General features: G+C 49.9%; 195 protein-coding genes and 1 pseudogene (2 of these 196 only partly in view). 84 read left to right on the top strand and 112 right to left on the bottom strand.

Going from position 1 to position 230,686, the window contains the following annotated elements; translation table 11 throughout:
- Nucleotides 1–583: the final stretch of a phosphatase PAP2 family protein gene (locus ACQ4MZ_RS13485; RefSeq protein ID WP_430845595.1), read on the top strand. The gene continues 980 nt to the left of window position 1, outside the view; only the last 583 of its 1,563 coding nucleotides appear in the window; the start codon falls outside the window, past its left edge; its stop codon occupies nucleotides 581–583.
- Between the two features lie 70 nt (nucleotides 584–653).
- Here ACQ4MZ_RS13485 and ACQ4MZ_RS13480 read toward each other — a convergent pair whose 3' ends face one another.
- From ACQ4MZ_RS13480 to ACQ4MZ_RS13450, 7 genes are all read right to left on the bottom strand, one after another.
- Nucleotides 654–1,142 (bottom strand): DUF1905 domain-containing protein, encoded by a 489-nt coding sequence (locus ACQ4MZ_RS13480; RefSeq protein ID WP_430845594.1) that lies wholly within the window; start codon nucleotides 1,140–1,142, stop codon nucleotides 654–656.
- Nucleotides 1,142–1,483: a TfoX/Sxy family protein gene (locus ACQ4MZ_RS13475; RefSeq protein WP_430845593.1), complete on the bottom strand. Its 342-nt coding sequence runs from the start codon at nucleotides 1,481–1,483 to the stop codon at nucleotides 1,142–1,144. The genes ACQ4MZ_RS13480 and ACQ4MZ_RS13475 overlap by 1 nt, the downstream gene beginning before the upstream one ends.
- Before the next feature lie 4 nt (nucleotides 1,484–1,487).
- A complete protein-coding gene (locus ACQ4MZ_RS13470; RefSeq protein ID WP_430845592.1) occupies nucleotides 1,488–3,650 on the bottom strand; it encodes a molybdopterin cofactor-binding domain-containing protein in 2,163 nt (720 codons plus the stop codon).
- A gap of 32 nt (nucleotides 3,651–3,682) precedes the next feature.
- A complete protein-coding gene (locus ACQ4MZ_RS13465; protein WP_223400469.1) occupies nucleotides 3,683–4,174 on the bottom strand; it encodes a (2Fe-2S)-binding protein in 492 nt (163 codons plus the stop codon).
- 91 nt (nucleotides 4,175–4,265) lie between these two features.
- Nucleotides 4,266–4,778, bottom strand: coding sequence for a DinB family protein (locus tag ACQ4MZ_RS13460; protein ID WP_430845591.1), 513 nt, complete (start codon nucleotides 4,776–4,778; stop codon nucleotides 4,266–4,268).
- Between the two features lie 129 nt (nucleotides 4,779–4,907).
- Entirely contained in the window at nucleotides 4,908–5,954 is a 1,047-nt protein-coding gene (locus tag ACQ4MZ_RS13455; protein ID WP_430845590.1) for a WG repeat-containing protein, read from the bottom strand.
- Between the two features lie 2 nt (nucleotides 5,955–5,956).
- A complete protein-coding gene (locus ACQ4MZ_RS13450) occupies nucleotides 5,957–6,370 on the bottom strand; it encodes a DUF3052 domain-containing protein (RefSeq protein ID WP_430845589.1) in 414 nt (137 codons plus the stop codon).
- Nucleotides 6,371–6,518: 148 nt separating this feature from the next.
- Between ACQ4MZ_RS13450 and ACQ4MZ_RS13445 the strand changes: the two genes are divergently transcribed.
- Together ACQ4MZ_RS13445 and ACQ4MZ_RS13440 are read left to right on the top strand one after the other, a co-directional pair.
- Entirely contained in the window at nucleotides 6,519–7,745 is a 1,227-nt protein-coding gene (locus ACQ4MZ_RS13445) for a DUF819 domain-containing protein (protein WP_430845588.1), read from the top strand.
- 12 nt (nucleotides 7,746–7,757) lie between these two features.
- A complete protein-coding gene (locus ACQ4MZ_RS13440) occupies nucleotides 7,758–8,450 on the top strand; it encodes a sulfite oxidase-like oxidoreductase (RefSeq protein WP_430845587.1) in 693 nt (230 codons plus the stop codon).
- 11 nt (nucleotides 8,451–8,461) lie between these two features.
- Here the strand turns inward: ACQ4MZ_RS13440 and ACQ4MZ_RS13435 are convergent, their stop codons facing one another.
- Entirely contained in the window at nucleotides 8,462–9,223 is a 762-nt protein-coding gene (locus ACQ4MZ_RS13435) for an MBL fold metallo-hydrolase (RefSeq protein ID WP_430845586.1), read from the bottom strand.
- A 7-nt stretch (nucleotides 9,224–9,230) separates the two neighbouring features.
- A complete protein-coding gene (locus ACQ4MZ_RS13430) occupies nucleotides 9,231–9,608 on the bottom strand; it encodes a response regulator (RefSeq protein WP_019944287.1) in 378 nt (125 codons plus the stop codon).
- 187 nt (nucleotides 9,609–9,795) lie between these two features.
- Here ACQ4MZ_RS13430 and ACQ4MZ_RS13425 point away from each other — a divergent pair, with 187 nt between their 5' ends.
- From ACQ4MZ_RS13425 to ACQ4MZ_RS13400, 6 genes are all read left to right on the top strand, one after another.
- On the top strand, nucleotides 9,796–10,446 hold the full coding sequence (locus tag ACQ4MZ_RS13425; RefSeq protein ID WP_430845585.1) for a DUF1684 domain-containing protein: 651 nt from the start codon (nucleotides 9,796–9,798) through the stop codon (nucleotides 10,444–10,446).
- Between the two features lie 127 nt (nucleotides 10,447–10,573).
- A complete protein-coding gene (gene pheT / locus ACQ4MZ_RS13420) occupies nucleotides 10,574–13,003 on the top strand; it encodes a phenylalanine--tRNA ligase subunit beta (protein ID WP_430845584.1) in 2,430 nt (809 codons plus the stop codon).
- 41 nt (nucleotides 13,004–13,044) lie between these two features.
- Entirely contained in the window at nucleotides 13,045–13,389 is a 345-nt protein-coding gene (locus ACQ4MZ_RS13415; protein WP_106598075.1) for a hypothetical protein, read from the top strand.
- Complete coding sequence (gene zapA, locus ACQ4MZ_RS13410) at nucleotides 13,386–13,697, top strand: cell division protein ZapA (RefSeq protein ID WP_106598074.1); 312 nt, start codon at nucleotides 13,386–13,388, stop codon at nucleotides 13,695–13,697. Before ACQ4MZ_RS13415 ends, zapA begins: the two co-directional genes overlap by 4 nt.
- A gap of 123 nt (nucleotides 13,698–13,820) precedes the next feature.
- Nucleotides 13,821–15,392 (top strand): ribonuclease Y, encoded by a 1,572-nt coding sequence (gene rny, locus ACQ4MZ_RS13405; RefSeq protein ID WP_430845583.1) that lies wholly within the window; start codon nucleotides 13,821–13,823, stop codon nucleotides 15,390–15,392.
- Nucleotides 15,393–15,407: 15 nt separating this feature from the next.
- A complete protein-coding gene (locus ACQ4MZ_RS13400; RefSeq protein WP_430845582.1) occupies nucleotides 15,408–16,946 on the top strand; it encodes a magnesium chelatase in 1,539 nt (512 codons plus the stop codon).
- Between the two features lie 79 nt (nucleotides 16,947–17,025).
- Here the strand turns inward: ACQ4MZ_RS13400 and recA are convergent, their stop codons facing one another.
- Entirely contained in the window at nucleotides 17,026–18,093 is a 1,068-nt protein-coding gene (gene recA / locus ACQ4MZ_RS13395) for a recombinase RecA (RefSeq protein ID WP_430845581.1), read from the bottom strand.
- 376 nt (nucleotides 18,094–18,469) lie between these two features.
- On the opposite strand from recA, the gene ACQ4MZ_RS13390 reads away from it, so the two are divergent.
- Both ACQ4MZ_RS13390 and ACQ4MZ_RS13385 read left to right on the top strand, forming a co-directional pair.
- Nucleotides 18,470–19,507 (top strand): aminopeptidase, encoded by a 1,038-nt coding sequence (locus ACQ4MZ_RS13390; RefSeq protein ID WP_430845580.1) that lies wholly within the window; start codon nucleotides 18,470–18,472, stop codon nucleotides 19,505–19,507.
- Between the two features lie 13 nt (nucleotides 19,508–19,520).
- Nucleotides 19,521–20,327 carry a DUF3108 domain-containing protein gene (locus ACQ4MZ_RS13385; protein WP_430845579.1) on the top strand — a complete coding sequence of 269 codons (807 nt, stop codon included), beginning with the start codon at nucleotides 19,521–19,523 and terminating at the stop codon, nucleotides 20,325–20,327.
- On the opposite strand, the gene ACQ4MZ_RS13380 is transcribed toward ACQ4MZ_RS13385, so the two are convergent.
- Nucleotides 20,314–21,294, bottom strand: coding sequence for a GNAT family N-acetyltransferase (locus ACQ4MZ_RS13380; RefSeq protein WP_430845578.1), 981 nt, complete (start codon nucleotides 21,292–21,294; stop codon nucleotides 20,314–20,316). The genes ACQ4MZ_RS13385 and ACQ4MZ_RS13380 overlap by 14 nt on opposite strands.
- A 39-nt stretch (nucleotides 21,295–21,333) precedes the next feature.
- Entirely contained in the window at nucleotides 21,334–22,761 is a 1,428-nt protein-coding gene (gene dnaA, locus ACQ4MZ_RS13375) for a chromosomal replication initiator protein DnaA (RefSeq protein ID WP_223400454.1), read from the bottom strand.
- 261 nt (nucleotides 22,762–23,022) lie between these two features.
- Between dnaA and ACQ4MZ_RS13370 the strand changes: the two are divergent.
- Nucleotides 23,023–23,739: pseudogene (locus ACQ4MZ_RS13370) on the top strand (methylmalonyl-CoA mutase family protein); the annotation flags it as partial.
- Between the two features lie 87 nt (nucleotides 23,740–23,826).
- On the top strand, nucleotides 23,827–25,947 hold the full coding sequence (scpA, locus tag ACQ4MZ_RS13365; RefSeq protein ID WP_430846404.1) for a methylmalonyl-CoA mutase: 2,121 nt from the start codon (nucleotides 23,827–23,829) through the stop codon (nucleotides 25,945–25,947).
- A 53-nt stretch (nucleotides 25,948–26,000) separates the two neighbouring features.
- On the opposite strand, the gene ACQ4MZ_RS13360 is transcribed toward scpA, so the two are convergent.
- From ACQ4MZ_RS13360 to ACQ4MZ_RS13280, 17 genes are all read right to left on the bottom strand, one after another.
- Nucleotides 26,001–26,441, bottom strand: a complete 441-nt coding sequence (locus ACQ4MZ_RS13360; RefSeq protein WP_430845577.1) for a HipA domain-containing protein — start codon at nucleotides 26,439–26,441, stop codon at nucleotides 26,001–26,003.
- A gap of 4 nt (nucleotides 26,442–26,445) precedes the next feature.
- Nucleotides 26,446–26,646: a helix-turn-helix transcriptional regulator gene (locus ACQ4MZ_RS13355; RefSeq protein ID WP_430845576.1), complete on the bottom strand. Its 201-nt coding sequence runs from the start codon at nucleotides 26,644–26,646 to the stop codon at nucleotides 26,446–26,448.
- A 241-nt stretch (nucleotides 26,647–26,887) separates the two neighbouring features.
- Entirely contained in the window at nucleotides 26,888–28,084 is a 1,197-nt protein-coding gene (locus tag ACQ4MZ_RS13350) for a beta-ketoacyl-[acyl-carrier-protein] synthase family protein (RefSeq protein ID WP_430845575.1), read from the bottom strand.
- Nucleotides 28,085–28,090: 6 nt separating this feature from the next.
- Nucleotides 28,091–28,357 carry a phosphopantetheine-binding protein gene (locus ACQ4MZ_RS13345; RefSeq protein ID WP_106598059.1) on the bottom strand — a complete coding sequence of 89 codons (267 nt, stop codon included), beginning with the start codon at nucleotides 28,355–28,357 and terminating at the stop codon, nucleotides 28,091–28,093.
- 68 nt (nucleotides 28,358–28,425) lie between these two features.
- Nucleotides 28,426–29,703, bottom strand: a complete 1,278-nt coding sequence (locus ACQ4MZ_RS13340) for an ABC transporter permease (RefSeq protein WP_430845574.1) — start codon at nucleotides 29,701–29,703, stop codon at nucleotides 28,426–28,428.
- A 5-nt stretch (nucleotides 29,704–29,708) separates the two neighbouring features.
- Nucleotides 29,709–30,458: an ABC transporter ATP-binding protein gene (locus tag ACQ4MZ_RS13335; protein ID WP_430845573.1), complete on the bottom strand. Its 750-nt coding sequence runs from the start codon at nucleotides 30,456–30,458 to the stop codon at nucleotides 29,709–29,711.
- An 11-nt stretch (nucleotides 30,459–30,469) separates the two neighbouring features.
- Entirely contained in the window at nucleotides 30,470–31,501 is a 1,032-nt protein-coding gene (locus ACQ4MZ_RS13330; RefSeq protein ID WP_430845572.1) for a BtrH N-terminal domain-containing protein, read from the bottom strand.
- Nucleotides 31,502–31,505: 4 nt separating this feature from the next.
- Complete coding sequence (locus ACQ4MZ_RS13325) at nucleotides 31,506–31,904, bottom strand: hypothetical protein (RefSeq protein WP_430845571.1); 399 nt, start codon at nucleotides 31,902–31,904, stop codon at nucleotides 31,506–31,508.
- Between the two features lie 24 nt (nucleotides 31,905–31,928).
- Nucleotides 31,929–33,071, bottom strand: coding sequence for a beta-ketoacyl-ACP synthase III (locus tag ACQ4MZ_RS13320; RefSeq protein ID WP_430845570.1), 1,143 nt, complete (start codon nucleotides 33,069–33,071; stop codon nucleotides 31,929–31,931).
- The gene (locus ACQ4MZ_RS13315; protein ID WP_430845569.1) at nucleotides 33,071–33,982 is read right to left on the bottom strand and encodes a hypothetical protein; all 912 of its coding nucleotides are present in this window, start codon (nucleotides 33,980–33,982) and stop codon (nucleotides 33,071–33,073) included. Before ACQ4MZ_RS13315 ends, ACQ4MZ_RS13320 begins: the two co-directional genes overlap by 1 nt.
- A gap of 29 nt (nucleotides 33,983–34,011) precedes the next feature.
- The gene (locus ACQ4MZ_RS13310; RefSeq protein WP_430845568.1) at nucleotides 34,012–34,488 is read right to left on the bottom strand and encodes a hypothetical protein; all 477 of its coding nucleotides are present in this window, start codon (nucleotides 34,486–34,488) and stop codon (nucleotides 34,012–34,014) included.
- A gap of 43 nt (nucleotides 34,489–34,531) precedes the next feature.
- A complete protein-coding gene (locus ACQ4MZ_RS13305) occupies nucleotides 34,532–35,590 on the bottom strand; it encodes a methyltransferase (protein ID WP_430845567.1) in 1,059 nt (352 codons plus the stop codon).
- An 8-nt stretch (nucleotides 35,591–35,598) separates the two neighbouring features.
- Nucleotides 35,599–36,327: a YdcF family protein gene (locus tag ACQ4MZ_RS13300; protein ID WP_430845566.1), complete on the bottom strand. Its 729-nt coding sequence runs from the start codon at nucleotides 36,325–36,327 to the stop codon at nucleotides 35,599–35,601.
- A gap of 138 nt (nucleotides 36,328–36,465) precedes the next feature.
- Complete coding sequence (locus tag ACQ4MZ_RS13295) at nucleotides 36,466–37,098, bottom strand: hypothetical protein (RefSeq protein WP_430845565.1); 633 nt, start codon at nucleotides 37,096–37,098, stop codon at nucleotides 36,466–36,468.
- Between the two features lie 27 nt (nucleotides 37,099–37,125).
- Complete coding sequence (locus tag ACQ4MZ_RS13290; RefSeq protein WP_430845564.1) at nucleotides 37,126–37,740, bottom strand: hypothetical protein; 615 nt, start codon at nucleotides 37,738–37,740, stop codon at nucleotides 37,126–37,128.
- A 34-nt stretch (nucleotides 37,741–37,774) separates the two neighbouring features.
- The gene (locus ACQ4MZ_RS13285) at nucleotides 37,775–39,025 is read right to left on the bottom strand and encodes a phenylacetate--CoA ligase family protein (protein WP_430845563.1); all 1,251 of its coding nucleotides are present in this window, start codon (nucleotides 39,023–39,025) and stop codon (nucleotides 37,775–37,777) included.
- Nucleotides 39,026–39,063: 38 nt separating this feature from the next.
- The gene (locus tag ACQ4MZ_RS13280) at nucleotides 39,064–40,770 is read right to left on the bottom strand and encodes a C45 family autoproteolytic acyltransferase/hydolase (RefSeq protein WP_430845562.1); all 1,707 of its coding nucleotides are present in this window, start codon (nucleotides 40,768–40,770) and stop codon (nucleotides 39,064–39,066) included.
- A gap of 37 nt (nucleotides 40,771–40,807) precedes the next feature.
- Between ACQ4MZ_RS13280 and ACQ4MZ_RS13275 the strand changes: the two genes are divergently transcribed.
- Nucleotides 40,808–41,434 (top strand): 4'-phosphopantetheinyl transferase family protein, encoded by a 627-nt coding sequence (locus tag ACQ4MZ_RS13275; protein ID WP_430845561.1) that lies wholly within the window; start codon nucleotides 40,808–40,810, stop codon nucleotides 41,432–41,434.
- Between the two features lie 29 nt (nucleotides 41,435–41,463).
- Entirely contained in the window at nucleotides 41,464–43,944 is a 2,481-nt protein-coding gene (locus ACQ4MZ_RS13270; RefSeq protein WP_430845560.1) for a PIG-L family deacetylase, read from the top strand.
- Nucleotides 43,945–44,150: 206 nt separating this feature from the next.
- Here ACQ4MZ_RS13270 and ACQ4MZ_RS13265 read toward each other — a convergent pair whose 3' ends face one another.
- The 8 genes from ACQ4MZ_RS13265 to sufC all read right to left on the bottom strand — a co-directional run bounded on the left by ACQ4MZ_RS13265 (nucleotide 44,151) and on the right by sufC (nucleotide 50,602).
- Nucleotides 44,151–45,260 carry a vWA domain-containing protein gene (locus ACQ4MZ_RS13265; RefSeq protein WP_106598044.1) on the bottom strand — a complete coding sequence of 370 codons (1,110 nt, stop codon included), beginning with the start codon at nucleotides 45,258–45,260 and terminating at the stop codon, nucleotides 44,151–44,153.
- Nucleotides 45,261–45,338: 78 nt separating this feature from the next.
- Nucleotides 45,339–45,767, bottom strand: a complete 429-nt coding sequence (locus ACQ4MZ_RS13260; protein ID WP_430845559.1) for a BrxA/BrxB family bacilliredoxin — start codon at nucleotides 45,765–45,767, stop codon at nucleotides 45,339–45,341.
- Between the two features lie 178 nt (nucleotides 45,768–45,945).
- A complete protein-coding gene (locus ACQ4MZ_RS13255; protein ID WP_430845558.1) occupies nucleotides 45,946–46,257 on the bottom strand; it encodes an SUF system Fe-S cluster assembly protein in 312 nt (103 codons plus the stop codon).
- 20 nt (nucleotides 46,258–46,277) lie between these two features.
- Nucleotides 46,278–46,706: a SufE family protein gene (locus ACQ4MZ_RS13250; RefSeq protein ID WP_430845557.1), complete on the bottom strand. Its 429-nt coding sequence runs from the start codon at nucleotides 46,704–46,706 to the stop codon at nucleotides 46,278–46,280.
- 15 nt (nucleotides 46,707–46,721) lie between these two features.
- On the bottom strand, nucleotides 46,722–47,099 hold the full coding sequence (locus ACQ4MZ_RS13245) for a DUF5618 family protein (protein WP_430845556.1): 378 nt from the start codon (nucleotides 47,097–47,099) through the stop codon (nucleotides 46,722–46,724).
- Between the two features lie 46 nt (nucleotides 47,100–47,145).
- Nucleotides 47,146–48,372: a SufS family cysteine desulfurase gene (locus ACQ4MZ_RS13240; protein WP_430845555.1), complete on the bottom strand. Its 1,227-nt coding sequence runs from the start codon at nucleotides 48,370–48,372 to the stop codon at nucleotides 47,146–47,148.
- A 93-nt stretch (nucleotides 48,373–48,465) separates the two neighbouring features.
- Complete coding sequence (gene sufD / locus ACQ4MZ_RS13235) at nucleotides 48,466–49,785, bottom strand: Fe-S cluster assembly protein SufD (RefSeq protein WP_430845554.1); 1,320 nt, start codon at nucleotides 49,783–49,785, stop codon at nucleotides 48,466–48,468.
- A 58-nt stretch (nucleotides 49,786–49,843) separates the two neighbouring features.
- Entirely contained in the window at nucleotides 49,844–50,602 is a 759-nt protein-coding gene (sufC, locus tag ACQ4MZ_RS13230) for a Fe-S cluster assembly ATPase SufC (RefSeq protein WP_223400430.1), read from the bottom strand.
- Between the two features lie 258 nt (nucleotides 50,603–50,860).
- Between sufC and ACQ4MZ_RS13225 the strand changes: the two genes are divergently transcribed.
- Nucleotides 50,861–52,312, top strand: coding sequence for an arginine deiminase family protein (locus ACQ4MZ_RS13225; protein ID WP_430845553.1), 1,452 nt, complete (start codon nucleotides 50,861–50,863; stop codon nucleotides 52,310–52,312).
- A 121-nt stretch (nucleotides 52,313–52,433) separates the two neighbouring features.
- Nucleotides 52,434–53,390, top strand: coding sequence for a citrulline utilization hydrolase CtlX (gene ctlX / locus ACQ4MZ_RS13220; RefSeq protein ID WP_430845552.1), 957 nt, complete (start codon nucleotides 52,434–52,436; stop codon nucleotides 53,388–53,390).
- A gap of 57 nt (nucleotides 53,391–53,447) precedes the next feature.
- Here the strand turns inward: ctlX and ACQ4MZ_RS13215 are convergent, their stop codons facing one another.
- Complete coding sequence (locus ACQ4MZ_RS13215; protein WP_430845551.1) at nucleotides 53,448–53,906, bottom strand: hypothetical protein; 459 nt, start codon at nucleotides 53,904–53,906, stop codon at nucleotides 53,448–53,450.
- A 233-nt stretch (nucleotides 53,907–54,139) separates the two neighbouring features.
- Here ACQ4MZ_RS13215 and ACQ4MZ_RS13210 point away from each other — a divergent pair, with 233 nt between their 5' ends.
- Both ACQ4MZ_RS13210 and hemW read left to right on the top strand, forming a co-directional pair.
- Nucleotides 54,140–56,212, top strand: coding sequence for a TonB-dependent receptor (locus ACQ4MZ_RS13210; RefSeq protein WP_430845550.1), 2,073 nt, complete (start codon nucleotides 54,140–54,142; stop codon nucleotides 56,210–56,212).
- On the top strand, nucleotides 56,212–57,336 hold the full coding sequence (hemW, locus tag ACQ4MZ_RS13205; protein ID WP_430845549.1) for a radical SAM family heme chaperone HemW: 1,125 nt from the start codon (nucleotides 56,212–56,214) through the stop codon (nucleotides 57,334–57,336). The genes ACQ4MZ_RS13210 and hemW overlap by 1 nt, the downstream gene beginning before the upstream one ends.
- A 60-nt stretch (nucleotides 57,337–57,396) precedes the next feature.
- On the opposite strand, the gene ACQ4MZ_RS13200 is transcribed toward hemW, so the two are convergent.
- Nucleotides 57,397–57,816 (bottom strand): OsmC family protein, encoded by a 420-nt coding sequence (locus ACQ4MZ_RS13200; protein WP_430845548.1) that lies wholly within the window; start codon nucleotides 57,814–57,816, stop codon nucleotides 57,397–57,399.
- Nucleotides 57,817–58,078: 262 nt separating this feature from the next.
- Here ACQ4MZ_RS13200 and ACQ4MZ_RS13195 point away from each other — a divergent pair, with 262 nt between their 5' ends.
- Nucleotides 58,079–58,624 carry a hypothetical protein gene (locus ACQ4MZ_RS13195; protein ID WP_430845547.1) on the top strand — a complete coding sequence of 182 codons (546 nt, stop codon included), beginning with the start codon at nucleotides 58,079–58,081 and terminating at the stop codon, nucleotides 58,622–58,624.
- A gap of 85 nt (nucleotides 58,625–58,709) precedes the next feature.
- Entirely contained in the window at nucleotides 58,710–59,330 is a 621-nt protein-coding gene (locus tag ACQ4MZ_RS13190; RefSeq protein ID WP_430845546.1) for a DUF1684 domain-containing protein, read from the top strand.
- 56 nt (nucleotides 59,331–59,386) lie between these two features.
- On the opposite strand, the gene ACQ4MZ_RS13185 is transcribed toward ACQ4MZ_RS13190, so the two are convergent.
- The gene (locus ACQ4MZ_RS13185; RefSeq protein WP_430845545.1) at nucleotides 59,387–59,938 is read right to left on the bottom strand and encodes a YcxB family protein; all 552 of its coding nucleotides are present in this window, start codon (nucleotides 59,936–59,938) and stop codon (nucleotides 59,387–59,389) included.
- Nucleotides 59,939–60,176: 238 nt separating this feature from the next.
- Here ACQ4MZ_RS13185 and ACQ4MZ_RS13180 point away from each other — a divergent pair, with 238 nt between their 5' ends.
- The 6 genes from ACQ4MZ_RS13180 (at nucleotide 60,177) to ACQ4MZ_RS13155 (ending at nucleotide 65,412) form a co-directional block, all read left to right on the top strand.
- Nucleotides 60,177–62,231: a BatA domain-containing protein gene (locus ACQ4MZ_RS13180; RefSeq protein WP_430845544.1), complete on the top strand. Its 2,055-nt coding sequence runs from the start codon at nucleotides 60,177–60,179 to the stop codon at nucleotides 62,229–62,231.
- A gap of 78 nt (nucleotides 62,232–62,309) precedes the next feature.
- The gene (locus ACQ4MZ_RS13175; protein ID WP_430845543.1) at nucleotides 62,310–62,582 is read left to right on the top strand and encodes a hypothetical protein; all 273 of its coding nucleotides are present in this window, start codon (nucleotides 62,310–62,312) and stop codon (nucleotides 62,580–62,582) included.
- A 1-nt stretch (nucleotide 62,583) separates the two neighbouring features.
- Nucleotides 62,584–62,964: a type II toxin-antitoxin system VapC family toxin gene (locus ACQ4MZ_RS13170; protein WP_430845542.1), complete on the top strand. Its 381-nt coding sequence runs from the start codon at nucleotides 62,584–62,586 to the stop codon at nucleotides 62,962–62,964.
- Between the two features lie 117 nt (nucleotides 62,965–63,081).
- Complete coding sequence (locus ACQ4MZ_RS13165; protein ID WP_430845541.1) at nucleotides 63,082–64,221, top strand: 5-(carboxyamino)imidazole ribonucleotide synthase; 1,140 nt, start codon at nucleotides 63,082–63,084, stop codon at nucleotides 64,219–64,221.
- A 9-nt stretch (nucleotides 64,222–64,230) separates the two neighbouring features.
- Nucleotides 64,231–64,722 (top strand): 5-(carboxyamino)imidazole ribonucleotide mutase, encoded by a 492-nt coding sequence (gene purE, locus ACQ4MZ_RS13160; RefSeq protein ID WP_430845540.1) that lies wholly within the window; start codon nucleotides 64,231–64,233, stop codon nucleotides 64,720–64,722.
- Nucleotides 64,723–64,782: 60 nt separating this feature from the next.
- On the top strand, nucleotides 64,783–65,412 hold the full coding sequence (locus ACQ4MZ_RS13155; protein ID WP_430845539.1) for a LysM peptidoglycan-binding domain-containing protein: 630 nt from the start codon (nucleotides 64,783–64,785) through the stop codon (nucleotides 65,410–65,412).
- 80 nt (nucleotides 65,413–65,492) lie between these two features.
- Here ACQ4MZ_RS13155 and ACQ4MZ_RS13150 read toward each other — a convergent pair whose 3' ends face one another.
- Nucleotides 65,493–68,393, bottom strand: coding sequence for a TonB-dependent receptor domain-containing protein (locus tag ACQ4MZ_RS13150; protein ID WP_430845538.1), 2,901 nt, complete (start codon nucleotides 68,391–68,393; stop codon nucleotides 65,493–65,495).
- A 161-nt stretch (nucleotides 68,394–68,554) separates the two neighbouring features.
- Nucleotides 68,555–72,169: a PAS domain S-box protein gene (locus ACQ4MZ_RS13145; RefSeq protein WP_430845537.1), complete on the bottom strand. Its 3,615-nt coding sequence runs from the start codon at nucleotides 72,167–72,169 to the stop codon at nucleotides 68,555–68,557.
- Between the two features lie 88 nt (nucleotides 72,170–72,257).
- On the opposite strand from ACQ4MZ_RS13145, the gene rsmA reads away from it, so the two are divergent.
- Both rsmA and mgtE read left to right on the top strand, forming a co-directional pair.
- A complete protein-coding gene (gene rsmA / locus ACQ4MZ_RS13140; RefSeq protein ID WP_430845536.1) occupies nucleotides 72,258–73,058 on the top strand; it encodes a 16S rRNA (adenine(1518)-N(6)/adenine(1519)-N(6))-dimethyltransferase RsmA in 801 nt (266 codons plus the stop codon).
- 66 nt (nucleotides 73,059–73,124) lie between these two features.
- Nucleotides 73,125–74,477, top strand: a complete 1,353-nt coding sequence (gene mgtE, locus ACQ4MZ_RS13135) for a magnesium transporter (RefSeq protein WP_430845535.1) — start codon at nucleotides 73,125–73,127, stop codon at nucleotides 74,475–74,477.
- An 11-nt stretch (nucleotides 74,478–74,488) separates the two neighbouring features.
- On the opposite strand, the gene ACQ4MZ_RS13130 is transcribed toward mgtE, so the two are convergent.
- The 3 genes from ACQ4MZ_RS13130 to ACQ4MZ_RS13120 all read right to left on the bottom strand — a co-directional run bounded on the left by ACQ4MZ_RS13130 (nucleotide 74,489) and on the right by ACQ4MZ_RS13120 (nucleotide 76,584).
- A complete protein-coding gene (locus ACQ4MZ_RS13130) occupies nucleotides 74,489–75,916 on the bottom strand; it encodes an L-serine ammonia-lyase (RefSeq protein WP_430845534.1) in 1,428 nt (475 codons plus the stop codon).
- A 25-nt stretch (nucleotides 75,917–75,941) separates the two neighbouring features.
- Nucleotides 75,942–76,139 carry a hypothetical protein gene (locus tag ACQ4MZ_RS13125; RefSeq protein WP_430845533.1) on the bottom strand — a complete coding sequence of 66 codons (198 nt, stop codon included), beginning with the start codon at nucleotides 76,137–76,139 and terminating at the stop codon, nucleotides 75,942–75,944.
- Between the two features lie 61 nt (nucleotides 76,140–76,200).
- The gene (locus tag ACQ4MZ_RS13120; protein WP_430845532.1) at nucleotides 76,201–76,584 is read right to left on the bottom strand and encodes a DUF6934 family protein; all 384 of its coding nucleotides are present in this window, start codon (nucleotides 76,582–76,584) and stop codon (nucleotides 76,201–76,203) included.
- A 179-nt stretch (nucleotides 76,585–76,763) separates the two neighbouring features.
- Between ACQ4MZ_RS13120 and dtd the strand changes: the two genes are divergently transcribed.
- Both dtd and ACQ4MZ_RS13110 read left to right on the top strand, forming a co-directional pair.
- Complete coding sequence (dtd, locus tag ACQ4MZ_RS13115) at nucleotides 76,764–77,216, top strand: D-aminoacyl-tRNA deacylase (protein WP_430845531.1); 453 nt, start codon at nucleotides 76,764–76,766, stop codon at nucleotides 77,214–77,216.
- 73 nt (nucleotides 77,217–77,289) lie between these two features.
- Complete coding sequence (locus tag ACQ4MZ_RS13110) at nucleotides 77,290–77,616, top strand: nucleotide pyrophosphohydrolase (protein WP_430845530.1); 327 nt, start codon at nucleotides 77,290–77,292, stop codon at nucleotides 77,614–77,616.
- A gap of 66 nt (nucleotides 77,617–77,682) precedes the next feature.
- Here the strand turns inward: ACQ4MZ_RS13110 and odhB are convergent, their stop codons facing one another.
- The 9 genes from odhB to ACQ4MZ_RS13065 all read right to left on the bottom strand — a co-directional run bounded on the left by odhB (nucleotide 77,683) and on the right by ACQ4MZ_RS13065 (nucleotide 90,754).
- Nucleotides 77,683–79,257 carry a 2-oxoglutarate dehydrogenase complex dihydrolipoyllysine-residue succinyltransferase gene (gene odhB / locus ACQ4MZ_RS13105; protein WP_430845529.1) on the bottom strand — a complete coding sequence of 525 codons (1,575 nt, stop codon included), beginning with the start codon at nucleotides 79,255–79,257 and terminating at the stop codon, nucleotides 77,683–77,685.
- A 47-nt stretch (nucleotides 79,258–79,304) separates the two neighbouring features.
- On the bottom strand, nucleotides 79,305–82,067 hold the full coding sequence (locus ACQ4MZ_RS13100; protein ID WP_430845528.1) for a 2-oxoglutarate dehydrogenase E1 component: 2,763 nt from the start codon (nucleotides 82,065–82,067) through the stop codon (nucleotides 79,305–79,307).
- 113 nt (nucleotides 82,068–82,180) lie between these two features.
- On the bottom strand, nucleotides 82,181–83,110 hold the full coding sequence (locus tag ACQ4MZ_RS13095; protein ID WP_430845527.1) for a PorP/SprF family type IX secretion system membrane protein: 930 nt from the start codon (nucleotides 83,108–83,110) through the stop codon (nucleotides 82,181–82,183).
- 97 nt (nucleotides 83,111–83,207) lie between these two features.
- Nucleotides 83,208–86,420 carry a hypothetical protein gene (locus ACQ4MZ_RS13090; RefSeq protein WP_430845526.1) on the bottom strand — a complete coding sequence of 1,071 codons (3,213 nt, stop codon included), beginning with the start codon at nucleotides 86,418–86,420 and terminating at the stop codon, nucleotides 83,208–83,210.
- Nucleotides 86,421–86,436: 16 nt separating this feature from the next.
- A complete protein-coding gene (locus ACQ4MZ_RS13085) occupies nucleotides 86,437–87,507 on the bottom strand; it encodes an NAD(P)/FAD-dependent oxidoreductase (RefSeq protein ID WP_430845525.1) in 1,071 nt (356 codons plus the stop codon).
- A 1-nt stretch (nucleotide 87,508) separates the two neighbouring features.
- The gene (gene cmk, locus ACQ4MZ_RS13080) at nucleotides 87,509–88,219 is read right to left on the bottom strand and encodes a (d)CMP kinase (protein WP_430845524.1); all 711 of its coding nucleotides are present in this window, start codon (nucleotides 88,217–88,219) and stop codon (nucleotides 87,509–87,511) included.
- 46 nt (nucleotides 88,220–88,265) lie between these two features.
- Nucleotides 88,266–88,781 (bottom strand): GNAT family N-acetyltransferase, encoded by a 516-nt coding sequence (locus ACQ4MZ_RS13075; RefSeq protein ID WP_430845523.1) that lies wholly within the window; start codon nucleotides 88,779–88,781, stop codon nucleotides 88,266–88,268.
- Nucleotides 88,782–88,787: 6 nt separating this feature from the next.
- Complete coding sequence (locus ACQ4MZ_RS13070; RefSeq protein WP_430845522.1) at nucleotides 88,788–89,375, bottom strand: LutC/YkgG family protein; 588 nt, start codon at nucleotides 89,373–89,375, stop codon at nucleotides 88,788–88,790.
- Nucleotides 89,376–89,377: 2 nt separating this feature from the next.
- Entirely contained in the window at nucleotides 89,378–90,754 is a 1,377-nt protein-coding gene (locus ACQ4MZ_RS13065) for a lactate utilization protein B (protein WP_430845521.1), read from the bottom strand.
- A 240-nt stretch (nucleotides 90,755–90,994) separates the two neighbouring features.
- Between ACQ4MZ_RS13065 and ACQ4MZ_RS13060 the strand changes: the two genes are divergently transcribed.
- A complete protein-coding gene (locus ACQ4MZ_RS13060) occupies nucleotides 90,995–91,390 on the top strand; it encodes a hypothetical protein (RefSeq protein ID WP_430845520.1) in 396 nt (131 codons plus the stop codon).
- Between the two features lie 56 nt (nucleotides 91,391–91,446).
- Here the strand turns inward: ACQ4MZ_RS13060 and ACQ4MZ_RS13055 are convergent, their stop codons facing one another.
- From ACQ4MZ_RS13055 to ACQ4MZ_RS13025, 7 genes are all read right to left on the bottom strand, one after another.
- On the bottom strand, nucleotides 91,447–92,226 hold the full coding sequence (locus ACQ4MZ_RS13055) for a (Fe-S)-binding protein (RefSeq protein ID WP_430845519.1): 780 nt from the start codon (nucleotides 92,224–92,226) through the stop codon (nucleotides 91,447–91,449).
- A 3-nt stretch (nucleotides 92,227–92,229) separates the two neighbouring features.
- Nucleotides 92,230–93,012, bottom strand: coding sequence for an endonuclease/exonuclease/phosphatase family protein (locus tag ACQ4MZ_RS13050; protein WP_430845518.1), 783 nt, complete (start codon nucleotides 93,010–93,012; stop codon nucleotides 92,230–92,232).
- Nucleotides 93,013–93,049: 37 nt separating this feature from the next.
- A complete protein-coding gene (locus ACQ4MZ_RS13045; protein ID WP_430845517.1) occupies nucleotides 93,050–93,379 on the bottom strand; it encodes an L-rhamnose mutarotase in 330 nt (109 codons plus the stop codon).
- Nucleotides 93,380–93,386: 7 nt separating this feature from the next.
- On the bottom strand, nucleotides 93,387–94,217 hold the full coding sequence (locus ACQ4MZ_RS13040) for an amidohydrolase family protein (RefSeq protein WP_430845516.1): 831 nt from the start codon (nucleotides 94,215–94,217) through the stop codon (nucleotides 93,387–93,389).
- Nucleotides 94,218–94,455: 238 nt separating this feature from the next.
- Nucleotides 94,456–95,322 carry a fumarylacetoacetate hydrolase family protein gene (locus tag ACQ4MZ_RS13035; protein ID WP_430845515.1) on the bottom strand — a complete coding sequence of 289 codons (867 nt, stop codon included), beginning with the start codon at nucleotides 95,320–95,322 and terminating at the stop codon, nucleotides 94,456–94,458.
- A 140-nt stretch (nucleotides 95,323–95,462) separates the two neighbouring features.
- Nucleotides 95,463–96,236 (bottom strand): SDR family NAD(P)-dependent oxidoreductase, encoded by a 774-nt coding sequence (locus ACQ4MZ_RS13030; RefSeq protein ID WP_430845514.1) that lies wholly within the window; start codon nucleotides 96,234–96,236, stop codon nucleotides 95,463–95,465.
- A 377-nt stretch (nucleotides 96,237–96,613) separates the two neighbouring features.
- The gene (locus ACQ4MZ_RS13025) at nucleotides 96,614–98,269 is read right to left on the bottom strand and encodes a UxaA family hydrolase (RefSeq protein WP_430845513.1); all 1,656 of its coding nucleotides are present in this window, start codon (nucleotides 98,267–98,269) and stop codon (nucleotides 96,614–96,616) included.
- A 174-nt stretch (nucleotides 98,270–98,443) separates the two neighbouring features.
- Here ACQ4MZ_RS13025 and ACQ4MZ_RS13020 point away from each other — a divergent pair, with 174 nt between their 5' ends.
- The 4 genes from ACQ4MZ_RS13020 to ACQ4MZ_RS13005 all read left to right on the top strand — a co-directional run bounded on the left by ACQ4MZ_RS13020 (nucleotide 98,444) and on the right by ACQ4MZ_RS13005 (nucleotide 103,104).
- On the top strand, nucleotides 98,444–99,352 hold the full coding sequence (locus ACQ4MZ_RS13020; RefSeq protein ID WP_430845512.1) for an AraC family transcriptional regulator: 909 nt from the start codon (nucleotides 98,444–98,446) through the stop codon (nucleotides 99,350–99,352).
- Nucleotides 99,349–100,977: an adenine deaminase gene (ade, locus tag ACQ4MZ_RS13015; protein WP_430845511.1), complete on the top strand. Its 1,629-nt coding sequence runs from the start codon at nucleotides 99,349–99,351 to the stop codon at nucleotides 100,975–100,977. Before ACQ4MZ_RS13020 ends, ade begins: the two co-directional genes overlap by 4 nt.
- Nucleotides 100,978–101,136: 159 nt before the next feature.
- On the top strand, nucleotides 101,137–101,718 hold the full coding sequence (locus tag ACQ4MZ_RS13010) for an RNA polymerase sigma factor (RefSeq protein ID WP_138364844.1): 582 nt from the start codon (nucleotides 101,137–101,139) through the stop codon (nucleotides 101,716–101,718).
- Between the two features lie 114 nt (nucleotides 101,719–101,832).
- Nucleotides 101,833–103,104, top strand: a complete 1,272-nt coding sequence (locus ACQ4MZ_RS13005; RefSeq protein ID WP_430845510.1) for a replication-associated recombination protein A — start codon at nucleotides 101,833–101,835, stop codon at nucleotides 103,102–103,104.
- Here the strand turns inward: ACQ4MZ_RS13005 and ACQ4MZ_RS13000 are convergent.
- Entirely contained in the window at nucleotides 103,098–103,367 is a 270-nt protein-coding gene (locus tag ACQ4MZ_RS13000; protein ID WP_430845509.1) for a hypothetical protein, read from the bottom strand. The genes ACQ4MZ_RS13005 and ACQ4MZ_RS13000 overlap by 7 nt on opposite strands.
- Before the next feature lie 135 nt (nucleotides 103,368–103,502).
- On the opposite strand from ACQ4MZ_RS13000, the gene ACQ4MZ_RS12995 reads away from it, so the two are divergent.
- Nucleotides 103,503–104,066 carry a YfbU family protein gene (locus tag ACQ4MZ_RS12995; RefSeq protein WP_430845508.1) on the top strand — a complete coding sequence of 188 codons (564 nt, stop codon included), beginning with the start codon at nucleotides 103,503–103,505 and terminating at the stop codon, nucleotides 104,064–104,066.
- 199 nt (nucleotides 104,067–104,265) lie between these two features.
- Here ACQ4MZ_RS12995 and ACQ4MZ_RS12990 read toward each other — a convergent pair whose 3' ends face one another.
- From ACQ4MZ_RS12990 to ACQ4MZ_RS12980, 3 genes are all read right to left on the bottom strand, one after another.
- The gene (locus tag ACQ4MZ_RS12990; protein ID WP_430845507.1) at nucleotides 104,266–104,460 is read right to left on the bottom strand and encodes a hypothetical protein; all 195 of its coding nucleotides are present in this window, start codon (nucleotides 104,458–104,460) and stop codon (nucleotides 104,266–104,268) included.
- A gap of 69 nt (nucleotides 104,461–104,529) precedes the next feature.
- Nucleotides 104,530–105,027, bottom strand: coding sequence for a hypothetical protein (locus ACQ4MZ_RS12985; protein ID WP_430845506.1), 498 nt, complete (start codon nucleotides 105,025–105,027; stop codon nucleotides 104,530–104,532).
- A 160-nt stretch (nucleotides 105,028–105,187) separates the two neighbouring features.
- Complete coding sequence (locus tag ACQ4MZ_RS12980) at nucleotides 105,188–107,185, bottom strand: T9SS type A sorting domain-containing protein (RefSeq protein WP_430845505.1); 1,998 nt, start codon at nucleotides 107,183–107,185, stop codon at nucleotides 105,188–105,190.
- Between the two features lie 673 nt (nucleotides 107,186–107,858).
- Between ACQ4MZ_RS12980 and ACQ4MZ_RS12975 the strand changes: the two genes are divergently transcribed.
- Nucleotides 107,859–108,497, top strand: coding sequence for a response regulator (locus tag ACQ4MZ_RS12975; protein ID WP_430845504.1), 639 nt, complete (start codon nucleotides 107,859–107,861; stop codon nucleotides 108,495–108,497).
- A 23-nt stretch (nucleotides 108,498–108,520) separates the two neighbouring features.
- On the opposite strand, the gene ACQ4MZ_RS12970 is transcribed toward ACQ4MZ_RS12975, so the two are convergent.
- Nucleotides 108,521–109,573 (bottom strand): aldo/keto reductase, encoded by a 1,053-nt coding sequence (locus ACQ4MZ_RS12970; RefSeq protein ID WP_430845503.1) that lies wholly within the window; start codon nucleotides 109,571–109,573, stop codon nucleotides 108,521–108,523.
- A gap of 567 nt (nucleotides 109,574–110,140) precedes the next feature.
- Here ACQ4MZ_RS12970 and ACQ4MZ_RS12965 point away from each other — a divergent pair.
- The 5 genes from ACQ4MZ_RS12965 to ACQ4MZ_RS12945 all read left to right on the top strand — a co-directional run bounded on the left by ACQ4MZ_RS12965 (nucleotide 110,141) and on the right by ACQ4MZ_RS12945 (nucleotide 116,384).
- Nucleotides 110,141–110,671 carry a gluconate 2-dehydrogenase subunit 3 family protein gene (locus tag ACQ4MZ_RS12965; protein WP_430845502.1) on the top strand — a complete coding sequence of 177 codons (531 nt, stop codon included), beginning with the start codon at nucleotides 110,141–110,143 and terminating at the stop codon, nucleotides 110,669–110,671.
- A gap of 81 nt (nucleotides 110,672–110,752) precedes the next feature.
- The gene (locus tag ACQ4MZ_RS12960; RefSeq protein WP_430845501.1) at nucleotides 110,753–112,474 is read left to right on the top strand and encodes a GMC oxidoreductase; all 1,722 of its coding nucleotides are present in this window, start codon (nucleotides 110,753–110,755) and stop codon (nucleotides 112,472–112,474) included.
- A gap of 150 nt (nucleotides 112,475–112,624) precedes the next feature.
- Nucleotides 112,625–113,761 (top strand): MFS transporter, encoded by a 1,137-nt coding sequence (locus tag ACQ4MZ_RS12955; protein ID WP_430845500.1) that lies wholly within the window; start codon nucleotides 112,625–112,627, stop codon nucleotides 113,759–113,761.
- Between the two features lie 80 nt (nucleotides 113,762–113,841).
- Nucleotides 113,842–115,947 carry an alpha-amylase family protein gene (locus tag ACQ4MZ_RS12950; protein WP_430845499.1) on the top strand — a complete coding sequence of 702 codons (2,106 nt, stop codon included), beginning with the start codon at nucleotides 113,842–113,844 and terminating at the stop codon, nucleotides 115,945–115,947.
- Nucleotides 115,948–115,967: 20 nt separating this feature from the next.
- Nucleotides 115,968–116,384: an LIC_13387 family protein gene (locus ACQ4MZ_RS12945; protein WP_430845498.1), complete on the top strand. Its 417-nt coding sequence runs from the start codon at nucleotides 115,968–115,970 to the stop codon at nucleotides 116,382–116,384.
- On the opposite strand, the gene ACQ4MZ_RS12940 is transcribed toward ACQ4MZ_RS12945, so the two are convergent.
- The 6 genes from ACQ4MZ_RS12940 to ACQ4MZ_RS12915 all read right to left on the bottom strand — a co-directional run bounded on the left by ACQ4MZ_RS12940 (nucleotide 116,385) and on the right by ACQ4MZ_RS12915 (nucleotide 123,656).
- Nucleotides 116,385–117,815, bottom strand: coding sequence for an SMP-30/gluconolactonase/LRE family protein (locus ACQ4MZ_RS12940; protein ID WP_430845497.1), 1,431 nt, complete (start codon nucleotides 117,813–117,815; stop codon nucleotides 116,385–116,387).
- A 29-nt stretch (nucleotides 117,816–117,844) separates the two neighbouring features.
- Complete coding sequence (locus tag ACQ4MZ_RS12935; protein ID WP_430845496.1) at nucleotides 117,845–119,044, bottom strand: DUF1624 domain-containing protein; 1,200 nt, start codon at nucleotides 119,042–119,044, stop codon at nucleotides 117,845–117,847.
- Between the two features lie 146 nt (nucleotides 119,045–119,190).
- Nucleotides 119,191–120,090, bottom strand: a complete 900-nt coding sequence (locus ACQ4MZ_RS12930) for an ROK family protein (protein WP_430845495.1) — start codon at nucleotides 120,088–120,090, stop codon at nucleotides 119,191–119,193.
- A 195-nt stretch (nucleotides 120,091–120,285) separates the two neighbouring features.
- Nucleotides 120,286–121,539, bottom strand: coding sequence for an L-fucose:H+ symporter permease (gene fucP / locus ACQ4MZ_RS12925; RefSeq protein WP_430845494.1), 1,254 nt, complete (start codon nucleotides 121,537–121,539; stop codon nucleotides 120,286–120,288).
- 35 nt (nucleotides 121,540–121,574) lie between these two features.
- On the bottom strand, nucleotides 121,575–122,822 hold the full coding sequence (locus ACQ4MZ_RS12920) for an acetylxylan esterase (protein ID WP_430845493.1): 1,248 nt from the start codon (nucleotides 122,820–122,822) through the stop codon (nucleotides 121,575–121,577).
- 15 nt (nucleotides 122,823–122,837) lie between these two features.
- Nucleotides 122,838–123,656 carry an alpha/beta hydrolase gene (locus tag ACQ4MZ_RS12915; protein WP_430845492.1) on the bottom strand — a complete coding sequence of 273 codons (819 nt, stop codon included), beginning with the start codon at nucleotides 123,654–123,656 and terminating at the stop codon, nucleotides 122,838–122,840.
- Between the two features lie 225 nt (nucleotides 123,657–123,881).
- Here ACQ4MZ_RS12915 and ACQ4MZ_RS12910 point away from each other — a divergent pair, with 225 nt between their 5' ends.
- From ACQ4MZ_RS12910 to ACQ4MZ_RS12900, 3 genes are all read left to right on the top strand, one after another.
- Nucleotides 123,882–124,046, top strand: coding sequence for a lmo0937 family membrane protein (locus tag ACQ4MZ_RS12910; protein WP_295927853.1), 165 nt, complete (start codon nucleotides 123,882–123,884; stop codon nucleotides 124,044–124,046).
- Between the two features lie 126 nt (nucleotides 124,047–124,172).
- Nucleotides 124,173–125,312 carry a T9SS type A sorting domain-containing protein gene (locus ACQ4MZ_RS12905; RefSeq protein ID WP_430845491.1) on the top strand — a complete coding sequence of 380 codons (1,140 nt, stop codon included), beginning with the start codon at nucleotides 124,173–124,175 and terminating at the stop codon, nucleotides 125,310–125,312.
- A 64-nt stretch (nucleotides 125,313–125,376) separates the two neighbouring features.
- Complete coding sequence (locus ACQ4MZ_RS12900) at nucleotides 125,377–125,928, top strand: hypothetical protein (protein ID WP_430845490.1); 552 nt, start codon at nucleotides 125,377–125,379, stop codon at nucleotides 125,926–125,928.
- A 35-nt stretch (nucleotides 125,929–125,963) separates the two neighbouring features.
- Here ACQ4MZ_RS12900 and ACQ4MZ_RS12895 read toward each other — a convergent pair whose 3' ends face one another.
- The gene (locus tag ACQ4MZ_RS12895) at nucleotides 125,964–126,659 is read right to left on the bottom strand and encodes an arylesterase (RefSeq protein ID WP_430845489.1); all 696 of its coding nucleotides are present in this window, start codon (nucleotides 126,657–126,659) and stop codon (nucleotides 125,964–125,966) included.
- A 237-nt stretch (nucleotides 126,660–126,896) separates the two neighbouring features.
- Between ACQ4MZ_RS12895 and ACQ4MZ_RS12890 the strand changes: the two genes are divergently transcribed.
- From ACQ4MZ_RS12890 to ACQ4MZ_RS12865, 6 genes are all read left to right on the top strand, one after another.
- Nucleotides 126,897–127,571 carry an ABC transporter ATP-binding protein gene (locus tag ACQ4MZ_RS12890; RefSeq protein ID WP_430845488.1) on the top strand — a complete coding sequence of 225 codons (675 nt, stop codon included), beginning with the start codon at nucleotides 126,897–126,899 and terminating at the stop codon, nucleotides 127,569–127,571.
- 13 nt (nucleotides 127,572–127,584) lie between these two features.
- Entirely contained in the window at nucleotides 127,585–130,125 is a 2,541-nt protein-coding gene (locus ACQ4MZ_RS12885) for an ABC transporter permease (RefSeq protein ID WP_430845487.1), read from the top strand.
- Between the two features lie 48 nt (nucleotides 130,126–130,173).
- A complete protein-coding gene (locus ACQ4MZ_RS12880) occupies nucleotides 130,174–130,635 on the top strand; it encodes a DUF6932 family protein (RefSeq protein WP_430845486.1) in 462 nt (153 codons plus the stop codon).
- A 3-nt stretch (nucleotides 130,636–130,638) separates the two neighbouring features.
- On the top strand, nucleotides 130,639–130,872 hold the full coding sequence (locus tag ACQ4MZ_RS12875) for a hypothetical protein (RefSeq protein WP_430845485.1): 234 nt from the start codon (nucleotides 130,639–130,641) through the stop codon (nucleotides 130,870–130,872).
- A gap of 543 nt (nucleotides 130,873–131,415) precedes the next feature.
- Nucleotides 131,416–134,451: a SusC/RagA family TonB-linked outer membrane protein gene (locus ACQ4MZ_RS12870; RefSeq protein WP_430845484.1), complete on the top strand. Its 3,036-nt coding sequence runs from the start codon at nucleotides 131,416–131,418 to the stop codon at nucleotides 134,449–134,451.
- A gap of 10 nt (nucleotides 134,452–134,461) precedes the next feature.
- Nucleotides 134,462–136,162 (top strand): RagB/SusD family nutrient uptake outer membrane protein, encoded by a 1,701-nt coding sequence (locus ACQ4MZ_RS12865; protein WP_430845483.1) that lies wholly within the window; start codon nucleotides 134,462–134,464, stop codon nucleotides 136,160–136,162.
- A gap of 77 nt (nucleotides 136,163–136,239) precedes the next feature.
- On the opposite strand, the gene ACQ4MZ_RS12860 is transcribed toward ACQ4MZ_RS12865, so the two are convergent.
- Nucleotides 136,240–139,002, bottom strand: a complete 2,763-nt coding sequence (locus ACQ4MZ_RS12860) for a DUF3857 domain-containing protein (protein WP_430845482.1) — start codon at nucleotides 139,000–139,002, stop codon at nucleotides 136,240–136,242.
- Nucleotides 139,003–139,115: 113 nt separating this feature from the next.
- Entirely contained in the window at nucleotides 139,116–140,147 is a 1,032-nt protein-coding gene (locus tag ACQ4MZ_RS12855) for a LacI family DNA-binding transcriptional regulator (RefSeq protein ID WP_430845481.1), read from the bottom strand.
- A 126-nt stretch (nucleotides 140,148–140,273) separates the two neighbouring features.
- Here ACQ4MZ_RS12855 and iolB point away from each other — a divergent pair, with 126 nt between their 5' ends.
- The 8 genes from iolB (at nucleotide 140,274) to iolE (ending at nucleotide 150,811) form a co-directional block, all read left to right on the top strand.
- Nucleotides 140,274–141,137 (top strand): 5-deoxy-glucuronate isomerase, encoded by an 864-nt coding sequence (iolB, locus tag ACQ4MZ_RS12850; RefSeq protein WP_430845480.1) that lies wholly within the window; start codon nucleotides 140,274–140,276, stop codon nucleotides 141,135–141,137.
- 111 nt (nucleotides 141,138–141,248) lie between these two features.
- Nucleotides 141,249–142,256 (top strand): 5-dehydro-2-deoxygluconokinase, encoded by a 1,008-nt coding sequence (gene iolC / locus ACQ4MZ_RS12845; RefSeq protein ID WP_430845479.1) that lies wholly within the window; start codon nucleotides 141,249–141,251, stop codon nucleotides 142,254–142,256.
- A 14-nt stretch (nucleotides 142,257–142,270) separates the two neighbouring features.
- Nucleotides 142,271–143,737, top strand: coding sequence for a CoA-acylating methylmalonate-semialdehyde dehydrogenase (locus ACQ4MZ_RS12840; RefSeq protein WP_430845478.1), 1,467 nt, complete (start codon nucleotides 142,271–142,273; stop codon nucleotides 143,735–143,737).
- A 142-nt stretch (nucleotides 143,738–143,879) separates the two neighbouring features.
- The gene (gene iolG, locus ACQ4MZ_RS12835) at nucleotides 143,880–144,932 is read left to right on the top strand and encodes an inositol 2-dehydrogenase (protein WP_430845477.1); all 1,053 of its coding nucleotides are present in this window, start codon (nucleotides 143,880–143,882) and stop codon (nucleotides 144,930–144,932) included.
- 274 nt (nucleotides 144,933–145,206) lie between these two features.
- Nucleotides 145,207–146,817 (top strand): sodium:solute symporter family transporter, encoded by a 1,611-nt coding sequence (locus ACQ4MZ_RS12830; protein ID WP_430845476.1) that lies wholly within the window; start codon nucleotides 145,207–145,209, stop codon nucleotides 146,815–146,817.
- Nucleotides 146,818–146,961: 144 nt separating this feature from the next.
- Complete coding sequence (locus ACQ4MZ_RS12825; RefSeq protein ID WP_430845475.1) at nucleotides 146,962–147,912, top strand: class II fructose-bisphosphate aldolase; 951 nt, start codon at nucleotides 146,962–146,964, stop codon at nucleotides 147,910–147,912.
- A 30-nt stretch (nucleotides 147,913–147,942) separates the two neighbouring features.
- A complete protein-coding gene (gene iolD, locus ACQ4MZ_RS12820) occupies nucleotides 147,943–149,808 on the top strand; it encodes a 3D-(3,5/4)-trihydroxycyclohexane-1,2-dione acylhydrolase (decyclizing) (RefSeq protein ID WP_430845474.1) in 1,866 nt (621 codons plus the stop codon).
- A gap of 100 nt (nucleotides 149,809–149,908) precedes the next feature.
- Complete coding sequence (iolE, locus tag ACQ4MZ_RS12815; RefSeq protein ID WP_430845473.1) at nucleotides 149,909–150,811, top strand: myo-inosose-2 dehydratase; 903 nt, start codon at nucleotides 149,909–149,911, stop codon at nucleotides 150,809–150,811.
- 147 nt (nucleotides 150,812–150,958) lie between these two features.
- Here the strand turns inward: iolE and ACQ4MZ_RS12810 are convergent, their stop codons facing one another.
- Nucleotides 150,959–151,132 carry a hypothetical protein gene (locus tag ACQ4MZ_RS12810; RefSeq protein ID WP_430846402.1) on the bottom strand — a complete coding sequence of 58 codons (174 nt, stop codon included), beginning with the start codon at nucleotides 151,130–151,132 and terminating at the stop codon, nucleotides 150,959–150,961.
- 251 nt (nucleotides 151,133–151,383) lie between these two features.
- Between ACQ4MZ_RS12810 and ACQ4MZ_RS12805 the strand changes: the two genes are divergently transcribed.
- Both ACQ4MZ_RS12805 and ACQ4MZ_RS12800 read left to right on the top strand, forming a co-directional pair.
- Nucleotides 151,384–152,835: a S41 family peptidase gene (locus tag ACQ4MZ_RS12805; protein WP_430845472.1), complete on the top strand. Its 1,452-nt coding sequence runs from the start codon at nucleotides 151,384–151,386 to the stop codon at nucleotides 152,833–152,835.
- Between the two features lie 162 nt (nucleotides 152,836–152,997).
- Nucleotides 152,998–154,992 carry a gliding motility-associated C-terminal domain-containing protein gene (locus ACQ4MZ_RS12800; protein ID WP_430845471.1) on the top strand — a complete coding sequence of 665 codons (1,995 nt, stop codon included), beginning with the start codon at nucleotides 152,998–153,000 and terminating at the stop codon, nucleotides 154,990–154,992.
- Nucleotides 154,993–155,073: 81 nt separating this feature from the next.
- On the opposite strand, the gene ACQ4MZ_RS12795 is transcribed toward ACQ4MZ_RS12800, so the two are convergent.
- A complete protein-coding gene (locus ACQ4MZ_RS12795; RefSeq protein ID WP_430845470.1) occupies nucleotides 155,074–156,063 on the bottom strand; it encodes an acyl-ACP desaturase in 990 nt (329 codons plus the stop codon).
- 141 nt (nucleotides 156,064–156,204) lie between these two features.
- Between ACQ4MZ_RS12795 and ACQ4MZ_RS12790 the strand changes: the two genes are divergently transcribed.
- Together ACQ4MZ_RS12790 and ACQ4MZ_RS12785 are read left to right on the top strand one after the other, a co-directional pair.
- Nucleotides 156,205–156,960, top strand: coding sequence for a lysophospholipid acyltransferase family protein (locus tag ACQ4MZ_RS12790; RefSeq protein WP_430845469.1), 756 nt, complete (start codon nucleotides 156,205–156,207; stop codon nucleotides 156,958–156,960).
- 119 nt (nucleotides 156,961–157,079) lie between these two features.
- Nucleotides 157,080–157,472 (top strand): hypothetical protein, encoded by a 393-nt coding sequence (locus tag ACQ4MZ_RS12785; protein WP_430845468.1) that lies wholly within the window; start codon nucleotides 157,080–157,082, stop codon nucleotides 157,470–157,472.
- Nucleotides 157,473–157,541: 69 nt separating this feature from the next.
- Here the strand turns inward: ACQ4MZ_RS12785 and ACQ4MZ_RS12780 are convergent, their stop codons facing one another.
- Nucleotides 157,542–157,988 (bottom strand): GNAT family N-acetyltransferase, encoded by a 447-nt coding sequence (locus ACQ4MZ_RS12780; RefSeq protein WP_430845467.1) that lies wholly within the window; start codon nucleotides 157,986–157,988, stop codon nucleotides 157,542–157,544.
- Nucleotides 157,989–158,053: 65 nt separating this feature from the next.
- Nucleotides 158,054–158,422 carry a hypothetical protein gene (locus tag ACQ4MZ_RS12775; RefSeq protein ID WP_430845466.1) on the bottom strand — a complete coding sequence of 123 codons (369 nt, stop codon included), beginning with the start codon at nucleotides 158,420–158,422 and terminating at the stop codon, nucleotides 158,054–158,056.
- A 165-nt stretch (nucleotides 158,423–158,587) separates the two neighbouring features.
- Here ACQ4MZ_RS12775 and ACQ4MZ_RS12770 point away from each other — a divergent pair, with 165 nt between their 5' ends.
- The gene (locus ACQ4MZ_RS12770; RefSeq protein WP_430845465.1) at nucleotides 158,588–159,961 is read left to right on the top strand and encodes a thioredoxin family protein; all 1,374 of its coding nucleotides are present in this window, start codon (nucleotides 158,588–158,590) and stop codon (nucleotides 159,959–159,961) included.
- A 30-nt stretch (nucleotides 159,962–159,991) separates the two neighbouring features.
- Here the strand turns inward: ACQ4MZ_RS12770 and ACQ4MZ_RS12765 are convergent, their stop codons facing one another.
- On the bottom strand, nucleotides 159,992–161,350 hold the full coding sequence (locus ACQ4MZ_RS12765; protein ID WP_430845464.1) for an acyl-CoA dehydrogenase family protein: 1,359 nt from the start codon (nucleotides 161,348–161,350) through the stop codon (nucleotides 159,992–159,994).
- Between the two features lie 122 nt (nucleotides 161,351–161,472).
- Between ACQ4MZ_RS12765 and ACQ4MZ_RS12760 the strand changes: the two genes are divergently transcribed.
- Nucleotides 161,473–161,679, top strand: a complete 207-nt coding sequence (locus tag ACQ4MZ_RS12760) for a hypothetical protein (RefSeq protein WP_430845463.1) — start codon at nucleotides 161,473–161,475, stop codon at nucleotides 161,677–161,679.
- A 7-nt stretch (nucleotides 161,680–161,686) separates the two neighbouring features.
- Here the strand turns inward: ACQ4MZ_RS12760 and ACQ4MZ_RS12755 are convergent, their stop codons facing one another.
- The 3 genes from ACQ4MZ_RS12755 to ACQ4MZ_RS12745 are packed head-to-tail and all read right to left on the bottom strand — an operon-like array spanning nucleotide 161,687 to nucleotide 164,310.
- Nucleotides 161,687–163,432, bottom strand: a complete 1,746-nt coding sequence (locus ACQ4MZ_RS12755) for a glycoside hydrolase family 9 protein (RefSeq protein ID WP_430845462.1) — start codon at nucleotides 163,430–163,432, stop codon at nucleotides 161,687–161,689.
- Between the two features lie 56 nt (nucleotides 163,433–163,488).
- Nucleotides 163,489–163,875 carry a winged helix-turn-helix transcriptional regulator gene (locus ACQ4MZ_RS12750; RefSeq protein WP_430845461.1) on the bottom strand — a complete coding sequence of 129 codons (387 nt, stop codon included), beginning with the start codon at nucleotides 163,873–163,875 and terminating at the stop codon, nucleotides 163,489–163,491.
- A gap of 21 nt (nucleotides 163,876–163,896) precedes the next feature.
- On the bottom strand, nucleotides 163,897–164,310 hold the full coding sequence (locus ACQ4MZ_RS12745) for a Dabb family protein (protein ID WP_430845460.1): 414 nt from the start codon (nucleotides 164,308–164,310) through the stop codon (nucleotides 163,897–163,899).
- 206 nt (nucleotides 164,311–164,516) lie between these two features.
- Here ACQ4MZ_RS12745 and ACQ4MZ_RS12740 point away from each other — a divergent pair, with 206 nt between their 5' ends.
- A complete protein-coding gene (locus tag ACQ4MZ_RS12740; protein WP_430845459.1) occupies nucleotides 164,517–164,960 on the top strand; it encodes a cupin domain-containing protein in 444 nt (147 codons plus the stop codon).
- Here ACQ4MZ_RS12740 and ACQ4MZ_RS12735 read toward each other — a convergent pair.
- The 18 genes from ACQ4MZ_RS12735 to ACQ4MZ_RS12650 form a co-directional block, all read right to left on the bottom strand.
- Complete coding sequence (locus ACQ4MZ_RS12735) at nucleotides 164,957–165,112, bottom strand: hypothetical protein (protein ID WP_430845458.1); 156 nt, start codon at nucleotides 165,110–165,112, stop codon at nucleotides 164,957–164,959. The two genes, ACQ4MZ_RS12740 and ACQ4MZ_RS12735, sit on opposite strands and share 4 nt — an antisense overlap.
- A 23-nt stretch (nucleotides 165,113–165,135) precedes the next feature.
- The gene (locus tag ACQ4MZ_RS12730) at nucleotides 165,136–165,627 is read right to left on the bottom strand and encodes a DUF6934 family protein (RefSeq protein ID WP_430845457.1); all 492 of its coding nucleotides are present in this window, start codon (nucleotides 165,625–165,627) and stop codon (nucleotides 165,136–165,138) included.
- Nucleotides 165,628–165,702: 75 nt separating this feature from the next.
- Complete coding sequence (locus ACQ4MZ_RS12725) at nucleotides 165,703–166,719, bottom strand: PmoA family protein (RefSeq protein ID WP_430846400.1); 1,017 nt, start codon at nucleotides 166,717–166,719, stop codon at nucleotides 165,703–165,705.
- Nucleotides 166,720–166,759: 40 nt separating this feature from the next.
- On the bottom strand, nucleotides 166,760–168,100 hold the full coding sequence (locus tag ACQ4MZ_RS12720) for a Gfo/Idh/MocA family oxidoreductase (RefSeq protein WP_430845456.1): 1,341 nt from the start codon (nucleotides 168,098–168,100) through the stop codon (nucleotides 166,760–166,762).
- 126 nt (nucleotides 168,101–168,226) lie between these two features.
- Complete coding sequence (locus tag ACQ4MZ_RS12715) at nucleotides 168,227–169,594, bottom strand: 3-keto-disaccharide hydrolase (RefSeq protein ID WP_430845455.1); 1,368 nt, start codon at nucleotides 169,592–169,594, stop codon at nucleotides 168,227–168,229.
- Nucleotides 169,595–169,709: 115 nt separating this feature from the next.
- Nucleotides 169,710–170,606 carry a sugar phosphate isomerase/epimerase family protein gene (locus ACQ4MZ_RS12710; protein WP_430845454.1) on the bottom strand — a complete coding sequence of 299 codons (897 nt, stop codon included), beginning with the start codon at nucleotides 170,604–170,606 and terminating at the stop codon, nucleotides 169,710–169,712.
- 87 nt (nucleotides 170,607–170,693) lie between these two features.
- Nucleotides 170,694–172,520 carry a RagB/SusD family nutrient uptake outer membrane protein gene (locus tag ACQ4MZ_RS12705; protein ID WP_430845453.1) on the bottom strand — a complete coding sequence of 609 codons (1,827 nt, stop codon included), beginning with the start codon at nucleotides 172,518–172,520 and terminating at the stop codon, nucleotides 170,694–170,696.
- A gap of 27 nt (nucleotides 172,521–172,547) precedes the next feature.
- Entirely contained in the window at nucleotides 172,548–175,745 is a 3,198-nt protein-coding gene (locus ACQ4MZ_RS12700) for a SusC/RagA family TonB-linked outer membrane protein (RefSeq protein ID WP_430845452.1), read from the bottom strand.
- A 210-nt stretch (nucleotides 175,746–175,955) separates the two neighbouring features.
- A complete protein-coding gene (locus tag ACQ4MZ_RS12695) occupies nucleotides 175,956–177,623 on the bottom strand; it encodes a RagB/SusD family nutrient uptake outer membrane protein (RefSeq protein ID WP_430845451.1) in 1,668 nt (555 codons plus the stop codon).
- A gap of 36 nt (nucleotides 177,624–177,659) precedes the next feature.
- Nucleotides 177,660–180,713: a SusC/RagA family TonB-linked outer membrane protein gene (locus ACQ4MZ_RS12690; protein WP_430846398.1), complete on the bottom strand. Its 3,054-nt coding sequence runs from the start codon at nucleotides 180,711–180,713 to the stop codon at nucleotides 177,660–177,662.
- A gap of 573 nt (nucleotides 180,714–181,286) precedes the next feature.
- The gene (locus ACQ4MZ_RS12685) at nucleotides 181,287–182,252 is read right to left on the bottom strand and encodes a DUF1735 domain-containing protein (protein ID WP_430845450.1); all 966 of its coding nucleotides are present in this window, start codon (nucleotides 182,250–182,252) and stop codon (nucleotides 181,287–181,289) included.
- Between the two features lie 11 nt (nucleotides 182,253–182,263).
- The gene (locus ACQ4MZ_RS12680) at nucleotides 182,264–184,060 is read right to left on the bottom strand and encodes a RagB/SusD family nutrient uptake outer membrane protein (RefSeq protein WP_430845449.1); all 1,797 of its coding nucleotides are present in this window, start codon (nucleotides 184,058–184,060) and stop codon (nucleotides 182,264–182,266) included.
- A 10-nt stretch (nucleotides 184,061–184,070) separates the two neighbouring features.
- Nucleotides 184,071–187,232 carry a SusC/RagA family TonB-linked outer membrane protein gene (locus tag ACQ4MZ_RS12675; protein WP_430845448.1) on the bottom strand — a complete coding sequence of 1,054 codons (3,162 nt, stop codon included), beginning with the start codon at nucleotides 187,230–187,232 and terminating at the stop codon, nucleotides 184,071–184,073.
- 18 nt (nucleotides 187,233–187,250) lie between these two features.
- Entirely contained in the window at nucleotides 187,251–189,098 is a 1,848-nt protein-coding gene (locus tag ACQ4MZ_RS12670) for a RagB/SusD family nutrient uptake outer membrane protein (RefSeq protein WP_430845447.1), read from the bottom strand.
- Between the two features lie 16 nt (nucleotides 189,099–189,114).
- Nucleotides 189,115–192,657 (bottom strand): SusC/RagA family TonB-linked outer membrane protein, encoded by a 3,543-nt coding sequence (locus ACQ4MZ_RS12665; RefSeq protein ID WP_430845446.1) that lies wholly within the window; start codon nucleotides 192,655–192,657, stop codon nucleotides 189,115–189,117.
- Nucleotides 192,658–192,816: 159 nt separating this feature from the next.
- On the bottom strand, nucleotides 192,817–193,875 hold the full coding sequence (locus ACQ4MZ_RS12660) for a FecR family protein (protein WP_430845445.1): 1,059 nt from the start codon (nucleotides 193,873–193,875) through the stop codon (nucleotides 192,817–192,819).
- A gap of 84 nt (nucleotides 193,876–193,959) precedes the next feature.
- On the bottom strand, nucleotides 193,960–194,682 hold the full coding sequence (locus tag ACQ4MZ_RS12655) for an RNA polymerase sigma factor (RefSeq protein WP_430845444.1): 723 nt from the start codon (nucleotides 194,680–194,682) through the stop codon (nucleotides 193,960–193,962).
- Between the two features lie 156 nt (nucleotides 194,683–194,838).
- The gene (locus tag ACQ4MZ_RS12650; RefSeq protein WP_430845443.1) at nucleotides 194,839–195,225 is read right to left on the bottom strand and encodes a hypothetical protein; all 387 of its coding nucleotides are present in this window, start codon (nucleotides 195,223–195,225) and stop codon (nucleotides 194,839–194,841) included.
- 272 nt (nucleotides 195,226–195,497) lie between these two features.
- Between ACQ4MZ_RS12650 and ACQ4MZ_RS12645 the strand changes: the two genes are divergently transcribed.
- The 10 genes from ACQ4MZ_RS12645 (at nucleotide 195,498) to alaS (ending at nucleotide 213,416) form a co-directional block, all read left to right on the top strand.
- On the top strand, nucleotides 195,498–198,419 hold the full coding sequence (locus ACQ4MZ_RS12645) for a glycoside hydrolase family 9 protein (protein ID WP_430845442.1): 2,922 nt from the start codon (nucleotides 195,498–195,500) through the stop codon (nucleotides 198,417–198,419).
- An 84-nt stretch (nucleotides 198,420–198,503) separates the two neighbouring features.
- Nucleotides 198,504–199,097 (top strand): RNA polymerase sigma factor, encoded by a 594-nt coding sequence (locus ACQ4MZ_RS12640; protein ID WP_430845441.1) that lies wholly within the window; start codon nucleotides 198,504–198,506, stop codon nucleotides 199,095–199,097.
- A gap of 60 nt (nucleotides 199,098–199,157) precedes the next feature.
- Nucleotides 199,158–200,144, top strand: coding sequence for a FecR family protein (locus tag ACQ4MZ_RS12635; protein ID WP_430845440.1), 987 nt, complete (start codon nucleotides 199,158–199,160; stop codon nucleotides 200,142–200,144).
- Between the two features lie 84 nt (nucleotides 200,145–200,228).
- A complete protein-coding gene (locus ACQ4MZ_RS12630) occupies nucleotides 200,229–203,615 on the top strand; it encodes a SusC/RagA family TonB-linked outer membrane protein (protein ID WP_430845439.1) in 3,387 nt (1,128 codons plus the stop codon).
- 19 nt (nucleotides 203,616–203,634) lie between these two features.
- On the top strand, nucleotides 203,635–205,119 hold the full coding sequence (locus tag ACQ4MZ_RS12625; protein WP_430845438.1) for a RagB/SusD family nutrient uptake outer membrane protein: 1,485 nt from the start codon (nucleotides 203,635–203,637) through the stop codon (nucleotides 205,117–205,119).
- A 2-nt stretch (nucleotides 205,120–205,121) separates the two neighbouring features.
- The gene (locus ACQ4MZ_RS12620) at nucleotides 205,122–207,131 is read left to right on the top strand and encodes a CehA/McbA family metallohydrolase (protein ID WP_430845437.1); all 2,010 of its coding nucleotides are present in this window, start codon (nucleotides 205,122–205,124) and stop codon (nucleotides 207,129–207,131) included.
- Nucleotides 207,132–207,160: 29 nt separating this feature from the next.
- The gene (locus tag ACQ4MZ_RS12615; RefSeq protein ID WP_430845436.1) at nucleotides 207,161–207,343 is read left to right on the top strand and encodes a hypothetical protein; all 183 of its coding nucleotides are present in this window, start codon (nucleotides 207,161–207,163) and stop codon (nucleotides 207,341–207,343) included.
- Between the two features lie 36 nt (nucleotides 207,344–207,379).
- The gene (locus ACQ4MZ_RS12610) at nucleotides 207,380–209,749 is read left to right on the top strand and encodes a TonB-dependent receptor (protein ID WP_430845435.1); all 2,370 of its coding nucleotides are present in this window, start codon (nucleotides 207,380–207,382) and stop codon (nucleotides 209,747–209,749) included.
- An 11-nt stretch (nucleotides 209,750–209,760) separates the two neighbouring features.
- Nucleotides 209,761–210,696: a DUF4249 domain-containing protein gene (locus ACQ4MZ_RS12605; protein ID WP_430845434.1), complete on the top strand. Its 936-nt coding sequence runs from the start codon at nucleotides 209,761–209,763 to the stop codon at nucleotides 210,694–210,696.
- 65 nt (nucleotides 210,697–210,761) lie between these two features.
- Nucleotides 210,762–213,416 carry an alanine--tRNA ligase gene (gene alaS, locus ACQ4MZ_RS12600; RefSeq protein ID WP_430845433.1) on the top strand — a complete coding sequence of 885 codons (2,655 nt, stop codon included), beginning with the start codon at nucleotides 210,762–210,764 and terminating at the stop codon, nucleotides 213,414–213,416.
- Between the two features lie 94 nt (nucleotides 213,417–213,510).
- On the opposite strand, the gene ACQ4MZ_RS12595 is transcribed toward alaS, so the two are convergent.
- The 3 genes from ACQ4MZ_RS12595 to ACQ4MZ_RS12585 form a co-directional block, all read right to left on the bottom strand.
- Nucleotides 213,511–213,996 (bottom strand): CHRD domain-containing protein, encoded by a 486-nt coding sequence (locus tag ACQ4MZ_RS12595; protein WP_430845432.1) that lies wholly within the window; start codon nucleotides 213,994–213,996, stop codon nucleotides 213,511–213,513.
- 156 nt (nucleotides 213,997–214,152) lie between these two features.
- Nucleotides 214,153–215,022, bottom strand: a complete 870-nt coding sequence (locus tag ACQ4MZ_RS12590; protein WP_430845431.1) for a lysophospholipid acyltransferase family protein — start codon at nucleotides 215,020–215,022, stop codon at nucleotides 214,153–214,155.
- Nucleotides 215,022–216,122, bottom strand: a complete 1,101-nt coding sequence (locus ACQ4MZ_RS12585; RefSeq protein ID WP_430845430.1) for a hypothetical protein — start codon at nucleotides 216,120–216,122, stop codon at nucleotides 215,022–215,024. Before ACQ4MZ_RS12585 ends, ACQ4MZ_RS12590 begins: the two co-directional genes overlap by 1 nt.
- Before the next feature lie 321 nt (nucleotides 216,123–216,443).
- Here ACQ4MZ_RS12585 and ACQ4MZ_RS12580 point away from each other — a divergent pair, with 321 nt between their 5' ends.
- Nucleotides 216,444–217,415 carry a T9SS type A sorting domain-containing protein gene (locus tag ACQ4MZ_RS12580; RefSeq protein ID WP_430845429.1) on the top strand — a complete coding sequence of 324 codons (972 nt, stop codon included), beginning with the start codon at nucleotides 216,444–216,446 and terminating at the stop codon, nucleotides 217,413–217,415.
- Between the two features lie 13 nt (nucleotides 217,416–217,428).
- Entirely contained in the window at nucleotides 217,429–218,256 is an 828-nt protein-coding gene (locus ACQ4MZ_RS12575) for an exosporium glycoprotein BclB-related protein (protein ID WP_430845428.1), read from the top strand.
- A 67-nt stretch (nucleotides 218,257–218,323) separates the two neighbouring features.
- Here the strand turns inward: ACQ4MZ_RS12575 and ACQ4MZ_RS12570 are convergent, their stop codons facing one another.
- The 4 genes from ACQ4MZ_RS12570 to ACQ4MZ_RS12555 all read right to left on the bottom strand — a co-directional run bounded on the left by ACQ4MZ_RS12570 (nucleotide 218,324) and on the right by ACQ4MZ_RS12555 (nucleotide 222,074).
- Nucleotides 218,324–220,144, bottom strand: coding sequence for an STN and carboxypeptidase regulatory-like domain-containing protein (locus tag ACQ4MZ_RS12570; protein WP_430845427.1), 1,821 nt, complete (start codon nucleotides 220,142–220,144; stop codon nucleotides 218,324–218,326).
- A 14-nt stretch (nucleotides 220,145–220,158) separates the two neighbouring features.
- Nucleotides 220,159–221,148 (bottom strand): FecR family protein, encoded by a 990-nt coding sequence (locus tag ACQ4MZ_RS12565; protein ID WP_430845426.1) that lies wholly within the window; start codon nucleotides 221,146–221,148, stop codon nucleotides 220,159–220,161.
- Nucleotides 221,149–221,154: 6 nt separating this feature from the next.
- Complete coding sequence (locus ACQ4MZ_RS12560) at nucleotides 221,155–221,727, bottom strand: RNA polymerase sigma-70 factor (RefSeq protein ID WP_430845425.1); 573 nt, start codon at nucleotides 221,725–221,727, stop codon at nucleotides 221,155–221,157.
- Between the two features lie 122 nt (nucleotides 221,728–221,849).
- Nucleotides 221,850–222,074 carry a hypothetical protein gene (locus ACQ4MZ_RS12555; RefSeq protein ID WP_430845424.1) on the bottom strand — a complete coding sequence of 75 codons (225 nt, stop codon included), beginning with the start codon at nucleotides 222,072–222,074 and terminating at the stop codon, nucleotides 221,850–221,852.
- A 183-nt stretch (nucleotides 222,075–222,257) separates the two neighbouring features.
- On the opposite strand from ACQ4MZ_RS12555, the gene ACQ4MZ_RS12550 reads away from it, so the two are divergent.
- Together ACQ4MZ_RS12550 and ACQ4MZ_RS12545 are read left to right on the top strand one after the other, a co-directional pair.
- Entirely contained in the window at nucleotides 222,258–223,094 is an 837-nt protein-coding gene (locus ACQ4MZ_RS12550; protein ID WP_430845423.1) for a KilA-N domain-containing protein, read from the top strand.
- A 49-nt stretch (nucleotides 223,095–223,143) separates the two neighbouring features.
- Nucleotides 223,144–224,076 (top strand): LysR substrate-binding domain-containing protein, encoded by a 933-nt coding sequence (locus ACQ4MZ_RS12545; RefSeq protein ID WP_430845422.1) that lies wholly within the window; start codon nucleotides 223,144–223,146, stop codon nucleotides 224,074–224,076.
- Nucleotides 224,077–224,089: 13 nt separating this feature from the next.
- On the opposite strand, the gene ACQ4MZ_RS12540 is transcribed toward ACQ4MZ_RS12545, so the two are convergent.
- On the bottom strand, nucleotides 224,090–225,271 hold the full coding sequence (locus ACQ4MZ_RS12540; RefSeq protein ID WP_430845421.1) for an ATP-binding protein: 1,182 nt from the start codon (nucleotides 225,269–225,271) through the stop codon (nucleotides 224,090–224,092).
- Between the two features lie 101 nt (nucleotides 225,272–225,372).
- Nucleotides 225,373–227,091, bottom strand: a complete 1,719-nt coding sequence (locus ACQ4MZ_RS12535) for a helix-hairpin-helix domain-containing protein (RefSeq protein WP_430845420.1) — start codon at nucleotides 227,089–227,091, stop codon at nucleotides 225,373–225,375.
- A gap of 206 nt (nucleotides 227,092–227,297) precedes the next feature.
- Here ACQ4MZ_RS12535 and ACQ4MZ_RS12530 point away from each other — a divergent pair, with 206 nt between their 5' ends.
- The 3 genes from ACQ4MZ_RS12530 to ACQ4MZ_RS12520 all read left to right on the top strand — a co-directional run bounded on the left by ACQ4MZ_RS12530 (nucleotide 227,298) and on the right by ACQ4MZ_RS12520 (nucleotide 230,053).
- The gene (locus ACQ4MZ_RS12530; RefSeq protein ID WP_430845419.1) at nucleotides 227,298–228,569 is read left to right on the top strand and encodes an AGE family epimerase/isomerase; all 1,272 of its coding nucleotides are present in this window, start codon (nucleotides 227,298–227,300) and stop codon (nucleotides 228,567–228,569) included.
- Nucleotides 228,570–228,722: 153 nt separating this feature from the next.
- The gene (locus ACQ4MZ_RS12525; protein ID WP_430845418.1) at nucleotides 228,723–228,920 is read left to right on the top strand and encodes a CsbD family protein; all 198 of its coding nucleotides are present in this window, start codon (nucleotides 228,723–228,725) and stop codon (nucleotides 228,918–228,920) included.
- Between the two features lie 125 nt (nucleotides 228,921–229,045).
- Complete coding sequence (locus ACQ4MZ_RS12520; protein WP_430845417.1) at nucleotides 229,046–230,053, top strand: 3-hydroxyacyl-CoA dehydrogenase family protein; 1,008 nt, start codon at nucleotides 229,046–229,048, stop codon at nucleotides 230,051–230,053.
- Nucleotides 230,054–230,330: 277 nt separating this feature from the next.
- Here ACQ4MZ_RS12520 and ACQ4MZ_RS12515 read toward each other — a convergent pair whose 3' ends face one another.
- Together ACQ4MZ_RS12515 and ACQ4MZ_RS12510 are read right to left on the bottom strand one after the other, a co-directional pair.
- Entirely contained in the window at nucleotides 230,331–230,621 is a 291-nt protein-coding gene (locus tag ACQ4MZ_RS12515) for a hypothetical protein (RefSeq protein ID WP_430845416.1), read from the bottom strand.
- Nucleotides 230,622–230,683: 62 nt separating this feature from the next.
- Nucleotides 230,684–230,686: the end of an alpha/beta hydrolase family protein gene (locus tag ACQ4MZ_RS12510; RefSeq protein WP_430845415.1), read on the bottom strand. 1,248 nt of this gene lie beyond the right edge of the window; the window shows 3 of its 1,251 coding nt (coding positions 1,249–1,251); the start codon falls outside the window, past its right edge; its stop codon occupies nucleotides 230,684–230,686.

The following is a 230,686-nucleotide window of genomic DNA, read 5'->3' as shown; positions in this document are numbered from 1 at the left end:
AGTAGCACTCCGCCCTGAAGCACCGCCAACTATCGGCAGCCCTGCATTTCAAAAAGATCTGAACGAATTGCTCGACATCGCCAAAAACCAGACCCGCGAGCAGGCACGTATTGCCAGCTTCTGGTCCGACGGCGTGGGCAGCTACACCCCTCCGGGCCACTGGCACAGAAAAGGTGCTGAATTGTGCCATGAAAACAAATACAGTGAAGTGCGCACCGCGCGTACGCTTGCCTTGCTGGGTACCACTATGCAGGACGCGGGAATCTGCTGCTGGGACGTAAAGTATTGGTACTATTATCCGAGGCCAAATCAAATGAGCAGCAAGATCAAAACATCTGTGGGACTGCCTAACTTCCCTTCTTACACGTCTGGTCACTCTACATTCTCGGGAGCCGCGGCCGAAGTATTGGCGCACATATTCCCTGATAAAAAGAAAGAAGTCGACGATATGGCCTCCGAAGCATCCGTGTCCCGCATTTACGGCTTGATCCACTACCGCTTCGACTGCGAAGTAGGCCTGGCAACCGGCCACAAGATCGGCGGCTATGCCGTTCAGCGGGCTAAAACGGATGGCGCCGAATAAAGACTAAATACTATTTCAATAAACAAATCCCTATTCATTACGGTAGGGATTTGTTGTTTAATGCATTGCTTTAAATCGGCTGATCGCCCGTCAGCCGCTTGCCTTGCAATAGCATATCGATCATTTTGGCGATGCGGGCTACTTTCGTTTCGTCCTTCTTGGCAGAGTAGACCCAGTCGCGGTACTCTTTTTGGCCGCTTTCGGCAAGTTTCATAAAGTTGGCGTAGGCCTTGGGCTCATCTTTCAGGCAATCGATAAGCTCTTCCGGGATCGCTAATGCGGAACTATCAGCATAGAGCTCGACATTCACCCAGTCCCCCTCCTTTTTGCCGATCTTCTTGCGGATTTCCGCTTTCACCGGAAGGAACAATTGCCCGGTGCCCATAGGCATCAGGTTATAGCCCATCAGTTCATAATCGTCGATCCGTCCTTTGACTTTCACCATCCCGAACTTCCGTTTGACATGCTGCGGGATTTCGGGTAGGACCACATAAGTCCAGCCCCCTTTTCCGGGAAACTTTTCCAGCTGGTACCTTTGGTTAATCAACAATTCCTCCATTACTTCTTCTTTTTAGATGACTTGGCCACCTTATTGAACCCAAGGCATTTGGTCACCCATGATTCAAAGGCTTCCCGGGAGGCGTATCCTTCTGGATTTACGAATACATACCCCTTCATCGAGCGTCCATTGTGGATCATAGGTTCTACCCCATTGATTTCCAATGCGGCTTCGTATTCATCCGGGCCGATGCGGCATAAGAGCACGTCGTTACGGACGCAGATGCACATCTTGTCGTCGACCATAAAAGCCAGCCCCTGGAAAAGGGTCTTCTCCTCCACCAGGGGCTGGTCAGCCAATGCCTCACGAATGCGGTTGGCTACCCGTTCATCATAGGCCATCTTTTCAGGCAATATTGTTGATATCAAAAGGCAATTTTCTCAGGCGCTTGCCGGTTGCTGCGAATATCGCATTCCCCAGCGCCGGGGCGACCGGCGGAAGGCCCGGTTCTCCCACTCCACCGGGAACCGCGCCGCTATCAACAATATGGATTTCCATCGCAGGCGCCTCATTCATGCGCATTACATTGAACTGGTGATAGTTGGTCTGGTCGCAAATGCCGTTGGTGAATGTAATCCCGTCCTTGATCGCCGCCGTGATACCCATTACGATATTTCCCTCTGTTTGCGCCTTTACATTGTCGGGATTTACGTAGTAGCCACAGTCGATCACCGAGACAACCTTATCAATTTTCACCCCGCTATCCTTTTTGGAAACCGTAATGCAACAGGCCGAAATGCTACCAAATGATTTAAACACCGCAATTCCCTTACCGCTGCCCTGGGGTAGCTTCTCATTCCAATTCGCTTTTTCAGCCAGTGTTTCGAGTACTTTTTTAAAACGTTCGTCTGGCAGGATTTCAAGGCGTGCTTTCAAGGGGTCTTTTTGGGCCAGATGTGCCAGCTCATCGATGAAGCATTCCTGCCCCCAGCCAAAGTTGGAAGCATATACAGATCGCCACCAAACTACGGGAATGTCGGTTTTCACGTTCGTCCAGCTCACTTTCGAGGCCGTTCCGAAGTGATATTTGTTGTTGCCTGTGCTGATTTCCTCGCTCAGCCACGGGTCTGCCTCGTCGTCTTTCAGCCCTTTGAAAACCTGGCCTACAATGGATTCTCCGATTGCATGGTGGTGAAAACCGGTAATCTTGCCGTCTTCCACAAATCCCTGCATGTGGCTCAGCATACCCGGGCGGTACGGTCCCTGGGTAATGTCGTCTTCCCGCGTCCAGATCACTTTTACCGGCTTTTTCAGCTCTTTCGAAATGTGGCATGCTTCAAGCAAAAAATCGTGGTATGCCTTGCGTCCGAATGCGCCGCCGAGCAATGTCACATTGATTTTTACCTGCTCGGGTTTTACTTTCAAGTAGCCACAAACGTCCCGTAATGCCCAGTCAGGTCCCTGGATCGGCGCCCATATCTCCACATTTCCGTCATCCTTCACATGTACGACCGCGTTCTCAGGCTCGATAGGCGCATGCGCCAGGAAGGGCGTTTCATAATGCGATTCCAGTTTATCCTTTGCGTTCGCATATTTCACGGCGAAATCGCCCTTTTCCTCAAAATTCACGCCCTCTTTTTTTGCAGCTTCATAAGTGGCCGCGAAATAGGTGGCAGTATCCACCGTTTTGGCATAATTACCATTATCCCAGCTCACCTTCAAAGCCCGCTTGCCCTTCAATGCGGCCCACCAGTTGGTGGCAACAACCGCAACGGCCTCCGAAGTGCGGTGCGGCATGGTGCGTTCGGTTTTCATCACCTGCAAAACGCCCTTCACCTTTTTGGTATCCGAGTCGTCGATAGAGGCCACTTTGCCATGGATCATCGGTGAGTGCACAATGGCAGCATACACCATGCCCGGCACGCCCACATCAAGGCCGTAAACAGCCTTTCCCGTCACACGCTCGGGCACATCCAGGCGCTTGTTATACTTCCCGATGATCTTGAAATCCTTCGGCTCTTTCAGCTTTGGCTCTTTGGGGATTTCCAGTTTGGAGGCATCGTCCGCCAGCTCGCCGTAGGTAAGACTCTTTCCGCTGGCCTTATGCCAGATTTTACCGTCCTCGGCCACGCATTCAGAGACGGGCAGGTTCCATCTCTTGGCGGCGGTAGTGGTCAGCATTTCACGCGCTGCCGCGCCGGCTTTGCGGATCGGCATCCATAGCTCGCGTACCGAACTGCTGCCGCCGGATGTCTGGCTGCCATATTTGCCCTTGCCATCGCTTTGCACGATAAGCACTTTATCAAGGCTCACTTCCAGCTCTTCGGCGAGCAGCGAAGGCACTGCCTGCGTGGAACCCTGGCCCATGTCCGGGCGCGGGTTCACCAGGGTGATATTGCCGGTCGTGTCGATGATAATGAATGGGTTGATTTCCAGCTTCAATACCGCGGGCGCGATCTTTTTCAGCGAAGCGTCCCTGGTAAAGCCCGAAATACCGACAGCCAGTCCGAGTGATGTAAATCCGGCGGCTTTCAAAAAGTCGCGCCGTGATGTTTGTATATTTTCCAATGTTTTCTGTGGCTAAGGTTGATGAACTTGCATTAGCGCTGGCCGATCCCTTTTTCGGCAACTTTCATTTCGTCCGAGGCGCGGTGGATCGCCTTTCTGATCCTGTCGTAAGTGCCGCAACGGCACAAGTTGCCGCTCATCGCAGCGTCAATGTCGGCGTCGGTTGGTGATGGGTTGGATTTCAGCAATGCTGCCGCCGACATGATTTGTCCTGATTGGCAATAACCGCACTGCGGGACCTGCTCTTCTATCCAGGCCTTCTGGATAATGCTCAGCTTGCCTTCGCCGATGCCTTCGATCGTCGTGATTTTATCGTTTTTGCCGACACTCGAAACCGGTGTCTGACATGCCCGCGCCGGCTGACCGTTCAGATGGATCGTACAGGCGCCGCAAAGCGCCATTCCGCAACCGAATTTGGTCCCTTTCAAATCGGCAAAGTCGCGTATCACCCAAAGCAAAGGCATATCGGGTTCCACATCGACTTTCACCTTTTTGCCATTTAATGATAGGTTATATACAGCCATGGTGATGAGTGATGAAGATTTAGTGAGAGTGGTGAATAATGCTGTAAAATATTACAAAATCGCTGACTTTTACAACTGCCGGGAGGTGATGTCAGGCTTTTAAAAAAATAAGTTGCCCCAGGTGGTAAGCTTCATGATTAGTCCTGTTAATCAATATATTGAGCTTATTTCGGTGTGGTTCTCGCGCGAAATCTTCGTCTGATACCGCATTATGTTTGCGAAACCATTCGTCAGCGTCGAGCTCGGCGAAATAGCGGGTCAATACCGCATTGAGATTGGTCCATTTCTCTTTCAGCTCGGCCACGGTTGGGATCTGGTCGAATTTGCGGTCAGGATTTTTGACAAAAAGCTCGTCGAGCTCAGGATACAGGCGCTCACCCAATCCGAGTAATGCGATCATCCCATCGTTGACTGCCACTAAATGGCCAAGCAGGTAAACCGCCCGGTTTTTGCCTTGGGCAACGGGCTCCAACAAACGTTCGTCGGGCAATTGGGCCAGCCAGCCGTTCAGGCGCTGATTTTGCAGCTCCCAGTTGGAGACTACCATTTTAACAAACAACTCTTTGCTGCTTTTGAGCGCGGTGGCTTCGTTCTGTGTGCTCATGATGAAGGTTTCTTGATGATTGGTGGTTAAAAAACGGATTGGCTCCGTTTGGGACAACAACATCTGCCCCGCCAACGATCGCAATTGAGCGTATTTATTTTTTGTTAAGCTCAAATAAAGCGCATTCCGCTAGGGATTACGCCAGGAGATACCTATCAATTTATAGCCCTTGTCGGTTCGTAAAAACGAGTAATTCTCCTGGTAATGAAGGCGGCCGTCTTTGCCGGTGAAGTTGGATGTGACTTCGAATGCCGGATAACGCCCGGCATCGCCCGGAATGCATCCGTCAAAAAATGGTTCAAACGATGCTCCGGTATGAATGTAAGGGTTCAGGCCAAATGGGGTCAGGCCGGTAAAGATGCTGATCTTATGGTCACGGACCAGCTGTAACCGGGCTGCCAACCGGCTACCGCACTTTTGTATGAATTCATCCCCCGACATCCGCTGCCACTCCTCATATTCAGGCAGGGAACTAACCAGTGAATCGTGTGAAAACTCCCGCAGTTTGGCTAGGTCCGGCAGCGCCGCCAGGTATTCTTCACGGAACCACTTGTCGAATTCCTTCTGATAATCCACAAACACATACCATTTGCCGTTGACGCCCTTGACCGAGCAAAACAAGCTGGTATCTCCCCGCATGTCCTTAATTCGCAATGAATACCAATTGATCTGCCCGTCTACTTCGAAACTATCGACCAGCACCTGGTTCTGCGCATTGATCAGCATCATGCTACCGCCTTTCCACAGCCAATGCTCGCAGTCACTCTTTTCACAATCTTCGCCGTCCCATCCTACCCGCCTGGCATCTTTGATCACCATCGCCATGCCGTTTTGAAACCGGCTTGCGTCATTGTAAACAGCCGGCACTACTACCCTGCCATCGTTATCGAAAAAACCAACTTTGTCTGTCACCCGGTCTCGGAAACGGATCTTGCCGTCGCTTTCACAGTCGTCGGTTGCGTCGAATACATACACGCTGTCCTCTCCCAGCACACGGCCGTTGGCCAGCTTATAATAATGCCGCAATTTGCTTGAATCGGTTGTATCACGTACCACGGTAATGCCCGCGTTGACGTTTGTATCCGGATTTACCGGCTCATTTTGCTGCGCAATGGCGCCGGAAGCCAGATTTGCGGTCAGTATCAGCAGCAAGTATCTTTTTAGTGTTCCAAACATCTTTACCTGTCTTTAACCCTGATCACCAACTTCAAACCCGACCAGACCGCATCGATTGCGCATACTTTCACATCTACCAGGCCAATCGGCAATGCAAGATTCCGGATTACGTCCTCGGTGACATCGGTGGGAACCTTCGAGGCTTTTTTCGGCCAGGAAATCCAGATGGTCCCATTCGGTACGATCTGCCTTCTCAATGCGGGCAAATCCCTTTCCAGGCCGGCGGCTTGTTTGGTAAAATAATGGATGAAATCTAATTCGGGCACAGGTTCTTCTAAAACGATAATATCAGCAGGCAGCCCTTCCAGCAAGTCAAAGTAGTGCGTCGGCGGATCTACGAACCTGATTTTAAAGCCGGGCTTGATGCCCAGCTTTTTGACAAGACTTGTATTGGAATAACCTGCCTGAGCCGCCATAATATAAGTAAGTGATATATCGTAAGTAAGTTACAAATCCGCAATTTCAGACGCAAGTGCCCCGTGCAGAAGCTTTAAAAGAATGCATATCCGGTACTTTTCAGCTATTTTTAGCCATTCACTTTTCCCTTACCAGTAATTCTGACGCATGATTACCAACGACGCGGTCGTTCTCGGCCTGTTAATGCTGATACTGGCCGGCATTTTCTACACGGCCGCGCAGCCCGGCTGGAAACGGTTTTATACTGTTATACCTCCCCTGCTGCTCTGCTATTTCATACCGGGTTTGCTCAATTCATTAGGAGTAGTCAATGGCGCCACATCGCAGCTGTATCCGGTTGTTTCAAAATATTTCCTGCCGGCCTGTCTCGTACTTTTCACTGTTGGAATGGACTGGAAGTCGCTGACCCGGCTTGGACCGAAGGCATTGGCGGCTATGCTGATCGGCACTGCCGGCATTATGCTGGGCGGACCGCTTGCATTATGGATTGTCGGCACCATCAGCCCGGCCACCGTTGCTGGCCAGGGCGCTGATGCCGTTTGGCGCGGGCTCGCCACGATCGCCGGAAGCTGGATAGGCGGCGGGGCCAACCAAACCGCATTGCGCGAGGTGTTCCATCCGAGCGATGTGCTTTTCTCCCAAATGGTGGCTGTCGACGTACTCGTTGCCGAGCTATGGATGGCCGCATTGATCTACGGGGCCGGCATTGCTTCGCGTGTGGACGCGCTGCTGGGCGCCGATAGCGGCGCGGTGCAGCAGGTGAAGCAGCACCTGGATTCGGAGCAAAAAGCCAATGAACAAAACCCAACACTGCGCGAATACATTTTCCTGGGGGCCGCTGGCTTCGGTGCAACCGGCGTCGCGCACGGACTGGCGGAGATGATCACCCCTTATCTGGCTGCAAATTACCCGGCGCTCGAAAAGTATAGCCTTACTTCCAACTTTTTCTGGGTCATCAGCATTGCTACCCTGATCGGCATCCTGCTCTCGCTTACGCCCGTGCGCAAGCTCGAATATTATGGCGCATCGCGATTGGGCTCGGTATTCCTTTATGTGCTTGTGGCGACGATCGGCATGCAAATGGACCTGGGAGCGGTGGCAGGTAACCCTGGCCTATTCGCCATCGGGCTGATCTGGATTTCAATTCACGGCATTATCTTGATTATCGCATGCAAATGGCTTAAAATTCCTTTCTTTTTCCTCGCTGTCGGAAGCCAGGCTAATGTGGGCGGCTCAGCTTCGGCTTCGGTTGTGGCGGCGGCATTTCACCCGTCGCTGGCACCCGTGGGTGTGCTGCTGGCAATTTTGGGATACGCCATCGGAACTTATGGAGGGTATTTAACTGCTTTAATGATGCAATGGATCAGCACCTAAACATCAACTGAGATGGAGGAATACAGCAAACTTGATAAAATCGTCGAAGCACGGATGAAGCTCAAAGCCCGCTTTGAAGAGCAAATGGCCCAAACGCCCTCCGTGTCCGATACCCGTCCCATGGGAAGCGGCGCGCCCAACCGTCATGGAATGCCCCAATTACCTATCGGCCAGACCAAAACAACCAAATGGCCCGTGCTGGATCTGGGCTTCAAGCCGGACATCCCGCTCAACAAATGGAAACTCATCGTCGACGGTGAAGTGGAATCGCCCCTCACACTGACGTGGGACGACTTCATGGCATTGCCCCAGACCAACGACGTAAGCGATTTTCACTGCGTAACCACCTGGTCGCGCATGGATGTGCCCTGGGTGGGCGTACGCCTGGCCGATATTGCGGCGCTGGTCATGCCCAAACCGACCGCTACACACGTGCTGTGTCATGGTTACGATCAATACACAACTAATCTTTCGCTGGAAGAAGCATTGAAGGAGGACGTGCTGCTCGTCCACACTGCCGATGGCAAGCCGCTCGAACGCGACCACGGCGGTCCGGCGCGTATGATCACCCCTCAGCTTTATGCGTGGAAAGGCAGCAAATGGATCAGCCGCATTCAGTTCTTACCTAAAAACCAGCTTGGTTTCTGGGAATTGAGAGGTTATTCCAACACCGCTTATCCGTGGCGCAACGACCGGTACAGCTAAGCTGAATATTTTTACATATCCAGCACCAGCCCGTCGTACGCCAGATGCACGTGCGGGGGAAGTTCGCTTTCGATGACAGCATGCAGACCCAGTTTATGGCTCATATGCGTCAGGTAGGCCTGCGGCACATTCAGTTTATCGATCAGATCGAGCGCCTGCGAAAGTGTGAAATGCGAGAGGTGCGGCTCTTTTTGCAACGTATCGAGCACAAGCACCTGCGAGCCTTTGATTTTTTCCTGCTCCTGTTCGGAAATGTAATTGGCGTCGGTAATGTAGGTAAAATCGCCGATACGGTAGCCGAAAACGGGCAGCTTATGGTGCATTACTTCAATGGGAATTACCTTCACCCCTTCTATTTCAAACGGCTCGTTTTCAATCGGATGCAATGAGAAATGCGGAACGCCGGGGTATCGTTTCTCTGCAAATGCGTAAGCGAACTCGGTTTTAATCTGGTTCAAAACCTCCTGCCTGCCGTAGAGCGGAATATCCATTTGCTGGCGGTGGTTGAACGCCCGGATGTCGTCCAGCCCCGCAGTATGGTCCTTGTGTTGGTGGGTGAAAATAGCCGCGTCCAGGTCCTTCACATGGGCACGCAGCATTTGCTGGCGGAAATCGGGGCCGGTGTCGATGACGAACGACTTGCCGTGGGCCTGAATCCACACGGAAGTCCGTAAACGCTTGTCATGCTGGTCATTAGAACGGCAAACGACACAGTCGCAGGCAATAACCGGTATTCCCTGCGATGTGCCGGTTCCTAAAAATGTAATCCTCATCAGGTGTTTATTCTGTCAAATGCGCCACCACTTCAACCAGGCGGTCGAAATTCAACGGCTTCATCAGCGCATCGTCAAATCCTGCTTCTTTGAAATCTTCGTCTGAATAATTTTTGGCATTGCCCGTGATCGCAACGATCGGCGTTTTGGCCTTCTTCTCGTCAGGCAATTTACGGATGCTTCTTGCACATTCCATTCCATCCATCACAGGCATATTGATATCCAAAAGAATGATATCAAAATCCTCTTTTTCAAGCAATTGCAGCACCTGCTCGCCGTTTTTCACGGAAGTGATTTCATAATGCTGAAATTCCAGAATCTTCCTTGCCAGGTTTTGAATAACTGAACTGTCTTCGGCAATGAGTACTCGTTTTGTGTATGACATACAATGGGGCAGGTATTGTGTTTAAAGTTTTTTCCCAGGTCAATTTAGATATATTTCAACCAACATCGCAAACCCGATGGTCGCGAAGTTTCAAAATTATTCCAAAAAAGTAAATAAACCTTCCATACTTTTTCAAAGCGCGCGATCGGGTGTAAGTTTGCAGTCCGATTACCCTATAATCCTTATTATGTTCAAAAATAAAGTGATCCGATACAGCACGATCGCCATGTTCATTGCGATCCTTGCGTACTTCATTATTGAAAACATGGGCGGCACCAGCAGCTCCGACGATGCCATCGCGGCCAACCCGGCGGCTTATAAGACCAAGATCCTCGAAGAACGTGCCGCCAAGGACGAGCAGTTCAAATCCGGCGACGACTCCCCTATCAAGGATAAAGAAAGCTTTCATGGCCTGCATTACTTCGAACCGAGCCTCGCATTCCGGGTGAAAGCCAATATCTCTCCGTACATGCTAGACGATAAGGAGGTAATCGTGAAATATACTGACGGTACTACCGAGAAATACGAAAAATACGGTTATGCCAATTTCAGTATCGAAGGTCAGCCGCAAAAACTGCTGCTTTTGAAGAATGAAGGCACCATTTCGGTGCTTTTCCGTGATGCTACCAGCGGGAAGCAGACCTACGGTGGCGGCCGCTACCTGGATTATCCGGTGGATCAGATCAAGAACAACACCATTGTACTCGACTTCAACAAGGCGTATAATCCGTATTGTGCCTACCAGGAAAGCTATGCCTGCCCGGTACCGCCTGCCGAAAACACGTTGACAGTCGCCATTCACGCAGGCGAAGTGACGGAGGAAGCGACGCACGAATAACCGGCGGCATTATAAAAAACAAGCACGCGGCACAAAATGCCCGAATGCCGTTCAAACTAAATCATTAATTTTGCAAACAGGCCGCATTTTCTGCGCCAGAGTTTTTATTGTTATTAAAGCATTCTAGATGAAGATCTCTTATAAGTGGCTTAAAGATTTAATTGAAATTACTGAAACACCCGAGGAAATCGACCGTTTGCTAACGGGCACCGGGCTGGAAGTCGAAGGTATTGAAGAGATCGAATCGATAAAAGGCGGCTTGCAGGGCGTGGTGATCGGTGAAGTACTGACCCGTGAGAAACACCCGGAAGCCGACCGTTTGAGCCTGACGACCGTGGACGTGGGCGGTGAAACACCGCTTTCGATCGTTTGCGGCGCGCCGAATGTGGCTGCGGGGCAGAAAGTGATCGTGGCAACCGTGGGCGCTACACTATATCCGACCGGCAGCGACCAGCCGCTGGTTTTGAAAAAATCCAAAATCCGGGGAGCGCTTTCCGAAGGGATGATCTGCGCCGAAGACGAGCTGGGCGTGGGTACTTCACACGACGGCATTCTCGTGCTTGATACCCAGCTACCCAACGGCACGCCTGCCGCTGAATATTTCGGCATTTCATCGGATTACCTGATCGAGATCGGCCTTACGCCCAACCGCGCGGACGCGGCCTCGCATTATGGCGTCGCGCGTGATTTGAAAGCGGTTTTGAAGCGTGAGATCACATTGCCTTCGGTGGAGGCATTTAAAGTAGATAACCAAAATCTGCCGATTCCGGTAGAAGTCCGTGATACCGAGGCATGCCCCCGCTATACCGGCCTCACGATTTCGGGCATTACCGTGGCCGAATCGCCGGAATGGCTGAAACAACGCCTGCAAACGATCGGTATCCGGGCGATCAATAATATCGTCGACATTACCAATTACGTTTGCCACGAACTCGGCCAGCCGATGCACGCATTTGATGCGGATAAGATTTTGGGTAAAAAAGTGATTGTGACCACCGTTGCCGGAAACACGCCATTCGTGACTTTGGATGGTGTTGAGCGCAAAATATCTGCCAACGACCTGATGATTTGCAATGAAGGCATCGATGGCAATCCCGAGCCTATGTGCATTGCCGGGGTTTTCGGCGGGCTTACTTCCGGCGTGACCGACGGTACTACTTCTATTTTCCTCGAATCAGCCTATTTCTCGCCCGTATGGGTACGCAGAACCGCGCAGCGTTTCTCCCTCAAAACCGATTCATCATTCCGTTTCGAGCGCGGTACTGATCCGAATATGCCGCTTTTCGCCTTGAAACGCGCTGCACTATTGATCCAGGAAATAGCTGGTGGAAGCATTTCATCCGAGGTTATCGACATTTACCCTGAGCCTATTGAAGATTTCAAGGTAAATATCAAATACAAAAACATCGACCGGTTGATCGGCAAGTCTTTGGAAAAAGAGCAGATCAAAAGCATTCTCGAATCACTTGATATCCGCATCACCGACGAAACGGAGGCTGGTTTCACGGCGATTGTGCCGCCTTACCGGGTGGATGTACAGCGCGAGGCCGATGTGATCGAGGAAATTCTGAGGATTTATGGGTTCGGTCAGGTGGAACTTTCGGATGCATTGAGCTCGGATTACCTGTCGGATTTCCCGGTGAATGACCCTGAAAAGCTGAAATTGCGCGTGGCAGAGCTTTTGGTAGGTAATGGGTTCAATGAGATGATCAACAATTCCTTGACCAAACCTGAATATCAGGCCATATTAGGCGAAAGTCTTCCGGGTAATCCTGTAAAAATCCTCAATTACCTGAGCGAAGACCTTTCTGTCATGCGCCAGACGCTGCTTTTCTCAGGCCTTGAAGTGATCGCCTACAACAGCAACCGCCGCCAGAAGGATCTGAAAGTATTTGAATTTGGTAAAACCTACCATGAAACAGATGGCAAATACATCGAGAAAGAGCGTCTTTCTGTTTTCGTAACGGGTAATATCAGTCAGGAAAGCTGGTTTGAGAAGTCTCGCGAAGTGGTTTTTCATGATCTGGCCGCATTTGTGAACCAGGTTCTGACTTCAATGAAAATCCGTGATGTGCAGAAACAAGAAGCGGACAATGCCGTATTCAAAAGCGGATTGACCTTGCTGGCCAATAAAAAACCGGTGGTATCCTTCGGTCTGCTGAATGCAGCCATTGCCAAAAAACTCGACATTAAAGCGCCGGTGTATTATGCCGATTTCGATTGGGAGTACCTGCTGCGCCAGTACAATGCTGCGGTTGAATATGTGGAGGTACCCAAATTCCCCGAAGTACGCCGCGATCTTTCGGTGGTTCTGAACAAGAAAGTGACCTTCGAAGAGCTGCGCCAGGCTGCCTATAAAACCGAGCGCAACCTCCTGCGCGCCGTAAACGTGTTCGACGTGTACGAGGGCGCGAACCTGGAAGGCAAAAAATCGTATTCGATCAGCTTCATTTTGCAGGACGAGCAGCAAACGCTTACCGACAAGGTGATAGACAAAACGATGCAGCGCCTGATTGCAACCTACGAAAGGGAATTTGAAGCGGTGATCAGAAAGTAAACCACAGTTTTTTCATTGTCGGATTTTTTCAGTTGAGGAAAATGGAGAGGACTACCGAACGTATTATCGAACACAAACTGTCCGACGTCGAGAAAAAACTCGAAATCCTGATCAATCATAAAGAGAAACTAACCTGGTCGATCTCAGAGCTCCAGCGTGAAAACGCGGAGCTCCGGGCCGCCAATGCGAGACTCACGGAAGAATCGAAAGAAATAAGGAAAAAATACACCTCTTTAGAAAAAGACTTTAATAAGTCTAAAAGTTTCGCTAAACTTGTCACTAGTAAACTGACACCAACAGGCGCAATTGCCGAGCTGAAAGAATCAGTTGAAAGATATATCCAGGAGATCGATAAGTGCATCGAATTGCTTGAAGATACCTTATGAAAAAAAATAGCATACCTAATCCAGACGTTTCTGTCTTTATAAAACTGCTGGACAGAGGTTTCAAACTGAGCGTTCCGGCGGATCAGGAGAAATTCTACAGGGATGGGTATGAGGTGTTCATGCAGCGTGTGCAGCAGCATAAATTAAAAGGGAAAGTATACGGTGATATAGAGGCTATTGCATTGACCTCTATTGAATGCCTGGTGGCATTACAACGGAACCAGGAAGAAATGGACGACCTGGTGGCGGCTTTTAAAAGCAGAGTGGAAAAACTGGACGAGACAATCGCCAGTGCTATCGAAAGCTGACACCCATACCTGACCCTTTGATTTTTTACAGTATCTGCAAAAATATACTTTCAATTTCTTCCATTTTCGGCATTTCAACGCGGGTGTAGTCGGTAAAACCAACTATATATAACCATTATTGAAATGTCTAATTCATTGTTCTTCATCGTCATCCTGTCCGATATCATCGCCGTTGGGGTGGGTATTTTTGCAGGTAAGTACATTTTTCAGCGATCATTCGACGCCAAGGAAAAAGAGGCCCAGGAACGTGCAGCTGAAATTCTGCGAAATGCAGAAGTAGCGGCCGAAAATATCAAAAAAGACCGCATTCTCGAAGCGAAAGAAAAGTACCTCCGTTTGAAATCGGAATTCGAAGAAGACGCCAATAAAAAGCGCAGCATCCTGCAAAGCAATGAGCAAAAGCTCAAACAACGCGAACAGAGCCTGAATCAGAGCCTGGAACAAACCAAGCGCAAGGAAAACGAGCTCGATAACCTCAAAAATAACCTCAACCAGCAACTGGAAGCGGCTACTAAACGCCGCGAGGAGGCCGAAAAATCCCTCCAGCAACAGGTTGCCCAGCTTGAAAAAATCGCCAACCTCACCGCCGAACAGGCGCGCGAGCAATTGGTGGACGCATTGAAAGCCGAAGCCGAAACGCGCGCGGGATCCTATATCAAAAGCGCCATGGAAGAAGCGCGTCTTACAGCCACCAAAGAGGCGAAAAAGATCGTCATCGAAACCATCCAGCGCACCGCCGCCGAACACGCAATCGAGAACTGTGTATCGGTATTCAACATTGAAAACGACGATATCAAAGGTAAGATCATCGGTCGTGAAGGACGTAACATTCGTGCCCTGGAAGCGGCAACCGGTGTGGAAATTATCGTAGACGACACCCCGGAAGCCATTGTTATCTCCGGTTTCGACCCGGTAAGAAGGGAGATCGCACGCCTTTCGCTGCACCGTTTAGTGCAAGACGGACGTATCCACCCTGCCCGTATTGAAGAGGTAGTTGCCAAAACCCGCAAAAACATTGAGGACGAAATCGTCGAAATCGGAGAAAGAACTGTGATCGACATGGGTATACACGGGTTGCACCCCGAGCTGGTAAAAATGATCGGCCGGATGCGCTTCCGCTCTTCGTATGGGCAAAACCTACTGCAACACTCCCGCGAGGTGGCCAAATTGTGTGCTACAATGGCGGCCGAACTTGGCTTGAACACCAAACTGGCCAAACGCGCCGGTCTGCTTCACGATATTGGTAAAGTGTGGCCGGAAGAATCGGATCTGCCGCACGCAATCCTGGGCATGGAACTGGCCAAGAAATACAAAGAAAACCCTGAGGTATGCAATGCGATCGGAGCACACCATGACGAGATCGAAATGACCTCCATCCTGTCGCCGATCATCCAGGTTTGCGACGCCATTTCAGGCTCACGTCCCGGCGCACGCCGCGAAATGATGGAATCGTACATCCAGCGCCTGCGCGACCTGGAAAACCTCGCGCTGTCATTCGATGGCGTAGAGAAATGCTACGCGATCCAGGCAGGACGCGAGCTGCGCGTGATCATCGATGCCGACAATGTTTCCGATGAAAAAGCGGGCTTGCTGTCGTTCGATATCTCGCAAAAAATTGAAAAAGAAATGCAGTACCCGGGCCAGATCAAGATTACGGTGATCCGTGAAATGCGCTCCGTGGCTTACGCGCGTTAATCCACTATTTCATACATGACTTACTCAAAGCTTACAAGCACAGAACTACTGGGAATCCGAACACTCGGAGAACTAAAAAAAGCAGGTTATCAGTCGCGTTCTATCAAGCAGGAGCTGAGAGATAACCTGATTGAAAAGATCAGGCACAAGGAGAATGTCTTCCCGGGAATCTGGGGTTATGAGGAAACGGTTATTCCCGATGTGGAAAGGGCCATTCTATCCATGCATAACATCAATTTCCTGGGCCTTCGCGGGCAAGCCAAGACGCGTATTGCGCGCATGATGGTCAGCCTGCTCGACGAATATATTCCTTATATTAAAAATTCGGAACTGCACGACGATCCTTTGGCGCCGCTCTCGCGCTATGCCAAGGATGTGCTCGCCGAGCAAGGCGATCATGCCGAAATAGCCTGGCTTCACCGCGACGAGCGTTACACCGAGAAACTGGCAACGCCCGATGTTTCAGTAGCGGATTTGATCGGCGATGTCGACCCTATCAAGGCGGCGACATTGAAACTCCCCTATTCCGACGAGCGTGTAATCCATTTCGGATTGATCCCCCGTTCCCACCGGGGCATTTTTGTGATTAATGAATTGCCCGATTTGCAGGCGCGGATTCAGGTCGCGTTGTTCAATATTTTGCAGGAAGGCGATATTCAGATCCGTGGTTTCAAACTGCGGTTACCACTGGATATTCAGTTCGTATTCACGGCTAATCCCGAGGATTACACCAACCGCGGAAGCATTGTAACACCGCTCAAAGACCGGATCGAAAGCCAGATTGTGACGCATTATCCTAAAACGATCGAGACCGGTAAACGCATTACCGAGCAGGAAGCAGTCGTGAAACCGGAGCAAAAAGGCGTTGTACGCGTCAATGAATTAATCAAGACGCTCATCGAGCAGATTGCATTTGAAGCGCGTGAGAGTGAATATGTAGATAGCAAAAGCGGTGTTTCGGCGCGTCTGACAATCTCCGCTTATGAAAGCCTCTTGAGCACTGCTGAAAGAAGAGCGCTCATCAATGGTGAAAGCTCGACTTACGTGCGCATTTCGGACCTTTACGGCGTCGTTTCCGCGATTTGCGGCAAGGTAGAATTGGTTTACGAAGGAGAAGTCGAAGGTCCGGTGATCGTGGCGCAGAATCTGATCGGCAAAGCGATCCGCACGCAATTCCTGAATTTCTTCCCTGATCCTGAAAAAAGCAAGAAAAGCAAGATCAATCCATACGCAAAAGTGGTAGAATGGTTCGGTGCCGGCAATGAAATGGAAATGCCTGCCGACATGACCGACCGTGAGTACATTGCACGGTTGAAAACCATCGACGGCCTGGACGATTTTGTAGATATGCTCTCAGCCTACGGCGATGCTGAAGAGAAACTGTTTATGATGGAATTCGCATTGCACGGCATGGCTGAATTCTCGCTTGTAGGCAAGCAAGCACTCGATCAGGGCATGAAGTTCCAGGATCTGGTGAGCAGCATGTTCTCCGGCCCGGGAGAAGACGATTACGATTTCGAAGATGATGACGATGATGACCGTAAACCTTTTTAAGCGGCCTTATCATTTCAAACAATACCAAACAAAAATGCCCTGCTACAAACAGGGCATTTTTATGAATTGTTGTGAATGCTTATTCTGGAGAACCGTCGTCAGCGATGTTAGGCTCGCTTGTGTCGATCAGTGAATCGGGATCGTTGTTTACCTGGCCGCGGATTTTGCCTTCCAGCTCTTCCATCAGCTCAGGATTGTCTTTGATCAGCGCTTTCACAGCGTCACGGCCTTGTCCGAGGCGGTTGCCTTCGTAGCTAAACCATGAGCCCGATTTCTTCACGATATCCAACTCCACAGCAAGGTCGATGATCTCCCCCACTTTGGAAACGCCTTCACCATACATGATATCGAATTCTACCACTTTGAATGGCGGTGCTACTTTATTTTTAACCACTTTTACACGGGTACGGTTACCCAGGATCGCATCAGCGCTTTCCTTGATCTGACCTACACGACGGATATCCAGGCGCACTGATGCGTAATATTTCAATGCATTACCACCGGTGGTCGTCTCAGGGTTACCAAACATCACGCCGATTTTTTCGCGAAGCTGGTTGATGAAGATGCAGCAGCATCCTGTTTTATTGATCACCCCGGTAAGTTTACGCAGCGCTTGTGACATCAAACGTGCCTGCAAACCCATTTTGCTATCGCCCATCTCGCCTTCGAGCTCGGCGCGCGGCACTAATGCCGCCACAGAGTCGATTACGATAATGTCCACCGCACCGGAGCTGATCAAGTGCTCGGCGATCTCGAGTGCCTGCTCTCCGCTATCTGGTTGCGAAATAAGGAGGTTGCTGGTATCGATACCCAGCTTCTCCGCGTAAGTTCTGTCAAATGCATGTTCCGCATCGATGAACGCCGCCAGACCGCCTTTCTTTTGAGCTTCGGCAATGCAGTGCATCGACAACGTGGTTTTACCGGATGATTCAGGTCCGTAAATCTCCACGATACGGCCACGGGGAACACCGCCTACGCCCAACGCGAGGTCAAGACCCAGTGAGCCGGTCGAAATCACCGGAATATCTAATACTTTGGTGTCGCTCAGACGCATTACAGTACCTTTTCCGTAAGTCTTGTCGAGCTTTTCGAGCGTGGTCTGTAACGCTTTTAGTTTGTTGTCTTTATCTGTTGTTGCTTGTGCCATAGAAATGGTAACAGTAATTTGGTTGGTACATAAAAAAGCGGCTTTTGCAGGACAAAAACCGCTCGTAAATGGGTCTTTATTGTTTTGTAAAAATAGCTAATTCCCACTAAAACAACAACCCGAGTTTTGCCTTAAAACTTAATTTTTCCCGAAATTTTCGCATTTTACAGCGTTTGTAGGGATAGAATAAAAATGGCGATATGCAAGTGGACATAACAGATTATCAAACGGTGAAGAAGCCGGACTCCCGGTCTTTAAATGTCTGCCAATTGGCTATTTTTGCAAACAATAAGCGCGTGCCCCGGCAAGCCATTTCCGGTGGCGGCTCCGCGTAGGCCGTACCACGGCCTACCGTACTCATTTTAACATTGAAATCGTGATCAGGAAAATATTGCTTGCCCTGCTGGCTGTGGCGGTTTTGCTCGGCATTTGGCAGAGAGATGTGCTTACATACGCTTTTTTACAGGCCAAAGGACAAATTGGCATATTGATGCACGTGCAGCAGGTCGATGAGGTCCTGGCCGATAAAACGTTTCCGGATTCACTCAAGGCGAGGATCCGCCTCATTCAGGAGATCAAGCAATTCGGTGTGGACTCGCTGGGGCTTACGCCTTCTGATAATTACACGACGTTCTATAATCAACACGGCCGGCCGCTGATATGGCTCATTACGGCCTCTCAACGCTATAAAATAGAACCGTATCAATGGCATTTCCCGATCGTCGGTACGTTCCCCTACAAAGGCTATTTCGATTCGACCCGTGCTGTTGCCGAGGAAAAGGTCCTGATCGACAATGGATTAGATACCGATATTGGCGAAGTTTCAGCCTGGTCGACGCTCGGTTATCTGAAAGACCCCATCCTTTCCAGCATGCTCCTCCGCCGCGTTGGCAGCCTGACCAATCTGATCTTGCATGAGCTTACACATGGTACGCTTTTTGTGAAAAACAACCTGGAACTCAATGAAAACCTGGCCAGTTTTGTAGGTGATCAAGGCACTATCCGTTTTTTGAAGTACAAATACGGCGCGGATTCGGAACAAATGCGCCAGTACGAATATTCCAAACGGTATAATGATGCCTATTCACGGCATATGCTTAGGGGTGCGGGCCGTTTGGACAGTCTTTATAAAACATTTGGAACGGATCCAACGCCGAGCGCTGAAAAGGACTCATTGAAAATGAAATTGATCACTGATATCGTCAGCGATACGGATACACTTCTTTCCGGCAAGCGCACGTTAACAAACAAAAGCCGCTGGCCCGACGGAAAACTTCCCAATAATGCTTACTTTATCAGCTACCTGACCTATAAGTCGAAACAGGACAGTTTCAGGCAGGAATTTGAAAAGAAGTTTGGAGGGGATTTGAAAAAATACCTGAACCATTTAAAGGGCAAATACCCTTCCCTGTAATGTTATCATGAGCATGAAAAGATCGTACGTACTTTTATTAGCCATAGCGACATTTGCATTGCTGTTCTCGTTCCGCCAGTATGAGGAGAGCGCCGAAATGGACCGTGTGGTTCATAACAAGAGCTTCGGTACCGGCGAGAGAGTCGAGTACCGCGTGCATTACGGCTTTATCAATGCCGCCGAAGCCAAAGTGGAGGTGGGCAAGGCGGTTTCGATGATCAACAACCGGCCTTGCTACCGGGTCAATGTCATTGGGCGCACAGTGGGTGCATTCGACCTGATTTCCCGCGTGCGCGACACGTGGCGTTCATACATAGACACCACTGCCATTCTCCCTCACATGTTCGAACGGCAAATCCAGGAAAACAAATACCGCAAGGAAGAGACCGTTTTCTTCAATCACAGCAAAGACCAGGCGGTATCCAACGTGAAGGACGAGAGCAAGACCTACAATGTGCCCAACAACATTCACGACATCATCAGCGGCTATTTTTTCCTTCGTACCATCAATTTCGACAAGGTTCGCGAGGGCGAGATCATCGAAGTACCTACTTTCTTTGACGGCGAGGTGTACAAGCTCCGTGTCCGCTATGTAGGCAGAGATGTGATTAAAACCAAGTTTGGCAAAAGCAAGGTACTGCGCCTTTCACCGCAAATCCCGGCTAACAAGTTCTTCAAAGGCGAGGAGCCTATGGCGCTCTGGGTGTCCGACGATTCGAATAAGATTCCGTTGAAAGCCGAGGTCGATCTTAAAATCGGCTCTTTGGAAATGGATTTAAAGTCCTATAAAGGCCTCCGCAAAGACATCAACTGGTTTTGACCAGAAGCCATTTCCGAAGCTCTTGTATTTGCCTGAGTGGGAAAGGCAATGCATTTCTCTTAATGCAGTAAAAGGGCATTTCAATAGCGCCAAAGCCTGCATAATATCCTGCAATCGATTCTTTCGCCGGACTTTCAAAGTCAAAGACCAGCTCCGTACCTGCATTATCGCGAAAGTAAGCGTCCAGCATTAGTGCCCTTGCATTTCCTTTCCGACCTGCATGGTCCGCTGCATTAAAGAGGTAGACCGTTCGCCCGCGATAGTGTGCGAGCACTACCCCTGCATGCACGCGTGTGCCCGAGCGCGCGTACGTGAGGCGCCCGCTGGCATTTTTGATGAGCTCCACACCGACCTTTTTTAATGTTTGGTAAGCGTCGGCTTTGATTTTGCCTATGCCCGGTGCATGGTTTGCAGCAAACAGCGCGAATAGCGGCTCAAAATCGTCTGATTCAACGGTTTCCCATTCCATTCTTCGCCCACGTTTCACATTTGCTCTCCGATCTTTGGAATAGCCGGTATAAAGCTCGGCGTAGGATTGATCCAATTGCAGCCAATGCGTTTGCAATACCTCCATTTCAAAGCCATTCAGCCACAGGAGGCTTTCGATTACCGCAAAGTTTTCCGGATTGAATGCATAACTGGAAATGTAAGGAAAACGCCCTTCCAAAGCTTCGAGGAATGCCTCGCATAGCGCCGTAGTCAGATCATGTTTTGAAAAAATACCCAGATACTGGCAGAACAAAGGCTGATATAGAATGCGCCGGCCAAATCTCCGTCGGACAGGCAGCGGCATTATAACCGAAAAATCATTGGCAGAAGGCCATACGAGCGCCTCCCATTGCTCGCACACAATATCGAGGTACCAGCTCAATGCGTAAACCACGCATTGCCGGCTATGTTGAATGTGGTCATCCCAGATTGGAGCATCGATCTGCTCCCGGGAAAGAAGAATAGGCTTGGGCATCATGTTGTTCAGAAGTTTTCCTGAACATTGATACGTCAAAACCTATTTAAAGTAACTACGAAGCTTCTGCAAAGTTTCTTCCACGTCGGGTGTCTCGTCCATGAGCAGGTTAATACTCTGGATGGAGTGTATTACCGTACTGTGGTCACGGCCTCCGAAATGATAGCCGATCGATTTGAGCGGCAGGTCGGTGTATTCTTTCGCCAAATACATCGCCAGCTGTCGTGGGTAGACGACCTCCTTTTTACGGCTCTTGCTTTTCAAATCGGCAATGGAAACCTGAAAGTAATCGGCTATGATTTCCTGAATCGTATCGATCGTCACCTCCTTATCCTCATTCATAACGATGTTACGAAGCGTATTCTTGGCCAGTTCCACATCGATATTGCGGCGGGTAAGCGAGGCCTGCGCCATCAGCGAGACGATCACGCCTTCCAGCTCCCTTACGTTGGAATTCACACTGTGCGCAATGTACTCGATCACATCATAGTCGATCGAAATGCCTTCCGACTGGATTTTTTTCTGGATGATCGCAATACGCGTTTCAAAATCCGGCGCTTGCAAATCTGCCGTGAGCCCCCATTTGAAGCGGGATAGCAAACGGTCCTGCAAGCCTTGCAGCTCACGCGGCGGGCGGTCACTGGTCATGATGATCTGCTTGCCGAGCTGGTGCAGGTGGTTGAAAATATGGAAGAATGTATCCTGCGTTTTTTCCTTACCCGACAAAAACTGCACGTCGTCGATGGCGAGCACATCCACTTTCATGTAAAAATCCGTGAATTCCTGCAAGGTGTTATTACGGATCGAGTTGATGAACTGGTTGGTAAATTTCTCAGAAGAAACGTATAGTACCAGCTTATTCTCGTAGTGGTTGGTAATGTAGTTCCCTATCGCCTGCACCAGGTGCGTCTTACCCAATCCTACCCCGCCGTACATCATCAGCGGGTTGAACGACGTGAGTCCCGGACGCTGCGCCACCGCAAAACCTGCCGAGCGGGCAAGCCTGTTACAATCTCCCTCGATGAAGTTATCAAACGAATAATTGGGGTTCAAATACGTATCGAGCGTCAGTGAATCCTGGTCTTTCTCCTTCACACTCGCCCCCATGCGCGGGTCGGTCGAAAAGTTATCCGGCTTCGAATAATTTGGAGATTTCTGGGTTGAGACGTTCATCGTCAACGGCTGGTGCTTCTCGTTACCGGTGTCGACAATAATGGAATATTCCAATAAACCGTCGCGGCCTATGGCGTAATCCAGCGCCTTTCTCAACAGATTGACATAATTATCTTCCAGCCATTCGTAGAAAAACTGGCTGGGAACCTGCACGGTAAGTACTTTGCCATAGAGCTTTAGAGGACGAATGGGTTCAAACCACGTCTTAAAACTCTGCTCGGGAATGTGCTGCTGAATAATCCTCAGGCAAGCATCCCAAACCTGGTCTACCTCTCTATTTGTGCTGATTCTTTCCAATGTATAATTTACCAAACTCTGAGTATCATAGTTCAAAAGGACGGCAAAGATATAAAAATACCTGATCTCTCCAGATGAAACGGATATTCAATTTAATCGTCACAAAGTGTATCTGCAAACCCGAAACTAAAATTGGGAGCGTAATCGTGTCCAGAAGGTTACAGGAGCGGTTTTGATATTTCAACGCCCGTATTTGCGTCCCAAAATTTGTAGTTTTGCTAATAGCACTTTTCCGTACACCATTCATCAATCCATCAGCCCATGTCAGCAAACCTCTTTTCTGAATTTCTCCCGTCGGACAAAAGCACTTGGGAAAAGCTCGTAGCGAAAGAGGTGAAGGGGCGCGCCGGGTTGCTGGACGCGTGGGAAGTTGCCCCTGGTTTGCATTTCAAACCCTATGTTACTGCCGCAGAGCTCGACTGGGAAGCAGTTCTTAAAATTCAGAATGCCCAAAAGTCAACTGCTGGATGGATTAATGTGAATGCAGAGCCTTTAAGCGAATCCCGGCCGTTCCAGGTCGAACTGGAAGGCCCGGACCCGGTAACACAACTGGTATCAGCCCTGGCTTCTTTTTCGGGTGAGTATTCCAATAGCCAATCGCCTGATCTCTTATTCAATCAAACCACGTTCTCGGTTTCGATTGGCCCTCAATACCTTACTGAAATTGCCAAATTGAGGGCGTTAAGGTACCTGTTAAAAAAAATAGCGCGCGCATTCGGGTTGCCGGAAACACAAAGTATACCCTTCATTCACGTGACGACGTTCACCAATTACAAAAACAATGAGCCGGACTATACCAATCTCGTAAGAGCTGCTGCTGAGGCTATGAGCGCAGTAATAGGCGGCTGCGATGCGCTCACCGTGCTCCCGTTCGATAGTGCGGATAATGCGATGGCTCAGCGATTGGCTTCGCATGTATCGTACATCCTGGAACACGAAAGCCATTTTACCAAAGTAGCTGATCCGGCGGCGGGAGCATTCGCGCTGGAAGACATGACATTGAAACTGGCGAATGCAGCCTGGGGACGTTTCCTGAAAACGACAGATATCGACATTTTCAGCAATATTTCTGATAACATCCAAGATCACAACCAGCACAGCAGCCAACCGGCAATATTCCAAACCGCCGAAGGCATTTCAGTCAAAACCAAATTCACTGAAAGCGACCTCGCAGGCGCGCAACACCTCGCATTCGGTGCGGGTACACCCCCATTTCTTCGCGGACCTTATGCCAGTATGTACCTCGAGCGCCCCTGGACAATCCGGCAATATGCAGGTTTCTCGACTGCATCTGAATCCAATGCATTCTACCGCCGGAACCTGGCGGCCGGGCAAAAAGGCTTGTCGGTAGCGTTTGATCTGGCAACGCACCGCGGCTACGACTCCAACCACCCCCGTGTGACCGGTGATGTGGGCAAGGCCGGCGTGGCCATCGATTCAGTAGAGGACATGAAAATACTGTTCGATCAGATCCCGCTGGATCAGATGTCGGTGTCAATGACGATGAACGGCGCGGTGATACCTGTAATGGCCTTTTTTATCGTCGCTGCCGAAGAACAGGGCGTTCGGCCGGATCAACTTACCGGGACGATCCAGAACGACATTCTGAAAGAGTTTATGGTCCGCAACACCTACATTTATCCACCGGGACCATCCATGCGCATTGTGGGCGATATTTTCGCCTATGCCTCGCAGTATATGCCGCGTTTCAACTCGATCAGTATCAGCGGCTACCACATGCATGAGGCGGGCGCGCCCGCGCACATCGAACTCGCCTACACGCTCGCGGATGGGCTCGAATACATCCGTACAGGCCTGGCGGCCGGCATTCCCATCGATGATTTTGCGCCGCGCCTGTCGTTCTTCTGGGGAATTGGCATGAACCACTTTATGGAAATTGCCAAAATGCGGGCCGGGCGAATGCTTTGGGCCAAGATTGTAAAGCAGTTCAACCCGCAGAACGAAAAATCGCTCATGCTTCGCACACATTGTCAGACGAGCGGTTACAGCCTCACCGAGCAGGAGCCGTTCAACAACATCACCCGCACGACCATCGAAGCCATGGCGGCGGTCATGGGCCACACACAGTCGCTGCACACCAATTCGTTTGACGAGGCCATTGCATTACCCACCGATTTCTCGGCCCGCATTGCGCGGGACACACAGCTTTTTATTCAAAACGAGACCGACCTCTGCAAGGCTGTGGACCCGTGGGGCGGATCTTACTACGTAGAGTACCTGACCATGCAACTCGCAGAAAAGGCATGGGCACTAATTGAGGAAGTGGAAGCATTGGGCGGCATGACCAAGGCCATTGAAACCGGCTTGCCCAAAATGCGCATCGAAGAGGCTGCCGCCCGAAAACAGGCGCGGATTGATGCGGGTAAGGAGGTGATAGTGGGGGTTAACCGGTACAAAACGGACGAAAAACTGTCTTTTGAAATCCTCGAAATTGATAATCAGGCGGTCAGAAATGCGCAAATCGCGCAGCTTGAAGCTATTCGTGCAAACCGGAACGAAACCAAGGTACGCAATGCACTCGACCGCATTACACAGGCTTGCAGGGAAACCGGCGGGAAAGATATGCCTTCAAATCTCCTGGCACTCGCTGTCGATGCAGCGCGCAAAAGAGCTACATTAGGAGAAATTTCAGAGGCTATGGAGAAGCAGTTCGGCAGATACCAATCCACGATCCGGCCCGTTTCGGGTATTTACAGGGTGGAAGTTTCGGATGATGAGAACTTCCGGCGCACGCGTGCAATGTCCGACGAATTTGCCAAACTGGAAGGCCGCAGGCCACGCATCATGGTTGTCAAAATGGGTCAGGATGGCCACGACCGGGGCGCAAAAGTAATCGCGACCAGTTTCGCCGACTTAGGTTTCGACGTCGACATTGCCCCGTTGTTTCAGACACCCCAGGAAGTGGCCAAGCAGGCCATTGAAAACGATGTGCATGTCATAGGTGCATCGAGCCTTGCTGCGGGGCACAAAACGCTTATCCCCGAGTTGATCAGCGAATTAAATAAGCTGGGAAGGGGCGATATTATGGTCATTGCCGGCGGCGTGATTCCCGCGCGGGACTACCAGTTTCTGTACGATGCAGGCGTGAAGGGAATTTTCGGTCCGGGAACAGTCATTTCAGTGGCCGCACAGGAGATTTTGACCATGCTGATACAGGAAAGTTGATCATTCCTCAGGAATCCCTGCCAATAGGCTATGATCCATACCTCAAGATCACGTCAAAGCAAAATACGCAGCTTTTTATCCCAAATTTCTACGTATCGCTTCTTCCAATCCTGCGGCAGGAACGAAGACTCTATCACTTCCTTCACTTTCCCGCCCGCACCCGCAAACTTCGCGTAAATATTAAGAACCGCCCTTTCCGGCAAGTTGAGCCCCGTGGCGAAATTGTCAAAATCTGGTTTAGCGATTTTTCTGTTTCTGCCATTCAAGGTGAGCGCCAACTCGTCTGCGTCATCTGGAAATACCAGATTTACATTAACCAGGTCATAAGCTGGTGAAAGAGAAATAGTGTGATCCGTATTATGAGTCAAGGAAAAGTTCATAGCGTGATCGGACTCAAGATAATCCTCATCGTAGGTAAACGTATAACCTTCGTCTGTTTCTTCAAGGTAACCTGCCAGGCTTTCCCTGTAATAAACGTACGCTTGCTTGACCATGACTTTAAGAGTTGAAATCAACCACCCCTACTTCTTTACCAAATAATGACAGTACTTGGTTAACCTTATCCAACCGAAGTGTTTTCTTACCTTGTTCTAAATCACGGATAAAGCGTAAACCAACTCCGGCTTTGGAAGCGAGCTCCTCTTGCGTCAATCCGACAGCCTTTCGCCTTTCTTTCAGAAATATTGAGAAATTAGACATTTTATACCCTTTATGATATAAAAATAACAAATATTGAGATATTATACCATATCGGGTACAAAACTTATTTTTGTTAATTATTTTATACCCGATCGGGATTTAATGTCAAGCTTAAATAAATGGGCTGTGTAACGTCACGGCCGTCGTCTGTTTCAGGTCTATTAAGTGGATTAATAATTGATAAGATCCCCGCACGAAAAAATTATTCAGGGCTACCTGTTTGGCTTATAAATGCCGATATCTAGTTTACACCCGCAAAAACCAGCGAGGTGCAATTACCCCCAAAACCGAACGAATTGGAAAGGACATATTTCAAATCGTAGTTGCTTTTCCATGCAGAAACAGGCGCAGTGTTCGTACCATTAATAGGCTCACTGACATTCAAACTTGGAAACAATTCCGAATGGATAATACTCAAAATGCTGAAAATAGCCTCCACTGCACCCGCTGCACCCAGGGTGTGCCCCGTAAATGATTTCGTGGAGCTGTAAGGAGGCATCCTGTCAAATAACGCCCCTATTCCGAAGAATTCGACCTGATCGTTGTTCTGTGTACCGGTTCCATGGGCATTGACGTACCCAATTTGAGAAGGAGCAATCCCCGCCGACCGTATCGCTTCGCGCATGCAGCGGATCGCTCCGGTCGCTTCATCAGACATTGCCGAAGGATGATGCGCATCATTCGCATTACCGAAACCTGCCACTTCCGCATATGCCTTCTTCCCTGCCGCCAGTTCTTCGGCTTCCAGTACCAGATAAGCTGCGCCTTCGCCCAGGTTCAGGCCGTCGCGGTTCACATCGAATGGCTTACAAGGCGATTCAGACAATATTTTTAATGCATTGAAACCGTTGACCGTGTATTTGGCCAGACTATCCACGCCGCCTACGATCGCCCTCTTCACCCTGCCCGAACGGATCAGCCGCGCGCCTAGCATAATCGCATTGGCGGACGACGAACAGGCCGTGTTAATGGTATCGGTAAAACCTTTGATACGATAGCGTTTGATGAGCTTCAGCGTATGCGCCGAGCATCCGTAAGATTCCAGGTATTCAGAGCCTTCCGATTTATGGTTGGCATCCTCGTAAAGCTGGTCGGTGAGGCACATGCCGCCTACGGTACTGGCGGAAATCAATGCCGTGTCAAGCGAAGAAAGCTGTCCCGGCGTCAACGCGGCATCGGCAATGGCTTCGCTGAAAGCTTTGTCGGCCAGCAGGCACGTGCGCGTGTAACCGTTGGAAGTTTCGAGTTGCTGTAATGTTTTGAGCTCCCCGTTGCTGAGCTTGACCTCGCCAAAAGGCAGCTGTGAAGCGTACAAGGATTCGAAAAAAGCAACCTTACCGATCCCCGAACGCCCACCGCGCAAGCTCTCATGATTCTCCGCTACATTGTTGCCAATGGCCGAAATCATGCCCATACCAGTCACCAACACCCTTCCCATTGAAAATTAAGCGGCTTTTGTGTGCGCGAGAATATACTCGGCCATGTGGTTTACATCGACCAGGATCTTGCGCCCCTCGGCCGGGTTATTGATTTTGATACCATATTCTCTTTCGAGCAGCACCACCAGCTCGAGAGAGTCGATCGAGTCCAGGCCCAGATCACCGCCAAAAAGCGGTTCGTCGTCTTTGATATCGGCAGGATTGATGTCGAGCAGGTTCAGGTATTGTACAATTTGCCCTTTCAGAATGGGCTTCAAGCTTTCTATGTCCATATTGATTTGTTAATCTCTTCTAGTAATCACCGGTTACAGCCTGCGAACCGGCCCGGGGAATTTCAAACTTAAATAATTCTTTCCAACCGCAGCTTAAAATATGTGCCCAATTGACAAAACACTATAAAAATGCCCAGAAAAGCGAACACCGTCCGCAGATCCTGCCAGCTGCCGCCTTTGAGAAACAATACATAAAAGCCTTCCAGGCACCAGTGCAACGGTGAAAAGTTGCTGAAAAACTGCATGAAACCCGGCATCACGAACGTTGGCACCAGTATCCCTCCTATCGCCCCGAAAATGATAATAGATATGGCGCCAAACCCATTAGCCTGCTGCTCGGTTTTGGCAAATGCGCCGATCATTAAAGCGTAACTCACGGCCGCCATACTGCTGATGAAAATCACGGCGATAGTCGCAATGATATTATCCGGCACGCTAAGTTTGGGCAAACCTAATTTGGGTAAAATCCATACGCCCATGGAGAATGTGAGTGCGACCTGCAATGCGGCTACGATCACGTAAATGGCCATTTTACTAAACATCACCACCATGAATGTAGTCGGCATGGTTTTCAACCTGAGAAAACTGCCGTTAATGCGCTCTTTCACAATGTTACTGCCCAAAGAGACTACCATGAAAAACATGGCAAAAATGGTCCAGGCAGGCACATTATGCTGGGTGGAATTGGGAATGGCAGTGGAATTATTGTTACGCGCGACGATCTGGTCGATGCCCACGCGGTTGGAAATCATCTTATCTTTCAGCTTAGCAGATCTTTCGGCAATATCCATGTTGGCATACATGCGGTCGATCATCAGCGAGTTTTCGATCACGCTCATATAGGACTGGATCACGCTCATGACCGAGTAGCTGTAATTTTCCTGCAAAACCGGGTCGTTATAAAAGGAAAGCCTGGGCATTGACACCTTCTCCCGGGCCGTCGTGTCGCGTTCAAGGCCCAGATCGTCCATCAAAATGGTACTTACATCTTCAGCATTGCTTTCTAGCCCGGCCGAAAACGTAGCAGGAATGTACAATGCGATCATTTTCCCCCTGGACAATAATTCCGACTTCAACGATTCCTGCGGGAGCGCATCCTGCGAATCGATCTTAAACAGCCCGGATTTTGTCAGCAACTCGACCAGTTTCTTTCCCTCTTTACCATCGTCATGGTTGACCACCAGAAGCGGAATCTGGTTCTCATTCACCATTTTATAAGCACTATCCTGAATGATGGTGATGATAAAAACCAGCAGTAAAGGCATCAGAAACATCAAAGCCAGCCCTACCTTGTCATTGATAAGCAGTAGCAGTTCTTTGCGTAATGATGCGTATAACTTAAACATAGGCTTTAATCGCGGTATGCCTCGCCAGTCAGATTAATGAACAATGTTTGCAGGTTGGGCACCTCGTGCGCGGTTTTCAAATGCTGCAAGCCTCCTGTCGCAATGACCTTTCCATGGTCGATCAGCGCGATATTCTTGCAAAACTCTTCTGCTTCCGACATATGGTGCGAAGTATAGATGATGGTCGTCCCAGCGTGGTTGATCTGCTGTAAATAACGGATAATCGCATTCCGGCTCTGCACGTCCACACCTACCGTCGGCTCGTCGAGAAAAAGGATATCCGGCTCATGAATAATGCCGATCGCCAGGTTCACACGCCGTTTCATGCCGCCAGAGAATGTCCCGACCTTCTTATCGGCCGCTTTTTCAAGGCCTAATACTTGCAGCAAATGCTCGCGGCGCACTTCCAGTTTCCTTTTGGGAAGATTATACATTGCGCCGAAGTAATCGAGGTTCTGGCGCGGGGTCAGTTCCTGGTAAAATGCATATTCCTGAGGCACGAAACCGATCCGGCTCTTTCTCTCAGCATCGGAATATGGCCTGCCGTTGTTTAGAAACTGCACTTGGCCGGAAGAAACGGGGATAATGCCACAAAGAATGGAGATCAGCGTCGTCTTACCGGCTCCATTCGGGCCCAGTAAACCAAATACGTCCGATTGCATGATGTCCAGCGAAACGTCGGACAAGCTATCCTCCTGGGCGGATTTATAACGCTTATACACGCCCCTGATCGCAATACACACCTGACCCGCCATACCCATCCGCACTATTTACCCAGTTTCAGGCTGGAAAGCTTCTGAAATGCCTCCTTCTCCACCAGACGGATTTCCAGCATCATATCGGCAATTTCTTCGAAGTCTTTCTGTTCGGTCAGGCGGCCTTTGTACACGCCCGCCATTTTAATGGCACTTGCACGCCACATATCGCCGGCCTTGGTAAAATCTTCCGAAACATTGGCCACGCGGTCGTCCTGCAAGTAGGCTGCGGCCTCTTCCAGGAATGCACCGTAAAGGAAACGAAAGCCTCCGCCGCCTGTACCGATTTCCTCCTGCATGCGCACGATCTGGCCTAAGTAAAGGCTCGCTTTACGTAAACCGAGCTTGTCGCGCCATTTACGGACGTGGTTGGAAGTGTGCCTGATCCCGTTCACCCCCGCGAAATTGCCGGGAATGCTCAGCATATCCCGCACATTACGGCGAATCCCGGTCACGATGCCTTTGCGGATCATGTCCTGGGTAATGGGTTTTATTTTCTCCGGAAAGTAAATATGTCCCTTGGGCGCGAGCGGGCCCTGCGCAAAACGTACACGCGAGAGTTCTTCTTTGGAAAGAGAGGTCACATCTTCCATAACCGGGTCGCTGACCAGGTAGCGGCCATTTTCTTCGCCGAAAACAATGAGGTTATGTGCGTTGAAATGGAAGCGGTATTCTTTAGGAAAGTAAGTCAGGTGAAAAACGCCCACCTGACAGCCAACCGGCACGCCTTCCTTTACTTTCTTATCCAGAAACGCCTCGGCCGCCGCAGGATTTGAGAATTTCTTGCGGGTTACCTCTACGCCCAGCGACTTGCAGGTGCGTTTGAAGATCGCCCCGGGCATGGTCCGAAATGAGATGGCCGGGCCGTTATTGACCGTCAGGAAAGGTATTTGTATATAAAACAAGCCCGAGCCCATACCGAACGCCAACGGCTCGGTCATGAAATCCAGGCCATGATACCTCAGCAATGCCGTGGTAACCCCGTTTTCGCAATGAGCTGTCTGGACGTGATGGAACTCATCCGTTTGACTGTCAATATTCACTGGTTCAACCTTTAAAATTTTTCAACTCGTCCACAGTGATATCGAAAGCCCTGGCATATTTTTCCAGTTTTCGCTCGCTGAGACCTTTAAAAACGGATGGTTTGAAATGCCGTTTGATAAAAAAGGGGAAGATCCCCGTGTAACCCGACAGAACCGGCAAATCCATCAGGCGAAGTTCCATAAAATAGTATACCGGGCTTTTTTCACCGTTGGCTACTGCCCTGCGCGCCTCTTCCACCCGCTCGTTCACCTCTTCCCACGCGCTGTCGAGCGCCTGTTTTTTCACATCCCATCCTTTACTCAACGCGGTTTCGTACTTACCGTCCTCATTTTTGACGTAGCATACTTCCCGGGTAAATTTGTCGAGCGCGCCGGGGTCTTGCGGCAGGTCTTCCTTTTTCATGGTATGGGCAGCTTTTGTATGGTTTCAGCACACAGTGAGCAGGCAGAACATGTACGAAAAGCGCGAACTTTCCGGCACTGCCAGCAATATTTTCTCGCCCTTTTTCAAAGCCCCGCTGTTGAACACCTCTTCGAGCATCATATAAATGGAGGCCGCGCCTACATTGCCTTTGGTGACGAGGTTGGTGTACCATTTTTCTTTGGCCACCGGCATACCGTTCTCTTTGAAAAATTCGTCGATTTTGCTTTCGAAGAAATAGCTTGACAAATGCGGCAGGAAATAGCTCACATCGTCCATAGTTATTCCTTTTTTAACCAGAATATCTTTGAGCTTGGCGAAACCTAATTTAACAATTTTTTCACCTAAAAGCTTCACATCCTGCTTGATACTGAATATAGATTGCTCCTTGATTTCCTCGGCAGTGTAATCCTTATAGCTTTTCAAAGTGCCGTCTTCGAGCTTCTCGGCACCCATATACATACAGGCCTCGATCTCGTTGGCATAAGAGCAACCTTCAATCCAATCGATTTTCAGGGAGATTCCTTCTTTATTCGGGGTCGGCTCTACGAGGAATGCACCCGCACCGTCGGAGAGCATCCAGCGCAAAAAGTCCTTTTCAAATGCGAGGTAAGGGTTCTTTTCGAGCTTTACCAACTGCTGCACTTCGTCTTCGAACTGGTCGGCGCGAAGCACCGTCGAAAGCCGTTCCGAAGCACAGGAAACCGCTTTTTGTTTTTCGCCCAGCTTCACCGCCATGTACGCGTATTTGAATGCATGCATCCCTGCGCAGCAAACGCCCGAGGGCGATACTACTTCTATGGATGCCGCTTCGGGCAGGTTACCGTGTACCATCGAGCCGTGCGAAGGCATCAGTTGGTCGGGGCTGGACGTGGCGCAGCTTAGCAAATCCATCTGGCCGATCTCGCCCGGATTATTCCTGAACAGGTCTTTAATGGCAAGGGCCGCCATTTCCGCATTGGTGTGCGTAGGCGTTCCGTCTTTGCGCAATGCATAATACCGGTTTTTAATACCGTTATTGCGCAAAACAATGGCTTTTGATTTGGAAGGTTTTCCGTTGATGTATCCTAAGTATTCTTCCATTTCCTCATTGGAAACGGACTCATTCGGTAAAAACTTGGCAATCCTTGTAATATATGCTTCTGACATTATGATTTGGTTTCTACACCACAAAAGTATTCTTTTTTCTTCTTAATCGCATTGGCGGTGAACGGGGCGATCAGTAACCGGTAAACCGTGACCAGCACCGGCGCTACCATAAAAAGCGCAACGAGCAGGTAATATTTGAAAAAACCAACCAGCCTTTTCCGCTTTTCAGGCGTGGTCCCCTTCGTTTTGATCAACTTTGCCCAGATCCTGAACAGCTTCTTGGCCCGCCCCTCGATAAACAGAATATCCGTGGGTATGTTAATAAGGCCTGTGGCCATGATTTCTTTCTGTAAACCGGCATACTCCCGGTTGTCGTATGCCTTTTTGACGATCGCTCCGAAACGGGAGGCGCCTTGTATGTCCTCATCGCTCACGCCCGGTTTGGGGAAAATGCCCCACTTGCGGTCTTTCCGGCCGGTAAGCATCCAGTGCAAAATGGTTACCGCGCTGACAAGGTTCGAAACACGGTCCATCAGCGGAATATTCCCTACCAGCTTCCCGCCCGCGTCGGCGATCAGCTGCTTAATGCTTTCCTGCGAGTTGAGCCACATATTCCGCCCACCTATCACCGTCACGATGGGCGTGTCCCTGACCCTGGCTTTAAAGCCGGGGTCGTGCAGCAACGATGTTATCGGCAGCGACGGCGACAGGAACCACGGCTGGTAACCCAACACGATTAAATCGTAACGCTCGGCACCGAAATGAAGCGGTTGGAGCTCGATCGGGTCTTCTTGCACGCATTCCGGCATTTTGTCGAAAAACTCGTCTGAAGTCCAGGGGAATACAAAGGGTTTGGCCGGGAAAATCTCTAATCGCTCTACTGTTTCAGGCTCGAACGGTTTCAGGAACTGTTCGATAATTTCATTCAACTGACCTGACTGAGAGTAGTTTACAACTAGTATATTTTTCATTGATCGGCAAAAATCCTGTTAATGCATTCCTATTTGAGATCCGATTCTTTCAACACCTTCGAATCCTTCGCATAATCGGCGATGACGTTTTTAAGGTCGGTATCGAGCTTGTCGTAGCCCGAAACGACGGCCTGTTTATCTGCATCTATTTCCTTATTATATTTCAAAATCCCGGGCGCATGCTCCTGTACCGCCAGGCGCAGGAAACGGAACTCGGTATTGCCAGGATTGCTTTTGATCTCGTCTTCGAGCAAACTGGCCCCTTTTTTGAAGGTCTTCACCTTGCCTCCTACCCCTTTTACGAAACCGGCCTTTTTCATCGTCAATGCCCCTTTGTAAGCATTCACCTTTGACGACGACTTTTCACCTTCCAGCTTCGCGAGTACCTTATCGATGGACGCTTCCTCTCCGCTGGACAATGCTTTGTAATAAACTCCCTTGTCGATCTGCGCATGGGCTGTAACAGCCGCAAGCAAAACAAGGCAAACCGCTACCATTCGCTTCATAACAATCGATATTTACGCATTCGGGATCTAAAACGATCGGGCATCAGGCCTTTTTCCTGCATTCCAGAATCGTGTGATAACTGTCGCCAATCAGCGGATAAGTATTAACAACTTCAAACCCAGCCTGGCATACCAGCTCCTTCATCACACCGATCCTGTACATCTTGCTATTTCCATTGGCCATGATGGTGAAATACAAAGATGTCGCCACCAGGCTATAATGTGCAGCAGGATAATTCTGGTTATCAAAAAATGGTTCCAGAATATACACGGTGGTGTTTTCAGAAGCTGCCTGAAAGGCGTTCTCCAATATCGCCACGATCTGTTCTTTTGAAAAGCAATCGAGAAACTGGCTCATCCAAATCACATCGGCTCCTTGCGGTATTTTTTGCGTGGTATCCAGCAGGTTGATCGCATGGAAATCGATCCGGTCGAGCAGGCCGCGCTCGGCGGCGTTCGCGCGCGCCACATTGAGCTGCACCGGCAGATCGAGTATTTTAATCCTCACATCCGCATCATGGTCACAGCATGCAAACGACCATTTCCCCGTGTTGCCGCCGATATCGAAAAGCATTTTAGGCTTTTTGGCGAAGACGATTTTCAGCGCGTCGGGAAATGCATTGTCGGAATAATAATGGTCGAACTCGAACCATGAAGTTTTAGCGGGCTCGGGCAATATCGAGAGTCCTTCGTAGATCGTCGGCCAGTTACCAAGCTCTTTAAGGCCTTCGGGCTTGCCGTTGACGATGCTTTCGGTCATGTGGCTCGCGCCCAGGTAGCACACGTCTTTCATGAAATTCATGTTGACGCGCGTCATTTCGTCCTTCAAGAGGAAGAAACCTATTTTACTGATCCTGACAACATCATTCTCTATTTCCACCACGCCCAGAATTTCCGCCGCTTCCAGCAAGAGGGTCACACCGTATTCCGAGACATTCACATTTTCGATAATGTTGGCAATGCTTACTCCCTTGCGGTTTTCGCTGATGTACTGCAAAATGCCCAGATCCCTGAGGGCCACCACCGACTGGAAGTACATCGGGCCAAACGCGATCTTCTGTGCTTCATACTTGGCTTCAATAGCCGACAATTCTTTTTTCATTGTACGCTTTAATTGTTCCCTGATTGTTCGGAAGAGGGTATCATCCGATCCTTGTATCTCCTTCTGTATTTTGCTTTTTTCAGATCCTCTTCATGCCACACAATGTACTTGCCCATCGTACCGCGGAAGCGTTTGAAAAAACCTTCCTTATCCGATAGTTTCACAAAGCCTTCCTTCATGATTGCATTGCTATGGTCGGCCTTGGGCTCGTATACATTTAAAGTTTTGACCGTGTCGATCACCGTCGGCAGCAGGCCTATCGGAAGCTCATACTTTTTGATGAACTTTCTCATATAACTCGTCTGGATGGGATCGGTGGAAAGCGCAATTTTCGAAAAGCCCAAGTCTTTTGCAAGGCGGTAGGAATAATATACATTCTCCGTGCTGTGCTCTGCCTTTTCTTCGGTAAACAGATGCTCGCGGGGAACACCCAGCGCTTCGGCGTAGTTGGCCATTACGCGGCTCTCAATATAAGGAGTAGCCACAGCCCCGCCCGAAAAGATGATATTTTTGGTATAACCTTTCGAATACAGATAATGGGCCCAATGAATGCGAAGTTGCAGCACCATGTCCCACTTGTCGCCATTGTAGGGAAAACCCGGAACGATAATCGCATCATAGGGAGCTTCCTTGGCCCCTTTCGTGAAAGCTTTTGCCGCCGAACGGTAGAGCATTTTACCGCAGCTTGTAAACAGCAGACATAGGAGCACCAGGAAAAACGAGTTGGCTATGCGCACGATAAGGGGTTGACGGTTTTTAAACAGTAAGCTGTGAACGTTCACCAGACTCAGGCAAACAGATCACAGCTTACAAAAGATATGATATGGTATCGGTAATTAATCTGAGCTCTAAAAATAAACAAATCTATTCACTTTTTAAGCCTTGAACGACTTGCTCCACTTTTTGTAAAGGCTCTTATCGATCTCCTGATTAATCTTGTAAACACCGCCGGCCCAGTAATTACGGAAACCGAAACCCCCTGCCTTACCTTCGACTTTTTCGGTGTGGATCACCTTCTTAGTGCCCAGGTCGATGAATGTAACCCAAGCCACCAGTTTCTCTGCGTTTTTATTGAGGCTTTCCACAACATAAACTATACCAACGCCATCCTTTTCGCTCAACGAATATTTGGCAACGGATTTTTTTACCTGATCTTCGGTGATGCTGTACTCGTCGTCGGTAATGTTCTTCTCTACGTTCACTGATTTGTTCAACGCGACCATATCCTCCACTTTCGATTTATACTGGTCGTCCTTCAGATTGAATGCTTTCTGCAGGGAAAATTTCTTAGGTTCAAGCTCGATCAGGTTGTTCCAGCTTACAATATGCTGGTTCTGAATCGCCTGCGCGTCCATGAAACCTGCTTTACCGATGTATTTGGCTTGCGTAAAATCAAGGCCCAGGAAAACCAGTTTGGTTTTACCAGCGAAGAGGTCAGCCATGGTGTTATCCGCCTGGGCAACAGCGGCGTTGAACAACACGAATGCGATCAGTAATAACTTTTTCATAACTCTGAGTAATTGGGAACGGTTGGTTTATTTCAGTTTTTTATCCAAAAATGCCGCCAGGGACTTGCCTGCTTTCGCATAAGATTCAGCAATGCGGACGCCGGTATCGAAGTCAAAACCACCGAACTGGCCGCCCGGAACATTTCTCATTCCAATTTCAGCAACTTTATTGGATTTGTTGGCTGATTCGACCAGGTCTATTTCAAAATCGACATAGGCATTCTTGCGCATCACACCTACGTTGAAACCGGGCTCCACAAATTTGGTTTTTACAATGAGGGTGTACTGTGCGTCCGGGCGGGCGGTAACAGCCGTCAGACCTTTGTCTGCCATGCCTTTGTTGAACAACTCCTCGAACTTGGGCTCGTAACGTGCCTTGCGGTCTTCGACCCAGGCCTTTTTCCAGGCATCGCCTTTACCGGCTTCCTTAGCATTGTACTCGGCTGATTTTTTATCAAGGTACTCTTGCTCAGTGGCGAATTTACCTACTCCAAACTCCGAATAATCGTACTCTACATTGACGGTTTTCTGGCCCGACAACACGCTTACATCACCGGAACGGAGATCGACGCGCTGGGCGAGGGCTGCGTCCCCTGCGAGGAACGAAATCGCTATGGCTGACGCATAAATGAACTTTTTCATAGTAGTAACTTTATCTTTAATGGTCACAGAGGGGTCAAATATAGATCAATTTTTCAGGTTTGCGTTTCTCCTGTTTGTAGATCCGGAAAGTTAGTTCTTCAGCGGTTACGAAAGTTAATGCGGGCGATACGCGGAGCCTGGATTTGAACAACGAATGCATGGTTTCCTTGAATGCGGACGTCTGCAACTGCATCGGAAGCACCACGGTAATCTCGTCGTTCCCGAACTCGTTTTTAGATACGACCACCTGGTACAAATCGATTTCTTTCACCGCATCCAGCACGTCAAACAATGCCGGTGGGAATATGGTCGTACCCTTGAACTTGATCATCTGCTGCTTGCGCCCGACCACCGGACCCAGGCGCGGGCTTGTGCGCCCACACGCGCAAGGCTCATAATAGACATTACAAAGATCGCCGGTTTTGTAACGCAGCAGTGGCATACCCTCCACACCCAGCGTCGTCACGACCACCTCGCCAAGCTCGCCGTTTTCCACTGTATTACCTTCTTCATCGACCACTTCCAGGATCAGCAGGTCCGGGTTCAAATGCCCGCCTTTGCCTTCACCGCATTCGGTAAACGCAGCGCCCATCTCCGTGGAAGCGTAGGTTGAATACAGTTTCACATCCCACTGCGAGGTAATGCGCTTGCCCAGTTCATTCAAAGAAAAATCCGGGTTACGGATCGGTTCTCCAATGCAGATAATGGATTTAATGCTCGATGCGGCATAGTCAATATCATTGGCTACGGCGTAGTCGATCAGGCGGGGAATAAATGAAGGGATAGCGATGATTACCGTCGGCGAAAACCGCTGGATCGACTCCCATTGCAGAAATGGCGCTCCTGGCCCTACGCGGATCATTCCCGCGCCCATTTTGCGCGCGCCCATCCAGTAGGCAAGCCCGGCCATAAAACGGCGGTCGATGGTCGTCATCAGCTGGTAAATATCGTTTTCCGTGCCACCAGCGCAACGGAATGACTCTGACTCGTTGGTCGCCAGCCTTTCCACGTCCGAATCGGTCAGGTAGAATGCCACCGGATCGCTGAGCGTGCCCGAAGTGGTCACAAAATCGGTAATGCGGCTTTTGGGCACACACAGGAAGTCGTCGTTATATTGTGCGAGATCGTCTTTGGTCGTAAACGGCAGCTGCGCCAAGTCGGCCACTGTTCTGATCGCGTCGACATTGATATTCTTTTCGCGAAACAGGCGCTTATAATAGTTCGAATAGTTGGACACGTGCAGCAAGAGCTGCTGCAATGCGGGCTGCTGTGTTTCGGGACTCATGGCAATCAAAGGTTGGTATGGAAAATCTGAATCAGGCATTAACGCTTGCCCAGCTTGCTTTCGGCTATCCGCTCCCGGATCGATTTCTCCTCGTTCAAGGACGAAACTTCGTGTTTCAAAGCCTGCTCGTAATAACCGATCGCTTTGCTGAAATCACCTTTTTTCTGATGATACTCGCCGAGAAAAAAATACGGGAGGTAACTCTGCGCATTGTTCGCGATGAAATTCTTCTCGTCCTGCGGCGTCAACGAAAGCGGCGTATCCAGCATCATATATTTAGTGATTTTCTGTCTCACTGATTTAAATGCCTCAAACTTTTTATAGTCCGCCGATTCCAGGAACGGATCGCGGTCGATATCCAGCGAATCAAACGATTGAAAATGACCTTTTTGCGCAAAAATGCGATTCAAATCGTATCCTACGAACTCCCCTAGCTGGTAGGGCGGCGCCGAAATCCAGAACTCCTTTCTGGCAGGTTTGAAAACAATCCCGTGGTGGGCGATGAGCTGATTCAGTAACTTGGAATTACCATAACCGATAAATTTGTCATCGACACCCTTCTGGTCACGCAGAATGGCAGCAGCCTGGTTAACGTCCATCGGATACGAACGGCCCATCAGCTGCGTCATCCTGTCGAAACGTGCTTTCGAATCCGTATCGCGGATATTGTTGATATTCACCGAATCCTTGATAAATGCATTGCTCTGGTAGTGGTTTGCACAAACCAGCGCATCCTTACCCGAATCGTACACGTCCATCTTCTGCGGCGACTTTTCGATGATCACCGCCTTATCGTCCGCCGCTGAGCCGATCAACAGTGATTCGGAAACGAAAGTCTCGCTTTTCGAAGCGATTTTGCGGGCCTCTTCAATGCTGCCGGCATATTGCAGGATTTCCCTCGCCAGAATAGATATGGGCTCTTTCGCAGCAAATGGGATATCCGATTTGGAAGCATTTAATGTGACGGTAATACCCTTTTCATTAATCCCCGAAACCACGCCCGTAAGTCCCGCCCATGCGTACGAAGCAAATTTGTAGCCCTTGTCAGGGTTCATGAAAACAATGAGCTTATCCTCGGCAAATGCATCGCCCATATAAAAGTCGAAATTACGGGCAATGAGCAGCGTAGAATCCTTGGTAAGCGAATGGTTGACAGCGAACGACGTGCAGCCAACCATATTCAGATCCGTGAGCGCGTGGCCGATATCGTGCGCGGCATGGTAGTTGAGAATCCGGTAATATTTGGGACCAATGTAGTTGAACTGGTCTGAAAATGACTGAGAGACACCGTAGATCTCCTGCTGGTTTTCCAGAGGAATGTATTTGTAAATATCACGGTTGAACCAACCTACAAAACCTTTCAGTACTTGCAGGAACATAGCGCTTGGGATCATTTCCTTGATCTGCCCCACAAAATGTACCTCCTGTTTTTCCATCAGCTCTTCGGCCAGGATGCCGTAAATAAGCCCGCGTTCGTACGGAGCGCCTTCCAGGTACATTTCCCAAATGCCGTGCTCGTTCTTCCGTAACCAGTTGTTACCCACCCGGTAGTGGTTCTCGCCCACTTTCTCACGCTTGTAACTTTCGACAGTTTTAGTACTTTCAAGCTCCGGCTTCGGGACACGGATACGCCAGATGAATAATCCGAATAGTATTCCGATGATCAGAAGAAAGATGGAGAATGCTTTGAGCGCCGAACGCAGGACTTTGTTTTTAGGCCACATAAAATCAGCAGACGGGCGCATACTGTGGCACCGCATCTGATGTCAAAATTAGCAATAAATGGGTATCGTTTCTATAAAAACCATTTCACCGGTATCGAAGCTGGGGCTTTGGCACATGGCGGAACCGTGGGAAGATTTGAAGACTATGCTCGATCTACCCGCTTCGGAAATGGCCGTACTGGAAGGTATTTCAAAAGAGAAACGAAAACAGGAATGGCTGGCTTGCAGGGTGTTGGTGAGGAACATGCTGGGAACCGGTGCTGTCATAGGCTACGACCAGGAACGCAAGCCGCACATTGTTGGATCGGAAATTGAAATTTCCATGTCGCATTCGGGCGAGTACGTATGCGTATACCTGCGAGAGGGTCCACCGGTCGGAGTTGATATCCAGCAATTGAAGCCGTCTATTTCAAAAGGCGCATTCTACTTTTTAAATGATGTGGAGCTGCAATGGGCCAATCTGGAAGATAATGTGCAAATGCATTTGATCTGGTCGGCCAAGGAAGCGGTATTCAAGTACGCAGGCGACGCTTCTATCGACCTGAAAAAACATATCATCATTCCGGCGTTTTCCGGCAACCAAAACGGCCGATTTGAAGTTAATCTGCAAAAAGATAATCTGTCGAAAGCGATACAGATTCAATTTGATACATTTGAGGATTATGTACTGACCTGGACCCTTTAACCAGCCCAAATCAACCACCTTAACCCGTTATGCATCGTTTCTTTACGCTCGTACTTGTACTGTTGGCCACCCGGCTTTTCGCGCAGACACCCGCCCTGTCGTCCAGCGAAATCTTTCAAAACATTAAAAAACTCGATGTGTTGGGCTCTGTGCTCTACATTGCGGCCCACCCCGACGATGAGAACACGCTCATGCTCTCCTATTTATCCAAGGATCAGCTCGTGCGCACGGGCTATCTCTCGCTTACCCGCGGCGATGGCGGCCAGAACTTGATCGGCTCCGAGCAGGGCTACAATATCGGCGTGATCCGCACACAGGAATTGCTGGCAGCCCGCCGCGTCGATGGCGCGCAGCAGTTCTTTTCCAGGGCATACGACTTTGGTTTTTCCAAAACGCGGGATGAAACGCTCAACTTCTGGGACCGGGACAAAGTGCTTGGAGATGTGGTATGGATGATCCGTAAATTCCAGCCCGATGTAATCATAACCCGCTTCCCGCCCGATCCGCGTGCGGGTCATGGTCACCATCAGACCTCGGCATACCTGGCCGAAGAAGGTTTCAATCTCGCCGCCGATCCAAAAGCCTATCCCGATCAGCTAAAATTTGTCAAAACCTGGCAAACCAAACGCTTGGTTTGGAATACTTTCACGCCCGGCTTTACCAACAAAGCACCGAGCGACGAGAAGAACCCGTTCATTTCCATTGAAATCGGCGGCTATAACCCGGTTTTAGGCAAATCGTATACGGAAATAGCCGCATTGAGCCGCAGCCAGCACCGCAGCCAGGGTTTCGGAAGCGCCCCGCAGCGGGGCGATCGCGTCGATTACTTCCTTCATAAAGTGGGTACTCCTGCTCAAAAGGGCCTTTTTGACGGTATTGATGTGAGCTGGAAACGGGTAAAAGGAAGCGAGAAAGTGCATGCGCTGATTGTCGCTGCGATTAAGAATTATTCGGTAAATAAACCATCAGCCTCTGTTCCGGAGCTTTTGAAAATCAACGCAGAGCTGGACAAACTGGATGCGGACAATATCTATGTCAAAACCAAAAAAGAGGAAGTAAAAGACCTGATCCAGCAATGCGTCGGGCTTTGGTTTGAAACAAATCCGAATGACTTTTCAGGAGTTGCAGGCGATGAAGCGCGTATTAATATTGGCATCGTAAAACGGTCGGATTACCCTGTGAAACTGGTTTCACTGCGTTGGACGGGTAAATCGGCCGACAGCGTTTTGAATCTGGCTTTGGGAAGTAACGATATGAATACATTTCCCAAAAAGACATTACTCCCAGCCAACTTAAAAATCAGCCAGCCCTACTGGCTCGAAAAGCCGATCGAACGCGGCATCTTCCAGATCGACAACCAGCAGGATATCGGCTACCCCGAAAACAGGCCGGAAACGAAAACGAGCTACAAATTCGAAATCGGCGGACAGGAATTTGTATATGAAAGGCCATGGGTTTACAAATCGGTCGATCCGGCGGAAGGCGAGATTTACCGGCCGTTTGAAATCCGGCCGCTCGTGACGACCACCATTACCGAACCTGTTTTCATATTCCCTTCCATGGAGGCCAAAACGGTGAATATCGTTGTGGAAGCGCAGCGCAACAATGTAAAAGGTACCCTGAAACCCGAAATTCCGGCAGGCTGGAAAGCCGGTCCAGAATCGGTTGAATTCAACCTGACCAACAAATACCAGCAGCAGTATTTCTCGTTCGTCGTCACGCCGCCGGCCGGTGACCAGGAAGCGGTGATCAAAGCAGTGGCAATTGTGGATGGCAAGAATTATGATAAATCAGTTAAAACCATCGCTTACCAGCACATTCCGAGCCAGACGCTATTTCCGGAGTCAGCAGCCAAGCTGGCGAAAATCGATGTTAAAATCACGGCTAAAAACATAGGCTACATTGCCGGTGCGGGCGACGACGTTCCCACCGCATTACGGCAGATGGATTGCCAGGTAACCATGCTCAACGAGGCCGGTCTGGCGAAAGATCTGAACGCATACGATGCGATTGTCGTAGGCGTGCGTGCATACAACACCGAGGCATATCTGAACAATTATCAAGCAAAACTGATGGATTATGTCAAAAATGGCGGAACGATGGTCGTTCAGTACACCATCCCGGGCGGACAGAAGGTGAAGCAAATCGGCCCTTACAATATTGAATTAGGACGCGAGCGGGTGACCGAGGAAGATGCGGAAATGCAGTTTCTGCAACCGGAAAACCCCATTTTGAATCATCCCAATAAAATCACCCAAAAGGACTTCGATGGCTGGATCCAGGAGCGCGGGCTCTATTTCGCGCAGGATTGGGATAAGAAGAATTACGTGGCGCTTTTTTCAGCCCACGATAAGAACGAACCTGCCCGCGAAGGCAGCACGCTTTACGCACAATACGGCAAGGGCCACTACATCTACACCGGCCTCTCCTTCTTCAGGGAGCTTCCGGCGGGCGTAACCGGGGCATACCGTCTGTTCGCGAATATGATTTCAGTTGGCAGCACCAGGTAATGAACGTCGTTGGTTAAGAGTTGTCAAGTGTGGTCAGGATTAGTCAAGTGTAGTCAGGTATTGTCAAGAAATTGTCAGGGATTGTGAGAAAGAGTATTTCTCAAATGCCTACACCTGACAATACTTGGCTACACCTGACCACACTTGACCACATCTGACTACACATGACAATAAATGACTACACATGACAATTTCAACCCCGTCAGTTACTTGACATTCTTTCGTCTGTTCCGCTGGAAATCTTCCAGTACAAAGCCACCTAGCCCCTGCAAATTGCTGTAATAGGCCCGGCCGTTATTGACCTGGGTGAAATTCTGCACGAATTGTTTCAGGTAGGGGTCGGTCGCGATCATAAATGTCGTTACAGGAATGTCGAGCCGGCGACATTGCGCGGCTAATGTGAGCGTTTTATTGATAATCTTGCGGTCGAGGCCAAAGCTGTTTTTATAGTAGCGGATACCTTCTTTCAGGCACGTCGGCTTACCGTCGGTGATCATGAATATCTGCTTGTTGCGCGTCTTTTTGCGGCGTAGAATGTCCATGGCCAGCTCCAAACCGGCTACCGTATTGGTGTGATAAGGTCCTACTTCCAGGTACGGCAAATCTTTGAGCTGGATTTGCCAGGCATCATTTCCAAAAACGATAATATCGAGCGAGTCCTTGGGATATTTGGTCCGGATCAGCTCTGCCAATGCCAATGCCACCTTTTTGGCAGGGGTAATACGGTCCTCGCCATAAAGGATCATCGAATGGCTGATATCGATCATGACCACTGTGGCAGTAGTAGTTTTCTGCTCGCGCTCCACTACTTCCAAATCGTTTTCCATCAGCATAAAATCACCGATCCCGTGGTTGACCTGCGCATTCTTGATGGATTCGGTCATCGAAATCTGGTCGAGCGTATCGCCGAACTGGAAATCGCGGATATCGCTGGTGAGCTCATCCCCCGCGCCCAGGTGAGGCGTATGGTGGTTACCGCCGGATTTAGACCTTTTCAGTTTACCAAAAATCTCGTCCAGTGCGCTCTTGCGAATGCTCTTCTCGGCTTTCGGCGTCATAATAAGCCTACCCTCGCCTTCCTGCTTTTCTTCGGTCACATAGCCTTTCTTTTTAAGGTCTTCGAAAAAGTCGCCGATGCCGTACGAATCGTTGGTGAGGTTATACTGGCGATCGAGCTGGCTTAACCACGACATGGCCTCGGAAACGTCGCCCGAAGTCATCAGCAGCAGCTGTTGAAATATATCAAACAACTGATCAAACTTGCTGTTGGGCCCTTGCTCGGGCGGAATGTATTTCGTGAAACGATGTCCTCGCATATCAACAGGTATTGAAAACAGACGGCTACTTTCAAATGTAATCGAAAGTAGCCGTCAAGTCATTAAACAAATTTCGAACTATGCCTCTTCTGTGCAGAATTCTTCGAACGCCATTTTCAGGTGTTCAGCGATCATCTGAGCCGAACGACCTTCGATGTGATGACGCTCTACGAAGTGGATCAGCTCACCGTCTTTAAACAGCGCTACGGCCGGCGAAGACGGCGGATAAGGCAAAGTGTACTCACGCATTTTAGCGGTAGCTTCCAGGTCAGCTCCTGCAAATACCGTTGCCAGGTGATCAGGCTTCACGTCACTGCTGGCCAGCGCTGCCCGTACACCCGGACGTGCAGCACCTGCCGCACAGCCACATACCGAATTGATCACTACCAAAGCAGTTCCTTTGGTATTTTGCATGAAGTTATCGACTTCCTCAGCGGTTGTCAGATCCTGAAAACCGACATTTACCAGTTCGGCTTTCATCGGAGCCACTAATTGTGGTGGATACATATATATTAATGTTTAAAAGTTGTTGTTACTGTTTTGTACTTCGGCTTTCGGCAATCGGCCGTCGGCTTTTGGTGTTACATCGGCTGTCGGCTTTCGGTAGTCAGCTATCAGCTCTAAAATATTGATAACCGAAGTTTATCATAAAAGAGCCGACGGCCGATAGCCGACCGCCGAGGTCTTACATAAACCCCAGTTCAAGTTTCGCCTCTTCTGACATCATTTCGGTCGAATACGGCGGATCGAAGGTCAGCTCCACGCTCACATCGTTCACGCCTTCCACTTCGCGGATCTTCTGCTCCACTTCCCCGGGAAGCGTTCCTGCCGAAGGGCAGGAAGGCGACGTCAGCGTCATCGACACAAATACATTATTGATCGGAAACACTTTCAGATCATATATCAATCCCAGCTCATAAACGTCGACCGGGATTTCCGGGTCGTAAACCGTTTTAATGGCGCGGATCACTTCTTCTTTCAAATCTGCCTCTGACATCGCAAGGTCTATATTAAATGTTATGCATTCACTGATTTGGCTTGGAAAGCAAAGCCGTACGCTTTCATTTGTTTGAGCATTGCCGCCAGTCCGTTGGACCGGGTTTGTGCCAAATGCTGATGCAAACCGACTTTTTCCATAAAATACACATCGGCTTTGGCGATCTCCTCGGGAGTGTGTCCCGAAAGCACCTTCACCAGCATGCTTACCAGCCCGCGCACGATAATTGCGTCGCTATCCGCCTCAAATTTCAAAAGATCGCCATCCATGTAAGCATTCAGCCACACCCGCGACTGACATCCTTTGATAATATTATCCTCGGTTTTGTACTGCTCTTCCAACGGCGGGAACTGCTTTCCGAGATCGATAATGAACTCGTATTTACTCTCCCAGTCATCAAACAATTCAAAATCCGAAATTAGTTCGTCCTGTATTTCGTTTATGGTCATTGTGTAATTCTTTTTTTAAGCCGCTGCCGTGCGGGTTTCAACCCAGTTGATGAGTTCTTCGGCTTCCTCCAATCCTTCTTTTGAGACAACTACATTTCGTTCACCATCGTAGGCCATCGACAGGTGCAGAATGTTATAGATGCTATTAAATGCATCCAGGGCCTTTCGATCTATTTTACGAAGATTCTCCTGATACCATTCGGCACTCTTCCTTCCCTTCTTTCCTCCGATAAGAACATCTAATGCGATCAGGACACCGGAATATGCCGCATGTCCAGCCAGCTTAACATACTTCTTATCCTGGTAATATTTCCCCTCCTTCTTAGCCTTATCCCTGAGTAATTCTTTTGCATTATCAAGGTATCTTCTGGCTTCCTGCAAATTATCTTCCATAATGTGTACATAGTCTTAAAGGGATTAATGCCAGTAATTTAAAAAATTATCCCAACATCCGCTTCACCTTATGCAGCCCCTGAATGAGCTTATCAATTTCCTCGGTCGTGTTATAAACAGCAAACGACGCACGTGAGGTTCCGGTAATGCCGAAGCGGTTCATCAATGGCTGGGTGCAGTGGTGACCCGTGCGAACGGCGATGCCCTGCTGATCAAGCAAGACGCCGATATCCTGGTGGTGAATGCCGTCGATGACAAACGATAACACGCTTACTTTGTCCTTCGCCTGGCCAATAATGCGCAATCCTTCGATCTCTTTCACTGCTTCGGTGGCATAGGCTAACAATTCGTTCTCGTAAGCTGCAATATTCGGCTTACCCAAAGTATCTACATAGTCCAATGCAAACTTAGCAGCCACCACATCTGCGATGTTAGGAGTACCGGCTTCGAACTTGTAAGGCAGCTCATTATAGGTCGTTTTGGCGAAAGTCACTTCTTTGATCATCTCCCCGCCCCCGCGGTACGGAGGCATCGCATTCAGCAAATCGCGCTTGCCGTAAAGGATACCCATGCCGGTTGGCCCGTATATTTTATGCAGGGAAAGCGAATAGAAGTCGCAATCCAGGTCCTGCACGTCAATTTCAATATGTGAGCTCGCCTGCGCGCCGTCGATAAGCACTTTCGCGCCTACCGCGTGGGCTTTGGCGATAATTTCCTTGATCGGGTTGATGGTACCCAATGCATTGGAGACATGGACGACCGAAACGAATTTGGTTCTTTCCGTGAGCAGCTTCTCATATTCGTCCATCAAAAGCTCGCCCTGATCGTTGATCGGAATCACTTTCAGAATGCAGCCTTTCTCTTCGCAGAGCATTTGCCAGGGCACGATGTTGGAATGGTGCTCCATGGTTGAAATGATGATTTCGTCGCCTTCTTTCAGAAATTTCCGGCCGTAGGACGATGCCACCAGGTTGATACCGTCTGTTGTCCCATAGGTAAAAATGATTTCCTCCGGATATGCTGCGTTCAAAAACGCCTGCAAACGCTTCCGCGACTGCTCGAATGCCGATGTCGCTTTTTCGGCCAGATGGTGAATCCCGCGGTGTATATTGGCATTGTAATGCTCATAGTAACCCGACAGCGCGTCCAACACCAACCTAGGCTTCTGGGTCGTTGCAGCGTTATCGAAATAGACGAGTTGTTTGCCATTGACGACTTCGTTCAGGATCGGGAAGTCGTTGCGGATGGATGCGATATTGAGATTGTGGCTCATTGTGATTCGTCATTTAAGAAAAATACCCAACCCCAAAAATGGCGGTTGGGTACCAGGAAGTGTATTAATCGGGGGCCATAAGGCCCGTAAAAGCTATTTCGAAGCCAGCTTCTGCGTGATCACGTTTTCGAGGTATTCGCGAACCGAGTCGATCTTGATCTGCTGAACCACGTCGGCACAGAATGCGAACATCAAAAGCGACATCGCTTCCGATTGCGAAATTCCGCGCGAACGCATGTAGAACAATGCCTCCTCGTCTATTTGCCCGGTAGTCGTACCGTGCGAGCATTTCACATCGTCGGCAAAGATTTCCAGCTGCGGCTTGGTGTTCATCGTCGCGTCGGGCGACAATACAATGTTCTTACAAGACTGGAATGCATTGGTTTTCTGTGCATCCGGGCGAACGAAGATCTTTCCATTAAAAACACCTTTCGATTTATCGCGCAAAATACCTTTATATAGCTCGTTGCTTTCCGAATTTGGCTTCTGGTGGTCGGCAACAGTGTGGTTATCCACGTGCTGGGTGCCATCCGGGAAGTACAAACCGTACATATGCGCATCGCAATGCTCGCCGTCCAGAACGATGTTCAGGTTATTGCGTGTGAATTTGCCGTTCAGCGTTACAGTACCTGCATAAAAATGCGAGCGGTCGAGCATGCGCACTTGCGTGGTACCGATGTGATAGGCATTCTCGCTCTCGTTCTGTACTTTATAATATTGTACGTTAGCCTCTTCTGCCACATGAATTTCAGTCACCGAATTGGTGAACGAGCGCTGGTCGCCCAATGTACGGAACGCCTCAGCCAGCTTGACATGCGCGTTTTTACCTACCGAAATGATATTGCGCGGCTGGCTGCCCACATTCTTCTCGCGCGCATCGCTCACGAAGCGCAGAATAATCGGGTGCTCCACCGACTGGTTATCCGGAATATGGATAAACACGCCGTCCTGCGCAAATGCGGTATTCAATGCCGTAAATGCATCGCTGGCTTCTTTGGTAAGCTCGTTGAAGTACGACGCCACTTTCGCGGGATCGTTTTTGTAGGCATCTGCCAAGGAACTGATCGTGATCTGGCCAACTGGTGAAATGATTGCCGATAGTTCCGCATTGTAGCGGCCATTCACAAAGTACAGGATATTAGCCTCCTGCTTGGGAACTTTGAGATCTTCCAACTCGGCAAGGCCGATGGAGCTTTCTGCATTGAAATCGTAAGAAACGCTGATCAGGTCTCTTACATTACTATATTTCCACTCCTCGTGCTTGATCGTCGGGAAGCCTAATTGCTCAAAAAGGGCCAGTCCTGCGCGCTTTTTCTGGTGAAATTCAGAAGACGCCTCACCATTCATCACCGCCTCACGGGCATGGAAATCAGTGATCAGTCTGGTTTTTAAATCTATGGTCTCGTTACTCATCGATAATGGGGTATGGTGCTGTATGGGGTTAAGTTTTGTCAGACAATGCGCCTTTTACTTAACCAACCGCTTCAACTTCCGCTTTGATCCAATCGTAACCTTTTTCTTCCAGTTCAAGGGCGAGCTCCTTCGGTCCGGATTTCACGATGCGGCCTTTGTACAATACGTGTACATAATCAGGCACGATGTAATCCAACAGACGCTGGTAGTGCGTCACGACGATCGTCGAGCGTTCAGGAGAGCGAAGCGAGTTCACGCCCTCGGCCACGATACGAAGTGCGTCGATATCCAGGCCCGAATCTGTTTCATCCAGAATCGCCAGTTTCGGTTCAAGCACCGCCATCTGGAACACCTCATTACGTTTTTTCTCACCGCCAGAGAAACCTTCATTCAATGCGCGTTTCAACAGGGAGTCGTTCATACTCACCAGCTTCGCCTTTTCACGCACCATTTTCAGAAACTGGGCAGCGTCCAGCGGGCTTTCGCCTTTATATTTACGGATTTCGTTAACAGCCGTTTTCAGAAAGTTGATGGTCGTAACGCCCGGAATTTCCACCGGATATTGGAATGCGAGGAAAATACCTTCGGCGGCTCTTTCCTCAGGGGCCATTTCAAGGATATCTTTTCCATCAAAAACTACATTTCCGCCAGTAACCTCGTACTCTTCCCTTCCTGCCAACACCGAAGCCAAAGTACTCTTACCGGAACCATTGGGCCCCATAATCGCATGCACTTCACCCGGCTTGACTTCCAGATTGATGCCTTTTAATATTTCCTTACCTTCAATGGAGGCACGCAAGTCATTAATAGAGAGCATAACTGATTTATACTTAAAAGATAGTTCGTGGTAATTTCCCGCAAAAGTAATACGCATTAGCCGTAAATGAAAATGAGCGTCAATGTCTTAAACTGCGGGACACTCATTTTGTACAACCTTTTTAAGGAGCAGGATGTTCCCGCAGAGCAGATATTTATACCTTAAACGGTCAGAGAATAAACGGGTTGAAGAAAGGCCGGTTTTTAATTCCCGAAGAAACATTTACTTTGCGCCCCCAGCGTTCCAAACACTTCATTTATGGCTATTAATCCGATATCCGGGTTTCCCGTCGGTGTATCCTCCGAAACCGGCACTCTCAAAAGGCTCCTGATCCACAGTCCCGACCGTGGCCTGGGCAAAGTAGTACCCAGCAAGGCGCAGGACTGGCTTTTCGAGGACATCGTGCATCTGGATACCATGCGCAAGAAGGAGTATGATTATTATGTAAAGCTGCTTCTGTACTTTCTGGACCCCGAAAAGATTAAAGGCAAGCTTGCCGAAATCAACGACGACCCTACCCGCTCGTTCTTCATTCCGGGAACTGAGAAATATTTCGCTTCCGACCACGTGGTGGACATTCAGCGGCTGCTCGGGGACATTTTGGAAGATCCCAGTATCCGCATTAAACTCACCGCCGCCATTTGCGGGATCGAGCGCTGCTCCTACCAGACCCAGGAAGAGCTGCACCGCTTCGATGCGCACGAGCTGGCGCGTATTTTTATCTCAGGGTATTGTTCGGATAAAAGAATGCTTTTCGCGCCGCTGCCGAACCTGATTTTCACGCGGGACATCGGCATTGTAATCAACGACCACATCCTGCTCAACAAACCGGCCAAAGCGGCCCGCACGAGAGAATCGATACTGGCGCAGTTCGTATTCTTCTACCATCCGATGTTTGCCCATTTAAAACAAAACATCCTTGAAATACCTGAAAACGAGCGGCATTTCCTGCTGCCTGACGATGAAAAGGCGAGCGACTACCACCGCTGCACGCTCGAAGGCGGCGATGTGATGATGGTCGCGCCGGGGCATTTACTGATCGGTTGCAGCGAGCGGACGTCCATTTACGCCGCGCAGCAGGTGATGAAGATATTGTTCGACAAAAATGTGGTTGAGAAAATTACCATTATTAAAATCCCCAAGAAGCGGGATTACATGCATATCGACACCATTTTTACGCAGGTCAAAAAAGATACATGGGTGCTGTTGAGCTCGCTCGCACGCGTAGGCGACGAGGCGCGAAAGAAGGATGTGCTGCATTTTTTCGCGCCGGTGGATGTGAATAAGGAGTTCAGGATACTACAATTTGTGAAGGGCAATGAGCAGCAGCCGCGTGAGATCGAAAACCTGGAAGATCTGCTGGCCGAAATCAGCCGCGACGACCTGGGCGTCAGTGGAAAAGTACGTTTTATTTACTCGGGCGGAAATGAATTTCCGTATGGCGAGCGCGAGCAATGGACCGACTCCTGCAATTTGCTCGCATTACGCGACGGCGTGGTGATCGGCTACGACCGCAACGACAAGACCCTGGAGGCATTCAAGAAAGAAGGTTTCAAGGTGATAACCGCCAAAAGACTGCTCGAAAAATTTGAACACAACGAGCTGGTACCGGAAGATTTAACCGACACATTCATCACGCTGCCTTCGGCCGAACTCTCCCGCGCGCGCGGCGGCTCACATTGCATGAGCATGCCGCTGTTACGTGGCTAGTCCCACTGAATTTTAGACTTGTAATCGAGCCGCCAGAATCGTAAATTGCATTAAGGACAATACCTGACAATACATGACATTTTGTTACGAATTACATTTCCAATAACCACCCTATACTCCTATGCGCGTCATCACTTCATCCGCTCAAATCCAGCCGCAATCTACCTGCCGGATCATGATGATCAGGCCCGTGCGGTTCGGTTTCAATGAGGAAACCGCCGGAAGCAACGAGTTTCAGCAGGAGTCGTTCGCGCAGCAGACCAAAGGCACAGCCCAGCAGGTGGCCCGCGAAGAATTCGACCTGATGATCGACCAGCTTCAAAAGGCTGGCCTGGAACTGCATATTTTTGATGATACCGACGAGGTAGACCGCCCCGACGCCGTGTTCTCCAACAACTGGGTCTCCTTTCACCAGAGCGGCAAAGTGGTACTCTACCCGATGATGGCCGAGAACCGCCGCCGGGAACGCCGCCGGGACATTATCGAATCGCTTGCAAATGATTTCAAGGTTGAAGAAGTGATTGACCTAACCCATTTCGAAGCAGAAGGCAAATTTCTGGAAGGTACTGGCAGCATGGTGTTCGACCGCCGCTACAAAATCGCCTATGCCTGCCTGTCCCCGCGTACGCACAAGGAAGTGCTCGACGCATTCGCGGACGCTTTGGGTTATGAAATCATCACATTCTCGGCATCCGACGAGCACGACAAACCCATTTACCACACCAACGTACTCATGTGCATCGGCGATATTTTCGCGGTAGTGTGCCTGGAAGCGATCAAAGATCCCGATGAGCGGTTGATGGTCAGGTCCGTACTGGAAGAAACCCACAAGGAGGTGATCGAGATATCCCTGGAACAAATGCGGCATTTCGCCGGCAATATGCTGATGGTGCGGAACGGGAAAGGCGACAAATTCCTGGTCATGTCGACCCAAGCCTACGATTCGCTTACCCCCCGGCAAAGGGACCGGCTTGACGACTACGCGCTGCTGCTGCACACCGACCTTTCGGTGATTGAGGGGAACGGAGGCGGCTCGGCCCGATGTATGATGACAGAAATTCATTTGCCGGTCAAATAACAAAAATGCTCCGGTTCTGCGGAGCATTTTTGTTATTCTATAATCCTCATCAATTTATTAGTCCTTCAAATCGGCCTTTACCTTATCAATTTTTTCTTTGGTATTGGCCTTGAACTCGTCCCACTTGTCGGCGGTCTCATTCTGAGCGCGTTTCCAGGAAGCCTGCAACTCCTCTTTTTCAGCATTCAGTTCCTTTTTGCGTTCCTGCCATTTGGCTTTTTCCTTGTCTGCCGCCTTGTCGATTTTGGCGTCGGCTTCTTCTATTTTACGGTCGAGCTTGCCAATGGCATCGTCGATCTCTTTCTTCAAATCGTCTTTATCCTGCTTCACTTTGGCCTCAAAATCATCCCCTGCTTCCTTGATATCGGCTTTGGCTTCGGCCACGTTTTCGTCCATATCGTTTTTAGCTTCCTCCACCGTCTCTTTGGCGGAGTCCTTTGTTTTGTCTGAACAGCTCGTCAATGAAAGTGAACCAGCGAGCAGCAGAGAAGCGACAATCCAGGTGATCTTTTTCATGTTTTTGGGTATTAAAGTTGATTTCAGTTACTGTGCAAATGCTATTGTGTGAGCAAAAATCTTACCAGCCCGCAAGGCGTATAGTCACGCAATTTTTGTAGAAAATTCTTCTCAGACGGCCGGAAGTCGTTGAACTTCGCACCAGACTGCGCGGTTAAGCGAAAGGAGAAGTATTGAAACTATTGGCATTTATGATCAGCTTTGCATTTTTATTAATATACTCCTAAACCTATATGCTCAAAATCTCTATTACCGGCGCTCTTGCTGCTTTCCTCATTTTTCACGATTCCGGGCAGGCATTGGCCCAGAGGGATTCACTGCAAGCGCGGGATCTTCGTGAGGTAACTGTGCACGCATTTGAATCCGAAAAAGATCCGCTCACCACTACTGCAACCGTAGGAATGCTTACACCGCGCTCGCTGGGCCGGTTTTCAAATTATACCTGGGCCAATGCTGTCAACACGATCCCGGGTGTGCGCATGGAAGAACGTTCACCAGGCAGCTACCGGTTTTCGGTACGCGGAAGTCTGATACGCTCCCCGTTTGGTGTACGCAATGTAAAGTTTTACTGGAATGGCATCCCGTTCACCGATGCGAGTGGCAATACGCCCTTGAACTCGATCGATTATGGCGCTATTCAAAGTATGGAGGTGATCAAAGGGCCGGGTAGCAGCATTTATGGCGCGGGTACCGGAGGCGTGGTACTGATGCAAAGCCGCCCCGACAACGAATTCCAGAACCGTGTGGAGCAGAGTATGAGCTTTGGGAAATATGGCTTCCAAAGCCGCAATTCAACCTTGCAGATCGGTGATATTTCCGTTCAATATGGCCATAGCGAGCAGGACGGCTACCGCAACCACAGCGGCATGGCACGTGACGCGATCCGGTTTACATCCAGTTCGAGCATTGGTGAAAAGGGTACCCTTTCATTGCTGGGAATGTATTCAGATCTGTATTACCAGACTCCCGGAGGCATTAACCTTGCCCAATATCAGACAGACCCCAAACTCGCCCGCCAGTCGACGGCAACAGTGCCCGGCAGCGAGGTCCAAAAAGCGGCTATTTATACCAGACTCGCATTGCTGGGCGGCAATTATGTATTGCCGCTGTCGGACAAATGGACGCAGTCGACCGCATTGTACCTGACCTTCACCGATTTTGCCAATCCGTTCATTTCCAACTTTGAGAAAAGGGATGAAAACGGGATTGGAGGGCGGAATATCTGGCAACACAAGTCGGAATGGGGCAATGTGAAGACTAACTGGACCAGCGGTTTCGAATGGCAGTATGGCAAATCAGCGCAGCGGAACTACGATAACAAAGGCGGCGTTGCCGACAAACAGCAAACCGTAGAGGATATTCGTACTGCCAACCTTTCGGTGTTCAGCCAGCTGGAAGCAACTTTGCTCACCGACCTGACCCTGAGCGCAGGTTTAAGCTACAATACTTCGAAATACAAATACGAACGCTATTTTCCGCTCCCATTCGGCAAAGATCAAAAGACTTTCGACGGCATATTCATTCCGCGCTTTGCGGCTAACAAGGTCATTGCCGGCAACTGGTCGGTTACCGCGTCATACAGCGGCGGGTTCTCGCCTCCTACTTTGCAGGAAGTACGTCCGTCGGCAGGTGGTTTCCGCAAGGACCTGGAAGCTGAAAAAGGCAGTAACACCGAAATAGGCATCCGCAAAGTCGGAAAAGTCATTTCAGGAGAAATCAGTCTGTACCATTTCGGCCTGCGCAGTGCGATCGTGCGCCGGCTTGACGAAGCGGGGGCCGAATATTTTGTTAATGCAGGAAAAACCAAACAGAATGGCGTGGAATGGAGCGTCAATTGGGACGTCCTTTCCGATCCAAAACTGCCGGTTATGCTGAAACTCTGGAATACGGGCACTTACACCAAATATACCTATGAAGAATTCCGGCAGGCCGACACAGATCTGAGCGGGAAACTCATCCCTGGTATTCCGCGTTTCTCGCAGTCGACGGGCCTGGACGTGCTGCTCAAATACGGCATTTCGGCATTCCTGACCTACCAGCATGGTGATTCGTTTTATCTGAATGATGCGAACACGGTCAAAAACACCGCCTACAACCAATGGATGGCGCGCGTGACCTGGAAGAAAAGCTGGGGACAGCATTTTTACAGCGAACTATCGGCATCCGCAGAAAAGGTCAATGCCGGCATTTACAGCCTTGGTTACGACCTGAATGCATTCGGAAACCGTTATTACAACGGCGCGCCGAAAAATAACCTCTGGGCCGGTGTGAAGATCGGCTGGGAGTGGCAGAAAAACTCAAAATAATGCATTTATACATCCATATCCCCTTTTGCAAACAGGCTTGCCACTATTGCGACTTCCATTTCAGTACCAACACCACCCACAAACGTGCCGTAGTGGAGGCCATTGCACGGGAAATTGTTTTGAGGCGGTCGTATTTGCCTGACGGGGATATGGAGACCATTTACTTTGGCGGAGGCACGCCGTCGATGCTCAGTGAAGCGGAGCTGAATTTTCTGCTTGAAACCATTCACCGGCAATTTCGGGTGGCGCCCCATGCTGAGATCACCCTGGAAGCCAACCCGGATGACCTGAATGCGTCCAGCTTGCAAATGTTTGCCAAGGCGGGTATTAACCGCCTCAGTATCGGCATTCAATCATTTCATGAGCCGCATTTACGTTTTATGAACCGTGCGCATTCCGCGATGGAAGCCGAGCAATGCGTAGGACTGGCGCAGCAGGCTGGTATCGACAATATCTCCATCGACCTCATTTACGCGATCCCCGCCGAGCGTCACGATATATTGCTGAGTGATTTATCCAAAGCATTTACACTGAATGTCCCGCATATTTCAGCTTACTGCCTCACCATCGAACCACAAACAGCATTTGGCAGCTGGCTAAAAAAGAAAAAGATCAAACCGATCGAGGAAGAATATGCGGCGCAGCAATTTGAAATACTCGTCAGTTCCCTGCGTGAAAATGGTTACGAGCAGTACGAAATCTCCAATTTTGCCCGAAACGGCCTTTACAGCAACCATAACAGCTCTTACTGGAAACAGCATCCCTACCTGGGCGTAGGTCCGAGCGCGCACTCCTACAATGGCGCAAGCCGCGAGTACAATGTTTCCAACAATGCCAAATATCTGGAAGCGCTTCAAAAAGACATCATTCCCACGACTATTGAAACACTTTCTGCTGCCGACCAGACCAATGAATACCTACTAACGGGCCTGCGTACCAAATGGGGTGTTGAACTACAAAAACTGGAAACGCTTTCGGCGGGAGGATTCGGAGTACAAGCCAAAGATGCGTTAGAACGAATGACCCGCAAAGGCTGGATCAGGGAGGATTCGGGGATATTGGTACTTACCCAGGCCGGCAAGCTCTTCGCCGACCGCATTGCAAGCGATCTGTTTATTGACTAAAAAAATCGCCACGCTGCAAGCAGCATGGCGACTTCCGACCGATTGTCGAACAATAACAGCTTATACCAACTCTGCATTCAATGTGATTTCCGCATTGAGCAATTGGGAAATAGGGCATTCCTTTTTCGCTTTGTCGGCAACCTGTGCGAACTGCTCCGCGCTGATACCCGGAACCTGTGCTTTCAGGTCAATTGCGCTTTTGACAACCTGACCTTTCGCGGGGTCCAGCGAAACGGTAGCGGTAGCATTCAGCTCGTCGGCAGTGAAACCGGCAGCATTCAGTTCGAAGCTCAGCTTCATGGCAAAACATCCGGCGTGTGCGGCGGCAATCAGCTCTTCGGGGTTTGTGCCCTTACCATCCGCGAAGCGGGTATTGAAAGAGTACTGGGTGTTTTCCAGAACTGTGCTCTGCGTGCTGATCGTACCTGTACCTTCTTTGCCGGTACCTTTCCAAATGGCTGTTGCTTTACGGTTAATCATCGTTGTTCCTTTTAATGTTGATCCTAAATCGTTGTTTCCGGGAAAAGTAGCACGCAAACGATATCTACGCAAACAATCCCTGCATTAAAAACACAATAATTACTTACCGTCCTCTGTTCCAGTATGTGCCTCCCTGTGGTGCATGGTACGGCGTTTTTTAGTTAATAAAGGTTAATGCCCGTCCGGGATTTAAACTTTATAATTGCATCATCATCTAATCACAAATTTTTAACAGATTTTCCATTTTCTCAACTCACAAGTCATGAACAGAAAACTCTTGCCCCTGCTACTGCTCGCTGTCCTTGCATTATTCCAAAGTTGTACTGGTCCGAAAGGAGATCCAGGGCCCCAAGGTGTTCCAGGGGATTCTTACGTGGGACAAACTTTCGATATTGTTAAAGTTGACTTTACCTCTGCCAACAAATATTCCTATACTTTGAATTTTAAGCAGCAGAATATTAAAGTAGTGCCAACGGATGCCGTGCTTGTATATGTGTATTGGAACGATGCAGGTGGCTTGAAAGCTTATCGCCCGCTCCCGCAGACAGCCTATCTTACTAATCCGAATGGCATCATTACTTATAGTTTCGATAGAACTGACGAGGATATGATGATCTTCATGGACGGCAATGTAAACTTGGGGAGTTTGGCAACCGACTGGACCCGCAATTTCGAGTTCCGTGTAATAGTCATCCCTTCCGACCCGCTCAAACGTGCCAATGCTGACGTGGATCTGAACAACTACGAAGAGGTCGTAAAGGCATTCAACATCGACGAATCGAAAGTGAAGAAAATTTCAGCCCAATAAGGAAAAAGTTCCCGCATTTTTGGGTTTCTGGAATAATTTTTATAAAATCCGGTAAAAATTACCGGATTTCTTTTTTCCCTACCGTATGAAAGTTGTTTTTAGCACACTGTTTACAGTTCTGGTCGCGGCGTTTGGATCACAAGCACAAACTTTTACCGAAGAGACTAATCAGTACAGAAATCATTACAAGGAGGAGTTCCTGCACTCGGAAAACTCACCGCTCAAAGCAGCGGATTTATCGTATTTGCAGTTCTATGAGCCCGATTCCACCTACCGCGTGGTGGCCCATTTTGAAAAAGCAAAAGGCAAATCCTTCGAAATGCCGACTTACAGCGGAATGAACAAGACCTACGTTAAGTATGGGGTACTGAAATTCAAGGTAAATGGCCGCAGACAAAAACTGACAGTGTACCGCAGCCTCAGCCTGCAACAACTTGCCAAATACAAGGATTATCTTTTTGTCCCTTTCAAAGACAAAACCAACGGCTCTGAAACTTACGGCGGCGGCCGCTACCTCGACCTGAAAACAACTGATCTGAAAGACGGAACCTGTGTGCTCGACTTCAACAAAGCATACAACCCTTATTGTGCATACAGTACCGGCTACAACTGCCCGATCCCACCGCTGAACAATCACCTGGCCATCGCGGTCACAGCCGGGGAAAAGAATTTCACCAAGCATCACCAGGAGGCGAGCATTAAATAGCCGCTCACAAAAAAGGCCCGACTTTTCAGCCGGGCCTTTTTTGTGAATGCCTTCGATCAGGCTTTCAATATTTCCTTTTGCTTCAAAATCCGCTCGAAAACCTTGATATCGTGCTCGGAAGTGAAAATATTAAACGGCAAATGCAGGAATTGTCCTTTTGAGATAACCAGTACATAGGCATCCTTGTCCTTGTAACCATCCAGGATCTGCTCCCATTTCATTACACTTCCCTCTTTCTGGTTAAGTTTCATGAGAATCTGGCGGTTGTCGATCTCATAAGAAAACTTCTCGAACATCGGCTTATACTGTGCGAGCTGGGTGATGCCGGTGAACTGGATCAGCCAGAACAGCACATAAAGGATAGAAGCAACCACAACGGTGATATAAATCCACAAATTAGGATAAATGCCTGTGAGGCTGATCACCGCATTGATCAGGATCAGGGCCACAGGTACGAGTACCCATTTAAGCTGCGTCTTGAAAAAATAACGCATGGCCAGGGAAATGTATTTTTGGGTAGGTAAGGCGTACTTCTTGGTACGAACCGCAGCCGGGTTCGTAGGCATTTGATAGACGGGCTGGTGTTTGTTTACCGAAACTTTGGCCATAACTCTGTTTAAATTAACGATCTTCTTCTTTGCGACGGCCGCTCAAAAACGTGGTCCGGGCAAAATGAAGTGCAAAGTTAGAAAAAAGCTCCCGAGATATGAGAAAGGTCTTCAAATAAAAAACTGTTATGAAAATTTGGTGTAATTTGTCTTTACTAACTGCGTTGAACATTTGAAAACTGCCGTTTTGAAGCCATATTCGGCAACTGATCATTGATAAAAGACTATCCTAAGCTACATGAGTTTCCTTTTTCCGTCCTTCCTGTGGGGTTTGCTGGCGATATCGGTTCCGATTGCCGTACACATTTTCAATTTCAGGCGGACAAAAAGGGTGTACTTTACCAATGTCGCATTTCTGAAAGCGGTTAAAACGCAGACGAAATCCATCCGCCAGATCAAACACTGGCTCGTAATGGCCGCGCGGATACTGGCCATTGCCTGCCTTGCGTTCGCTTTCTCACAGCCATTCATTCCCGCCGAAAGCGATGTGGCGGTCGACAAGCGCGGTATTACCAGCTTGTATCTGGACAATTCGCTCAGCATGGAAAGCGAGCTGAACAACAAGCGCTACCTGGACATCGCCACCGGCCGGTTAGGTGATCTTTTAGGGCTTTTCAAAAACGCGACCTCGCTGCAACTGGTAACTAACGATTTTTCGGCTCAGGAACAGGGCCTGTACCCTGCCGAAAAGCTGCGCGACCGCCTTACAACCATCGGGCTATCGGGCACACCGCGCACGCTCGAACAGGTATACAAGCGCCAGGAAAATCTTATGGCGCGCCATTCCCAAACGGGTAAAAACCAGCTTTTCTGGTTCTCGGACTTTCAGAAAAGCACCGCTGGGGACCTTTCGGCAATTCAAACCGATTCGACTAACCAGATCTTCCTTGTGCCGGTGCAGGCAGAAGCTGAAAAGAATGTATTTGTTGACTCCGCCTGGCTGAACACACCGTTTATCCGCGAGCTTCAAAACAATATACTATTCGTAAAAGTAAGTAACTCCGGCAACCGAGAGGCGCGGAACGTAGTACTCAGGCTGAGCCTGGATAATACCCAGGCGTCGACGGCGTCTGTCAATGTACCGGCAAACGGCAGCGCGACGGCCAAGTTCAACTTCAATCTGAAAGGAAAGGGCTACAAAAAAGGGCAGATCACGTTCGACGACTTCCCCGTTACTTTTGATAACGACTATTATTTTGTCCTGAACGCCTCACCGCTGATTCGCGTGCTGCATGTGTACGGGCAAAAGCCGGAAGGGAACTACATCGAGAACGTTTACGCGAACGATAGCCTTTTTACACTCCAAAGTTACAGCGCGCAGAATGTGGATCCGGGCCTGATCAAAAATTCGGATCTGGTGGTACTGGAAGGAGTAACCCAGCTCTCGGGTACCCTGCCGCAGGATTTGCAGGATTTCGTGCGGCAAGGCGGCAGTCTTGCGATCATCCCTCCCGCTGCACCGGCGGCGGACAGTTATGGACGTTTCCTAAGTGCATTGGGCATTAACGGAATTACTTCGGAAAAAGCCCTGGCTCCGCTCACACTCGCCCTGCCCGACCGCAACAACCCGTTTTTCAGCGATGTTTTCGAAGAATCGATGCGCCAGGAAATGAACCTTAACCTGCCCAATGCGTTGCCTGTTTGGAGCTGGGCGAGCGCGGGACAACAGTTACTTACCCTGCGCAATGGACAGACTTATCTTAACCAAGTATTGACGGGCTCCGGCAAAACCTACCTATTCGCGGCGCCTTTTAACCAGGAAAACGGGAATGTGGCCCAGCATGCTATATTTGTGCCGGTGATGTACAAAATCGCCGCCTCGAGCGTAAGGCAGCAGCGCACCTCTTTTACTTTTGATGAAAATCCGATCAGTCTCACAGTCGATAAACCAAAGCCCAACTCTGTTTATAAATTAAGACGGAATAAAACCGAGATTATCCCCGTGCAGCGCGTGGCCGGCAACCAGCTTTTGCTCGAAATCCCCCAGGGTGACCAGGCGGCCGACGGGCTCACGGCTGGCTACTTCGAACTGGTGCTCGACAACAAAATCGAACAGATCATCGCCCTGAACCACAACCATGCAGAATCCAAGCTGCAATACTACTCCCCCGACGAGCTGCGGGCTGCCTTTTCCGGAAAAAAGAACATCCAGGTCTTCGACCGTATCGACGACGATGCCTTCTCCACCGCGTTCCAGCAGCAGAATATGGGGACTAATCTTTGGAAGTTCTTCCTTTACGCTGCATTGTTCTTTCTGCTTGTGGAAATCGGGTTGATCAGATTTATGAAATAGTAATTATCGTGTGACGATTTAGCGGTTTTTACCTCCGCGGGGCAATGTGTAAATTTGGGGAATCAAAAGCGCACCACTATGAAAACACCTTCTCAAAACAAATCCGTCAGAAAACACGGCAATTTCGTTGAGTCTTCTTATCCTGATCTTGAAGAAACATCGGTTCGCCAATTTAACGAGCCCATTTTCGCCTATGCACACCTTGATCCCACCAAACATGGGCGTGTGATTTGTGAGGATCTTACGCCCGAAGAAGAGGCTATGGCCAATGATCCCAACGTAAAGCCTTTTTCATACGTTTCGGATTCCGCGGAATATGTAAGAAGAATCCGCCGCGATTTCAGATGCTAGGATGCTTTTACTGGATACGAATATCCTCATTGATTATCTGAGGGGAAAGCAGCCCGCTATCGAATTCATTGATTGTACAGGTAAGCCACGCTTGGCCGCCAATACGGTTGTCGTGCTGGAACTTTATAATGGCTGTCTCAACAAAGCGGAGCTTGCAAAAATCAAGCGTCTGCTGAATGGCTTCAATCATCTTGAAATTAATGAAGTCATTGCGCAGGCAGCTATGTACATCGGTCAAAGTTTTGCATTGTCTCACTCGGTAACTGCTTCGGATGCATTAATCGCGGCGACGGCACTCGTTTACAATCTCGAACTGCGCACGGCAAACCTGAAAGATTTCAGAATGATTCCAGGCCTAAAAGTGTCGAACGCGTTACGGTAATGGCACTTTTAAAAAGTCGATACCCGACCTTCTGACTATTGCTGACAGAGATTTAACAACATCCCTTTCATCTCACAGGTTTTTAAACCAATTTTGCGGGAAAATATCATTTCATAAATGCTTTCATCCCGAATAGGAATCCTTGGTGGCGGGCAGCTGGGGCTTATGCTGCTCCAAGCCGCTGTGGACTGGAACCTCGATATTCATGTACTCGACCCGGACGCTGAAGCACCGTGCCGGAAAATAGCGCCTCATTTCACGCAGGGATCGCTACAAGACTTTGATACGGTATATAACTTTGGCAAAAACCTCGACGTCATTACCATTGAAATAGAAAAGGTAAATGTGGAGGCGCTCGAGGTGCTGGAAAAAGAAGGAAAAAAGGTCTATCCGCAGCCTTCCGTGATCCGCCAGATACAAGACAAACGCATTCAAAAGCAGTTTTACGCAGAAAAACTGCTTCCTACCGCGGAATTTATACTGACAGAAAACCGCGACGATGTTTCCAACTACATTTCATTTCTTCCTGCATTTCATAAACTCGGGAAAGACGGCTACGATGGCCGCGGAGTGCAGCGCCTGACGTCGGCCAGCGACCTCGACAAGGCATTCGACAAGCCAGGGTTGTTGGAAAAAGCGGTCCCGTTTGAAAAAGAACTGGCAGTGATTGTAGCGCGTAATGCCAATGGGGAAGTAGAAACATTCCCGACCGTGGAAATGGTATTCCATCCCGAGCATAACCTGGTAGAATACCTTTTTGCACCAGCAGAAATTAGCGCTGAAGTAAATGCCAAAGCGCAGAAAATTGCCCGCAAAACGGCCGAAGCGTTCCAGATCGTGGGATTGCTGGCAGTAGAGCTGTTTCTTACGCCAGACGGCGAAGTACTGATCAACGAAGTGGCGCCCCGGCCGCATAACAGTGGTCACCACACAATACGCGCCAATGCGACTTCGCAATATGAGCAACACTGGCGGGCGATCCTGAACCTGCCGCTGGGCAGCACGCATGCCTACGGGCCGTCGGCAATGGTGAACCTGCTGGGCGAGGATGGCTATGAAGGGCCGGCAGTGTACGAAGGAATGGAGAAGTTGCTGGCCACGCCCCAGGTGTTTCCGTTCCTTTACTGGAAAGCGATCACCAAGCCGTTCCGCAAAATGGGTCATATCACGATTATGGACACGGATATCGCTTCGCTGAAAGCCAAAGTGGATTTTGTCAGAAACAATATTAAAGTAATCAGTCACAAAACGAAGTAAGACAGACCAATGGTAGGGATTATCATGGGCAGCCTTTCGGATAGAAAGGTAATGCAACTTGCCGCAGACGCATTGGCGGAACTCGGTATTTCATTTGAAATGGAAATCGTATCGGCGCACCGCACGCCTGAGCGCATGCTCGAATACGCAGCATCGGCGCGTAGCCGGGGATTGCGGGTGATCATCGCAGGCGCAGGCGGGGCCGCTCATTTGCCAGGGATGGTAGCTTCCCTGACATCCCTTCCGGTTATCGGCGTCCCGGTCTTGTCGAGTAACTCGATAGATGGTTGGGATTCGGTGCTTTCCATTCTGCAAATGCCAGCTGGTGTTCCGGTTGCGACAGTAGCACTGGACGGTGCGAGAAATGCCGGAATCCTCGCTGCGCAGATCATCGGAGCGAGCGATGCCGAGGTCGCAAAAAGGCTTGATGTATTCAAAGAGAGCCTGAAAGAGAAAGTTGCGGTGATGAACGAGGAATTGAAAAATCAACTTGGAAACTAGGTTGTCTTTATTATTTTCGTAGAAAATTAACTCCACTAAAAAATAGAATCCGGCCAGGTTATGGAAGACGAATTCCCGAAAAAAAGAAATATACGTCCCACTGAAAAGTCGAATCTGCCCATTGTCACATTGCTCGTGTTGGTGTTGCTGGTACTAGCGATGCTCTACGTTGGCTACGAATATATTTCTGACAGCTCTTCCAGCTCCGAAGAACTTACGTCGGTGGTCGTCGATTCGACGCTCGAAGAAAGTGCCACCGAACCGGTAAGCGACGAACCGGTACCTGCCGACGAGTCTGTTGAAAACACCAAGCCTGAACCGGCTAAGGAAAAGACCGAAGAACCTAAAAAGGAAGAGAAACCTTCCATTTCGGCTTCATCCATCGGTGGAGAGCAAATCACACATACCGTTCAGAGTGGTGAAACATTTTCGAGCATTGCCTCTCGCTACAACCTCAAAACGGAAACCTTACAAGGCCTTAATTCTTCCGTCTCTGAAGTAAAAGCAGGTGTTACCAAATTGAAAGTACAGGTAAAAGCGGTTCATACCGTCGGTCCTGGCGATGTACTTCGCGTGGTGGCCAACAAATATGGCATTACCAAGGAAGCGCTGATGAAAGCCAATGGTAAAACCCGCGACTTCTCCGAAAGAGGCGAAAAACTGATCATCCCTTTCCCGGATAAAAAATAAGATTTCAATATTGCAAAAACAAAGAATCCCGGAGCTGACTGCCCCGGGATTTTCTTTGCACTGAATTGAAGGGTTTAATGCTAGTTGTTGAAGCCCCGACCGCCACCCCCGCCGGGACCACGACCTCCACCCGGGTAGCCCATTCCTCCGTCGAAATCACGTCTTCTGAAATTACCGTCGTTGTTAGAAGGCATCTTGCCGAAGTTTCTCAAAGTATAAGTGAATGTGAGCATAGCGTATTGTGTGAGCACGCGGTTGGTAACGTCCTGCACGTAAGTCTCGGTAACATTACGGGTAATGCTGTTGTTCTGTTTCAAAATATCGAAAACCGTCAGTTTCAGCTCCCCTGCATTGTTTTTAAGAAATTTCTTGCCGATGCTGGCGTTCCAGAGCGTAAAATTCTGATTATAGCCTGCACCCAACCCCCGGTATGACTGATTGTTGATATCACTTTGCAAGACAAATCCTTTTCCAAAAATCCAGTTGACGCGGCCAGTGATGCCCTGCGTGTAATAGTTGTTATTCAGATTAGGCTGGATACTGTTGCGCACCACATTATAATTACCTGAATAGGACACTGTAAAGTCGAGCTTGTCGCTGATATTGCTGCTCACCACCAGGCCTTGCGAAATCGCGTAAGTATTAGAATAGTTAGGCACATTGTTGATCATACCTGGTGACCGCACATAGTTGAAACCTGTCGTCACGTTCAAATTCAGCTTCAATGGGGCGATCGGCTTTCCGTAGGCGAAGAACGAGCGTGCGTTCCAGCTCCCATCCACGTTGATCGGCGCGGTAAATTTGGCGCCTCTTTCCAGGAACAGGCCATTGGGTAATGTCTCAGGTTTCTGCGCGATGTAAGTCGAATTAACAATCGCATTGTTGGTCTGCGTTACGAAAATCATCGCATTAAGGCTGTAAGGTCTCTTCGCGCCTGCCAGCGAGTAGCGAACGTTGATCATATTGCGGTATTCCTGTTTCAGGTCGGGATTACCGGCTGTGAGCGACAACGGGTTGCTGTTATCGACCACATTCTGCAACTGTGAAATCGACGGCTGACTGGTCGAGCTCCGGAAAAATGCCCGGAATTGTGCGCCTTCTTTCGAACGGTAGTTCACCATAAAATTGGGGAGAATATTGGTAAATGACTGATCGACTTTGTTGTTAACCGGCGCCAGTTGCTGGCTGTACAAGCCGGTATTCTGAAAATCAAGCCCTAGATTGGCCGACCAGCTGTTTTTTCGGTAACGGTATCCCAAGCCGGCGCGATTGGTAATGTAGCGGTTATCAAAATTGTTAGTCAAAAGCGAATCCAGATCGGAATATGTGCCATCGTCATAGCTCATATTATAAGTATCCTTATTCGAATTGCTATTCTGTATTGTGAGTCCATAGTTGAACTGCAACTGGCCCGTGGTGCTGATCGGCTCGGTATACACCAGGTTTCCGCCTAATGTAATACCATCCGAATGCGTGAAACTACGCTGATCGATCGTATCGCCCCGCATAACGGTGTCCCCCAATGCCAGGTTATCAAAATAGGTATTTCTCGAATACAGGTCACGACGACCGTTCTTATCGTTCACTTGTGTATTGAAATTGAATGAAACCGTGCGGCCCTTTTTCTCAAATGCATGACGGAACAGAATGTCGTTCGAGAAGTTGTAACCCTTGTTGGCATTGCCCTGACTGTTGTCGGAGCTGTTGACATTGCTGCCGTCGGAAGCCAATGTTGTGAGCCCGGCCTTCACACTTCCGGAATGATTATCCTGGAAACTTAGTCGAGGCGTGATAATAAGCGAATTTTTAGGATCGATATTGTACTCGATCCGGAAGTTCAGCCGGTGATTGGAATTGGTAGTATTGGTCCGGCTGTTTTCATTATAAAACTGGTTGCCGGCTCCCCCTTGCAGAAAATACTCTTGCGAAAGGCCCTGCACATTGCTATTACTTGTTCTGTTAAAGAAATAGCTGCCGCTAACGTCGAGTTTCTTGCCTATTTTATTGGAATAGTTCAAACCGAACGAGTTGGTACCGGTGATACCGCTCTGGTTGCCCACCAGGAAATTACCGGCTGAGCCTCCACCACCACGGTTACCTCCACCTCCGCCGCCGGACACACCCAGCAGATCCTGGCTGGAAAAATTCTGATTGTTGATGTTATTGCTCAGCCCGATGACCGATATACGCTGGTTACCCTTGAAAAAACTTACGTTTCCGCCGGCCTGATAGCGGTCGTCGAGACCGTATCCGGCGAAAACTTTGCCAAACTGCCCCATCCGTTTGTCGGCCTTGGTGACGATATTGATCGTTTTCTGCGCATTTCCATCGTCGAAGCCGGTAAATTGCGCCTGGTCGCTGAGCTTATCGAATACCTCGATTTTATCTACAACTTCTGCGGGAAGGTTTTTCAGGGTTAATGCGGCATCGTCTCCGAAGAACGGCTTTCCATCCACCAAAACTTTATTAACCGTCTCTCCATGAGCCGTTACAGTTCCATTTGTGACGGTAATACCAGGCATTTTCTGGATAAGGTCTTCGGTCGTAGCATCCGGGTTGGTTTTAAATGCAGCCGCATTGAATTGCGTGGTATCACCTTTTTGTTCCATGGCAGTCACCTGCCCTATCACTTTCACCTCTTTCAGGTTTGCAACCGCTTCGGTAAGGGTAATAATCCCCAGATTTTCAACATCCTTGGTAACCGTTATGGTCCGGGAGAAATCTTTATAACTTAAATAGGAAACCTTCACCAGATAAGAAACTTGTTTGGCAAGTCCGGTAAAAGTGAATTTCCCGTTTACATCCGTCGTCACATATTCCGGCTTGGCATCGGGGGTGTTGCGGCTCACGGCCACATAAGCGCCTACCACCGCTTCACGCGTCACGCTATCGACAACGCTGCCGGTAATCTGTGCATTCTGTGCGAAAGCCGGGGCGGCAAAACCGGCGAGCAAAAGGACGATGAATGTAAATCTGTTCATGACTTGTAAAGGTTTATTGCTGGTTAGAGCTCCCTTTGCTACCAAAGTTTAATGCATTCCGGCAATAAACCTTTACAATCGACAGTATTGGATATTTTAATAGACCAACGGGTATTTTTCGCCGACGAAAAGGCTGTCGGTTATCGGCCGTCGGCGGTCAACTATTTCAACCACTCTCCCAACAAACCCTTATAGCTCGCCAAAAACCGCTCATAAGCCTTTTCCAGCGCGGGTAGCGCCTCTGCAAGCGTACTCGTATCGTCCGATTTGAGCCGCCATTCGGCATCTCGTGCAATTTCCGCGACCTGTGAAACGCCTACCGTGCCTCCGCTTCCCTTTAATGTGTGCAGGTTACTTTTCACGGTTTTGATATCTCCGGCTTTATAAGCCTCCAGAGCACCTGCCACGAGTTCATTGGATTCACTGACAAAATCCTCGAACACCGACCACACCAGATCGGCACCGCCGATACCGGCAAGCTGGTCAATGATTTCCTTGTCGAGCACCGGCACCATTGCCTCTTGTGCAATTTCCTTCTGCTTTTGTTCGAGTTTACGGTTTTCCATATTGCCCATCAACTCCTTCACCTTCTGCACAAGCGTCTGCGCACGTATGGGTTTGGCAATGTAGTCGTCCATACCCTGGCTCATAAACCGGTCACGGTCCTCTTTCATAGAGTAGGCCGTCATGGCAACAATCGGCGGCAAACCTTTTGAGAAGCGCTTTTTCAGTTCCTGGGTCGTTTCTACCCCGTCCATATCCGGCATTTGAATATCCATAAAAATGATATCGTAGCCCTTCCCGTCGGAATGGTACCGTTTCTCCACCATTTCGATAGCCTTGAACCCGCTTTCGGCCAGATCGGTTTCGCAACCCGATTTTTTTAGGATTTCATTCGCTACTTTCCTGTTCACCGCATTGTCATCAACAAGCAGGATCAGCGGGTGGTAATCGGTAAACACATCTTCGATCGGTGTTTCTTCCTGCTGCGTGATGGTGCTCACCTGGGCGATCGAGGTTTCCTTGGTTTCGAAAGTAAACCAGAATGTGCTTCCCTCTCCCAGGGTCGACTCCACGCCGATTTCCCCGTTCATCAGTGCGCAAAGCTGTTTGGAAATAGCCAGGCCAAGCCCGGTACCGCCAAACGATTTGCGCGAGGAGTTGTCCAGCTGGGTAAATGAAGTAAACAGAATCTGCTTGTCGGTTGCACTGATACCGATCCCCGAATCCTGCACTTCCACTTTGATTTTGTGGAATAGGCCTTCTTTTTTCTCTAATGTGAGCAGCACCTTCACAGATCCGTTCTCCGTGAATTTCAATGCATTAGAGGTGAGATTGGACATAATCTGCAATAACCTGGTCTGATCTGCGATGATGAATTTCGGAATGTCGGGTCCGATATGATAGGTGAGCGTATTGCCCTTGCTTTTGGCGGTTTGCCCAAAAAGTGAAACCAGTTTGAGCAGTAATTCTTCCACCGCAATGGGCGCCTCGTGCAGCTCCATTTTGCCCGCTTCAATTTTCGAAAGGTCGAGAATATCGTTCAGGATGTTCAGCAGCGTTTCCGACGACCGTTTGATGGTCAGGACATAATCCTTTTGCTCGGCATTCAGCGGCGTCTCACCCAACAGGTCGATCATCCCGATCACCCCATTCATTGGCGTTCGGATTTCATGGCTCATATTGGCCAAAAAACCTTCTTTCACCTTCAAGGAGCGCTCGGCGTGCTCTTTGGCTTTCAGTAATTCGAGCTCGTTGCGTTTCAGCTCGGTAATGTCTCGGGCGAGCACAGCCACCTCGGTCGGTTTGCCTTTGTCGTTGGTAAACATCAGCATGTTGATCATAAACTGACGCTCCGTGCCGTCTTTGCGGTACATCGTAATCTCGAAGTTCCGCAGGCTTTTCGTCTTCCGAAGCCGGATTAACGCAGAGTGAATGCGCTTTTTATCCGCGAAAAACTCGGTAACCTTGTGCCCGATCACTTCCTCAGGCAAGTACCCCAGCCGTTTAAGCACCGACTGGCTGATCATCGTGATTTCGCCCAGGCGGTTGATACGGCAATAAATATCCTGCAAGTTTTCGAAAATGCCCCTGAAAAGCTCCTCACTATGCCTCAGCGAAAGCTCGGCTTCCTTTCTACGCGTAATGTCGCGGGCGATACCGGACACCTCCTCGATCACGCCGTCGGCATAGTGGATCGGATTCAGGTAAAATTCCAGCCACATTTCGCCGGCATCTTTCCGGTCGATTTTGAATTCGAAATACTGCGGCTCGCCGCGTAGCGCCTGCCGGTACTTGGTTTCCAGCGTCCGGCGGTTACTGTTGCCGACCATACGCCACCCGAACTTCTCCGCACTGGATTGGAGCGACGGCCTCACACCCAGCTGATTATGAATCAGATCGGCATAATTCCGGTTAAAGGAGGTCAGTTGCAGTGATTTATTCACCGACCAAATCAAATGTGAACTGCTATCGAAAATCGCATTCAGGCGCGCGAGGTACTTGCTCAGCTCTTCCTCACTTTGCTTGCGCGCGATCGCCATCGCTACCTGCCCGGAAATGAATTCCAGCAATTCGAGGTCGCGTGTATCGAACATATTAGGATCATCGTAGGATTTCACCCCGATAATCCCTGTCACCCGGTCACCTATACGCAGGGGGACGCACAGGAGAACTTTCGGCGTGACGCCGTACAGATACAAGCTGTTCGTCTTGGCCAGCTTCTCAATATCTTTATCGGAAAGGAATAATGGCTTGTTAGAAGCAATCGCATACTCTGTAAGACCATTACCCAGCTTCCGTTTGGTAAACCGGACATTGCCTTTGAAATACTGATCTACATAATACGGGAAGTAAATGTAGCTTTTGCTGGGATCGTACAGCGCGATAAAGAAATTCCGCACGTCGATGATTTTGCCCAGCTCGTCGTGAATACCATGATAAAATTCGTCGAGATTCTGGGTATTGACCGTCCAGTTAGCGATGCTGTAATACAGGTTCTGCGCCTTTTCTGCCCTGATTTTCTCTGTAAAATCATTTAGAATACAACGGAATGCGGTCGGTTTACCATTGTCGAAACGGCAGTTCACGCTACCGGCAACAAATACCTTTTTCCCATCCCGATTCATGAAAACCGCTTCGAAACTCGGGTTGGCAATTCCTTGTTCGATCAGTTTCAACTGTTCGAGCGCCTCTTCCCTGTGCTGGGGGTGTAAAATATCCTCCATCCGCATGGAAGCGATTTCGTCCAGTCCGTAACCCAGTACTTCGCGCCAGGCTTTGTTGACAAATATGAATTTACCATCGATCGCTACCAATTGGATCAGATCGCTGGTGTTATCCACCAGGTCCTGCAATTGCGAATTGGATTTGGCAATGGCCGATTCCATTCTCCTGCGACGAGTGATGTCATCGCCGACGAGCGTAATGCATTCTACCTCTTCATTTTCCTGATGCATCAGCACCGAATTGATCGAGAAGGTACGCAGCGTCCCTTTCTGAGCGAGGAACGGTACTTCCCGCTGTTCAAGTTTGCGTTTTCCCTGAATTCCCTCTTCGAGCATTTGCCTTACCTCGTGCTCCTCTTCCTTCGGGATCAGCTTATCGAATATACTGAAACCAACGAGGTCAGACTCATGCCAGCCGGTTTTCATCAGGGCATGCGGGCTTACACTACGAATCGTAAAATCAGGTGAAAAGGTAATTCCGATCAGGTTTAAATGCTGAAGTGTGTGGTGAATAGTCTGCCAGTCGGTCTGGGATAAAATCAGTTCCATGGGTCCCGGTACAATCGCACTTTTAAGTTTCCTTCCAATTCTTTATTCGATAAATCTACGAATTAAGACGTAATTTTGGCTTGTGAAAATGAATTATAAAAAACCGGATGATTCCAAAGTGCGGGCTAAAAAGCATCTGGGCCAGCACTTTTTGAAAGATTTGAATATTGCCCAACGCATCGTCGACGGACTCTCCGGCCACGGTGGCTATGATCGTGTCCTGGAAATCGGGCCAGGAATGGGCGTTCTTACCCAATTTCTTTTACCCAAAACCAGCTTTATTACCCATGTTATCGAGATCGACACCGAATCGGTCGCTTATCTTGAAAAGCATTATCCGGAACTCTCGCCACGCATTATCGCAGGTGATTTCCTGAAATTCAACCCGGGCGACTACTTTACCGACAAGTTCGCAATCATCGGAAATTTCCCTTACAACATTTCGTCCCAGATATTTTTCCGTGCCCTGGAAATCCGCGACCGTATTCCGGAGATTGTTTGTATGCTGCAAAAGGAAGTCGCCCAGCGGATTGCATCACCCCCAGGAAACAAGGACTACGGTATTCTGAGCGTGCTCCTGCAAGCTTTTTATGATATCGACTACCTCGTGTCGGTACCTCCCGGCGCGTTCGATCCCCCTCCGAAAGTGCAATCGGGAGTAATAAGGCTCCGCCGGAACGCAGTAGCGGCACTCGAATGCGATGAAAAGCTGTTTTTCAGGATGGTGAAAACGGCGTTCAACCAGCGGCGCAAAACTTTGCGCAATGCACTGAAACCGGTAGGCGAAATACCGGACCATCCGTTGCTCAACAAGCGGGCCGAACAGTTGAGTGTTCAGGACTTCGTTACGTTGACGTTACTTGCCCAGAATACACAGGCGACGAACTAAACCTTCTCTGAGATAGTATATTCAATAAGCTAAAAGCATTTCGCCAATCGCTAAAAGCTCATTACCATGACGTTCGAATTAACCCAGCAATACGTAGACCACATTCAGGAACTGATTGAAAAAGAGGACTCTGCGGCCATCCGGTCGGAAATGGAAAACCTCTTTGCTGCGGATATTACCAGCTTGTTGTCCGAGCTGGAAACGGAAAGCGCGAAATTCCTGGTTAATCAGCTGAACGTCGAAACCGGTGCGGCGATCCTTGCTGATATGGACCGGGGCGAGCGCAGGGACTTTCTGAAAGCCTTTACCTCGGAGGAAATATCCAAATTCGTCAACCTGTTCGACTCCGACGACGCCGTGGATTTGCTTAACGAGCAGCCCATTCGCGTCCGTGAAGAAGTGATCGCGTTGCTCGAAGACCGCGAACAAGCCCGGTTTATCCTCGACCTGCTGCATTACGATGAAGATGTGGCCGGTGGTCTGATGCAGAAGGAGCTTGTAAAAGCGAACGAAAACTGGACGGTAAACCAATGTATTGAAGAGCTGCGCACACAGGCCGAGGACGTAGAGAAGGTATATGCGGTGTATGTGGTGGATGATTTTGGCAAGCTGCTGGGCATTCTTTCCCTGAAAAGGATCGTGCTGGCGCACAAGAATACCAAAATCGAGAGCCTGTATGACAAAGACGTTATTTTCGTCGAAACCTACCGCCCCGCCGAGGAAGTGGCCGAACTCATGCGGCGCTATGACCTCGACGCATTGCCGGTTGTGAATGTCCAGGGAAAACTGCTCGGCCGCATAACGATCGATGATATTGTCGATGTGATTACCGACCAGGCGAGTTCGGATACCCTGGCTATGGCAGGTATTACCGGAGATGTGGAGGAAGACGACAGCATCTGGCAGCAAACCAAGGCACGTTTACCGTGGCTGCTCGTGGGTATGATGGGGGGAATCCTTGCCGCGAAATTTATCAGCTTTTTTGAAGGCGACCTCAAAATCATTCCTGCTATGGCCGCATTTATTCCTATCATCGGTTCGACCGGCGGAAATGTGGGGATACAGACTTCCTCGATCATTCTACAAGGACTTGCAGATAAAACCGGTATTGATACCACATTAGGTCAGCGTCTGATCAGAATGTTCGCCGTAGCTTTTATTAATGGGCTCATAATCAGCGCTATCGTTTTCGGATTTAATATGCTGATTGGAAATGATGTGCAGCTGGCATTAGTCGTTTCAACCGCGTTGATGTCGGTGGTGTTTCTTGCCTCCTTTATGGGAACATTAACACCGATTCTACTTGAAAAGATAGGGATTAATCCGGCAGTAGCATCCGGACCGTTCATCACCACAGCCAATGACCTGATCGGTTACGGTGTGTATTTTGGTCTAGCCCATTTACTGCTGAAACTATAATCTGAACGCCATTAGCATTCACTTAGACTGATCGGGATATTCACCGCAAGTCCGCCTTCGGATGTTTCCTTGTATCGGTTATTCATGTCCAATGCGGTCTGCCACATGGTTTTGACCACATTGTCCAGAGAAACTTTCGCATTTCCCGGATTGCTTTGCAATGCGAGCTGAGAAGCCGTAATTGCCTTGATCGCTCCCATAGTGTTCCGTTCGATGCAGGGGATTTGAACCAATCCAGCCACCGGATCGCACGTGAGCCCGAGGTGGTGTTCCATCGCAATTTCCGCTGCCATCAGGCATTGCTCCACAGTTCCGCCGGAAACCTGCGCAAGCCCGGCCGCAGCCATTGCCGACGATACGCCGATCTCAGCCTGGCACCCGCCCATCGCCGCCGAAATTGTCGCCCCTTTTTTGAAAATACTCCCGATTTCCCCCGCTGTAAGCAGGAACCTGAAAATATCCTCTTCCGTACCACCACAGAATGTGACATGAAATTGCAGTACAGCCGGTATAACCCCCGCCGCACCATTCGTGGGAGCCGTAACCACACGGCTGTAAGAAGCATTTTGCTCATTTACGGCCAACGCGAAGCAACTTACCCAATCGAGCGTATAATTGAAACCCGAACCGTTGCTGCGGATCTGTTCTATCCATTCGTCGCAACTCGTGCAGGCATGGCCTTTTAATAATTTCTGGTTCAATTCGGCAGCTCTGCGCTGTACATTCAGACCACCTGGCAACACACCTCTGTGCTGACAACCCAGGAAAATACTGTCCTGCATTACACGCCAGATATTCTGCAGATCTTTCCGGATAGTCGCGTCATTCCGCCAGACTCGCTCGTTGTCCAGCACCAGTTCCCAGATCGCCTTGCCGGTAACGCGGTGCCATTCCAGCAAGTCCGACGCGTCATCGACCGGGTAGGGAATTTCCGATAGTACCGAAGCGCCCGCTGCTTCCCTGCCCTCCTGGATCACAAAACCACCACCTATCGAATAATAGGTTTCCTCCAATATCTGCCCATCGGTACAAACAGCCGTGAAAGCTACCCCATTAGGATGAAACGAAAGCGATTCTGTTTTATGAAACACCACGTCCGTTTTGGGATTGAAATGAATTTGCATTTCGCCATGCAGTCGGATCGACTCGCTGGCTGCTATATCCGCGAGAATACGGTCAATCGAGCTCGTTTCGATCGTAACAGGATCGTAGCCGCTCAACCCAAGGATAACTGCAATGTCGGTACCATGCCCCTTGCCTGTTTTAGCCAACGAGCCATACAAATGCACGGTCACGTTCTTAACACTTCGCAGCAAACCTTTCTCTTTCACGACCTCCAAAAACTGCTGCGCCGCCCGCCACGGGCCTAATGTATGAGAACTCGACGGGCCTATGCCTATCTTGAAAATGTCAAAAACGGAAATGCGTTCTGATGTCATGAAGTGGGGATATTCGAAAAAGAGACTACTTCTTAACCTGTCGGTTTTGAAGTTTAGGTGGAAGTGGCGCTTTACTGAGCATTTTTTTCGCCTTGGCAGTTTTTTCGGGAAATAAATCGATATCCACATACTTGTCTAATTCCGGATTGTATCTGCCCGTATAAGTTTCAGACGATGTGTCCATCTCTGTTAATATTCGTCTCACCATCTTAACAATTTCCATAACTTCAAAAGAGTTTTGATACAAGAAATGCTTCGTAATTTACATTTTTTTCGAACGGACATCAAGCTCCACGACAATATCCCCACACCTCATAATTTTGGCTTATCGTTTCGAGGTTGTTACTAATAATGACTCTGTATAACCTATTTCTAGTCGCTGTGCTTCCATTAATATACACAGAAACATCCGGATTCTTCGAAAGAAACGTTACCGTGATTTTGATAACCGTAGCCAAGACTGTTTCCATATCTCCATTGTCAGTTATAACAAGGTCATCAAAGTCGAAGCCGTCGTCTTTGCTATCGCCAAAACCTAAATTCGCTATATTGTTCCGGATCATTTGAAATTTAACCATTTTCGTCACATTCCCATGCTTTCCCTTGCTGACGAACAGGTAAACCTCGCGAGGGATGGCATATTCAAATTCATAATGCGGGCGTTCCATAAAAGATGAAGTGTGTATGTCAACTTTTATATCTAAGCGCCTAACACTTCGATTTACTCCGCTAAAAACACAACCGGTCACATCCGTTGACCCATCGGCTTTTACCAGTCGTTGCAATCCATTTTCAAAGATTACGCAGTATTTTTGCGACCATTCGAAAGAAACCAATACATAAATTTATGATTGCAGTAATCCAGCGTGTGAGCAGCGCTTCGGTCACCATTGAAGGAGAAGTAAAAGGTGAAATCAAAACGGGCTTTATGGTGCTGCTCGGCATTACACATTCCGATCTGCCGGAGGATATAGAGTGGTTGGGGAAGAAGATCGTCGGGCTGCGGGTATTCAATGACGAGGAAGGCAAGATGAACCTGGATTTGAAAACAGTGAACGGCAACATTCTGCTAATCAGCCAGTTTACATTACATGCAAGTACAAAAAAAGGTAACCGGCCATCCTTCATCGAAGCGGCAAAGCCTGATATCGCCATCCCGATGTATGAAAAAATGATTGCGTTCCTGGAAGCAGAACTGGGCAAACCTATTCAGACCGGCGAATTTGGTGCGGATATGAAGGTCTCACTGCTCAATGACGGCCCGGTAACAATAGTAATAGATTCAAAAAACAGAATCTGAAAGTATCCATATAGGCGCCATTGCCCCATTCAATCATTCAATCATTCAGTTATTCAGTCATTCAAAATTAAACATGACCATCCAGGAAGCACAGCAACAAGTCGATCAATGGATCAAAACTTACGGCGTAAGGTATTTTTCGGAACTGACCAACATGGCAATCCTGACTGAGGAAGTGGGCGAGCTCGCGCGCATCATGGCGCGTACGTACGGCGACCAGTCGTTCAAGAAATCGGATTTGGGAAAAGACCTCGGCGATGAGATGGCTGATGTGCTATGGGTGCTGATCTGCCTTGCCAATCAGACCGGCATTAACCTCACCGAGGCATTCGAAAAGAACCTGGTCAAGAAAACCGACCGTGACAAGGACCGCCACAAGCAGAACGAGAAACTACAATAGGCTGTAAACAGAACAAGCCCGGAAATCCGGGCCTGCTCTGTTATCTATTTTTCCGAAATGATAATATTACATATCCAGTAACAGACGCATCGGATCTTCGAGCAACTGCTTCACGCGAACCAGGAAGCTTACCGAATCCTTACCGTCTATCGTGCGGTGGTCGTACGACAACGCTACATACATGATCGGGCGAACCACGATCTGACCATCTACCACTACCGGGCGCTCAACGATATTGTGCATACCGAGGATCGCGGATTGCGGCGCATTGATGATAGGCGTCGAAAGCATCGATCCGAATGTACCGCCGTTAGTGATTGTGAATGTACCGCCCGACATTTCGTCAAGGCCTAGTTTACCGTCACGTGCACGAACCGCCAAACGAACGATTTCCTTTTCGATCGCGGCAAATGAAAGTGTTTCAGCATTGCGGATAACCGGTACCACAAGTCCACGCGGTGTCGAAACAGCCACCGAGATATCTGCGAAATCGTTGTAAACCAGCTCTTCGCCATCGATTTGGGCATTGATAACCGGGAAGTCTTTCAACGCAACGGTTACCGCCTTCACGAAGAACGACATAAAGCCAAGTCCCACCTCGTGTTTCTCTTTGAATTTATCCTTGAATTTAGCACGCAAATCCATCACCGGCTTCATATCCACTTCATTGAAAGTGGTCAGCATGGCCGTTTCATTTTTCACCGCTACAAGGCGGCGAGCAATTGTCTTGCGCAATGATGACATCTTCTCGCGACGCGATGCACGTGCGCCCGCGGGAGCAGGAGCTGGTGCAGCGGCAGGGGCCGGAGCAGCAGGTTTAGTCGCGGCAGGAGCGGCAGCAGGAGCAGCTTTTTCAGCTTTCAATGCATCGTCTTTCATGATTTTGCCTCCTGAACCGGAACCGTTCACGTCTTTCGGATCGATTCCCTTTTCCGCCAGGATTTTCGCAGCTACGGGAGAAGCATGTTTCTCGCTGTAAGCCTTGTCAGCAGGAGCGGCGGCAGCCGGTGCCGATGTTTGCGGAGTTGCCGGAGCCGCGACAGGAGCGCCCGCTGTCTGGGCGATCGTGCAGATCACCGCACCAATCGGCAGCGTCTCACCTTCTTTCCCTACAATCGTCAATATACCAGCAGCCTCAGCGGGAAGCTCAAATGTTGCTTTGTCCGATTCCAGTTCGCACAGGATTTCATCCACAGCCACATAGTCACCATCTTTTTTGCTCCAAGAAGCAATGGTTACTTCGCTGATAGACTCTCCTACCGCAGGAACTTTCATTTCATAAACCTGGCCGGTTGCCGCAGCAGGCACCGCTGCCGGAGCTTCGGCTTTCGCAGGTTCAGCTGCCGGAGCTGGCGCGGCAGGAGCCGCAGCTGCCGGAGCCGTTTCTTTCGGAGCGGCGCCATTAGCCGCTTCGATGGTCGCAATCAGGTCGCCGATATTGAGCGTATCTCCTTCCTGCGCTTTAATATGCAATATTCCTTCTGCTTCCGCGGTAAGTTCAAATGTTGCTTTATCCGAATCCAGCCCGCAGATCACCTCGTCCATCTTCACAAAATCGCCATCATTTTTGAACCAGTTTCCTATCGTAACCTCAGTAATCGACTCGCCAACGGGCGGTACTTTTATTTCAATTTCAGCCATTTTATGTGCAATCTTGTTATCGAATTAAGTCAAAAATTATAGGAATATCATTCAAAAGCTCTGTTGATGATCTCCGCTTGTTCCTTCGTATGGATTTTCGAGAACCCCGTCGAAGGTGAAGCACTCGGTTCGCGGGCAATTACCTGCAATGGCTTCACTCCTTTGTACATACGGAGCATGAATGTCCAGCCACCCATGTTGAAGGGCTCTTCCTGAACCCAGTAAACACTTGCGTTTTCGTACTGAGCAAGATGGGCGTCGATCTGCGTTTGCGGGAACGGATGCATTTGTTCCAGACGAATGATTGCCACGTCGTCGCGCTTATCGGCTTGCTGCTTTTCGTACAGTTCATAATACAGCTTACCGGTACAAAGCAGTACTTTCTTCACTTTTTTCGGATCTGCATAAGTATCACCAATGGTTTCCTGGAATGAACCACTTACGAGGCTATCGATCGGCGAAACGCACAGCGGGTGACGCAGCATTGATTTCGGTGACATCACGATCAGCGGTTTCCGGAATGGGAACTTCAACTGCCTGCGGAGCAAGTGGAAGAAGTTAGCAGGTGTCGTTACGTTCGCTACGATGATGTTATAGTTTGCCGAAAGTTGCAGGTAACGCTCCGGACGCGCATTGGAATGCTCCGGTCCCTGGCCTTCGTAGCCATGTGGCAGCAACATCACCAAACCCGTCCAACGGTCCCATTTGGTTTCGCTTGATGTCACGAACTGGTCGATAATCACCTGCGCGCCGTTAGCGAAATCTCCAAACTGTGCTTCCCAGATCACCAATGCATTCGGGTTCGCCATAGAATACCCGAATTCAAAACCCAATACGCCGTACTCGGAGAGCAGCGAGTTATAGATCATGAACTGGCCCTGGCCGTCCTGAATATGCTGCAAGCTATTGTAGGACGCGTTGGTTTCCACATCACGCAATACCGCGTGACGGTGCGAGAATGTACCGCGCTGCACGTCCTGGCCGCTCAAACGAACGATATTGCCTTCCACAAGGATCGAACCGTATGCGAGCAACTCGGCCGTAGCCCAGTTTACTTCTTTTTTATCGAAGATCATTTGCTCCCGATCTTTGAGCAATTTGTCGATCTGCTTCAATCTGTTAAAGCTTTCCGGAGTAGTGATCAGCGCTTTACCGATTTTTTCCAGCACGTCCAGTGCTACACCTGTTTCCGGTGATTTCTCAAAGTCTTCCGGTTTCGATTTACGCAAGGTATGCCATTCCTGTTCCAGTTTCGGCATCGTGTATGGCAATGCTTTCTGCTTCACCATATCAAGGCGTTCTTGCAGCAATTGCTTGAACTCCTTGTCCATATTTGCCGCCAGCTGTGCATCCACATCGCCACGTTCTACCAACGTTCTTTGGTAGATTTCACGCGGATTCTGGTGGTTCTCGATGGACTTGTAAAGAACCGGCTGCGTGAATTTCGGTTCGTCCGCCTCATTGTGTCCATGACGGCGGTAACAAACCATATCAATGAAAATATCCTTATTGAATTTCTGACGGTACTCTACCGCAAGGCGCATGCAAAATACGACTGCCTCGGGATCGTCACCATTCACGTGCAATACAGGTGCATCCACGATCTTGGCAATATCCGTACAGTAGATAGCCGAGCGCGCGTCGGTGAAGTCGGTCGTGAAACCAACCTGGTTGTTGATCACAAAGTGGATGGTACCACCGGTGTAGTAGCCGTTCAGTGCCGACATCTGGGTTACTTCGTAAACGATACCCTGGCCTGCCACCGCAGCATCACCATGGATCAATACCGGCAGCACGCGATCGTAATCGCTGTCGTACATGCCATCGGCCCGGGCGCGGATGTAACCTTCCACTACCGGGTTCACCGCTTCGAGGTGAGACGGGTTCGGCGCGAGTTTCAGGTGTACATTGTTACCGTCTTTGGTGGTGATCTGGCTCGCAAAACCCATGTGGTATTTCACGTCGCCATCACCCCAAACCTGGTCGGGCAGGTTACCTTCAAATTCGTTGAATATCTGTCCGTAAGTTTTCTGCATGATATTCGCCAGCACATTCAGACGGCCACGGTGCGCCATACCGATCATCACTTCCACTACGCCCATTTCAGCGGCTTTGTTAATCATCGCATCAAGCGCCGGGATCGTAGTTTCGCCACCTTCCAGTGAAAAGCGTTTCTGGCCGAGGTATTTGGTATGCAGGAAGTTTTCAAAAACAACCGCTTCGTTGAGTTTTGAAAGAATGTGTTTTTTCTCATCGATCGAGAAAGTCATCGTCAATGCTTCCTTCTCGATTTTCTTGCGCAACCAGCTCTTTTGCTCGCGGTCGCGGATGTACAGATATTCGAAACCGATATTTCTTGCATAGATCGTTTGCAACGCATCTACGATCTCTCGCAAGGTGGCCGGACGATCAAAGACCTCAACACCAGCTTCAAAAACGGTATCGAGGTCTTCGGGTCCTAGATTAAAGTCAGCAATGTCCAATTGCGGGCGACGATCTTTCCTTTTCTGGATCGGATTCGTAGTCGCCAGAAGGTGTCCCCTCGACCTATATCCACGGATCAAATGCACCACCTCCATTTCCTTGCGGATACGTGCAGGATCCGTCTTCCCAACTACCGCAGCCTCCTTGCCGTTAGCGGCACCATTGGTGTGTCCGTTACCGGTAGCAGGGAATTTTTGATAAAAATCATAACCTTCAAAAAACTTCTGCCAGCCTTCGTCTACGGAAGCTGGATCTTGCTTATAGGAATTGTACAATTCATCGATATAAGCGGCGTCGGAATTTGCTATATAAGTGTATTTATCCATCACAAAAGTGAGTATTTCATTTACGGCACAAAGGTACGAGACTTATGTAAAGATTACGAATAAAAATATCCTTTTAACTTAACGCGAAAGACGGTCAAGAGTGGTACTTGCAACTAGAATTTCTGAAATCCTTTGGGATTCGGGATAAATTTCAGCATGAGCTCGTGAATACCCTTTGGTCCGGAATAGGAAGCGTAGATCTGCTCTACCTGTCGCGTGCTGTAAAAATATCCCAGTCGCACATTTCTTCCCAACTGGACCTCAGCGGTTAACTGTAAATAATCCACTTTTGCCGAAAAGGAATTGTACCCGCCGCCTACCCGGTAGGACGCACCTAACCCGACCTTCTCCCTGAACCAGAACCGGGATCCGAAATCAACTCTCAGTTTATGATCTTTTTCCTGGACAAACAGCACATGCGGCAGCATCATGACATCCTCGCTCAACGCATGACTTCCGCCTGCGGTAATGTAAAGCGGGCGGCGGTAAAAGGTCCCCACGATCTGGTCACCGAACTTTTGTGAAAGTACTTCCGGTTTAGAAATACCGAAATACAACCTATCTGAACGCAACCAGGCACCCAGCCCGAAACTCCCCAACGCGCGGTTGTTGCCTACAGAGGTCCCATCCGAAACGGGTAGCACGTTGATCCCGCCCTGAACGCCAAGCCCCAGTTTCCAGGTGTCGGATAAGCCGAGATGAAATGCAAACGAGCCTACAAAGCCGGTGGTGGTGAAATAGCTCGTCTGGTCATTCAATGCCTGAAAGCCTATCCCGAACTTGCCGTCAGCAACGGTTCCGTCCGCGGCGAAGGTCTGGCTGGTAGGCGAATTGGGAATATTGAACCATTTCCTGCGAAAAATAGCAGTCATATTAAAGTCCTCGCGCACGCCCGTAAAGCCGGGGTTGATCGACATCGGGTTCTGGACATATTGCTCATAAAGAACCTCCCGCTGCGCCTTAGCTACGCCAAGGCTAGCTACCAATAATGTCCCGGCCAGAAAAATCTCTCTCGAATAGTGATGTGTGTTCTTCAAAAACATCGCACTGAAATAGGTTATTTTAAACAAAAATGGCAGGAGAGTAAGTCCCTGCCATCTTATAACTCTTGAACATTACTTTTTTACTGCCGGGATCAGATCAAAAATCATAACCCAATGTTACATAAGGAATTGGTTTGTTAGTGTAACCGTTGTCAACTCCCCAGGCGTAATCAAATTTGGCATAGAAACCAAACAATGTCGTTCTTACACCAGCGCCGTAACCCATCAGGTAAGGGTTTTTATAATTGGTAACCGTCGCCCGGAATGTCTCATTTTCATCCCCAATAATCTGGGTATTCAAGCTGTTGTTCTCGCTGAAAGGTCCTTTGCCGGTCCAGGCCGTACCAATATCACCGAAGCCGACGATCTGGAAGTTACGCAGGAAGCTTGATGTAATCGCGCCGCGGTAAAGGTATTTCACCAGGGGAATTCTCAATTCGGCATTGAGCAACATATAACTTGTACCTGACAGCCTGTTGAGTTTGAACCCACGCAGGTTGGTAGCAAAATCCGCGAAGAAAATGTCGCGGTTATCGCGTTGAAAATTCAGTGGATTATCGCCGCTGCGGTTTTCTTTCCGGTTACCGAGCCAGTTTTCCATACCACCAAGAATATTCTGCTTAGGCGCCCGTCCACCGGAATGGCTTGCCGCTGCACGCACAGCGAGGATCAGGTCTCGGTGGATTTTCTGATAATGGCGGAAGTCGAGGCTCACGCGGTTGAAGCTTTCCTTTCCACTAGTCAATCCCTGGTAAAGGTCGTAACGCAGTTTGAAACGCGTCCCTTCCATCATATTCATGCCATTCACCCTGGTGTTATCGAATACAAATTCGCTGCGCACCCCTCCGTAATTCGAAGACAGATCCGGATTAGGCAGCAGCACATCGATCATTCTCGTAGATGTGAACATCGGCGATACCGAGAAACGGCTCGTAGTCGAAAATGGATATGATGCCGTGAACATCAACTGGTTGAACCGGTATTTCTGGATCAGGCCTTCCGAGTCGTTATATAATGTCTTTCTGTCGACACGCAAGCCAAAGTCGATGCGATAGGTATTATTGTTGTATTCTGCGAACAAATCGCTGTTTCGAAAGTTAGACGAAATGAAAAGGCCGGCCTTAATGACGTGGTTTTCGAGCAGATCGTTCATCGAAATGGATTGTGCATAGCCAAATCCACGGATGGGATCAATGCGCCAGTCGGAACTTGCGTCATTGGTAATAAACAGACCTTTATAGTTGTATGGCCCTTTGATCGCGATATTTTCACGAACCGCTTTCGTACGCGAGGCTACACCAGGCGTAGTAGGGAAGTTTCCACGGTTTCTTCTCGATTCGAATGATTTCAAAACATCCTCGTCGAACTCGTAATTATCTGTATCTACCTCGCCTTCTTTCAAAGCCAGCTTTTTGGGTTGATCGGTTTGCGCCGCTTTCGTAGCAGAATCCGCTTTTACGGGACTAACAGTACCGTTGCCCGAATTTCCGGCACTGGCAACGCTCAACGATGGCGGATTAACCGTCGCATTGATATCGAATCCGTTTTTGAATGCAGCCGTATAGTAACCATCATTCAAATAAGTGTAAGCCAACGCCCCGCCCGGTGCTTTCAGGTTCACATCAGCATTGCGGATGTTCTGAATATAGTTGGTCAGCTGCGAGCTGGTCTGTGAAGCGCGGTTGTATTTATAAAGATTATTTACACCTTTCCCATTGGAAAGATAAACCACGTCGTTCTCGTCGGCATACACCGGTGTTAACTTGGTCTTTCCGTCCGATTCTACCAACTTGACGATGTTTTCTGATCGCGGCGTTCCATCGTGCTCAAAAAGTGTATAAGAAGGTGCAATGGATTTGAAGTTCCCTTTGTCACCCCGTCCCAGCGAATCCACGGGTCTGTTGGAAGAGAAAACTACCCGTCGCGAAGACCCCTGGATAAAACGGGGAGAAAGGTCATCGTAAAGGTCGCTGGTGAGCGGCAATGCCGAAGCCCGCGCCACACTGATGAGGAATATATCGTTTTGGCCGGCCTTGTCTGCACTCACAGCGAGCATTGAGCCGTCGTGCGACACGTCCATGTCCACGATCTGATCCAGCCCGCGGATATTGCGTTTTGTTTTAATCTTGATCTTTTTAGTACCTACATTTTCATATCGGTACAGGTTCTTTTTGTCGTTTTCGTTAGCCAGAATTGTCAGTTCATTGTTTCTCGACCATCCCAAAAGAGGCGGCTGCGTTTTCATGCGGCCTCCGATAATATCTAATTTACCCTGGCGAACCACTTTCTTCGAGCCAGTCTCACTATCAAACAAATACACGCGGTAGCGCCCGTTTTTAATCTCGCTCACAGCAGTAAATTTCTTATCCGGCGACACCTTGATTACCGCACTGGCATCGGTCACATTGAACTCGTTCAGCTTATACTTCCAGGTCGGATTGGGATCCGTATAGAACTGCTCGGCATTCTTGGTCTGGTTCAGGTAATAGGCCCGCCAGTCGCGCAGGAAACGGTTGTAGGATTGCACGCCAAGCGTGCTGGTGATACTGGTTTGCTCGGTGCGGATGATGCGGGTAAGGTTAAGAATGTCGGAGATTTTGTCTTTTCCATAGCGCTCGGCGATGTAGTTCCAGATCGAATGCCCGATCAGCGTCGCATCGTCGCCCGTCATGAGCGTCGGCTTACGGATGTTGCGGTTTTTGAAGAAATCACGCATATAGTCGTTCAGTTCCGGTGACCAGCCCTCGGCGATGTAAGCTGCCGTACCCGACATGAACCACTCCGGCAATGTAAGCAGCAAAGAACTTTGCAGCGCTTCTTTCATATTGCCCCCATACAGCATGTCATATACGAAAAGAAGACTGATATCCCGCACCAGCTTTTTACGGAAACCGATCTGATCGCCCGTATAGGCTACTTCCACGCGCGATTGCGAGAGATTGAGCTTCTGGTCCGAAAGGTTATCCAGCACCGACAGTCCCATATTGCTCTGTTCGAGCTCAGCAGGCGAGTTATACAGGAATATTTTTACACGGTTATAAGGTGTCCAGCCGAGAATGTCGGTGATTTTATCGAATTCGCTTTCCGCATATTGCGCCGTCAGCCTGGCTAGATTGGTACCGCCCTGGTAGTGATAGATTTCAAAATTAGTGGTTCGGAAGATCTTCCAGTTGAACTTCTTATACTGGACCCGGTTCTTTCCAAAAGTCTCCTGTGAAGGATAGCGCTGTGCTATTGAGTCGTTGAATAATCCAAAAACTGCTAAAAGACCGATCGAAAAGGTTAATGTGTAAATATATCTTTTGCTCATATTGCTTAGGCTGACGTCAACGGAAATATAACGAAAAATACCTTTTTATATTCACTAGCGGGTTCAATTCTTTGCCGTAAATCAGGTGGTTACAAAACGCATTTGCCAGAAAAGGAGCGAGCGTTACGCCCTTTGTGCCTAACCCATTGAAAATAGACACGTTAGGAAACTCAGGATGAATCCCTATTAATGGCCGGCGGTCGCGCACAGATGGGCGTATACCCGCCTGAGCGCCCGTTAATGTGTAACCGGTTCTTAGCAGGCCCTGCAATTTGGCCTCCAGTTCCTCCGTCGCGGCGTCTGTAATTTCCCAGTCGAGCGGGTTCCAGGAATAGGTAGCCCCTACTTTCATCCTATTTTCAGTCAACGGCAATGCGAAGATGCCCTGATTAATGATATACGACTTCAATATAGCCTCTGTGGCTATTTCCAGGATTTGTCCTTTTACGGGTGTAAACGGTAACCAGTTGAACCAGCTGTTTTCCAACGCAAAAAAACCCTGACAAAAAATGACCGTTCGGAACCGCTTACCCTGCCACTCAACGCCGTCATCGGTTCTCGAAAGATCATCGGTGCCGAAAGCGGCTTCCACATACAAATGCCGTTCCTGGAAATACGAGCGACTCGCATCCAGCAATACCGGCAGATCGATCCAGCCCGATTGGACCACTTCTAAACCACCAAAATCCGCATTTACATAAGGCATCTCTTCTCCGGGGTCAGGAGAATTGGCCACGTAGGGACTAATCCCGGGATCGGCCGTTTGCGCGAGGTAGGTATTCTGCTCTTCGATCGACCGGAAAGGCCGGTAAATCGGAGTGACGTGCATGAATTTACAACCTAGTTTCGTTTCCAGGTTTCCGTAAAAAACTCTGGCATAAGGGAAAAGATCATCGGCCAGCCAGGTCTTGACCAGCTTTTTGCCCGTCAGCGGATTAAAAATCCCTGCTGCGACGCGTGAGGAAGAAGGCATTGAAGAATCGCCGACGATTTGGAAACTCTTTCCCAAATCGTGAAGATGCCAGGCTACTGAAGTGCCGCCTATGCCCTGCCCTATGATGAGATATTCGTAGTCAAAATGCTGCATATCAAGCATTATCGGCAGCGCGACGTCTGAGTGACAACCCGATTTGCTCGTCGGCCAGGCGCACCACCACTTCCACCTGCTCGTCGAGGGTCATGAATGAGTTATCAATATAAATGGCGTCCTCGGCCTGCCGGAGCGGGCTTTCGGCGCGGGTCGTGTCGATGTAATCGCGTGTCTTGAGATTTTCCAGGATTTCGGCCAGATCCACGATCTCACCTTTTTCCATCAGTTCCAGCTGGCGGCGGTGCGCGCGGATCATCGGGTCGGCCGTCATGAAAATTTTCAGTTCGGCCTGCGGAAATACAACGGTACCGATGTCCCGGCCATCCATGACAATGCCCTTGGCCTTACCCATTCGCTGCTGCTGCGCCACCAATGCATGCCGCACCTCAGCGATCGCACTTACTTCGCTCACCCGCTCGGAAACATACATTTTCCGGATCTCGTCCTCCACATTCAGACCGTTCAAATAGGTATCGTTGCGGCCGAGTTCGGGATGCCTGCGGAAGGAAATATGCACTTTTGACAGGGCATTTTCTACTTCCTTCGGGTTGGTAAGACTTATATGATTTTGGATAAAATACAGTGTAACAGCCCTGTACATCGCGCCGGTGTCGATGTAAGGGTAATTCAATTGCTTGGCAACCAGTTTCGCCGTTGTGGATTTCCCGCAACTCGAATAACCGTCGATCGCAACGATAATCTTGGGCATATTGGAAAGTGTAATTTTACAGAGCGTAAAAATACATTTTTAAAGCTCATTCCCCGGCCAGCTTTACAAACAAATGTTCGTCGAGTACCTGGTCGTTTTTAATAATGGCCTTGCGGTGAATCGCTTCGAGTTTGTAACCGGCTTTTTCCAGAACGCGCATCGAGGCAGGGTTGGTTTCGAAAACGCCCGCGAAAAGCCTTGTAATGGTGGTATTGGCAAAAATCCAGTCTGTCATTTGCACAACGGCGGCTGTGGTAATGTTGAGTCCCCAGTAAGGCTCACCGAGCCAGTAGCCGATCTCGGCATTGTTGCGATGAATGTCCTCCTGGCGCAGTACGCCTATTCCGCCCACAAATTCATCCTTATAGTAGATCGCGCGGTGGAAGCTTTCGCCGCTATGCCGCCCGTTACAGAAGTCGATCCAATAATGGGCGTCGGAAAGTGTGTAAGGTGAGGGAAAATTATCCCTTACCTGCGCTACCACATTTTTGTTGTTCGCGAGTTGCGCCAGCCTTTCGGCAATATTTCTGGTGAACGGTCTGAGAGTTACCTGTTGATCCATACAATGCTACTCGCCTTCAAGCAGGAAGATCACCATGCTGCGCGCCCCGTGCGCGCCGATGACCAGCGATTGCTCAATATCCGCAGTTTTTGACGGACCTGCAATAAAACAGCCCCATCCCAGCGTGTCCCGCAAGCGCACGTATGCGTCATGCATATTGTCCACGAGCGCATTACGCGGGATCACGAACGCGAGATTTTGGGTAATAAAAGGCAGCACCCGATGCGGCAAATACTGGTCCGAAATCCAGACTGCCCCATTTTCGGCCACGCCAAACTCGGCTTGCACAATGGCTATTTCCACGGTTTCCAGTTCGTGCGGGTCTGAAACATTGAGGCTGAAATCGGCCCAGGCGCTTAACGCAGGAATGGTAGTAGCCCGATTTACCACGTCTTTGTAGAGCTCTTCCGCTTTTGCCGCAAGCTCTTCCAGGTTTTTCACCACGATTACTTCGGTATAAATCGCAGCGAGCATTTCGCGGAATTTGTCTTCGGTATCTTCAAAATGGCTGACAAACGTGGTTACCGGCGGCAGCGCTACCTCCTCAGGTTTGTTCTGCCTGATTTGACTTAAAATTCTATCTCGTGAGCTCATAATCAATTCTTTCTGTTACGAACATACCAGTCGCGGAAGCTTTCCTTCGGCGGCTCGGGCATGTCGCGTTGTTTGTACCAGGGATTCAATGCATTGTTGACCATGAAAGGCATGGCGCGCATCACTGTCCGCCCCAGCCTGCCCGACCATTGGTAAAACCGTGGTGCAGCCAGCACCGTCGACATGGCCCGGATACCGATTTCCTTACTTTTATGCACGTGTCCCTCCTTCGCCAGCACCTGCCGCCATTTATACAACTGATCATGAATATCGATTTTCACCGGGCATACATTCGAGCAGCTGCCGCATAACGTGCTTGCAAACGGCAGATCCGCATTCTTGGTCATATCCAGGTTCGGTGCGAGAATGGAGCCGATTGGTCCGGCCACTGCATTGTGGTAGCTATGCCCGCCGCTTCTTCGGTAAACCGGGCAAGTGTTCATACAAGCCCCGCAGCGAATGCATTTCAAGGAATTTCTGAAATCCTTCCGTCCTAATTGCGTGCTCCGACCATTGTCTACAATCACAATATGCATTTCCTGCCCCTCGCGCGGCTTTTTGAAATGGCTGCTGTAAGTGGTAATCGGCTGGCCCGTGGCGCTTCGTGCGAGCAGGCGCAGGAATACGCCGAGGTGTTCCTGTTTGGGGATAATCTTTTCAAAACCCATACAGGCAATGTGAATATCGGCCAGATGCGCGCCCATATCGGCATTACCTTCATTCGTAGAGACAACAAAACCGCCGGTTTCGGCGATGGCAAAATTTACACCTGTCAACGCAGCTCTGCGCGTCAGAAACTTATCGCGCAAATGCTGGCGGGCGGCTTCGGTGAGGTATTGCGGGTCGGTGGCGCCGGCTTCCGTGCCCAAATGTTCGTGAAAAAGATCGCCGATATCCTTCTTTTTCAAGTGGATAGCCGGTAATACAATATGGCTTGGCGGCTCGTTGCGGAGCTGCACAATGCGTTCGCCCAGATCGGTGTCGATCACCTCAATGCCGTTCTTTTGCAGGAATTCGTTCATATGACATTCCTCGGTGAGCATCGACTTGCTTTTCACCATCTTGTCGATCTTATGTTTCTTCAAAAGCCCGAGAACGATCTCGTTATGCTCAGCCGCATTGGCCGCCCAATGCACCTGCACGCCGTTTTCCTTCGCTTTTTGTTCAAAGGCGATCAGTAGCTCGTCAAGATGAGAGAGCACATAATGCTTGATACCCGACGCGGCTTCGCGAAGCTGCTCCCACTCGGGCAATTGTTTGGATGATTTATCGCGTTTCTGACGGACGAACCATAGCGTTTCGTCGTGCCAGTTTACGTAAGATTCGTCTCTGTTGAACACTTCGGAGGCGTCCGCGTGCTCCATGACTGTTTTGGACATAGCTGCCTTAACAATTTGATAATGGTATTTAAAGAAGAATAAGAATTGTACTTTTCACATTCATTGCATTATTTCAAGTTTGCAGTTTGTTTAATAAACAACTTTTTACAAATCGAAAAAATGCTATTTTCTTGTATTGCAATATCTTATACTTTTGAATCAACAAAGTTTTTCGATCGGGGCATCGGAGTCTGAACTAAGTTCAGTTTAACTTTTTTTAGACATTAAATTATTACTCCTATGAAAACCAAAAACACTCTTATTATCGCAGCCATCACGGGCTTGCTTCTATCAGGATCGGCATTCGCTGTAAATGCCCAGGACAACTTCGCTACCGCAGATAAAACTGAAAACGCTTCAACCAAGCTGACTGTTCTGCAGGTTAAACCATTGCAATTCCGCGTTTCTTATAATAATCCAATTTCAAAAAATGTAGTTGTGCGTATTCTGGATAACGAAAAGAATGTGCTTTTCTCAGAAAATCGCAAAGTTGAAAACAACTACCTGAAATACTTCGATTTATCAACGCTGATGGACGGCACTTACACGTTCGAAATCACGGATGGTAAAGAGAAGACTGCACAATCGTTTGATATTTTGACTACAACCAGCCGCGTTGTTTCTTCAATCAACTAATAGCGGGGCGCTTCTCAGATTCCATCCCAGCGCATAAACTTTGTATACACCGGGGCTCAATATGCGGGCTCCGGTTTTTGTTTTTTGATCCCTGCATTCAGGATCTCAGCAATATGCATCACCTGCACATTCGAATTGCCCCGTTTGAGAATACCTCCCAAATGCATCAGGCAGCTCATATCCGAACCGGTAATGAATTCCGCATTGTGCCGGATGTGGTCCGCCACGCGGTCCTTACCCATTTTCACGGATACAGCCTCCTCGCTCACGCAAAACGTCCCGCCAAAACCGCAGCATTCGTCGGTGCGATCCAGGTCGATCAGCTCGATGCCTTTCACTTGTTTCAAAAGCGATACCGGCTTCGAAAATGGCGCCGCATTCAACTCCGACATTTGAGACAAATGCAATCCGCGTTGCCCGTGGCATCCCTGGTGCAAGCCCACACGATGCGGGAACTCGGCTTCGATAGTCTCTATTTTCAAAACGTCGGTCAGAAATTCGACTAATTCATATACTTTCTCCCTGAGTACTTTCGATTCGTCGGCCTTATTATCCGCCTTCAAATGGTCTTTAATATGCAGCACACAGCTCCCCGATGGCGATACCACATAATCGCAATCTTTGAAAAGATCATAAAAAAGATTGTCGCATGAGCGTGACAAGTGTTCGAATCCGGAATTAGCCATCGGCTGGCCGCAGCAGGTCTGATTCAGCGGAAATGTGACTGTGCAGCCGAGTTTTTCAAGCAATTCGAGCGTCGCAATCCCTACCTGGGGATAAAACTGATCGACATAGCAGGGAATAAATAATCCGATATTCCAATTTGAGTAATTCATTTTCTACCAAAATTCGATGGTGGCCTGAATGGGATAGTGATCAGAAACGTCCGGATAATTTCGGATCACCTTGTAGTTTTTAATGCGGACCTTGTTGTTGAGCAAGGCGAAAATGTAATCGAGCCGGTCGCCCGGTAAACCTTCGTTCCAGGTCTGCAACTGCGACCCGCGGGCAGCGTCCTGCCAGTTCCTGCGGAACGAAAAGTAAGGCTGTTCATTCGGTCTGGCGCCCATATCCATACCCAAAAGTACGGGCTGGACGCTGTTGACGAGCATTTGATTAATGTAAGCGGCCTGCAATGCCCGGTCCATGACAGACGCATATTCGAGCCGGGAGTTGCAAAACCGGAAGGTCACAGAACGCGACAGTTTGATCAACCCACATTGCAGCACTTTCGGGTCGGCACCCGCCGTCCGCGGCAAATTGATGATTTGTGTTTTTTCAAACGGCCAATTGGAAAGTATCCCGACGCCCTGCGTCCCGTTTTCATTGGTATCGGCAACTGCATAGGCATAATACATGCCCGTCTGTGCGGCGATCTGCCTCAACTGGAACTGCACCTTTCCCTTGTCTGTAAGGCTGTCGACCGCCTGTAATGCCACAAGATCCGGGTCATTCTCCTTGATTATCCTTAAAATATCCCTCAGATTCGACTCTTCCCGATTATTCAGGCCATGCCGGATGTTGAAACTCATCAGCTTCACTTCCACAGCCTGGCGGGGCTGAGATGAAAGCAATGCAAACGATAAAATAAGGATGGATAATGCGTAAAATAGTCTACTCAACCTGTTCGAATGCTAGTTCATACTACGACCTTTATTCTCAGAGGGCAAATATCTGTTCCATTAACACCCACTTTTCGCCGGGTTTGGCAGTGGGCAATGCTTGTTGGTATTTCCACATGAGCTGCTCCCATTCCTGTACTTTCGGATTGTCGGCGTCCATTTGGGATTTTGTTTCAAAACTGAAATCGTCTTCCGTCTCCATGATCATGAACAGGCGGTTACCAACCCGGTAAATGTCCATCACAGTAATGCCGGCATCGGTAATGCTCTTATGGATTTCAGGCTGGATCTTTTTGTGGTAGCCTTCGTATTCCGCAATCATTTGCGGGTCATCGACCAGGTCCACTGCAAGACAATATCTTTTCATAATCCTATTAAATATCGAGGTTGTAAAAGCGCCTCGCGTTGTTACCCATTACATCGCGCACTTCGTCGTCGGAGAACATACTCAGGTAGTCGGTCAGGATTCCCTTCGCGCCTTCGTATTCGCCCGCGACCAGGCATACTGGCCAGTCGGAGCCATACATAATGCGCTCCGTTCCGAATGCTTCGAAAACCACATCGAGATAAGGCCTGAAATCGGCTTTCTCCCAATGCATCCAGGTGGCTTCGGTCACCATGCCGGATACTTTGCAATGCACATTAGGCAATTCTGCGAGTCGACGGATATCATCGGCCCAGGGTTGCAACTCCTGCGCTTTGATGAGCGGCTTGGCAATGTGATCCAGCACGAAATGCACATTCGGCAGTTTTACCGCGAAGTTGAATGCTTCTTTCAACTGGTTTTGGTAAATGAGAATGTCGTAGGTAAAATCGAATGCGACCAGCGTGCCCACGCCCCGGATAAACTCCGGTTGCAGCAGAAAACCTTCGGGCTGACCCTGCGCCACATGACGGAAGCCTTTCAATTTCTCAAACTGCGAGTATCTTTCGAGCTGATCATACAAATTCACCGCTTTGAGATCTACCCATCCTACCACGCCTCTCACAAAGTCATTGGCTTCGGCCAAATGCAGCAAAAACTCCGTTTCGGCATCGTTCTGTGACGCCTGCACCGCCACGCAGCCATCTACTTTATTGGCTTTGAGGACCGGCCAGAGGTCCTCCGGTAGAAAATTCCGCCGGATAACCTGCATGTCGGGTGTGATCCACGAATCACGTTCCTCGTCGAATATCCAGAAATGCTGGTGAGCGTCTATCGTCATATACTTCTTTACTATGCTGGTAACTTGGTTCGGCTGTCAAGTATGGTCATGTGTTGTCATCCATTGTCATTTGTGGTCATTCGTTGTCAAGTGTGGTCAGGTGTTGTCAGGCATTGTCATTCATTGTCAGGGCTTGACTCTCAGTGACTACACTTGACAGAACACGACCACACCTGACTATTAATGACTATACCTGACCATCCCTGACTAGTTATGACCCCGAACGTAGCAAACTCCCTTACACCGTCGCCTTCCAGGCAATCGCTTCCTGCTTTTGTGAACCCAGTTTTTCAATACCCAATTCTACAACGTCGCCTGGTTTGAGGTAAACCGGCGGCTTCATGCCCAGACCTACGCCCGCCGGTGTGCCGGTCGTGATCACATCTCCCGGGAGCAGTGTCATAAACTGGCTCAGATAGCTAACCAGGAATGGGATCTGGAAAATCATGTCGGATGTATTGCTGTCCTGGATTTTCTTGCCGTTCAGGCTCAGCCACAAATCGAGGTCGTTGGCATTGCCTACTTCGTCCGAAGTAACCATGTATGGTCCCAGCGGTGCGAAAGTATCATTGCTTTTACCTTTCACCCATTGTCCGCCACGCTCCATTTGGAACGCCCGTTCCGAATAGTCGTTGTGAACGGCATAACCAGCTACGTAGTCTAATGCATTAGCCTCATCCACGTAGCTTGCTTTTTTACCGATTACTACGGCCAGCTCTACCTCCCAGTCTGTTTTTTCCGAATTTCTTGGAATAATCACCTGGTCGAAAGGTCCGCATAATGCAGTAGTTGATTTAAAGAAGATGATGGGCTCTTTCGGAAGCTCCGTCGCGCCGGATTCGTAGGCATGTTTGGCATAGTTCATGCCAATGCACACGATCTTCGAAGGACGTGCCACGCAGGAACCATAGCGGAAACCATCCGCCACTTTCGGCGCGGAGGCCGCATTGATTTCGAGCCATGCCGACAAACGAGTGATACCATCGGTCGCGAAGAATTTTTCATTATAATCTTCACCAAATGCAGAAACATCCAGCTTCGTACCGTCGGGCAATTCTACGCCCGGTTTTTCATTTTCAAATGCACCAAATCGAAAGAGTTTCATATTTTGTACTTCGGCTTTCGGCTTTCGGCCGTCGGCATTTTTTTAGTTATACTTCGGCCGTCGGCTATCGGCCGTCAGCTTTTTGCTAGTTATTATTCATTTCAAGGTCCGACAGCCGATAGCCGACTGCCGACTGCCTCCTAATTATTTAGCTTCTCAAATCCCCCGTCAATCAAATAATCGCAACCTGTGATAAAACCTGCTTCATCCGAGCAAAGGTACAATGCCAATGCACCGATTTCTTCCGGCTTCGCCATACGGCCGATAGGCTGGGTTTTGGACAGTTTTTCAAACATTTCCTGCTCCTTGCCCGGATAATTTTTCGAGATAAAACCATCCACGAAAGGTGTGTGCACGCGTGCCGGCGAGATGCTGTTGCAACGGATACCGTCCGCCAGGTAATCGCGGGCTACCGACAACGTCATGGAGTAAACCGCACCTTTTGCAGTAGAATAAGCAAAGCGGTCGGGTATTCCTACTGTTGCGGCAATGGAAGCCATGTTCAAAATCACTCCTCCGCCGTTGGATTTCAAATGCGGAATGGTGGCCATGAGGCAGTTATAAACGCCTTTGACATTGATATTAATCACCCTGTCAAAATCGATTTCCGCAGTCGTGTCCGCCTTGCCGATATGCGCGATACCTGCGTTGTTGACAAGGATATTGATCGGATGCTGCGCGGCGATGGCGTTGATAATATTCACGACATCCGCCTGTTTGGAGATGTCCAGTGCGTGTGCCTCAGCTTGTCCGCCTTCCGCAGTGATTTCGCTCACCACCTGATTGGCCAGATCAATATTGAGTTCCAAAATATGCACGTAAGCGCCCTGTTTAGCGAAAGTTTTAGAGATCGCCAATCCGATCCCACTCGCTCCGCCGGTTACCAGTGCTGTTTTTCCTGTTAGATTAAACATAGATAGTTGGTCTAGGCCCAAGGCTGAAGCCTTGGGTTAATGATGCTTGTCTGTTGGTCTTAGGCAAAAGCACAGCTTTTGCCTTGTTACTGTTATTGTTATTGCATTGCTGTTGCCGATGCGTTGCTGTTGCAGTGCAATTCTGTTGCTCTACAATTCTCTTGATTGAAATCTTTCTGCTCTGCAATTCTTTTGCTTTGCGATTCTTTTGCTTTGGATCCGGGGGTTAAAACCCCCGGCAATAGATTTGCGCTTCTCCGAGTTACTGCGTCGGACAATTTGAATTTGCTATGCAAATTTCCAATCTGTTACCGTCGGTTTTAACCGACGGAAGGCCGAGACTTGGATTCTGGGAGCCCGGCGCCGAAAACCGGTTATTATAGTGAAACGCCGCGTTTCCACGGGATAAAGTCGTCTTGTCCCAATTGCTGCGCTTTGGTCAGCTCGCCGCTGGCTACTTTAATCACATATTCCAGCAATGCTTCCGCATTCTGTTCGATTGATTGCGTGCCGTCTACAACCGGACCACAGTCGAAATCGATCACGTCGGGCATTCGTTGGGCAAGAGCCGAGTTGGTGGCTACTTTTGCTACCGGGCAGATCGGGTTACCTGTTGGGGTACCAAGACCAGTGGTGAAAAGGATAATGTTTGCGCCTGCGGCGGTTTGACCAGTAGTGGCTTCCACGTCGTTGCCTGGCGTGCACACGAGGTGCAGACCTGATTCCGTTGCGCGTTCGGTGTAGTTCAAAACGTCGGAAACGTAAGCATTACCCCCTTTTTTAGCTGCACCGGCGGATTTGATCGCGTCGGTGATCAGACCATCCTTAATATTACCCGGCGACGGGTTGAACGCGAATGCGGAACCTACTGCTTCGGCTTTACCCGCGTAGTCGCGCATGAGTTTTTCGAATTTTGCGGCTTTTTCTTCGGTCACACAGCGATTGAGCAGCTCCTGCTCTACCCCATTCAATTCGGGGAATTCGGCAAGAAGTGTCTGTCCACCGAGGCCCACGACGAGGTCGGAAAGGTGACCAAGTACCGGATTGGCAGAAATCCCTGAGAACCCGTCCGATCCGCCGCATTTCAAGCCTACTGAAAGTTTAGAAAGTGGCGCATCGGAACGTTCAAATTCGTTGATTTTAGTCAAACCCATGAAAGTTTCCTTGATCGCACCCGACATGAGCGAATACTCAGTGCCCTTCTGGTGCTCGAATGCAAAGAACGGCTTGCTGAAATGCGGATCGCGCTTGCGGATTTCGTCTTCGAGCGTTTTCAGCTCGGAGTTCTGACAACCAAGGCTCAGTACCGTGATACCTGCTACATTGGGATGCACCGCATAAGCCGCGAACAGAGAGCACAATGTATTCGCATCCAGACGCGTACCGCCGCAACCGCCCTCATGCGTGAGGAATTTAACACCGTCGACATTCTTGAACGGGCGTTCTGGTTTCTTTTTCGCTGCCGCCGGAGCGTCAACAAAAGTTTCCAGATTCTTGATCGTACGCATATCGCCCTGCTGGTACAAATGCAGGAATTCGCGTACCTGATCGCGGTAAATATCCGTTTGTGCGTACCCGAGCTCGCGCTCGAATGCGTCCTTCATGATGAGCACGTTGCGGTTCTCGCAGAAAACGAGCGGCACTACTAGCCAGTAATTGTATGTCCCTACGCGACCATCTTCACGGTGGTAACCTTTGAAAGTGCGGTTTTGCCAATGGCTCACGTCGGGCTGCGTGTATGAATACGGCTGACGATTAGCAGTGCTGTAATCGTGTGCGTCGTGTTTCAGGTTGAATGTTGTGATCGGCTCGCCTTTTTTGATCGGCTGAGTGGCACGGCCTACGAGCACGCCATACATAATGATGGCGCCGCCGGTTTCGATATCCTCCGTAACGAATTTATGCTTGGCCGAAACGCCGTATTGAAGATGGTAGAGATTCCCCTCGTACGTCACGTCCGAGCCCGCGGGCTGGTCGCGCAATGCCACGATAACATTATCGGAAGGGTGAACTTTCAGGAATTGGGACGCCATATTAATGTTCAGGTGAATGTAATCTGGTATATCCTACTGGTTTTCAATCACGCCAAATAGAATATATCAGCAAAGCAACAGAATTATTTGAATACAATGAACTCAGACATTAGCAATTTTTTCAACTATATTGGCATATATTTCTCCCTAACGGTTTTAATTGTGTAATTATTTGTGAAACCGCAGCTACTTAAAGTCCCGAAAGGCTTACAGAAATCATTCAGCATCCGGCGCGATGTAGTGCTGTATTTCTATAACCGATGGCATTACCATCCTGAGTTAGAGCTCATTCACATCGAACAGGGCTCCGGTACGCAATTTGTGGGCGACAATATCCGCAGTTTCCAGAGTGGTGACTTGCTGCTGATAGGCCCCAACCTCCCTCATTACTGGCGTTGCGACGAAAAGTACTTCCAGCGCGGCAGCCAGCTTTATGCACAGGCGACTGTCGTCCATTTTTCGGAAGAAATTTTTGGCAAAAACTTCCTGGCGCTGCCCGAAAACAAGTCCATCCACGATTTGCTCGTGAAAGCTCGTCTTGGAATGAAGATACTCGGCGAAGGTACCGATAAAGTAAAAATGCTCTTGCACGAGCTCCTCAACCAGACCAGCGGCAATCCGATTATCTCTTTAATGCAAATACTCGAAACGCTGGCCCATTGCGAGGAGATTAACCTGCTCTCCAACACGCAGTACCACAACGAGTACGACCAATACGACACCGACCGCATCAACCATATTTATCAATACTCGATCTCTAATTTCCAGAAGAAGATCTCGATCGAGGAAATCGCTGAAGTAGCCAACATCAGCCCGCATTCGTTTTGCAGGTATTTCAAAAGCCGCAGCCGCAAAACCTACTCACAGTTTTTGCTGGAATTGCGCATCGGCCACGCCTGCAAACTGCTTTCCGAAAGCCGTATTCCGGTGGCTCAGGTTTGTTTTGAAAGCGGTTTCAACAACTTCGCCAATTTCAATAAGTATTTCAAACTCCACACCGGCAAAAGCCCGATGCAATACCAGAAGGAATTCCGGAAAATCCCTATTTCAGGCCATTTGCCCACTTTTAACACCGTATTATGAAAGTTAACCTGATCAATATCTTCGAAAAGCGTATTCAAGAAGCCGAGATTCACATCGTCGGCAAGCGGATCAGTAAAATCACCGTATCAGGCCCCGAAAACCCTGCTCTGCCTTATGCGTTACCCGGCTTCACGGACGCACATGTACACGTGGAAAGCTCAATGCTCACTCCTGTGCAGTTTGCGAGACTGGCCGTGGTACACGGGACGATTGCGACGGTGTCGGATCCTCACGAAATTGCGAATGTACTCGGCGTCGAAGGCGTGCATTTCATGATCGAAGACGGGAAACGCGTGCCATTCAAGTTCTGCTTCGGCGCCCCCTCGTGCGTACCTGCGACCGTTTTCGAAACCGCCGGGGCTACTGTGGATGCGGAACAGGTGAGTGAGTTGCTGGCGAGTGACGATATTGGTTACCTGGCGGAGGTAATGAATTTTCCGGGGGTGCTGAATGGAGATCCCGACATGATGGCCAAAATCAAATGGGCCAAACATTATAATAAGGTAATAGACGGCCACGCACCCGGCCTGCGCGGCGAGGCGGCGAAACAATATGCCAGCTATGGCATCAGTACCGATCATGAATGTTTTTCGTACGCGGAGGCACGCGAGAAGATCGGTTACGGCGTCAAAATCCTGATCCGGGAAGGCAGCGCGGCAAGAAATTTCGACGCGCTGATCCCGCTTATCGCCGAGTTTCCGGATCGCATTATGTTCTGCTCCGACGACAAGCACCCCGACAACCTTGTCGAAGGGCATGTTAATGTGCTCGTCAAACGGGCTCTCGCGCTCGGGTACGATCTCTGGAATATACTGCAAGCCGCCTGCATTAACCCCGTAATGCATTATAATGTGAATGCCGGCTTGCTGCGCGAAGGAGATGCCGCCGATTTTATCCTGATCGACAACCCGAAAGCATTTAACATCCTCGAAACCTGGATCGACGGCGAACTTGTTGCCCAAAATGGCACATCATTAATCCCCGATTTGCGCAGCCGGCACCCTAACTTTTTTGAATGCGCGCCGAAAACTGCGGCAGACTTTAAATGTCCTGCAAATAATTCCGAAACAAGAATCAGGGTGATCGAAGCCTTGGACGGTCAATTGGTTACAAATGAGTGGATAACGGAGGCAAAAATTATCAACGGCGCGATAGTATCTGACCCGGAAAAGGACGTATTAAAGGTGGTTGTCGTAAACCGCTATTCAACTGCACTCCCCGCCGTTGCATTCATCCGCAATTTTGGGTTGAAACAAGGCGCATTGGCGTCGTCGGTTGCGCACGATTCGCACAATATAATATGTATAGGATGTGATGATGAAAGCATTGCGCGGGCAGTGAACCTGGTGGTGGAAGCACGGGGCGGATTATCGGCTGTGGGGGCGGGATCGCAGCATTTGATCGGGCTCCCGATCGCCGGATTAATGACCGACCGGGACGGCCATGAAGTGGCCGAAAGTTACACGAAAGTCGATCGTTTTGTAAAAGAAACGCTCGGGTCAACATTAAAATCGCCGTTTATGTCGCTGTCGTTCATGGCATTACTGGTGATACCATCGCTAAAACTGAGCGATAAAGGCCTTTTTGACGGGGAAAATTTCAAGTTTACCACGCTAAGTTTATAGAAAGCAGCGATTTTCAGGAAATAGTATCATTAACCTTAGAAATATAATTTTATGATGAAAATATTTTTAAAATATGTTTTTTTATAAATATATTTACAAGTGTAATAATGACATTATTCACAATCATTCCTAACCCCAATTCCAAATCCTGTCCAAACAATGGCTCACCTACGCTACAAGCAAGAAGAAGAACTCTGTTTTTGGGATCAGTTCAGAAAAGGCGATGAAAATGCCTACGCATGCCTCTACCGCTCTTACGTTCACATTCTTTACCAGTACTGTTCGCAATTCACGATCGACAAGCCCCTTATCAAGGATTGTATCCACGATTTGTTTGTAGAATTATGGAGAAACCGCATGACGCTCGGTGACACCACTTCGGTCCGCTTCTACCTGATGGCCTCCATCAAACGCAAATTGGTCCGCCATTTGAATGCACAACAAAAGCACACCAGCAATGAGGATATCCCGGTTGAGTACTGGCACATCAACACCCCTTCCCACGAGAACCAACTGATTTCGGAAGAAGAGTTCGAATCGACCAACCAGCATCTGAATGTGGCCATCAACGGCCTGCCACGCCGCCAGCGCGAGGCTATCTTTCTCAAATTCTATATGAACCTGAACAACCACGAGATCGCAGATTTGATGAAGATAAATATACAATCAGTTTACAACCTGGTTTTTGGTGCGTTGGGTAACCTGAAAAAGCAGATGACGCTCGACCGGCTGACTTTTTGATAGCAGCCTGTTTAAACGTTTAAATACATGCATAGAAAGCGTGGCGAACTCTGCCGCGCTTTTTTTGTGTTAAATTTGCCTTACATTGACAAGCTAAATTCCGACACTTCACCCATGAACACGATTACCACGCCCCTTGCCGAACGCCTCCGCCCGCGGACGCTCGACGACTTCGTAGGGCAGGAAAAGCTACTTGGCCCGAAAGGACCTTTACGGCGGGCTATTTTACAAAATACCATCCCCTCGATGATTTTTTGGGGACCTCCCGGGGTGGGGAAAACCACCCTCGCATTACTCATCGCCGAAACTACCAAGCGGCAATTCTATAACCTGAGTGCGATCAGTTCCGGCGTGAAGGACTTGCGCGAAGTGCTTGCACGACCTTCCGGCCTGTTCCCGGCGATCCTTTTTATCGACGAGATACACCGGTACAACAAAAGCCAGCAGGACGCATTACTCGGGGCGGTGGAAAAGGGGCAGGTTACGCTGATTGGCGCCACCACCGAAAACCCGTCGTTCGAAATCAATTCCGCATTGCTCTCTCGCTGCCAGGTATATATTCTGGAAGCATTCGGCGAAAAAGAATTGAAGAACCTCATTGCTCGTGCACTGGAAAAAGACCCCTGGCTGAAAGAAAAGAACATCAAATTCAAATCATATGACGCTTTAATGCGCCTTTCCGGTGGCGATGGCCGCAAGCTATTGAACTTGCTGGAATTGGTAGTACTAGGCAAAGGCGAGGCCAAAAAGATTGAAATCACCGACGAATGGGTTACCGAAGTGGCGCAACAGAACATTGCGCGCTACGACAAATCAGGCGAGCAGCACTATGATATTATCTCAGCCTTTATCAAGTCGCTCCGCGGTAGCGATCCTAACGGAGCGGTGTATTGGATGGCGCGGATGATCGTCGCGGGCGAAGATCCGTCATTTATTGCCCGCAGAATGCTCATTATGGCTTCGGAGGACATCGGAAATGCCAACCCGACGGCGATGATCATGGCTAATGCCTGCATGCAGGCCGTGAATGTAATAGGCTATCCCGAATGCCGCATTATACTTTCTCAAACGGCGGTTTACCTAGCCACTTCGCCTAAAAGCAACGCAAGCTACATAGCCATCGGCGAGGCGATCGAAGCTGCAACGCGTACTGCGCACCTGCCTGTGCCCCTGCACCTGCGTAATGCACCCACGAAGCTGATGAAACAGATCGGCTACGGAAAAGACTACAAGTATTCACACGATTTTGAAGGAAACTTCGCGAAACAGGATTTCCTTCCCGACGAGCTGAAGGGTACCAAATTCTTCGAGCCGGGCAGGAATGCGCGGGAAGAGGAGATTAGGAAAAAGTTACAATATTGGTGGGGGGATTGGTACGGCTATTGATCGCCGCGCCGCTTGCGCTTCTTTTCGAACTTCTCGAAGGAGAGGTCCAGCGTGGATACGTCCGGCGTGGATACGTCCCGCGTGGATACGTCCGGCGCGGATACGGTAGATTTACCAGGTTTTCTCAGGTCGCTTTCCAATTTTTGAGCAAGCTTTTGAAGATTTCCCTCTGTTTCCATGCGCTTTACATAATCGGCAAGGGACTCTTCGTTTCCGCTGCTATCATTGATAAGGTTGGTTAAATTGGGGCGTGACTGTTCCATGTGTTGAGTCGAAATGTATATTGACCGGCTTATGTACAGGATAACTGAACAATGCGATTGTAAAGGAGCAAACTTTCCGGAACATTGCAAGTAAAACGGGAACAAAATGTGTCTATTAACATTAACTTGCTGAAAATGTCGAACCAACTATATATGATTCCCGAAAGTATTTCCCTGATTGAAAGACAACTGCTGATTAATCAATGTAAAATCCTCTCTGCTATTGGAAACGAAGACGAACGTGAGCTATACGAAAAGCGGGTTGAAATACTCGAAAAGGGCTATACAGGCCTGTATCCCAAGGTATTCAACAACCTGTACGAAGAAGTCCCCCTGAGTGTTTACAATGAAATCTCCGACATTATGAAAATGTATAGCCGCATCAACGACTCCATTCGCTTGTTGCCGGAAACCGATAAAGAATCACTCGATCTCGCATCGTTGGAATTCGAAGGATTCGACCAGGATAGCGGCATGCATTACTATATGATGTCTTATCTCGTTGACCGTATGGATGAGCATGGCGAATATAAGGGCCGTGAATTAAAGTCGCATAAAAGCAATTCACTGATCAAATACAATCGTATGCTTTCAGTGTATTTCAACTATGAAAAGGTGGAAAAGCATCAATATTCGGTGTCGGATTTGCAAAATTTTATCGACCAGGTCAAAGCGATAGAGCTTGATACCCAGGCATGATAGGCAGTTGCAAACCGTTCACTAACTAGATGGCGCTCAACGGCTCCAAAAAATATTATTTCGTAAACAAAAAACAATGTTTTGAATAAAGAAATCATTAAGTTTGTATCGAAAACCCATCAAAAGGTTTTCAATAACGTTGAGTAAAATCGGACATCCCGGTTACTTTGTAATTGGGATGTTTTTTTATACCCCTATCCTAATGTAGCTGCATTTTACGAAGCCGGTTGGCATTGCGTCTGAGAAACAAACGGTCGCTCTGGGAATAACGAGTATAGGCGCTTCGCTTTTTCAATTCAACGACCAGCCAGAACCCACCTGCCGCCGCACCCGCGATGGCGATCATCGCCAGCACCGGTCCCAGATTGTATATGTTTTGAAGTAACTGTGCCATAGTACACGCTATTAGTCAGGTTTAACAGATAAACCTAAATAATCGTACCAACGGATTTACACCACAGGCCTACAATCTCGCACTAAGCACTTTTACGTCACACCCCACTACGGAATTGTTGACATAACCAACACTCAGTCCTGATACTTTTGCTGATTTTTTTGCCGGAACCGGCGTCTTAATAGTGATAACTTTGGACGTCACCACGGCCTGCACATCATTCAGGTACTTGAACTCCACTTCCACACTTTTTACCGGCGAAGCGGATGTATTTTCAATGACCATATTGTGGATCGCTAGCCCGCCTACCTGGTGCCATTCATTGTTTATAACGTGTATTTGAGCAGCCAGTTTCTCCGATCCGCCAATGCCGGCCTGCAGCGAATCTCCGGAGGCCAGCACTTTTGTTTCTGTTTTAACGCGTTCTTTCGGTTTCAGAAAGTCGAATTGCTTATAATAGTAAAGGATGTAAATGAACGCACAAACCGGGATAATGGCGCTGGCCCATTTCAACACGGGAATCAGGACCTTTTTGAACTTGCTCTTTTTACCTCTTTTGCTGGGCATATTAACTAACGTTGATAATCGGGGATACTTTAAAGCTCAAATATACCGTTCTGCTGTTTCAAAAAAAGTAGTAGCCCTCCCTTTTTGAATCCGGCTTATAAAAAACAAACCGCTGACTCATCGCCAGCGGTTTGTTTGTGTATCGTGTGAGAAATGACAATTACTGTCTCACAAATTTCTGTGAGCTTACAGTGCCATCAACATGTGTCACCTGTACTACGTATGCACCTGCCACAAGATTCCGTGCATTGAGCCCTGAAAGTAATGCATTGGAAGCTTCGAACACCACCTTTCCCGCAGCATTCACCACTTTCACCTGGCTTACTTTGCTCCAATCGCCAACATTGAACGTCAGGTTTTGCGACGCGCTTACAGGGTTAGGATAAACCAACGCGATACCGTCGAAATTCAGATGTTCGATGTGGCTGTACGCGAATGTCTCATCACGGTCAACCATTTTAAGACGGTAATAGTTGTCGCCTCTCAAAGGAGCTGCGTCCGCAAAAGAATAATATTGATTAACCTTGCTTTCCTTGTGCGAGGACAAAGAACCTATTTTTACCCAGTTCTTACCATTCTGGCTGCGTTCGACATCGAAACGATCGCTGTTGGTCTCCTCAGAAGTAGTCCACGACAATGCAGCGGTCTGGCCTTCGGACAGAGCTTTGAAACTAACCAGGGTTACAGGCAGGGCTTTTTCGATAACAAGCCGGAAGACAGTAGTATCGGTCTGTCCGAAATTATTGGTAGTCTCGATATCGAAGTCATAAGTTCCATCCTGACCAGTAGTCGGCGTCCCCGTCAACGTTCCATTAGGACTCAAGGTAATCGTGTTGGGTAGTGAACCCGCCAACACGCGAGCGTTTTGCGCCACGCCAGACAAAGCAAAAGTATAGTCCGCAGGGTTGCCGCAGTTCAGGCTAAATCCTGGCTGACCGTTTCCAGCCACCGCAGTCGTAATACTAACATTCAGTGGATCCCCTACTCTTGTTACGGGAAGTACGCCGCCGGTCATGACAACGGGAGGACGAGAGCTCAATTCGTGAATTCTCAAACCGGTGAAAAGGTTAGCATTCAAAATAGTCACGGATGTTACCTTGATTCGATCGTAAGCACCGCCCGGCACAAATCTTACTGTTGCCAGCCCGTCATTGCCAAAAAGCGTCAGAAGATCCAGGTCAACGAGCAAATTCTCAGCAGTGTGCGGAACACCTACAGCTGTTTCGCCCAGATAAGCCTGGAAAGTGATGTTTTCTAAAACACCAAGGTTGAGCAATGCCGCCGGTTTGGAAATCGTAGCCACAACTTCATTGGTTCCCGGAGAAGTTTTACCGAGAAATACGGTTTGCGAAACCGTTGACGCCACTGCAACCGCTCCATTCTGGAGCAGCGAGAAGTTACCTGCACTTACATCGCCGTCAATGGCACGTTCAGGATTCTGCAATGCATCCGTCAAAGTCAGCGCAATGCCTGCTGCGTGCGGGTTCACACCTGCGAAAGCAAATGAAGCCGCATCACAGGGCCCAAGTACCAGGTTCTCATAGTTTGCGGCATAATCCACCGTCATAGTGATGCGGCCCAAAGCTACCCCTAACAGCTGACTTGTTGAATTATCAAAATTGAGCCCCACGGTCACACTGCTATATGCATTTGTAGGAGTAATAGCAATAAACAAGTCGCCCGCTGCATTGCGCACCAGCTCCCGCGTGGTCGCACCTCCATCCGAAGACACCGAAATAGTCTCATTTTCCAGCAATCCCAGCGCATTGAGCAATGAGCTCAAATCCAGGTTCAAACCGGTTTGCGTCAGGCTATTAATACGTACGTAAGTCGTTTTGCCTGCTGGGACTAACGACCCAAAATTCAGCACCAATGCGGCGTCACTGGAGTACGTTACACTTACACCCGGCAATACGTTGACAACAAGACCCGAAGCAGATATTGTCGCTACCTGACTATCGGATGCGCCGATGGCGTTGTCCTTGTCGTTAACATAAGATGTAGCGAGCGCTTCCGAATTCACTACCGTGCTCGTAGAGGCAATATACTGTTGTGCAAATGCACCCTGCGCCGCGAAAGAAAGCAAAAACACACCTGCTCTCCATCGGGACGGACTCGATACTAATTTCCTAACTAAATGGCCGATAGAACTTTTCATAGTGATAGAAATTTAGAATAGAAAGAAACCGTTATGTGATCAAATAAAAATAAATGCCTGAAATTCAATTAATTATACAAATAAAACCTAATCCCGGCAGAACCGGTAGCATGGTCTGAACCAAAGTAGCGACTCATCTGCAAGCCCACGCCGAGTCCTATACGCGCAAGCGCCCGATGATCATTCTTGTGAAGATGTCGTCTAACGAATAACCGGAGTGCCGGTCAAGAGAGATGAGCAATAATTTTTGTAATCGTATTCTGAATGGTTTAGGTATTGATGACTTTAAGAATATGGGTGAATCCAGTACGTCAATTTAGTTATACTATATTCTCAAACTAAATAGTACTTATTTGCAAATGTATCTATAAATGGATCAAAACAAACCCACATATTTTTAGTATGCATATACCCCCAAAAATTTGGGGGTATCGAACTAATTTTATCTACGCCGTCGTTACAAATTCACCGAAAGTTACTACCGGCAAATAAGTGGCGGGCTCCAATAGGTGGCCTATTTGCTTTACATTTGAGTATTTTGTGTAGCGGAATTGAGTATATCAAAACATGTTAAATATCTGTAAGCATCCGGCGCTTAGACTATAACTATCAAATGATCAAATTGTACAAAATTGGGTCTCAAATTAGGTCGTATAATACTTAAAGTAATTCTATGAATATAGTTTTAGTAGATGAAAACCTCCTTCTTGCAGACGCCCTTCAAAATCTGTTGAAGCTGATTCCGGACGTCGAAATGGTAGAAGCGTACACGGACGGAAAAGATTTCCTGACAGAAAGACGTAGCACTCCCCCCGACATCCTGGTTATGGACCTGGCGCTCAACGGTCAGAATGGTCTCGAATTACTCGACGTGTGTCGATCGACGTTACCAAGGGAAATGAAAGTGATAGTTCTATCGACTGTGACAGACGCCCAAACCGTCAAACATACGATCCGCCGTGGAGCAAACAGCTTCTTGTCTAAATCGACGCTCTTCGAAGAATTCAGGGAATCAATTTTCCAGGTGCGGGCGGGCAAGCAATACATCGGCAAAACCATACGCGACTCCCTGATCAACAGTGTATTCAGCGAAGAGGAAGTGGTTATGCACCTCTCTCCAAGAGAAAAAGAGGTACTCCACAAGGTCTGCGGCGGGCACACCATCAAGGAAATCGCCTATGAGCTGAAACTAAGCGCTCATACGGTTCAATATTACCACCGTAGCGTAATGGATAAACTGAAAGTACGCCGTACCACCGACCTCATTGTATATGCCATGCAGCACGGATTGTATATTCCGGAGGCCAGATAGGTAAGCCCGGCCTCCGGTTACTTTTATCGTCGGGCCATAAGATGCCCGTAGAAGTCAGGGAGCGGATTTAATGCGGTATTCTTCCGCTGATGCCAATAAGGATAGATCGGCGATTTTTCACTGGCCGCATCCAGGCGTTTCACCTGTTCCAGCGTCAGGTTCCAACCCACAGCACCGAGGTTTTGTTTCAATTGCTCCTCATTCCGCGCGCCTATTACGATATTGCTGACAGTCGGGCGTTGTAACAGCCAGTTCAATGCCACTTGCGCAACGGTCTTTTCCGTTTCCGCAGCTACCTCGTCGAGCACATCGATCAGGTTAAAGAAAAAATCCTCGGGTATGGCAGGCCCTTCGCCTCCTCCTTGCGCAATACGGCCTTCCGGCGGCAGAGGCTGGTTCCTGCGATATTTACCGCCCAGGCGTCCCGCAGACAACGGGCTCCATACGATCGTACCTACTTTCTGATCGACGCCGAGCGGCATCAATTCCCATTCCAGTTCCCTGCTCAACAGTGAATAATGCGCCTGGTGCGCAACGTACTTCGCCCACCCATACCGCTCCGAAACCGAGAGCGATTTCATCAGGTGCCAGCCCGAAAAGTTGGAGCACGCAATGTAACGTACCTTTCCTGCGCGGATCAGGTCGTTCAATGCGCTGAGCGTTTCCTCCACCGGTGTCGTGCCATCGAAGCCGTGCATATGGTAAATATCGATGTAATCCGTTTGAAGCCTGCGCAGACTATCCTCACAAGCCTTGATCAGGTGAAAACGCCCCGACCCCGACTGGTTCGGCTTATCCCCCATTCTGAACGTTGCTTTGGTGGAAAGAATAATCTTGTCGCGCAGCCCGATAATCGCTTTGCCAAGGATTTCCTCAGACAAACCCTGCGAGTAGACGTTAGCGGTATCGAAAAAATTGAGCCCTGCATCCATACACAACCCGACTAGCTTCGTTGCTTCATCGACCTGTGTGTTGCCCCATGCCTTGAAGAAATCACCCGTACCGCCGAAAGTACCTGTACCAAAGCTGAGCACCGGTACCTTCAAGCCCGATCCTCCCAGTTGTCTGTATTCCATTTGTCTAGATGTTAAAATAATAAAATGAAGCCGGCGTGGCGCGACCTACTCGGCCGAATTAAAGGATAAAATCCCCAAACGTCAAGTCAGAAAGCCCTTTTGTGCACAAAAGGATACAAAAAAAGGCCGGACGCATCCGGCCTTTTGCCTCAATCGCACAATCAGGAATCCGCCAGTTTACCAGGAAGTGTGACGATCTTGGCTGTTCGTTTAGCTAGGTTGGTTACACTATGAAATTGTACGCTTTTCTTTCAATGCTTCTCAAAAAAATATCTTCCCTGAACCTCAGGGAAGATATCCACATTATTTACTCAACGTTCCTCTATTACCTAACCTTTAACTAGCGCAACAGAATGTCTGATCTGCCGTTGCCTGAGCCCCTAGTTCAGTAAGTATGATTCAAATATCATCACGGGATACGGACCTTACGAAATTTGATGTGCAAATGGCCTTTTTGAATGAATATTCGGAAAAATGGGCCTGTTTTGCCTCCCGAAACACCCTTCTTATTATCTTTAAAGGATATTTTTTATAGCAATTTGAATTTCCTGACTTAATAACCTAACCATGAACCGTAGAGAAGCTGTTCAAAGAATAACCTTCCTGTTGGGCGGCGCGATTTCAGCCCCCCTTATGGCCGGTATCACAGGCGAACGTCTGAATTTCGGCCCGTCCCTCGAAGTGTCCGATCAGCAGGAAGCCCTGCTTGCGGAAGTTGCAGATGTTATCATTCCCACTACCGGCACCCCGGGTGCCAAAGCTGCCGGAGCGGAGAAGTTTATCGTGCGCGTAATGCGCGACTGCTATCCGATGGAGGAGCAGAAAAAGTTCTATGATGGTCTTGCTAAAGTGAATGTCCTTGCCAAAGAAACCTATTCCAAGGATTTCGCGGCGCTGGACGCAGCCCAGAAGAACGATATTATCAAAAAGACCACCGTTTCCGACAAGCCTTTTTTCCTGCAAATGAAGGGGCTTACCGTTACCGGTTATTTCACGTCCGAAATCGGTGCGACACAGGCACTCGATTACCTGCCGATCCCCGGCCGGTTCGAGGGTAGCTGGCCTATGCCCAAAGGACAGAAAAGCTGGGCACTTTAATTCGGAAACAATTAACAGGACAGTAGCGGCAGTCAGCCCGTGACTTTCCGACTACTCCTGACATTCCAACCTCTTAGAAAAATGGCGAACCTTAATATTGACGCAAAAAAAGACATCACCTACGATGCCATTGTGATCGGCTCCGGAGTTTCCGGCGGCTGGGCGGCGAAAGAACTGACCGAAAAGGGCCTGAGAGTACTCATGCTCGAAAAAGGCAAAAACCTGGAACATGTAACGGGTTATGAAAATGCACTGAAGGCTCCCTGGGAGACCCAATACAACGGCCGCCTGACGCTCAAACAAAAGGAAACACACCCGTTCCTCTCGCGCGATTATCCGTACAACGAAATGACCGAGAAGTACTGGATGAATGACATGGACCAGCCTTACGAAGAGAAAAAGCGCTTCGACTGGTTCCGCCCGAATATCGTCGGTGGAAAATCGATCATGTGGGGACGGCAGTCCTACCGCTGGAGCGACCTCGACTTCGAAGCGAACCTGAAAGACGGCATTGCCGTCGACTGGCCGATCCGTTACAAAGACATTGCTCCATGGTATTCATATGTCGAAAAACATGTGGGCATTTCGGGCGAGAAACTCGGGCTTCCACAATTGCCCGACAGCGACTTCATTGCACCGATGGACATGTACCACGTCGAAAAAGAAGTACGCAAACGCCTCGAAAAAGAATTCCCCGGCCGGGTGATGACGATCGGACGCGTTGCCAACCTTTCGCAACCGACCAAAATCCAGCTCGATGGCGGCCGCGGCCCTTGCCAGTATCGCAACCGTTGTTCGTACGGCTGCCCCTATGGCGCCTATTTCAGCACCCAGTCGTCAACATTGCCTCCCGCGATGAAAACAGGCCGGTTGACACTCCGCCCAGATTCGGTGGTGCGCGAGATTATTTATGATGGTAAAAAGCAAGGTGGCCGCGCTACCGGCGTACGCGTGGTCGACACGGTCACTTTGCAAGAGCGTGAATTCTTTGCCAATATCATCTTTGTTTGTGCGAGTGCACTGGCATCGACTGCATTGCTCCTCAACTCTACCTCCGACCGCTTCCCGAATGGAATGGGCAACGACTCCGGCGAACTGGGCCATAACCTGATGGACCACCACTTTCGCACAGGCGCGAGCGGTACCTGGGAAGGTGACCTCGACAAATATTACTTCGGCCGCCGCGCAAACGGTATATATGTACCGCGTTATCGCAACATCGGCAACGACAAACGTGATTACCTGCGCGGGTTCGGCTACCAGGGTGGCGGTGGCCGCCAGGGATGGCAGCGTAACGTGGCCGAGCTGGCATTCGGCGCCGATTTCAAGGAGGAACTCACTACTCCGGGCAACTGGACAATGGGCTTCGGCGGCTTCGGTGAAACATTACCCTACCACGAAAACCGGATGTACCTGAACAAGGATAAAAAAGATAAATTCGGTATTCCGACAGTTGTTTTCGATGCGGACCTTCGGGAGAATGAGAAAAAAATGCGCAAGGACATGATGAACGACGCAGCCGAAATGCTCGAAAGATCGGGTGTGAAGAACGTCCGCACTTATGACAACGGCTCGTATCTGGGTATGGCTATCCATGAAATGGGTACTGCCCGTATGGGACGCGACCCCAAAACGTCGGTTTTGAATGGCAACAACCAGATCCACGCGGTGAAAAACGTATTCGTTACCGACGGTGCGGCCATGACTTCCGCGTCGTGTGTGAACCCTTCGCTTACCTATATGGCGCTCACGGCGCGAGCGGTGGATTTCGCTGTGAAAGAATCCAAAAAGAAAAATATCTGATGGTATGTTCAGAGGCCGGGTCACAAAACCCGGCCTCTTTGTCTTAAACCCTTCCTATAACCGCTCATTTTCAACAAATGCTATTTTTTGCAATATTTTGCAATTTTCTGCAAAATCACATTTCTTTGTAGAAAATTCACGCTTACATTCATGGAAGAAAAACTGAGAATCAGCGCCGCCCGGAGAGCAACTTTACTGATATTTCTAGTGTGCGGCATCGGGCTGTCGAGCTGGGCGCCGATGGTGCCTTTTGCCAAAATCAAACTGGGGCTGAATGATGCTGACTTGGGTGTGGTACTGCTTGCATTAGGAGCTGGGGCCATTCTGACAATGCCATTAACCGGATTGCTGATCAATAAATACGGCAGCCGCACGGTGGCCATCGTTTCAGCACTGGTAATCGCTTCTCTTCTTCCATTATTGTTGCTGGCCGGTTCTCCCTACCAGCTTGCCGTCGCATTATTTGTATTTGGTGCAGGAATAGGCTCCATCGATGTTTCTATGAATGCGCAGGCCGTCGTGGTTCAGGAGCGGCACGGCAGTCACATTATGTCTTCATTTCACGGTATGTTCAGCCTGGGCGGGCTCATGGGCTCCATAGGGCTTGGTTTTCTTATCAAAGCCGGCCTGTCACCAACTTACGCGGCCGTTGCCATTTCCGCATTGCTCGTCTTCATTACGGTAACCCAGTCGCGGTACCTGCTCCCCCATTCAGAAGAAGCCAAACTGGATGGTACCAGCTTCGTTTTGCCCAAAGGTCCGGTGGTATTACTGGGCATTATGTGTTTCATTCTTTTTCTTGCCGAAGGCTCCCTGCTCGATTGGAGCGCCGTTTTTCTGCAATTTTCCCGCGGTTTTGATCCTTCATTTTCAGGGCTCGGCTACGCCGCATTTTCAGTGGCCATGGCCGTTATGCGCCTCACCGGCGACGGCATTATTCACCGGCTGGGGCCTGCAAAAGTGGTATTTTACGGTACGCTGCTTGCCGGCGCCGGCTTCATTATGGCAGTTACCATTCCATCTGCCCTGGCCGCATTGGCCGGGTTTGTGATGGTAGGACTGGGTGCCGCCAACGTGGTACCGATATTCTTCACCGCCGCCGGGCGTATTCCCAATGTTCCACCCTCCATCGCATTGTCGGCAGTTACCATTCTGGGCTACTCCGGCCAGCTTGCCGGTCCTGCGCTGATTGGCGTGCTCGCCGAACTCACTTCTTTATCCTGGGCGCTCGGATTGGTTGGCATATTGCTCTTTTTTGTCGCATTCGGCTACAAGCACCGCGATTAGAAAGGCTTCAAAATCAATTTCTCAGCGTCCAGTAGATGCGGTGTAGCCGGGCTCTTTTGCACCAAACCATTCATTCCGGCATGAAAAACCGTATTTTACTCCTTTACTTTATTCTCAGCGCAAGCTGCCTGCTGGCGCAAAACAAGGCCGACCTCTGGTGGAAGAGGAACAATCTGAGGGTTATCCAGATGAACCTTCCCGCCTACGAGGCTGCGACGATCAACGCTGACTCCATTGTAGCCGACCTCATTGCGTGCTCTGCCAACACTCTGTTGATCAACGCGGGAGGCATTATGGCCTTTTACCCTACAAAACTGGATTTTCATTACCCAAACCCCTATCTGAGGGATAATAACCTCCTCGCTGACGTCGTCCGGAAATGCCACGAAAAAGGTATCAAGGTAATCGTCCGCTTCGATTTCAGCCGGGTGCACGAGCGCATTTTCAAAGCCCATCCCGACTGGTGCTACATTTCCCCGAAAGGCGAACGCATCATCAATACCGATATGTACGTGGTGTCCATCAATGCTCCCTATGTGCAGGAAAAGGCATTCAAGATCATTGAGGAGGTGATCAATACCTTCCCGATCGACGGCATTTTCCTGAATATGCCAGGCTATCAGGTCAATAACCCCTACGAAGGCAAATACCACGGCATTGATCAGAACGAATACGATAAAAAGCGCTTCGCGGAATTCAGCGGCGGCAAGGCGCTGCCTACCGAGGAAAACAAGGCAGACCCACTTTTCCAGCAATATCTCGAATTCAAAAAAGCAACTGTCGAAGAGTGGTCGGAAAGGCTGCACAAGCTGGTGAAATCGAAAAATGAGCAGATTGCAATCTGTACTTACTCCGACAAGTTTGTAGATATCATCCGCCATGAGTCGCAAAGCATGACCACGCTGCCCTATTGGCCCTATACTGCTTCGGACAACGTCGGCAATGCGGTCAATTCCTTTCCGGAGCATATTATCAGCAATGCAAGCATCCAGCAAATATCCTTTCAGTCACGGTACAACGCTGTGGAACCGGAAGAAACGCGGATCAGGCTGTACGAGAACATTGCCAACGGCTCAGGCCTGGACATGAGCATGATGGGCGACATGCGCGGATATGAGGACGAACGCAGCTATCCCGTCTTCAGGAAGGTATATGGTTTTCACAAAAAGAATGAAGCCTATTTCGGCAGGTATCAATCGGTAGCCAAAATAGCTGTCGTAGCTCCGGGCGCCTGGCCCAACGGCGAGCCGATGCAAGAATACCGCGGCATTCAACTGATGCTTCGCGAGGCGCATATTCCATTCGATATCGTGGAAGACGGTCGGATCGCTAATCTGGAACAAAAGGTAAAAGATTACAAACTGATCATCCTGCCTGAGATCACCAACCTGAAACCGGAGGCCATCCGAATACTGAAAGAAGCCAGCCAGCAAGGCACCCACCTGATCGCCACCAATCGGACATTGTTTGATAATCCTGAAACCCTGCGAGCGCTTTTTGGCGCAAAAATAGAAAAGAAGGACAACGATGGCGCGGGAAATTACCTCGTGCCCGACGACCGCAGCATTTTCAAGAGCTTCAAGGGACAAAGCATGCTTTTCTGGAAATTCAACCTCGGCCTGTACAACCTTTCAGGTGCAGATCTAAAACTGCTTCCTATCTTAACAAAAGGCCGCCCAGGCCCGCCCGAAATCATCGGCGGCCACGATCCCACCGGTTACTATGCACTGGGTATTAAAAATCATCCCCACAGCAAAGCAGCACTTTTCCCAATTAACCTCGGCCGGATATACTATATGCATGGCTATCAGGAACACAAAAACCTTTTGCTGGATATGATCCGCCACATGCTACCTGAAATCGCACAGGATTTCAATACGAATGCACCGGCGCGGGTCGAAACAGTGTTGAAAAAGTTTACTCGCAATACCCCCGAAAAACAGTCGAAAAACACCCCCGACGGCCAGATTTTGCATCTGATCAACCTCACTGGTTTCAGCGGAAATACCTATTTCGAACCACTGCCTGTCAACGATTTGCAATTCAGGATCAGGCTGGTGAAAAAACCGCAAAAAGTGTTTACATTGACGAATCACAAGCCTTTAAACTTCATCTGGAAAGACGGCGCGATCACTGTCTCGCTCGCTCGCCTCGCGGAGTTCGAAAGCATTGTGATGGAATGGTAAACTAAATCAAACGCTACCCCATGAAACCAAGACTCCTCCTGCGCATTGCTGCGCTGTGTATCCTTATTCACCTGATCGGGCATTTTTTCGGCCATATCACATGGAAAGAAACTTCCGATCCCGTCAAACAGGAAGTGATCAGGCAAATGACCGGGCCGAAATTCGAGTTCATGGGCGCAATGCGGAGCATGGGTGACTATTTTGAAGGTTACGGCCTCATTCTATTCGTCGTATATGGTATGTCGATCATGCTTATTCTCTCTGCCGCACGATACGCCGACAGCAATCACGACATTGCCCGCACCGTACTCACACCCATCGGGATCGGCTACGTTGCTATGGGTATCATCGAATTTGTGTACTTTTTTCCGTTCGCCGGTTCTATCAGTCTCGCTGCGGGCCTGCTGGTGGTCCTGGCTATTTTCCTGAACGGTTAACTACAATTTGGGAGCGTCCGGCTTGTGGGGCGCTTCCCCTGGATTTATGCCGCGGGTTTTTAGCTTGCGCCCATAAGTTTTACCATTGATTTTGACATACAGTACGTCGGAATCGCCTCCGCCAAATGTTATTTTGCTGGCTACACCATTGGGTGTAGGTAAAATAGCATTCACGCGGCCGGTCTGATCGAGGATTTGCACACCTGAATTCGTAGCTACATAAATCCGGCCATCTCGGTCACAAACAATGCCGGAGGCTCCGGCTTTATTTTCGGCATCGGATACGTGTAGCCATCCAAATCGCTGCCTGTACGCCAGTTTCCGGTTCGGTTGCACCTGATAGGAATACACCCAATGCGAGACGGTGTCAACGGTGTAAACCAATGTCTGATCGGGCGAAAGCGCGGCGGCTCCGGCTTTCAGTGTTTTCAAAGAATTCGCGCTGGAAGGTGTCGGTTTTCCTTTCATGGGAAAAGCGTCGGTAGTCTCCGTCCAATTCTCTCCCGGAATCAACAAAGCCGACAGAAATGCATTTTGCGACTGTCCTTTTTGGACCGGCTCCGGCCAGCTCTTCCACAAATAGCGCATTGCGTCGGGAAACAGCGCCGTCCCCTGCTTACCATTATGGCCGCCCTCACCCCATTGATGTTTCACCTCGTAACCGGCAAATGTCAACGCCCGCAGCATGGTCTGATTCGCCATCCACCAATCACCGGCGTATATATTCAGGTCATTGGCACCATCCTGCATGTAAATGCGGATGGGTTTGGGCTCAACTTTTCGGAGTAATGTCGGGTAACGATCCGCTCCGCGCAGGCCTACATAGGTCCCTATTGCACTGAAAACGCGCGAAAAAGCATCCGGTCGTTCCCATGCAGCTGTGAATGCACACACAGCCCCGCTGCTGGAACCACCGATCGCGCGGTCGTTACCGTTTTTGGAAAGGCGGATCTGGCGGCCATCACTCGTTTTCTGCTTTTCAACTTCCGGAAGGATTTCGTCGAGAATAAACCGCGCGTAAGCATCGCCCAAGCCGTCATACTCGAAGCTGCGGTTGAAACGGTCGTTCGCGGTATTCGGATCGACCGCCTTCACACGGCCGTGCATCACGAAAACGCCGATCGTGACCGGCATTTCCTTTTGATGAATGAGGTTGTCGAACACCGTTGGGGCCTTCCATTGAATCCCGTCCTGGTTTACATACACACATGCGGGCGTATCGGGCTTGTATTGCGCAGGCACATACACCCAATACTCGCGCCACGTGCCCGGGAATATTTTGGATTGATCGAAAACAAATTTCAAAACCTCGCCCTTGGGTACGCCCGGATGTTCTTCGGATGCGGGATCTACCGGGTAGTTTTCCTCCGGGGTCTGGGCATTGGCCCAAAAAGGCGTAAAAAAGCAGAACAGGAGCAGAAGATGCTTCATGCAGGTGTGTATTTAAATTGGAAAAACATTTACAAATAGCTCAGCCACCATGTCCGCTTCCGCGCCCGGTAATCACCGTACCATTTGCAAGGCCAGTACATCGCCACGACGATCAATATCCAGATCAGGTAGGTTTGCCCGAGCGGATACCCGAATTCGTTGGGCCGGAACTTGAAGAAAAGGCTGTCGTCCGTTGCCTGCTGCCAGGTGTATCCCGATAAGAAAACAATCACCATCGTCATGATGTGGATCACGTAAAAATGGACGAGGAAGAAAAAGAACGGAACTCTGCCATAGACTGTGCAAATGCGGCTGAATGCATTGTCCGTCTGCTCGGTAAGGGCCAACAGAATGAGTATCGGCCCCTGCGTCATGAAAGTAAAAAACAGCGAAGGCGGATATTTGGTCACATTCAGGAAAGACATGAAGGTTTTGATACCGGTATCCTGCATCGACCAGGGCGCCGGGTCGCCATATCGGTTGATCAGCCTCAAAACAACAAACAGCACCGTGAGTAACGAGCCGATCAGAATGAGCAGTTTCCTCCGTCGCACGGGATCCGCATTGCGGTTATACAGCATACCCAGTCCATACCCCGCCATCATAATGCCCGCCCAGGGAAATATCACATATAGGAAAACGATTGCGCCGCCGTCGGGCCGGGGCAGGAATGTGCCCCTACCGGTGAAGAATATGCGCAGGAGAATGTCGGCGGTAGAATTTTCCTGCAACTTCACATAATCCAGCAGGTTATGCCCGAGCACCAATGCCAGACCGAGTATCAGAACGGTCTTCGGTGACGCAAACCGCACGGCAACGCCGAGTACGATCATCGCCCCGCCCAGCGCCCAGAAAACGGCAAAAAAGAGTGTTTTGTAATAAATATCAAATGTAAATGCGAACGTCATAAACACCATTTCTACCAAAATAAGCCAGAATCCACGCTTGATCAGGAAAGCCGACTTTTCCGCGGCCGTCTTGTTCAGGCCGGACAAATAAGCTGATAACCCCGAGAGCATCATGAACGAGGGCGCGCAGTAATGCGTAATCCAGCGCGTGAAAAACAATGCGGGCGTAGTCGTAGCAAGGTCGGTAGGGTCGCCGGTGGCGCCGGCGATGTGAAAAAAGTCGCGCACATGGTCAAGGGCCATGATAATGATGATCAGGCCGCGGACAGTGTCGATCGACCGGATACGGTTGGTGAGGGTGCTGGTGGCTGTGGTATACATGACTAATGTGAGTTGATGACAACTGACCTAAGAAGCCACATAAATTACTGATTTACTGCCTATGTACCTCTAACAAACGGCAACAAAAATCCCGGCATTCTTCAACAAAGGCTGAATAATGCCGGGATAAGAAGGTGGAATTCCGGTTACAGCAATGCTGCTCCGAAAACGCCCGCGCTATCACCCAATTTGGGTTTCACGATCGGCGTTGTGACGATGCCCTTATTGAAAATATACTTGCGAATGCGCTCGTAGCCTGCGGTGTAAAGCAGGTCGATATTACCTACACCACCACCAATCACGATCAGGTTTGGATCAATCACGTTAATGAGGGTCGAAATCGCCCGGCCATAGTATTCCAGCAGCCGCTCGATAGTCGCTTTGGCATGCTCATCGTTACCGGCGTAATATCTTTCAAGCACGGTTTTCATGGTTACCTTCTCTCCGCTCAGCCTTTCGTAATGGCGTTCCAATGCGGGACCCGAGATCACCTGTTCCACACATCCCGCTTTTCCACAATAACAAGGTTCCCCGCCCTCTTCAAGAATATTGTGGCCCCATTCGCCACCGATACCGTGGTGCCCACCGATAATTTTGTTATTCACAACCAATCCGCCGCCTACTCCAGTGCCCATAATCACGCCGAACACCACCTCGGCACCGTGGTAATCTTTACCTGCGCCCATCAATGCCTCTGCCAATGCAAAGCAGTTTGCATCGTTGGCCAGCTCACAGGGCACGCCCAGTATTTTTTCGAGATCAGCCTTCAAAGGCATTCCATTGAGGCAGGTCGTATTGGAATTTTTCATTAACTGGGAATCCGGCTCTAGCACGCCGGGCGTCGCGAATCCGATTTTGCGTGGTCGCTCGCCTACCTGGTCCGCTACCATGTCGATCAGCTTCTTGATCTGCGACAGAATATGGTCATAGCCATTTACCGATTCCGTCGGCACGCGCATACGAACCACCACTTCCAGATTCCTTTCGGGATCCAGCACTGCACATTCTATTTTGGTACCTCCTAAGTCGATTCCCCAGAGTTTCATTGTTGTTTTTTTTAAGACTTCGGCTATCGGCAGTCGGCTTTCGGCTGACTCTCAGTTGACCAAAAAAGCCGATGGCCGAAGTATCTTTATTCGTTTTGTTAATTAATTTTTAGACTTCGGCTATCGGCAGTCGGCTTTCGGCTGGCTTTCAGTTGATCAAAAAGCCGATTGCTGATTGCCGACGGCCGAAGTACATCAATGTGATTTATAAAACTTATATCCAAACAGGAAGATCACCGCGTAGCAGATAATCGGCAGGTAATAGGCGTGCGCCACGTTGGTTTCTGCCACTGCGCCCATCAGGAATGGGAAGAAAGCTCCTCCCGCTACACCCATCGCGATGAACGATGAGCCTTGCTGGGTATGCGCTCCCAGGTTTTTCAGACCAAGGCTGAAAATTGTCGGGAACATGATACTGAAAAAGAAGTTTAGCATCATCAGCGCGATAAATGACGGCCATCCCCACGCCTGAGCCACGATGAGGCACATTACGATGTTGCTGAATGCAAAAATAGCCAGTAGGGTATGCGGAGCGATGAAACGCATCAGGAAAGTCCCCACGAACCGTCCTGCAAGCATCAAGGCCATGAAACCGATCATATAGTTGGCTGCCACCGCGTCGGAGAAGCCCATTTTCTCATGGCCATAGTTGATGAAGAACGCCCAGGTACCGCCTTGTGCAGCCACGTTGAAGAACTGCGCAGCCACAGCCCATACGAAGTGGCGGTGCTGAAACAATGACTTGCCTGGCTCTGAATCCACATTCACCGCGTCCGGATCAATATCGGCAGCATGCGGGTCGATCAGCGCGGGTACTTTTACAAATGAGAAGGCCAGGGCAATCAACGCGATCACTGAACCGATCGCGATGTAAAGATTTTTTACGGGAGTGAGATCGGTGCTGCCTTCGACATGGTTACGAAAAAGGAAATAACCGCCGATCGCAGGCCCGAGGATAGCTCCCAAAGCGTTGAATGCCTGTGCGAAATTGATCCGCTGATCGCTGGTGCGCTGGTCGCCCAGCGAAGCCACAAACGGGTGAGCCACGGTTTCAAGCGTCGCCAAACCACAACCCAGGATAAACAGCGCAATGCCGAAGAAAGGGAAAGAAGCGGTGCTGGCCGCCGGAACGAACAGGAACGCACCGAGCGCAAACAGTGACAGGCCGAGCAATACGCCGTTTTTATAACCAAACCGTTTCATGAACAAACCCGCGGGGATACCCATGATGAAATAAGCCCCGAAAATCGCAAACTGCACGAATGCCGATTGGGTCTTACTCAGGCTGAGTACTTTCTGAAAGTGCTTGTTGAGCACGTCTCCCATCGTAATCGCAATCCCCCAGAACATGAAAAGGGATGTAACAAAGACCAGGGTAACAAGGTATTTTTTGTCAGTAAACTTAGGCGGGGAGGCGTGAACGGTGCCGACAGACGAATGGTTGCTCATTTAGCTGAATAGTAAAATTAAATATTAGGTTCGGTCTATTTTTGCAAATGTAAATCAGAGAAATTTAAAAACTGTATCCAGTCGAACATTTTAACGTCGTGCCCGCCCGGCCGGATATGGAAGCCGATTTGACCCGATACAGGCTGATTCAGCGCCGGAAATGGGACGTCGGGAAAACCGCTCGTCCCTAAAAACCGGTACACGGAATCCGCGGCCCGCGCGGTGGCGAACTCACCCTGCGGATCGGCATTTCTGTCGTCCTCGGCCGTGGCCAGGTAAACCGGCCGCGGGGCAATGAGCGAAAGGACAAAATGCTGATCGAACGGCAACTCGGTATCTTTCCCTTTGTATTTACCCAAACTCCGGGCATACCAATGCGGGAATACCGTGCATAGCCGGTTAATATCCTCACCGATCCCGCGGCGGAACTGCTTGCCGCCACCCGCGCCCGACTCATTGCTCAGTACGGCAGCAAACCGCCGATCCGTGGCACCTGCCCAGAGCGCAGCCTTACCCAACCGCGAAAAACCGAACACCGCTACGCGTTTGGCATCGATCTCCTTATCGGTTTCCAGGTAGTCCAGCCCGCGGCTCAAAGCCCACGCCCAGGCAGCAATCGTACCGAAATTATCTTCACGCTGCTGCAACTCCGGATATAATGCGTGCACGCCCGTTTGAAACGCGTACTCCTTCCGGTCCGAAGCGATTTCCTCGCGGTAGAGCGTCACCAGCGCGTACCCGCGTGCAAGGATGCTATCCACCGCCCATTGCGAGGCATTCACGCCCCGGCAGGCATCCCCTGCCTTCCCTCCGGCTGAGCAAGGGAACATTCCGCTCTTTTCGACCCAGGCGGTCGTCAGTTTAATACCCGGATCGGCATGAATGGCCTGGTTACCGATGAAATTGAGCCCGATAATGGCAGGCACAGGATGTTTGGCGTGATTGGGAATGTAAATCAGCAGGTCGAAACTCGCTTCCTCGCCTTTTTCGGTGATATGAACCGTGACCTGCTTCCGCGTTGCTTTGCCGCCCAATGCATTTTTATCCAGATCAAACACTTCGAAACGCATGTTTTGTGGCTTTTCAGGGGCCACGCCATACATTTCGCGCGTCATGATTTCGAGAATTTCCTTCCGCCTGCCTCCCCACTCCTTTACCGATTTCACCTTCTTTCCATTGTTGAAAGTAAATGGATCCGGTAATGCCCTATTGCCCTCCTGGGCGAATATTATTTGGGATAAGACAGTCAGGCACAATGCCGACACGAAAACAAAAACCCTCATGATAAGCAGGTTATATTATTTTTTATTGAAATAGTTACTCATAAAAAGGAGCTGGTGCTGCACTGCATTCTCCCAGTAAGGCCAGTTGTGCGCACCCGGACGGGAAATGTAATCGTGCGGGATTTTGCGGTATTCGAGCTGCTTGTGCAGATTTTCATTCACGCCATAGAAAAAGTCCTCTGTACCGCAATCGATCATGAGCGAAAGTGAGTTGGGAGTCAGCAAATGAAGCATGTTGATCACCGTATTCTTCTCCCATCTTTCGGGCTGCTCGGCATAGCTGCCCAGGCGCTTGGCCATATCCCAGTTATTGGGAAAAGGACGGATATCCACGCCGCCGCTCATGCTTCCGGCGGTACCATATACATCCTGATGCTTCAATGCGAGATACAAGGCTCCGTGGCCGCCCATACTCAGTCCGGTAATGCCACGCCCTTTGCGATCTTTGATGGTTTTATAGTTTTTATCTATATACGAAACCAGTTCTTTCGAAACATAGGTCTCGAACTGTGACTGCGGATCCACAGGGCTATCCCAATACCAGCTGCTGAAGCCGCCGTCGGGGCACACGATAATCATATTGTAATGGTCGGCGGCTTGCTGGATGCCGGGCGCTTTGGTAATCCAGTTGGAATGGTTGCCGCTGTAACCGTGCAGCAGATACACCACAGGAAACTCCTTGCCTGCATTATACCCGGCCGGCCGCACCACAACCACTTTAAGGTTCTTTTTCATCACCGCGCTATTCACCTCCACGGTGTCGACCTGCGCCGCGCTTACCGGACCTACTGTAAACAGAGCAAATGCAAAGAGTAACAGAAATGCTTTTTTCATTTTAAAGAATTAAAAGTGAATTGAGAGAATGACGTTAACGGGGAGGCAGCCACCGTAAGTTTTTGAGAAAATTTTCTACAACTCCATGGTGCAAAGGCCTTAAACCCCGCAAATATTGTAGAAACCGGGGAAATATCCCGTTTTAGCACATGAGAAAGTAGCTGGCATTTAAATTGATATAATCCAGATATCTCTAAAATAACTCTAACTCAAAATTTTATAACAATGGGAAATCTCCTGTATACCATAGCCGTGATCCTGGTGATCCTGTGGCTGATCGGCTATTTTGGCTTTGCAAGTTTTGGATTAGGAAATATCATTCATATTCTACTGGTGATCGCCGTAATAGCGATTATTCTACGTTTGATACGCGGCGACAGGGTGGTTTAGCCCAACATCCACTCAGCACCATGAGCCCGGGAGGTTAGTTTTCAACCGTTCCGGGCTTTTTGTTTGCAGCAATCCGGCTACAAAACCTTATCTTGAGGTAGCCTTTGCACGATAACCCCTTATTCTATGCAGTCAATTTTACGCAAACACCGCTCACTGGTGTTACTGATTATGCTGGCCGCTTCTTCCGGTTGCCTGATGGCCCAGACGTACGTCGGGAATGTCGAATTCACCAGCCAGAGCGCGCTGAATTCCTGGGAGTCTCAATGGAAAACGGTTACCGGCAATATTTACATCACCAGCTTGGCGAGCGATGTCATTACCAGCCTCGCTCCGCTCCAAAACATCACCGGCGTCGGGGGCGCCATCATCATTGCAGAAAACCATTCGCTCACCTCGCTGAATGGCCTCGGCGGCCTCCAAACTGCAGGTATGCTGGAGATATCGTTTAACGGAGCATTAAATAATGTGGGAGCTCTGAGCGCCCTCACGACTGTCAACGGCGCGGTGAATATCGTCGGCAATGAATCTCTTACCTCGCTTACCGGACTGGCTAACAGTCTCACGATCGGCGGGGACCTTACGATCCGCAACAACCCGATGCTGTCCGTATGCAACGCTACGCCTATTTGCAACTATCAGCGCACCCATCCGGCCGGCACTTACTTAAATGTGTCCGGCAATGCGGGCATGTGTTTCAACGAAACAACGCTCTACTCGGCGTGTAACGGCCCCTTACCCGTGGTCCTTACTGAATTCGATGCGATCGGCGAAGGGTCTTCCGTGCGCCTGAGCTGGGCCACCGCGACCGAAAGCAATGCTTCCCATTTCGATATTGAGCGCAGCAGCGACGGCCGGGCATGGCAAAAAGCGGGTGTTTTGCAAGCCAAGGGAGAAAGCGTACAAAAAGAGGCTTATTCTTTCTCGGATGATTTCCCTTTAGCTGGTGAAAATCTTTATCGCCTGCGCATGACCGACCGCGACGCCACATACTCGTATAGCCGCATACGGAGCGTGTACGTGCGCGAGGCCCCGGCGCCCGCCTACCCTAACCCGTTTTCGGAATTCCTGTTCCTGTCGCCGCGCCAGGCCAGCCTCCCCGGCGCAGTAGAACTCTCAGACGCCCGCGGAAAAGTGGTATTCCAGGCACACGGCCTGTTACCGGCAAGCATCACCACTTCACAGTGGCGTTCGGGCGTTTACCTGTTAAAACTTACGGACAAGAATGGGCTTTCGACGCAGTTTAAGGTTGTGAAAGCAGACTAGCTTTGTCTGATTTCTGGCATAATTGTTTTCCAATCGCGCGAGGATTAAACCAATGCACGATATCATGGAAACGACAATCGAATACGACTATCCCTCGCTCGTGAATGCGGTATTCTCCAACCGCAACGATGCCCAAAAAGCTTATGATGAGCTGATCTACCGGGGTTATAAGCCGGAGGAAATCAACGTGATCATTTCGGACGAGACACACCGGATACACCACGAAAAAATTGCAGAGGAAAAACCAGCGCATTCGACGATGGAGAATGCAGGCATTGGCTCAGCTATCGGAGGCACAGCCGGGGCCATCGCCGGCGCGATTATCGCCATAGGTACCACGGTGGTAATTCCGGGCCTCGGCATTGCGGTAGCTGGTCCGCTGCTCGCGGCGCTTACGGGTGCAGGAGCAGGCGGACTCACAGGAGGCATTGTGGGCGCATTACACAACCGCGGAATACCCAGGGAACATGCCGAAGCATTTGAATCCAGCATCCGCGAGGGCGGGGTCGTCATCTCTTTCACCCCGCGCACCGTCGAAGACAGGATAGAGATCATCGAAGCCTGGAACCGCTACAATGCCCGACAGCTTCATGGCAACGAAACCTACAATGCCTGAAATGTAAGAACCCGCCATTGCGCGGGTTCTTACATTTATAACAAATCTTTGATCCTTACCCACACATTCTCGGCGAGAATCTTGTGTCCTTCGGCCGTCGGGTGAATGCCATCGGCCTGGTTCAGTTTCGACTCGCCTCCTACGCCTTCGAGCAAGAAGGGAATAAGGGTTACTTCATTCTTTTTCGCCAGATCAGCGTACACATCCTTGAATTCGGTCGCGTATTTCTGTCCCATATTCGGCGGGATTTGCATACCGGCCAGCACACGTTTGGCGTCTGGGTATTTAGCCTTTACCTTATCCAGGATTTCCTGCAGGTTCTTCCGGGTTTCCGAAACAGGAATACCGCGCAAGCCGTCGTTACCGCCGAGTTCGAGTACAAAAACATCGAGCGGTTGTTTGAGCAGCCAGTCGATACGGCTATTGCCCCCGGAAGTAGTCTCGCCGCTCACGCCTGCATTCACGACTTTGTAATTAAGGCCCAGCGAATCGATCCGTTTTTGGATAAGGCCCGCAAAACCCTTGGCCGGATCGTCGAGGCCGTAACCGGCCGTGAGGCTATTGCCGAAAAACACGATGATCTTTTTCTTCGCAGCGGGCGTTTTGGTAGCTGCATGGGGAGAGTCGGCTTTATGCCCGGACTCTTCTTTTTTCTCTCCGCCACATGAACACAGCGAAGCGGTCAGAAGGGTTAATGCTAAGAATGTCTTGAAAGAACGCATATCAGCCATAATCTGGATTCAAAAGGAATGGATTTTATAGTTTCAAAAGGCATGCCCGGCCATTCATTCTCAAATAAAAACCGTTTAAACTATATTTATGAGAAACAATAGTCGAAAAGAGGCAAATTAGGCCTTTCACCCCTGGGCTACGCGCCCCGGGCTACGCGCCCCGGACTGCGCGTCCCGGACTACGCGTCCCGGACTACGCGTCCCGGACACGACGCAAACATAAAATAAAAACGATTGATGAATACCATACTCGATCTGCACGACGTCAGTAAAATATATAGAAGCGGCGACCGCACCCTCAAAGTCCTCGACAATATCAGTTTTTCCATCGAAACAGGTTCCACCGTCTCGATCGTAGGCCCTTCCGGCAGCGGTAAAACGACGCTTCTAGGCCTCTGCGCCGGACTCGACCGCTCGACGGCCGGCACAGTAGAACTGCACGGGACCCGGCTGAACGGCCTCAACGAAGACCAGCTGGCGGCCGTTCGCAACCAATATGTAGGATTTATTTTCCAAAACTTCCAGCTCCTGCCTACACTCACCGCATTGGAAAATGTGATGGTACCGATGGAGTTGCGTGGTGAAAAGAATGTAAAGTCCCGTGCGCTCGACCTGCTCGATAAAGTGGGCCTGGCCGAACGCAGCCACCATTACCCTACCCAGCTCAGCGGCGGTGAACAGCAGCGTGTATCGCTGGCGCGGGCATTCTCCAACCGGCCACAGATCCTGTTTGCCGACGAACCGACCGGTAACCTCGACGCCGAAACAAGCGAAAAAGTGGTAAAACTGCTTTTCGACCTCAACCGGGAGGCGGGCACCACGCTGGTAGTCGTTACCCATGACCTTGAACTCGCTGCTAAAACCCAGCGCATTATCCGCATTAAAGGCGGCAAAATTGTGGAGGCCAGCTAACCGTGAATTTCCGATGAACCCCAATACTTTCAACCTTTCCTGGTTATTGCAAATGGCCTGGCGCGACAGCCGCAGGAACCGAGCACGGCTCGCCCTGTTCATATCGTCGATTATCCTCGGCATTGCTGCGCTCGTGGCCATTTACTCGCTCGGCGACAACCTTCGCGACAATATCGACAACCAGGCCGCTACGCTCATCGGTGCGGACCTTTCAATTTATAGTGGCAAGAAAATCGAGGGAAAAGCGATGGCGTTTGTCGACTCGCTAGGCAAAGTGCGCTCCGAAGAACGCGCATTCGCCTCGATGGTGTATTTCAATAAAGGCGGCGGCAGCCGGTTGACGCAGGTGAAGGCGCTCTCCGGCGATTTCCCCTATTATGGTAAACTGGAAACCATTCCGGTTTCAGCCGAAAAGACGTTTAGGAACCGTCAGGAGGCATTGGTGGATCAAACGCTGATGTTGCAATACCGCGCACAGGTCGGAGATTCGATCCGGATCGGGGAAGTCACTTTTGCCATTGCAGGCATCCTCGAAAAAGCACCTGGCACGACCGGCATTACAGCCTCGGTGGCACCGGTAGTTTACATTCCCATGCGCTTTCTGGACCAGACGGGCCTCATGCAGAAAGGCAGCCGCGTCGGTTACAGGTATTATTTCAAATATCCCGCCAAAACGGATGTCGAAAAGATGGTCAAGGCGCTGGAACCTAAATTTGAGCGCTTCGACCTTGACTATAACACGGTTCAAAGTCAGAAGGAAGACACCGGCCGCTCCTTCCGGGACCTGACCCGCTTCCTCTCGCTGGTAGGCTTCGTCGCGCTCCTGCTCGGGTGCATAGGCGTCGCGAGCGCCATACACATATATGTGCGTGAGAAACTGAATTCCATAGCAATACTCCGCTGCCTGGGTGTAAAAGCGTCGCAGGCTTTCCTGATCTACCTTATTCAGATCGCGGGTATCGGAGTCATCGGCACCGTGCTTGGAACCATTCTCGGGACGGTGATCCAGCAGTTCTTACCAGTGGTTTTGAAAGATCTGCTTCCGTTTGACCTAACCACAGACATTTCATGGCCTGCTATCGGGCAAGGGTTGGCGATCGGTGTACTCATTTCTATACTTTTCGCATTGCCGCCGCTGGTATCGATCCGCAAAGTATCCCCGCTGAATGTACTGCGCTCGGCTTCCGATGCCGCCCACCCCGAACGCGACGCCGTGAGCTGGGCATTGTACGCGCTGATCGTCCTGTTCATTTTCGGGTTTTCGTTCCTGCAAATGCAAACCTGGGTGCAGGCACTGGTATTTACCGCGAGCATTCTAACCTCATTCCTCATCCTGTTCGGTATCGCCAGCTTGCTGATGTGGCTTGTGCGCAGGTTCTTTCCTACTTCATGGAGCTATCTCTGGCGCCAGGGACTTGCCAACTTATACCGGCCTAACAACCAAACCACTATTCTGATCGTGTCCGTAGGCCTCGGTACTTCCCTGATTTGTACGCTCTTTTTTATCCAAACCATTCTGCTTACCCGTGTGAAGCTTTCGAGCAGCGGCAACCAGCCTAACATGGTGCTTTTCGACATTCAGAGTCATCAGAGAGACGGCGTTCTGGCCATTGCCAAGGCGCAAAATGTACCGATCAATCAGAGCGTTCCCATTGTAAATATGCGCTTGGAGGAAGTCAATGGCAAAACCGCCTCCGACTTCGAAGGTGACACCACCGAACAGTCACGCCGCATTTTCGGCCGGGAGTACCGTGTTACGTTCCGCGATTCGACCACTTCTTCCGAAAAAATCACGAAAGGGAAGTGGCAGGGTAAATACGACCAATCCTCCGGGCTTATCCCTATTTCCGTTGAAGGCGGGTTCGCGGAAAGGAGCCGCCTGGAAATAGGCGACACGCTGGTTTTCAATGTGCAAGGCACTATTATGTCCACCATTATTTCCAGCTTCCGGGAAGTGAACTGGAGTGAGGTGCGTACCAATTTCCTCGTTGTATTCCCGACCGGCGTACTCGAAGAAGCCCCTCAGTTCCACGCCATGCTCACGCACGTGCCCAATCCGACCGTCTCGGCACGGTTCCAGCAGGCGTTGGTAAGGCAATACCCCAACATTTCGGTCATCGACCTTGCCCTGGTGCTGCGTGTGCTGGACGATATTTTCAACAAAATCGGCTTTGTAATCCGGTTTATGGCCGGTTTCAGCATTCTTACCGGACTGATCGTGCTCATCGCGTCCGTCATGATCAGCAAATACCAGCGCATTCAGGAAAGTGTGCTTCTGCGCACGCTGGGCGCCAGCAGGAAGCAAATTTTCGTCATTACTTCACTTGAATACTTCTTCCTGGGCGCGCTCGCTGCATTTACGGGTATTCTTATCGCGGTCATCGGAAGCTTCTGCCTTGCCAAATTCAACTTCGAATCCGAATTCAACCCGGAGCCCGGTCCGGTGGTGCTGATATTCCTTTTCGTCTCTTTGCTAACCGTAGTCATCGGCTTGCTCAACAGCCGCGGCATCCTGTCCCGACCGCCGTTAGAGGTATTGCGGCAGGATGTTTAAGTGTTTAATTTTCGGTATATTTATACTGAAATTAAACTACACACACGCTTGGAATTTGACATTAACGGCAACTTGAAGCCCTACGAGATTATTTACACCGACTGGGCAACATTTAAAGCCGAGTTTGTGGACGCATTCCCGCGATCGAGTACGAGGCAGGTGATTTTCCAGAATTTTTCAGAATATTTGGAGAGGCTCATCCCCATCATTGGCACGGGATTTCATCAGTGGATAGATGGAAGTTTTGTTACAAGAAAACTTAGCCCACGCGACATTGATTTGGTGACATTTGTCGATGCCGGCATTTATTATAGCAATGAACCAGAAATCGATATTTTCCGCAATGGCTACCTAGGTCACAAAGCAAGAATTGACGAATACTTTGTAAAGCAATATCCAGACGCTCATAGAAAGTACGAGTTCTACCATATGGACACGCTGCAATGGTATAATCAATTCACGACTTCGCGCGCCCAGCAACCAAAGGGTTTCATACAACTAAATTTTTAGATCATGGATATGAAGGTATTAGAGGATTTGCACGATTGGACAGCGAAGGTTGCCAGGCTTATTGAACTGGTAGCATTTACTAACAAAACTCTGCAACTACATCGCGAATTAGGCGATACTCCGTCGATTATTAAGCAGTACGAGCGTTTACTCGCAGAACAACAACAAGAGCTGGACGAACTTCTGAGGACATATGGCTTGACAGTCAAACTCCTTCCGTTGGAAACCGCCGCCTAGCAGCCTCACAATGATCTGTTGGCACCCTTCTTTTCGTGGTACTAACTAGCTTTTCCCCTTCGTCCCGTCTCTCCTTTCTCCGTTCCTCCGGCTACTCCACTTTCCGACCCGCGTCCTATCCGTTCGCGGCGATTTAACAATTCCTTAAAACCCATTCTTTCATTTATTCTTGCTGCTAACCCCATTTTTGGCTCGAAATGCTGCTTTAATGCAACTTTTCCCGTCCCGATTAGACTTTGGGATGATTTAAAATCACTATTCCTACACCGCAAAAAGCAATATTAATTTCATCCAATTTAATCTTCATATTTTTTCAAACGTTTGCACAGAATTTCAAACGTTTGCATTGATTATAGAGTTATTGCTATTAATTATCTTAAAAATACAATTTGTAATCTTGTGGTTTATAACTCCCCAAATTTCCTCTATGACTAAAAATCTCTTTTGCCTCAACTTTCTATTCATTGTAAAATCCAATAATCCACGACTATGAGAAAGACTTCGACTCTATCAGTCAGGACGGGAATAATCAGAAACTGCCTTATGCAAGTAACGGCCGTATGCGGCCTCCATGCCATTGCCGCAGCTGAAATACCCGTTCCCAAAGGCCAGCCCAGGAAGCATGTTGAAACCAACATGAATACATCGCAGGAGGTTACGCTCACCGGAAAAGTTACCACCGAAGGCTCCTCCGAAGGTCTGCCCGGCGTTACCGTGGTGATCTCCGATGCCAATGGCAATAACAAGCAAGGTGCAACTACCAATGAATCAGGCTCTTTCAGTTTTGCAAAATTACAAACGGGCCAGCGGTATAACCTGGAATTCAGCTACATTGGTTTTGAAAAACAGTCGATCAGAGACTTCCTTCTGACTGAAAGCAACGCCAATTCCATCGAAATAAAGCTCAAAGAATCCGCTTCCAACCTTAGTGAGGTGGTCGTGGTGGGTTACGGCATTGCTACGAAAAAGGATATTACCGGTTCGGTGAAGTCTTTGAAAAGCGCCGAGTTCAACCAGGGGATCATCAACTCACCCGAGCAGTTGTTGCAAGGAAAGGTGTCGGGCGTGAACATCACGTCGGCGACCGGTGAACCGGGCGGTAAAACCAGCATTACGGTTCGCGGTCCGGGTGGTGTGCGCACAGGTAGTACGCCATTGTTCGTCGTGGACGGTATGGCACTCGACAACAGTGGTACGGGAGGCGACGCAAACCCGCTCAACTTCCTGAACCCGCAGGACATCGAGTCGATCGATGTATTGAAAGACGCTTCGGCCACAGCCATTTACGGTGCCCGCGGTGCGAACGGGGTAATCCTGATTACCACTAAAAAAGGCAAGACCGGTCAGGCGAACGTTACCTACTCGGGAAGCCTCGGCATCTCGAATGTGGCCCGCCCGCTGGACGTGCTTTCGGGGCCGGAGTTCCTCGCGGAAGCCGCCAAACTGGGCGCAACCGTTACCGACGGCAAAGCGAATACCGACTGGCAAAAAGAAATTTTCCGGACGGCCACTACGCACAACCACAACGTATCCATTGGAGGTGGCACCGAGAAAATGACGTATTACGCTTCATTCGGAGCACAGAAGCAACAAGGTATCCTGAAAAACAGCCAGCAGAACCGCTACACCGGCCGTGTGAACCTTTCCCAAAAACTGTTTGAGGACCGTGTGACGCTCGATTTCAACCTGAACGCCACCAACACCAAAAACACGCGCCCCAATAACCAGGGTGTAATAGGTAGCGCCCTGACGATCAATCCTACTTATGCGCCCTATGACGCAAACGGACAGATTGTTCAATATCAAGACTTTACTAATCCTTTGTTTACCCTGCAACAGTACAAGGAAGAGCTTACCACCAACCGTGTGCTTGCAAGTATTTCACCGTCGGTGAAAATTATCGACGGGTTGGTTTACAAACTCAACTTCGGTATCGATAATTCAACGGCTACCCAGGATAAGCAATTGCTGCCAAGCACGATCCCGGCGGAAATCGGGCGTCTGGAAACCTACGGCCTGCGCAATACCAACAGGCTGATCGAAAACTACCTGACTTACACGTTGAATACGAAAGTACACAGCCTGACGGCGTTGCTCGGTCATTCCTACCAGCGCATTTTCATTCAGAGCCGGAATTTCAGCATCAACAAGTTCCCGATTTCCGATATCGAGCCCATTTACAACCCGGGTCTGGGACAGGATCTTTCATTGACGCTAAACCAGCCAGGCGGTTTTGCCACCATCAATGAGCTGCAATCGTTCTTTGGACGTGCGAGCTATGGTTTCAAAGACAGGTACCTGCTTACCGCAACATTGCGTATCGACGGATCTTCGAAGTTCGGTTCCAACAACAAATACGGATCTTTTCCCTCATTCTCGGCAGGTTGGAGAATTTCGGAGGAACCTTTCATGAAATCGTCGCCATTCTCGGAGCTGAAACTCCGCGCAGGCTGGGGATCTACGGGTAACCAGGAAATCCCTTCCAAAATTACCCAGGCGAGGTTTACATCGGTGGTTTCAGGAACAGCCAGTTATCCATTGGACCCTGGAACCAACTATCCCAGCGGAACAACCTACACACGTCTGGCTAACCCCAACATTCAATGGGAGGTTTCCAAACAGACAGACTTAGGCCTTGATTTCGGCTTGTTCAAAGGTGCATTGAGCGGAGAAATCGATTATTTCAGAAAAGTATCTGAGAAAATCCTCCTTGAAGTAATCCCTGCCGACCCTGTTCAGCCTGCCAGTACTTTCTGGACCAATGTGCCTAACATGCAGATTATCAACCAGGGCCTGGAGCTTGACCTGAATTATCGCAATGCGCTCGAAAATGGCTTGAAATACTCATTGGGTGGAAATATTACTTTCATCAAAAACCGCGTGGAGAACTCGCCTTACACCGTAATCCCGTCGGGTTCCGCGCAGGGATCGGGTCTGACGTCGGCGACCATCAACGGTTATATCAACGGCGAAGCCATCGGCTCGTTCTACCTGAAAGAGTTCATCGGTTTCGATGAAAAGGGAATCAGCAAGTTCCGTGACGTGGACGGCAATGGCATTGTCAACGACGCCGACCGAATCGTGGCCGGTACTGCATTGCCTACGCGCATGTACAACTTCAATGGAAATGTCAGCTTCAAAGGCTTCGATCTGTCGGCCAACTTCAATGGCGTTGCAGGGAACAAAGTTTACGACAATACAGCCAACTCCAATTTCTACAAACTGAAATTGTCGAAAGGCGTCAACGTGACGCCGGAAGCGCTTGCATCTCCTGAAGAATCGATCAACAACTCAGCAGGTGTTTCTACAAGGTATCTCAAAAACGCCGCTTACCTGAGGCTGAACAACCTCGTGCTGGGTTACAATCTCAATACCGCCAAGCTTGGAATCAACAGATGGGTACAGACTGCCCGCATTTCGGTAACCGGGCAGAATTTGGCATTGTGGACCAAATACAACGGCTACGATCCGGAAGTTAACAACGACCGTTCGATCGCCGGTATTACCTCTTACGGTATCGACTACCTGAGCTATCCGAAAGCGAAAACCGTCATTTTCTCGATTAATCTCGGCTTTTAATTATTGACCCATGAAGAAGAAACTATCAACCATATTTGCGGTAGCCGGCCTGCTGACGCTCAGCAACGGTTGTACCGATCTGAAAGAACAAGTGCTCGATGAAACGCTCACGGCAAAACTTTCGGAAGAACAGACTGTCAACGGCCTGCTGGCGCCTACATACGCATTACTGCCCAACCTTTTCCAGCATACCACCTATTTTGCATTGCAGGAAATCTCCACCGACGAGGCGATCCTCCCCTACCGCGGCGGAACCGACTGGGGGGATAACGGTATCTACATCGCATTGCACAGCCACAATACCACCAGCACCGATCCTAACGTAAACAACACGTGGAACCAACTGGTACAGTCAATTTCACGCTGTATCACAGCCATTGAAGGTCTCAAAACCTCCACATCGCCCAACGCGGCACTCTACACTGCCGAGGCCCGCGGAATGCGCGCCTACTACAATATGGTAATGCTCGATTTGTTCGGTATTGCGTTTGTGAAAGACGAGCAGGGCCCCACGTCCATTTCGAAGATTATCCGTGGCGACGAGGCCGTCAAATACATAGAAAGCGAATTGCTGGCTGTTGAGCCGACGGTGCAACCAAAATCTGTTGTGGGCCCAGGCCGGTTGAACCAGGCGGCCGTGTGGAGCCTGCTGGCGCGGCTGAATCTAAACGCTGCTGTGTATCGCAACATCTATGGTGCCACATTCGATTTCAAGGCCGAGGATATGGACAAGGTGATCCAGTACACCGACAAGGTGATCAACTCGGGACAGGCAAAACTTTCCGCCGATTACTTCGCGATTTTCGGAAACAACAACCATACCAACGAGGAGATCATTTTCGCGGTGGACCAGCGCGCCGAACTGAACGGACACAACCGTATGGCCTATTTCTCGATTTCCGGCGATCAATTCCCGCTGGCTGAATTCCCTGCTGCCAACGGTACCGACGGCCCTGCGATCACTTCCGATTTCTATCAGTCGTGGGTACAGGCTTACGGGGCAGTGGATCCTTCGCGCGACCCGCGTTTTTATCAACAAAACATGTCCATTTATTCCAATGCTTCGGATACTTGTGTCGCCGACGCTGATTACAAAATCAACCGTGGTATTCTACGAGGCCAGCAATATGGTGCATTGCGTGTGAACGGTGCCTTCCTTCGCTGCCCTGACGGCAAGCTGAAAGTAGGAAAACTGAGCTATGTAACGCGCAACCGCGCCGATTTGCCCGTAAGTTTCACGGAGATGATCGACTTCACTACCGCAGGCAGCAATTACAACACGGGCTACCGGGTAGAGAAATACGAGTTCAGCAGCAAGTCAAACACAGGCCGTAACCGTGGCGAGGCAGACATCGTGATCGCACGTCTGGCGGACATTTATCTCATGCGCGCCGAAGCGAAACTCCGCAAAAGCAATGACGCTGCCGGGGCCCTCGCTGACGTGAACCTCGTACGCGCATCACGCACGAAGACACTCGCACCCCCAGCATTAACCAGCATGAATCTCGATCTCCTGTTCCGTGAGCGCGGCTTCGAGTTTTACTGGGAAATGCTCCGCCGCCCGGATATGATCCGTTTTGGCAAATACGAAGGTAAATGGACCGAAAAAACCAACACCGACGTAAAGAAACGCATCTTCCCGATCCCACAAACGGCCATCGACGGCGCATCGAATTCGCCGGGATATTTGAAGCAAAATGATGGGTATTGATATTTAAGTAACGAAAAAAACGAGGCAGAGGAAACTGTCTCGTTTTTTGTTTTAAAGGAAAAAGCTAGTCGACACGTTCAAATTTCATCTGCTTTTCCAAATGTCACAGCGCCTCCCTGCTGTTCCGATTGGGGCGATTGCCCGCCGGCTGCATGCTCAGGGCGGGGAGCGGTTGCAGGTTCGGCATTGCGCTCTGATTTTTCTTCCGGAACGTGTACAAGCTCGGTTTCCCGCTCGTAGGTGTGTGCATTCAGCAGGCCTTTTTGCTCCGCGTAGGTGTTAACAAATGTTTTCGCTACGCGGCTGGATTTGCGCAGGTACGAAGTCAGCATCACCGTCCAGAAAATCTGTGCAGGAATAGCGAGTAAATCACGTGTATCAGGGTCGGTTCCAAAAAGATACTCTGAAACCTCGATGAGGATTCCGGTAAAAAGGTTTATGGACAAAAATGCGCTGTAAACCATAGGAAATGAATCACGTTTCTTGAAAAACAAACGCCACAGATATACCGAGAAGCACCAGAGGCCCACTATACTCACACATTGAAAAACAAGAAACAGATGGTAGCAAAAGATTCTCTGATCCGTCGTACCGTCCATCCGGTACCATTCGGCATCGGTAAAGAATGTTCCTGCCTCGGCAGTCAGCAATCCCAATGGCGTGAAAATCGGGAGTATAACCACGAATACGCCGACCAGAATCAGCCAGCCGCGGACTGGCAGCGCCGGTTCATGCCCGTAAAAACCCGGCGAATAGCTTTCCCAACGTCGTGCCATGGCGAAGCACGCGATCACGGTTAGGATCGCGACTAATACCATCCATCCGTTGGCATCTTTCCAGCCAATAAACGTACTGGAAATCTCGTCTACCCTGTACTCGAGATGTTCGGTCAGCTTAGCAATATCTTCTTTATATTGTTCCACCTGGTCTGCGGGCACGTGGTCCTGCTTGGTTTGGTACGAATAGGTGAGTTCCCAAACCTTCTCGCCGGGAAGAAATTCCGATTTAAAAGAAATATCATAAGCCATCCGCTCGATCTTCCATTGGTCTCTGGGCACGCTCCGGTCGCCGGAAAAGTGTACGCGAACCTTGTAAGTAATATTTAGCGGATAGTTCAGGTCAGCCGGCGATTTTCGCTTCCGGCCCGGCAGGATATTCAAATGATTATAAATAGCACGGCCAAATACTTTAAAATACCAGTCCAGGTTGTCTTCATCAAGTTGCCATAAATTCCTTATCTGGTACCGTTCCAATACCGAAATGTTGTTGGCTTGGCGCTGGTCGTAAAATTCCAGTGAATCAATACGCTCAAAGCTTGTCCCCTTATACAGATCACTGTAAAAATTCTGATACGATTCTTCCAGTTCCGATAAAACAGATTGCTGCAAAGCACTCCTGAAATTGTCGGCATGACTATTGAAATACACCGTTTTAACTTGCAACATACCTTTTGAGGCCGTGTCAGCAACAGGTGGTAGGTAAAAATCCTCGGTAATTTCTATGGAACCGGGATTTTGCGTCTGAATATGCAGCAATTTGCTCTCACCATCTTTCAACAATAATCCATAGCCGTAAGCCGGAAAATAAGTCTGAGGAATTGCCCCGCCTTGCAATGACATGGTAGCATCCACGAACACATAATCGCGTGCCTCGGGCAGGCGGTTCTCCGGATCGTGCATGAGCACCTTTGTAACTACGTGGTTGAAATCGGCAGGCGAAGGCAGGTAATCTTCCAGGCGTGAGCGCTTGTATGTATCCACAAGCACAGGTGACGCTTCAATGCCATTTGCCTTTAAAATTGCGCAAAGCAGCAACGTTTTGTCCTTGCAATCACCATATCGCTGGTCAAAAACGTCCTCTGGTTTGTGCGGCCGGTGCGAATTCTCCCCGGTTTCAACTCCCAGGTAACGAACTTCGTCCTGCACAAACCGAACCGCTTTTTCAATGTAATCCAGGCGGCTTTCAGAGCCTCTCTTCCACTCTTCAACCTTAGCCCGCAATGCGCCGGAAACGGTTGGAATACTGTAAATCCCCAGTCCCCAATCAACGACTTCTTTCCAGCTTTTGAATTCCGTGACCTGCACCCGTGGTATTGGATCGTACCATGCCGGCTCCCCCTCCTCATAAGCGATCCGTTTGATATTCCGGGCGTCCCATTCATGAATCTGCACACCGTTTATAGTCCGCTCCTTGCGTGCAGGCGGCTTGTTAAAATCTTTAATATAAACCGGGCGGCCAGTCTTCACCAGCATTGCGGCATGCACATGCCCGAGGTAATCGTTGGTGGCAAATGTGAAAAAATCCGAGTATTTACCCTTGAACATAGGGTTCCAGCCCGTAAGCGAATACGAAAGTTCAATGCGGTCGCCTTTGCGAATGTCTTTCAAAATGACCGACGCCGTATAATAGCCATTATAAATAAACCGCTGGCGGTCGGTTTCCACGGGAATGAGCTTGAAATCGGACAGATTCAGCCGGGATATAGCCACTCCGTCGCGCCATACTGCGAGGCTATGTACATTCAGACGCTCGTACGATGGATCAAACCCAATGATCATTTCGGAGCCGTTTTGCACGCCGCTTTCTGAAACGATCTGCCGGATTACCCGGCGGTAGACCGTTTGTTCATCAAGATTGGCCTGAATGTCCGAAAAGGCAATGTAAAACCCATTTGAAAAATCCTTGACACCCGCGGGCTTCCCACCCGGCGTAACCGGCACCACCCACGAAGGAACAGGCTTGATGCCAATGGAAGGAGCTGCCCGTAGTTCGCCAATGCACATAGCCAGCACACACAATACGGACAGAAATAGTCGGATTGAAGGGAATGTAAATGTCAAGTTAATAAATCAGATAGAAGAGTTACAGATAGGCTAAGCTATTCATATTTCTCCAAAGTATCTGACAGCTACAAACTATTTATTTTACAAACAAGTAATCCGCTGAACAGGCTTCAAATCCGCAGCGACGACTCCCTGATCACCAGTTCGGATGGCAATACAATGCTCTCCGGAGCAAAGTCGCCAGACCCATTCAACTGATTGAGAAATAGACGAGAAGCCTCCATGCCTATCTTCCTACCGGGGCGATGAACGGTCGTGAGCGACGGGAATGTGTAAGCAGATATAGGTGAGTTATCAAATCCGACGAGCCCGATATCCTGTGGTATGCGGAGCCCTTTGTCTTTGGCCACGCGCATTGCGCCGATCGCCACCTGGTCGTTCACACCAAAGATCGCGTCGGGCGGAGATGCCAGTTCCAGCAGGCGTTTTGCGGGAAGAATGGCGCTTTCCACTTTGAAATTGGTATTGATGATCAGATCCTCACGAATAGGCATATTGTATTTTTTGAGGCAATTGATATAGCCCTTGAAACGCTGCTCGGAAACGGTTAGGCCGTTCGGTCCCTTCAAATGTGCAATTTGCTTATAACCTATTGAAATCAAATGCTCTACGGCTGCAAATGCACCGTGGTAATCATCCACCGTGGCACGACTTGTCTCGAAATCCTCATATTCGCGATCAATGAAAATAAGCGGGGTTTTGCGCTGGATCACACTTTCCAGATGCTCGTAGTAACCTGCATCGTAAGTCTCCTGAGAGACCGACAGGAATATCCCTTCCGTCCGGTTGGAGAGCAGCTTGGACAATGATTCTTTTTCAAGCAGGTAGCTTTCGTTGGTCACGCAAATGTTGAGCGTGTAACCCATGGGCTGTAACACAGTGTGCAGGCCTTCGATCACAGCTGTTTCGTAGTAATTGCTGATCGTCGGCACTACCACACCGAGCGAGGCAGTCTTCTTGTTGAGCAGGCTCAGCGACACTTCATTACGCTGGTAACCTACTTCTCTGGCATATTCCTGAATGTTTTTGCGGGTGTCTTCATTGATGGCCGGGTGGTCGTTGAGCGCACGGGAAACAGTGGATGGAGAGCACCGGAAACGGCGTGCAATATCTTTGATCGTAACAGGACGTGAGGAATTCATGGGTTGGAATAGGACAATTAATTCTTTGAAATTTTTTCAAACGTTTGCATTCGATATTAACATATTTACATTTTGTGTTTAATTTATACAACACTATCATTGTGCAAATGTAATGGATTTACCACAATGAGTAACCTGCTGATCAAGCCCCAAACACACGACAAGACGTATCATTCCCTCACCGCCGAACAGGCTGGCTGGACGTACCTGAACTTCGAAGCTAAAATACTGGAAGCAGGCGAACAAATCGTGGGAGATACGGGTGAATATGAATATTGCTTTGCACTGCTGGGTGGAAACTTCAAAGTGGAAGCCGCCGGGAAAGTCTGGGAAACGGGCAATGGGCGCAAAGACGTGTTCAGTGGGATCGGCCACGCGATGTACCTGTCGCGCCGCACGCCGTTTGTACTTACAGCACAATCACCCGGTACCGATATCGCAATTTGCAAGGTACTGTCCGACGAAGATCACCCTCCGCGCATGAAGCGCCCGGAAGAAGCTGCCATTGAATTCCGCGGAGGTGATAATGCCAACCGCCAGATCAACAGCCTGCTTGAACCGGGTTTCGGCTGCCATAAGATCGTTTGTGTGGAAGTGTACACGCCTTCCGGCAATTGGAGCTCTTTCCCGGCGCACAAGCACGATGAGCGCAAGGTAGCCGAGGACGGCACTTTGCTCGAAGCGAATCTCGAAGAAATCTATTTCTACAAAATCGACAAACCGCAGGGCTACGCCATCCAGCAGGTTTATACCGATGACCGCTCGCTCGATGAGATTATCCGCGTAAAAAACAATGAAGCGGTGCTCGTCCCGAAAGGCTATCACCCGGTAGTAGCTGGCCACGGCTACAATGTGTACTATCTCAACTTCCTCGCCGGAAGCGACCAGTCGCTAGCCAACACGTCCGACCCCGACCATGATTGGATCTACGGAACCTGGAAAGGCGCCGACCCGAGACTACCAATCGTCACCGCGGAGATGAATGGATGAAAAGAACTTCGGCTGTCGGCTATCGGCTGTCGAACTGTTGGTGATTAAGATAAAATAACGAAAAACAAGGGCCGACGGCCGACTGCCGAAAGCCGAAGTACAAAAAAAGACATGCCCAAATACGACCTTCTTACCCTTGGCCGCTCCTCCATTGACCTCTACTCGGCCAACGTGGGCAGCCCTTTTGAAAAAATCGAGGCATTCAATGCATTTGTGGGTGGTTGCCCGCTTAATATCGCCACGGGAAGCCGCCGGCTGGGCCTCGAAACAGCTATTCTGACTGGCATAGGCAATGATCAGGTTGGGAACTTCATCAAGCATTTCCTGGACAACGAGGGCATTGTTACCGAATGGGTTCCGACCATCGAAGGTACCCGCAGCTCGGCCGTCGTGCTGGGCATCGAGCCTCCTGACCGATTCCCGCTGGTGTATTACCGCGAAAATTGCGCGGATATCAACCTGAATATTGATCACGTATCCGCAGTACCGTTCCAGGATTTTAAGGCTGCGGCATTCTCAGGCACCGCTTTCAGCAAAGACCCGAGCCGTACCGCGATGTTCTATGCATTGGAACTGGCAAAAAAGAATGGGGTTACCCGATTACTCGACATTGATTTCCGCGCCGATCAGTGGTTCGATCCGCGCGCATTTGGCATCACCATTCGCGCAGCATTGAGCAGCTTCAATATCGTAGTGGGAACGGAGGAAGAGATCCTCGCCACGTTTTTGACCGATAAAGAGCAGCTTCTCATTAAACATCAGCAAATATCAGCACCCGAAATTCGCGGGAATATCGAGAATGCCATTCATGAAATCCTGCATTCGGGCGTGGAAACGTTAGTAGTGAAACGCGGGAAAGACGGTGCATCGATCTTCCAGCCCGGTAAAGAAGAAATGAAAGTACCCGGCTTCCCGGTGGAAGTACTGAATGTGCTTGGAGCCGGCGACGCGTTTTGCGCCGGCTTCTCGTTCGGCCTGCTGCGCGGCTGGGATTTGTACAAAAGTGTGCGAATGGGTAATGCCTGCGGGGCCATCATCGTGACGCGCGAAGGCTGCGCGAATTTCATGCCCGCCTACGATGAAGTAATGGAGTTTGTGAAAGGATACGGAGGATTATAAGTTTTAAAATACAAATGGAAAAATTACAGAATTACATCAACGGCCGCTGGGTCGACAGCCATTCCGATAACTACGTGGATGTGCTCAACCCCGCCAACCAGGAAGTGCTGGCGAAAGTACCTTACGGCAATGCCCAGGATGTTGCCGACGCCGCCGCGGCCGCCCATGAAGGTTTTCAGGAATGGAGGAATACGCCCGTTTCGAAGCGTGTACAATATTTGTTTAAACTCAAAACCATACTGGAAGACAACGCCGACGACATCGCCCGGACTATCACCCTCGAATCCGGTAAGACGTTCATCGAGGCGAAGGCGGAAATGGTGCGCGCGATCGAAAACGTGGAAAATGCCTGCGGTATGCCCACGCTCATCCAGGGCGAATTTTCAGAAGATATTGCCAAAGGTATCGACGAGTACATGATCCGCCAGCCGCTGGGCGTGTGTGCATGTATCGCACCATTCAACTTCCCCGGCATGATCACGTTCTGGTTCCTCCCCTATGCACTCGCCTGCGGCAACAGCTACATTATTAAGCCCTCGGAAAAAGTGCCCCTGACCATGACCAAGATCGTGGGACTAATGGAGCAGCTCGACCTTCCCAAAGGTGTGCTGAACCTCGTGCAAGGCGCACGTGAGACGGTAGATGCTATTTTGGAGCATCCTGTGATCAAGGGAATCAGCTTTGTAGGCTCTTCCAATGTGGCCCGTTATGTGTATGCCAAAGGTTCGGCCAACGGCAAGCGCGTGCAGGCACAAGGCGGTGCCAAAAACCCGGTGATCGTGCTGCCGGACGCGGATATCGACATGACTTCACAGATCGTGATCGACAGTGTTTACGGTTGCGCAGGCCAGCGTTGCCTGGCCGCTTCGACGATCATTACCGTTGGCGAGCATAAGGACATCACCGACAGCCTCGTCGAATCGGCCAAAAACCGCAAGACAGGTTTTGGCCTGGATCCTGATGTGCTAATGGGGCCGGTGATTACTGCTGAGAGCAAAAACCGCGTGCACAGCCTGATTGATAAAGGTTTGCACGAAGGCGGTCGCCTGCTGGTAGATGGACGCAATGCGAACATCAGCGGCTATGAAAACGGCAACTTCATTGCTCCTACCATTATCGAAGACATTCCGCTGGATGGCGAGCTCGCTGCGACGGAGATTTTCGGGCCGGTGTTGAGCCTAGTGCATATTAACACCATCGACGAAGCAATCCGCTTCATCAATTCCGGCAAATACGGGAATATGGCTTGTATTTTTACGAGCAGTGGTTTGAATGCACGGCGTTTCCGTCATGAAGCCGAAGCTGGTAACATTGGTATTAATATCGGTGTGGCCGCTCCTGTGGCACAGTTCCCGTTCTCGGGCTGGAAGGATAGCTTCTACGGCGACCTCCACGGACAGGGCAAGCATGCGGTCGAGTTTTTTACTCAGACCAAAGTGGTCATTGAGCGCTGGCTGAAAGAGTGGAACAGGAAATTTTAAGAATCTAAAAAATTCTAATCAATTCAATTCTAATCAATTCCCGTCGACTTAAGTCGACGGCAAGGATGATCAAATTATCTGAGAATAAATCTTTGACCGCCGACTTCGGTCGACGGATGTAACTCGCTCGCAACTCCTGACGATGACAAAAAAACTTAAAACCGGTGTGATCGGACTGGGCCGGATTGGCCAGATCCACCTTAGCAACCTGGTGCACCATATGCCCGATGCGGAAGTGATTATCGCTTCCGACTTGTCGCCTGCTGCACATGCATTCGCTCGTGACCTGGGAGTGGCCGAGGTCGTAACGGATGCCTACGACGTAATCAACCACCCTGATGTGGAAGCGGTGATCATTTGCTCGCCTACGCCTTTCCACGTGCCTTATACCGTGGCCGCAGCTGAAAAAGGGAAGCACATTTTTTGTGAAAAACCCCTTGATGTAACGCTGGAAGCTATTCAGGCTGCTGAAAAGGCGGTTTCGGATAATAATGTGAAGCTGATGCTTGGCTTTAACCGTCGCTTCGATACCAACTTTATGAATGTAAGGCATTTAGTAGTTAACGAAAAGATAGGCGAGCCGCACATTCTCCGTATTACCAGCCGCGACCCGGCACCACCGCCGGTGGAATATCTGAAAGTTTCGGGCGGGATTTTCCTCGACATGTCCATTCACGACTTCGATATGGCACGCTACATTGTAGGAAGCGAGGTGAAAGAAGTATTCGTGAAGGGCGATGCGCTCATACATCCGGAGATTAAGGAATTCGGAGACATTGACACTGCCGTAATCGTTCTAACCTTCGAAAACGGTGCCATTGGTGTGATCGACAACAGCCGCAAGGCCGTTTACGGTTACGACCAGCGCCTGGAAATCTTCGGTTCCAAAGGCATGGCTAAGGCGGAAAATAATACCGCCGATACGCTCATTCATTTCGATAGCAATGGCGGCCACAGCTCGCTCCCGCTGCATTTCTTCCTGGAAAGGTATGAAACAGCCTACCGCGTCTGTCTTAAAACGTTCATCGATTGCGTGTTGAAAGACAACCCATCGCCGGTGGATGCGCACGACGGTCTGATGGCGACCGCTATCGGTATTGCCGCCATGAAGTCGCTGACCGAAGGACGGAACGTGAAGCTGGACGAAGTGCTGCATTATGCCGGAGCGCCGGTCACGGCGGCGGTTCAGGAATAGTCAAATGTAGTCAGGTGTGGTCAGGTATTGTCATTTGTAGTCATGAATGGTCAGGTGTGGTCAAGTATTGTCATTTGTAGTCATGAATGGTCAGGTGTAGTGGAAAATGAATAAGTTTGGCCCGCATAAATAACCAGAGCTGACTAAACCTGACAATACGTGACTGCACTTAATAATAAGTGACAACACTTGACCACAAATAACAATACCTGACAATACCCGACCAACATTACCGATACCAGTTACCATTTAACCAACTAACCCTTTCATAAGCATGTCCACTACCGGTCTGCAATCGCTGGATTACATAGTATTTTTCATCTATCTGATAGGCGTTTCCGCTTACGGTTACTGGATTTATAAAAAGAAAAGCTCGAAAGAGGTTAGCTCGACCGACTACTTCCTCGCGGAGGGTTCGCTGACGTTCTGGGCGATTGGTGCTTCCATCATTGCCTCGAATATTTCGGCCGAGCATTTTATCGGAATGTCAGGGTCGGGATTTGCCATCGGACTGGCCATTTCTTCTTACGAATGGATGGCCGCGGCCTCGCTGATCGTCGTCGCATTGTTTATCCTGCCAGTGTATCTCAAAAACAAGATTTACACGATGCCGCAGTTCCTCAGGGAAAGGTATAACCCTACAGTAGCGACGATTATGGCGGTTTTCTGGCTCCTGCTATACGTATTTGTAAACCTGACATCCATCCTCTACCTCGGAGCTCTCGCGCTTGAAGTGACTGCCGGCATTGATTTTCAATATGCTATCGTCGGCCTCGGACTCTTTGCCGTTGTGATCACCATAGGCGGGATGAAGGTAATCGGTTATACGGATGTAGTACAGGTAGTTGTGCTCGTTCTCGGAGGTCTGGCAACCACTTATCTGGCCCTGGACCTGGTATCCCAGCATTTCAACCGGCCGGGGATATTTAATGCACTTGGATTACTGAAAGAACAGGCTGATTCGCATTTCCACATGATCCTGCCCAAGGATAATCCCTTTTACAAGGACCTTCCGGGCTTAACTGTGATCCTCGGTGCGATGTGGATCAACAACCTGGCCTATTTCGGCTGCAATCAGTACATTATCCAGCGCAGTCTGGGAGCCAGCTTGCCTACCGCACGAAAAGGGATCCTGTTTGCTGCATTGCTCAAATTACTCATCCCGATCATCGTTGTTATCCCGGGTATCGCTGCATTTGTTTTGTATCAAAATGGCATGTTCCAGCAAGAAATGCTCGACGGCAATGTAGTGAAACCCGACCACGCCTACCCTGTATTGCTTAACCTGCTACCGGCAGGTCTGAAAGGAATGGCATTTGCCGCGCTCACTGCCGCCATTGTGGCGTCGCTGGCCGGCAAAGCGAACAGTATCTCAACGATATTTACATTGGACATTTACAAACAGTACATCGCCCCGCATGCTACCGAGCGCCAGCTTGTACGTATGGGCAGGTACACGATCTACGTCGCAATGGGCATCGGTGTCCTGATTGCCCCCCAATTGAGGGTGCTTGACCAGGCCTACCAGTTCATTCAGGAATACAGCAGCTTCATTACCCCGGGCGTGTTCGCGATATTCATTCTCGGTATGTTCTGGAAAAGGACTACGTCGGCCGCTGCATTGACAGCCGCGTTGCTGACGATCCCATTGTCGACCGCCGGCAAGTTTATGTACCCCGAAATTCCGTTCCTGGATCGTATGGGCTACATTTTCCTGATCTTGTGCGCTGTGATCGCCGCCATTTCCCTGGCAGATCCGAAGAGTAAAAATAACCCCAAAGGCCTGAACATCGAGGCTTCCATGTTCCAACCCGGCAAGAGTTTTGTGATCGGTTCGGTGCTGATATGCGGTGTGCTGGCCGCTTTGTATACGATATTTTGGTAGCTGTCGGCTGTCGGCTGTCGGCTGTCGGGGACAAGCGGAGCCCGAAGCGTTTTAGTTCGCGGGAATATGCATTGAATTAAAAGAACTGCCATACCACACAAATGATCGACTGCCGGTTGCCGGCAGCTGAAAGCCATTAACCAGATGCTTCTGACGACGAAACAATTATTCCAAAAATGCTATGGCCGCTACGCGATTCCGGCCGTGAATGTGTTTTTCATGGAAGAAATCCATGGTCTTTTTGCTGCGGCACAAGAGGCGAATGCTCCTTTCATCGTGCAAACGACCCCCTTCGCACGTGACTATGCGAACGCGGATATGCTCCTGTCCATGATAGGCGCGGCGACACGCATTTACCCGCACGTAACCTATGCGATCCACATGGATCACGGGTACGAAGCGCACATTTTCGACGCAATCGGCAAAGGTGGCTACACTTCCGTGATGATCGATGCCTCGCACGACAATTTTGAACAGAATGTGGCCCGTACGAAAGCGGTCGTGGCAGCCGCACATGCCAAAGGCATTAGTGTAGAAGCAGAACTCGGTGTGCTCGCCGGCGTGGAAGATGACCTTACCGTGGACGCGGCGCATTCATTTTACACCAATCCGCAGCAAGTCGAGGACTTTGTGAATGCGACCGATTGCGACAGCCTGGCCATCGCAGTGGGAACTAGCCACGGCGCTTACAAATTTTCGGGCGGCCAGGGTTTACAGTTTCATATTCTGCGAGAGATCCAGCAGCGCTTGCCCGGCTTCCCGCTCGTACTGCACGGAGGTTCGAACGTGGTCCCAGAAATAATCGAACGCATCAATGCCGCCGGCGGCCAATTAAAAACCGATGCCAAAGGCGTGCAAGAAGAAGAGGTACGAAAAGCTATTCCACTGGGAATTTGCAAAATCAACATTGCTACCGATACGCGCCTGCTCTGGACGATGGTCAACCGCGAGTTTTTCCGCGACCGTCCGGACGAATTCGCCCCTACCACGCCGGGGAAGATTTTTATGGAAGAATACAAAAAGTTTATGCTAAAAAAGTTCGACCTGTTCGGTTGCACGGGTAAGGCCAGCGATTTCAGCGACATGATCAACTGACTCTGTTTCGAACAGTAAATATTCAAAGACATGACCCAACGACTCACGGTAGCACAGGCTACCATCATGTTTCTAAAAAACCAGTACATCGAACGCGACGGCATTGAAGAACCCTATTTCGGTGGCTGTTTCGGCATTTTCGGACACGGTAATGTGGCCGGGCTTGGCCAGGCCTTGCAGGAAAACCCGGATTTCCGTTATTACCAATGCCGCAACGAGCAATCGATGGTACATACGGCAGTGGCTTATGCGAAGGTGAAAAACCGGCTGGGCGCATTCGTTTGTACGACGTCCATCGGACCGGGCGCTACTAATATGATCACGGGTGCCGCATTGGCGACCATTAACAGGCTACCGGTATTGCTCCTGCCGGGCGACATTTTCGCTACCCGCGAGCCCAACCCGGTTTTACAACAGCTCGAAAGCGCCGCCTCACAGGACATTTCGGTGAATGACTGCTTCAAACCGGTTTCCAAATATTGGGACCGCATTAACCGCCCCGAGCAACTCATTTACTCCCTGCCCGAAGTCATGCGCGTGCTTACCTCGCAAGCGGAAATGGGTGCGGTGACCCTCTCAATGCCGCAGGATGTGCAAACTCACGCTTATGATTTTCCTGAGTCATTGTTCCAAAAACGTGTATGGCACGTCGGCCGCCCACGCCCGGATCTGGTAACACTGAGAAAAGCTGCCGAATGGATCAAGTCTGCTCAAAAACCGGTAATTGTGGCAGGCGGCGGGGCCATTTACAGCGGTGCCGCGGAAACGCTTCATCAATTTGCCTCCAAAACGGGTATCCCCGTCGGTGAGACATTCGCCGGAAAAGGTGCGGTGCGCTACGATGCGCCTTACAGCGTTGGTGGTCTGGGCGCTACCGGAACCAAATATGCGATCGATGTGGCCAACCAGGCTGACCTCGTGATCGGTATCGGCACGCGTTACAGTGATTTTACGACGGCTTCCAAATCAATTTTCAAAAACCCGGATGTCCGTTTTATCAATATCAATATCAGCGAATTTGATGCTTTCAAACACGCTGCATTACCGGTGATCGGGGACGCGAAAGCAGCGCTGGAAGAACTGGCAGGCCTTTTAGGCGATTATGAAGTTTCAGCAAATTACCGTCAGCACATCGCCGACATCAATAAGGCATGGGACGACGAGGTAACTCAAATTTACGCCGACGGCAATAGTACCGTTCCGCCGATCGATCAGGCCGTCGTGATTGGCACGCTGAATAGCTTCATGCACGACCGCGATGTGATGATCAACGCTTCCGGCAGCGCCCCGGGCGATTTGCACAAGCTCTGGCGCGCCACCGATCCTAAAAACTTCCACCTCGAATATGGTTTCTCCTGCATGGGCTACGAGATCGCTGCGGGATTGGGCGCTAAAATGGCAGATCCATCGCGTGAAGTGTACGTACTCTGCGGAGATGGCGGCTACCTGATGAATAACCATGAGATCGTAACTGCCATTCAGGAAGGCGTGCGCTTCACGATCCTGCTCTTGAACAATAATGGCTACGCAAGCATCGGAGGTTTATCGGAAAGCATTGGCAGCGAGCGATTCGGAACCATGTACAAATACCGCGAGAGTGAAACCGGCCAGTTATCGGGCGGCTTTTTGCCGGTGGATCTGGCTAAAAATGCGGAAAGCCTCGGCGCTAACGTCATTCGCGCTACCGACAGAAAATCGCTGGAAAACGCATTGGCACAAGCCAGAATCGCCAACCGCACTACCGTCATTTACATCGAAACAAGCCTCTACCGCACCGTGAAGGGCTACCACGCCTGGTGGGAAGTGCCAGTGGCAGAAGTCTCGACGTCGGCATCGGTGCAAAAAGCTTACGAGACTTATCGAGAGAACAAAAAAACGCAACGAATTTTCTTATAAGGAGGAAAGGGAGGATGGAAGAAAGGGAGGAACGGGAATTAATCTTCCCTTACTTTCCCCTTCCTCCATCCTCCTTCCTCCCCTTACTCCTTTCAAAAAAATGAACTTCGAAAACATCCAACTAGGCGTTGCTCCCATCAACTGGACCAACGATGATATGCCGGAGCTCGGCGGCGAGAATACATTTGAGCAATGTGTCAGTGAAATGGCACTGGCCGGGTTTACCGGTTGCGAGGTCGGCAACAAGTTTCCCCGCGATACCAATGTGCTGAAAAAAGCACTGGGACTCCGTGGCTTGCAGATCTGCAACCAATGGAACAGCTATGAGCTGACGACTAAATCCTTCGCCGAAAACCGCGAGAATTTCACGAAACTGCTCGATTTCCTGGAAATAATGGGCGCGAAAGTGATCGGTGGCGGCGAAACGGGCAATAGCTGCCAGGGCCAAATGGACGTGCCGGTATTTGAAGGTAAAGGAATGCTCAATACCCGTGAGGATTGGGACAATTTCACTTACGGCCTCGACGAACTCGGAAAAATCGCCCGCGACCGTGGCATGAAACTGGCATTTCATCACCATATGGGCACCTGCATTCAAACCATGGAAGAAACCGACCGGCTGCTCAACGAAACCAATTCCGACTACGTGTTCCTGAACTATGATTGCGGGCATTTTCATTTTGCGGGCGAAGATCCGGTAGCCGCACTAAACAAATACATCGGCCGCACGGCGCATATTCACCTGAAAGACGTGCGCCCGAACGTGCTGCAACGCGTACACGACGAGCGTCTGAGTTTCCTGACAGCCGTTAAAAATGGTGTTTTCACCGTGCCGGGTGACCCCGAAGGTTGCATTGATTTCCCATCCCTTTTCGAAATCATCAAAAAAAGCGACTACGCCGGCTGGATCGTCCTCGAAGCTGAACAAGATCCCGCCAAAGCGAATCCGCTCGAATACGCCATCATCGCAAGGAATTTTTTCAGGGGATTGACCGGGATCTAAGATTTCAGCAGTTCAAGCGTTGACATCATTCAAGATCTGCGCCATTTGACAAGCAACACTTACGGGAGCAGGCCCAGCGGGCCCCACCTGTTTATAGAATATCAATACGCACCCATTTAACCGGCTGCGGAGGAGCCTCCTGATAACTTAGGAGGCTCCTCCGCAGCCGGTTGCCGTTTTATGAATGGTATTTCTATAAACAGGGAGCTCCTCGCGGGGCAGAATTAATGCTACCGCTTGATCCCTCGTACCAGACGGGAAGTCATCCAGAAAATCATCGAGCGATACCCCTGCTTCAAGGTGATCAAAAAGCGAATCAATAGGTACCCTGGTTGCCCGTTCAATATCTCCGGGTCGATGGTAACTATATCATGAATCCCCATATTCTTCTTTCGCTCCATCTCTGAAAAGGCAACGGCTTTATAGCAACAAATTAGTGAAATTTTGAACTAAGCACTGCGCTTGCCGCCACATTTTCCCTCCCCGCTACGTAACAGCAGTATATTACCGATTAACCTGCATTGCATTACGGCCTATGAAATCAGTTTACACATTACTTTAAACTGAACACTATGTTGAATTTCAAACAATTACACCTTTTCTATGTCTTGATATTTGCGGTGTCGATAGTGGGTTGTCAGGACAAGGACATTGCCCCCGCCGTCGCGAAAATCGATTCCACTACCGCGGCGGACTATCCCGGGATAAACAGCTGGCTTTACGATGTGATGGACGACGCATATTTCTGGTACAAAAACCTGCCGGCTGAAAGCACACTCGATAACACCATTGATCCTCACGACTATTTTGAAAAACTCGTCTATCAGCGCACTACCGCCGACCGGTTCTCGATGGTTACCGACGATATCGATGCGCTGCAGAACGAATTCAACGGTATCAGCAAAATTTTCGGAATCAGCTATTCATTGTCGTACATCGATAACGGCAAGTCGAACATAGCTGCATTCCTGAACTACGTGGTAAAAGATAGCCCTGCCGAGGCCGCAGGTTTGAAACGCGGTGATATTCTCATGAAGGTGAATGGCACGCAGCTTACATCCGGCAACTACACATCGCTGCTTAGCAGTAATGAAACCGCCACTTTTACATTAGGAGAGGTTTCCGGTGCCAACATCGTCGCAAGCAACCGGACCATTACCATGACCAAAGCGGAAGTAAGCGAAAATCCCGTTCTCTTTTCGACGGTTATTTCAAAACCAACTTACGGCAAAACAATCGGTTATTTGGTCTACACACAGTTCGTGCCGGGTACCAAAACCGATGAATCGAAATATGACAATGAACTGCGCCAGGTATTTGCGGACTTTAAAAGTAAAGGTGTGAATGAGCTGGTACTCGATCTGCGCTTCAATCCCGGTGGTTATATCAGTTCGGCCGAAACCCTCGCCTCGCTGATTGGAACCGGTGTTTCAAATTCAAAAATCTTTTATAAAGAGCTATGGAATGACAAATACACCGCTTACTGGAAAAAAACGCAGGGAGCCGACGCATTGAACTACACTTTCCTGAACGAAGCGAACAATATTGGTAACACATTGAGCCGGGTGTTTGTACTCACTTCCAACGGCACCGCATCTGCCAGCGAACTAGTTATCAATGGATTAAAGCCTTATATGAGCGTGATCAAGATCGGGGAGCATACCGCCGGCAAAAACCTGTTCGGTTCAGTAATCGGCGATGACCAGGAACGCTGGAAATGGGGCGCGTACATTATGCTCGGGCAAACCGCCAATGCCAACGGCGAGTCGGATTACGGCACCGTGAATGGCATGGCGCCGGATTATGAAATTGAAGATTCTACCGTGCCTTACCTGCCCTTTGGAGATGAAAATGAAACGCTGCTTCGCAAAGCACTCGACATTATGGGGATTCCGGCGCCGGAAGGACAACGCCTGGCAGCTATGAAGAGCGTCGTCAACTTCCGCAAAATGCTTCATGACGACCTCAAAACGAAAGATAACCTCATGATCCGTCGCGGGAACGTAAGAGCAATCCCTTATTAAACTCTCACATACATATTGTTCACTGGACCGGGCCTGCACTTGGGGGCCCGGTCCGTTTTACGCCCGTTCCATCAAAAAAGCAACAGACTGGCACCGTTTTAGTTGTATTTACCGTAATTTTGAATCCCAATTTTTACTCACGTTCGGTATGCAGGCAACGATATGAAGTTGAGCGCTTTATATATCCTCTTTTTTTTCTGCTCTTTCGTGCCTTTCGCCCAGGCGCAGACCGGCAAACACACCTATCGTTTTAGAAACGAATTCACCGTGGCCCAACCGGAATGCGGCCCCGACCTTGTACAGGTAAAATCGGCAGGCTCGTGCAGTGCCGGAAGCTCGGGCGGCAGCTCTGTAGTAGAAGTTCTCCCTTGCGGCGAGCGGCGGGCTGTCTATCACAATAACATGAACTGGGGTTTGATGTACCCCAATACCGACGGCCTCGTTTCCGAATCCTACACCATCCAGCTTTACCTGAAAGTGACGGACTGGGGTCGGGCAAGAGCCAGGATCATCGATTTTTCGAATGGCACCCGCGATGAAGGTGTTTACTTTAAAACTACTCCCGGAAGTGCCAGCCATTGTCTGGAATTATCTCCGAACGGCGTTATCGGGGAATGCCCTTATTTTGATTCCGCAACCTATTACTTACTGACTTTTACCCGTGACGGCATTACGGGAAGAATGGATATTTATGTCGGCAACAACCTTTTCGTCAGCTTCATCGATGCCAATAAAAACTACGTAGGTAAAGCCGGAGTGCCGATTTACTTTTTTCGGGATGATAGCGCAGCCCCTTGCGAATCGGGAGAGGCAAACATTGCCTACCTGTCCTTTCGTCGTGAGTATTTCCCGCAAACCGCGGTCAATAAATCGGTTTCGGAAATCTGCTTTGAGGCCAATATCAACTCATATGCGGATTTCTCCATTTCCCCGGGTGCTGTTTGCGATCCTTCAGAAAACACCGAGGTAAAATACACAGGCCCCATTCCTGCACCTGGTACGGGTTATGATTTCAAATGGGATTGGGGTGGAGCACAGGTTGTCTCAGGCTCCGGAATGGGCCCTTACCTACTGAAGTGGCCTGCTGGCGGCGGCACCAAGACTATTACCCTGTCGGTCACGAACCAGGCTTGTGGTAATACGCTCGAAAATGGTAAACGGATTGTGGTCGGCGGCCCGACGCTGACTGCCGAAACGGCGTCAGGCAGTTGCGACACAGGAACCGATGGTACGATTACGCTAACCGCCGCAGATGGTGTTTCGCCCTACCAATATTCGATCGATTCGGTCAATTTTCAGGCATCCAACCTATTTCATGCGCCGGCAGGAAATTACCGGGTGTTTGTCAAAGACGATAACGGCTGTACCGCCGCGGAGAATGCCGCTCTGACGTTTGCCAGCGATATTACCCTCGCTACAATGCCGGACACGACCATTTGCACAGGACAATCGGTTACACTGGCTGCTACCAGCAATGGCCAGACCTTTTCCTGGCTGCCGCAAGATGGACTGGATAATGCCGGCATATTAGAGCCGGTGGCCAGCCCTGAGACCACTACGCAATACATCATTACTGCCACCAAGGGTTTTTGCACCCGAACAGACACCGTGCGCGTCACCGTATCCCCAAAAATCGTGGTGAATGTGACACCCGACGCGCTGATCGAATACAATGTTCCTTTTCAGCTCAATGCTACTTCGCCCCAAATCCGCAACTACGCGGCTGCCACGTTTCTCTGGACACCAGACATCGGTCTGAACAACGCCCATATTCAAAGTCCGGTCGCTGTTTTGCGCGAAAATCAGTCTTATACGGTAGATGTTACATCGGAGTTAGGCTGCAAAGGATCCGGCCAAGTCAACCTGTCCATTACACGTCAGGAGAGCATTGTCGTGCCAACCGCATTCTCGCCCAATGGCGACGGCCGGAACGAGGTATTGATGCCGGTCGTGAACGACATCGAATCGATCCATTATTTTCGCATTTACAATCGTTGGGGCCAGGTTGTTTTCTCGACCAATCAACTAAATACAGGCTGGGACGGCTCTTTCAACGGCAGAGCAGCCGTTTCAGGTAACTACGTGTGGGAAATCGAGGGGATATCGACCAAAGGAAAGGTAATCAGCAAGAAGGGCGCTGTGCTGCTGCTGTTGTGACGGCAGTCGGCCGTCGGCTGTCAGCCGTCATTTTCATAACACCGATAGCCGAAGGCCGAAAGCCGACCGCCGAAGTAATTTTCACCTGCTTATCCAGCTGAATTCATATTCCAGGTCCGGAATGCGGGTGCGGTCGGCGATTCTTCTGAGGCGAGCAGGAAGAGCCATGAGATAATCTCTTGCTTTTTCTGCTTTTTCATTAATGTCGCGCACGGAATCGATATTCCATTCTTTGAGCAAGTCTTCCAGAATATCAATGTAATCCAGCGTCGTGTACACGCCCAGCCGCTGTGCGGCATCCGAGAAGTGTGAGAAGGTTTCACCCATTTTCACACCGGTCTCGCGCATGAAATGCGCCGGCATAACGATCTTTTTCCGCATCATATCTTCCAAAGCCAGCATCAGTTCCGACGGATCGACTTCCAGAATCCGTGTTACGAATGTTTTGTACGCTTTCGCATGGCGCATTTCATCGGAAGCGATCACGCCGCATATTTTCGACAAATGCGGGTTCCCGAATTTCTTCGCGAGCGTGGCGGTGCGGCGGTGTGAAACGTTGGTAGCCAGCTCCTGGAATGAAGTATAAATGAAGTTGCGGTAAGGGTCACGGTCGGTACCGATATCGAAACCATCGGCGATGAGATATTGTGTGGAAACCTCCATCGCACGCATATTTACGCGGCCCGAGAGGTAAAGGTATTTATTAAGCAAGTCGCCATGGCGGTTTTCTTCCGCCGTCCAGGCGCGCACCCACTTCACCCAGCCGGATTCCGGCTCATCGACCTGGTTGATACCAATCACGTCCACCAGCCAGGATTCGTAAGTAGGCAACGCCTCTTCCGTAATCGTGTCCCCGATCAGCACGGCAATGTAGTCATAAGGCAGATCGCGGCAACTTTCCTGCAAAAGCTTCACTTCATGCAAAAAGTTCTCCCGGGTTGCATCAGGCAGAAAATCAGAAGGTTGCCAGTTTTCCTCGATCGGTTTCAGGTATTCTCCAATCAGCCCGTCGAGGTCTTTGCCTATATGTTTCATTACTTCAAGCCTTTCGGCTGAAAGCGTAATATCCATTGGTATTTCGATTTAAACACTATTGACTATTTTACAAATAACGTGAATTATACGTAAGTTTTGAATGACAATTGTCATTTCGCGTTTTAGAATTTGGAGTAACCAAAACAGATTTCGACTATTTTTGCAAAAAAAATTAGAATGAAAAAAATCCTCGATTACGTTCTGAGTGCCCTCTACCTGATCCATTTTGGTCTTACCCTGTTAGTTTTCCATGTTATACAGGTCATCGCATTCAACGTCTTCGGCAAAAAGGCGCATAAAGTGTCAGTCGACTGGCTTAATTTTTCCCTCACATTCGGCCTCTATCTGACCGGTGCGAGTATCAGGCTCAAAAACCTTGCCCAGCTGCCCGTCGACCGGCCGCTCATATTCGTAGCCAACCACCAGAGCAGCTACGACATCTCTCCCATTTACTGGTATATGCGGAAATACAGCCCGCGATTTGTTTCCAAAATAGAGCTCGCAAAAGGCGTTCCGAGCATTTCCTATAACCTGCGCAAGAGTGGCGCCGCGCTTATTAACCGTAAAGACGGCAAGCAAGCCATTACTGAAATCGCGCGTCTCGGCAAGCTGATCCATGATGAAAAGGCATCGGCGATTATTTTCCCGGAAGGCACCCGCACCGCCAGTGGGGAAATGAAGCCGTTTCAATCGGGCGGGGTAGCAACCCTGCTCAAACGCGCCCCGGACGCGCTCATCGTGCCGGTTGCGATCGATGGCACAGGCGCGATGAACCCCAAGGGCATTTTTCCCTTGAAATCATTCTGTACATTAAGTTTCACCGTGCTCCCTGGTATTGAACCCGCCGGAAGGAAAGTAGAAGAAGTGCTGGCGCAAACACAGGAAGAAATCAGGAAGGTAATCCAGCCCGAATCAGTGGCCGCCGGATACTGAATAACTTAATTACTCCTCGCATTCAAGGCCTTATAATGGCTTAACAATCGTTAACAATCCCCTTTTAAACCTCTGCGGTCAGCGGCCCTCTAACCCACAAACATTAAAACTTTTGGGTTATGAAAAAGATACTTTTTGCCGCAGTGGTTCTCGCATTAGGATTCACCAATGCTTCCGCCCAATATGGTCCCCGTTACGATCGTGACCACTACCACGACGGTTACAGCCGTGAAAGAATGTCTGACATTAACAGACTCCAAAGAGAAGCAAGACAAAATATCGCTAACGGTGTACAATGGGGAACGCTCACTTCCCGTGAGGCGAACATGCTTATGAACCGCTACGAAAACATAGAAGACAAGGAACGCCACTTCGCCCGTCACGGCCGTTTGTCGCACCGTGAGGAAAGAATTCTCCGCAATGATCTCCACGAGCTGATGTCGGATACCCGCCGCCTGAGTCGTGACCGCGACCGCTGGTCCCGCGATGGCCGTTACAGAGACAGATATTAAGATTTTAAAGGTTATAGTTGAAGGTTTAGGGTAATGCAAAAAGCACCGGGACGCTGGCCCGGTGCTTTTTTATTCGTCTTTGAAATATCTGACCAGTTTTACATGCGACTTCTCGAACCCCTCGCGCTGGTAGAACCTGTGCGCTTGCTCACGTGTAGCACGCGAAGTGACTTCCATTTGAATAGCCCCCTCTCCTTTTGCAAAAGCCGTGACATGCTCTATCAATGCTTTCCCTACCTGCCGCGAGCGATATTCCGGTTCTACATACATTTCCTGAATTTCGGAAACCAGCGCCGCGTGATGCAATAGCGGCTGAATATGGCAACTTACCATCCCAACAGGCTTCCCGTCCAATTCAGCGAGAAAGTAACTGATATTCGGACTTGCCAGGTTACGGTCAAATGCGGCATCAAATCCCGGCCGGCCAAGGACCATATTTTCGAGGCCGCATATCATATTATAAATGATCTCGCGGTCGGCGACAGATGCGCGACGGATGCTAATTGGTGCGTGCACTTTGATAACGGTTGAGTTGAGTGGCACAAATTACGCCGGACAGCGTGGAAAGGCAAGAATGCGGGTTATTTCTCGGGCCAGATCACAGGGCCTCGCGTCCCCTTTCCCCGGACGGTACGCGTAAACTCCTGCATTTCTTCCTGCGTGAGCTTCGAAAGGTCTACGCGGGTGCCGTCGCAGCGATACACATCGCAAACGTTGCACGACATGTAGATCATTGTGTAATCGAAGACAATCTCGCCTTTCAGTTTCCCGACCGTAACCATGAGCGCCTGATCCTGCTTCTCGGCCTTCAAAGAGTCGATCTTCGCTTTCAGCCAGGGAAGGTTGCGGACCGGGTCCTTTACGCCGCAGACATCGAGTCTGGACGAAACTGTATCGTCTTTACAGGAAAGTATAAACGCCAGAAAAGAGAAGAGTAAAAGATTTTTCATGGGCAGGAATGAGTGTAGGTGATTGGAAAAAAGAGACACTGCATTTACAGAAACAGTTGTAAAATACAAGCGATAGACTTTTGCCCGCAGCGAGGTTTATATTATTTTAACATTCGGTTACAAAATTTAAATTACATTTGAAAAAACTCTTCAATCCAACAAACAATGAAGCAAATTATACTGGCATTGGCGCTGGTTATATCTTTTCAGAGCCACGCACAAATTACTTTCATCCAAGGCGATACTTCCTGGGAATCGCTTTCAAAAGCAGCAAAGAAAGAGCGAAAACTCATTTTTATCCATCTCGAAGGCAACGAATGCGAACATTGCAACGAGGTTGCTTCCAAGGGTTTCAGCGGCATTGAACTCAAAGATATTTATCAAAAGAACTTTATTGCCATCCGCAGCAACGTCGCCTCTGAAAATGGTCGGAACCTGGCCGAAAAATTCGGGATCAAAGGTGCATTGGTTTCACTTTACGTGGATGCGGAAGGTAATATTCTCAACCGGTTTAACGGTTCTACAAGCAATTCGAACGCCTATCTCGAAAGTGCGCAGGTGGCGCTTAGCCGTAAAGGAAGCAAACAGTTGAGCGATTACGAGAAAGAATATAAAAGCGGTGAACGATCGGCTGCATTTTTAAAAGCCTATATCCTGAAACGCCGCGAGGTGAATATGCCGACGAACGATTTGCTCGATGAATACGTGGGCAAGCTGCCTGTCGATTCAATAGCTAACTTTCAAGTCGTCAAATTCATTTATCAGCAAGGTCCTACGCTGGATAGTCGTGCATACAAAGTAATTCAGGCGCTTGTGCCTCATAAGATGATCGACAGTTTGTACAAATCAGTCCCGTCTCACGAAGCATCCGGATTCAACAGCGCAATTATCGGCAATACCATGCGGAAAGCCGTAGAAACAAAAAGCCAGGAACTCGCTTACCAAAGTGCTTCTTTTCTACAAAATACCTATAATATGGACTTCGGCAAAGGCCGTGTGGCTTTTGAAAGGAATATGATTCACTTCTTTTTGGCGGTGAAAGACACGGCCGCCTATTTCCGCCACTGCCGCAATCTGATCCAGCAAAATCACCTGTGGCTTACCGTAGATTCACTGAGAAGAATGGATGAAGAAATGCTGAAAAAGAACCTGGCCGATCAGACGCCGCTTGGCCCCGCCGGCGAAAAACAGGCAGTACGCTTTGCGCCACCCTCGCAATATTTCCATACCGAACTCAATAACCACGCCTGGAATTTCTACCAATTCAACAACAATCCACGCGACCTGGAAAATGCATTAATGTGGTCCAAAAAGTCGATGGAATGGCATGAAGACTTACGCCGTGATAAAAACCACTTGCCGTTGGGGAATCCAGCTTACATTGACACTTACGCACACTTACTTTACAAACTGGGTCGAAAGAACGAGGCGATCGAATGGCAAACCAAAGCCGTCGAGGCACAAAAGGTGACCGGAATGTCGTGGGCTTCCATGGAAAAGGCTCTCAATGAAATGAAAGCAGGAACACTGAAATGGTAACGGAGGGCAGCCTCAACTGCCCTTTTTTATTTATACAAATGCACTTTCACCGGTAATCGCCCTGCCGACGATCAGCGAATTGATTTCCTTCGTCCCTTCGTAAGAGTAAATGGCTTCGGCATCGGCCACGAAGCGGGCAATGTCGTATTCGAGCAATATTCCATTGCCCCCGAACAGCTCACGCGCATGGTCCACGATGGAGCGCATACGTAAAGTACAGAACACCTTCGCGAGTGACGCGTGCTCATCGGCGAGGTCGCCCGCGTCCTGCAATTGCGACAGCCTGTAAACCATCGTTTGCATCGCCGTAAGATCGCCCAGCATTGTTACCAGCAGGTCTTGTACCAACTGAAAACCGGCTATCGGCCGGCCAAACTGCTTTCTTTCCATCGTGTATTTCAAAGCCAGCTCATATGCACCCCGCCCGCAGCCAACCGCCTGCCACGCTACCCCCGCGCGCGTCATGCGCAGGACACTGGCGGTATCTTTGAACGAGTTCGCATTTTGAAGCCGGTCGGCTTCGGGCACACGGCAATCCGTTAATGTGATCAGCGCATTTTGTACGGTACGCAGTGCCATTTTATCCTCCATTTTCTCGGCTTTGAAACCGGGGTTTTCTTTCCGTACGATAAATCCTTTCACCTGATTGTCGTCCACATTGCGTGCCCAGATAATCGTAATGTCCGAGAAAGTAGCATTACCTATCCACTTCTTTTGCCCGTTAATGATCCATTCGTCGCCCTCCCGCTTACAGGTAGTCGTCAGACCTCCTGCGGCTCCCGAACCGACCTCCGGCTCGGTAAGCCCGAAAGCGCCGATCAGCTCCATACGCTGCATTACAGGCAACCATTGCTGCTTCTGTTCCTCCGAACCGCACAGGTAAATCGAACCCATTGCAAGACCACTGTGCACACCGAAGAATGTAGAAATGGACGAATCGATGCGCGCCATTTCCATCGCTATAAACCCTTCCAACAACGCCGACCGCCCGGCACAGCCGTAGCCTTGGTAAGTAAGGCCGCAAATATTCAGCTTGGCCATCAGCGGTATGACATGCATCGGAAACTGCGCATTGTTCCAGTAATAGTTAGCAATCGGCTTGATTTCCGTTTCCATAAACTCCCGCACTTTGAGCTGAATTTCCCGTTCCTCGGGGTTGAGCGTCGCACCCAATTCATAAAAATCCCCATTCACGACGGGCGGCTCTTTCTTTTTACCTGAACCCGCTTGCATGAATTTCAGCATTTTGCCCAGGTCCTCTTCACTCATTTTAGAAACGACACCCATTAACTGGTTAAGGTCTACTTTCCGGGAGAGCTTCGCAACGGCTTCGATATCGACGGATTTGAGCAGGTCGCGTATCTGGGAAATGGATTTGAAAAGGTTCATCTGGGTTGTTGGATTGTGATTTGATAAAGAGTCGGGCCCGCAGGCCGTTCTACTGCACAATCTCCAAAAAGTAACGCCGGCAGGAATGGAATTTGTAAGTATCAGCCTAAACCAGAAAAACCATGAAAACGCAAACCAACAATGTGGAAGGCGGCTCTCCAAGCCATGGCGGGCCCAAAAGTAAATCGAAACAACGGGACGATAGCCGGAAACCTTCCGGGTTACTGAAACAGGAATCCATCCGAAAATCGGAAAAGATCAATATGACCCAAAAGAAAGGCTATAACGAAACACCTGAAACGGTTCCGGTAAAAGGCAAAAAGATCTGAACCGGGCTTATTTCATTGTTGCTTCCAATGCGGCCACCAGATAAACCATCGGCGCATTCCAATTGATCGCAATCTCGTTGGAGGCATATGAACAATCGTTGTCGGTAAACGACTCGTCGGCAAATTTGTTCGGGTAGCCCGCGCATTTGTCTTGCTGGCCTGGATTCGGACCGCCGGAAAGCAACCCCGGTACCGGGTCCACGATTCCGTCCGCTATGGAGATGCGTTGATGCGGATGCATGACACGTTTCGAGCCAAATCCCGTCAGGAAGCAATAGCCGGTTGCATTGCGGCCGAGCAGGTAATCAAGGTTGCCCAGGGCCGCATGGAGGTATTTCTTGTCTTTTGACAGGCGGTAGGCATATAGCAATGCAATGCCCTGGTTCGCCGCCACCGAGCTGCTTCCCCAGGCGTAATCCCGTGGGGTTTTACCCATTACCGTATGATAGGGTTGAGTTTCCAGGTTCCTCAGAAGGTCGTTTGCATAACTCAGGACATTTTTTCGTAGCGTATCGGCCTGCCCGGCAGGTAGTTTCACCGCTTCGTCAAAACGGAGCAATGTATAGTATCCCAATGTTTTTACCTGGCTCCACGTCGGTAAAGTCATTGGTTGATGCAATTCCAGACCGATCTTCTCAATGTATTCAGCCTTGCCCGTGGCGGCATACATTTCACACGCTGCCCAAATCCACTCGTCTTTCACAGAACGGTCGCCGTAAGTACCGGTAGCCACATCGGGATCAAATTCTTTATTCATCGCATCCTGGTTGTACATCACCGCGGGATGCTTTTCGGCCCATTGCCAACCCCTAACGGCCGACGTAATGCAGGAGTCAGCCAAGCCGGGGAATTTGTTATCGAAATTTTTGAATACCCGCGACGCCTGCGCCATCACGGCTACGAAATCCAGCGTTGCCGCGGTACTTTTCTGCACCACATAACGTGGATTTTTCGCAGCATCCGGCATGATCATTCCATCGAAACGTGGGTTGGTAAGCTTGTGGTAAACACCTCCATCAGCCGGATCCTGCATTGTAAGCATCCAGCGCAGGTTCCAGGCAACCTCATCGAGCAGATCGGGAACGCCATTATTGCTCTCGGGAATATTGGTGTTAAAATCTTCGAAATAAAGTGAATAATCTTCGTACAGCGAAAGCAACGTTCCCATTGTAATGCCGGAATTGACGATGTATTTGTTATAGTCTCCGGCATCATACCAACCTCGTGGCGAAGAAATTACGGCATTCTCGGGCCGTCCGTCCGAAACCGCCGAAGCGTGGATAAGAACCCTTTCATCGGGATGCCCGGCCGGGCGTGCCCACTTGCCAGCATATTTTTCGGGAAGGTTAATGGAAGCACGCTGGTAATAAAAACCTTTCAATGCAGCCTCGGCAACGTTTCGATGGACATGATCGTTAATCCCGAATGCAGCCGATTTTCCCACTCCTGCGACTTCAATGACATAGGTTCCCGGCTTTCGCAACGCGCTGAAATCCGCCAAACGAGTGTGTTTTCCCGAATGCTGGCTCGTGCGCATTTCCCCGAGAGTCCCTTTTAAAGCAATTTTCCCTGACTTGGCCTCCTTTACTTCGAATCTACCGCCCGTTTCTGTCACAACAACCGCTATTTTGGGCGCAGTCGGATAAAACCCGACCTGATTCAACCGGACCGCGTCCGAATGCTGCGCGCAGGCAGGCGAGAAATACAAGCTAACAGCAGCCAGCAAAGCTGCGAAACGAGGGAGTAACTTCATTACACTCAGACAGATTTATTTCAAGACCACAAAGCCTCCCGACGGGCAACTTTACCTCAATCTTGTAATTCTTTTACGGGATGTTCGATATTGGTGCCCGTGATCACCAGGCGATGGTATTCGCCCCATTTGCGGAGTTCCTCAATCAGCGGCTCGAGCGTACGGGCATGTTCAGTGCGCTCATACTCGATCACGGGCGGGAACGAATCGTATACCTTGCGCTCGACCAGCAGGTTCATTTCCAGCTCTTTCAGTTCCTTCGATAGCATACGCGGGGTAATATTCGGAATGGCGTTCTGCAACTCCATAAACCTCTTGCTGCCCAAGGCCATGGCAATAAGGATAGAAATCTTCCATTTACCGCTGATCACATCCAGCGCGTCCCGTACCGGCAGGATCATTTCCCGGCATTCGGGGTGGTTTTCTTTGAAATTTTCTTTCATAGTAGTACTCCTTCAAAACATTTAATCCACCTTCTTGGGCCCTACGGAGTCGTATACCACTACTTTTTCCCACAAATGAGCATAATGCTCTACAAAATCGAGGTGAATAGGGTGTGTCTGATAGATCTCTTCTTCAATGATATTCTTGAAAAAACACATCCACGAAATCGTGTAGTCTTTCACGATCACCGAACGATTGGTAACCGCCGGCTTTCCGATATGCACGTACTGGATCGTTGGAACCTTAGCCAGTTTATGTAATCCTTCCAGAAGCTGCGCCTCATGCTGGGCATTGTTGGGCTCTTTGAGGTAAAAGAAAACATGGTGAATAAATAGCTCCCTCGTCCTTTCGGGTTGGGCGATGACAGGGGAAACAGAGGCGAGTGAAGCCAATCCCGCATTTTGCAGGAACTTTCTTCTTGATTGATCTTCCATGATTGAGCGCAAGACGAACGGCGGAGCGTTTTCCGCGTTTTGGCTTCAAGGATAATGCTTATTTGCCCATTATCAAAACACAATGGCACTCGCGGATTGCATTTAAGACTAATCCAATAAAAATTAAAATTATTTTGACACAATATTAAAGGTAAACACGCCTTCTAGAAGTCTTTCTACTAAAACTACTCAATAAGCCCCCTGTTATGAAAATCACTAAACGAGACCTAACCGTCGCCTCCCTCTCTATTTGTTGTACCTTGACCTGCATTATCGCCCAACCCAAAGGCAGCATCCTTGAATCAACCGCTTTCGACTGGAACAATATCGCCGTAAGAGGCACTGCCATCGGGTCTGTCAGGACGTTTTTCCGTTCCCCAACCGTTACGACTGACGAACTCGAATGTCACGTTACCACATTGAATCCCGGTGAAGCCGCACATGCGCCCCACAAACATCAGGAAGAAGAAGTAATTATTATCAAGGAAGGCACCGTGGAGGCGCTTGTCAATGGAGAAAGAAAAAAGGTAGGGCCCGGTTCCGTTATTTTCCAGGCATCCAACCAGATGCATACGCTTCGCAACGTAGGCAAAACACCGGCAACCTACCATGTGATTAGCTGGCATTCACCGGGGACGATGGAGCGTTAGGCTTTTTTCTTGAAAATGTGATCGGGGACCGGGTGTTTTTCGAGAAGCTCTTTCATTTTGGCAGCCTTTTTTTCGAAAAACTCTTTTTCGTTGGGTATGTGTCTCACCGGAGGACGACCGGGTTTTAATTCGTAGGTTTTGGTATCGGACATAGCTTCTTGCGTATAGTTTTTAACTAAGTTAATAATTTGCCTTTGAAAATCAAAAATGCCTTGTACGGAACACCGCCCCGAAATTCCTGCCACTCGCCCTTCCAGTTTTGATAGTTTCCAAGAGTATCTGGCGAAAGGTCCCGCTTTGCAATCAGTCCCGCGATTGAGTAGTCTGTCAATTGCGGCAAAACACGGTTGAGTCCCATTTGATACATTCTTGTTCTCGAAGGTGTGCTCCCGGAAGCGTAAAGGCTTACTCCTTCATGGCTGGCTAAAAAATCGAGCGCTATACGTGTCACGGTCGCAAGTATCGTTTGTGTGTCGCCATTCCTTAGCTCAACGAGATCATCCAGCCAATCGGATTCGGGATCAACCACTCCAAAGCCAAGATTATAAGAACGATATCCCATTTCTGCAAACTGTACACGCATCTCGAAAGTCCCATTTCGTCCAACGCTATAAAAGCGGTAGGTAGACTCATCCAGCTGATCGTACTCGTAACGTTCTAAGTTCATACTGACAGATTTTCAGGGTAAAAAAATAGCCAGCGAAAAGTCGCTGGCTACCCTTTCAATCTGCTATAATACAAACTATTCCGTCTTCGCGTAAGCGGCTGCGAGGTCGTTTAGCGCGGCATCTTTCAAATGCTCGGAAGCAATTACCAGACGGTAACGGAAGGTCGTAGATTCGCCCTTTTTCAGTTTGAAATTGAGTGTTTCCTTCCCGTCGCTGAGTGCTTTCATGCCTAGCGGGTTGACGGCAAACAAACCGTAACCTCTCGCGTGCCAGTAGGCGGGATAGCCAACATTTTTGGGATGGTCGATCATCGCGACGCTGATATTTTCATCCTTGATTTTACCCGTCAGATTACACCAGATCGCACGTTTGCCCCATACCGTTTCTCCTTCCACACCATTGCTGTTGCGGTAGTTTCCGGTTATCCCCTCATTGTTCAATGCAGGCACTTTGGTTGCAATACCAGCTGCATCGGTAAAGATTTCAGGCTTATTAGAAGGCAGTTCGAGTTCACGTGCTACACGGATCGCATACATGCCGTCTTTTACATCGGGCATATTTACTTCCGGCAACACCGCTGTGAGCGTGGTGCTCCGGTCGACAATGCGGGTGTCGCCTTTACCGCTGAAAGTGTATTTCGTTACTTCTTTCAAGGTCAGCGTACCGTTTTTATCTACCCAATCGGCAGTGACGGTGAGCTCCCCCTTGTCTTTACCGCTCTTAATGGAAGTAATGCCGGTATGAATGATCGTCCCGTAAGCACGCTTCTCGTGGTTTACTGCGTTGGAGTTGTTCCAATAGTCGTTGCCATTGACATCCTCATAGTTAAGCCAGATCCCCACGTGGTGCGGGTGGTCTACGCGTTCGCCCGCGCGAGGGTCCAGCGGCCAGCCACGGGTAATCACCGTGCCTTTGGCCGTCATTACCGGATAGAGTACCGCCTTTTTCAGCGTCTTTTCACCGGGATAATAATAGGTCGTGAACGGCTTTCCATCGACCTTTACTTCCACTTTTCTGTCCTTATCGTTCCTGACAAGGTCAACCTTCTGCGCGAATGCGCTTCCAGCAAAGGCAACGGCTGTCAGTGCCAAAGCAGTATGTTTTAAATTCACTGTTCGCTCTTTTAAAATGTTAACTAAGCACGATTTCTTTTTTCTTCGGATCCCAGTTCACGCGTTTTCCGGTATGCAATGCCTTAGTAGCCATAATGTTAGCTACCGAGTGATTGAAACCTACACGGGCAGGTGCATTCGTTTCCTTGCGGCTACGGATACATTCCATCCAGTTACGCATGTGGAGCGAAGTCATCGGATCGGCACCGGTATTAGCGTCTGTCGCAATTTTCTCGCCGGTTTTCAAAGACATTTCCGGCAGCAAGTTCGCCTGCATGCCCATTCCTTTCGCATCTTTCTCTTTCAAGCCTCCTTCGGAAGTTATCTTGTTCGTATCGAGGTTGATCATACCTCCATTTGAAAAATAATATTCTTTCACGCCGCCTGCCTCGTTGTTGAAACGGGAAGAATAAATTACCTGGAAGCCTTTGCTCTTGTCGTCGAAAGGACCGTATTCGAACGCAGCACTGAAAGTATCCACATTGGTACGACCGTCTTTCCAGGTGTAAATACCGCCGTTGGCTACCACATTACGCGGTGCATCGAGGCCTGAGAACCAGTGCACAGTATCGATCTGGTGAGCCATCCATTGGCCCGGGATACCCGAAGAGTATGGGTAGAACAAGCGGAATTCCAGGTAGTAACGCGGGTTCCACTCCACTTTCGGACGGTTCATCAAGAAGCGGTCCCAGTCGGTATCCTCTTTGCGGATTTGTGAAACAAGCTCCTTACGTCTCCAGCGGCCCGGCTGGTTCACGTTCCAGGTCATTTCGACCGTGGTGATATCCCCGAATTTACCGGATTTGATATATTCATAAGCCGCCCAATAGTTGGGAGCGCTGCGGCGCTGCGAGCCCACTTGTACGATCTGTTTCGAAGCTTCCACCGCTTTCAATGCGACTTTCGCATCTTCCAGGGTTTCTGCAAACGGCTTTTCAACATACACATCACGGCCCGATTTCACCGCCTCTGCGCAATGCAATGCGTGCTGGAAGTCGGCGGTACTGATAATCACCGCGTCCACATCCTTGCGGCCGAGCAATTCTTCATTATTGCGAGCCTTCACGAATTCGCTGGCCGCATAAGGCTTCCCTTTCATAAATGCCTCCGCTTCGTCGCGGCGACGGTTCCAAAGGTCGGAAACACCCATAAACTCAAAGTTCAGTTCCTTGGCGTGATCCGAGAAGGAAGGTGCCAGCGAGCTGCGAAAACGGTCCGAAAAACCGATGATACCTACCCTTACACGATCATTGGCCCCCACGATACGGCGGTAGCTGGCCGCACTGAAAGCATTGGCGCCTACTGCGACACCCGCAGAAGCCAGTGCTGCATTTTTAAGAAAATCCCTTCTACTGGTCATGATATTGGATTTGAATAAAAGTTGATTTTTTGATTGCCTCCGGGTCAGATTTCCGGGCAATCGTCTGTAAATGTCGGACGCCCGTTTATCTACTGTAATTTTTTACCTTTTTTCCGCCAATTCGGGCTATTTGATTTCTTTTACTTTCAAGCTGCGGAAAAACACATTATCACCGTGGTCCTGCAACAACAAATTCCCCTCTTGCGATAACCCGAAACCTTCGAATTTGGCGAACTTTGAGCCCGCCACAAACTCCTTGAACTGCGGGGAACCTCGCACATATTCCACCACTTTATAGCCGTTCAGGAAATGCTGTACGGTACCGTCTTTCTGCACCACAATGCGGCCCTGGTTCCATTCTCCGATCTTTTTCACCGCATTCTTCGGCCGGTCCGCAGGGATCACATCGTAGAATGAAGCGATGGTACGGTTGCCATTCTTACCCAGTTTCGCGTCCGGGTGACGCTCGTCGTCGAGCACCTGATATTCACAGCCGATTCCCGATTTACCATTGGAATTGAATTTTTGATCTACAAAATATTTGACGCCGCTGTTAGCGCCCTCGGTAAGCTTAAACTCAAATTCATATTCGAATGCCGGTCCGTAAAGTTTGCGGGTAACAATGTCGTTGCCGGTTTCCGAGCCGTCCGACTTTGAAATCTGGATAGTACCGTCGTTATAGCTCCATCTTTTGGAAGGGAAATCGGTACCGCCGTAAGAACGCCACTGATCTGCCGATTTGCCATCGTACAACAGCGAATACCCTTGCGCTTTTTCGGCGGGATCCAGATTATTCGGAATCAGGTTCACAATGCGAACATTGGTAGCCGGGCTCGGTTTCAGGTTCTTCGTTTTAATGCGGACATTCTTCCAGCTCACCTGTGTACCCTCCATTTCCTTGCTTCCGATCGCGTGCACCTGCAGGCATATGAAGCCTACGGGCGTCATGTCGTCTACCACGTGCGCGACAGGTACTCCGTTCAGAAACGTGCGGATCGAGTTACCGATCGCCTCGATGCGGTATTTGTTCCAGGCATCTCTTTTGAACGCTTTTTTGCCTTCCGGGTTCAGGTCGAGCGGGTATAGCCACCCGCGGCGGGCTTCATCGTAAATACCGGCGGAGTAAGCGCGGTCGCTCGGGTCGATCTCCACCTGATAGCCATGCACGCGACCATTCATATAGTCAGGTTTCGACAAGCTGCGGATCTGAATGCCCGAGTTCAGTTTATTATCGACTTTTACATCCAGTTCGAGGATAAAGTCGCCGTAATCTTTCTCGGTTGTGAGAAATGAATTGGGCGTACCCATCACGGAAGTACCCACGATAGCGCCATTTTTTACTTCATATTTGGCCTGGCCGTTGAGTTGCTTCCAGCCCGTCAGATCCTTGCCGTTGAAAAGGTCTACCCAGCCATCTTTCGATTTTTGAGCTTGAAGCGGAGCGCTGAGCAAAAACGCGGCCATGGCGACCAGCGGTAATCGGAATTTTTTCATTGTGCTGATTAAAATGATGTATAACTGAAAAATGCAAAAGGGCTTCCTATCTAATATCAGTTATTACATTTATAACGAAATATTAATAGGAATACCCCTACAAATACAGTTCGGACTACAATGGATATTTTAAAACCTCGGTGATGTACTTTTTATTGGTTTCGGCGCAAATCAATGGCGTTTTCTCGGGATCAGGAATCCCATCGAGCTCCACTACGGCCCAGCCTTTGAACTTTACTTTATCCAACGCCTTGAAAACCGCAGGTACATCCACCCTGCCCTGCCCCAGTTCCACAAACTTATAGCCGCTTTTGGTCTCGGCGGGTTTGGTATCTTTTAAATGCAGCGAATGCAGAATATCCTTGTACTTGATGATAGCCTCGTGTGGTTCGCCGCCCCCCTGCTTGTAATGCGCGATGTCCAGCAACAATTTGATGTAACGCGGGTCCATGGCCTGAACGATCACATCCACTTCCTCGGGAGTTTCACCGAGCTGGTTCATATGGTTATGGTATACGGCCTGCACGCCCAGGTCGGCGGTCTGCTTGCCGATCTCATTCATCACCTGCGCGAGTTTTTTCAGTTCTTCCACCGATGGAGCGCGGTCTTTCGGACGAAGGCTGTTGGTCAGCTGCAGGGCGTTACCGCCCAATGCCTTCACAAAGCTTGCGTGCGCTACGTGTGTATCCACTGTACTTTGAAATTTAGCGGGGTCAATCTCGACATTACCGCTGGAAAACATACAGAGCGTCAGATTGTTCTTAATCAATGCCGCTTTCAATTCGGAAGGCTTGCTGCGATAGGGAGCGAAGGTATTCGCCCGCAACTGGATGCCCTTGAAGCCCAACCCAGCCAGGTCGGTAATGGCCTGCTCGTCCTTCCCGCCCCAGGTGATTGCAGAGTACCCAATTTTAATATCGCCTTTTTTTATAGCGGCTTCCAGCCAGCCGGTACCTGCGATGGTAGCGGCCATCGCAAGTGAAGTGTTTTGCAGAAAAATCCGTCTGTTCATTTCAGGTTTAGATTAATGTAAAAATCCATAACTCCAGACGACATAAAACAACAATGACCCGCTATTGACGGGTCATTGTGTAGGAATTTATTTCGGTATCTCCGTTAGCGGAGGCACATTCTTCTCATACCCCGCATATCCCTTGTTCTGATTGATCCTTCCCTGCGTGTTTCCGTCGATCGCGGATTGAGGGATGGGCCACAACACGTGGTAGGGACTCATGGTGTACTCGTCGGCGTGGCGCGTTTTGACACCCTTGTTGTAAAAATCGTTCTTCTCCATTATCCTGTCATAGAAGTAATTGTCGTCGGAGAATTTGTCCAGGGTATATGTTTTTCCGTTGGGCGCCGGCTTGCCGGTTTGTGCGAAAATATAGGCAATGCGCGTCAGCTCGGTCTTCCGCGGCTCTTCGAAATACAGCTCCCTTGCGCGCTCGTCGAGAATGGTACCGATATTGATCTTGCCTGCTGCAAGCGGAGCGCAGTTCGCGCGGGCACGCACAACATTCACATCTTCGGCTGCTTTCGCCAGATCCCCTTTCCACGCATACGCTTCTGCGCGCAGGAGGTACGTTTCCGCCAATCTGAACACATACCAATCGGTATTGCCGCCCTGAGGTTGTATGCGCAAGGGATCCTCGACAAATAACTTGTATTGCGGCCAGTCGAACCAGCAGCGTATGGTGTCGATGGTCAGTACCACACCCTCTGCATTTTTGAGCTGCAGATTTTTACCATAATAGCTGTCTTCGCCCTTCAATGCAGGATTGTTGTACAAAATATCCTCCATCCGCATCCAGTTGCCGGGTGCATGTCGGAGGTCGTTTTTGTCGTCCCATATCTGGTTTTGGGAATAATCGGTTGGCCGTAAACGTCCGATCCCACGACCGTATTTCACTACCTGGTCGATCTCGATACCGTAAGTGTCTAACGTGCCGCGTTTTCCGTTCGGTGTGTTAATGTTGTTAAACCAAAGCGGGACAGCATTACGCATGATGAGCATACCGCCCTCGACATTTCCTTCGACATTCAACCGGTCGATCACCAGCATCAGCCCTTCCGTATTCGCTGCAATGGCCTTGTTCTGAGGCCTGTGCAGGTCCCAGATCACGTTCCGGGTCGCGTCATTTGCAGTGGCTCCGAACCGGGAAGTCATCAGTTTGTGCGTACCTCCGTCGATCACATTCGTCGCAGATTTGATCGCGTCGTCAAACAGACCCAATGCAAGATTCACCTTCGTCAGCAAATGGCTCACCGAGCCTTTGTTTACGGTTCCCTTGTCGGTTACTGCCGGCACCCATTGCTCGGCGAATTCGAGGTCTTCCTTCATTTTTTTAAGGATTACCTCCCGTTTTGTGGTTTGAAAATCGAGTTTCGGACCGTTAATTTCTTTCAGGATCAGCGGCACATCACCGAACTGCTGCGTCAGCCGGTAGTAGCGCGCAGCGCGGTGGAAATAGGCTGCGCCCAATAACTCGTTTTTCTCCTGCTCGTTTTTGTAAGTAGGCAAATCAATGCGGGAAATGGCCGTGTTGGCATACTTAATCCCTTTATAGCCTTCCAACCAATACCAGCCGATGCGATTGTAATCGATGTGGTTGAGCTGCGCATCGGGTGTAATAAGGAGGTTCAGGTTTTGCGCCGGGCCCGATTTATCGGTCGTACCCTCTACGGCGATATCCGAGAAAATCGATTCGGTAATCATCGGCATTGCGTCGCCATACCATTCCAGCCGAAGGTTGCGCTCACAAGCGACGAGCGTCGCTTTCAACCCGCCAAGATCTTTGAATGTCAGGTCCGGCTCATAAAACGAAAGCGGTTCGGGTTTCAGCCATGTCTCCTTGCAGGACGTAATCGCCGTCCCTGCGCCCAACAGGATCAATGCCAGTATATATTTTGAAGCTTGATTAAACATAATCCATGCAGTTTTGTGTGATAGTGATTACAGGGTAATGTCCAGCCCGATCGTATAAATGCGTGGGCTCGGTACCGATGTGGCTAAGCTATTGTTAGTTGTTCCGTTCGTGCCATTTTCGGGGTCCCAGAAATTCCATTGCGGTGCCCAGAAGCCGATGTTGCGGACATTACCATAAATGCGCAGATTTTGAACGGCCACTTTCTGCGAAACGGCTTTCGGCACAGTGTAAGCCACGGAAAGGTTTTCAAACCGGACAAATGATTTGCTTCTGTAAACCGCATAACCCGTTGCCGATCCCTCGCTGGAATACAATCTCGCCCATTCGTTCTGCCGGTTTTGCTCGGTCCAGTAAGGGAACACGTAGGAGCTGGTCCGGTCTACGAAGCCATCGCGGTTTTTCATCTGGTTAAAAGTCCCTTTCTGTCCCCAGTAGGAATAGATCATAAACGAAACATCCAGGCTTTTGAAGAGTTTGAACTCGTTGCGGAATGTCCACCGGAAACGCGGGGAAGTGTAACCCAGAAACTCCTTGTCGTCGTTGGTAAACTTGCCGTCGTTGTTCACATCTTTCAGCTTGAAATCTCCCGGTTTTACACCGTATTTGGCAGCTTCGGCTTCCTCCTCTTTCTGCCAGACACCCAGGATGCGGTAGTTCCAGATTTCGTCGAGCGCATGACCAATAAACCAGCGGTTGGTAACATCATCCGCTTCTCTGCGGCCGGTTATCTTGCCATTACTGTCTTTGATGTCAACCATATTGCCGTACAAATGCACGATTTTGTTGCGGTTGAGCTGGAAATTGAATGTGCTGCGCCACGTAAAGTTTTCACGCCGCATATTATTCGTGTTCAAGCTGATTTCCAGCCCTTTGTTCCGCACTTCGCCCAGGTTATCCCAAACGTTGTCAAATCCCAGCACATTGGGTAATGCACGCTTCACGAGCAAGTCCTTGGTGGTCGATTTGTAAAACTCGACGTTCCCCTCTACCAGGTTGTTGAACAATGCGAAGTCAAGTCCAACATTCAATGCATTTGTCTTCTCCCATTTCAAATTCGGGTTTGCCATCCGGCTTACGTAGAGTTGACTGACCTGATACACAGTGCCATCCGGTTTCACATGCAGGTATTTGCCGCTAGCGAGGTCGGCCAGGGCGTCGTAGCGCGGGATGTCGCGGTTGCCGTTGTTTCCGTACGAAAGCCGCAGTTTTCCATAGCTGAGCCATTTAGAGTGCAGGAACCCTTCGTCCGTAAACACCCACCCTACTGCCGCTGATGAAAATACCGCCCGCGGGTTCTTCTGCCCAAAAGCGGAGTAGCCATCCCGCCGGCTCGACAGTGTCAGCATGTATTTGTCCTTGAACGAATAGAACAGGCGCGCCATCAACGCGTCGCCGGTGCTGGTCTGGTCGTCGGTATAGACCACCGGCAAGCCGCCTGCCTGGATATTATGATACCCGAGAACGTCCGTCGGGGCAAAGCCTTTGTTGGAAATACTGTCGCGCCAGCTTTTGAAGCCTTCGGCATTCGCCAGGAAAGTAAGATCAATCTGATGCTTTCCGGCGATCGTCTTGTTCCATTTAAGGATATTGTCGACCTGCCAGTTGAACACGGTCGAGTCCTTGCGCGAGGCCCGGCCACCCTCGGCAGCCCATTCGGCGTGCTTGGCGGATTCGGCATTATAGCGGTGTGTATAGTCGAAACGGGGCGTAAAATTGATTTGATAAGTAAACCCGAGAGGCAGGCTTACTTTGGCGAACAAAACGGAATTCAATGTTTGGGCACCCTGGTCGCGACTGATAAACTGGCGGGCATAGTAAGGATGATTGCCACCGCTGGCCTCTCCATTGGGTCGCCACGCATAATTGCCATTTGCATCGAATTCCGAACCCCAGGGCGAAATTGTCCGCGCCAGATCGTAGTTGACAGGTACCTGGCTTTCGTCGCGCCGCGCAAATTGCGTGTTCATTCCCACCGACAAATGTTTGTTCACTTTACCTTCAATGTTCAGGCGTGCGCGGACAGTACTGTATTTGTCACCTACGATAATGCCTTCATTATTCAGGTAACCCAAAGACATATAATAGGAAACGCGGTCGTTGCGCCCGGAAAGGCTTACAGTATGATCTTGCCTGAAACCTTTCTGAAATACTTTGGAATACCAGTCCACACTTTTGCCATCCTTGTAATTCTGGATTTCGATGGGCTGCATGCCCAGTCGCTGAAGCCAAACCGTCGTCGGATCGCCCGTGGAGCCGTCGTAGGCCAGCCATTGGTCGAGGGTTACACCGGCTGGAAGATGATTCGGATCGGCGAAGCGCGCAGGCTCGGCCGTGGCATTGATATTCCGCATTACTTCCTGCCGCCAACTGATGAATCCCTGCGGACTGAGCACCGGCTGGTTCCTGGCTACTTCCGCGAACCCGAAATTACTGTTGATATTGATGACCGGCTTGCCTTCCTTCCCTCTTTTGGTTGTGATGAGGATAACGCCGCTGGCCGCCTTAGCCCCGAATACAGATGAGGAGCTTGCGTCTTTCAAGACATCAATCGTCTCGATATCATTGGGATTGACATCTTCCAAACCACCATTGTAAATCGTACCGTCGAGTACGATCAACGGGGTGGAACCTGCATTGATAGAATTCTGCCCCCGCACCGAGACACTCCCGCCGCCTTTAGCCGAGGTCGAAAATCCGACATTCATACCCGGTACATTCCCCCGCAAGACATCCTGTACCGACTGCGGGTTCTCGTTTTCAAGCCGGGTCGCGTTCACCTGTGACACGGCGCCTGTGAGGTCCCGTTTCTTTTGTGTTCCGTAGCCGACCACTACGACTTCGTTCAGCGTTTTCAGATCCGTGGCCAGCGAAATGTCTACGACACTCGCATTACCCGTTTCCTGCTCCTGCGTGACATAACCGACGGCCGAAAATACCAATACCGCCGAGTTACCGGCGATCTCGATCTTGTACTTGCCATCTGCATTGGTTGTCGTGCCCTGGTTGGTTCCTTTGACAACGACCGTTACACCTGGAATAGGCGTATTTCCTTCTTTGGCCAAGACGGTACCGGTAATGGTTTTCTCGGCTCGCATTACATGGCCAAGCTCCGCGACCGGGTTCGCGACGACACTGGCGCACAGCAACGGGTACATGCATATCGCACAAATGCATGCTCCGATCGCGCGTCGCAAGGAGGTGAAAAATCCTTTTGTGATGTGCATAGGTAAGTGGATTAAGATGATGTTATAGGTGAAATATACCACCCTGACGCCACCGATTCCAGCCCGCCCGCACGCAGAATAAGTCCTAATTTTCAGCCGGATAATACCATTGATTCTTCGGTAGCTTTTTTTTTAGAGCCCCCTCTCAAAAACAAAAGAGGATGGCGGCACAAGGCAACCATCCTCTTGATCTGCTATTTTCGAAACCGATCAGTATCCAGGGTTCTGAGGGAACACCGACTTGCCGTCAGATGTTTTCGCGCTCCGGTCAATCTGTGTCTGAGGGATCGGTCTCACCACATGGTAGGCCTGGATCGCAGAAGCTTGCGGGTTATATTTTTTCACTCTTTCCACAAGCAGTCCCCAGCGTTTAAGGTCTACCCATCGGGTTTGCTCACCGGCCAGCTCCCGTGCACGCTCCTCGATGATCGTCTCCATCGTAAGGTCTTTGGCGTCGATCAGCATTTTGTCCTTTTTACCCGGCCAGCCCGCACGGTATCTTACCATATTAATCGCTTCGGCAGCGCCAGCTTTATCGCCCGATTGCAGCAATGCCTCGGCAAGCATCAGATAAACGTCCGCCAGACGCACTACGTAATAGTCGCGGCTTCCTTGTTCATAAGTCATGTCAGGGCGTTTTGAATCGAAGAACTTCTGCAAGGTTGGGAATAAGGCTTCCGAATATTTGCTGGGTACAAGCACCTGGTATTTTTTCGTGGCGCGTACCTCTTTGGTCATTTCATAGCCCGGAATAAAGATCGCCGTATCGCCGGCAGCAAACGTCACCTTTGTTTTGGAATCATCGAATGACGCCGCATTGTAGGTTCCGGGGTTGTTGGACAACCATGTGTCGCGGAAAGTCTTTTTGTAGCGCGAGTCGTTGACGCGATCGGCGAAGACGGTATTGAGCAGGTATTCGGTCGGTCTCAGACGTTTGAAGGGGCGGCCCCAATAAACGTCCCGCTTCATGCCCGGCTGCACATCGTACTGCATCCCGAAATAGAGGTGCAAGCTGTTGCCGGTTCCGTTCGTCAAAGGGTCGGTAGTGTATTGTACTGCAAATACGACCTCGCTATGGTTCTGGTTGTTTTCATCGAATACAGCCGAGAAATCGTCGAGCAGTTTGTAACCATATTTGGTAGAAACCTCTTTTAAAAGATCGGCAGCCTTGGTAAAATCGTCTGCCGCTTTTTCTGTTGAATACGCTTTTGCCAGATACACTTTCGCCAGCAACGCCTGTGCGTGAGGCTTGGTAGCGCGGCCATAATCGCTGGACTGTGCTTTTGCTTCCAGATCGTTAACCGCATCACTCAGATCCTTAATGATCGCCGCATACATTTCCGCATCGGTTGCACGCTTGGTTTCCTTGGTAGGAACCAAAGTTTCAGTCAGGCGAAGATCAACGCCACCATATTGCTGGTGCAAGAGATAGTAGTAATGCCCGCGCAGGAATTTGGCTTCGGCAACACGCAGTTTCTTTACATTATCTGCAACACCGGTCACATTCGGGGCGCGTTCGATCACCGCATTACAGGTGTTAATACCTCTGTAAAGCTCGTCCCAGGTCGTTGCCAGGTAATCTACGGTCGGGTTCAGCTGGCCGTCATAGAAATGGAAGCCTTTATAACCGCCATCAGCACCTGTTGCATAGATATCCGTACCATATTCGGTCAAAGTCAGCCCCTGCTGGGTTGCGTAGTAAAAACGCAGCGACGAGTACGCCGCTTTCACCCCATCTTCAAATCCCTTAGCGGTGTTCAAATAGTCGTTACCGACACCGGAGATGATCTTCTCGTCGAGCACATCCTTACACCCCTGCCCTGCGAGCATCAATGCTGCCATACCGCACACCACAATCGATTTTCTTATATTTTTCATTTGTCAGTATCTTTTTAAAATTTCAAAACCAGGCCGTTAGAATTTCGCGTTCACACCAAATGTGATCACCATTGTAGCTGGGGTTACGCCTGTACCACCTGCTGCGAGGCCGGTTGTTTCAGGGTCAACGCCGTTGTATTTGCTGCGGTATTTTGCCCAGATAAACGGCTGCTGAATGCTTGAATACAAACGAAGCGACTCCATTCCCAGCTTTTTCGACATTTCCGGTGTAAATGTATAACCCACATTCACGTTTCTCAATTTCACGAACGTTCCATCGAAGTAGGTAAGCGTGCTGCCGTACACGGGGAACTCCTGGTTGCTTTTCGGACGAGGGAATTCATTAGTCGGGTTGTTTGGCGTCCAGTAATCCACTTTCATTTGCTGATAGCGGCCAGCCAGCGCATTGTTGTTCCTGTGGAACTCGCTGCGGATCAGGTTACCTACACGTGCAAAGAAGAAGAACGAGAAGTCAAAGCCTTTGAAATTGAAACGGTTGGTAATACCTGCGCTGAAATCAGGCACGTCGGAGCCAATGATCTCGCGGTCGTTCGCATTGATTTTGCCGTCGCCATCGATGTCTTTGATCTTGATCTGACCCACTTCGCTGTTAACCGCTTTCGCAGCATCCGCTTCGTTAGTCTGCCAGATACCGATTTTCCGGTAATCATAAACCGTGCTCAAAGGACGGCCGATGAACCATCCGTTACCGAGATCATCCACTTTTCCATTATAAAGAGACAGGATAGCCTCCGTGTTTTTAGTGAATGTAAAGTCTGTGGTCCATTTGAAACCGCTGTTGGTGTTGATGTTCGTTGTAGTCACACCCAACTCGATACCGCGGTTACGGGTCTCACCCACGTTGCGGGTAACAGCGTTGAAACCGATCGATCCCGGAAGCTGGTCAGACAAAAGCAAATCGGTGGTGTTGGTTTGGTAAAACTCCAATGAACCTTGTACACGTCCCCGAACCAGGCTAAAATCAAGACCTACGTTGGCAGTAGCAGATGACTCCCAGCGCAAATCGGCATTTCCGATCGTCCCGGGGCGGTAACCGTACGCCGCCGTTGTGTTCCATGCATAGCTGGTACGGCCCAGGAACGCCTGTGTCTGATAAGGGGCCAAACCGGTGTTACCCACTTTACCCCATCCTGCACGTACTTTCAAAAGGTCAATCCAACTGATGCCTTTGAGGAAATCCTCGTTACCGATATTCCAACCTACCGCAATACCCGGGAAGTTACCATACTTGCTGTTTTCACCGAAACGGCTCGAACCGTCACGACGCATTGTCAAAGTAACAAGGTATTTGTCATTGTAATCGTAGTTCACACGTCCCATGAACGAATTGATCGTCCATTCAACCAGCCCGCTAGTGGGAGAAAATACGGTTGTTGCTGCGCCCAGGTTATAGAAAGATTGCGTTTCAACAGGTACTCCCTGCACCGACGAGGTGAATGCTTCCGTGCGGTCACGCTGAATAGAATGCAGCAAAGTGACATTCAGGTTATGCTTGCCTCCGAAGGTTTTGGTATAATTCACAATGTTTTCCAGTGTCCAGTTGAAACCGATTGCGTTGCCGGTATTGGCTTGTGCATCCCCGCCCTTTCTGGCATTGGTCATCGAGCCGATAAAACGCCCGTAACGATAAATATTGAAGTCCGGACCGAAGTTTACGCGGTATTTCAAACCCGGCAGGATACTGAACTCCGTATAAAGGCTATTGAAAATACGGTAACGCTTCATCTGATCAACCTGTGCTCCCTTCACCAGTTCCGCAAGCGGGTTGGTCAGCAAGGCGTCGTTGGTAGGCGAGAAAATCAGCTTGCCGTTTTCATCGTACGGCACCGCAAGCGGGTTCTGGTTGATCGTCATCCCGTAAGTATTCAGGTTCTCACCGTTACGGATGCTGTTCATCATGTAGGAAGAAAGACCAACTTTCAGCCATTTATTCACATTGTGGTCGATATTCGCACGCAGCGAGAAACGGGTGAAGTTTGCTTCTTTCACAACCCCCTTATCCCGGAAATAACCGCCGGAAATGTAGAATTGGGTGCGGTCGCTCCCCCCCTGGATACCCACTGAGTGGCTCTGCATCATGCCGGTGCCCACTACGAGGTCCTGCCAGTCGGTACTGGTACCATTGGCGATACCTTTGGCCACATTAGGGTCACCTCCGAGTACTGCCACTTTTGCATCGGCTTCTGCATTGATCACCCCTGTCGGGATGGCGTTGCCGGCAGCATCTTTATAACCGCCAGTCGCACGGTACGCTTCGCGCACGAACTCGGCAAATTCGGGGCCGCTAAATAGTTTTACTTTATCGAGTGCTTTGGAAACCCCCGCATAGCCATCGTAGCTAACGGTCGTTTTGCCTTTCACGCCACCACGCTTGGTGGTCACGATCACAACCCCGTTCGCACCGCGCGAACCATAGATCGCTGTGGCGGTAGCATCTTTCAAAACTTCCATCGACTGGATATCGCTGGGGTTAATATCTTCATAGCCTCCCGCCAAAGGAATACCGTCCACCACATACAAAGGATCGTTACCCGCATTGAACGAACGACGACCACGGATCAGGATTTTCGGCACTGTTCCCGGCTTTGAACCCGACTGCGTCACGTCCACCCCGGCCGCGCGTCCTTGCAGCGCCTGCCCAAGGTTGGTAATAGGCATTTCATTAATCTCTTTTGAACCAACGGACGAAATAGCACCCGTCAGCTGGCTCTTCTTTTGCGTACCATAACCCACAACCACGACTTCCGTTAATATCTTCTGATCGCTGGCGAGTACAATGTCCACCACGCTTTTATTTCCAACAGTGACTTCCTGCGTTACGAAACCGACTGCTGAAAACACGAGGACCGCATTGTCTTCCGGAATACTGATTTTGAAAGTACCATCGGCATCGGTATTGGTGCCGCTTTTACTTCCTTTGAGTACTACCGAAACACCCGGAACCGGAAGGTTGTCCTCCACGGAAGTCACCTTGCCTGAAACTGTCCTGTCGATAACTCTGATGGTCGGATTTGAAGGCCTCATCGCAAAGGCCTGCCCTGTAAAACCCGTCATCACCGCACCAGCCATTGCCCAACGCATCATACAGTGGCCAATACTTGTAAAGTTTCTTTTCATACGCATTGATTGTTTAACCATTAATAGTAGTTCACCATAAACTGTCAATTCTGACGATCACTCGATAGATTACCCTTACAAATAATTATATTTTTTCCATCAATAGTTACAAATAGACATAGAGTTACTTAACACAGATTTGTAACTAATCTGTTAAAATATTTTATCTGGAAGAGGCTTAGGGATGATAAGATATTTTTGATTTCCGGGCGTAAGCCCATTTGAACAATTCCAATAAGCCTATTTATTGTACCAATAGTACCATTCGGAAATCTTTCGGAGAATAGAGATTCGGGAAGAAAATTGAAAACGATCCTGGAAGTTTATTTATGCAATCGTTATCGGGAACGTTGCCAAAATAGGCTCGTTTCAATATTTTATTATAAAATATTCACACAAATGAATACAAAAATGCCATATCTGCCGGGCAAGGCTCTTCAAAATATTGTACTTAAACAATATTAAGTAAGAGTATTACCAAACAGATACGGCACTTGGTCTGTTGTTGAAGCGGTAACCTGACACCTATTTATAATGGTCCGGATTTTCGTCCTGCCACTCGTTCACACCGTCGCGGATACGGTTCCGGAATGTCAGCGTGTCCTGTGCGAACGAGGTGGTACCATCCTCATTTTCATACTTATAACTCAGAAACAACTTCCGCTCCTGCAACAGCTTTGCCCGGTTAAAAGTACTCGCTCCGTCGGGCTTCACATTGACCGTAGAACCATCGGCTTTGCTGATTTTAATCGCATTTCCATCGAGCGTAATCTTAAACGAGCCCTCCTGGTCGCTGATCATGTTGGTCACGAGTGCATCAGGCGCCACGGTTTTCAGTTTGAAAATCTTGGCTTCCGGCGAGGGGATGGTTGTATAATACTTCACGGTCTTTATCACTTTGCCCGCGGCGTCTTTCACAGTCGTCACACCTCCATGCCAGTAGTTCCCGAAAAGCATATTCTCATATTTGAGTGCCACCACAGCGGACCGCTTGGCGCGCACGATCGAATCGGCGTCGGCGGAGGTAATGTAGAACGGGATCGCATAGCCTGCGCGGATTGTAGCGGTGTCTTTCAGAAACCGGGCGGAATCGGCCTTGATTACCACCGAGCCCATATGCGTGCCTGCCTTGATCACCATTCTGGAATTATCCGAAATCGTGAAGTAATCGGCAGGAAGCGGTTTCAGCGTATCGACGCCGCTGACCGCTTCACGAATATAGCCTGCGCCGGTTTTCATCGCTTCCAGCACATCCGCATTAACCAGCGATGCATCCATTTGAAAACCTACCACGCGGTCCTGCCTGTTCTCGCGCACACCTGCGAGCGCAGCGCCTACCTCTATGGTCATACCCTCCCCTACCACGAACGTACGCGCGTTGGTCTGGTACATGAAATAGACTGAGGTATAGTCGAAATCCTTGATGTAATCGTCATAGCAGGCGCTCAGGGCCATAGTCAGCCCGAGGACAGCAGCAATTCTTTTTTTCATAGCATTTATATTTATTTCCAGGCTTCCCAGCCATCGTTTTGTACCAGGTTAGACATTCTAAGTACTTCGTCATATGGAATCGGCAGAAATGCGGATCGGTATGACCGTGCTTCCACCACTTCGTCGAGTTTGTATTCAAAAGATCCGTCCGAATTACGGGTGATTCTCGCCATTCGTACGGGTTTGTTTAGTTCGGTAAGGTTGGTCGTCCAGCGGCGCAGGTCGAAAAAGCGCATGCCTTCGAAACAGGTTTCGATCCTTCTCTCATTTTTGATAAACCCGTCAAAAACCGCTTTGCCTTTGGAAGCAGCCTCGGCCAGGTACGGATCAGAGGTGAAGCCCTTCCCTCCGTCGGTATTGTCTTTCTTACGAAGGTACTCGATCGCATCCCTGGCCGACATACCATATTTGCCGCCATCGGGACCTTCTACCTGATTGGCAGCTTCCGCGAACGTAAGCAGCATGTGTTCCCAACGGATGAAGAACTTCGAATGTGGCTGGCGGTTGATGGAATTATCCGACCAGTTCAACCCCATGAATACCATTTTCTTAATATGGTAATTGGTACGGCTGTTCACCGCCGGACCGGCGGCATCCTTGGCATTCTGCCAGTTTTCGAAAGTATACATCACCTTATCGCTATTGATTTTCACAGCCCTGGCATTGTTATGGAAAATCGTGGCGTAAAAGCGGGGATCACGGTCGGCGTAGGGGTTTGCCGGGTCGTATTTGCTGCGGGGATCCGTAATGGGGTAACCGTTCTTCATCGGGAACGCATCCACCAGGTCCTGCGTCGCTCCCACCGAACCGGTGCCCTGAAAACCGCCGGGATAGAACATCCGCTCCATGGCATCATTCGCATTGTTATAGCGCGATGCCCAGATAATCCCGGGGAAGTTGGGATCAAACCAGTTTACCGCCTTTGTTGGATTGAAGCCATTAGTCACGGCGTCGGTCTTCATTTTGAAATCGATCACCTCCCTCGCATTCTGAGCGGCAAGGTCCCAGCGCGTCATGTCGTTCGACGGGTTAAAGCGCGGGCTGGCCCAGGTAAGGTATACCAATGCCTTGATGGCCCGCGTGGTAATGCCATCCATCCGCCCCCAATAGCGCCCTCCGGCATAAGCCCGGTCATTCACGTCCTTGACCAGGAAATCACGGTGAGCGACGGGAAGGTATTTATAGGCCGAATCGCAATCGGCGATGATCTGCTTCACGCAGTCGTCGTATGTGTTGCGCGCGAGGTTCGTTTCTGCTTTGATATCTACCGGTTCCAGCACGATCGGGAAGCCCATTAGCTGCCCGTTGGCCGTTCCGCCGAACTTTTGTAGCAAATCCCATTGAAACCAAGCCCGCAATGCAAACGCTTCGCCTTGCAAACGGTTTTTTACAAGACTATCCAGATGCGGGTCTACCAGAAAGCGGGTATTGTAACCCCGGCGGTCTTTGAGGAAAAGATTTAAAAGATAAATAGAGCGGTAATCCCTGTCCCAGTAGGTCCTGAACGGATCGAGGCTGGTAGGCATAGCACCCACTGCGAGGCGATTGAGCGGATGGGTGGTGCTGGTAATGACCACGTCATCGGTAGCGCCGTCGAGGAAAACGCCTTCGTTGTCGTTGTAATTGCGGGTCATGTTATCGTAGCACTGGCCCACAAGCCCCTGCACCATATCCTGGTATTTCCAGATGTCGTCCGTGGTTCTGTTGCCATTCGGATAAGGTTCCAGGTAATCGACACACGACGCGAGCCCCAGCATCGCGATGGTCAGGGAAAGGATATTTTTGATACAAAATGATTTCAAATGCATAGCTCTGGCTTTAAAATGTCAGTTTAACCCCTCCCGAAAATGTGCGGAACAACGGATAAGCGGAAATGCCCGAGTTCACTGATTCCGGGTCTACTTCTTTGATTTTGGAGAATGTAAGCACATTGGCCCCGCGTACATACACGCGTATGCCGCGCGCGGCGATTATATTGCCCAGCCTAACCGGCACATTATAGGCCAGCTCCACATTCTGGATCTTGAAAAACCCGCCATCGCGCAGCCAGAAATCGGAAGACACGAAATTGTTGTTAACCTTATAGTAGGTAAGCCGCGGATACTGGCCTCCTATATTTTCCTTCACAAAATCGGAGTAGTTGTTGTCACCCCAGCCATTCCAGAAATACTTATTGGTGAAGGGAATCTGATAGAATGCCCGGCCCGTACCAATAGCGGTCAGTTCCAGATTCCGGAAGGCAAGTTTGAGGTTCAATGCGTAGACCAGGCGTGGCGCCACATTGCCGATCCGGCTCTGGTCGTTGTCATCCACAACGCCATCGCCGTTCATGTCCCGGTATTTCAGGTCGCCTGCTTTGAGATCTTCGTCGTAAATCTGCGGTATGATGTCGGTTTCTGCATCACTGGCGAACTTGCCGATGTATGTCTGCCCCCAATAGCCATCAGCAGGCGTACCAATGCGCGTCTGATAACCGAAGCGAAAATTAGGTTCATCCCATTTCAGGATTTTGCTGTCCTGCACAGTTGCATTACCGCCGATCGAAAACCGGAACTCTCCCAAACGTTCGGTGTATTGCAACGCGGCCTCCATACCAAAGCTTCTGATTTTATTGTAGTTATACCAGGGCCGGGCAGTAGAGATGCCCGCCACGAGTGGCACGGTATTGGCTAGCTGCGACACGATGCCGTCGCGCAGGTTATTGAAATAGTTAATTTCAATTGAAAGCCTGCGTTTCAGGAACAAACCGTCAATCCCGATATTGAATTCTTTCCGTTTTTCCCAGGTCAGGTCGGGGTTGCCGATGCGGCCCGGCGAGGTGCGGTAAACCAGGTTGTCGGTATTGCTGCCAAACCATTGTCCGGTCGAATAAGGCCCGAATGCCGTGCCCGTCGAGTTCACGCCCCAGCGGTCGAGATAGTAGAAGGGCGGCAGGAAGCTTTCGTAGCCGAGCATACCGGCTTCCGCCCTGATTTTGAGATAATCAATACCTTTTAAACTTTTAAAAAAGCCTTCTTCCGAAACCACCCAGCTCACACCGACCGCAGGAAACAATGCATAACGCTTGCCTTTATCGAAGCTGTAAGTGCCCGCATAGTTGAGCACGCCATGAAATACATACCGGTCTTTCAGCGAGTACACCCCATTGAACACCGCATTCTGCTGCCGTTGAGGCTCTTCAATCCCGTTCCGGGACAATTTACCCAGGTAATAGGTCAGCCCGGCCTGAATGCTGTGCACATTCCAGCTTTTCTCGTAGCTGAGGTTTTCATAAACCACAAACCGCTGTGAGTAGTAGTCATGCAGCTTCGCCTGACCAGCCATATCCACACCGTCGTGAACTTTTGAGAGCCTGATCGTATCCAGGCCGGTATCGGTTTTCCCGGGCGTTACAATGTAGGCGATGTAATCCTCGGCCTTTCCGATCCGCAAGCTGTTGAACAGGTTGAACCCGGCGTAGGTCGTCGACCTGAGGCCTGGTACCAGCTCTTTCAAATCGTAATCGAAAGTGAGGTTGGAAGCGCCCGTCCGGCCGGTTTCCGTGTAATAGCCATTGTGCATAAGGTTACCGATCGGGTTCGTCTTATAATTGGAACTCACCCCGTACCACGGTGCCACCGGGTTGTCGGCAAATGCTGCATATACCGGAAATGCGATTGGTGGGGTGTTGGTTATGTCGTTCATAACCGAGTTGAACTCCACCAGGTCGAGCGCGGTGTTGGTATTGCCGTCCTCGCTGCTAAAGTTGGCATTATAACCGTAGTTGGCCGATCGCCGAAGCGTAAGCCCCCCGAAAAAGTCGAATTTGACCTTGATAAGGGGATTGATTTTAATGTCGATGTTCGATCGCACATTGATACGGTTGTAATCCGATTTAGCCCCTATCTTGTAAATATCCCCTTCGCCATTGTAGCCCAGGTAAGCATTGTACTGCACCGTCTCATTCCCTCCGGTCGACGACAGGTTTACCCGCGTAAATGGCTTCGAATCTTTCAACATCATCCGCCGGAAATCGACGCTGGGCCGATAGAGATCGTACGGGTCATTCTTTGCATATGCGGCAATGTCATTCTCATTGTACAGCGGCGAGAGCAAACTGTTGGTCCGTGCCACATTATTCAGCTCCGCATATTCCGCCCCCGACGCCCAGCCGGGGAACCTGTCGACCAGGCTTACACCCAGTTCGGCATTCACGCTCAGAATGCGTTCGTTGACCTTTCCTCTTTTGGTTTTAATGTAAATAATGCCGTCCGCTCCTCTCGGTCCGAGCATAGCCTTACCCAGTATGTCCTTGATAATCGTCACCGACTCGATTTCCTGGGGATCGATGGGCATTTCGGTAATGTCGGTCGGGATGTCGTCGATAATGAAAATCGGGCTGCGGCCCCGTGTAGCGAGGCCGATTTTCTCCGTGATCCTGAAATTGCCCAGCTCCTCTTCGGCCGTCAGTCCGGGAGAGCCGTCGCGTTCCACCACTTCCAGGCCGTTGACAAGCCCCGAAAATGCGTTACGGAGATCGTTGGTGGGGTATTTTTCAAGATCCGCGGTTTTTAAAGTCACATAACTCCCTGTGGCCAGCCGCTTCGGGATATTCGCAAATGGCATAGGTATCGCGTCATCGGCTGTGCCGAACAACTTGGCTTTTTTCAGTTCCACCACGCTGTTGGTCACAATATCGCCTACAAGCGACACCGACTTGCTGTAACCGTATGAGGAAACCGTTACAAAATCCTCTGGCAGTGCTTCGAAATCGAAATCGCCGCTTTCATTGGTCTCAGCGTGGATCTGCCCCTCTCCTACCACCACCAATGCGTTCGGAATCGGGTTGCCGCTTTCGTCAGTCACTTTAAGGCTTACATTCACCGGCTTAGGCTTTTTGGCCGGCTTGTCCTGGGCGAGTACACTGCCGCCCCACAGCAGGCAGAGTATCATCATTCCGATAGCCGCCTGCGCTGTATAATGGATTACTTTTTTCATCATTGGATTGAGCGTTAGGGGTTACCAGACTTCGTTAGGGACGAAATTTTTCATTTTGTACATATCTTCCGTGTTGAATGGCAGGTAGTACATCGCTTCTTTCCAGCGCGTCTGGCGATCTGCCGAGAGCGGCATGCGGGTGTACTTAAAGCCCGTCGGGTAAGCAGTGCTCACGGGCACTTTCTCCACATCCATGCGGTAAAGCGTCCCGCCCATTACTTTCGGAGCGTCTTTCCAACGGCGGATATCGTGGTAATAATGCCCTCCTTCGAAGCAAAGCTCGATGGTGCGTTCATTCTTGATGCGCTCGCGGAGCTTCTCTTTCGAACCCGTGTATGCCTGCAACACATCGGGCATACCCGCACGCGTGCGGATGCGATTGAGCGCCTGCAAAGCGGTGAGGGACGAGCCCGGGGCCGCGCCATTCGGGCCGTAGGCTTCGTTGGCCGCCTCAGCGTAGTTCAGATACAATTCCCCGAGGCGGATCAGCGGGTCAGTATATTGCGGTGTGGTTTTGTTGTTCACACTCTGCTCGCCCCAGGTCTTGCGCTCGTAGTAGCCCGTGCGCGTAATACCTGCGTAAGACTGGTCGAGAAGCTGACCGTACACCGCAGCTCCGTCTTTGGTTTCGTAGTAGATTTTGGCGTTACCGTAGCCAGGTACCGGTGCGGTATTGTAGATAATATCAATATAAAAACGCGGGTCGCGGTCTTTGTAGGGATCCTGCTCACTGTAATGCCCTGCGGCAGTGGCGGCCTGACGATCGGCCGGAGTATTCAACGGCTCGCCCCATTTGGTTTCAAATTTATCGACGGTATTCTGGGTAGGACATTCTCCCGACCAGCCTGTTTTCCCGCCTCCGAAGACACCATTCATCTGGCCGTTCAAAGTACCGTCGTTGTAGGTTTTCGTGCCGGCATACCATGCCCAGAGTTGTTCGTTGGAATAGGTGGTACCGATGTAATTCTTCTTGTAGTCGGCAAGCGAAAGCAGGTCGTAGCCATATTTCTCGGCGATCTGAATGGCTTCCCAGTTAGCTTTGGCCGCCGCCTCCCAATCGGCATTGCCCTGCTCGTTGTTCAGCGGGCTAGCCGCATAAAGCAATGCACGCGCTTTGAATGCCTTCGCCGCTACGCCCGTCGGGCGTTTTTGTTCAGGATTGTTCAGGTGCCCTGCTACCCCTGGGCCCGGGTCGCGGCGCATAAGGTCGGCCTGCTCGAAATAGGCGGCGGCCGAGTCCATATCCATTGCGATACGGACGAGCGTCTCTCTTTTCGAAAGTCTTGGAATATCCCATTCATCGTCCTGCCCGATCACTTTGGTAATGTAAGGCATTGGCCCCCATAACCGGAACAGCTCAAAATGCGCGAACGCACGGATAAAGTGCGCCTGGCCTTTGAAATCATTGATATCCACCGGGCTGGCATCTTTGAGCATCCCGATGTTTTTCAAGGTCATATTGCATTTGCGGATAATGGAAAACATCGACCCCAGGATCGGCCGACGCGACGGGTCATAGGTCATTTTGTTGATAATGGCCGAAATCTGGCCGCTTTTGATTACCTGTGCATCCATTACGCGTCCCATGTCGCTCATGTCGGTGAGCGCTTCCATGGTATATTTCTGGTCCCAGAAATCGAAATAGAGTGAATAGCCTGTTTTGATGTTATAGGCACGCCAGGTGGTTCCATCGAGTTTGTTGCCCTCATAAATGCCGTCGAAGAACTTTTTGAAGTTTTCGTATTTGGAAAAAACATCCGCCTCCGTCAGCCCCGACTCCGGCGCTTTGTCCAGATAATCTTCTACGCACGAAGCCAAAAGCAAAATGAACAGCGCCGGTACACACAGTATCGTAATTAATCTTTTCATCGTCTGTTGGTTTGGGTTAGAATGCCGCCCTGATGGCGAATTTTACACTGGTCATTTGGGGATAGAAACCCTGGTTGAAATCCTTCCTTTCGGGGTCGCCCTCAATGAGTTTTGTGAAGGTCCACAGGTTATTGCCGGTCACGAAAAACACCAGGTTGGAAGTGCCAATTACCCGCCGCAGGAATTTGGAGTTGAATGTGTAAGAAGCGTACACCTCCCGCAGACGCAGGTAATTGGAGTTGCGCCAGAACCGGTTTTCAATCATGATATCAAACCCTCTGTCGGCCTCGCCGCCGCCCCAGAAGAGGTTATCGGTACTGCCGCCGCCGGAGTAGTGCAAGGTGGCGTGGTTCGCTCCCGGATTGGTAGGCGTCCAGTAGTCAAGCTGCGAGGCGTGCACGCGCCAGTCACCTTTGATAAACTCGACTTCATAGGGCTGGTTGAACTCTACATATTTGCCCACGTTTCCCTGGAACATGAAGTTGAAATCGAATTTTTTCCAGGAAAACCCTGCCGAAAATGAATAGGTAATGGGCGGATAATCGGAGCCTGGGATCGGGTATTTGTCGAGGTTCGTCACCTTGCCATCCCCATTGTAGTCGAGGAATTTGTAGTCACCTACATTTAGTTTTTGCAGGTCGATGGCGGCCACATTGTTGTGAATATCATCCACCGAAGTGTAATAGCCGCTGCCGGTCAGTTCCACGCCACTGAGCTGCGCACCCAGCGGTTTGCCGGCAGCTTTCTGGTAATCGAAAGCGTAAGGAAGGTCATCTTTGAAAAGAATGCGGTTTTCGTTGAACCCGAACAGCCCTTTTACGAAATAACTAAGGCCCGAGGCCGTGTTGTTCCGATATTCCGCTTCGAGCTCGATGCCGTGCTTTTTTAGCCGCCCAAGATTGAGCTCCTTAAATGAATTACCTACAAGCATGGTCACACTTCGCGGATCGAGGAGCATCTTCTTGCGGCGTTCGTCGAACAAGTCGACACCGAATGTAAAAGTGTCGTTCCAAAAACCTATCTCGATACCGAAATCCCGTTTCCGGGCTTCCTCCCATTGTGAGACAAGGTTCGGGCCAAGGTCTTCGTGGATATATCCGGCATTATCTTTGAAATAATCACTCAGATACAGCCACCGGTTACCCGCGATGTCACTGCCGACTTTACCATCCGAATACCGCAGTTTCAGCTTGCTGATCCACGGGAGGCGGTCTTTGAAGAATTTCTCCTCGGAGACGACCCAGCCAATCGCCCCCGACGGGAAAAAGCCGTACCGCATACCCGGCGCGAAACGCTCAGAGCCTGTGTAGCCCACGTTGAGTTCGAGCAGATATTTGTTGGCATAATCATAGGTAGCGCGGCTTACAAGCCCCTGGTTGTAATAAGGAAATTCGGTGGTTTTATCCTTCTGCTGGCGGTTCACCAGTACCAGCCCGCTCACGTTGTGCTTGCCGAACGCCCGGTTGTAGCTGGCCGAGAGTTCATAGTAAAAATCTTTGTAATAATCATTTTCCAACTCCCCCACATTGATATCCAGCGGCGGTTGCTGGAAAATCTCGTTGCCTTGCCCCGCCCTGAACCACGGGTTCTCTTCGGTCCCGATCTTATCGTAATTGAGCTGGTACTCAGGGAATGAGTAGCTGGCAGTCAGCGACCGATTGCGATAGTAGGTGCTCATCGACACCTTGCCCTTCACTGAGAGCCCCTTGGTGATCGCATCGAGTTTCTGATCCAGTATGAGATCGGTGAACAATTTTGAGTCCAGGTATCTGTTGAACGCCCCCTGGTTCATGGAGGTGTAAGGATTACCGGTAAACTCCCCGAAGTTCATCGCAAGGCGGTCGCCACGGTCATTGGGATAATCCGGATCGGGGACCTGTTCGAGCACCCACGCGGGGAAATAGGCAGGGTAACGCGACGGCCCGGTCGAATACAGGTTCCGCCAGGGCGAATTGCTGGGCTGATTTTTAATGCCGGTTTCTCCCCCCACATTCAGCGACAAGGTGGTGCTGCGGGTCAGGTTAAAGTCAATATTGGTCCGGTAATTGAACCGGTTATACCAATACCGGGTATCGTCGTAGCCCTTGTGATAGGCTTTGAAAAAATCACCCTGGTAGGCGTACCCCAGGGAGGCGAAATACTTGATGAAGTTAGTCCCGCCAGACACATTAAAATTTGCATTCGCATTGGTTGCGAATGGTTTGGTCATCAGATCGAACCAGTTCACGTCCGGATAACGCAGGCCGTTGAGCGGCGTGGAGGGATTCCTGTATTCATTCAATGCGTATTGCGGAATAAGGTCGGTGAACTGCTGGCCGTTCATCAGCGCCTGATTGTACATCGACATCGTCTGGTAGGAACTGATGTGGTCAGGAATACGGGTAGCCTTTGCCAGACCATAAGATGCCGTAAAATCCAGTTTGGGTTTCCCGACCGTCCCGCGTTTGGTCGTCACGATAATAACCCCGTTGGCCCCTTTCGCGCCAAAAACGGCTGTGGCCGATGCGTCCTTCAACACCGAAATGGTGGCGATCTCGTTCGGATCCATGTCGCGGAAATCGCGCTCCACGCCGTCCACCATCACCAGCGGCTGCGAGCCGTTCCAGCTCGAAAGTCCGCGGATCACGATCTCTGAATGGTCGCTGCCCGGCTCACCGCTCTGCTGCATCGTGAGCACCCCCGAAAGCTTGCCCGCAAGTGCATTCGTGACGTTGGATGTACCCGAGCGCATCAGCGCTTTGTTGTCGACCTGCGAAATAGCTCCCACTACGCTCTCCTTGCGCTGCGTGCCGTAACCTACTACGACCACCTCTTCCAGCGCCTTGTTTTCCGGTACAAGCTTCACATCCAGCGACCTGCGGCCGGCCACTTGTATTTCCTGAGAAACATATCCTATATAACTGAATACCAGTATCGAAGCATTGTTCGTAACGGTAATTTTGTATTTACCTTCGGTATCCGTAGAAAGCCCGTTGAGCGTCCCTTTCTCGACGACGTTCACGCCCGGCAGGCCTATCCCGCTTTCGTCCCGGATTACTCCGGCCACCGTCACCGTCAGCGAGGCAATCGCATTGTCCATCACCTGGCGCAGCCGCTGTGCATGATAGGCCTCAACAGAACCTGCGAATGCCTCGGGCCTGCCCGTAGCCGATGCCTTGAACACCGAGGCGCCATTGAGCACTTCGGTAACGGCTTGCTTTTTGGCATTGGAAACATAAATGGTTTCGTTGACCCTGCTGAAACTGAGGCTCGTTTCCTGCGAAATATGTCGCAATAGCTTCCCCACGCTCGCCTGCGGAAAGCTGAGGTCAACCGTTTTGTTCCGTACGAGTTTGTGATCGTACTGAAAGTTGAAATTGGTTTTGTCGTTGATCACCACAAAGGCATCTTCCAGCGGCACGTTGTGCAGGTCGATGGAAATGTAGATTTTCTCAATGCTCTGCTCCTGGGCCCTACCGTCGGAAGCCGACAATAAACCCGCAAAAATGCATTGCAAAACCGTCCCGATAACCGCATACCTAGACATCGCTACAATTTGTCGTAGTAGTTTATATTGCATATTTTTGATCGTTTTGAATTTCACGTTCATTACACGTGACTTTCCCCGTTACCTGATTGAGCGCCAACTCTTAGCACGGGAAAGTCACACGGACCGGTAATCAGCGATGGTTACCGGTTCTTTTTTCAGGAGGTATCGGACCGCATACGGTAGTTTCGGTTATTGGAGTTTGACAATGCTGTTGCTGATCTTATAGGAGAACCGTCCGGGGTAACTCATTACCCCGAGGATATAATCGAGCGGCTTATCCTGGAACTTCCCGCTGAACCGCCAGTCGGCATCCATGCGCACGTCGGGCGCCACCTCGAATTTCACACCGTACCAGCGTTCCAGTTTGAGAATGGTCGAATGAAAGTCCGATTTCTGGAAGTATAGCATACCATCTTTCCAGCCTATCTGCTCCTTTTCGTCGTAGGTGCTTACGATGAGTTCGCCGGCTTCTTTCTGGAAAGTCGCCATTTCACTTTTGCTCAGGAAAACACATGCATTCTGGTCTTCCGAGCCTATTTGGGCATTTACTTTCACCCTACCACTCACCACCGCCACTTGCACGGCTTTATTTTCGGGATAGGCGCTGATATTGAATGAGGTACCCAGCACTTTGGTTACCACGCCGCCGGTCGTGATCACAAAGGGCTGCTTTTCGTTCCGCCTGACATCGAAGAATGCTTCACCTGAGAGGCTTACTTTACGGACATCCTCTTCAAATTCCTGAGGATAGGAAATCGATGAGCCCGCATTGAGCATCACATGGGTACCATCGGGCAGCACGAGCTTACGCTGCTGGCCGTTTGCCGCCTTGTGCTCCACGGGTATATAAGCCGAGGCCGGGCCATGATGACCGGTGAGGTAGCGGTTTACAAAGAAAAATGCTCCTACGACTACGCAAGCGGCCGCAAGGAGTCTCCAAATCCAGGTGAGATTGATGCCACGGGATGGTGTTTCGTTTTCTTTCGCAGCCTCGGAAGCGGCCATGGAAGATTCGAGCCGTTTCCATTGTTGCCCGATGTCATGATCCGATATGGATCTCCCCTGAAAATGCAGGGCGAGGACAATTTTCCGGGCTTTTTCGATTTCTGCATGGCGGGACGGGTTGGCAACAAGCCATTTCTCCCACAGATGGTCTTTTTCGGGGGCGGTGCCGTTGAGCCACGCACGAAAATCGTCGTCGAGGACGAAATCCTTGTAGCCGAACCGGTCATATTTGTGCGCTTCCAATAGGATAATATTTATTCTTTACTTTGACAAAGCCAGAATAAACAGGAAGTGACCCTCGACCGGTTAAATTTTTTGTAAAAATTTTTATACAAACTCCTTAATAACTTCTACACCATCCACCATGACGCTTCCGGCACCCAGTAATGCCATGTAAACGCCCAGCACAAAAGGTACGTCACGTCCCTGCGGCGCGAGTTCTTCATTCAATGCATCCAGTGCTTTGTAAATAAGTTTGTAAACAGCGCGGGTAGAAATATTCATGATCAGTGCGATCTCAGCGAACGACTGTTCGTTGTAAAACCGCAGGTATAATGCCTCCTTCTGCCTCGCAGGAAGGTTTTGAATCGCATTCTGCAATGAAAGCACATTTTCTTTGAGCGTCTGGTCGTGGATCATCTGCATTTCCACCGATAGTTCGACGTGAAAAAGCGAATCCTCATCACCGAGCGTGACTGTCATCGAACTCGCCTTTGCCCGTTTAAGGATCAGCCGGCGAAGGGATGCCAGCAGGTAATTCCGGATAGAATCCGAATTACCTAGAAACGCTTTTCGCTCCCATATATTCATGAAAAGGATCTGAATGCAGTCTTTCACCTCTTCGTCGTCTTTATTGAAACGAAGCCCGTAATTGAGCAACGATGGATAATAAAGCCTGAAAATCTGTTCGAAGGCCTCCCCGCTCCCGGCCCTCAGCATATTCCAGAGGGGTGAGACCGACTGCCCGGACGACTGAGGTGTGACAGCTTCGGATACAATGGCGTCAGCCGGATCCAATTTCCGGTTGTTAGTCAGGTTTATAGCTTCCATGCTCGCTGAGATTGGCCAATTTTTTCGGTTTAGGCAACCATTGGCAATATGTAACTGCACAATGATTTTTAGGTGACGCAGAATTCTCCCATCACCCTTAAAAAAGTCAATATTTTTCAGGAAATAATAAAATCAGAAGCAGGAAGGCGGATGGGCCTAGTGGTTTCCTAATATAAAGTAAAAGATAAAAAGGAGAAATGTGACCGACATCAGGATCAGCACGATGTTACCGGTCGAGAGGCCGCTAACGGGACCATCTTGCGCATTCTTTCTCGAATCACGATCCCCCATAATGTCGAGCGAGTTCATGATCCGGCCCCAGATGGAATTCACATCCTGGCTGGAAAGGCCGTCGGGCTTCCAGTCGGAGGCAATGAGTACCAGCTCACGGGCTTTGGCAACGGTATCCTTCTGCGCGGGGTATTTGAGTATCCAGTTTTCCCAAAACGAGCGGATTGGCGGATCATCAGGAAACCGTACCCATCTTATGAAGAGGTTTTCCATTGCCAACTCCTCAGCCGATAACTCTGAAAACGGTTTCATCGATATTAGTAGATTGAATTTTAGAGCTTATCAAACCTAAATCCGGATTTAAACCATCCTCGGCATTATTTGTTTGTTAAGCTTTATGTCTAAAAAAGGAGGCCTTTCGGGGTTTATACTCACTTTTGGAGGAGTTAGAAAATTATTCCCAAAAAAGCCATCCTGTACTGTGGGGTATAGTGATTTATGGGATTTCCTGAACTATTTGCTCCATACGGGCATATGTTCGTGCCGTGGCGTTTGTCTTGTCTGAAACTGACCAACACGAGGCTATGAAAAGACTATGCTCTGTTATCCTTTGGGCGTGTTGTCTGCCGGGATGGCTAACGGCACAGAACAAAATACTTTGGGACGGTGAAGTGGCCGATCCTGCCTCCTGCTACAAGGCATACGGCAGCGTCGTGCCCGGCCCCGATGCCTACGCAGGGAATTACTGCTTCCGCGCAGAACCCGATAATTTCCATGCGTCGCGCATCGGATTCAATTGCAGCGGCATGTGGCGTGCCGACATATCCGATTTCGATGAGCTGCGTTTTTTCATCAAATCCAATCAGGCGGGACAAACTACCGCCGTCCGGCTCACTACCTATTTCGCCCAAAGCAACTGGGTCGATATCGACCCGTTTATCGTCGGTGGCGGTCCGCTTTCGACGAGCTATCAGGAAGTGCGGATACCGCTCAACCTGCTAAAAACTCCCGCTTATGATCTCAGCTCAGTAGAATACCTGGAATTCAGCAAATCGCCGGTCCCCCAACTGATGTTTTTTATCGACAATGTTTCAGTAGCGGACCTGACAAATCCTGGGATCCTTTGCCAACCGCTGTCGGATCGGGTACTCATGCTGAAAATCAATGAGAAAATCGATACCAACGGCTGCCGCAAACCAATGTATTATACACTTGCCAGCGAAACCGACGGCGCCTACCAAGGGGGTGTTAATCCGGCCCGCGTGGGCCTGCATTACTATGTGAGTGGTTTGAAACCGTTGTCCGGCAGCCCGCTGGTGTCCGTAACGCTTTTCTTATTGTTTGACCAACCGCTTGCCGAAGGCCAATCTTACAGCCTTCATGCAGAAGACATTCAGGATCTCTCGGGAAACAACACGTTTCTGGATACGAGCTTTGTTTTTTCCGACAGCGAGATTTACGGAAATGTGAAAGCCAATCAGATCGGCTATCTCCCCGACAGCCCCAAGCTGGGCAAGCTCGGTAATTTCCTGGGAGATCTGTGGGCTATGCCCTTAGACACCATCGATCCGCCGACGTTTCAGGTGGTCAGCACTTCAGGACAGGTAGCTTGGGGGCAAAAAGGCAAATTTTTCAAAGCCGACACCACTTTCAGCGGTGAATGGGTGGTAGACCTGGATTTTTCGGCATTTACCACACCGGGAGAATATTACCTCTACGTACCGGGTTACGGGCGGTCCGAGACCTTTCAAATTTCTGATCAGGTTTACGAGAACGTCTGTTACGATTCCGGAAGAGCCCTTTACTACCAGCGTACGGGCCGGCTCGAACAACCCTATGCAGGCGACTGGGCCCGCGAGGCGCTTCCGGCTACCACGGCGGAGATTCACGCGTCCCATCTTACATCTCCGCTATACAGCTCTACCGACTTTCCTCCTGGCACCCAACTGCCGATGACCCGGGGATGGTTCGATGCCGGCGATTACGGGCGTTATATCCCGACCGCGGCCAGCGCCCTGTTTATTTTGTTTACGGCCTATGAGCTTTACCCGCAAAAATTTCCGGATGGCCACCTGCAGATTCCGGAAAGTGGAAACAATGTCCCCGACGTACTCGACGAGCTTAAATACGAAACCGACTGGCTCAAACAAATGCAGGCACCCGACGGCGGTGTCTATTTCAGGGTCACCCCTGCGACCTGGTCCAGCGGCCTGCCCGGCGACGAAAAAAACACGCTCTTTATTTCCGAAAAAACAACCCAGTCCACAGCGATGTTCGCAGCCGCTATGGCGATGGCCTACCGGAATTTTAAAGACTTTTACCCCGCCTATGCGGATACCTGCCTCGGTATGGCGAAAAAAGCATGGTCGTTCCTGAAAGATCACGAGGATCCGTCCGCACCGGTGAATGTACCCGGTATCTCGGCGGGCCCCTACCCCGATCCCGACGATCGGGACAACCGGGCCTGGGCAGCTGCGGAACTATACAAGACTACCGGCGAAATGGCTTACCATCAGGATTTCCTCAACTGGTACAGCAAGATCCCGCACGAGTTTTCGGCAACCATGAGCTGGCAACAGCATACGATGAAGGCTATCTGGGCATATTCTACTACCAAATACCCTGTGTCGCAAATACACATCGACGAATTCAAAAACAAACTGGACACGGAACTTCTCGTCGAGTACCAAAAGCGGACAATGCAAATACACGCATATCATGGGGCATATCACCCGTTCAAGGAATTTATCGGCTACGGTACTTTCGGTATGGCGCAGAGCTACGCATTTGACTGCATTATATTCAGTCACCTGCTTGACAAGCCCGAACTGCTGGATCTCGCGAAAATCCAGCTCGATATCCCGCTGGGTAACAATCCGCTATCCACGACATTTATAACCGGATCGGGCAAACGAAGCCCGAAGTACCCACTCCACTGGTCGACTGTGCCAGGGAAATTCCCCAAACCAGTTCCCGGTGTGCCTGTCTTCGGGCCGGCTGCATCGCTCGTCATGAACAGGCCTTCCAGTTTTGCGATCCAGGACCCGGCTAACCGCTATCCGGCCGGCTTCAAGAAAGCGGACCCGTATCCCGTTCTCCGCCGGTATACCGATGCGCGGGAAGCCGTAGAAATGTCAGAATTTACAATCCAGGAAATGGCGGTCACCATGGCTGCATTCGCCTTTTTCACCAGCCCTGCCACTCCCGCTCCACCGCTACAGCAAAACAACCCGGCTTCTGCACGCCGAAAGGACGTCAGTTTGCGTGTGGCACATCCTGCGCGCGAACTGTACGAGATCACGCTTTTTACCGGAGAAAAGGAACGCGGCGCTCCGTACCATGTCGGGGTATTCGACCTGCGTGGTCATATGGTGCGTCGCTTCGGCATACGTCCCGGTATTGCTCTGCAACTGAATGTTTCGTCTTTTACCAAAGGAGTCTATATCTTAAAGATCCGGAACCGGCTGGGAGAGCCCGTTGCGGACCGCAAGATTCTCGTGTATTAGCGGCCGGTTTGAAAAAAGCAACTGGCATTGAGGGAGTTTTCAAATTTGAATACATTTGCAAAAACACACTATAACAGGACTATTTTGCAAAAGTATTCACATCTCCCCGAGGAAGAGCTTTTGTCATTACTGACAAATGGCGACAGACTGGCTTTCAAGCAGCTGTACATCCACCACTACCGCTCCATTTTCAGCTATGCATTAAGATTCACCAAATCAGCCGAACTGGCGGAAGATATTACACAGGATACATTTCTAAAAATCTGGGAAAGCAGAGAAATGCTGGCAGGTGTCCGGTATTTCAAAGGCTATTTGTATGCCATTTGCCGAAACATGACCCTCAACCTCCTGGCGAGGGCATCCCGGGAGGCCAACATCATGGATCAGATCATCCAGGGCGCACAACACTTCCACTCCGATTCGGAAGCGCAATTGGAACAACAGGAATATGAAAAGTTACTCCATGAGGCCATTGAACAACTTCCTCCCCAACGCCGGATAATATTCAGGCTCTGCAAAATCGACGGAAAAAGTTACGAAGAGGTAGCCGCGCAGATGGGCATTACCACCGGCACGGTCAATGACCATATTGTAAAAGGTACCCGGTCGGTGAAAGACTACCTGCGCCGGTACAACATCACACTCCTGAAACTGATCTTCGTAGCCCTTCTGAAATAAGTTTGCCAGCGGAGCATATGACAACCGGCTCACGACGGTCTTACTGCAAACGACAAAAACATGAAGCATGTTCAGGCTATAAATCTGATGCGCCGGTTTATCGACGATCAATGCACAAAAGAGGAAGTCACGAGCTTCATCGCGCTGATGGCATTTGACAAACACCGGAAGTTGTATGGCAGGCTCATAGACGAAACGATCGAAAGCGGGAAAGTGGGCCTGGCCCCTATTTCCGAACGTGTGATCCTGCAACGCTATCAGGTCCTGGAACAAAGGCTTATTTTCCCTGAAACGCGCATCGACAGGGAGAAACCCATCCGGCGGCGATACTACCTGGCCGCCGCGGCCATAGCGGGGATCATCCTGATTGCTGCTTTGGCCATATACCGTTTCTCCCCTTTCGCGGTTGAACATTATGAGACAGGGTTCGGGGAAATCAGAAATGTAAATCTATCCGATGGCTCCGTGGTGACACTCAATGGCAATTCGGCCATCGACTTCCATATCACTACCGGAGCAGTAAGAACGGTCGAATTGCAGGGAGAGGCTTTCTTTCGGGTCAGTAAAACACCCGACCTTCAAAAATTCCGGGTCGTGATGCCCGGCACAGGAAAAATCGAAGTACTGGGTACCGAATTCAATGTCCGACATCGCGCTGGCGGCTCACAGGTCGTACTCCGCTCGGGCAGTATACGGCTATCCACGACCGGCCAATCTGCCCGCGAAGTAATCATGAAGCCGGGTGAGCTGGTCGAAATTACGCCAAATGCCGCAGTAGTCAGGCACGAAAAAGTAAACCCTGCCGAGTATGATCGCTGGACTACGCACAAACTTGTTTTTGATAATACCCCACTTCGGGAGATCGTGAACATGTTGCGGGATACTTATGGGTTGGATGTGGTGATCGACGATCCGCGACTGCTCGATAAGAAGCTTTCGGGCACCGCTCCCGTTCACGATCTCGACACCTTTCTCGAAGCCCTCTCCGGTTCATTTGATCTACGGATCGACCGTAAACAGAACAAAGTATTCATAAGTGCCCATTAGCCGACCGAACGGGCTGCCCGACATTCCTGGTTTGAAAAGCTTTTTGTGGCCTACGGTATTTTATTGACCAATTTTTGAGGATCTATGAAAACAAACTTACGGTGTTTCCGGCTAGCCTGTATTCTCCTGTTCGTCCAAACCGGACCGTTTACCACACAGGCCACGAGCGCTGTTCGCACAGGCGGCGTTCTCAGCGTAGCTCCAAAGCCGCTCCGGCAGGCCCTGGCAGAGTTGGAAAAACGCTTCAATGTGTCGATCGTTTACAATAGCGATCTGATAAACGACAAATTTGTCTCTGACCGTGACTCCGAATCCAAATCCGTGGAAGAAGCATTGAAATACCTGCTGATGGAACATGGCCTGCATTTCAGGAAAGCTGCCAATGGATTTTATTACATTTTTGCGGGGAAGTCAAACAGCTATTCCCGCCCGGCAGACCCCGCGACGCCAGGCCATTCACCGGAAGCAATCGCCGAAGCTCCGGGTTCTCCAAAAGAATTCTCAGGAAGGGTTACCGAAGCTGCCACCGGCAGGCCCTTGCCTGGAGTCACCGTTCAACTCAAGGGCACCGCGGAAGGTACCATGACCGACACCACAGGTGCATTCACGCTTTCATCAGGAGCCGACGAAGGAACACTGATATTGTCATGTGTAGGCTACACCACCCGGGAAGTGGCTGCAAGCCGTCAGAGATTCGTGGACATATCGTTGCAGCAGGATGTTACAGTCCTGAAAGAGGCGGTTGTGATCGGCTACGGGACACAGGACCGCCGGGATATCACCGGCGCGATCTCGGTCGTCAAATCTGCGGATATCGGAAAAATGCTCGTTACCGGTCTGGACCAGGCATTGCAGGGGCAGGCTTCGGGGGTCTTCGTTTCGTCCAACTCGGGAGCACCGGGCTCCGACGTTATGGTGAGAATTCGCGGGACGGGGACGATTGGGAACAACAATCCGCTGTATGTGATCGATGGTACGCCCACCGGACCAGAATCGCTGAACCTGTTTAACCCCAGGGACATCGAGTCGGTTGTAGTATTGAAGGACGCGGCTGCGGCGAGTATTTATGGCTCCCGCGCTGCGAACGGGGTGATACTGGTGACAACCAAAAAAGGCAAAACTGGTGAAACCAGGGTATCGTTCGACACATACTACGGGCTCCAAACCGCATGGCGGCTGCCGCGGTTACTGAATGTGCCGGAATATGCTACCATCATCAACGAAGCGTATATCAATGCCGGGAAAGTGCCCGCGTTCGGGCGTCCGGATACGTTGGGGGCGAACCATGACTGGCTGCGCGAGCTGTTCCGTACCGCTCCTACCCAAAATTATAACCTTTCTGTTTCCGGCGGCACCGAGAAGTCGCAATATGCTTTATCGGCGGCTTACCTCGACCAGCAAGGCATTCTGCCGAACAGCGATTTCAAAAGGGTCTCATTTCGCCTCAATACCTCATATTGGATCAAATCTAAATGGCAGATCGGCCAGAATCTCACCATCAGCCATTCCTCGGGCAACCAGATCAGGACCAACGAACTGGGAGGCGTCCTGGCCAATGCGGTTTATAAAAGGCCTTTCGACGCAGTGCATGACGACAATGGCAAATATGCGGAATCGGCCATGGATCCGAATCCGATCGCACAGGCCTATCGTACGGAGAACCGGCGTAACCGGCTGCGGCTATTCGGAAATATTTTCACAGAATATGAGATTGCCAGCGCAGTGAAGTTCAGAAGCAATTTCGGGTTGGATCTCAATTATTCGAGGAACAAAAACTATGTCCCGGCATTTGGCGCGACACCTAACTCCCTGGTCGAATATGCGGATATGTCTTATTCACCGTTATGGCAAAACTCGCTGGCTTTCAATAAGAGTATCGGCGAACAACATAGTTTATCGGCCATTGTGAGCCTGGACGCCCAGTCGGGGCGATATGAATTTCTAACTATGAAAGGGGACAACTTCATCACCGACGACCCCGACAACCGCTACATCACCGCCGCGCAAAACATCGACCTGGGCCGCGTCGACGGAAATGCCACTGCCTGGTCGTTGCTATCGCTCGTAGGCCGCCTGAATTACGCATTTCTCGATCGTTACCTCTTCAGCGCCAGTTTCCGGCGCGACGGTACTTCCCGGTTTGCCAAGGGACACCGATGGGGCAATTTCCCGTCGTTTTCGGCGGCCTGGCGCATTTCCGGAGAGCCCTTTCTCCGGGACAAGGCCTGGCTATCCGACTTAAAAGTACGCGCCAGTTGGGGACAACTCGGCAATCAGGAGGTCGGCGACAACTATGCCGCCTATAACACAGTCAGTACGGGGCTGCAGTATGCATTTGGACCGGGCTCTCAGACTTATTATGACGGACTTGGCATTCCTACGAATGGAAGAGGCGGCGCCAAACTGGCCTCCGACAAGCTGGTGTGGGAAGCCAGCACCCAAACCGACGTAGGGATCGACATCGGCTTTTTTACCAACCAATTACAACTTACAGCCGATTACTTCTTACGAAAAACCAGTGATATGCTGCTGGACCAACCGGTTTCTTCATTATCCGGGGCCTCTACCGTCAGCGTCAATGCCGGATCAATCCGCAACCGCGGCGCGGAGGTAAGCATCAGTATGAACAGAAGTTCCGGTGATTTCAAATACGGGGCAGGCTTTAACGCTACCTACCTTGAAAATAAGGTACTTGCCCTGAACCCGGGCATCAGCTATATTCTGGGCCCGGTGAGCGGCACGCAGGGGGCCTTGCTCACGCGAACGTTCGCAGGCGACGAGGTAGGCAGTTTTTACGGATACGTAACCGACGGCGTGTTCCAGAATATAGAGGAAGTAAAAAGTCACGCAAAGCAGGAAATCGGTACGGCCGCCGGAGATATCCGTTTCAAAGACCTCAACAACGACCATGTGATCAATGCCAAAGACCAGACAAAGATCGGCAGCCCGATACCCGATTGGCTGTTTGGCATAAATGGAAACATCGGCTATAAAGGTTTCGAAATATCACTGCTGTTTCAGGGCGTATACGGAAACAAAATCTATAATCAACTGGCCATGCGGGCGCAAAGCGGCACCAACCTGTTCAATAAATTCGCCGACATCCGAAACAGATGGACGGGCGAAGGCACAAGCTACTCGGAGCCACGCGTCCACATTTCCGATCCCAACAATAATGCCCGGGTGTCGGACAGGTGGGTTGAGGATGGCTCCTACCTCAGGTTGAAAAACCTGCAGATCGGCTACGTGGTACCTGCCCATTTAACTCAGAAAGCGGGTCTGTCGCGTATCCGGCTGTATGCGACGGCGCAAAACCTGCTTACATGGACCCGCTATTCGGGCTTTGATCCGGAAATGGGTCCATCGACGGAATTTGTGGACGGCCGCGGGGCCGATCTTGAGGTTGGGGCCGATAAGGGAAAGTACCCCCAGTCCCGGACCATCACTTTCGGAATGTCACTTATATTTTGATCAGTATGCACACATTTGTATGAGAACCTCATTTAAAATATTCTTCGTCGCCTTCCTGATGCTGCCGAATACCGGCTGCCGGGATTTTCTGGAAAAACGACCATTGGGCGAAATCGTGCTCGGAAGTATCACTACCGAAGAGCAAGCCGTCCTTTTCGTCAATGCTGCCTACGAGCCGTTGCTATGGGGCCGCGGCGATCCGATGCAGGGCCATTATTTCAATGATATGTGGATCCTCGGCGACATCATGTCGGATGATACGGAAACGCCGGTCGATCCCAACAACATCCAGGAACGCGCCTTGCAGGATTTCAACGTCTTCCCCGACAACCCGAACCTTCGCGACTGGTTCGGCAGCGCCTATGTGGGCATTGCCCGGTGTAATGTAGTCATCCGTGGTATCGAGAGTGCTTCCGAAGGCATCTTCAAGACGGCGGGACTGAGACAACGGTGCCTGGGCGAAGCTTACTTCCTTCGCGGGTTATACTTTTTCGATCTGGTCAAAGTGTTCGGTGGCGTCCCGCTGGTTGAAGCTCCGATTACGACAATCGAGCAGACCCACATAGCCAGGGCAAGCGAGGCTGAAACATGGGCTTTCATTGAAAACGACCTGCGGAAAGCGCGGACTTACCTGCCATCGGTGAGTGTGTACAGGAACACAGCCAACCTCGGCCGGGCAAGTAAAGGTGCGGCCATGGCCCTGCTTGCCAAAGTACTGCTTTACCAGCAAAAGTGGGCCGCCTCCGCCGAAGCCGCCGAAGCGGTAATGGCATCCGGCGACTATGCTTTGACCACCGATTACCTGGCCCAGTTCAATAACCAGAACGACCAGAATACCATTGAATCGATCTTTGAAGTCCAGGCATTTAAAACCAATGGCTGGGGCGGCGGCACGGAGATCAGCCTAGACTTCGGCAGATGGGGGTTCAATAATCCGACGAAAGAACTGGTGAAGGCCTACGAAAAAGGCGATCCGCGGCTGCGCTATACGGTTTTCAGCCCTGGTGACGATCGGTTCGGGCAACCTTACGACCCCGAAAACGGGCCCAACACAGTTACGGGCTATCTTGCACGCAAGTACGTATTCGACCCGGCGACCATGGGCGAGGCCGTGAACGGCTGGACTAACGGCGAGGGGATCAACTACATCGTACTGCGTTACGCCGAAGTGCTTCTGATCCACGCCGAAGCGCTGATCGAGCAAAATGTACGGTTGAAAGATGCGATGGCCGACATCAACACCGTCCGTGCGAGGAAGGGAGTGGATATGCCACCCGTGCCACCAGGTGATCAGGCCGCTTTACGGCAGCGACTCCGCCATGAACGGCGGGTAGAGCTGGCACTGGAAGGGCAGCGCTATTTTGACCTGATCCGTTGGGGAAAGGACTACGCAACATCCGTTCTGTACGACCAGGGCAAAACCAACTTCCAGTATGACAAGCATAAGTTATTCCCCATCCCGCAGGTGGAAATAGACCTCAACCCGCTGCTAATCCAGAACTGATCATGATACACTCAAGATTCATCGCACTTTTATTTACCGCATGTCTCGCACAGGGCAAATTAACTGCGCAGGTGCCCGAAACCAAGCTAAACCTGCTAGCCGGTTTTGAGGGAATAAAAGGTAGCGTAGTGGACGCCGAAACCGATGAACCGGTAGCCGCAAGAATCATTGTGAGAGATACTTCGGGAAAGGTGCAAGCCACTTACTACGAGCATTGCGACGGAATTTTTACAGAAGAGGACGGCACATTTTCATTGCAGCTCCACCCAGGTGTTTACCACTTAAAAATTGTCCATGGCATCGATTATGTGGCCCAGGATCATATATTCAAAGTAGATAAAGGTGCGGGAACGGATGCACGAATCCGCTTACAACCGTGGGTAAAACTCAAAAAAAGAGGGTGGATCAACGGAGATGGTCATGCGCACCTTTACTCCGAAATGCCTGCTAACGATACCATGCTTCGGCAGGTCCGCAATATATGCCTGGCCCAGGGCGTAGACTTTATCAGTGCCTGCCAGGGATGGGCGGGATATAACGACAGCACCTGGAAATACGCTTACGCGCTGGTGAGCGATCGCCGGTTTCGCCTGTTTTACGGGGCGGAAATGCCCAAGTACCGCACCAGTCATGTGTGGTGGCTGGGACTAAAAAGTACGCTCAACAACTTTGGCAACTTGATCGACTCTACCTATGAGGCACAATATTATCAGTCGGAACAAAACGCGGACTGGGAATACTCGTGGCTCAAATTCAGGTCCATTCCCGACCTGGAAGTGATATCGCAGTACGCAAAAACACAGGGCGCAATAGCCATTGTGGCCCATCCTACCTCCTATTGGTGGCAGCAAAGGGGCGATATCAGCAAATTCACCACCAACATCGCCAGCAACCTTTCCTTTGGGTTATTGTCCGGCAATCCCTGGGGCGGCATGGCCGTCATGGGTTACATGTCCGATAACTATTATTACCAGAACATCTGGTTCAACGTCCTGAATCAGGGCTACCTGATGCCGGCTTTTTCTGAGCTTGACGGCGGTTATCCGCGCGATAATAAATTCTGGTACGGGTCCATGCGCACTTACTTCGGTATCGATACCACCCTTACCAATGACCCGACAGAGCAAATTACCGGCGCCGTAAGAAAAGGCCGGACATTCGTTACCTCCGGCCCCATCGTTTTTGTCGACATCGATCGGAAATATGGATTGGGGGATATTATCCGGGCCACCCCGAAATCCCATGAACTGAATATTGAAGTATATGCATCGGGCGATGCGGGTGATTTTCTTACCTATGTGGTGCTGTTTCGCAATGGCGAAATCGCGCACCTTTGGGATTTGAGGGCCGACAAGCCCAGGCAATTCACAACCCGACATAAATTAAGCGAAAAGGATGACGCCTGGTATGTCGTGAAAGTGTATGGCAGTAACACCTGGGAAAATCCGCGGGATCTGGACGTACTTGCTTTTTGCCGGAATGCGGAACAAAGCAACATCAGAAAAGACTTTCCCGGCGGAAAGCGTTCCGTCGCATTCACTTCGCCGATATACTTCCGCACGAAAAACGAAACGCAACCCACCGCGCTGATCGCGCGGGCCAACCTTTCCGTAGTTTCACCCACTACCGGCAAAGGTGTCAGGAGATGCACCGTCGACATCTTTGTTGCAGGCGAAAAAACCGGGACAGCCAGACTCTCAGGCGGCAAAGGCAGACTACGTTTTCCCCTCAACGCCCAGCTCAAAATCACAGCCGAAGGGCACGAACCGATTATCAGAAGCCTGTACGCCGACTATGAACCTTACCTGGCGATCCAGGAGCGCATTGCTAACGGAAAATGGCTTGATGATAAGAATTGGAAGAATATTCTCAACAAAAGTCACGTGCCGTGGGAAGTGTTCCGGTTTGATAAAACCAGAAAAGTCCTATCCAGGGTGCGCTGGAAAATCGTGCTCCGGCCTAACGAGCGCGATAGCCTGTGGCAAGGCTTTGAGGCACTCTTCAACAAATAGCATATTGGTAAAAGCAAAAACGACAGCACATGACAATCATTTCCGATCGCGCCGCCAAGCGCGGCGTAAAGGCCTATTTCTGGAAACCGAAACAGGACATTAAGGTCACCGAACTGGCGAAATGCGTCCGGTTCGTCGTAAATCCTATTTGTCTGGATGCCTCGCTGATCGATCCCGACTGCCTGCGGCATTTCGAGGTGACGATAATTTGAAATTACTGTTTCATCCACACGCTAAATTTTAAAACTATGAAAGTCCTTTTTTCAATTCTGCTGGCATTTATTTCTTTTGCCGTGCTAGCGCAACGTATAACCATAAGCGGCTTCGTCCGGGAACAGAAGAGTCAGGAACAATTGCCCGGCGTTAACGTGTACATTTCGGGGACTTCCTATGGCACGGTTACCAATACATATGGATTTTATTCGCTGACTTTCCCTAAGACCGATTCTGCCGTCGTTTCCTTTTCGTCGGTCGGTTATCAAAGACAGGACCGTAAAATCGGATTGAAAGGAAATGGAACGCTGAACGTCTGGCTTGTCCCCGACAACCAGCTTGATGAAGTGGTCGTTACGGCGCATTACGAAGATCCGTCAAGCAACGTCCAAATGAGCCAGATCGACATTCCTATTCAACAAATCAAGAAAATTCCGGCGTTTTTCGGAGAAAAGGATGTACTGAAAGTCCTCCAACTGATGCCGGGCGTTCAGAAGGGAACGGAAGGTCAGACGGGCCTGTATGTCCGCGGAGGCGGGCCGGACCAGAACCTGATCATTCTGGACGACGCTGTCGTGTACAATGCCAACCACCTTTTCGGCTTTTTTTCTGTTTTCAACAGTGATGCAATCAAAAGCGTGGAGCTTACCAAGGGAGGCTTTCCGGCGAGATTCGGAGGACGACTTTCATCAGTAGTTGAAATGAACATGAAAGAAGGCAGCAAAGAACGCCTGCACGGTGAGGGAGGGATCGGCTTGCTATCCTCACGATTGACGCTGGAAGGGCCCATTCGCAAAGAGAAGTCGTCATTCCTGCTCTCTGCCAGGAGGACGTATGCCGACGTACTGGCTGCCCCAATTATCGCCCATGCACAAAAAGGCCAGAAAGACCGTGTAAAACCAGGCTATTACTTTTACGACCTGAATGCTAAAATGAATTTTGACATCGGCCCGCAAGATAAGCTGTACCTGAGCGGCTACTTTGGCAGGGATAAATTTTACATGCATGAAAAAAGTATATTCTACCGGTCAAACAGCGAGTTGAATTGGGGCAATGCAACCGGCACCTTCAGGTGGAACCATCTTTTTTCGCAAAAACTGTTCGCCAACTCCTCGTTAATTTTCAGCAACTTCGACTTCGGCGTCCTGAATGCGTTTACCGACCTCAACAGCGAAGGCGCCGAAATCGGGTACAACAGCTATTGTTACAATTCCAGAATCAGGGATGTTAGCGTAAAAACCGACTTTGATTACTACCCTACTGCACGGCACACCATCAAGTTTGGATTACAAGGCACATTCCACAGATCCAGACCGTCTGTGCTGGCGATTGCCGGAACGGATATTAATACCTCGGCAAACCAGCCCTCTCAAACTTTCGAATCCTTCGAAACCGGAATCTATGCCGAAGACAACTGGCATTTGTTCAATGCATTAAAAATCAATGGCGGGATCCGGTTAAGTACCTTCAACACGCAGGGCAAAACGTACGTCCGCCCGGAACCGCGGGTTTCCACCGCTATCCAACTGGCTCTGAATCTCTCCATGAAACTGTCCTACGCTGCCATGAACCAGTATGTGCATTTACTGTCCAACACGGGCATCGGCCTGCCTACCGATCTTTGGGTACCAGCCACGAGGAAAATTGTGCCGCAACGTTCGGAACAATTCGCAGGTGGTTTTGCCCGATACCTGGAAAGACCGGCGCTAACCGTTACGCTGGAAGGTTACTACAAAAAGATGGACCATATCCTTTCCTACAAAGAGGGGGCTTCGTTTCTGAACCTGGAAGGCGAAAATTCCAACGAAATAAACTGGCAGGATAATGTAACGGCCGGTCAGGGCTGGTCTTACGGAAGCGAACTGTTGGTGCAAAAGAAATCGGGACGACTGTCGGGTTGGATTGCCTATACTTTGTCTTGGACCCGATGGAATTTTTCGGAGCTCAATTTCGGGAAGACGTTCTATCCGAGGCACGACCGGCGCCATGACATTTCCCTTGTTGGCATATATGAAGTCAACAAGCGTATCACACTGTCGGCCAACTGGGTATATGGAACGGGGAATGCACTTACACTGCCGGTTTCAGGGTACAAGGCAGTCATGGAGAGATTCATGGGCGCCACGATCGGTAACGACGCTCATTTAGTTAATACCGAAATGACGGAGTATTCCGGACGAAGCAATTTCCGAGCCGAGCCATTTCATCGACTGGACGTGGCTATTCAGTTTCATAAACAGAAAAGGCGGTATGAAAGGACATGGGAAATTGCCCTCTATAACGCTTACAGTAGAAAAAACCCCTTCTTCTACGACATCGACACCGAACAAGCGAATAAGAATGCATTAAAGAAATATTCGCTGTTTCCCATACTGCCGTCTTTCAGTTACAATTTTAAATTTTGAACCGCACACTTATGAAACCGATATCGTTTGTTCTCGTTCTGGTGGCTCTGACCTCCTGCGAAACGTTAGTCAACGACATTCCCATGTCCAGATTACCAAAAGCAACATCCAAATTGGTTGTGCATTCCTTTATTTCGCCGCAAAACGACAGGATCAATGTCGCTGTTACCCAATCCGCGCCATTATTCTCCGGTACGGGCGTAAAAGAAGACATAATAAAAACCGCAATGGTCAGGATTTCGGATGGATCAAATGAAATAGTTCTTCCATACGACCCCGGTAGTCAGCTGTACAGTGTCGATCAAAGCAGGTTCCCGATCGTCGCGGCAAAAACTTACTCGCTGCATGTTTCGGGTGGTACCAGGGAGGTCAGGGCAAACTGCACCGTCCCACCGAATGCGCCGGTTAATAAATCGTATGTAATCGATACCACAACAAAAAGCCTGTTCACGCACCAGGACACATCGCTTACGCTTAAAATGACGTGGCAGGATATCCCGAACGATACGAATTACTACCGGGTAAGGGCGGTGGCAGAAATAGAATACAACGTCCCGGATCCGGGTGTAAAGGGAAAAAGGATACGAAACCAATTCGATTTCTCATGGGACGTAGCATCCGGACGCAGTGAATGGCAGTCCGACCGGAATCTGGATGGCTCACTCTTTTCGTCACCCACCGGCAAAGTCTTTATGCCGACCTTCTCCCCGATACAAACCCAGGACACTGCGCCCAAGCCATTTTATTCCAAATGCCAGCTTATTTCCGTCACGATGATGGTCTATAATTCCGACGTGAACTACTTCAAATACCATCGCTCATTACAGCAGCGGATGGACACCGAGAATCCCTTCACCGAACCATCCGTCATCCACAATAACATCGAGGGCGGCCTGGGCTGCTTTGGTGCTTACAACATTGGAAAGCTAGTATATAAGCCCGACTGATCGAGATTTTTCGTTACCTTTGCGCCCAATTTCATATTGGATTTAGCAGTACCAAAACAGACACAATGACCTCGCATCAAATACGTCAGGCTTTTCTTGATTTTTTCCGCAGCAAAGAGCATTTAATAGTACCCTCGGCGCCATTGGTTGCCAAGAACGACCCCACGTTGATGTTCAACAACTCAGGGATGGCGCAGTTCAAGGACTTTTTCCTCGGTAACGGCACGCCTCCGTCGCGCCGGATCGCGGATACCCAGAAATGCTTGCGCGTGTCAGGAAAGCACAACGACCTCGAAGATGTGGGTTTTGATACCTACCACCACACCATGTTCGAAATGCTTGGTAACTGGTCGTTTGGTGATTATTTCAAGAAAGAGGCGATTGCCTGGGCGTGGGAATTGCTGACGGAGGTTTATAAACTACCCAAAGATAGGCTCTATGTATCTGTATTTGAGGGAAATGAAGCCGATGGCGTACCATTCGACCAGGAAGCATGGGACCTTTGGAAAGGCATTGTAGGTGAAGACCGCATTATCCTGGGCAATAAAAAGGACAACTTCTGGGAAATGGGTGACACGGGTCCTTGCGGCCCCTGCTCGGAAATCCATATTGATTTGCGTTCGCCAGCCGAGGTTGCCGAAGTATCCGGTAAATCGCTCGTGAACAACGACCACCCGCAAGTGGTGGAAATCTGGAACCTGGTATTTATGCAGTTCGAGCGCAAGGCCGATGGCTCGCTGATCCCCCTCCCATCGACGCACGTTGATACCGGAATGGGTTTCGAGCGCCTTTGCATGGCTATCCAGCAAAAAACATCTAACTACGACACGGACGTCTTCCAAAACACCATTGCTGTACTGGAAACGCTTTCGGGCAAAAAATACGGGCAGAACGACGAGCCTTTCGCGGATATCGCGATGCGCGTGATCTCCGACCACATTCGCGCGGTTTCCTTCGCAATTACCGATGGTCAACTACCTTCCAATGTAAAGGCGGGTTATGTGATCCGCCGCATTCTCCGCCGCGCGGTGCGTTACGGGTACTCCTACCTGGGCTTCCAGGAGCCATTCTTCCACAAACTGGTGCCAGTACTGGCCGAGCAGTTCAAGGATGTGTTCACTGAATTGAAAGACCAGGAAGAATTTGTGACGCGTGTGATCCTGGAAGAAGAAAAGAGCTTCCTGCGCACGCTGGAATCAGGTTTGAAAAGGCTTGACAGCATTATTTCAGGACTAAAAGAGACCGGCCTCAATACCATTCCGGGTGACGAAGTGTTCGAGCTAAGCGATACATTCGGTTTCCCTGTCGATCTTACCGCATTGATCGCACGCGAAAAGAACTTCCAGATCGACGAAGCTGGTTACCAGGATGCATTGGCCGAGCAGAAAAAACGCTCCCGCCAGGATGCAGCCAAGGAGGCTACCGACTGGGTCGAGCTGCGCGAGTATGACGGCGTAGAATTCCTCGGTTATGATTTTGAAGAAACACACAGCCATATCGTGAAATACCGCAAGGTAAAAACCAAGGCTGGCGAAGAGTACCATATCGTACTCGACCGCACACCTTTCTATGCCGAGATGGGAGGACAAGTGGGAGACACTGGTGCCCTGATTCTGGGGAGCAAGGAGGATGGAGAAAGGAGGATTAATATTGTTGATACCAAGAAGGAGAACGACCTTTTTGTACATATTTCGAGAGATAAAAATCTGGATGAGGCATTGTCAGGAGCGGGTATTATCACTGCTAAAATCGACATTGACCGTCGCAATAAAATCAAAGCCAACCACTCGGCTACGCACTTGATGCTCTCGTCCATGCGCGAGGTGCTCGGTACGCACGTAAGCCAGAAAGGTTCGTTCCTGAACGACGAAGTACTGCGTTTCGACTTTGCCCACTTCTCGAAAGTGACCGACGAAGAGCTGAGAAAGATCGAAGACCGTGTAAATGAGAAGATCCGCGAAAATATCGCTTTGGAAGAAAGAAGGAATGTACCTATTCAGCAAGCGCTGGATGAGGGCGCTACGGCCACTTTCGGTGAGAAATATGGTGATTTCGTACGCCTGATCATCTTCGACCCTAAGTTCTCATTTGAGCTTTGCGGGGGTACGCACGTGCCTTCGACAGGCGAGATCGGCGTGTTCAAATTCATTTCAGAAGGATCGGTATCAGCAGGTGTGCGCCGCGTGGAAGCGGTAACCGGCGAAAAAGCACTGGAACTGATGCGCCAGCAGGAAGAAACTTTGAACAAGATCAAAGACCTGCTCAAAGGGCAGTCCGACCTGGTCAAAGCGGTCGAAAGCCTGATCGAAGAACGTTCGACCTTGCAGAAAAAAATTGCTGCGCTCGAAAATGAGAAGATCCAGGCACTGAAAACCACATTGATCGGCAATATGGAAACTCACAGCACTTTCAATCTGATCGTGCAGAAAGTGGATGTTCCGAGCGCAGATTCGCTGAAGCAACTCTCTTACGAGCTGCGTGACCAGGTCGAAAACCTGATTGCCGTTTTTGGCGCCGAGATCGGAGGTAAACCACAGCTTTCAGTGTTCATCGCGGAGAACATCGTGCAGGAAACAGGCCTCAATGCAGGCAAGATCGTAAAAGATCTCGCGAAGGAAATCCGCGGCGGCGGCGGCGGCCAGCCATTCTTCGCCACAGCGGGCGGCTCCGATGCCGGCGGACTGGACGCGGCGCTCGAGAAAGCGAAAGGCCTGTTCTAAATCAGCATTACTACTTGTCAGCTCAAAACAAAAGAGCGGCTCCATGAGGACGCCGCTCTTGTTTTTGCACTGCAACGAGTGCCGGATCAGCGGGTTATTCCTCAGCTTTCAACTGACCTCTGATCTCGCCGGTCGGATATTTGGCTGTATGAATGTTTACATAATACAAGCCTGCTTTCAGATCCGCCACTTGTGCCTCGGTAAGGGTGTCTTTAAATGCGAAGGGGGTCTTGAAATCGGTGCCGAAGTCGATCACTACCGCGCCTGTCGAATCGGGCGATCCTTTATGGATGTGCCAGCCGGTTGGTACAAAAAGCGAGTCGGCGCCTGTTGAATCCGATGCCGATGAATCGCTGTACATGATATTGAGACTTAAAATCCTCGTCTCCTGGTCTAATGTACCATCCACGGAACCGGTAGCTGTTGATGGATTAGCGGGTACTTCGTTTGCGCCTGAAAGCGTCGTGGACACTTTCAATTCGGGCAATACGGGAGTTGGGTCTGTCGGATCGTCGTCGTCATTACATGCTGCCACCATCCCGGCGATCACAAACACACCCATGAATGCTAATTTTCTCATAATGCTTCGTTTTGGTAAATAAATTGATTTGACCGCCGCCTGGTAAAATTATGGTTCCCCCTTGAACCTATTTCACACAACGCCCTAAAAAACAATTACTTATAAAAACGATTCAAAATCTGAGAGTTGGGGAAAAGACCTACCCTTTGCTGAATATTACAACAATTTCAAGGCATTGACCGGCTTCTGGCCCTGCCGCCAATGGAATTTCCAGCGGTTATGCGACCAAAGCCAAAGCTCCGGCTGCCGTTCAATGGTGTTTTCCAGGGCCTTATAGTAATGCTCCATAATACCCGCCTCGCCCAGTTCACGCGCCTGAGCGGTAATAAGCCGGAATCTGAAATTATAGGCATTGCGCTCCCGCGGGGTAACGTCCAGATATACCACCGCACAGTCGCGTTGCACGGCAATACGCGCCGCACCCGACTGCACAAAGGTCTTCCGGTTCATGAAATTGAGATAATACTTACCCGACTCCGGCGGCCGTTGGTCGGCAATGGTGACAAAAATAGCAGAGGACTCCCGATCCCAACCCAGCGTCCGACGGTACCATTCCGATTTTGGGATCATCACGGCTCCGAAACGCCCCCGCATTTTGAGAAGCCAGTTATCGAGCCATTTGTTCGAGACCGGCGAGTATGCGGCTAGCACCTGGCAGTTGGTTTGCAGCGGTAGTGAGAGCAGATATTCCCAATTTCCATAATGCGAGGCCATGAGTACAATGCTCTTCTTTTCAGCCAAAAGTCTGTCGATCAATCCGGTGTTCTCGTAGCTAACCAATTTACCAAGACTCGCCCTCGCTGTCCCGCGGATCATAAACGGTTCCACGATGAGATCGGCGAGGTGGCGGAAATAGGCGGCTACCATTTGGCGGATCTCCTTTTCAGACCGCGTCGGGAAGCAGCGGGCCATATTAAGCAGCACCATATTGCGGCGATAAGGCCAGAGTCGGAACAGGACCAGGAAAATCAGGTCCGACAGGGAGCGCCAGCCCCATAGGGCCAGCCTGAACCGTAGCGCCTGCATCAGAATATATACTGCATACCCGCGTTAAACCCTACAAAAAGTCCCTGGAAGTCTTTGGAACTGTTGTTCTTCCAGATGTATTTCTTGATAAAATCGTAGTTATTCTCACGCTCGTACGATACGTAGTTCAGCGTCGGTCCGGCGAAGGCTTCAAAACGACCACCCAATTTCAATGCCGGCAACACGCGGAGCGCGTTCTTATTGTAACTCCCGCCGTGAAAATCAGTAAGCGTCGTACTGACTGCCTCTAAATTAAGCCGCAGGCTGCCAGCCAAGGGAATATGCGCCCCCAGACCGCCCTCGGCCGCGTACATCGCTTTGGGATTGTCTTTAAAATTATATCCGACACCCGCTATGCCATACAGCACACGGCCACCCGAGCGGAAAGACACAATGCCCGTCATCGTTTCGTCTATGGTAACGGCCACAGACTTCTCCCCGTTTTTTATGAAGTTGAAGATCGCGATCGGATAATCGCTGCTATCGGCGATATTGATGAGACCCGCCAGCTGGACACCCTTCACTTTCCTGGCGACGTTGGCAAAACCCGCAACCTGGGCATTCACATCGCCGCCCTTGTTGAGGAACCCGGCAAGCTGCAAACCTTTCGCATCCTTTTTAGCGATGTTCGCAAAACCGGCCACCTGCGCCGCACCCGACGCTTCGGCGAGATTCAGAAAGCCCGCAATCTGAGCTCCACGCGCCTCACCTCCCGTGATATTGGAAAAGCCGGCCAGCTGAGCGCCCGTCGCACCTCCACCGATTACATTGGCCACACCCGCAATCTGGGCACCGCTAGCCGAACCTCCGATCACATTCGCAGCACCGGCGATTTGCGCCCCGCTTACATTTTGTTTCACCACACTGGCCACACCCGCAATAGATGCGCCTGTCTCGGCCTTGGAAAGTCCGGCAATAGCGTGTAGCGAGAACCGGTTGGTAACGGATGCGGCATGCTTGCCATTGGAACTGACCGGATAAATAAAACCAATGTGCACTGCTGCGGAACTATCGCGCTGGGCCACTGCGCCAAATGAACTGGTGATCAGGAGTATGCTGATGAAGAATAGACGGGATGGATTGAAAAGCAAATTTTTCATGGGTAATGCATTTGAGAAATAATTGTCTGAATGCACACAGTACCCGGCTTCCATTGCAGGCCTTCAAGTCCGCCGGTAAGAACCGCATGCATCAAATCGACAACCGTATGAAGCCTTACCCTAATTTTTTTCTGAAAAATTATCCCTGGGAGTAGTCCCTTTTACCGAAAAGTAAATATATCTCTACAAAACAAGTTCATATCTACACAAATTGGTAGAAATAATTTTATTTGCAGTCCTTACATTCTTTAAATATTTATATACATTGAGTTCATTATCACATTCATTGCATTTTCCTCTTACCACTTAATCTAAATCACTATGATGAAACGCTATCTGCTTTTTTGCCAGTTGGCATTACTTCCTACAATGGCCGCACATGCTCAGTTTACCGCAGGAACTGATGGTTTCTTTATCGGCCAGAACACGCAGGTCTTTATCGACAGCCTTACGCTGTTACCCAGCGTCGATTTTACAATTGCGTCGCAAACGCTTACCATCTCTCCAACGCCCATTCCGGGTACACCGCCCAGCATCGCGAGGGTTTACAGTTTTACTACGCCGATGGATTTTACAGGGGTTGCGGGTTTCTTCTACCGCGCTTCGGAGCTTAATGGCAATACGGAAAGTACATTGCAGCTCACCCACGGCAACGCCACTTTTGTAACGACTACCGGAAGCACGGTCAATGCGGTGCAGCACTATATATCCAATACGCTTCCGTTGACCAATTTCACGTCCCTGACCGCAGCGCAGGAAAATGCCATGCCCGTTAACCTGGTTAGCTTCGAGCTGAAACGAGCAGAACATGCAACGGTACTTTACTGGCAGACTTCCGAGGAGAAAAACAGTGACTTCTTCGAGATTCAGCAGAGCGAGGATGCGAAAAAATGGAATGTACTGGGCAAGATCAATGCAGCGAACGAGAGCAACTCCAGAAAAGATTACTCGTTCGACGATGCAGCGGAGCGTTATGGCACACAGTACTACCGACTGAAAATGGTCGACACTGATGGAAGTTTTGCGTACAGTAAAATCCAGTCGATACGGTTGGGCTCAGGCGGCCTGGTCAATGCCTATCCGAACCCCGTTGTCGACAAGTTGCTTATCGGCTCCAAGGAAGCGCTCGCTAGTGTAAAAATGACTGACCTGACGGGGCGGCAGTTCATGGAACTATTGAAACCTAAACCAGGCCAGGAGGTTAGCTTAAAAAACTACCCTGCCGGGACCTACCTGGTGAAGGTTGAGACGGCCAGCGGCGCGACTCAGGTTATCAAAATCATCAAACAATAACATCTGCATTCTCATGAAAAGACTATATATCTTCGACATTCTCTCATCCTCTCTGAAATTGAAGGGAGCATTCCTGACGGCACTTCTCGCCTTATTCGCATTCGTAGCTAATGCGCAGGTGGGTATCGGCACCATCAGCCCCGACGCAAGCGCCCAGCTGGACGTACAATCTACCACTAAAGGTGCCTTAATCCCCCGCATGACGGATGCACAAAGGGGTGCTATTCCAAGTCCTGCAACCGGCTTGCTGGTTTATCAAACTAACGGAGACGCAGGCTTCTGGTACTACACCGGTTCGGAGTGGGTTCCGCTGAAAAGCAACGCGACTGCCGGAGGCTCCGCCATTATCCCTTACGCCTCGGGAACTCCTGCGGTGATGACAACCATCGCGGGCGGCCTGGCCGGAACTTCTTCGGTGGTAGGTTTCGGAATCAACGCACCAGGTGTGTCCTTAATAGGCGGTCTGATCGATGCTTCGAATCTCACCAATATGGCTTTCTCCGTACCGCGCAACGGAACGATTACGTCCATTGCAGGCTTTTTCAGCAATACCGTAGCCCTGGCCCTTATAGGCACTACGATTAATATACAAGCGCAACTGTATTCAGCGCCAGAGGGTAGCAATAACTTCTCACCTATTCCTGGTGCAACCGTAGTCCTCTCGCCAAGCCTGACCGGTGTATTGTCAATCGGCACCAGCGCTTCCGGGCAAACCACCGGCTTGAATATTCCGGTAACTGCCGGAACAAGGTTGCTGCTCATTTACTCCGCGTCCGCAACAGGACTTTCTCTGATTAATTCCGTAACCGGATATGTCAGTGCGGGTGTCAGCATTAACTGATAATGACAAACTGTGTTAATGCAAAGAGGGTTTCCTGGAACAAGGAACCCTCTTTGCATTTTACCCGCTATAATTTGCCGTAGCGCCAACTGATACCAGCTTGCCATCCGATCCAGGATGTAACTTTATTACTCCCGAGGCCTATGTTTGGATAGCCCGACAACGGAAATGATTTATACCCTTTTTTCACTTCTATATTATCGCTGTCATAAACGGAATACGAAGGGCCAGCAAATAGCAAGAAATGCTTGCTGAGCTTGTAAGTTGCAGCGATCTGCAAACGGTATAATGTGGGTGTTTTCTCCCAATCGCCCTGGTATACATTCTGATTCAGCAATTCCACGAAGAAGCCTGTTTTTCTGAAAGGAAAGAACTCCCGCCCAATACCAGCTCCGAATGTTCGCACTTTTTCGGTTCCGCTGAAACTCGTCCCGGCCATCAGCAGGCTGTAAAATTTGTGTGTCCCCATTTTCCATGCCACATTCACCGGTGCTACGTCCGTCGCGTATACCGAAATATTGGAAGTGCTTTTCCTGACAATATTGATAAGTCCGATACTGGCGCCCGCGGAGCTGTCGGCGATATTGACAATACCTATTTGCACGCCCCGCATCACTTTAGCATAGTTGAATGGCGCCAACTGTACGCCTTTAATATTTCTGGCCATATTGAGCCCGCCGGAAATCTGCGTCGCTCGGACGGAGTCGCGCGCGTTGTTCGCCGCACCGGCGATTTGGACTCCTTCAAAAATACCCCGAACCTGATTATACCCACCGGAAATCTGCGCGCCGTGGCCCCCATTTCGAATCAGTCCGATAGCTCCTGTGACTTGTGCACCGGCAATGCCTCCTCCCGCCCGGCTCAGGAAACCGCTTATCTGCGCACCATCGACGTGCTTCCGTACCATGCCGCTAAATCCGGAAATCTGCACGCCATGCAGTGAATCGAGCACATTATTACTAAAACCCGCTATCTGCACGCCATTCACGTGACCGGACACCACGTTGAATGCCCCGGCAAGCTGCACATAGCGGACATTTTCTTTCGAAATATTAAACCCTCCTGCTATTTCGACCCCATTGACCCCCGCTGTATATCCCCCCGCTATATTCAGCGAGAACTTGTTGACTACCTGCCCGCTCATGCGCCCGTGTGTGCCCAACCCGGGCGTAAGCGACGCCTGATACGGCAATGCAACAAAAAAACGGCCGATATTCCGGCTCTGCGCGCGCAGGCGCTGGGACAAAAACAACCGTCCCAACCAGGTCGACTCTCCCTCTGAATAACGGACGATCAGCGGGTCGAGGTCCACGGCTCTAGGCTGGATACGCATGGTGCGCGCCGACTCCTCGGTGCTGTTAATGACCATGGTCGTATCTCCGTACCCTACCTTGCTAACCGTCAGATAAATGGGAAAGGCACGCTCCTTAATGCGCAGCCTGAAACCGCCGTCATTTTCTGAAAGTGTCGACACAAGCAATTGCCGTGAATACACACTCGCATAATCGACCGGCTTCCCGGTTTCATCATCGAGAATGAGGCCGCTGATATGAAATGACTTTTCCCTGACCGCCGGCAGGATGATCAGGTAATCGCCCTTTTCTTTATACTGAAATCTATTGTTAAAAAGCTGGTCGAGTACCTGCCGCACCGGCTGCCGGGTAGCATTTAATGTAACCAGGCTGTCGCCCGCGATCAGATTGCTGTTGTAAGAAAAATAGAATTTGCCCTGCTCGCTCATGGATTTCAAAACAGCAGAAACCGGCTGCCCCTTTACGGAGATATCAACCGGTTTATTCAAAATCTGCTGTGCAGAACTCCCGCACGGGATCATTACCAAAATCACAGACAGCCTTAATACAGTACGGAATATAGAATTCTGATTCATCCCGAAAGATAAGGCTATTTCAAAATGATCTGGTCGCCGCGGTGTTCAACTTTGAGTGAAAGGGTTTCGCTCACCACGCCCAAAATGCTTTCAAGGGAGTTCTGGTCGAAAGTGGTGTTGATGGGCAGGTCCCTCAACCGCTCGCTACCGATCACAATATCAGCTTCATAGGCTTCATTCAGGATTTCAACCAGTCGCCAAAGCGGGGTACCGTCGCAAAACAGCCTGCGGGTACGGTAATAATTATGAAACTGGTCCGCGGTGACGCTCTTCTGCATTTGCGCGCTTGCCTTTACTATGGTAGCCTCTTCCTTCGGGGTAATGCGTACTCGTTGCGTGTCCCTGGAAACCTCCACAATACCCGTTTCCACAATTACCTCCGTTTTCTCTGCATTGTCTTTTACATTAAATGAGGTTCCCACCACTTTCACGGTCACGTCGTTCACCGAGATGAGGAACGGTTTCGATTTATCGGGTTTTACGTCAAAAAATGCTTCTCCCGTTAGCTGCACCTCGCGTGTTTTCCCTTCGAAATCCTTGGGATAACTGATGCTCGATTTCCGGTTAAGGGTCACGACCGAGCCATCCGGCAAAGTGTCGGTAAGTGTTTCCATACCTGACTTGACCGTCAGCATTTCACGAGACGAACTGCGTGTTGAGAAAAGGTAGCTCAGCCAGCCAACGCCGGCTGTCATGAGCACCATAGCCACCATCCGAAGGATCCGGAATACTGGCCTGGGGTACATGGGTAGCACCTCGGTCTCCGGTTCTTTCGCCCTCGTTCGTGTTTTAAAGCGTTCCCAGGCGGCATCTTCATCCACGGTACTCATGCGGGCCAGGCGCTTGCTTTCGTTCCAGATCAGTTCGAAATGTTCGAAATATCGCTGGTTATCATCATCGTCGAGCAGCCATTGCTTAATCTCGATCTGCTCTGCCACGCTGGCTTCGTCGAGCATCGACTTCACCAGTAATTCATCTATGTTCGGGTTGTGTTCTGTTTTCATGACTGATCAGCTGAGGAAAAAAAGTAAAAAGGAAGCCGGAAGGAAATCGGCCAGTTTGACCCGCAGAAGCCGCAATGCCTTTCCCATCTGGTTTTCGACCGTTTTGACGGGCAGTTGCAGGCGATCCGCAATTTCCTGGTATTTCAATTCTTCGAACCGGCTCATCTGGAAAATCGTCCGGCATTTTTCGGGCAGCTCCCGCAATGCAATGTCCAGGCGCGTTTCGAGCTCCGACAGTTCGAGGGCCTGGGAAGCGCTGACACTCTGTTGCTCCTGCTGCAATGTGTAATCGCGGTGAGCATCCCGTACTTTCAGGTGTTTGAGATAATTCAGGCTCTCATGGTACACCGACCGGTACAGATATCCGCTGACCGATTCGCGGATATCAATGTGGTCGGTCTTCTCCCACAGCCTGCAAAACACATTCTGGACCATTTCTTCGGCCATGATATCGTCCTTCAAAATAGTGCAGGCATAGGCGTGCAATCCTCTGAAATGTTTCTTGAAAACTCTCTCAAACTCCGACTCTCTGTCCCTGCTCAAAACCGTTACGTGGTCATCCGCTAAGGCTGCATTCATTGCACCGACTGGTTTATGTAAAAAAATAAGCGCCCGACTCGGGTTGTACGATATATTGACAACCGGTCGGGCGCTTACCCTAAATTTCGCCGAAAAATATTCGGCGTTATGTTTTCAACTTCTTACTTTTTCTTTACTGCCTTAGTAGTATCGGCCTTGTTGGTTTTGTAGCGCTTATCAGGCGTACCGTCCTTTTTGAGGTGTTTATTTTCTTTGTAACGTTTGTCAGGCGTACCGTCCTTTTTCAGTTTCGCTTCCGTTTTCTGCTTTTCTGCCGTAGTCTGTGCAAAAATCGGTGTCGCTACCGCCATCAGGGCCAGCAACATCCATGCTTTCAGGTTTTTCATAGTTGACAGTATTTATTGTGAGTGATAGTTTAAAGTGGGGCTAAATTACAATTCCTCAGGGAAATGCAAGCGGGGCAAGGCTTGGAAGAAGTAAGTTTAATGAGGATTTAATGCTACTACAAGCTGTTACTTTTTGCAGCGCTTGTCGTAAAAGAAGAATGTACCAACCAAACATTCTTCCAAATGAAAAATCAAAGACTAATTGTAGACGATCAGGAGATTGGTGTACTGAAACAAGAACAGGGTGAGTTTATCTCGCTAACGGACATCGCGCGGCAAAGAAACGCGGCGACAGGGCTTGTGATTTCACACTGGTTGAGAACCAGGTTCACAGTTGAGTTTATCGGGCTGTGGGAACAGCTCTACAATCCGAATTTTAATGTTACCGAATTCGGTAACATTAAAAATGAAACGGGGAGTAGCAGCTACGTGCTGACGGTCAAACAGTGGATTCAAAAAACCAACTCAATTGGTCTAATCTCCAAACCGGGACGATACAACGGAGGAACATTTGCGCACAAGGACATCGCCTTCGAATTCGCTTCCTGGATTTCTCCGTCTTTCAAGCTCTATTTAATCAAAGAATTTCAAAGATTAAAAGATGAAGAAAACAACCGCCTGGAACTCGACTGGGACTTACGGCGCAGCCTGGCGAAGATCAATTACACCATTCAAACAGACGCCATCAAGGAAAATCTGATCCCGAAAGAGCTCGATCCGGTCATGATGGGCAAGATTTATGCCGAGGAGGCCGACATTCTGAACCTCGCGCTTTTTGGTATGACCGCCCGTGAATGGTCATCATTGAACAAAGGCGGTAACCTCCGCGATTCTGCAACGCTGGAACAGCTCGTGGTACTTTCGAACCTGGAAAGCATCAATGCAATGCTGATAGGCCAGGGCAGGCCTGCGGCGGAACGGGCGATTGAACTAAACAGGATTGCGATTATTCAAATGAAGTCACTTGTTACCAACCAATCACTACAAAAAGCTCCTCTTCCATTAAATCAATCAAAGTGATAACTATTACCTTTGCATAAATGAAATTTATAAAAATCATTAACAAACAATGAACATCCAGCAACTGGAATATATCGTCGCTGTCGACAATCACCGTCATTTCATTCAGGCTGCGGAGCATTGCAATGTAACGCAGCCTACGCTATCGATGATGATCCGCAAATTGGAGGAGGAACTGTCGGTCAAGATTTTTGACAGGACAAAACAGCCGATTGTCCCAACCAGCGTCGGGCGTGAGATCATCGATCAGGCGAGGGTAATTTTGCGGGAAACGTCGAGGATCAATGAAATCGCCAAGCATTTCAATGGTGACCTCTCCGGAGAGCTGCACGTGGGCGTGATACCGACCATCGCCCCTTACCTGCTTCCGCATTTCGTGAACCCGTTCATCTCCAATTTCCCGGATATTAAACTCCACGTCTCCGAAATGATCACCGACCGGATCATTACCGAACTGAAAATGGGCAATCTCGACGTCGGAATTATTGCATCCGTCTCCGAAGAAAACAGTTTGCAGGAAATCCCATTGTACAAGGAGCGCTTTTACGCCTACGTTTCCGAGAAAACAGACTTGTATTCCAAGCAATATATCCTCCCAACCGACATTGAACCCAATGAGCTCTGGCTGCTCGAAGAAGGCCATTGTTTCCGCACCCAGATACAGCGCCTGTGCGAGCTAAGCCGCAGTAGCCAGTTCGGCAGCAGTTTCAGCTACCGCTCGGGCAGCATTGAAACACTCATCCGGATGGTAGAGCGCAACGGCGGCATCACCATCCTGCCCGAAATGGCCGTTATGGAGCTGTCCGAAGAACGTCAGAAACACATCCGTCACTTCCGCTTTCCCGAGCCAGCGCGCGAGGTATGCCTGGTCGTCAACCGCGAGCAAATGAAAGCCCGACTGATCGGTGCATTGCAGGAGGGAATTATGACGCATTTACCGGAAGAAATATTGAATAAGGATCTGGAAGTCAGAGTCTTGTAACTAAAATGAGATCTTATTGTAAAAAGCCTCCCCAGATAAACCCTTCGAATAATTTGACGGGATGTCTGCCGATCACATATGATTGCTGGATACCGAGATTTGCAGCCAGCGACTTCGTATTCTTCAAATCGGCCTCTGTCGCCGTTTCCTTTACTTCAAAACATTGCTTCTGACTGAGAATGAAATCGATCTCCCGCCCGGTTTTGAGCTGATAGTAAGCGACTTCGCCGCGATGCATTAACTGATTAAAAACTGCATTCTCAAATTTTGAACCGCTGCTGAGCTCCCCAGCAAGCGATGCGATACCATTATCCAGGAAATAAATCTTTTTTGCTTTGACTATTTCACGGTCCGGGCTATTCGCAATCACTGGGATTGTTCTAATCAAATAGCTCTTTTCCAGAAGATCCAGATAATTCTCCACCGTTTGGCGCGCCATTCCCGTCAAACTTGTGAGCTTTGAAATATCCAGCTTAGTGCCAATGCGTACTGACAGCAGTTTGATAAGCTTATACAGATTCGTTGGATTGCGGATATCAGAAAGCAATGTCAGATCAAAGTTGATATATGAACTGAGGATATCACTGATCAAATCACGCTTATCCTCCGCTGAATCTGCTAAAACCACCTCCGGGAAGCCGCCGAAATCAATGAATTCATCATAGTAGCCTTTCAAACGCTCATATTCAGAAGTGACAAATTTGCCCGCCTTTTGAACATCAGGCTTACCTGCTTGTACTCCTTTGAATGCCAGTAATTCTCCAAAAGTCAGTGGGTATATTTCAAAGATTTTCTTACGCCCGGCCAATGACTCGGAAAACTGGTTCTTCATATAATACGCGCTCGAACCGGTTACTATAAACTTGATATCGTAGCTGTCGTACAGATATTTGAGAACACTTGGTAAATTCGGTACCAGCTGAATTTCATCAATGCATATCAGCACTTTCTTGGAAAAATCCGTCCCTTGACGGCTAAGCGCCTGGACAATGATTTCATAGTTCGGTTCGGAAAAAAGGGCACGCACATCGATCCGCTCCAAATCGAAATAGTGCTTCTGGGGAATGTCACATTGTGCCATCAATTGCTTCAAGAGCGTAGTCTTCCCCGTCCGTCGCATTCCGGTGAGAACAGTGATCTGCTTTTTGGTTGAATGCGCGAGAAGTGAGGAGTAAACGTAGCGTGTGACGAACATAGCTTTACTATTTTCAAAGTATACCACAAATATAGTTATACTATTTTATAAGTACACTCTCAAAATAGTATAACTATATTATAAATACACATTAAGAATAGTTAACCTATCTTGCTAGCCCGCCCTTTCAAATATTCCTCCATCTGTCCGAGGTTCAGTGCATTAAAGGTCTTATCCTTCGTCAGACCGCCTTTTCTTGCATTTGCTACGCCATAATGCATGTCCAGATAGCCTTCCATAGCGTGCGCGTCGGGATTGATGCTAAGCATTACGCCTTTTTCCATGCAATAGGAAATCCATCGCCAGTCGAGATCCAGACGCCAGGGGGAGGCATTGATTTCAATCACCACTCCGTTGGCTGCACAAGCGTCGATGATCACCTGGTGATCGATTGGGTAACCCTCGCGGGAAAGGAGCAGGCGCCCGGTTGGGTGGCCTAAAATAGTAGTATACGGGTTTTCGATGGCCTTTAACAGGCGAGCAGTTGCCTTTTCAAGTGTCATCGAAAGGTTGCTGTGCACGGAGGCAACAATATAATCGAATGAAGCAAGCACATCCACCGGGTAATCCAGCGAGCCATCGCCGAGAATGTCCGACTCGATGCCTTTCAATATTTTGAATGGTTTAGCGGGGTTTTCGGCGGCGAAACGTGCATTCAGCCTCGCTATTTCTTCGTGCTGGCGTTCGACGTCTTCCACTTTCAATCCCTGCGCGTAAGTGGCTGTCTGGGAGTGGTCGGCAATGCCGAGGTATTCGAAACCCATTTCACGGCAATAGAGCGCCATTTGTTCGAGGGTATGCTGACCGTCGGAGTACGTACTGTGGTTATGCAAAATACCTTTCAGGTCGTCCCAGGTCACCAACTGATCGGGCGTCCGGGTTTCCGCCCACGCGAGCTCCCCTGCCCCTTCGCGCATTTCGGGCACAATATAAGGCAGCCCGGCCTTTTCGTAAATGGCCTGTTCCGAATCCGCGGTTTCATAATAGGCGTGTCGCCAGATCGTGTTGCCGGAAGCGCCTGCCAGTCCGAGGTGATTCTCCCCGGCAGTTTCGAGGAAAAGCTCGTTCACTAACCGTTCAGGTTTCACCGCCACGATTTCGATCGCCACGGCAACATCCTGGATATTACCACGCCACACAAAGGGCGAGGACTTCTTCTCATCCTGTACGAGCAGCCCGATGGAGCCGATCGTATTTTGAAGCAGTGCCGGAGAATCGGTTCCGACCAGGATACGGATCGTCTCCACCACTTCTGATTTTCGTCGGACCTCACCTGCCGCTTCGACCTGATCAAATGTCTTCTTCAATTCATTGATAATCGAGTTCGCCGCAGCCTCGGCTTTATCCATACGCAGTTTCCCTGCCTGGTCTTTCAGGAACGCCAGCGAATCTAGGATCTTTTGCTGCGTATTGGCCCCGAAACCTTTCACTTTGGCCACCGTGCCATTCAAACACGCCAGTTCCAGCTCGTGGAGGTTATCAATACCCAGCTCCTGCCATAAAACGGCGATCTTCTTGGGCCCTATGCCTTTGATATTGAACATTTCCATCACCCCCAGCGGCGTGTTGGCAATCAACTCTTCCAGCTCGGGGAACGTGCCGGTCTTCGCTATTTGCGCGATTTTGGTAGCCGTACTTTTCCCAACCCCCTGCAATTTGGTGAGCTCCTGCTCGGTCATAAATTGCAATTCACTTTCCTTGTATTTATCCAGGTAAAAAGCCGCTACGGAATATCCTTTGATTTTGAAAGGATCGGCGTTGTGTAGTTCCAGCAGTTTGGCGGTTAATTCGAGGACTTCTACGATTTCAGAATTACTCATGGGGATCGGGATTGATGAATTCATTGCGAATTACGAAGTATGGATCAGCATTTGCAAGCATACGCCCCCTAGCGCACGCCTTCGCAGAGTAAATATTCCATAAAAAAATATTTATAGTGATAATTAACCCGAACCGAATAGCCGACGCCGGCCTGATGAAAGTATATCCAACAACCATTTCAAAACTCTGACCATATTTTAGACCAATGAATGTAGATCAATTGAAAAGCTACCGCGAGGAAATCCGCCAGCATTTGACCAATGAATTACTTCCTTTTTGGGAAAACCGCGCTGTGGACAAGGAAAACGGCGGTTTCATTACCCATTTCGACAATGCAGGCAACGATTCGGGTGAAGATGAGAAGTCGTTGATCGCGCAAACGCGCACGGTTTATACCTTTTCCTCGGCCCACCGCGCAGGTTACGGGGAGGGCCGCTACGCCGAAATCGCGCGCCACGGGGTGGATTTCCTGATCAACAAAATGTGGGACAACGAATATGGCGGCTTTTACTGGCTGATGGACCGAAGAGGCAATGTCAAAATTGACGAAAAGATCGTCTACGGACACAGCTTCGCGATTTACAGTCTGGCGGAATATACCCTGGCCACAGGCGACCCCCGTGGCCTCGAATATGCTGAAAAGGTTTTCGATTTATTACAAAAACATGGTGCAGACACCTACTATGGCGGTTATTTCGAAATGTTCCACCGCAACTGGGACCTCAAAGGCCCCGGCGCTGCGGGAGGCGACCGAAAGACGCTCGATGCCCATATGCACCTGATGGAGGCGTTCACCACGTTATATGAAGCCTCAGGAAAACAAGTTCACCGACGCAAACTCGTTGAAATCATTCGTTTGCTCATCAATAAGATCATGCACCCGCAATATAAGACGGGCATTCCGCAGTTCTGGGAAGACTGGACCGTGGCGCCGCAGATCAAATTCGATATTATCTGGGGTTGGGACCGCTTCACTGAGGACGGTGTGAAGAGCGCTGCCGAGGACAATACCAGTTACGGCCATAATGTAGAGTTTGCATGGCTGCTCATGCATGCGCTAGATATTGCAGGCATTCCTTATGACGAATACCACGACCAATTAAGAGCCTCTTTTGATCATGCCGTCGAATATGGCATCGACTGGGAGTTCGGGGGCGTGTACGTGGAAGGCTCGCATGCAGGCGAGGTGTACGACCGCGAGAAAGAATTCTGGCAGCAAGCCGAGGTCATTATCGGGATGCTCGATGCTTACCGGGTTTACGGCGATGAAAAGTATTTGAAAGCTTATGATGCCACCCATCGGTTTGTTTTTGATAAAATGATTCACCATTCGGTTGGCGAATGGCTGCCGCTGCTTACACGCCAGGGCGAGCCGATCTGGAAGCATATGAGCCATTCGTGGAAGGTAAACTACCATTCGGTGCGCTCGATGGTACAGGGCATCGTCCGCTTGAACAAGCTGATTGGAAGTAATTAGCCACGTTTTTGGGACGTTCCGTGTAAATTTTTGCTCAGTGATTAGTGCCCAATGCGGTCCGGAAGACGGTTTTCACATTGGAATGGTTCTTTCAAATGATGATGTACAAAGCGCTTGAAAAGGCGCCATTATCAAACCAAAAACCACACAATCATGAGCTCATTCACACAACAAGTAAAAGGTAACTGGAACGAACTCAAAGGAAAGTTCAAGCAACAATACGCTGACTTGACCGACGACGACCTGCTTTATGAAGAAGGAAAAGAAGATGAACTTCTTGGAAAGATTCAGAAGAAGATCGGCAAAACCAGAGAAGAAGTGGAACGTGAAGTGGACAGCTGGTCGCGCTAGATCCTGAAACAGGTCGATATAAGCCCCGAAATCATTGGTTTCGGGGCTTTTTTGTAGTAGCCTGCCGGCAAGCTACGCTTTTAACAGTATATTTCCCGCATTGAATCCTAAATCCGTTTTCTGAAATGAATCCAAATGAAATACCCGTCGGCATTGTTGGTCTTGGCTTAATGGGGTGCAGCATTGTGACCTGCCTGCTGATCGCCGGCCACCCGGTGGCAGCCGTGGCCCCAATTCCTGCTGACCTCGATCATGCCGAACGCCGAATCCGCGAACATTTGCAAAATGCCTGGCAAAACGGGATTATCGACAACGAGCCGGAGTATTATTTGCGAAAACTGATCATTACCGAAGACTATTCAGTACTCTATCCGTGCAAGCTCGTTAATGAATGCACGATCGAAAACGTCGACATAAAAAATGCGGTGTATCAAAAGATCGAGAAAGAGATTGCGCCAGACGCGCTGCTGACCAGCAACACCTCGGCCATTCCGATCAGTCAGCTTCAAAAGCTGACGCTGCACCCGTCGCGGTTCCTGGGCCTGCACTGGACTGAGCCCGCGCACACGACCCGCTTCCTGGAGATCATTTGCGGCGACGATACCGACATTCAAAACGGTGAATACCTCTACGAGCTTTCACATTTATGGGGCAAGGAGCCTATTCTGGTCCGAAAGGATATTGCCGGTTTCATCACTAACCGCCTCATGTACGCCATGTACCGCGAGGCGATCAGCCTTGTCGAGAATGGTTACGCCACTATTGAGGACGTCGACCGCTCCTGCCGCAATAACGCCGGGTATTTTATGACGCTCGTCGGGGTGTTCCGCTGGATGGACCTGACCGGCGTGCCGGCTTATCATACAGTCATGAAAAACCTGCTCCCCACGCTAAACAACAGTACCGAAGTACCGGAGCTGATCGACAAAGTCGTGCGCGAGGGCGGCAAAGGCGTGCTCAACTCACATGGTTTTTATGAATACGAACCCGGTGAGGCGGAGGTTTGGGAAGAGACCTTCAAGGAATTTACTTATGATATTCGTGAGCTGGCGTTGAAATATCCCGCGGATATTGTGAAGCGGCGGTTGGCCGAGAAGCGGCAAGTTGAGAGTAGTGGGGATGAAGAGACCTAGTTTTATTTGGGAGGAAATTTTTTGTAAATATCTCCTCTCGACTGAATAGTCATGATTGTTACAATCTTGATAAACCCATTTCCATATTTCAAACCAATGCGATACCCTCCAATTCTGATCCTGTAATATACTCTATTTCCCTTACCCTGTATTACCGAACAGTCGGGAACATGCGTAATGTCAGTTGCTCGAACAATGCTTTCTAATACATTATCTACCTGTTTCTGAACAAAGACAGGACAGCGCTTCAATTCTCTCAAAAAAGATTTTTCTAAAATCAGCTCCATCCCATTTCTTTACGGAACTGCTCGTAGGTAATGGTGTCACCCTTATCTCTTTGCTTGATTATTTCCAGTAAAAACAAATCTTCGAGCTCCTGATTTTCAATAACGGTCAGAACCCGCTCCATTTCTTCAAGCGACCAGTTACCGCGTTTCTTCTTTTGCGAAAAATTGGAAGCAGGAATCCCCACTTTATCCGCAATGTAAGCATTCCGGTATCCAGACTTATCAATCAGCAATCCGAGATTTTGCCTTAGCTCCTTATAGTCTTCTATGATTCCCAGCATATCATTATGCGATTTTCTGCAAATAAAATTAGCAAAATAACACAGAAAAAACAACCAGCACACTA

Origin of the sequence: Dyadobacter sp. BHUBP1 (assembly GCF_050587785.1) — a bacterium.
Classification (GTDB): Bacteria; Bacteroidota; Bacteroidia; order Cytophagales; family Spirosomataceae; genus Dyadobacter.
The sequence above is the reverse complement of the archived record's forward strand: the minus strand, read 5'-3'. Positions and strand labels throughout refer to the sequence as shown.

Bases quoted from the DNA above. Each gene is read 5' to 3' on its own strand.
- ACQ4MZ_RS13480 (WP_430845594.1), bottom strand. From the start codon at position 1,142: ATGGAGGAATTGTTGATTAACCAAAGGTACCAGCTGGAAAAGTTTCCC.
- ACQ4MZ_RS13475 (WP_430845593.1), bottom strand. From the start codon at position 1,483: ATGGCCTATGATGAACGGGTAGCCAACCGCATTCGTGAGGCATTGGCT.
- ACQ4MZ_RS13465 (WP_223400469.1), bottom strand. From the start codon at position 4,174: ATGGCTGTATATAACCTATCATTAAATGGCAAAAAGGTGAAAGTCGAT.
- ACQ4MZ_RS13460 (WP_430845591.1), bottom strand. From the start codon at position 4,778: ATGAGCACACAGAACGAAGCCACCGCGCTCAAAAGCAGCAAAGAGTTG.
- ACQ4MZ_RS13455 (WP_430845590.1), bottom strand. From the start codon at position 5,954: ATGTTTGGAACACTAAAAAGATACTTGCTGCTGATACTGACCGCAAAT.
- ACQ4MZ_RS13450 (WP_430845589.1), bottom strand. From the start codon at position 6,370: ATGGCGGCTCAGGCAGGTTATTCCAATACAAGTCTTGTCAAAAAGCTG.
- ACQ4MZ_RS13445 (WP_430845588.1), top strand. From the start codon at position 6,519: ATGATTACCAACGACGCGGTCGTTCTCGGCCTGTTAATGCTGATACTG.
- ACQ4MZ_RS13440 (WP_430845587.1), top strand. From the start codon at position 7,758: ATGGAGGAATACAGCAAACTTGATAAAATCGTCGAAGCACGGATGAAG.
- ACQ4MZ_RS13435 (WP_430845586.1), bottom strand. From the start codon at position 9,223: ATGAGGATTACATTTTTAGGAACCGGCACATCGCAGGGAATACCGGTT.
- ACQ4MZ_RS13430 (WP_019944287.1), bottom strand. From the start codon at position 9,608: ATGTCATACACAAAACGAGTACTCATTGCCGAAGACAGTTCAGTTATT.
- ACQ4MZ_RS13425 (WP_430845585.1), top strand. From the start codon at position 9,796: ATGTTCAAAAATAAAGTGATCCGATACAGCACGATCGCCATGTTCATT.
- pheT (WP_430845584.1), top strand. From the start codon at position 10,574: ATGAAGATCTCTTATAAGTGGCTTAAAGATTTAATTGAAATTACTGAA.
- ACQ4MZ_RS13415 (WP_106598075.1), top strand. From the start codon at position 13,045: ATGGAGAGGACTACCGAACGTATTATCGAACACAAACTGTCCGACGTC.
- zapA (WP_106598074.1), top strand. From the start codon at position 13,386: ATGAAAAAAAATAGCATACCTAATCCAGACGTTTCTGTCTTTATAAAA.
- rny (WP_430845583.1), top strand. From the start codon at position 13,821: ATGTCTAATTCATTGTTCTTCATCGTCATCCTGTCCGATATCATCGCC.
- ACQ4MZ_RS13400 (WP_430845582.1), top strand. From the start codon at position 15,408: ATGACTTACTCAAAGCTTACAAGCACAGAACTACTGGGAATCCGAACA.
- recA (WP_430845581.1), bottom strand. From the start codon at position 18,093: ATGGCACAAGCAACAACAGATAAAGACAACAAACTAAAAGCGTTACAG.
- ACQ4MZ_RS13385 (WP_430845579.1), top strand. From the start codon at position 19,521: ATGAAAAGATCGTACGTACTTTTATTAGCCATAGCGACATTTGCATTG.
- ACQ4MZ_RS13380 (WP_430845578.1), bottom strand. From the start codon at position 21,294: ATGATGCCCAAGCCTATTCTTCTTTCCCGGGAGCAGATCGATGCTCCA.
- ACQ4MZ_RS13360 (WP_430845577.1), bottom strand. From the start codon at position 26,441: ATGGTCAAGCAAGCGTACGTTTATTACAGGGAAAGCCTGGCAGGTTAC.
- ACQ4MZ_RS13355 (WP_430845576.1), bottom strand. From the start codon at position 26,646: ATGTCTAATTTCTCAATATTTCTGAAAGAAAGGCGAAAGGCTGTCGGA.
- ACQ4MZ_RS13350 (WP_430845575.1), bottom strand. From the start codon at position 28,084: ATGGGAAGGGTGTTGGTGACTGGTATGGGCATGATTTCGGCCATTGGC.
- ACQ4MZ_RS13345 (WP_106598059.1), bottom strand. From the start codon at position 28,357: ATGGACATAGAAAGCTTGAAGCCCATTCTGAAAGGGCAAATTGTACAA.
- ACQ4MZ_RS13340 (WP_430845574.1), bottom strand. From the start codon at position 29,703: ATGTTTAAGTTATACGCATCATTACGCAAAGAACTGCTACTGCTTATC.
- ACQ4MZ_RS13335 (WP_430845573.1), bottom strand. From the start codon at position 30,458: ATGGCGGGTCAGGTGTGTATTGCGATCAGGGGCGTGTATAAGCGTTAT.
- ACQ4MZ_RS13325 (WP_430845571.1), bottom strand. From the start codon at position 31,904: ATGAAAAAGGAAGACCTGCCGCAAGACCCCGGCGCGCTCGACAAATTT.
- ACQ4MZ_RS13320 (WP_430845570.1), bottom strand. From the start codon at position 33,071: ATGTCAGAAGCATATATTACAAGGATTGCCAAGTTTTTACCGAATGAG.
- ACQ4MZ_RS13315 (WP_430845569.1), bottom strand. From the start codon at position 33,982: ATGAAAAATATACTAGTTGTAAACTACTCTCAGTCAGGTCAGTTGAAT.
- ACQ4MZ_RS13310 (WP_430845568.1), bottom strand. From the start codon at position 34,488: ATGAAGCGAATGGTAGCGGTTTGCCTTGTTTTGCTTGCGGCTGTTACA.
- ACQ4MZ_RS13305 (WP_430845567.1), bottom strand. From the start codon at position 35,590: ATGAAAAAAGAATTGTCGGCTATTGAAGCCAAGTATGAAGCACAGAAG.
- ACQ4MZ_RS13295 (WP_430845565.1), bottom strand. From the start codon at position 37,098: ATGAAAAAGTTATTACTGATCGCATTCGTGTTGTTCAACGCCGCTGTT.
- ACQ4MZ_RS13290 (WP_430845564.1), bottom strand. From the start codon at position 37,740: ATGAAAAAGTTCATTTATGCGTCAGCCATAGCGATTTCGTTCCTCGCA.
- ACQ4MZ_RS13285 (WP_430845563.1), bottom strand. From the start codon at position 39,025: ATGAGTCCCGAAACACAGCAGCCCGCATTGCAGCAGCTCTTGCTGCAC.
- ACQ4MZ_RS13280 (WP_430845562.1), bottom strand. From the start codon at position 40,770: ATGCGCCCGTCTGCTGATTTTATGTGGCCTAAAAACAAAGTCCTGCGT.
- ACQ4MZ_RS13275 (WP_430845561.1), top strand. From the start codon at position 40,808: ATGGGTATCGTTTCTATAAAAACCATTTCACCGGTATCGAAGCTGGGG.
- ACQ4MZ_RS13270 (WP_430845560.1), top strand. From the start codon at position 41,464: ATGCATCGTTTCTTTACGCTCGTACTTGTACTGTTGGCCACCCGGCTT.
- ACQ4MZ_RS13265 (WP_106598044.1), bottom strand. From the start codon at position 45,260: ATGCGAGGACATCGTTTCACGAAATACATTCCGCCCGAGCAAGGGCCC.
- ACQ4MZ_RS13260 (WP_430845559.1), bottom strand. From the start codon at position 45,767: ATGTATCCACCACAATTAGTGGCTCCGATGAAAGCCGAACTGGTAAAT.
- ACQ4MZ_RS13255 (WP_430845558.1), bottom strand. From the start codon at position 46,257: ATGTCAGAGGCAGATTTGAAAGAAGAAGTGATCCGCGCCATTAAAACG.
- ACQ4MZ_RS13250 (WP_430845557.1), bottom strand. From the start codon at position 46,706: ATGACCATAAACGAAATACAGGACGAACTAATTTCGGATTTTGAATTG.
- ACQ4MZ_RS13245 (WP_430845556.1), bottom strand. From the start codon at position 47,099: ATGGAAGATAATTTGCAGGAAGCCAGAAGATACCTTGATAATGCAAAA.
- ACQ4MZ_RS13240 (WP_430845555.1), bottom strand. From the start codon at position 48,372: ATGAGCCACAATCTCAATATCGCATCCATCCGCAACGACTTCCCGATC.
- sufD (WP_430845554.1), bottom strand. From the start codon at position 49,785: ATGAGTAACGAGACCATAGATTTAAAAACCAGACTGATCACTGATTTC.
- sufC (WP_223400430.1), bottom strand. From the start codon at position 50,602: ATGCTCTCTATTAATGACTTGCGTGCCTCCATTGAAGGTAAGGAAATA.
- ACQ4MZ_RS13225 (WP_430845553.1), top strand. From the start codon at position 50,861: ATGGCTATTAATCCGATATCCGGGTTTCCCGTCGGTGTATCCTCCGAA.
- ctlX (WP_430845552.1), top strand. From the start codon at position 52,434: ATGCGCGTCATCACTTCATCCGCTCAAATCCAGCCGCAATCTACCTGC.
- ACQ4MZ_RS13215 (WP_430845551.1), bottom strand. From the start codon at position 53,906: ATGAAAAAGATCACCTGGATTGTCGCTTCTCTGCTGCTCGCTGGTTCA.
- ACQ4MZ_RS13210 (WP_430845550.1), top strand. From the start codon at position 54,140: ATGCTCAAAATCTCTATTACCGGCGCTCTTGCTGCTTTCCTCATTTTT.
- hemW (WP_430845549.1), top strand. From the start codon at position 56,212: ATGCATTTATACATCCATATCCCCTTTTGCAAACAGGCTTGCCACTAT.
- ACQ4MZ_RS13200 (WP_430845548.1), bottom strand. From the start codon at position 57,816: ATGATTAACCGTAAAGCAACAGCCATTTGGAAAGGTACCGGCAAAGAA.
- ACQ4MZ_RS13195 (WP_430845547.1), top strand. From the start codon at position 58,079: ATGAACAGAAAACTCTTGCCCCTGCTACTGCTCGCTGTCCTTGCATTA.
- ACQ4MZ_RS13190 (WP_430845546.1), top strand. From the start codon at position 58,710: ATGAAAGTTGTTTTTAGCACACTGTTTACAGTTCTGGTCGCGGCGTTT.
- ACQ4MZ_RS13185 (WP_430845545.1), bottom strand. From the start codon at position 59,938: ATGGCCAAAGTTTCGGTAAACAAACACCAGCCCGTCTATCAAATGCCT.
- ACQ4MZ_RS13180 (WP_430845544.1), top strand. From the start codon at position 60,177: ATGAGTTTCCTTTTTCCGTCCTTCCTGTGGGGTTTGCTGGCGATATCG.
- ACQ4MZ_RS13175 (WP_430845543.1), top strand. From the start codon at position 62,310: ATGAAAACACCTTCTCAAAACAAATCCGTCAGAAAACACGGCAATTTC.
- ACQ4MZ_RS13170 (WP_430845542.1), top strand. From the start codon at position 62,584: ATGCTTTTACTGGATACGAATATCCTCATTGATTATCTGAGGGGAAAG.
- ACQ4MZ_RS13165 (WP_430845541.1), top strand. From the start codon at position 63,082: ATGCTTTCATCCCGAATAGGAATCCTTGGTGGCGGGCAGCTGGGGCTT.
- purE (WP_430845540.1), top strand. From the start codon at position 64,231: ATGGTAGGGATTATCATGGGCAGCCTTTCGGATAGAAAGGTAATGCAA.
- ACQ4MZ_RS13155 (WP_430845539.1), top strand. From the start codon at position 64,783: ATGGAAGACGAATTCCCGAAAAAAAGAAATATACGTCCCACTGAAAAG.
- ACQ4MZ_RS13150 (WP_430845538.1), bottom strand. From the start codon at position 68,393: ATGAACAGATTTACATTCATCGTCCTTTTGCTCGCCGGTTTTGCCGCC.
- ACQ4MZ_RS13145 (WP_430845537.1), bottom strand. From the start codon at position 72,169: ATGGAACTGATTTTATCCCAGACCGACTGGCAGACTATTCACCACACA.
- rsmA (WP_430845536.1), top strand. From the start codon at position 72,258: ATGAATTATAAAAAACCGGATGATTCCAAAGTGCGGGCTAAAAAGCAT.
- mgtE (WP_430845535.1), top strand. From the start codon at position 73,125: ATGACGTTCGAATTAACCCAGCAATACGTAGACCACATTCAGGAACTG.
- ACQ4MZ_RS13130 (WP_430845534.1), bottom strand. From the start codon at position 75,916: ATGACATCAGAACGCATTTCCGTTTTTGACATTTTCAAGATAGGCATA.
- ACQ4MZ_RS13125 (WP_430845533.1), bottom strand. From the start codon at position 76,139: ATGGAAATTGTTAAGATGGTGAGACGAATATTAACAGAGATGGACACA.
- ACQ4MZ_RS13120 (WP_430845532.1), bottom strand. From the start codon at position 76,584: ATGGAACGCCCGCATTATGAATTTGAATATGCCATCCCTCGCGAGGTT.
- dtd (WP_430845531.1), top strand. From the start codon at position 76,764: ATGATTGCAGTAATCCAGCGTGTGAGCAGCGCTTCGGTCACCATTGAA.
- ACQ4MZ_RS13110 (WP_430845530.1), top strand. From the start codon at position 77,290: ATGACCATCCAGGAAGCACAGCAACAAGTCGATCAATGGATCAAAACT.
- odhB (WP_430845529.1), bottom strand. From the start codon at position 79,257: ATGGCTGAAATTGAAATAAAAGTACCGCCCGTTGGCGAGTCGATTACT.
- ACQ4MZ_RS13100 (WP_430845528.1), bottom strand. From the start codon at position 82,067: ATGGATAAATACACTTATATAGCAAATTCCGACGCCGCTTATATCGAT.
- ACQ4MZ_RS13095 (WP_430845527.1), bottom strand. From the start codon at position 83,110: ATGTTTTTGAAGAACACACATCACTATTCGAGAGAGATTTTTCTGGCC.
- ACQ4MZ_RS13090 (WP_430845526.1), bottom strand. From the start codon at position 86,420: ATGAGCAAAAGATATATTTACACATTAACCTTTTCGATCGGTCTTTTA.
- ACQ4MZ_RS13085 (WP_430845525.1), bottom strand. From the start codon at position 87,507: ATGCAGCATTTTGACTACGAATATCTCATCATAGGGCAGGGCATAGGC.
- cmk (WP_430845524.1), bottom strand. From the start codon at position 88,219: ATGCCCAAGATTATCGTTGCGATCGACGGTTATTCGAGTTGCGGGAAA.
- ACQ4MZ_RS13075 (WP_430845523.1), bottom strand. From the start codon at position 88,781: ATGGATCAACAGGTAACTCTCAGACCGTTCACCAGAAATATTGCCGAA.
- ACQ4MZ_RS13070 (WP_430845522.1), bottom strand. From the start codon at position 89,375: ATGAGCTCACGAGATAGAATTTTAAGTCAAATCAGGCAGAACAAACCT.
- ACQ4MZ_RS13065 (WP_430845521.1), bottom strand. From the start codon at position 90,754: ATGTCCAAAACAGTCATGGAGCACGCGGACGCCTCCGAAGTGTTCAAC.
- ACQ4MZ_RS13060 (WP_430845520.1), top strand. From the start codon at position 90,995: ATGAAAACCAAAAACACTCTTATTATCGCAGCCATCACGGGCTTGCTT.
- ACQ4MZ_RS13055 (WP_430845519.1), bottom strand. From the start codon at position 92,226: ATGAATTACTCAAATTGGAATATCGGATTATTTATTCCCTGCTATGTC.
- ACQ4MZ_RS13045 (WP_430845517.1), bottom strand. From the start codon at position 93,379: ATGAAAAGATATTGTCTTGCAGTGGACCTGGTCGATGACCCGCAAATG.
- ACQ4MZ_RS13040 (WP_430845516.1), bottom strand. From the start codon at position 94,217: ATGACGATAGACGCTCACCAGCATTTCTGGATATTCGACGAGGAACGT.
- ACQ4MZ_RS13035 (WP_430845515.1), bottom strand. From the start codon at position 95,322: ATGAAACTCTTTCGATTTGGTGCATTTGAAAATGAAAAACCGGGCGTA.
- ACQ4MZ_RS13030 (WP_430845514.1), bottom strand. From the start codon at position 96,236: ATGTTTAATCTAACAGGAAAAACAGCACTGGTAACCGGCGGAGCGAGT.
- ACQ4MZ_RS13025 (WP_430845513.1), bottom strand. From the start codon at position 98,269: ATGGCGTCCCAATTCCTGAAAGTTCACCCTTCCGATAATGTTATCGTG.
- ade (WP_430845511.1), top strand. From the start codon at position 99,349: ATGAAAGTTAACCTGATCAATATCTTCGAAAAGCGTATTCAAGAAGCC.
- ACQ4MZ_RS13010 (WP_138364844.1), top strand. From the start codon at position 101,137: ATGGCTCACCTACGCTACAAGCAAGAAGAAGAACTCTGTTTTTGGGAT.
- ACQ4MZ_RS13005 (WP_430845510.1), top strand. From the start codon at position 101,833: ATGAACACGATTACCACGCCCCTTGCCGAACGCCTCCGCCCGCGGACG.
- ACQ4MZ_RS13000 (WP_430845509.1), bottom strand. From the start codon at position 103,367: ATGGAACAGTCACGCCCCAATTTAACCAACCTTATCAATGATAGCAGC.
- ACQ4MZ_RS12995 (WP_430845508.1), top strand. From the start codon at position 103,503: ATGTCGAACCAACTATATATGATTCCCGAAAGTATTTCCCTGATTGAA.
- ACQ4MZ_RS12990 (WP_430845507.1), bottom strand. From the start codon at position 104,460: ATGGCACAGTTACTTCAAAACATATACAATCTGGGACCGGTGCTGGCG.
- ACQ4MZ_RS12985 (WP_430845506.1), bottom strand. From the start codon at position 105,027: ATGCCCAGCAAAAGAGGTAAAAAGAGCAAGTTCAAAAAGGTCCTGATT.
- ACQ4MZ_RS12980 (WP_430845505.1), bottom strand. From the start codon at position 107,185: ATGAAAAGTTCTATCGGCCATTTAGTTAGGAAATTAGTATCGAGTCCG.
- ACQ4MZ_RS12975 (WP_430845504.1), top strand. From the start codon at position 107,859: ATGAATATAGTTTTAGTAGATGAAAACCTCCTTCTTGCAGACGCCCTT.
- ACQ4MZ_RS12970 (WP_430845503.1), bottom strand. From the start codon at position 109,573: ATGGAATACAGACAACTGGGAGGATCGGGCTTGAAGGTACCGGTGCTC.
- ACQ4MZ_RS12965 (WP_430845502.1), top strand. From the start codon at position 110,141: ATGAACCGTAGAGAAGCTGTTCAAAGAATAACCTTCCTGTTGGGCGGC.
- ACQ4MZ_RS12960 (WP_430845501.1), top strand. From the start codon at position 110,753: ATGGCGAACCTTAATATTGACGCAAAAAAAGACATCACCTACGATGCC.
- ACQ4MZ_RS12955 (WP_430845500.1), top strand. From the start codon at position 112,625: ATGGAAGAAAAACTGAGAATCAGCGCCGCCCGGAGAGCAACTTTACTG.
- ACQ4MZ_RS12950 (WP_430845499.1), top strand. From the start codon at position 113,842: ATGAAAAACCGTATTTTACTCCTTTACTTTATTCTCAGCGCAAGCTGC.
- ACQ4MZ_RS12945 (WP_430845498.1), top strand. From the start codon at position 115,968: ATGAAACCAAGACTCCTCCTGCGCATTGCTGCGCTGTGTATCCTTATT.
- ACQ4MZ_RS12940 (WP_430845497.1), bottom strand. From the start codon at position 117,815: ATGAAGCATCTTCTGCTCCTGTTCTGCTTTTTTACGCCTTTTTGGGCC.
- ACQ4MZ_RS12935 (WP_430845496.1), bottom strand. From the start codon at position 119,044: ATGTATACCACAGCCACCAGCACCCTCACCAACCGTATCCGGTCGATC.
- ACQ4MZ_RS12930 (WP_430845495.1), bottom strand. From the start codon at position 120,090: ATGAAACTCTGGGGAATCGACTTAGGAGGTACCAAAATAGAATGTGCA.
- fucP (WP_430845494.1), bottom strand. From the start codon at position 121,539: ATGAGCAACCATTCGTCTGTCGGCACCGTTCACGCCTCCCCGCCTAAG.
- ACQ4MZ_RS12920 (WP_430845493.1), bottom strand. From the start codon at position 122,822: ATGAGGGTTTTTGTTTTCGTGTCGGCATTGTGCCTGACTGTCTTATCC.
- ACQ4MZ_RS12915 (WP_430845492.1), bottom strand. From the start codon at position 123,656: ATGAAAAAAGCATTTCTGTTACTCTTTGCATTTGCTCTGTTTACAGTA.
- ACQ4MZ_RS12910 (WP_295927853.1), top strand. From the start codon at position 123,882: ATGGGAAATCTCCTGTATACCATAGCCGTGATCCTGGTGATCCTGTGG.
- ACQ4MZ_RS12905 (WP_430845491.1), top strand. From the start codon at position 124,173: ATGCAGTCAATTTTACGCAAACACCGCTCACTGGTGTTACTGATTATG.
- ACQ4MZ_RS12900 (WP_430845490.1), top strand. From the start codon at position 125,377: ATGGAAACGACAATCGAATACGACTATCCCTCGCTCGTGAATGCGGTA.
- ACQ4MZ_RS12895 (WP_430845489.1), bottom strand. From the start codon at position 126,659: ATGGCTGATATGCGTTCTTTCAAGACATTCTTAGCATTAACCCTTCTG.
- ACQ4MZ_RS12890 (WP_430845488.1), top strand. From the start codon at position 126,897: ATGAATACCATACTCGATCTGCACGACGTCAGTAAAATATATAGAAGC.
- ACQ4MZ_RS12885 (WP_430845487.1), top strand. From the start codon at position 127,585: ATGAACCCCAATACTTTCAACCTTTCCTGGTTATTGCAAATGGCCTGG.
- ACQ4MZ_RS12875 (WP_430845485.1), top strand. From the start codon at position 130,639: ATGGATATGAAGGTATTAGAGGATTTGCACGATTGGACAGCGAAGGTT.
- ACQ4MZ_RS12870 (WP_430845484.1), top strand. From the start codon at position 131,416: ATGCAAGTAACGGCCGTATGCGGCCTCCATGCCATTGCCGCAGCTGAA.
- ACQ4MZ_RS12865 (WP_430845483.1), top strand. From the start codon at position 134,462: ATGAAGAAGAAACTATCAACCATATTTGCGGTAGCCGGCCTGCTGACG.
- ACQ4MZ_RS12855 (WP_430845481.1), bottom strand. From the start codon at position 140,147: ATGAATTCCTCACGTCCTGTTACGATCAAAGATATTGCACGCCGTTTC.
- iolB (WP_430845480.1), top strand. From the start codon at position 140,274: ATGAGTAACCTGCTGATCAAGCCCCAAACACACGACAAGACGTATCAT.
- iolC (WP_430845479.1), top strand. From the start codon at position 141,249: ATGCCCAAATACGACCTTCTTACCCTTGGCCGCTCCTCCATTGACCTC.
- ACQ4MZ_RS12840 (WP_430845478.1), top strand. From the start codon at position 142,271: ATGGAAAAATTACAGAATTACATCAACGGCCGCTGGGTCGACAGCCAT.
- iolG (WP_430845477.1), top strand. From the start codon at position 143,880: ATGACAAAAAAACTTAAAACCGGTGTGATCGGACTGGGCCGGATTGGC.
- ACQ4MZ_RS12830 (WP_430845476.1), top strand. From the start codon at position 145,207: ATGTCCACTACCGGTCTGCAATCGCTGGATTACATAGTATTTTTCATC.
- ACQ4MZ_RS12825 (WP_430845475.1), top strand. From the start codon at position 146,962: ATGCTTCTGACGACGAAACAATTATTCCAAAAATGCTATGGCCGCTAC.
- iolD (WP_430845474.1), top strand. From the start codon at position 147,943: ATGACCCAACGACTCACGGTAGCACAGGCTACCATCATGTTTCTAAAA.
- iolE (WP_430845473.1), top strand. From the start codon at position 149,909: ATGAACTTCGAAAACATCCAACTAGGCGTTGCTCCCATCAACTGGACC.
- ACQ4MZ_RS12805 (WP_430845472.1), top strand. From the start codon at position 151,384: ATGTTGAATTTCAAACAATTACACCTTTTCTATGTCTTGATATTTGCG.
- ACQ4MZ_RS12800 (WP_430845471.1), top strand. From the start codon at position 152,998: ATGAAGTTGAGCGCTTTATATATCCTCTTTTTTTTCTGCTCTTTCGTG.
- ACQ4MZ_RS12795 (WP_430845470.1), bottom strand. From the start codon at position 156,063: ATGGATATTACGCTTTCAGCCGAAAGGCTTGAAGTAATGAAACATATA.
- ACQ4MZ_RS12790 (WP_430845469.1), top strand. From the start codon at position 156,205: ATGAAAAAAATCCTCGATTACGTTCTGAGTGCCCTCTACCTGATCCAT.
- ACQ4MZ_RS12785 (WP_430845468.1), top strand. From the start codon at position 157,080: ATGAAAAAGATACTTTTTGCCGCAGTGGTTCTCGCATTAGGATTCACC.
- ACQ4MZ_RS12775 (WP_430845466.1), bottom strand. From the start codon at position 158,422: ATGAAAAATCTTTTACTCTTCTCTTTTCTGGCGTTTATACTTTCCTGT.
- ACQ4MZ_RS12770 (WP_430845465.1), top strand. From the start codon at position 158,588: ATGAAGCAAATTATACTGGCATTGGCGCTGGTTATATCTTTTCAGAGC.
- ACQ4MZ_RS12765 (WP_430845464.1), bottom strand. From the start codon at position 161,350: ATGAACCTTTTCAAATCCATTTCCCAGATACGCGACCTGCTCAAATCC.
- ACQ4MZ_RS12760 (WP_430845463.1), top strand. From the start codon at position 161,473: ATGAAAACGCAAACCAACAATGTGGAAGGCGGCTCTCCAAGCCATGGC.
- ACQ4MZ_RS12755 (WP_430845462.1), bottom strand. From the start codon at position 163,432: ATGAAGTTACTCCCTCGTTTCGCAGCTTTGCTGGCTGCTGTTAGCTTG.
- ACQ4MZ_RS12750 (WP_430845461.1), bottom strand. From the start codon at position 163,875: ATGAAAGAAAATTTCAAAGAAAACCACCCCGAATGCCGGGAAATGATC.
- ACQ4MZ_RS12745 (WP_430845460.1), bottom strand. From the start codon at position 164,310: ATGGAAGATCAATCAAGAAGAAAGTTCCTGCAAAATGCGGGATTGGCT.
- ACQ4MZ_RS12740 (WP_430845459.1), top strand. From the start codon at position 164,517: ATGAAAATCACTAAACGAGACCTAACCGTCGCCTCCCTCTCTATTTGT.
- ACQ4MZ_RS12735 (WP_430845458.1), bottom strand. From the start codon at position 165,112: ATGTCCGATACCAAAACCTACGAATTAAAACCCGGTCGTCCTCCGGTG.
- ACQ4MZ_RS12730 (WP_430845457.1), bottom strand. From the start codon at position 165,627: ATGAACTTAGAACGTTACGAGTACGATCAGCTGGATGAGTCTACCTAC.
- ACQ4MZ_RS12720 (WP_430845456.1), bottom strand. From the start codon at position 168,100: ATGACCAGTAGAAGGGATTTTCTTAAAAATGCAGCACTGGCTTCTGCG.
- ACQ4MZ_RS12715 (WP_430845455.1), bottom strand. From the start codon at position 169,594: ATGAAAAAATTCCGATTACCGCTGGTCGCCATGGCCGCGTTTTTGCTC.
- ACQ4MZ_RS12710 (WP_430845454.1), bottom strand. From the start codon at position 170,606: ATGAACAGACGGATTTTTCTGCAAAACACTTCACTTGCGATGGCCGCT.
- ACQ4MZ_RS12705 (WP_430845453.1), bottom strand. From the start codon at position 172,520: ATGTTTAATCAAGCTTCAAAATATATACTGGCATTGATCCTGTTGGGC.
- ACQ4MZ_RS12700 (WP_430845452.1), bottom strand. From the start codon at position 175,745: ATGCACATCACAAAAGGATTTTTCACCTCCTTGCGACGCGCGATCGGA.
- ACQ4MZ_RS12695 (WP_430845451.1), bottom strand. From the start codon at position 177,623: ATGAAAAATATAAGAAAATCGATTGTGGTGTGCGGTATGGCAGCATTG.
- ACQ4MZ_RS12690 (WP_430846398.1), bottom strand. From the start codon at position 180,713: ATGGCTGGTGCGGTGATGACGGGTTTTACAGGGCAGGCCTTTGCGATG.
- ACQ4MZ_RS12685 (WP_430845450.1), bottom strand. From the start codon at position 182,252: ATGAAAAAAAGAATTGCTGCTGTCCTCGGGCTGACTATGGCCCTGAGC.
- ACQ4MZ_RS12680 (WP_430845449.1), bottom strand. From the start codon at position 184,060: ATGCATTTGAAATCATTTTGTATCAAAAATATCCTTTCCCTGACCATC.
- ACQ4MZ_RS12675 (WP_430845448.1), bottom strand. From the start codon at position 187,232: ATGATGAAAAAAGTAATCCATTATACAGCGCAGGCGGCTATCGGAATG.
- ACQ4MZ_RS12670 (WP_430845447.1), bottom strand. From the start codon at position 189,098: ATGAAAAGATTAATTACGATACTGTGTGTACCGGCGCTGTTCATTTTG.
- ACQ4MZ_RS12665 (WP_430845446.1), bottom strand. From the start codon at position 192,657: ATGCAATATAAACTACTACGACAAATTGTAGCGATGTCTAGGTATGCG.
- ACQ4MZ_RS12655 (WP_430845444.1), bottom strand. From the start codon at position 194,682: ATGGAAGCTATAAACCTGACTAACAACCGGAAATTGGATCCGGCTGAC.
- ACQ4MZ_RS12650 (WP_430845443.1), bottom strand. From the start codon at position 195,225: ATGAAACCGTTTTCAGAGTTATCGGCTGAGGAGTTGGCAATGGAAAAC.
- ACQ4MZ_RS12645 (WP_430845442.1), top strand. From the start codon at position 195,498: ATGAAAAGACTATGCTCTGTTATCCTTTGGGCGTGTTGTCTGCCGGGA.
- ACQ4MZ_RS12635 (WP_430845440.1), top strand. From the start codon at position 199,158: ATGAAGCATGTTCAGGCTATAAATCTGATGCGCCGGTTTATCGACGAT.
- ACQ4MZ_RS12630 (WP_430845439.1), top strand. From the start codon at position 200,229: ATGAAAACAAACTTACGGTGTTTCCGGCTAGCCTGTATTCTCCTGTTC.
- ACQ4MZ_RS12625 (WP_430845438.1), top strand. From the start codon at position 203,635: ATGAGAACCTCATTTAAAATATTCTTCGTCGCCTTCCTGATGCTGCCG.
- ACQ4MZ_RS12620 (WP_430845437.1), top strand. From the start codon at position 205,122: ATGATACACTCAAGATTCATCGCACTTTTATTTACCGCATGTCTCGCA.
- ACQ4MZ_RS12615 (WP_430845436.1), top strand. From the start codon at position 207,161: ATGACAATCATTTCCGATCGCGCCGCCAAGCGCGGCGTAAAGGCCTAT.
- ACQ4MZ_RS12610 (WP_430845435.1), top strand. From the start codon at position 207,380: ATGAAAGTCCTTTTTTCAATTCTGCTGGCATTTATTTCTTTTGCCGTG.
- ACQ4MZ_RS12605 (WP_430845434.1), top strand. From the start codon at position 209,761: ATGAAACCGATATCGTTTGTTCTCGTTCTGGTGGCTCTGACCTCCTGC.
- alaS (WP_430845433.1), top strand. From the start codon at position 210,762: ATGACCTCGCATCAAATACGTCAGGCTTTTCTTGATTTTTTCCGCAGC.
- ACQ4MZ_RS12595 (WP_430845432.1), bottom strand. From the start codon at position 213,996: ATGAGAAAATTAGCATTCATGGGTGTGTTTGTGATCGCCGGGATGGTG.
- ACQ4MZ_RS12590 (WP_430845431.1), bottom strand. From the start codon at position 215,022: ATGCAGGCGCTACGGTTCAGGCTGGCCCTATGGGGCTGGCGCTCCCTG.
- ACQ4MZ_RS12585 (WP_430845430.1), bottom strand. From the start codon at position 216,122: ATGAAAAATTTGCTTTTCAATCCATCCCGTCTATTCTTCATCAGCATA.
- ACQ4MZ_RS12580 (WP_430845429.1), top strand. From the start codon at position 216,444: ATGATGAAACGCTATCTGCTTTTTTGCCAGTTGGCATTACTTCCTACA.
- ACQ4MZ_RS12575 (WP_430845428.1), top strand. From the start codon at position 217,429: ATGAAAAGACTATATATCTTCGACATTCTCTCATCCTCTCTGAAATTG.
- ACQ4MZ_RS12570 (WP_430845427.1), bottom strand. From the start codon at position 220,144: ATGAATCAGAATTCTATATTCCGTACTGTATTAAGGCTGTCTGTGATT.
- ACQ4MZ_RS12565 (WP_430845426.1), bottom strand. From the start codon at position 221,148: ATGAAAACAGAACACAACCCGAACATAGATGAATTACTGGTGAAGTCG.
- ACQ4MZ_RS12560 (WP_430845425.1), bottom strand. From the start codon at position 221,727: ATGAATGCAGCCTTAGCGGATGACCACGTAACGGTTTTGAGCAGGGAC.
- ACQ4MZ_RS12555 (WP_430845424.1), bottom strand. From the start codon at position 222,074: ATGAAAAACCTGAAAGCATGGATGTTGCTGGCCCTGATGGCGGTAGCG.
- ACQ4MZ_RS12550 (WP_430845423.1), top strand. From the start codon at position 222,258: ATGAAAAATCAAAGACTAATTGTAGACGATCAGGAGATTGGTGTACTG.
- ACQ4MZ_RS12545 (WP_430845422.1), top strand. From the start codon at position 223,144: ATGAACATCCAGCAACTGGAATATATCGTCGCTGTCGACAATCACCGT.
- ACQ4MZ_RS12540 (WP_430845421.1), bottom strand. From the start codon at position 225,271: ATGTTCGTCACACGCTACGTTTACTCCTCACTTCTCGCGCATTCAACC.
- ACQ4MZ_RS12535 (WP_430845420.1), bottom strand. From the start codon at position 227,091: ATGAGTAATTCTGAAATCGTAGAAGTCCTCGAATTAACCGCCAAACTG.
- ACQ4MZ_RS12530 (WP_430845419.1), top strand. From the start codon at position 227,298: ATGAATGTAGATCAATTGAAAAGCTACCGCGAGGAAATCCGCCAGCAT.
- ACQ4MZ_RS12525 (WP_430845418.1), top strand. From the start codon at position 228,723: ATGAGCTCATTCACACAACAAGTAAAAGGTAACTGGAACGAACTCAAA.
- ACQ4MZ_RS12520 (WP_430845417.1), top strand. From the start codon at position 229,046: ATGAATCCAAATGAAATACCCGTCGGCATTGTTGGTCTTGGCTTAATG.
- ACQ4MZ_RS12515 (WP_430845416.1), bottom strand. From the start codon at position 230,621: ATGCTGGGAATCATAGAAGACTATAAGGAGCTAAGGCAAAATCTCGGA.